Below are 230686 nucleotides of genomic sequence, written 5' to 3' on the forward strand. Positions count from 1 at the left end.
TGCTCGCCGCGCACCCAATGTCGGCCGCGTATTCAATCGGCGCTGCATGTCACGAATTTGACCGACGGCAATATTGCGTTTGACCTGGTACTCTTTGCCTTCGTCGCGCTTCTTCTGTTCTTTATCATCCTTTGGCAGATGGGTGAGTGTAAGTATGTCCGGATGATCGCCGGCAGGTTGATGTACGCCAGTCTCACTCACCAATTCGCGAGCCGCAGCCAATGCAAAATCACGTTTGCCAAGGCCGCTCTTGCCGGCGAGTATCCAACCGTGATGCATACGCGCGCCCGACACAGCCCGTCGCCACTCGCGCCATGCATCATTGTGGTTAGGCCAATCCACTAGCGTTTCTCGACACCCAAGGTTGCATTTATCGCCATCATAACCGCTTCATGAACTTCATCAGGCGAACCGCTTCCGTCGATAACTGTAAAGCCCTGAGGATTGGACTGCGCCAACATGCTGAACCGAGCGGCCACTTTTTGGTGATAGGCAGCGCTACGCCCGCCAATCGCGTCCGCCTCACCACCATCACGCTCAATAAGCCGCTGACCCAATTGATCAGCGCCTACATCGAGGAGAATTGTAAGGTCGGGCCTCAATCCATCGCTGCCGAATTGATGGAGGTCTAGGATTGCTTGATCACCCAGCCCTCCGGCACCGCCTTGATACGCTCTGCTTGAATCGATGAAACGATCACAGATCACCCACGTACCGGATTCTAGCGCAGGGATGATCCGATGTTCAACGTGATCCGCTCTCGCAGCCGCAAAAAGCAATGCCTCGGCCTTGAGGCTCCAGCCATTCGAAGAATCCTTGCCGGGCGGATCAAGCAACAGCGAGCGTATTGCCTCTGCACCGGGTGTGCCGCCGGGTTCCCTTGTCACATCAACCTTTATCGAACGAGCCCTCAGCGCCTCGGCAAGTTTCAGCGCCTGTGTGCTCTTGCCTGCACCTTCACCGCCTTCGAAAGCTATGAAACGGCCTCTTGGCAATGCCTCACTCATTCGAACCACCCGGCAATGCCATTATAGATCCTTCTAAATGGACCAGCTTGTGCCACGTCCTGCTCAGCCACGAGAGGAACAATCGCAGGCTCCATATCCGGAACTGTTATCTCGAGACTTGCGATGGCTTCGCCCTTCACTATCGGAGCTCGTACCGGACCATCATACACAATTTTGTATCGGACAGCGCCGCTTTGGTTGCGCGGCACATTAACAAACACAGCCCTATCGGTGCTCAACTCAACTTGCCTCGCATCGCCGCCTTGAATTCTAGCGGAGCCGACTACAACGGTCGCGTCCAAAAGTCGTTTTCTTTCGAAATGTTCAAACCCCCATCGCATAAAATTCCGCGATAGGCGTGCGCGTAATGCATTGCGCTCCACACCAGCTAGAATCATTACCAATCGTTGGCCGTCTCGCTCAGCAGTTCCTAAAAAACCAAAGCCCGCTTCGCTCGTAAACCCAGTCTTGATTCCGTCCGCACCGCGAACCCTCCCCAACAAGGGATCGCGATTGACCTGTGTAAGTCCATTGTACGAAAAATTGGGTCGCCCGATGAATTCTGCATAGAGCGCCGGATGGCGTTCAATCATTGCCCGAGCCAGCTTAACGAGATCGTTCGCTGTAGTGAAAGTCCGCCCTTCATCGGGCCACCCGTTCGGTGTCCCGAAATGACTGCTATACATGCCAATGCTGCTGGCTTTCATGTTCATTTCATCGAGCCAAGCCGGAATGGAACCAGCGAGCCCTTCCGCAAGAACGATTGAACCGTCATTGGCTGACACCGTCGTTATGCCTGCGATTAGCTCGCGAACCGGAACCTGCGCATCAGGCGGCAAGAGCATTGAAGACCCCGTACCAAACCATTCTTCCGAAACCTCGGGAGAGACCGTCAGCAATTGCTCTCGATCTAGAGTTCCATTGGCGATTCTTTCGAACGCGGTGAACGCGGTCATGGTCTTTGTAATCGACGCCGGCACAAAACGCCGATTAGCGTTCCGCTCGTACAGAATTTGACCAGATGTAATATCGACGAGGAGTGCGATCGGCGCTTCGTCTGCAGACGGAGTTGCCGCACGGCCTCCACCTTGTGCATGAACCCCGTTTCCAGGGACAATCGCACCTGCAAGTGCAACTAGAAATACTGAAAAATTGAAGAGTTTGCGGGCCACTCGCGTGACATAGCCCTCTGCAACGGCATTGGCGAGATCGCGTGTCGTTTAGTTCACTATTTCGTCCGCAAGCAAACCAACGCTCATGGCGTAATAGTTTGAGCAATTGTACTCGAGGATTACCCGGTAATTGCCTGTCAGCAGCCAAGCAGGAGCGCCCGGCCCATCCGGTTGGAATAGCGACACAAGCGTATCGTCTGGCAGTGGGCGCTGCGCACGCACGCCTAGATCGCGCCATTCACGAATCGTCTTCCACTCGCTGTGCCGCTCATGAACGCGCGAACATACCTGCGCCTTCAGCTTGTTTTTGTAGGCATCGACATTGAAACCTGTCGGGACATTGGCCCGCACGCCCCATGGCTGACCTGTCCGCCAGCCCGCATCCCGGAAGTAATTCGCGATAGAAGCGAACGTATCGGATCGATTGGAAAAGATGTTTGCCCGGCCGTCACCGTCACCATCCGCTGCGAGACGGAGGTACACCGATGGGAGAAACTGCGGATTGCCAAAAGCACCAGCATAGCTTCCAACCAGTTGATTCCGCGAATAACCCTTGTCAGCAACCTTCATCAAGGCGATGAATTCATTTGAAAAAAGCTCGCGCCGACGCCCTTCCCAAGCCAAGGTCGCTAAACTGCGTGAAAGGTCAAAATTGCCGCGTATCCGGCCATAACTCGTTTCGTGACCAAAGATGGCGACAATAACCTCCGCAGGAACGCCGTACTGCGATTCCACCGCGCGCAAGACTGACCGATTGTTCTGAAACACAGTTCGCCCGCCGCGAATCCGAACGGAATTCACATGTGTCGCAATATAGGGGGCAAGCGCCGGGTATCCCCGAGTAGTTGGCCGACCTGGTTGCCCGCGATCCAGCCTGATCACGCGATCGTTTGGGTTCAGACCAGCAGTCATCCGCCGAATCGTCGCTTCGCTCACACCCTCCCCTCGGGCTCGCGCCTTAAGCTGTTCAATATAAACATCAAAAGCGATTCCATCACGTGCTTGCGACTGCGCGGTCGTTGGTGAAATCGGGGCGGAAAGTGCCGCAAGAGCGAGCGCGGCAATGAAGAAACGTTGGATCATTTTTCCTGTGTCACACAAAATAGATGAATACCCAATATCCGAAGTGTGGTGACAAGGACGAAATGCACCGTTATTGGGCTCCACTGCGCGGACAGGTGGCAGAGCGGTTGAATGCACCGGTCTTGAAAACCGGCAAGGGTGCAAGCCCTTCGTGGGTTCGAATCCCACCCTGTCCGCCACTTTTCCTCTTCACCCTGCGACATATCGCGACATCTAACACGATCGCCCGATTCGAATCGGCGAGCTGATCGTCCTCAGGTGCTGTACCAATCGGTCAATTTCCTAATCAGGTAAGAATTCTCACTGACAGAGTGACGTCACCCAATTTACTCAAAATTAGGGTTTGTAAGTCGCCGTCAACTGCCATTGCATCGCCATCACATCACCTAGCGCGGCGGTAACGAAAAGTTCAAAATTCTTACTATCTTAACCTTCCCGGGAAACGAAACTCTACGACCTCATCGGCTAAATCCGTCTCGTGATCGGTGCATCTAACGCACCCAACAAACGGAATTTGAAGTCATGAAGTCATTGTCCATCAGCACCGCGACAGCAGCCGTCGCCATTTCGCTCGCCAGCTCGGCGAATGCGAAAGAGGCGCAGCCATATGTCACGCCCATTACTGAGGGGCTTCTCACTGCTGAGGTAACTGCGGTTCCGATCATGTCGGGTGCCGGCGAAACCGTATCAGTTGAAGACGTCGCGCTTCCAACGTCACACAATGAAGCTGAGGTTAGTTTCCCGGTTGAGGCAACTGTCTCAAGTGCATTGAATTCCGCACCCGCAAGTGACGAGCTGCTGACACTTCCTTCGTTGCGCGCGCCAACCGATTTCGAATTCAGCCCTGTGTCTTCAGACGCACTCGTTGTCACAACACGCGGTGTCGACCCTCACTATGGTGACATTGACGCCTTCTGGGGGGACATCGTTGCCTTCTACGGCGATATCGATGCGTTCTGGGGCGACATCAGCCCGTTCTACGGAGACATCGACGCATTCTGGGGAGACATTAGCCCGTTCTACGGAGACATTGATGCATTCTGGGGCGACATTGACGCTTTCTACGGTGACATTGATGCGTTCAACCAGGCTGATCTTGCAGCACATGGTGATTTTTGGAAATCTGCTGGCGCACAAATCAGTTCGACTGAGAAAGTCTGGTCAGACCTCCAATTCAGCACCAATGCGCTCGGTCTGGTCACCATCTCCTATGATGGCACGCCAAACAAAATCCGCAATGCGCTCGAAACGCTTATTGCACAAGCAGAGGTACAATTTGGTGCCGCGTATCAGCAGAAAACCGGAAAGAGCTTCCGCGAAGGTTTTGTTTCTGAGATTCTCGCTCGTCACGGTCTCGACCTGACAGACAGCAGCGCATCTAAAGAGACCCTTGCAAAATCGGCGGCTGAACGCTCTGCATTCTTCCTAGACTGGCACGATAGCCTCAACCAGTATTCTGGCATTGATCAGGTCGATCACTGGATGGCTCAGATCAACTGGACCCCTTCGATCACCCAGATCCAGGGCGAAGGTCGTCAGGCTGTCGTCGGGATCATCGACGGTAGCTTCTCGAATGACGCCGATCTTGGCAACAACATCGCATGGGCTGGCGGATACGACAATCCGGTCGGCGGACATGGCGCTGGTGTCGCCAGCCTTATCGCAGGTGCGCATGACGGCGAAGGCATCATGGGCATCGCTCCAGAAGTGCAAATCGCAACCTACAACCCATTCAATCCGAATGGCACAACTTCGTGGGCCGACGTTGAGCGCGGCATCAATGAGCTGCTGTTCGCTTATGTTGGCGGCAACGAAACGGGTTATGTCAGTGTTGTAAACCTCTCGCTCGGCGAAAGCGGTTGGGCGCTCGCACAGGGCATGGCAGATGTGCTGAACAGCCCGACCATTGCACGCTATAATCACGAGACGACTTACGTCATTGCCGCAGGCAACGAGGGTGTTTCGCAAACTGCAGATATTGACTGGCAGTACGGCCGTGACACCACCTTCATTCTGGTCGGCTCGGTTGACCCGTCCGGTCAGATCTCGAATTTCTCCAACCGTCCGGGCAGCGCATGTTTACTAAACAACGGCGTCTGTGATGCTGGCAACGAATTGTACCTGCGCACTGTCGTGGCTCCAGGCTCGCTTATCCTTGTTTCTGATGGTCAGGGCGGCGTAACCCGTCACTCGGGCACGTCATTCTCGGCTCCGCTGGTATCGGGCGCGATCACGCTGTTGCATGATCGCTGGCAGTGGCTTGCGCGCAATCCAGAAGAAACCGCGGAAATCATCTTCCGTTCGGCTCAGGATCTGGGCGCACCGGGACCAGACGAAGTTTATGGCTGGGGTCTGCTGGACGTGGCCGCTTCGCAGTCGCCGCTGAACTTTAACGATCTTACAATCAACCTTCACCAGAACGGCAACGCGAAAGCTGGCCGTAAAATCAGCGCGACTGAATTGCTGGCTTCAGGTGTTCCATCATGGTGGGATACAGAAGCTGTGTATTTCACAGCTTTCGAAGACATCGGAAATACCTATCGTGATTTCACGATCCCAATGTCGACCTTCACATACGGCACATCGACTGATGTGTTAGGCCATGGCTGGCAGCGCATGCAGGACTTTGTGTCTGACCGCTTTGCCAATTGGTTGCTTTCCGGCGGTACCGACACCGATGGTGACGGACAGCACGGCATCAATCAGGTCCGCTCGAACACGACACAGGCCAATGGCCAATGGTCAATGCGTGTCGATGCCATCGCTCCGCGCGTTATGGAAGACGGCGCGATGCGTCCGGTGCACAACGCCGCGACATTGAACAACCCAGCGGGCAATATGTCTTTCACTGTTGGCCATGGCCAAGGTGCTCTTGCCCTTGCCGGAAACAACTTCGGCATCATGAGCGATCACGATCAAGACACTGGCGGCGTAAACCCGGTATTGGGCTTTGCTTCGGGTGAAGTCTTTGCTGGCGCGACTTATGCTGCTGCAAAGGCGACAACGGTAAGTGTGGGCTACACGCAAAACCGCGAAGATTGGCGCGATCTGGATGGCGTTTCTGAAATTGAACGCAACCTACAACGTCAGCTTGGTGCCCGCGATGCAGAAGCGCTTACAATCGGTGTTGAGCAGAAAGTCACCAAGAACCTCTCGGTCAACGCGCAGTATACGTATCTGCGTGAAGACGATGCCGTTCTCGGCGCTCAGACCACGGTTGATGCCTTCCTCGGCGAAGGTTCACGCACCAACGCCGTTACAGTTTCAGCATCGATGAACCTGGGCAATGGCTTCTCGTTCGATCTGTCCGCAACGGGCGGCGCAACAAAAGCCGCTGAAGGTCAATTGCTTGCAACGTCGAACGACGTGATGAGCACGGCCGGTCAGTTCACCGTCAACAAACGCGGTGTGATGGGCGAGCGCGACATTCTTCGTGTATCGGTCGGCCAGCCTCTGACAGTTGAGCGCGGCGAATTGGAATTCACCAGCGAAGAGATTGTCGATCGCATTACTGGCGAACGCGGGCTGGTTACGCAGACAATCGGTATCGATACAAAGCGTCGGTACACTGGTGAAATCGTCTATGCGACACCTGTCACGAAGACATCTGAATTGGGCTTGATCGGTCGCTATATTAGCGAAGGCGAGCTTGGCCAGGATGAGAGCTTTATGCTCGGTGCTAACTTCGGACTGCGCTTCTAAACACTTTAAAAACGAGTTGCGGTTAAAGGCAGAGGATCGAACGACCTCGATTAACTAAGCTGGCTTACAGGGGAGCAATAAGATGAGAAGGTTTGTGAAAACACACGCACTCCTTGCGTCTGCTCTTCTGGTAGCGACGCCGGTCAGTCTTTTCGCGCAGAATACCGGAACAAGCTCAGCATACGAAGAGAGCATCACGGCTGCAAAGTCGCAGATGATGGGGAATTCGGCAGCTGCATTGGAAGCAGCACGCGAAGCTGAGCAACAAGCGGGCACTGATGGAACCGAGAGCGCCCTCGCGCGATTGACTGCAAAGTGGTTGCAGGGTGAAGCGTTGATGCGCCTCAACCGCGCCCCGGAAGCTCAAAAAATTATCTCGGCGGCTCTTGAAGAAGTTGCCGAAATAGCACCGGAAGATAAGCTGCACGCGGATCTATTGCGTTCGCAGGCTGGTTTTCAGGCCGCAAACAGCGAATATGGTGAAGCGTTATCAAGCTTCCAGATGGCGCATGACAGGTACAAAGCTCTAGGCGAAGCACGCAGTCAGGCGATTGTTCTTCAGAACATGGGCTCGCTCTATTCAGACGCGCGCGACTATGAACGCGTTCTGAGCTATTACCGCGAAGCGACGAGCGTCTTTCCGGAAGACACTGCTCTGTCGCTCTCCGCGCACAACAACCGCGGCAACGCTCTTAAGGAGCTCGGCCGATATGACGAAGCTGAAGAAGAATTCAAGCTGGCGCTTAGCCTCGCAGGAACGATGTCGAGCGCTATGCTTGAAGCGAGAATCCTCACAAACATCGCGTCGACTCAGTTCCTCAACGGCCAACTCGCAGCAGCCGAGCAAAGCATCAATCAGGGCATGCGTCTAGCAGAGCGTGACGCAGCTGATTGGCTGCCATTCTTGCACGGCGTTAAGTCGCAAATTGCATATGAAGACGGCCGGAATTCGCTCGCTCAAGTCCATATGGGCCGCGCGTTTACAGGGCAAGATTTAGAGAAAACATCTCCGTATTTTCGTGACTTTCATGAAACGGCCTATCGGATCTATTCCGAAAGCGGGAACTACCGGCTTGCCGCGCAGCATATCGCGGCGTTCAATCGGATCGATAGTCAAGCGCGTGATCTGTCCGCTCAGGCCAACAACGCCTTGCTTGGCGCCCGTTTCGACGCAGAGAATAGAGAACTGCGGATTTCCAAGCTGTCAGCCGAGAAAGAGCTCAACGAAGCTCAACTTACGACCGCGCAGAACCAGAATCTCCTGCTTTCGACAATTGTCGCTCTTGTTATTCTCGCGTTCTTGATTGCGCTGGCAGTCCTTCGGACCGTGAACCGCAACCGAGCGGCGATAACTGCGGCAAACGAAAAACTCACTTACGTGACGCAGCATGACAGTCTGACTGGCCTGTACGCGCGTGACTATTTCAGAAGCCTTCTCGACGAAGAAGCTGATGCTTGTGAGCGTGATGGCAATCAAGGCGTCCTGATGCTCATCGATCTCGATCGATTCAAACAAGTCAATGATGTGTTCGGTCATGCGGTTGGAGATGCACTGCTTACCGAAGTTGCGCAGCGTTTCCGCGAATCCGCAGGTGAACGAGCCGTTATTGGCCGCCTCGGTGGTGACGAGTTTGGCCTGTTTCTTCCGCACCCAAGCACTCTTGAAGAAGCGGCAGAAATCGCGAACGCGATCATTGCGCGTGTCAGTGAGACATTCGTGACAGAGGACAAAGAGATTTCCGTTGGCGCCTCAATCGGAATGGCCGAAATTGGCCGCGACGGGTCCTCAACCAGTGTCCTAATGACCAACGCCGACCTCGCTCTCTATGAAGCGAAAGACCGCGGCCGCGGTATGCATGTTAGCTATCGTCAGGCGATGCGCGGACAATTGGAAGAGCGCGCACTGCTCGAACGCGATTTGAAGAGCGCGCTTGAGCAAGGTGAAATTTCCGTGTCGTATCAACCGATTGTTGCAAACGATGGTAAGACAGTTGTTTGTCAGGAAGCCTTAATGCGCTGGAACCATCCAGAGCGCGGCGCGGTTTCACCTGAAGTGTTCATTCCTATCGCCGAAGATGCGCTGCTCATTGAACCACTTGGTGAATGGCTGCTCCGGCACGCCTGTCACGAAGCGGCGGGTTGGACGGACGATGTAAAATTGACCGTGAACGTTTCGGCGTTGCAGCTCACCCACCGCGGTTTCCTCAGCACTGTGGTCGAGGCGCTTGCCGCTAGCGGTCTTGCGCCGGAACGACTGGTGCTCGAGATTACCGAGAGCATCGTTCTTGAAATGGACGAAGAGCTTGAAGCGCGGATCCGGAGCCTCACCGATCTCGGAGTGTCATTCGCGCTGGATGATTTCGGACGTGGTTATTCGTCACTGAACTACATCGAGAAAATGCATTTCTCGATGATCAAGATCGACCGCGACTTTGTTCAAGCCGCAAGCTCGGGCTCACTCAAAAGCCAGGCTATTGTGACAGCGATTGTTTCACTCGCAGATTCGCTTGATATGGTCGTTACAGCCGAAGGCATCGAAGCAGATGAGCAAGCTGTCGCTATGCGCGCGCTCGGTTGCACCTGCTTCCAAGGATACTTCTACGGTTCACCAACCGTCAGCACGATCAACGAGAGCGATGCCGCCGAAGAGAGCAATGCGCGCAAAGTAGCCTAATGGACACACGGTGCGGGCGCGGCGGCCCACTCTGTCACATCTTCTACCCTCACCAATCTAGAAATGAAGCGCACGGCCATAGGCATCGAGCACGCTCTCATGCATCATTTCGGATAGGGTCGGATGAGGGAATACTGTTTGCATCAGCTCAGCTTCTGTTGTCTCAAGGGTTTTCCCAACCGTATAACCTTGGATCAGTTCGGTAACTTCTGCACCGATCATATGAGCGCCCAAAAGCTCACCCGTTTTCGCATCGAAAACCGTTTTGATGAAACCTTCCGCTTCTCCCAAAGCAATCGCTTTTCCGTTGCCAATGAAGGGGAAGTTGCCGACTTTAAGCTCGTATCCCGCTTCTTTCGCTTTTGCTTCTGTCAAACCGACGCTCGCGATTTGCGGGTGGCAATAGGTACAACCAGGGATCGCGTCTCGGTTCAACGGATGCGGGTGTACATCCTTGTTGCCCAACTCTTGAGCAATGGCTTCAGCGCAGGTCACACCTTCATGGCTCGCCTTGTGTGCGAGCCATGGGCCTGGTGTGCAATCACCGATGGCCCAGAGACCTTTTGATTTGGTCCGACCGAATGGATCGATTTGGATAAAGCCACGATCCATCTCCGCGAGTTTATCAAGGCCAATATTCTCAGTGTTAGGTTGAATGCCAATGGCCGTGATGACGTGGCTGAATTCACTAGTACTAACCTTGCCCGCTTTGTCCTTGATTTTTGCCGTGACGCCCTTGGCTCCGACCTTCAAATCTTCGACGCCGGCGCCGGTCATGATGGTCATGCCTTGTTTGGTCAGGCTCTTTTCCAAGAACGATGAAACGTCAGCATCTTCGACGGGTACGACGCGGTCCAGCATTTCCACGACCGTCACATCGACACCCATGTCGTTGTAGAAACTGGCAAATTCAATTCCGATTGCACCAGAACCGATCACCAGCAATTTGCTTGGCATTTCTGGTGGCACCATTGCGTGGCGATACGTCCAAACCCGCTTACCGTCCGCGGGTGCGAACGGCAAATCGCGTGCGCGGGCACCTGTCGCAACAATGACATGCTTTGCTTTGAGCTTTTCCTCGCCCTTGTCATTTTTGACCGTCAACGAGGTTGGACCCGTAAGCGTCCCTTCCCCCATGTGCACGGTGATCTTATTCTTTTTCATAAGGTGACCAATGCCCTGATTAAGCTGTTTGGCGACCCCGCGGCTACGCTTCACAATGGCATCCAGATCGGCCTCGATCGTACCAGCCACCTTCAACCCATAGGAAGCAGCCTGATCCATATAATGCTTGATTTCGGCCGAGCGGAGGAGTGCTTTGGTTGGGATACAGCCCCAATTGAGGCATATGCCGCCCAAATTCTCACGCTCAACAATCGCAGTCTTCAATCCAAGTTGCGCACAGCGGATTGCCGCGACATACCCGCCGGGACCGGACCCGAGAACTACGACATCATAACTGCCTGACATTATTCAAATATCCCTTTTGAACTTCTATCTTTAACTGACTTCACGCGGGCGATCATCGTCGTCCAGCATTACAAATTTGAAAGTGCCTTTCGACACTGTGATAGTCGCTTCGCCATCACGCTCGCGACCAACTCCCTCAGCTTCGATTGTAAGCGAAGTTTTGCCCTTGGCGATCACTTCACAATACACACTTAGCTCATCACCCAGTTGCATCGCTCCGGGAAATGTGAAGTCAGTGGCATGAACGACCACTGCCTTGCCCTTCCCTACCCGGCTCGCTAGCGAACCTGCACCGAGCGCCATTTGCGCCATAAGCCAGCCACCGAAGACACCGCCGTACGGGTTAAGGTCGGTTGGCATCGCAGTGACGCGAATTTGCGGATCGCGGACTGCCATGATTTAACCAGCCACCAATTCGATGAAGTTTTCACTCACCCACCCTGATTTGCAGGGCCCTTCGTAAATCCGCTTTGAGTTGACTGGAGAACCAACACCGCAGTCCACCGGCGTTTCGCTTTCAGGTGCGTAAACCACCCCGATCCAATTGCCGACCTGCTGACACATCGACACCCCTCGCCCAGGACCGAGCCGGTCGATTTCCTCTGCACTACCCGAAGGTGCTCCGCGCACAGATAGATAATTGTCTCCCCTGGGGTTCAGATTTGTAACGCGCCCAAATCCTGCACAGGCATCGAAGCGCGGACCGTCAAAGCCGATTTGAACTGGACGGGATGGTGCCCCGGATTCAGTTGTTCGAGCCGTTGGAGGAACGCCATCGCGATCATAATCGTCAGGTGCGCACCCGCCAATCAACATGACCGCCGGGATCACGCAGAAGAATGATCGACGAAGGCTGTTGCTCAAACCACAAGCCCCATTGGGTTTTCGATCAGGCTTCGGAATTGATCGAGCAGTTTTGCGCCGTCGACGCCATCAATAGCCCGATGGTCAAAGCTACCAGTAACGCTCATCACTGTTGCAACCTGCAATGCGCCGTCGACTACGTAAGGGCGTTGTTCCCCGGCACCTACTGCCAGAATCATACCCTGCGGTGGATTGATTACGGCATCGAACTGCTTGGTGCCGAACATACCAAGGTTGGACAGTGAGACCGTTCCCCCCTGATATTCGTGCGGCTGAAGCTTGCCCTCGCGCGCTTTGCCGGCAAGCTCTTTCATCTCCTGAGAGATTTCGGCGAGACCCTTCCTGCCTGCATCCCGAATAATCGGTGTGATCAAACCCGATGGTGCAGCCACAGCGACCGAGACATCTTCGCGCGAGTATTGATGCATTACGTCGCCTCGGAAGCTGACATTGCACTGCGGCTCGCGTTGAAGGGCGCGGGCCAATGCCTTGATGATCAGATCGTTTACCGAAAGCTTGACGCCGTCTGCTTCCAGCGACGCGTTAAGCTGTTTGCGCAGGGCCAGAAGTGGATCGAGACGCACGTCGACTGTCAGATAAATGTGCGGAATTTCCTGCTTCGCTTCCGTCAGGCGGCGCGCAATGACTTTTCTGACATTGTTGAGCTTCTGTTCTTCGAATGGCGCGTCAAATTCATTTGCAGCTTGGGCCGGAGACGCTGCTTTCGCTGGTGCTGCCGATTTGGGCGCCGCTGCCGATGCATCAACACCTTCGACGTCCGCTTTGACAATCCGTCCGTGCGGGCCGGTGCCGCTGACCGATGCAAGGTCGATCCCCTTTTGCGCCGCGATTCGCTTGGCCAAAGGTGATGCGATGACCCGATCGCCCGCACTGGCTTGAGCAGGAGCCGGTGCCGGCGCGGCTGCCGGGGCGCTTTTGGCTTCAGCAGTTGAAGTGTTTTCGGTGGCTGCCGGTGCAGCAGCAGGCGCGCCCGTTGGCAGGCTTACATCGCCAGCATCTTCGCCATCTTCTGCGAGCATCGCGATAACCGTGCCGACCTTCACATTCTCTGTGCCTTCATCCACGGCGATCGCCGCAAGGACACCTTCGTCTACAGCTTCGAATTCCATCGTTGCCTTATCGGTCTCAATCTCGGCCATAATATCGCCGGACTGAACAGTATCGCCCACTTTCACCAACCACTTGGCGAGCGTCCCCTCTTCCATAGTTGGAGACAAAGCAGGCATCTTGATTTCAATGGCCATGGAGTAATCAATCCCTCGTTTGGCAGTTCCGTAACGTCTCTGGCGAATCCACAGCCTCGGGACAAGGCCTTGCATACGAAACCATTTGATTGGATAGCCTTCTCAGGAGACTTTAATGCGCACATTCCTTGTCGTCACTGATGAAAGTGAAGAAGCGCGCGCCGCTTTGCGTTTTGCTGCGCGCCGTGCGGTGGCGGTCGATGGCGCGGTGCACATCCTGGCTTTAGTGCCACAACAAAATTTCAGCGCCTTCGGTGCAGTTCAGGCCACAATCGAGCAAGAGGCGCGGGATCGCGCAGAGATGCTGGCGCATGGTGTCGCGGGTAACCTTCTTGCCGAGAGCGGCATCATGCCAACAATTTCGGTGAAAATTGGCAATGGGCAAAGCATCCTAAGCGAGTTTCTTGAATCCCACAGTGAGGTTGCTGCACTTATTCTCGGCGCGGCAAAGGCAGGATCACCGGGTCCTCTGGTAACGCACTTTTCTGCGCATGCTGGCCAACTGCACTGTCCGCTTTACATCATCCCCTCAGACTATGACGAAAGCGAAGCCGATCATTGAGCGCAGGCTGATGGCTTATTTCCGTTTTCCCTGATGCCGAATATTGCCCGGACGACCGCGCTTACCTGATCGGAATTTGCCTTTTTTGGGTCCGCCACGACTTCCCGAACTTCGATCATAGCGTTTTGTCCGCTGCTCGATCGGATTTCCATCGCTATCGACGGGAACAAATTTCAGAGCACCAGTAAGCGCGTTCGCTTCATCCAGCTTGAGCTCGAGCCGATCGCCGGAAGCGTACGTCTTGCCAGTGTCGACACCTACAAGCGTTTGTGCGGCTTCATCGTGACGGAAATACTCCCCGCCTAGACTTGAGACCGGAACCAAGCCATCACCGCCCAAACCGACAATGGTTGCAAAGAAGCCAAAGCCCTGGACTCCAGTTATCCTAGTTTCAAATGTCTCTCCAACCCTGCCCGAAAGCCAGGCGGCGACATAGCGGTCGACTGTGTCCCGCTCTGCCTCCATTGCGCGCCTTTCAGTCTGGCTGATCTGGTCAGCGATTTCCTGAAGGCTCGCTCGGTCTTTATCAGATAGTCCGCTGGTATCGGGAAGCGATCCTGACGGTTTCGGCTGCTCCAGTTTGTACGCATCAACCAAGGCGCGATGGATCAAAAGGTCTGCATAACGGCGAATGGGAGATGTGAAATGCGCGTAGGAATCTAGCGCAAGGCCGAAATGCCCAGAATTTGCAGGGCCATAATACGCTTGCATTTGCGTGCGGAGAACAGCCTCCATGATTTGTGCTTTGTCAGCTTCTTCATCGATATCAGCAAGCATCGCGTTGAAAAGCGACGGCTTAATCACCTGGCCGAGCGCAAGTTTCTTATCCAAAGTCGCCATGTAATCGCGCAGCGCGATCAGTTTTTCACGGCTCGGCGTTTCGTGGACGCGATAGACAACGGGCGCCGTTTTCGCCTCAAGCGCTTTGGCCGCTGCAACGTTTGCTGCAATCATAAAATCTTCGACCACACGGTGCGCGTCCAAGCGCTCTCGAACGGCGATTTCTTCAATCTTACCAGCATCGTTCAAAACCACGCGGCGCTCGGGCAAATCGAGATCAAGCGGTTCACGCTTGGCCCGTGCATCAGACAGAGCATGCCAAGCATCCCAAAGGTTTTTCAAGTATTCCGGTGGGTTGCCCTTATCGATCGACGCCTGCGCATCTTCATAAGGAATGTTGTGATGGATACGCACAATCGCTCTGGTGAAGCGAAACTTCGTGATTTTCCCGCCTTTGCTTATGTGAAGATGGCAGGCCATTGCAGCGCGGTCTTCATCTTCACGCAGTGAGCAAACATCTGCCGACAAAATCTCTGGAAGCATCGGTACGACCCGGTCAGGAAAATAGACAGAGTTCCCGCGTTTGCGCGCTTCCTTATCCAACGCACTTCCAGGCCGGACATAGAACGAGACATCGGCAATCGCGACCAATGCGTTGAAACCGCCCTCCCCATCAGGCTCTGCCCATATCGCATCGTCATGATCGCGCGCGTCGGCCGGATCAATCGCGACAATCGGCAAATGCCGGAGATCTTCGCGCCTCTCACTCGATAATGGCAACTGCGCGGCACGTTCCGCTTCGGCATGCACGGCCTCAGGAAAAACATTCGGGATTCCATGCTTTGCGATCGCAATCAGACTGAAGCTTTTCGGAGCCAGCGGATCGCCAATCACTTCGATCACGCGAACACCTGCGCGTTCACTTCGGCCAATGGGCTCCGCGAGGACCAGTTGTCCAGCCTCCGCTTCTCCAGTGTCTTTGATCGGAGCAGATTGGCGAACTCTCTTGTCAACGGGGGCGAGCCAGGCCTTCCCGCCACCGTCGATCTCGACAACCCCCATCATACCCTCTGTACGAGCGGGTAGCTTCTTCATGGGATGGGCGTGCCATCCGTGTTCGGTTTCTTCTGTCCGGGCGAGAACCCGATCACCGCGCTTCAATGCAGGCGCGCGCTTTCCGCCCCGGCCCTTCAACTCTTTTACTGTAATTCGCGGTGGCTTCCCCGGCGCTTCGGATGACCAATTGTCTGGTTCTGCAATTGGCTCACCGTCTTCAATTGCGACAATGCGAAGAACAGTAACCTTCGGAATTCCGCCCATTCGGTGATAGGCCGTCTTCTTTCCATCGATCAGCCCTTCCTCAGCCATATCTTTCAACAGCTTCTTTAGGCTGATCTTCTCCTGCCCCTTCAGGCCAAAGGCCTTCGCGATTTCGCGCTTACCCGCAGGCTTGTCTGAGGACTGGATAAATTCTATCACCTGCTCGCGGGAAGGCATCCCGGCAGGACGGTTCATTTGTCGTTTGGCCATATAGCCTCGCCTATGGACGAGTGCTTACTCGCTGTCACCTTCGGGCTGCGTTACCGGCTTGAAAGCTCCACCAGGAACCGCAGTCGAAATTGGTGAGCAATATTGGCCATTGCATGCCGCGATACCAAAGAACCAGTCATCACCTCGAACTCCGGTGAGTTTCACCTTGAAGTTTCCATCAGCAATTCGCATCGCGACTTCTTCAAAGATCACTTCCCCATCGATTCTGTAGGTGTCGTCGCGCTCCCGATAACTGGCCGGAATATGATTTACCGAAAGCGCAGGGCCTTCAGGCCAATTACTTTCATCTGTCGGGCGCATGTAGATTTGATATGTTTTCGTGCCCTCGACAGGATCCCATGACAGCTCCGTATATGTCTTGACCACAGCATCTGCATTAAGCGCAGGCGGCATGGGAGCCATCGCCAGCTTGTGCAGCGCACGCACATTCAGTTGCGACGCGCGAGTAAGGTATTCGAAATCCAGCTCATCAACGGTATCACCGTATTTCACACCATCTTCGGTGCGCAAATCCTGATGCTGGTGATCATAATCTTCAACTGAAACGGTAATCCTTACTGCCGGATAACCCTTGTCGAGAAACGGAATTTGATCTCCACCACGGCCCATGCGGTCCGTCCGCCATATTTGTCGGACTTGCATACCATCCGGCTGTTCTTCCGCTAGCCGATCCAGCCAGCGCGAGAGGTTGCGTCCTGGCGAGTCATTCTCTCCGCCAAACCGGCGTTGGCGGGCCCTAAGACGCTCGGTCGAATCCGCTCGCAAACCTTCCGAGAAAACCCGAACGTGTTTTGCATCGCAGTTTCCGTCCGATCCGCATGAATTGCCGATCATATCATTGTTGAGCACCGCCTTCACGGTCATGCCCTGCTCTTCCACCCAATCGGCAAGAATACGCGCGCCATAAAGGCCCTGCTCTTCCCCGGTCAAAAGCGCGTAGATGATGGTCGATGGATACTTCTGTTGAGACAGAATGCGCGATGCTTCTAAAATCATTACGCTGCCCGAACCGTCATCATTCGCGCCGGGAGCATCATCAGTGCCATTGAGAGGATCGGTGACGCGGCTGTCGTAATGCCCCTGTACAATTATGACTTCGTCAGGGCGTTCCGTTCCTCGTTGGATCGCTACAGCATTCCGGACGAGCGTAGGCTGAGGAATACGGCGACCGTCCGCTTCAATGACGCGCTCGACAGATTTTACTTCAAAACAATCAGCGCAAGTCGCCCCGATCCGGCGGAATTCGTCCAGCGCCCAATCTACAGCAGCTCCGACACCGCGCTTCGGATCAGTTTGAGAAGACAGTGTATGCCGCGTTCCGAATGAGACGATTTTGTCCATGTCAGCACGCAGCCGCTCTTCTGATACCTCCTCAGCAAGGACGTCACCTGTCGATGGTTGACCCTGATCATCGGCGGAAAGTGGCACCGAAACAAGCGCGGCGAGAATTGCGAAACGTTTAACCATGGAAACGTTGTTGCGCGGTAGAACAAGAATAACAAGCCTACACACAGTTCGATTTCCACTCAGCCGACTATCCTAGTAAGCGCGCGCAATCAGAATATGTTCGACAGCTGGTTCACCTGTGAAAATGCACTCACCGTCAGCAGGTGCGCTGTCACGTGGCACGTTCCGGATCGTCAGTTTCTCTTCCTTGAGCTGTTCAACCACTTTCTCAAGCGCTGCGCCAGAAGGTTTGGACCACTGGACTTCTACCCAACCAGGATACTTGCCGTTGCTTGCGTAGAAATCGGTAACATCACTCCAGGCAGTAACACCGCGCGTAATGTTCGCATCACGCCGGTCCCGAGCTTCTGCGAATAGGTTACTCTGGATGTCTTCGAGAAGGTCACCGATCCCGGCGATGAATTCATCACGAGCTGGGAATGAATTGGCCAGTTTGCCGGTTTCAATATTCCAAAGCTTGTCACGGCGAATGGCTGCGACTTTACCATTTTCCATATCGCGCGGGCCAACCTCAATAACCACAGGAGCGCCCTTACGCACCCAGTCCCAACGTTTGGCCGATGCTTTGCCTGGTGTCTTGTCGAGGAAAACGCGCACTTTTTCGCCCATGGCAAATTGCGCGGCTATTCCGGCACGCACTTCTTCGCAATACGCAAGCGTCGCTGCGTCTTCAGGTTTGTCACGCAGCATAGGCAAAATGACGACCTGAAACGGCGCAATGCGCGGAGGCACGCGTAGTCCATCATCATCGCCGTGGGTCATAATGACTCCGCCAATCAAACGAGTCGATGTTCCCCAACTTGTTGTGTGACAATATTGCTGGGTACCTTCGCGATCTTGATACTGGATGCCAGCAGCCTTCGCGAAATTCGTCCCGAGATAATGCGAAGTACCCGCCTGAAGCGCTTTGCCATCTTGCATCATCGCTTCAATCGACCACGTTTCATCCGCACCCGGGAAACGCTCATTCTCTGGCTTTTCGCCAGCGACAACTGGCAGAGCTAGATCCTCCTCGGCACAGGCACGATACATTTCCAATGCACGGTGTGTTTCTTCGAGCGCCTCTGTCTTATCAGCATGGGCAGTGTGCCCCTCCTGCCAAAGAAATTCGCTTGTTCTCAAGAACATCCGCGTACGCATTTCCCAACGTACAACGTTTGCCCATTGATTGGTCATGAGTGGTAGATCACGCCATGACTGTGTCCAACGCGCCATGGCATCGCCAATGATTGTCTCCGACGTCGGACGAACAACCAATGGTTCTTCAAGCTTTGCTTCGGGATCGGGTATCAACCCGCCCTCTCCATCGGAAATCAAACGGTGATGAGTGACCACTGCCATTTCCTTCGCAAAGCCATCCACATGGCTGGCTTCGCGCTCGAAATTTGCGAGCGGAATGAAGAGCGGGAAATAGCAATTCTGGACACCGGCTTCTTTGATCCGGTCGTCCATCAATCTTTGCACCCGTTCCCAGATACCGTAGCCCCAAGGCTTGATGACCATGCAACCACGGACACCCGATTCTTCAGCCATATCAGCGGCGCTGATGACTTCTTGATACCACTTCGCGAAATCGTCTTCGCGTTTCACGTTCATGGCGTGACGAATGTTGGACACGTCTGGTCTATTCCTAATGTAAATTGATTGAGTGACTGTCCGGGCTATTTGCCAAGCTCGTCCAGCTTCTTTTGCATTGCGGCCATTTGATCTCGCAAAGCGGCGATCTCTTTGTCGGAAGTTTTGTCGGCCGGCGGTTGAGTGGGCTTCACCGCGGTGTCTTTTCTTGCGCCTGGGATCAACGTCTCGGCGGCAGCGCGCATCAACGCCATGTTGGTTTCATGTATCGCGGCGAGCGGATTTGCGGACATTCCTTTGTCAAATGCTTCGCGTATCTTTGATTGGTTCTCGCGGAAATTGGTCATGCTCGCCTCAAGATAAGACGGCATAAGACTTTGCATCGAGTTTCCGTACATCCCGATCAACTGACGTAAAAAGCTCACGGGCAACATTTGGCCGCCGTTCGATTCTTCATCCATGATTATCTGGGTAAGGATCGAATGAGTAATGTCGTCGCCAGACTTGGCATCAAGAACCTGAAAGTCGATATTCTCGCGCACCATTTTCGCCAGATCGTCGAGGGTTATGTAACTCGAAGAGCTTGTATTATAGAGCCGCCGATTGGCGTATTTCTTGATGATGATTGTATCACCAGTGCCTGTGTCAGAGGCGTTTGCTTTGCGTGCCATATCGATCCCAGATTTTGTTGCTGGGTTCGCTTAGCACCTGCACAATGTGCAGTGCAACAACGCGTTAGCGGCCGCGCAACCGCTGCCCAAGTACGGTTAGCAATTCATATTGGGAAACAGAGCTTTGCAGCGCAGCATCAGGCAAATAAAATGGTACTTTCAACCAGTCCCCCTCCGCCAAGTCAGGAGCTCCGGCTAGGTCTACAACGATCATATCCATCGATACTTTGCCTAACACTGGCAGTTCGCGGTCCTCGTGTTGCAAGGCGAAGCCTTTGCCTCTCGCTCTTAGAAAACCGTCCGCGTATCCGAGCGAGACAGTGCCCACTCGCATTGCGCGATCAGCAGTGAATTGCGCATTGTAACCAACACTATCGCCATCCGTAAGATTCCGCACCTGAATGATGGCCGCTTCGATATGGGCAACTTGCCGGATAGTACCTGAGAACTCTGCACGCGGAACACCCCCATAGAGGGCCAAGCCCGGCCGCGTCACATCGAATGCATAATCCCCGCCGAGTGCAATTCCCGCGCTGTTTGACAGGCTCAGCCGCCTATAGCCAATCTTTGTCGCTGCCTCCCTAAAGGCCGAAAGCTGACGGTCATTCATCGGGTTATTCTCGTCTGCACAAGCAAGATGCGACATCATGCAATCGATTTCGAGGGATTGTAGGACAGTTTCCGAAAAATCCGATGCCGATACACCGAGTCTATTGATCCCAGTGTCGACCATTAGATGACAGGCACCGCCACGATGTTCGCTCCAACGCCTCGCCTGCTCTAGCGAGTTGATTACGGGCCGCACTCCAGTTGAGAGCGCAAACTCCACATCCTGACTGTTCATCGGGCCGTGCAAGACAGCAATCTGGCCAGGATCAACATGGTCCAGCAAAGCTGTTACTTCGCTCCAGTGGGCAACGAAGAACGTGTCAGCTCCGGCATCGCGAAGGACCGGCACACATTTATCCACCCCTAGCCCGTAACAGTCTGCCTTTACAGCAGCGCCTGTTGCAGCTGCAGCCGACATTCCATCAAGTGCACGCCAATTTCCCGCCAACGCATCAATATCAACTATTAGGCGATGCGCTGGTGCGGGTGAAGTCGGTCCAGTCTCAGCCTTGGACATCGTCGGAGAAATCTGTTGGAGGTCCGTCGGGCAATCCCCACCATGCGATGACCACGCCGAATGCCACTACGGCCCAAGTGTACCAAAGGCCGGAATAGACGTTGCCAGTGCTCGCCACGATGATCCCCGAAATAAGCGGGAGAAACCCACCCAGATACCCAGCACCAATATGATAGGGTATCGACATCGAAGAATATCGGATGCGAGGCGGGAACATCTCTGACAAGAGCGCGGCAACCGAGCCATATGTGAGCGCAGAAAGCACGCCCAACGCCATCAACATCGCGATAATGCCTATGATGTTGGCGAGAGGGGGCACATGACGGGTAAAGTCAAAGCCCGATTGTGATAGAGCAGCCTGCAGGCCATCGCGCCGGGCATTCCCGCTTTCCAACCACTCAGGCGCAATCTCTACAACTTTCCCGCCGACCGTAATGCCAAGGGTGTCACCATCAACGACTGTATACGATACCCCGCTTGAAGTGAGACTGCCCAGCATTTTGCCGCAGTTGCTCTGCTCACGATCAAACAGGTCCGCGAAGGGATCTGTCACGCACTCAGGACCAGTAACGACAACAGGGTTCTTTTCCGCTGACTCAGCCAAGGCGGGATTGGCAAGACTGCCCATTGTCCAGAAGATTGGGAAGAGTAGCGCCAATGAGGCAAGCGCACCAATGATGATTGGCTTTTTCCGCCCGACCCGATCCGACCAGCGACCAACCACCAGATAGAAGCTCATAGATAGAAGACCAGCGATCAACAGGATGATCTCAACCGTCAATTCATCAAGCCTCATATCCCCCTTAAGGAACGATAGGCTTGAGAAAAACGCTGTGTACCAGATGGTTGTCAGAATTCCCGCCACACCAAACAGCGCGACAAAAATCCGCTTCTTGTTGCCAGGATACGTGAAGCTCTCAATAAATGGGTTGCCAGACGTTTCACCCGCTTCTTTCATAGCTTTGAAAACCGGGCTCTCGGACAGCTTGAACCGCATCCACAGCGAAATGATCAGCAGTAGAATCGACAACAGAAACGGAACGCGCCAGCCCCAGGAATTGAAGTCGTCTTCCGGAATTACAAACCGGCAGAGAAGAACAACGATAATCGATAAAACAAACCCGCCGACCACGCTGGCTTGAATGAAACTGGTATAAAAGCCGCGCTTCTCAGGTGGTGCGTGCTCAGCCACATAAATCGCTGCCCCGCCATATTCACCGCCGAGGGCGAGGCCTTGCAGCACACGCAAGAAAATGACGATGATTGGGGCTATCACTCCGATCTGATCGACGGTTGGGATCAGTCCCACACCCGCCGTCGCGATACCCATAAGGGTAACCGTCACAAGGAAGGTGTATTTCCTCCCCAACCTGTCGCCGAGAAAACCAAACAGAATCGCGCCGATTGGCCGGAACGCGAAGCCGACCGCGAAAGTCGACCATACAAGAAGCAATCCGAGCGTATCGTTATCAACGTCGTAAAACGCGTCTTTCAGGATGTATGCAAGCGTGCCGTAGATAAAAAAATCATACCATTCGAAAATCGTTCCGGCACTCGATGCACCGATTACGAGTTTGATTTCCTTGTCCGTCGGCTCTCGATCAGCAAGCGCTTGTGCTTCTGCCATAATCCCCGTCTACCCTGATTATGCCTGTCTCTCGCAGGCCGTTTGAAGTAGCTTCAGTAGCTGCTGGAGCCCGTAGAGGAAAGCGCCTCGATTGCCGCTCTCCACGGCAATAGAACTGCCTCGTGACGTCCGGAGTACGGCAAAGCTGGAATTAGAGCATCTATCATTGGCCAGTCAGGCAGGTCGCCTTCCTCCGACAACCACCGTTCGATTTGTCCTAACGCAATGGTGAGGTCACTAATCGGTGTATCCTGAATGCCTTGTGCGAAGATTGCCGCTGAGCTCTGGCCTACTGCGCAGGCAGATACTTGCATTCCGACGCGAGAAATCCGCCCTTCTGCCGAACTCAGACCGATCTTGACCCTGCTTCCACAAGTTCGCGAACGCGCTTCGGCATAGGTTTCAAAGCTATCGTTTAGGGGAAAGTCCGCCAGCGACGTTGCTAGGGCTAGCAATTTCGGAGAATACAGTTTCGCAGCTGAACCATCAGCCATTGATCTAATTTTCCGGATTGTTCGCTTCTGCCGCTTCAGCTTCGCCTTCAAGCTGGGCGCGACGTGAAGCAATCATCTGAACAAGTTGACGAGAAAACGTATCCGCCGCCGGATATGTGCGTGCCTGCGTCACCCAAGTTGGGCGGCCTTGGAAACCCCAAACAGTGTCAAAGCCGAGAACAAGGATCGAGAATGCAAAAACCACGATCAGCGCACCTTTGACAGCCCCAAAGCCAAAGCCCAGTAGTCGGTCAATCGGGCCTAAAATCGAATTGCGCGATGCTTCACCTGCGTTGGACGCAATAATCCGCATGGCGGCATATGGTATGAGCAATAGCAGCACGAACGCCAGAATCGGAGTGGCTGGTTCCGCATTGTAAACGCCGCGAAGCGCCTCTGTAAGCAAGCCATGGAGATAATAGACCGCAAAAGCGGCCAGAATCCATGCAGCCAATGAAAGGACCTCTTGCACAAGGCCCCGCATAAAACCGCCAATCGCCGCAAAACCGACGAAGAGCAGCACGATCACATCAAACAACGTCATAGAGCGGGATTATTCGCTCCCCATCACTTGGTCAACGAGATTGGCGAGTTGTCCCAAACCGCGATATTTGAGTTTGGCTGAGCCGACCTTGGCATCGGACGGACCGTAGCTAGAGGTGAACCCTAGTTTAGCTGCCTCGCGCAAACGCAGGTCAGAATGCGCCACGGGCCGGATTTCACCTGAAAGCGACACTTCACCAAACCAAGCAGCCTTATCAGGCAGCGGTTTGTCAGCCAGTGCCGACACGAGTGCAGCTGCCACCGCGAGGTCAGCTGCAGGATCGGTCAGTCGATAGCCACCTGCAATATTGAGGTAGACCTCTGCAGAACTAAAATTCAGGCCACACCGCGATTCCAAAACGGCCAAGAGCATCGCCATGCGTCCATTGTCCCATCCGACAACAGCACGCCGGGGCGTGGCTCCCGATTGCAATCGCACAATCAGCGCCTGTATCTCTACAAGGACTGGCCTTGTCCCCTCCAACGCAGGAAATACCGAGCTCCCGGCCAATGGTTGGTCACGTCCGGATAAGAAGAGCATTGATGGATTGGAAACTTCTTCCAGCCCTTCGCTTACCATCGAGAAGACACCAATTTCGTCAACCGCTCCAAATCGGTTCTTAAGCGCCCGAAGAATACGGTACTGATGGCTGCGTTCGCCCTCAAAGCTCATCACAACATCGACCATGTGTTCCAGGACACGTGGCCCAGCAATGTTGCCATCTTTCGTCACATGCCCGACCAGCACCAATACGGTACCTTTTTCCTTGGCAAAGCGGATCAATTCCAGCGCACAGCCACGCACTTGGCTTACCGTTCCTGGTGCGCCTTCAATCGTGTCCGAGTGCATTGTCTGGATTGAATCGATAACCAACATGGCAGGTGGTTCACCTTCACCAAGTGTGGTCAGAATATCTCTAACCGATGTTTCTGACGCAAGCCTGATAGGTGCATCGGCAACTCCCAACCGACTAGCTCGGAGGCGGACCTGCCCAGCAGCCTCTTCTCCGCTGACATAGACAACATCATTGCCACCGCGCGCGATTGTCGCTGCGGTCTGTAGTAACAAAGTCGATTTCCCGATGCCCGGGTCGCCGCCCATCAAAACAGCCGAACCAGGTACAAGCCCTCCGCCCAACGCGCGGTCGAATTCGGCGAGGCCAGTCGATTTGCGAACCGGCAGTGCAGTTTCGCGATTGAGAGGGATAAACTCGATGCCCCTCCCGCCCCGGGAAAGATCATGCTTCTGTGAAAACACCGTCGCTGGGGCATCCTCCACCAGCGTGTTCCACTCACTACAATCACCGCACTGGCCCTGCCATCGTGGTGAAACCGCGCCACACGACTGGCACACATACCTTTTTTTACTCTTAGCCATAGCAAGGGAATTAGCAGAACATTTGCAGAACGCAATTGCAAAGCTGATCAATCCACGTCAGAGAAAACTGATGCGCCAAAAGGAACTTAGACTAGCTCTCATCTGTTACGGCGGCGTATCACTCGCCGTGTATATGCATGGTGTCACCAAAGAGATTTGGCATCTCGCTCGAGCAAGCAGGTGCTTCCATTCACCCGAAGCAGGCAACCTGAACGGTGTCGCCCACGTCTACCGCGATTTCTTGAAAATGATTGAGGCCGATTGCGGTCTCAGGCTTCGGGTTCTGCCAGACATCCTAACCGGCGCGAGTGCTGGCGGCATCAATGCCGTATTTCTTGCCCAGGCCATTCAGTCTGGGCAATCGCTTGAGCCCCTAACTGACCTGTGGCTTGAAAATGCCGACGTCAGCGAACTCACCGACCCCAACGCCGAGCCAATGTGGCGCTATGCCAAATTCTGGGCTCAACCAATTGCAGACTGGTTCTTAAAGCGACCGGGAAACGCAGTAAGCGAGAGCGTTTCCCCTGAAACCCGCGATGAAGTTCGTCACAAAGTCTCACGGCTCGTACGAGGGCGTTGGTTCAGCCCTCCATTCTCCGGTGATCGGTTCTCAGCGATGCTTTTCGAAGCGCTTGATAGCATGGCCGCAAGCGACCTTGGCCCTTCGCTGCTGCCGGATGGTCACCCGATTGACCTTTTTGTCACGGCAACCGACTTCCGTGGCCATTCGGAAATGCTACGCCTTAACTCGCCGCCTATTGTTGAGGAAACCGAACATCGCATGCCGATAGGTTTTCGCACTATCGTACACAGTGGCGATGACGGAGCTTTGGCGGACCCGCTCGAACTCGTCACAGCTGCCCGCGCTACCGCAAGTTTCCCAGGTGCGTTCCCTCCCCTCGTTATTGACGAAATCGATCGTTTGGCGGCGGAAAAGGGGAAACATTGGCTTTCGCGAGGCAGTTTCTTGTCACGCATTATGCCTATGCATGTTCGGGATGGAACGATCGACAACGTTGCGCTTATTGATGGTTCTGTCTTGGTAAACGCTCCATTTGGCGCGGCCTTAGAGGCGCTAAACAATCGCAGTTCGCAGCGAGAGGTTGATCGCCGATTTATCTACATCGAGCCACGGCCGGATCGAAGCCGTGCAGTGGGAGCCAAGCCCGACCAGCCTGTCGGATTTTTCGGAGCCATTTTCGGCTCGCTTTCTACAATTCCAAGAGAGCAGCCTATTCGGGATGATCTTGAGCGGATTGAGAAACAGTCTCGTGATGCAGAGCGGCTTCAACGTATTGTAAAAGGCCTCCGCCCAGAGATTGATCGCGCAGTCGAGAAGCTGTTCGGTCTCACGTTCTTTCTTAACAGCCCCACTCCAAAGCGGCTTGGCAACTGGCGCGCGAAAGCTCAGCAGGCTGCTGCTGAAAATGCTGGTTACGCTTTTGGTGCCTACGCACAGACGAAATTCACGGCGATTGTCGATCGGCTCGCAGAGCTTACCCATGCGGCTGCCCCAGAACTGTCGTTGGCAGATAATAGCCTGATCGCTGAGGTTTTGCGACGCGCATTGATCGAAAGAGGATTGCAGGATCTCACCGAAGAAGGCGGTGGCGCCAGTGAGCGCGCAATCGCATTCTTCCGAGCTCATGATGTTGGTTTTCGAATTAGGAGACTCCAGCTCCTTGCGCGGCGGCTTGCTCGCGATTGGGAAACGGATCCTGAGATCCCAGATGATGCGCTGGATCTGGCGCGAGGCAAGATTTACGAGATACTGGGTCTTTATAACCGCGCAGATGATAGCGCACTTGCAAGCGATGAATTCCGCAAACTCGCGCGGGATGTCTTGGAGAATCCGGGCGCCGTGCTGGATTTTCTGGAGACCACCAGGCTTCTCCCGGAAAACGACCTGGAAGCGGAACGGATGCTGACAGAAGCGCTGGATGCGATGCCGAAAAATCTGAAACGGCGGATGTTGCTCACATATCTCGGATTCCCGTTCTATGATGTTGCAACGTTGCCGTTGGTGCAGAGCGACCGGCTTGCCGAATATAACCCGGTGAAGATCGACAGGATTAGTCCAGACGATGCGCGGTCGATCCGTGAAGGCGGCACCCAAGCGACTTTACGTGGGATTGAGTTCTACAATTTTGGAGCGTTTTTCAGCCGCGCATACCGCGAAAATGACTATGTTTGGGGCCGGCTACATGGGGCAGAACGCATGATCGATTTTGTCGCGTCGACGGTAGAGGCTGGGTTGCCGGACGCCACAATACGGCAATACAAACGCGCCGCGTTCCTTGCGATCATAGACGAAGAGGCCGAAATTGGTCGCTGCCGAGAAAGTCTGCTCAAAACAATTCGGACCGAAGTGGTCGATCGGTTTGCCTGATTAGGCTTCGATGCTGTTCCAGATAGCAGTGACGAAAGAATCTGCGCTGATAAATCCCTCGCCGCGTGCAAAATCAGCGAACGGCTTGCTTGCCTTTGCATCTTCAACACTCATGCCTTGGGCGTGAAGCGCCTCAACACGTTTAACGGCCTCACCCATCATCTCTCGATATGCAACCAATTCAGACTTGTTCGACATCGGGCCGTGACCGGGAATGACCTTCGTATTGTCGTCAATCATCGCAATCACGACATCGAGCGATTGCATCGCGGCGTATACATTGCCGCCTGAAGCCACATCGATGAAAGGATAACCTGGGATCTTGAAGTAAAGATCGCCCATGTGAATGACATTCTTGTCTTCCCAAACTACGACGCTGTCACCATCTGTGTGGCCGCCACCAAGGAACATCAGGTTGATCGTGTCACCGTTCAGGTGAAACCGCATACCTTGACCATATGTGACTACCGGAAGCGCCTCTTTGGGTGACGCAGGAGTTGTACGGGTCCCGCGCTGTTGTTCGGTCGACATGCGCACGCGGACATTGTCATGAGCAAAGATGGTTGCTCCGGTCTTGCCGAAATGTTCGTTGCCGCCGGTGTGATCGCCGTGCCAGTGCGTGTTCACAACGTACTTTGCCGGTGTCGCGCCGAGATCCGAAACAGCGGCCTCGATCTTGCTGGACAAAGGCGCAAACTGATCATCGATCAGGACCGTTGCATCCTCGCCGAAACTGACACCCATGTTCCCGCCAGCGCCAAACAACACGGCAACACCCGGGGCAATTTCCTCAGTCTTTATCTCGACATCATCGAAATTTCGCTGCGCGATCGTAGGACTTGCGACCGCAAGGGCTGCTGCAGCAAATGAAATGGCGGCGAGACGGTTCATTATGTGGCTCCTATTCAAAATGGGAAGTATACAGCGTCTGCAACTCTGTCGAGCGCAGTTAGCCCGCACGTGCAAAGAACAGTAGCATGACCAAGCGTGCATCTTCGCCGGCCTGACCAAAGCCGGGTGCTGCGTTGTGAAATTGCCATGGTGAGAACAAGAGCAGCCGGTTGAACCGCGCTGGCACACGCATTGTCCTCTCCCACTTCGCAGGCAAGGTAGTGTCCGTATTGACCACCCCGTCTATCAACGCATTGATGTCCGGGTAACCAGCGGCGCTAATGCCGGACGCGTCTTGAGGAACAGCTTCCAATCCAGTCCGCTTATGGCGGAAAAAATCGGTGCCGCCTGCGATTGGCTTGGCACAATCTTCTGGGCGGGAAAGATAGAGAATACCCGAATAGAACGCCGGATCGATATGGACGCCACTTTTGCCCTTGTCGCCCTTTCGCGTCAGCCGGCAATGCCCGTGCTGCGTTCCCTTAGCACCTGTAACTTTCACTCCCAAAAGACGGGAGACGCTCGCGTCCAATGCTTCCGTGTCGAGCGGCGAGCCCGAATTTAGCCCGGGAAAGCTCCCGTTCTGCGCAGAGGCATCGTAATCGAGCGCAAGCGCTTCACGCCGCGCGGCCCACGGGTCTTTCAAAAAGTTGTCGATGATGGTGATCGCAGGCAACACAATGCGCGCCGTTCTATTCACTCATCGCCAATTGGCAAGCTAGCTACCGAATGCGTCCTTAAGTTTGCTGAAGAAGCTGCGGCTCTCAGGGCACTCATCGCCTGTTTCGGTTTCGCGGAACTGCTCGAGGATTTCTTTTTGTTGGCGGCTGAGCTTGGTCGGCGTTTCAACTGCAATCTCGACAACCAGATCACCGCGGCCACGCCCTTGTAGAACTGGCATACCAGCTCCCCGAACCCGCAACTGTTTGCCAGATTGGATGCCTGTCGGAATATCGACTGTGTTGGTTGATCCATCAAGGTCAGGGATGTCGACGCTACCGCCAAGCGCAGCAGTGGTGAAACTGACCGGGATCCGCGTGGCCAAGGTTGTGCCTTCGCGCTCAAACACAGCATGCGGCTTCACATGGATGAAAATGTAGAGGTCACCTGGAGGTGCGCCGCGCTGACCAGCCTCACCTTTGCCGGAAAGTCGAATACGCGTTCCGGTATCTACACCCGGAGGTATCTCAACCGCGAGAGCTTGAGCACGGTCTACGCGCCCTTCGCCGCGGCAATCACCGCATGGGTCTTCGATTACTGATCCACGTCCGGCGCATGTAGGACAAGGGCGCTCTACAACGAACAAGCCCTGCTTTGCACGCACTGCGCCTTGACCATGGCAAAGATTACATGTCCGCTCTCCGGTCCCCGGCGTCGCCCCTGAACCTTCGCAAGTTTCGCAGCTTTGCGAGACTTCGATCTCAATTTCGGTTGATTTGCCGTCGAATGCCTCTTCGAGCGTGACCTGCATATCATAGCGAAGATCAGCACCGCGGCGTTGCTGCTGGCGCGCACGCCCAGCTCCGCCACCGCCAAATGCGCTGCCAAATATTGTCTCGAAGATATCGCCTATATCTCCGAAATCGGCCTGACCTGCGCCACCGCCAAAGCCGCCACCACCGCCGCCATTCATGCCCTGCGTGTAGGCATCATGGCCAAAGCGATCATAGGCAGCGCGCTTCTGTGGATCTTTGAGGCACTCATAGGCCTCGTTGCAGGCTTTGAACTTGGCTTCAGCCTCAGCATCATCCGGATTGCGGTCCGGGTGATATTTCATCGCCACTTTGCGATAGGCGCTTTTCAGCGTCGCGCCATCCGCATCGCGGGACACTTGGAGCAGTTCATAAAAGTCGGTCTGGGTAGCCATCAGGTCCTCGCCCGTCGCAAAAACCATCCGCCGCCAGCGCAGATTGCACCAGCGGCGGCATAGTTTTCCATCAGGACATTAGTCCTTTTTGTCTTCGTCGACCTCGGAGAATTCAGCATCGACGACGTCTTCGTCGGCTGGTTCATCAGCGGCTGCATCAGCACCAGCATCTCCACCTTCAGGTGCAGCAGCCTGCTCCTGTTCGTAAATTTGCTGGCCCATCTTCATCGCCGCTTCGGTCAGAGCCTGCGCTTTTGCGCTGATCTCTTCGCCGTCGTCGCCTTCAAGAGCTGTCTTGGTTGCTGCGAGTGCTTCCTCGACAGCCGACTTGGTGTCAGCGTCGATCTTGTCACCATGCTCTTCGAGCTGCTTCTCGGTCGCGTGGACAAGACTGTCTGCTTGGTTGCGAGCTTCTGCCGCTTCCTTGCGCTTCTTGTCTTCGTCCGCGAATTTCTCCGCGTCTTGGACCATCTGGTCGATATCGCTGTCGGAAAGACCGCCAGACGCCTGGATCTTGATCGTCTGTTCTTTGCCGGTGCCTTTGTCCTTAGCAGCAACCGAAACGATGCCGTTCGCGTCGATATCGAATGTCACTTCGACTTGCGGCACGCCGCGCGGTGCTGGCGGGATGCCGACAAGGTCAAAGTTGCCAAGCAACTTGTTATCGGCCGCCATTTCACGCTCGCCTTGGAAGACTTTGATCGTCACGGCCTGCTGATTGTCTTCAGCGGTCGAGTAAGTCTGTGTCTTCTTGGTCGGGATCGTGGTGTTGCGATCAATCATGCGTGTGAATACGCCGCCAAGCGTCTCAATGCCGAGCGAAAGCGGGGTCACGTCCAGTAGGAGAACATCTTTAACGTCACCCTGCAGAACGCCAGCCTGAATTGCCGCGCCCATGGCAACAACTTCATCGGGGTTCACACCAGTGTGCGGTTTCGCTTCGAAGAATTTCTCAACGACTTCACGAACTTTCGGCATTCGGGTCATACCGCCAACAAGGATAACCTCGTCGATCTCGTCCTTGGAAACGCCGGCATCTTTCAAAGCCTTTTTACAAGGATCAAGAGTGCGGTTGATTAGATCGCCAACCATCTTTTCAAGGTCGGAACGGCTGATCGTTTCCACGAGGTGCAATGGAGTGGATGAACCACCTTCCATGCGCGCGGTGATAAACGGCAAGTTCACTTCTGTCGTGGCTGAGCTCGAGAGTTCGATCTTTGCCTTTTCAGCAGCTTCTTTCAGGCGTTGAAGAGCGAGCTTATCGGTCTTCAGATCCATGTTTTCTTTCTTGTTGAACTGCTCGGCGAGCCACTCAACAATCGCATTGTCAAAGTCTTCACCACCAAGGAACGTGTCGCCGTTGGTCGATTTAACTTCGAATACGCCATCACCGATTTCGAGTACGGAAACGTCGAAAGTACCGCCGCCAAGGTCATAAACGGCAATGGTTTTGCCGTCTTCTTTGTCCATGCCGTAAGCAAGAGCAGCGGCAGTCGGCTCATTGATAATACGAAGAACTTCAAGACCAGCGATCTGGCCAGCATCCTTGGTCGCCTGACGTTGAGCATCGTTGAAGTATGCAGGAACGGTGATAACCGCTTGTTGCACATCTTCACCGAGATAGCTCTCAGCGGTTTCTTTCATCTTTTGCAGAATGAAAGCCGAAACCTGGCTTGGCGAATATTCCTCACCGCTTGCCTCGACCCATGCATCACCGTTTTTGCCTTTGACGATGTCGTATGGAACCAATTCCATATCTTTCTTCGTCAGCGGATCGTCGAACCGGCGACCGATCAAACGCTTGATCGCAAAAAGTGTGTTGTCGGGATTGGTCACTGCCTGACGCTTGGCCGGCTGACCGATCAACCGTTCGCCGTCTTTCGTGAAAGCGACGATAGAAGGTGTCGTGCGTGCACCTTCAGAATTTTCGATTACCTTCGGCTTACCGCCGTCCATCACAGAGACACAGCTGTTAGTCGTGCCGAGGTCAATACCGATTACTTTACCCATTATTTCCCCATCCATTGGACGTTGTTGGACACCGCCTTCGTGCGTTTCCCCGGTGGAATATCCTTTGGGCAAAACGCCTCGGCGGCTCGAATATGAGCGGGATATAGGTGCGGTTTTGCTTGGCACAAGAGATCAAGCGCACTAGTTTTCATGTCATCTGATGAGGGGACAACGATAATGATTACGCCAAACAAAAGCGGTCGCGCGCTCAAATCCGTCTTGGCTGCAGCAACTTTGGCAGGCACGGTTACTCTGTCGGCATGCGGCGGCGAGGCTGACACAGCAGTCGAAGAAGTAGCTGGCACAATTCCGGGCATGAGCATCGAGAATCCACGGATGGTTCTGAACGCCGTGGAGGGCAACCCAGCAGCTGTGTATTTTAAATTGAAATACGATGCCGATCGCGGGCTCTCGATAGCGACAGCGGAAGTCGCACAAGCTGGTAGTTCGACGCTCCACGATTATGGCGAATACGACTTCAAAGTGCAGATGATGGAAGCTCTTCCAATAACTCTTACAAAGGGCACGGAAGTCGAATTCAAGCCCGGCGGCTTACATGTGATGGCATTCGACCCATCGCCAGAGTTGAAACCCGGTTCAAAGGCCGAGGTTACACTGCGGGTCTCAGGCGGACAAACTCATACTTTTGAAGCAGAGGTGCTCGCCGCTGGTGATGAGCGTGCCGCAGCCACTGGTGACGAAGGCTGATCAAAGCAGCGCCTCAAGCGACAAGCCAATCGAAGCCTCCCGCTTGTGCGGTCGGAGGCGAGCGCCATTTAACGTCCGGTGAGGTTGCTCTCGCCCAGACGATATTTGGCGGCGCCATTGACTATGGTCAGGTCAAAATAAAGCGACGGAAGTTTTTTCCGTTTCAACCGAAGCGAATAACAATGGCTCCACGTGGCCATTTGCATTTCCATCCGAAGGGTCACGCATATTGCGATGATTTTTCGGTAGAGAGTTTGGAAAAGCAGGGGCATCTTGTCCACGAACTTACCCATGTATGGCAGACGCAAACACGCGGTGATTGGTATCTAATTCTGAATCGGCATCCGTTCTGCCGTTATGAGTATGCGCTAAAGCCTGGAAAACCTTTCCGAGAGTACGGGATTGAGCAGCAAGCGGAAATTGTGAAACACGCTTTCTGGTTAAGGCATGGGGCGAAAGTCGCAGGAGTATCGGACAAGACAGCGTACGATGTCCTGGTCAATTTCAGCGGTGCAACGCGATAGCTTGAACATTCTCAGTTGAAGTGACGCAGCGCGCCGTAACGGCATGAGAAATTCACGTTGAAACGAGCAAATTGCGAGGTAATCCTGCGCATTGAGTTATTCGGGAGCGAGAAATGATCACGACAGAAACAATTGACGGCGCGCACATCATCACGCTGGATGATGGGAAGGTGAACGCGCTCAACAAGGAAAAGCTCGATGCTCTCGTCGCCGCACTTTCAAAATGCGCGGGCGATCTGGCTCCCGTGGCAATACGCGGGCGCAAAGGAATATTCTCTGCCGGTTTTGACCTGAAAGGATTTGGAGCCGGCCCAGAAATAGCGACCGCTCAATTGCAAGCTGGCAAAGACGCCATCCTCGCGATTTTGCGCCACCCTGCGCCTGTTATCACCGTCTGCGAAGGCCACGCCTACCCGATGGGAGCATTCCTGATGTTGGCGGCCGACCACGCCATCGGTGCTGAGGGAGAATTTGTCACGGGCATGAACGAAAGTGCGATCGGAATGGCATTACCGATTTATCCGATGATCCTTGGAGCCGCTCGCCTAAATGCGCACGGACGGAAAGCCGTTGCGACATCGGAGATGTTCAATCCAACTGATGCAGCAAAGGTAGGCTATTTCCAGAACGTAGTCGCCCCAGACGCCGTGGACGCAACGCTTCAGGCGACCCTAAAGCACATGAAGGGCCTTAACGCTGGAGCGTTCAATGCGAATAAGACCGCAATGAACGCCCAACTGATTGCAGATATTGAAGCCAGCCCCCTACCTGATTTCGGGTAGGGCAGAACCGATCAGTCAGGCTTTTTGGCCACGCCAACCATTGCAGGTCGAAGCAGGCGGTTTTTGATCATCCAGCCCGACTGCATTTCCTGCACAATAGTGCCCGGTTCTTTCTCGTCCGTTGGCACTTCCATCATCGCCTGATGCTGGTTCGGATCAAGCGGCATGTCCATCGCCGCGATGCGCTCAATGCCGTTTTGCTTGAAGACTTTCTCAAGCTCTCGCTGTGTCGCTTCGATGCCGACGACAAGACCTTTCATCTTTTCGTCTTCACGCAGGCTTTCGGGGATCGCATCGACAGCGCGTGACAGATTGTCCCAAACGCTCAAGACATCGCGGGCAAAGCCGGTCGCGGCATAATTGCGGGCATCCTGAATGTCCTTTTCCGCGCGGCGGCGAACATTCTGCGTGTCGGCTTTGGCGTAAAGAACTTCCTGCTTTGCTTCGTCGAGATCACGGCGCAGCGATTCCAGCGCTTCGTTTGCGTCATCGGCGCAAGCCTCATCCGTCTCATCACTATCTGTGAGAAACTCTTCTGGCACGCCTTTCAGTTCCGCTTTTACGTCTTCATTCGCCGCGTCATCCTGCGGCTTGTCGTTGTCGATCATGTCTTTTGATGTTCCGTCTAAACGATGAGCTTGTCCAACGAACGGCCAAGCGATCTTGCTGTTAAATCAACCATGGGGACCACGCGCGCGTAATTCAACCTTGTGGGGCCAATCACGCCCAGAACTCCCACAACACGGCCTTCACGATCACGATAGGGCGAAGCGATGACCGACGAGCCGGAAAGACCGAAAAGCCTGTTCTCGCTGCCTATAAATATGCGCGTCGCATCGGCGTCCCGTGCGCTCTCCAAGAGGCTTGCAACAGATTGTTTGTCTTCCAAATCATCGAGCAGAGAGCGGACGCGGTCGATATCGTCCAGTGCGGCGTCGTCCAGCAAGTTTGCTGCACCGCGAACGATTAGGACGGGCCGCTCGTTTGCATCCTCGCTCCAAACGGCAAGTCCGCGTTCCACCAAGTCCCGGCTCGCATCATCAAGCTGCGTTTGCCCCGTTGAAATCTCTGCGCGCATCGCCTGCGACGCTTCGGCAAGCGTACGGCCTGCAAGCCGGGCCGTGATATAATTCGTCGCCCGGTCGAGCGAACTTTGGGTCAGCGCACCGCCCAATTCAACAACGCGGTTCTCGACACCGCCATCTTCCCCAACAAGGACCGCAAGCGCCCTACCCTGACCCAAATCGACAAGGTTGAATTGCGCGAGTTTCTGCTCGCGTGTCGGGACCATCACCATGCCCGCTGCGCCGGACAGATCAGACAGCAGCGCGCTCGCTTGTTTCAGAGCGTGTTCGACCGGGCCGCTTTCCGAAAGCCGCGCTTCAATCTGAGCGCGTTCGTCTTTCGTCGGCTCGGCCACCCGCATCATGCCGTCTACGAATATTCTCAAGCCCGCATCGGTAGGAAGGCGTCCGGCGCTCGTATGCGGCGCGGCGAGCAGACCGAGGCTTTCCAAGTCAGCCAATACGGAACGGATAGAGGCGGATGAAAGGTTGAGCGTACCATCGGACGCCAGTGTCTTTGACCCGACCGGCTGCCCGCTATCGATATAACCCTCTACCACCCGCCGGAAAATCTCCCGGGCGCGTTCGGTCAGTTCGGTGATAGGTGGTGAGGCCATTACCCCCATTTAGCGAAGGATCGGCGTTCGCCAAGCCTTGCGGTGTTGCATGATCCCCTTCACACCCCGCGACAACACGAATCAGAACAAGCAGGAGCTACCAAATGCGCCCTTCAGGACGCGCGCCAGACGAAATGCGCGCTATCACAATTGAAACCGGATACACCAAGCACGCTGAGGGTTCCTGTCTAATCAGTTTCGGGGATACGAAAGTTCTTTGCACCGCCTCGGTTGAAGAGCGCATTCCGCCTTGGCTTCGCGGTAAAGGCGAAGGCTGGGTCACAGGCGAATATTCGATGCTCCCCCGCGCCACGCACACGCGCGGTAGCAGAGAGGCCGCGCGCGGCAAGCAATCGGGTCGAACTCAGGAAATTCAGCGTCTTATTGGACGTTCTTTGCGTGCTGTGGTCGATCTCAAGAAGCTGGGCGAACGTCAGATCACCTTGGACTGCGATGTTATCCAGGCCGACGGTGGTACGCGCACAGCCTCGATTTCGGGCGCATGGGTCGCCCTGCGTCTCGCCGTGAACAGCCTGATCGCTTCGGGGGACCTCAAAGAAGATCCGATCACAGCGCAGGTCGCAGCCATCTCCTGCGGGATATATAAGGGCACGCCGGTCCTCGATCTCGACTATCCCGAGGATAGCGATGCCGATGCTGATGCAAACTTTGTGTTGATTTCGGGCGGACAGATTGCGGAAGTTCAAGCCACCGCTGAAGGCGCGACCTACGATGAAGAAGGCCTTCTACGCCTCCTGCGTCTCGCCAACATTGGCTGCGACGGCATCTTCAAGGCACAATTGGAAGCGGTAAAATGACACGAAAGCTGGGTGGCGGGTCGCTTGTGATCGCGACCCACAATTCGGGGAAACTCAAAGAGATTTCCGCGTTGCTTGACCCTTACGGAATGAAGTGCATTTCGGCGGGTTCTCTGGGCCTGCCGGAACCTGCCGAAACGGGTGCAACTTTCGCTGAGAACGCCCTTATCAAAGCGCGCGCGGCGGCGGAGGCTTCGGGCTTGGCCGCGCTTGCCGACGATAGCGGCCTCGGTGTTGATGCTCTCGGCGGGCGTCCCGGCGTATACACTGCGGATTGGGCCGAGCGGCAATGGTTCGAAGGGGAGCCAGGCCGCGACTGGTACATGGCGATGGGCAAGGTCGAAGGCTTCTTGCAACAGCAAGGCGTCGGAACTGATCGTTCGGCAGCGTTCCACTGTGTGCTGGCGCTCGCTTGGCCAGACGGTGAGCATGTTGTTTATGAAGGCAAGTGCTCAGGTTCGCTGACATGGCCACCACGCGGTGAGATGGGCTTCGGATATGATCCGGTCTTCATTCCTCGCGGTGCGGAGCAGACTTTCGCCGAAATCGAACCGTCAGAAAAACACGCGATCAGCCACCGCGCCGACGCATTTGCCAAACTTGTCGCGGATCAATTCGGCGTCTGACTAGTAGGCAAACCGACCGACGAAGTTGCCCGGTGGACTGTAGCGGCAGACGAGAACATCACGGCCATTACCGGTAGCGATCCCGCATCCCAGCTTGGTTGTCTCGCGCCAGATGACCTGAGTGTAGTGCCCGACATCCTGCCAGCGCCCCGTGTTGCTCACATATGGGAAAGCGGCGTGGATGTAATACTGTTTCTCATCGATCCAACCGGCGGCCATTCGCTCGTAAGAAAATGCTCCTTGCGTACCTGCCCACAGGTTTTCGCCTTGGCCGACACGGGTGCTGCCTGCGCTGTGTTCAAATCTACCACTTGACGCCAATTCCTCGGCATATGCTAGAGCCTGTGCGTTGAGATCATCATCAAGGACAAGCGCAGGAGTGCCCACCTCTTGGCGGGCTGCGTTATGGTCGCGCAACATTACCTCAAGCATTTGCTCCTGACGCGACGATGCGGTGCCAGTCGTTGGCGAAGGACTTGGGGTTGGAGAAGGACTTGGGCTCGGGCTCGGGGAAGGCGATGGGCTTGGCGAAGGCGCCACTGCACCGGAATTGCCGCTATGAGCTGGTCCATCGCCCCCGCCGCAACCGGACAGCGCACTCGCCATCGAAACAATCATTATACCGGTCGTGTAGAACATTTTTGGGCCCGTTTTCATGCATCTGCCTTTGACTGACCATGTGAAAGATCGATTGAACAATCATGCTTAATGTCCGTTAGTCAAAACCATTGGGCTCGCTTTTCTCACCGCTGGTGGTTTGTCGGGTCATTTACCGGGACAAACTGATCGATTGGCTTTTTCACCCGCGCATCGCATAGGGAGAATGTGGCGAAAGCACTCTATATCCACTGGCCCTTCTGCGCGAAGAAATGCCCCTATTGCGACTTCAATTCGCATGTCCGCGACACTGTTGACGTGGGTGTTTGGGAAGCATCTTTGCTCGCCGATATGCGGGCGGAGGCTAAGGTCGCTAGCGGTGAAACGCTTTCCTCGATCTTCTTTGGAGGGGGGACGCCGTCTCTGATGCCACCTGCATTGGTGGGCTCGCTGCTTGCCGAAGCAGAGGCATTGTGGGGTTTCGATGAGGGCATCGAGATCACCCTTGAGGCCAATCCATCCTCTGTAGAAGCAGCCAATTTCGCCGCGTTGGCAGGTGCGGGCATCAATCGCGTATCGCTCGGCGTGCAGTCTTTGGACGACGAAACTTTACGTTGGTTAGGGCGACTTCACGGGAGCCTAGAAGCACTGAACGCGCTTGAGACAGCGCAAGAACACTTCAAGCGCGTCAATTTCGACCTGATTTATGCCCTCCCCGATCAGACACCCGCGCAATGGCAATCGCAGCTGGAAACAGCTCTAAAATTCGGCACTTCTCATTTATCGCTTTACCAACTCACAATCGAACCGGGCACAAGGTTCGCAACAGATGTGCGGCGCGGCATTTTTGAACCGCTTGATGATGACGCCGCAGCAGAATTGTTTTCGCTTACGCAGGAATTGACTGAGGCGGCGGGGCTACCCGCCTACGAAACCAGCAACCATGCGCGTGTTGGCGAGGAAAGCCGGCACAATCTCACCTATTGGCGATATCAGGATTACGCGGGCATCGGTCCGGGCGCGCATGGCAGACGCGGTGGTTTTGCGACCACACGGCACAAGAAGCCCGAGAATTATCTGACTGCCGTGAAAGACCGCGGTCACGGTATTGCGGAACAGCGGATGCTTTCCGCCAGCGACCAAGCTGCCGAAGCCTTGCTAATGGGTCTGCGCCTTACCGAGGGGATTGACCTTACATACATGGCAGAGCGTTTCGGATTGCCCGCTGCAGCTTTGATCAAATCCGACAAGTTTGAGCAATATCGCGACCTCGGCCTGATGTGGGCTGATCAAGGACGGATCGGCGTTATGCCCGCTGGTCGTCCGCTTCTCGACGGACTTCTCGGAGAGATCGTCGCCGATACGTTGGTGGAGGCATGAGCCGCGAAGACATCCTCGGCGCGTGGCACTCATTTCTCACTGATAGCAAGCGGCGATCCCCGCATACCGTCCGCGCCTACACATCGGCGGCGCAGCGCATTATCGTGGCCAAGGATATTTCCAGTTTTGCGGAGGTCGCATCGCTCGAAGCGCATGATTTGCGCGCGCACCTCGCCTCGCGCCGGGCCGAGGGACTGGCCAATACCAGCGCCGCGAGAGAGTTGTCCGCGCTGAAAGCCTTCATCGCATTTGCCCGCAGCGAAAGCGGCGATCCCGATCCATCTGCGCCCCGCGTTCGCGGCCCCCGGCTCAAAAAAGGGCTGCCCCGCCCCATTACGCCCGACGAAGCCGTCAACATCGCCGATATGGTGGACGACACCGCGAGCGACGATTGGGTCGGCGCAAGAGATCGCGCAGTGCTGCTGCTGATGTACGGATCAGGCCTGCGAATTGCCGAGGCCCTGTCTCTCAATGGCGGCGATGTCCCTCTGGGAGAAACCCTTCAGGTGACGGGGAAAGGCGGCAAGCAGCGCGTCGTGCCGCTCCTGCCAATAGTACGGGAAGCCGTATCAGAATATGCCAGCGCCTGCCCCTACCCCCTCGCGCCGAAAGAACCCTTGTTCCGCGGCGCAAAAGGCGGAGCGTTGTCTCAGGGCATGGTGCAAAAGGCGATGGCAAAGGCGAGGCGGGCGCTTGGCTTGCCCGACACCGCGACACCGCACGCATTGCGGCATTCCTTCGCCACGCATTTGCTCAGCGCCGGAGCGGATTTGCGGAGTTTACAGGAGCTATTGGGCCACGCCTCGCTGGGATCAACGCAGATTTACACCAAGGTCGATGCGGCCGGCTTGCTGGAGAATTATCGAAGTGCGCATCCTAGGGCGGGGAAGGGTTAGGTTGAAGTAGAAAGCGGACGTTCCGCTAACGACCCACTTGCGGGCATTCACAACTGCACTAAAATCGAAACCCATGGCTCTGCACGCAGGATTATTGGACATCTTGAGGTTCTTCGCTTCGTCTGCGGACGAACAGATTGTCTATCTCACAAGTCGAGAATGGGACAACAAAGATGAACTTGACGAGCTGATTGATGATTTTTTTGAGGAGCTGGTCCCAATAATGGATGCTAAGGATCAGTGGCGATCACAGTATCCATACATCAGTAAACTCTACGACACGTTCCCCGATAAGTGGGAGGAGGACGAGACTGTAAGCTCCATCGCAGCTCTGAAGAGTGGCGCATTTTGGCAGAGTATAAGGGCAATCGCGAAGTCAGCTCTTGTGCAGCAGTAGACTTTATCGGATGCCTGCCCCCACCTCTGAGAACAGACATAGTCGTGTCCAACCATGCTAGGTAAAAGCCGACTTAACCGGCCAACCGCGCCTCAATCGCATCCCAGATCATGCCCGCCGTATCCGTCCCATTAAACTTATCAATCGCCACAATCCCCGTTGGCGATGTGACGTTGATCTCGGTCAGCCATTTGCCGCCGATTACGTCGATGCCTACGAATGTTAGGCCGAGTCTTTTCAATTCCGGTCCCATCGCGTCGCATATTTCCTGCTCGCGCTCGGTTAGCCCCGTCGCTTCTGCGCTGCCGCCCATTGCCAGGTTGCTGCGGAACTCTCCCTCGCCCGGAATACGGTTGATCGCGCCTGCGACTTCTCCGTCGATCAGGACGATACGCTTATCGCCTTCGGCCACTTCGGGGAGGAACGGTTGAACCATATGCGGCTCTGGCCATGTCTGGTTGAAGACTTCAAACAATGCGGTGAGGTTGTCGCCGCTATCCGGCACGCGGAAAATTGCCTTGCCGCCATTGCCGTGGATCGGCTTTACGACGACCGCGCCGTGCTCTGCCATAAAGCGCTTAACCTCATCGGGTGAACGCGTGATCAGTGTCGGCGGCATGAAACGGCGATAATCCAGCACCATCACCTTTTCAGGCGCATTGCGGACATTGGCGGGGTCATTGACCACCAAAGTCTCGTCCTTGATCCGCTCAAGCAGGTGGGTCGCGGTGATATAGCCCATGTGAAACGGGGGATCCTGACGCATCAGGATCACATCGATATCTTTGCCGAGATCGAGCCGCTGCATCTCGCCTTTCGCAACGTGATCTCCAACAACGCGCTGCAACTTCACAGGTGCGCATTCGGCAAAGAGGCGGTCATCCGCATCCAGTGTTAAGCTTTCGACGTGGTATTCAAAAACTTCGTATCCGCGCTCCTGCGCCGTAAGCATCAGGGCAAAGGAGCTGTCGCCAGCGATATTGATATCTTCGATTGGGTCCATCTGGACCGCGACGCGCAAGGTCATGCGGAAATCCTCTGGTCTTTACCTTTAGGGTTGAAACGCGTTGGTGATGTGGCGTGGCCGGGTGCCGGGTGCAAGGAGGATCACGTCGATCCGCAAATCATCATCCGGTTCGGCATGCTCGTGAGCGACAACTTCGGCCGCAGCAGCAACTCGCAAAAGACGGCGTTCATCAATCGCCGTATCGAGATCGGCGGCACGTTTGCGCCATTTTACCTCGATAAAGGCGGTGAGGCTGTCTTTTCGAGCGATCAGATCAATCTCGCCAACGGGTGTTTTGACCCGCTCGGCCAGAATTTGCCAACCTTGCTGCGCGAGCCATTGCGCCGCCTGCACCTCTCCTTCGCGCCCCTTACGCTCCGCAATTTCGCGCTTCGCAGTCACAGCGATTTCAGCTCGACTGCTCGGGAATACAGTGCCTGCCGGTCGAGACCGGTTGCTTTCGACACTTTGGCAGCGGCCTTGCTCGGGCTCATTTCCTCCAAAGCTTCGCGCAGCAACGCATCCGGATCGGACAACAGCGTCTTTTCACCCGGCGGCCCGATCAGCAAAACGATCTCGCCCTTCGGAGGACGGGCGGCATAATGTTCCGCAAGCTCGCCAGCGGTTCCAGTGCGGCATTCCTCGTGCAGTTTGGTCAATTCTCTTGCCACGGCGACCTCTCGATCAGGCCAAAATTCGGCAATCGTGCGCAGGCTACGCTCAAGGCGCGGGCCGGTCTCATAAAATATTAGGGTGGCACCAATCTCGCCAAGCTCCGACAAAATGTCTCCGCGCGCTTTCTCTTTCACCGGCAGAAAGCCTGCAAACAAGAACCGGTCATTCGGAAGTCCGGCGAGCGTCAGGCCAGTGATCGCTGCGCAAGCGCCGGGAAGGCTGGTGACGGCAATGCCAGCATCACGGGCGTCGCGGACCAATCGGTAACCCGGGTCCGAGATTAAAGGCGTCCCCGCATCGCTTACCAAGGCAACCGGCTGAGAGCGGGCCAAGTCGATCAAACTCTGCCTTTGTCGGTCCGAAGCGTGATCGTCATATCGCTGCATCCGTGTCGACACACCGCAATGTTTGAGCAATTTGCCTGTTACACGAGTGTCTTCGCAGGCGATTATCTCGCACCGGCGCAGCACGTCGACAGCACGAACCGTTACATCGCCAAGATTGCCAATCGGCGTCGCTACAATATAAAGCCCCGGTTTTAGAGGTTTACTAAGGGCTGATTCAGGATCGGGCGTGTTCATATGTCCCCATCTTTGGAGCAGCGATCAGGGGTCGGCAAGAATGAAGAGTTTGGGCACAACAATTTCGCGCGTATTTTCGAAGCGCGGGCTCGCCATTGCGGGCACAGCTCTGCTGCTCGGTGGGTGCTCGGTCATTCCGAAAACCGGTCCGTCGCAGACCACAGGCCCGGTCGCCACACCGACGCCAGAACCTAGCGCGACCGCACTGCCCAGCGATGCAACGCGGCACCGTGTTGCTTTGCTTGTCCCAATGGGCGGCAACACCTCTGCTGTGGGACAGTCGCTTGCCAATGCGACAACAATGGCATTGCTCGATACCAACGCAAACAATCTGCGCATCACGACCTATGATACATCCAAAGGCGCAGGCGCAGCAGCCCGCCGTGCCATTGCAGACGGTAACAAGCTGATCCTCGGCCCGCTTTTGGCTGAAAATGTGCCGGCGGTTCAGGCCGCGGCCCGCCCAGCCAAGGTTCCAGCCATTGCGTTCTCGAATGATACCCGCGTCGCAAGTGCGGATGTCTTTCTGATGGGGCATGTTCCAGAACAATCCATCCGCCGCTCGGTCGCCTATGCTCGGGCACGCGGATCAAACAACTTTGCGGCACTCGTTCCGGAAGGCACCTACGGGCAGCGATCTTTTGATGCGCTGACTAGTGCCCTTAGCGACTACGGCGGCAACTTGATCGGTTCGGCGCAATATGCGCGCGGCAACACATCAATTGTAAGCGCGGCTCAGCGCCTTCGGGCAGCTGGCGGATATGATACAGTGCTGATCGCCGATGGCGCGCGCCTTGCAGTTCAGGCTGCGGGCGAAGTGCGAAGCAGCGGAGCAGAAGGAACGCGGATTCTCGGAACCGAATTGTGGAGCGGCGAGTCCGTTCTCACTCGCTCTGGCGCAATCAACGGTGCTATCTTCTCGGCAGTGTCCGATGGCCGCTACAAACGTTTTGCCGACAGTTACGAAGCGCGCTTTGGCAATAAACCGTATCGTATTGCGACGCTGGGATATGACTCGGTGCTGCTGACCCTCCGCGTGGCCCGGGACTGGCGTGTAGGGCGAAACTTCCCGACTTCGATGATGTTCGACCGGGGCGGTTTCCTAGGCGTTGACGGACCGTTCCGATTTGGAAGAGATGGTATCGCGGAACGAGCGCTGGAAGTCCGTGAAGTGCGCAGCAACTCTGTTGTACCTGTTGAAGCGGCACCAACAAGCTTCGGCGGCTAAGCTGGTTCATTAAAACCGGAGCAAAACAGGCTGCGCTCGCTTGTGAGCGCGGCCTTGCGTGTCCATATCGGATATATGTCCGACGATCTGTTTGAAAATACGCCCACATCCAGCGGCGATTATGATTCATCTTCCATCGAGGTGCTGGAGGGTCTTGAACCCGTTCGCCGCCGCCCAGGGATGTATATTGGCGGCACGGATGACCGCGCCCTGCACCATCTCGCCGCCGAAGTTCTCGACAATTCGATGGACGAGGCTGTCGCAGGTCACGCCAACCGCATTGAGATGCGTTTGGAGGAAGGCAATCGTCTGACCATTTCGGACAATGGCCGCGGCATTCCGGTTGATGAACATCCCAAGTTTCCGGGCAAGTCCACGCTCGAAGTGATCCTTTCTACGCTTCACTCGGGCGGCAAATTTTCCGGCAAGGCATACGCAACTAGCGGTGGTTTGCACGGCGTCGGCGTGAGTGTCGTGAATGCGCTCTCATCTGATACTCGGGTCGAGGTTGCCCGAGACAAGAAACTGTTCGCGCAAGAATTTGCCAAGGGTCAAACCCTCGGGAAATTGCAAGAACTGGGCGCGGCCCCCAACCGCCGCGGCACGCAAGTCAGCTTCACACCGGACACAGAAATATTCGGCGATAGGCAGTTCAAGCCGCACCGCCTATTCAAGCTGGCTCGCTCAAAGGCATACCTGTTTGCAGGCGTTGAAATCCGCTGGAAATGCGCAGAAAGTCTAACCAGCGAAGACGTACCGGCAGAAGCAACTTTCAAATTTCCCGGCGGTCTTGCCGATCATTTGCGTGAACAGATCGGCGGACGCGAATGCGTTACGGCCGAACCGTTTGCCGGCAATCAGGAGTTTCCCGAGAACGCCGAGGGTCAGGCACAGGGCAAAGTCGAATGGGCCATTGCGTGGCCGCTATTTTCCGACGGTTCGACGAGCTGGTATTGTAACACCGTTCCAACGCCCGATGGCGGAACGCATGAACAAGGCTTGCGGGCTGCACTTACCAAAGGACTTCGCGGCTTTGGCGAACTCACTGGCACGAAAAAAGCCAAGGACATCACCGCCGATGATGTGATGACCGGCGCCGAGATTATGCTCAGTGTCTTTATCCGCGATCCGCAATTCCAGTCCCAAACGAAGGATCGCCTGACTTCACCGGAAGCAGCACGCCTTGTCGAGAATGCTGTCCGCGATCATTTCGATCACTTCCTCACCGACAATATGGAGCGCGGCAAAGCGCTGCTTGGCGAGGTGATGGAGCGAATGGACGAGCGCTTGCGCCGCAAGCAGGAACGCGAAGTCAAACGCAAGACCGCAACCAATGCTAAGAAACTTCGCCTACCCGGCAAACTCACGGATTGTTCCGGCGAAACCGATAAAGAAACCGAACTGTTCATCGTCGAAGGCGACTCCGCTGGCGGCAGCGCAAAGCAAGCGCGGGATCGCAAGACACAAGCGATCCTTCCGATCCGGGGTAAAATCCTAAACGTCGCGAGCGCCACTGCGGACAAGATCCGGGCGAATGCCGAAATCGCCGATCTTGGCCTCGCGCTCGGTTGCGGCACGCGAAAAGACTGCGACGCAGAGGCCCTGCGCTATGACCGCGTAATCATCATGACCGATGCCGATGTTGACGGCGCGCATATTGCGACACTGCTGATGACGTTCTTCTTTCAAGAAATGCCTGACCTCGTGCGCAAAGGGCATCTATTCCTTGCGCAGCCTCCGCTCTACCGTCTGACAGCGGGCAAGGAGAGCCGGTATGCGCGCGATGACGAGCACCGGGCCGAACTGGAAGCAACCGTGTTCAAAGGCAAGAAAGTCGAAGTCGGCCGGTTTAAAGGCCTCGGCGAAATGAACCCTCAGCAGCTTCGTGAAACAACGATGCACCCCGATACCAGATCGCTCATTCGGATCACGCTTCCGCCTGAGTTCGAAGATCGTGCTGCTGTAAAAGAGCTGGTTGACCAGCTTATGGGCCGTAACCCGGAACACCGGTTCAATTTTATCCAGAACCGCGCGGGTGAGATGGACCGCGATATGATTGATGCTTAACGGCGACGACCGAAAGTACCCTGACCCGCGCGAGGAAGACATTTACGCGGGTGACCGCCGGATTTCGCGTCCTGACGTCTCGCTTCCAGATTGGGAAGTTCCCGACACCGCTTACCGCCCTATACCAATCGTCTGGTTCACCGGCGCTTTTATGGTCCAGTTGATCGCGATCACAGTTTTTCTGTTCGCTCTGGCTTCACAAGAGCCGTGGTTGACCGTTGTCATGTCCGCTCTTGCCACCGGAGCGATTGGCAAATGGACATGGGATCGCGGCATGGGAACAGCCGGACTTGGATGGAGATCTGCAACGGTGATCATGCTCGTCTTCAACATGATGTTCGCGGTCTCGGCCTCTCATATCTTTTAAAAATCTGATGCCGCTTTGTAAGAAATTCGAAGCGGAACAGACTAAAGGGGTATGAGCAAGCAAGCAGAAGCCCTTTACCGCGAAGCCGGAGAGAAATTCGCCCCGGCCATTGCGCGTCTCGCGAGGGCTGTCGAGCGCGATGCGGAAAAGGCGCGCGACCTAGAACAGGATATCCACTGCGCGATCTGGAGCAGCCTTGTGCGCTTCAAAGGCGAAAGCACGTTGAAAACGTGGGTCTATCGGGTCGCGCACAATGTCGCCGCCGATCACATAGCAACTGAGGCGCGCGGGCCGAAAAAGGTGCCGCTTGAAGAAATTGAAACGCTTCCCGCCACCGGCAACCCGGAAAAGCAAGCGGCCGAGCGGCACGCGCTTGGGCAGATCACCACACTGATCCGCGAGCTCCCACCGCTGGACGCACAGGTCATCATCCTATGGCTGGAAGGCGAAAGCGGCGCGGATATCGCCGATATTACAGGCCTTTCAGCCAATGCGATCAGTGTTCGCATTCACCGCATCAAGACGCTGCTTGCAGCGCATTTTTCCAGTCCTGAAAGCAAAGGAGCCTCGTTATGAACACTCCCCCCCTTCCCGAATGGTGCGAAGCCGCACCCGAAGCAGCGTTTAGCCCGCCAACGGATTGCGCAGCACGTGCGGATAGGTTTGAGCGTAGGATCAAACGGCGGAACATTGTCGAATATGCTGCCGGCATCATCGTCGCTATCGTCTCCGGCGTCGGCGCTATCGCATTTCTACGTGAGGGCGAAGGCCTTCTCAGTATCGCCATGGCGCTGATGGCTTTGGGCGCGGTTACAGTCATGTGGGGCCTTTATCGGCGCGGCAGCAATCTCATCCGTCGTCCCGAGGATCAGTGCCTCACGCACCTTCGGCGGCAATACCAACGGCAGTATGATGCTCTGCGCTCTGTCCCTCGATGGTATCTCGCGCCATTGGTTCCCGGCTTGGCGATGCTTTATGCTGTAAGATTGTCGCAATCCGCACAGCAAATCGGATGGGCTGAGGCCGCATCCCAAGCCATCATCCCGGTCACCACGTCAATTGCAGTTTTCGCGGGCGTGGCGCTGCTCAATTGGTGGGCCGCTCAAGGGTTGAAGAGCAAACTCTCATCTCTCAACTCACTGGCATAAGTGGCCTTTCTGGATTAGCATTTTGGGAATTCGGAGGACAAAGATGAAGCCGCTTAAATCAGTCAGCACAGCGTTGGCATTGTTATTAACGTTCGCATTCGCTCCAACAACTCCGCTTGCTGCGCAAGATGGTGCAGCACCCGACCAAGCAGAATTGGCGCCAATCCAGATGCGCAGCGAACAAGTCATCGCCCTGCTCAACGGCGAATTGGATGTTCCGCTGGAAGAGATCTTCACCGATGGTTTCTTGCAAGCCGTACCGGAGGCGCAACTCAAGGGATTATCAACCCAGCTGACCACGCAATTTGGCCGCGCAGTGTCCGTTGAAAAGCTAGCTCCTCCCGCCGGCATCCGATCAGCATTGGCCATCCGCATGGAGCGCGCGATTGGCAGAGGCGGCATCGCGATCGATCCGAATGATGATAACCGCATCAGTGAATTGCTGTTTCGAAGCTTTGATCCAATCGATGACTCTGTCGAGAAGATCACTGCGGACCTCAACGCCCTTCCCGGCAAAGTCGGTGTGTATTTTGGCCCAATCGACGGGGAGAACCCGATCATAGGCGTGAACACAGACGACCAATTTGCAATCGGATCGACCTTTAAAGTCTATGTGCTCGCGGCGCTGAACCGTCGGATCAAAAGCGGGGAGGAATTCTGGGATACCACGACCGACCTTTCCATTGCCCGCCGCAGTTTCCCGAGCGGTATGATGCAAGATTGGCCAAATCCCGCGCCCGTTACTCTGCAAACACTGGCGACTATGATGATCTCGATCAGCGACAATACCGCGACCGACGCGCTTATGCGCCATGTTGGAGTCGACGCTGTCATCGATGAAATGATTGCGAGCGGCCATTCTCAACCGCAGAGAAACGTACCGTTTCTAACAACCCGGGAAATGTTCGCACTCAAAGCTGCTGGTGATGAAACCCTTACTCGTTTTCGAGCTGCTCCGGTTTCTGAAAAAGCCGAAATTCTTCGTCAATTGAACGATAGCGATCTGGACGTGAACCTTGTTCAATCCGCGTTTTCGGGTGGTCCGGTGGCTTTGGATGTCGAGTGGTTTGCGAGCCCGAATGACCTGCGCAAGCTCTACGTCCATATGCTAGATCAAGGCTCCGACGTCCCATTGAAGGTCATGAGTGTGAACCCGAGCATGGCAGACAATGGCTGGCAGAACTGGTCCAGAGCGCACTACAAGGGAGGCTCAGAACCCGGCGTGCTCAACCTCACTTGGCTTCTCTATAACCGCGCTGGTTTCCCTTATGTCTTGACACTCAGCTGGAACAATCCGGATGCGAATGTCGATGAAACCGCACTTGAACTGCTTGCTCAAAGGATCATGGCACTCCCACTTTGATGATTGTTGAGCAATGGCGCATATCGGCCCTCTTGCGCGCTTGGCCTGTGCGCCCTATCGCGCTTTGAAAATAAGTTTCGAATGCGGACTAATCAAAGGGACACCATGACCGACCAGCAGAGCTTTGACGGAACCAGCGACTACATCGCGACTGACGATCTTAAAGTTGCGGTGAACGCTGCCGTAACTCTGCGCCGCCCGCTTTTGGTCAAAGGCGAACCGGGAACGGGTAAAACTGTTCTGGCGCACGAAATCTCCAAAGCTCTCGGCGCGCCGATGATTGAGTGGAACGTCAAATCGACCACCAAAGCGCAGCAAGGTCTGTATGAATACGATGCGGTTGCCCGTCTGCGCGATGGTCAGCTCGGCGAAGAACGCGTCCACGACATCCGTAACTACATCAAGAAAGGTAAGCTTTGGGAGGCATTCACGTCGCCCCAGCTGCCTGTCCTATTGATCGATGAAATCGACAAGGCCGACATCGAATTCCCGAACGACCTGCTTCAGGAACTCGATCGCATGAGCTTTGACGTTTACGAAACGCAAGAGCGCATCGAAGCCAAAGAGCGCCCGATTGTGGTAATTACGTCGAACAACGAGAAAGAATTGCCGGACGCATTCCTGCGTCGCTGCTTCTTCCACTACATCAAGTTTCCCGATCGCGAGACAATGCAATCGATCATCGATGTGCACTATCCGGGAATCCAGAAGACGCTCGTTAAGAAAGCAATGGATATCTTCTACGAACTGCGTGAAGTTCCAGGACTGAAGAAAAAACCTTCGACTAGCGAACTACTCGACTGGCTCAAACTTCTAATGAATGAAGATATGCCACTCGAAACTCTACAAGATTCCAATCCAAACAATGCAATACCGCCACTTCACGGCGCACTGCTCAAGAACGAGCAAGACGTGATGATGTTTGAACGGCTTGCATTTATGGCGCGCCGCAACCCGACTTAAGCACAGCGCCAGCTTTTTCATTTTAACCGGACAGCGTTGCTTTTTCCGGTCAATTTGTATTGTATAGTCTACTTCGTGGGTAGGGAGTGGGGCTATGGAACTATTTGCACAATACAATTCAAAGCGCGGGCTGATCGTTACTTTGCTGGGCAGCGCCAGTTTGCTGGCGGCGTGTAGCGCGGAAACGGACGCAGACAGCGAGACGTCTGGTGATATTGCATTCTGCACCTCCCCCGCCCCGATGCCCGCCGGTTTTGGATATCCCGTATCCGAAACAGAGATCGCCGAATGGGTGGCTAACCGCGACGAACAAGCCGCTCGTGCGCATGGCTGGAAACTGTTCGCAGGCCTGCAAACCGAAGCGGGCGATGCTTGGGTCTGGCGCAGCTGGTGCACCGAAACCCAAGCCTTTGCCGTAACAGGCGATGATCCCGCAACCGATACCGGCACCGGTAAGCAGGCAATGCTTGCTGCTCAAAGCGAGGCACCGATGCGGGCTTTCAAGCTCGACAACGGACTGACCAGCGGCGAGGAACCGATCAATTTTGATGACGCACCGACATATGCTGTTCCGCAGCCGGTGCTGGACAAATATGCAGGCTCGGAATGCTTGGTTGCGGCCGCAGGGAAGCCGCCGAGCCTCGCCAATGGTCCGACTTTCCAGAACAATGGCGATATCCTGATCGCGGGCGTGACTTACAATGCATCTGCATTTGACTGGATCCGCGAAACCAAGATCTACGACGCATCGGTTTTGCAGGGGATGCGCCCTGCGTCCGATATGACGAAGCAGATTGATCCGTTCCCAAATGAGGCAATCGCGCTGAAACCAATGCTCTGGCCCATCAAAGGCTCCGGTTACACAGCGGTGCCCGTTTGGGATGATCTTTCAGAAGATTATGGTCGATATTCCGGGTTTGAAATTCAATCTCAATGGCCGCGCGCTGTTGCTGTGACCACATCGGTCAATTCCGATGAGCCTGTCACAGTTACTATGCTCGAACAGGCAGGTGTTACCCAGAAAGTGGGCGGTGAAACAAAACCCCTTGGTCCAAACGTTTATGACGTCGCGGCTCCTGTGAGCGTTGACGATTTCTACAATTTCACGCCAGACTTGGCCAAAATCGACCAATGCGACAATGCGCTGCTCGATTTCTCGGCCTATTATGCTTTTGGCAGAATGTTCGAACAGGGCGACATGCTCGCTCTGGTTGCGATGCACATCCAAACCAAAGAACAACCAAGCTGGACGTTTCAATCAATCTGGTGGAGCGACAGGCCTGATGATGGCCCATATGCAGTAGACCGCCCCGACATTCCTAACGCTAGCGGGCCATGGCAAAACTATTTGATGGCATCGACATACGGTTGGCCAGAAGTCGAAGGCGGTAACACTTGGCCTATCGCTTACAACCCATACATCGAATTGGCGGCCGCTCACCCGATCAAAACAAACTGCCAGAATTGTCATCAGCGCGCTTCGTTTCCCGGTCAGAAAGACAACTATCTGCAAACGGGTGGCCCGGGCGCGTTGGACGTGTTCACCTATGACGGAAATGACATTTTTGCCGGCCTGATCGGTACAGATGCCCTGTGGTCAATCTCTGACAGGGCGATCTGTCCCGATGGCAATAGGCCGCCCTGCAAAGTTGATTAGTCAGTCAAAGCTGTAGGCAATCTCAAAGTCGCCCCAACGGCGGCCTTTGATGAAGAGCGGAATGTAAACATTGCGTACGACGATATAGCGTTCTCCGTCGCCTTCCTGACGGTAAACCGCCATCATGTACGGCGCATTGCTCTTTTTAGCCGCGACATCGCAACCTTCGAGCAATATGCGGCCGTTGCGACAATATGCCGTGTCATGCGCAACATCACCCGTGGGCTTACGAGATTTGGCGCTAAGATGTGTCGGCAGGAAACCGTTCATGTCGGTGCACGCAGCGGCAATCACCTGGGGATCGCTTGCATGGGCCGCATCCAATAGCTCTTGCCAGTTCTCGTCCGCCCATTCCGACAGATTTGTCCGATACAATTGCGGGTTTGTTCCTGCTACTTCGACGTAATCCTGATCGAAGAACGCTGTTTCCGAAATCTTGCCTTCATCAATGGCATTTTCGGCGCGGTCGACAATTCCAGCCAACATTTGCTGTGCGCGATCAACCATTGCGCTGTCCTGCGGCGAGAGGCCGGCATGAACGATCCTGTCGAACATTTCGCTTGCCGTCAGTTCCAGCTCTTCCATCTTGCCATGCGCGCCCTCGAGCTGCTCCTCGTTGGTTCGCGCAGCTTTATCGAAGCTTATCAATACGTCCTGTACGGCATCAACATGGCTGCTGATGGTTCCGGTCGAGCGGGCGATGACATCATTCTGTTTGTCAACTTCTTCAACCAGTTCCCCGACGCTCGAAATCGTGCTCTCGATACGAGAGACTGACGCCTTTGCTTGACTGCTTGCCTCCGAACCGGCCTCGATACGGCCAATGACTTCGCCTGCTTCCGCACCCAGCGCTTCGACAGTCTGCGAAATCTCTTCGGTCGCCTTGCGCGTATCATTGGCAAGGCTCTTTACCTCGCTTGCGACAACCGCGAACGTCCGGCCTGCATCGCCAGCACGCATGGCCTCGATGGTTGCATTAAGGGCAAGAATGTTCGTTGTTTCAGCAATATCATCAATGTCTTGTGCGCTACGGCGAACCTGCTCCATCGCTGCGGAAAAGCTCGTCACATGTTGGCCCAGAGTATCGACCAATTCGAGCAGACCGTTGATCTGCCCCAATGACGACTGGATCAATGCGGTGCCTTCACCAAGACGCTCAATCGCACGCTCAGACAGCAGGCGGGCTTCGTCGCTTGCCTCGGACACCAGAGCCTGATCGGCCTCAAGAGCCGCGACCGTCCCGCGAAGAGCCTCGTGCTCTTCACGCAAGGTTTCGGATGACTTGATAACTTTTTCAACAACACCAGCAACGTCGGTGCAACCCACCGTAACGGCTCCGCAGCTTTCTGGAATTTTATCGAGTGCAGATGCGCTCGCAGTATCGATAGTAATCGGCTTCATTTTGCGCCCGCTTTGTTTGGGAATTGATTATGCTGATGGTGAGTAAGCGGTGATGGTTAGCGAAAGTTTAACTCAGCCTATCTGAATGCGGTTAAGGGCTGGAAACTGCCCATTTACGCAGCTACACGAAGTTATGTTTTTCAACTTTATGGATGAACTGCGCGAAGCAGGCATTGGCGCAAGTTTCAAAGAACACCTCACGCTTCTCGAAGCGCTTGAAAAAGACGTGATCGAGCAGACGCCCGAGGCTTTCTATTACCTGAGCCGCGCGACCTTTGTGAAAGACGAAGGGATGCTGGATCGGTTTGATCAGGTTTTTCACAAAGTTTTCAAAGGTATTATGTCCGATTATGCACAGAACCCGGTCGATATTCCTGAGGATTGGCTGAAGAACGTTGCCGAGAAATTCCTCACCGAAGAGGAAATGGCCGAGATCGAAAAGCTTGGCGATTGGGACGATATCATGGAGACGCTCAAGAAGCGTCTCGAAGAACAAGAAAAGCGGCATGAGGGCGGCAACAAATGGATTGGAACAGGCGGCACATCGCCGTTTGGTAACTCAGGTTACAATCCCGAAGGCGTGCGCATAGGCGGCGAGAGCAAGCACAAGCGGGCGATCAAAGTTTGGGAAAAACGGGAATTCAAGAACCTCGACAGCACTAAGGAGTTGGGCACCCGCAATATCAAAATGGCTTTGCGCCGATTGCGCCGATTTGCACGCGAAGGTGCGGCGGACGAGCTTGACTTAGACGCTACGATTGATGGCACAGCAAAGCAGGGTTGGCTCGATATTCACATGCGCCCTGAACGACACAATGCGGTGAAGCTGTTGCTGTTTCTGGATGTCGGCGGATCAATGGACCCCTTCATCAAGCTTTGCGAAGAGCTATTCAGCGCGGCAAACGCTGAGTTTAAAAACCTCGAATTTTTCTACTTTCACAACTGCCTTTATGAGGGTGTTTGGAAGGACAACAAGCGGCGATGGCAAGAGCGCACCAAGGTTTGGGATGTGCTCCACAAATACGGCCATGACTACAAAGTGATCTTTGTCGGCGATGCTGCGATGAGCCCCTATGAAATCACGCATCCCGGCGGCAGCGTTGAACATATGAACGAAGAAGCTGGTGCCGTGTGGATGCAGCGTGTCACGAACACATATCCGGCAACCGTTTGGCTTAATCCCGTGCCTGAAAAGCAATGGAGTTATTCGCAATCGACCAAGATGATGAAAGAGCTGGTCAATGATCGGATGTATCCACTGACGCTCGAAGGTCTGGAAGATGCCACGCGGGAGCTAAGCCGCAAGCAGGGGCACTGATACAGAATCGAGATTTTCTCCTGCTTGTGATAGTGAGCAATCTGACTGGGAGGTCGAAATGCACTTTTGGAAAATCCTTGGCATCGTACCGCTAATTTCAACTCAGTCTCTGGCTGCAGAGCCTGTTGTGCCATTGCCGCTCGACAACCCCGCTTTTATGCACCCTGCCAAGCCGTGGGTTTCAGTTGAAGATGCTGTGCAGGGGGATGCTGCCTACACTGTGCAAGAGGGCGTAACAAAAATTTCGCCACGAGATCAGCGTGTTTGTCAGGACTCTCTTTCAACTGCTCAGGATCAGGCGCAAGAATCTGTTGAACTCCCGTCGGTCAAGCCGGAGAAGATATCGCCGGATAAGCCTCATTTGATCTATGCAGTTGATCATAGGCAGAATGGTTGTTCCATGATGGTCATGAAGAGCATTCCAGGAGGTATAAGGCCGCTACCCGATAAGCCTGCTACTCCTCAGCTCCGCCATAAAGCCGAAACCGATTAATAAAGCAGGTGCTCCCGCACTGTCTGCACCCATGCCGCTTCGTCGTGTGAGGCAAGCGTTTCGAGATCATCGGGCGCCGAGTTCGGATCATCGACCCATTCGCGCAGCGACGGACCGCCGTTGATCACATCAATCGCAAGGACGTCGTTGGTGTATTCATACTTGAAGTCGGTCCCACGCCACAGCTCATAGGCGGGATAAAGCCGCCGGATCGCTTTGAAAGCCAGCGCTTGCAGTCGCCATGGTTTGAAAGCGTCGTGATCATAATGCGGACCTTCCGCGTGGATCATCAATGCATTACACAGCTTTCCTGAGTGCTTGTGAAAGGTCGGCTCAAACCAGCAATCGCGCAAGATGCACCCGTCCATCCAATGCGGGGCGATACTCTGCATCTCTTGAAGCACCGCCTTTGCATCGATGTCTGGCGCTCCAAAAAGCACTTCAAGCGGGCGCGTCGTCCCCCTGCCCTCGCTCACTGTAGCGCCCTCGATCATAACGGTCCCGGCATATGCGCGCGCCATGTTTACACTCGCGGCATTGGGTGAAGGATTGATCCACACTCGCGAAAGTGGCCAACCATGGCCTTCATCATCCGGTTTCCAGCCATCCATGGCCACAACACGATAGTTCACATCAAGATCAAAATGCGAAACGAACCAATGCCCCATCTCACCAAGGGTTAGCCCGTGCCGCATCGGCATCGGCGCCGCGCCCACGAAGCTTTCATTACCCGGCACGAGCAAAGTACCTTCGACGGGACGGCCCGCAGGATTGGGGCGATCCAGCACCCAGACATCTTTTCCGTGCTTTGCGGCCTCTTCAAGTAGGTAAAGCAGCGTCGTTACGAACGTGTAGATGCGGCAGCCGAGATCTTGCAGGTCGAATAGGAACACATCCGCGCTCGACATCATTTGCCCCGCAGGCCGGCGCACCTCCCCGTAAAGCGAGAAGATCGGAATGCCGTAATGCGGATCCATTTCATCCGCCGTTTCGACCATATTGTCCTGCTTATCTCCCTTCAGTCCGTGCTGAGGTCCAAACGCGCTGGAAATGTTAACGCCCGCTTCGATCAATGCGTCGAGGCTATGCGTCAGGCCTTCCGTTACACTCGCAGGATGGGCAACCAGAGCAACGCGCTTACCGTCGAGTTCGGAAAGCAGCTGAGGGTCGGCTAGGAGGCGATCAATTCCAAATTTCATGGTTGTTGGATTGGAACAGCGTAGTCACAAACGCAATGGTGTTTCAGCCAGTGCAAACACAAGAAAACCGGATCGTCGGAAATGTCGTGATCGAGCAAGTCCTATGGCGCTCGCCTGCGCAATGCACACGTCCTAGCGATCGACTATCATTGATCGGCACGCTTCGCTGTGAAATTCAGGCTTTCCAGGCGCAAATGCGAGCGCCCAGTATTGCAGCCCGCCATCCGCGTGTTCGACAACCGCGTTTAGGGCAACCTGCGCCGGAACAGCCAAATCGCACATGATCCCAGCTTTCAATACAAGCTCATGATCACTCTTCGAACAGGAGACTGACATGCCTGTAACGTCGCCATCGCGCATACCATCACGAAATCCGTCAAAGTCATAACAGGCCCACTGGCTGGAGGGTGACAGATTGAATTCCCGATAGCTTGATCCGCCAATCGGCTGCCAAAAAATTTCGAAGCAAGTCGACTTCCAAAGATTGTCCGTTCTTCCGGACGAGGAATAATCGGGCACTTTGATGCCTGCGATGGATCCGTCTAGCCGGAATTCCGCCTCGCAACCCATCATATTGGGCTGAAGGGACGCAGTAACGGAGCGGATCGGACCCAGATCACATGTCTGGTGGAGCATAAGCGGTTGCATCGGCGCACTATTGCCTTTCGAAAGTTGTCGGACAAGCCCTTCCCCCGTACAGCCCCCGCTGTTAAGCGCGAAACACTATGAACGAGAATTACGAATCCGATCTGCTGCGCCTTCTTGAAGAGCGCGGATACATCCATCAAGTCACCGACGCGGGCGCTTTGGACCAGCTTGCGCAGAAGAAGGTGATCCCAGGGTATATCGGTTTTGATGCGACCGCTCCGAGCCTACACATCGGGAGCCTAGTGCAAATCATGATGCTGCGCCGTCTTCAACAGGCGGGCCACAAGCCGATCGTCGTGATGGGCGGAGGAACCACCAAAGTTGGCGATCCCTCTGGCAAAGACGAAAGTCGTAAATTGCTGACCCCGGATGTGATCGACGAAAACATCGCATCCATACGAACGGTTTTTGAAAAACTGCTCACCTTTGGCGATGGGCCCACCGACGCCGTGATGGTCAACAATGACGAGTGGCTATCCCAATTGAGTTATGTCGAAATGCTCCGAGATGTAGGGCCGCATTTTACGATCAACCGTATGCTCACTTTCGATTCCGTCCGCCTGCGCCTTGACAGAGAGCAACCGCTGACCTTTCTCGAATTCAACTACATGATCCTGCAAGCTTACGACTTTCTTGAACTTGCCCGCCGTTATGACTGCCAATTGCAGATGGGCGGTTCGGATCAATGGGGCAACATCGTGAACGGCATGGAGCTGGGCCGCCGGATGGAACAGCGCGAGCTCTATGGTCTCACCACCCCGTTGCTCACCACTGCAGACGGCGCGAAGATGGGCAAGACAGCGGCTGGCGCTGTTTGGCTCAATGAAGACCAACTCCCGGCATATGACTTCTGGCAATACTGGCGCAATTGCGACGACCGGGATGTCGGACGTTTCTTACGTCTTTTCACAGACATGCCGCTTAATGAGATTGCGAAACTAGAGACGCTCGAGGGTGCGGACATTAACGATGCGAAAATCGTCCTAGCGAATGAAGTGACCAAGCTCGTTCGTGGTGAAGCAGCGGCTGTGGCTGCAGAATCTACTGCCAAGGAGACTTTCGCGGGCGGCGGCGCCGGTGAAGACCTTCCAACCTTGGCAGTCGGCGAGGATGGCATGCGGGTGGGCGCGGTGCTGACTGAGCTCGGCTTCACTGCATCAAACAAAGAAGCAAAGCGCAAACTTGCCGAAGGTGCAGTCAAGCTGGAGGATGAGGCGGTCAGCGATCCAGCATTTGTAGTCGCGCCAAAGGCAGGCCAAACCCTGAAATTAAGCCTTGGTAAGAAGAAGCACGCACTCGTCACTGTCTGACGTTCCCTACCCCGCGCATAACTTTCTCTTACGCAGCTTTACCAATTATCAGCCTTTCTCCCTCATTAGGGACGCTACGGAATGATTTTGGAGGGTCTTCGCCTGTGGCTGCCGGAGCAAATTTAAGCGTTACTGATCTGCGCCGTGCGGCGCGTCATCCGGTGGATTTTCCGGTTATTGTCGAGCATTTTCGGCATGGCGACCTGAACCTTCATATCAGCAATCTTTCCGCGCATGGCTTTATGGTCGATGATTCGGAGAACCTAGGTCGCGGCGATCGCGTTATGATTCGCCTACCTATCGTCGGACGTATTGAAGCCTATGTTATCTGGACCCGCGACAACCGCGCCGGCTTCCAATTCGAACGTATCATCCGGCTGGATGACTTCGTCGATATTATCGACACGTTGCAGCCGAATCCGCGCCTGCGCCGGAACCGCTAAGGCATAGCTGCCCTAATCGGTCGCACAGTTTAGCTGGGTTGGCAGCATCCCCGCAGCCTGTCATGGCGATGCTGTGACCGACACCGACGCCTCCTCACAAGTTCACCCGTTCCGGGTTCCTAATTTCCGCGCTTACTGGATAAGCCGCTTTTCAATGACGCTGGCGCAATACGCCATGCTCCTCATCATTGGTTGGCAGACATACAACATCGCGCGCGATGGCGGGATGAGTATCGCGGAGGCTTCAGGGCAATTGGCTCTCATCGGCCTACTACAATTCCTACCGCTTTTCGTTCTCACACCATTTTCGGGCTTAGCAGCAGACCGATTTGATCGGCGCGCTTTGGGGCGCCTTACAGTTTTGCTCCAATTGATCTGTGCTGCGGTGCTGGCCTGGACAACGTGGAACGGAGTGATTTCCATCCCGGTCTTGTTCGGCGTGGCGATCGTGCTCGGCATTGCGAGAGGCTTCGCTGGGCCTGCTCTGTCTGCACTCGCACCGAACCTGGTCCCGAAAGCCATATTGCCAACCGCAATCGCGCTCTCTTCGATCGCGTGGCAAGTGGGTATGATTGGCGGTCCTGCACTTGGCGGGTATCTCTACTCAATTGGTCCCGCCCTACCCTATGCGGTTGCAGCGGGTCTTTTTGCTGTCTCCATGGTCGCTCTCAGCCTCATTGGCAAAGTGCCCCAACCTGCCGTGAAGAAAGACCAGCGCCCGATTGGAGCAATCGTCGATGGCGCGCGTTATGTGGTTCAGAACAAGATGGTGCTTGGCGCGATCACGCTCGACCTATTCGCCGTGTTCCTGGCCGGAGCAACCGCGCTATTCCCGGTCTATGCCCGCGACATTCTGCAAGTTGGCGAAACCGGCCTCAGCCAATTGGCGATGGCACCGGCCATCGGGGCAGCGATTACAGCGCTCTTCTTCTCATTCCGTCCAATCGCAACAAATGTCGGTCCGAAAATGCTTTGGGCTGTGGCTCTCTTTGGAGTCGCGACAATTGTCTTTGGAATATCAAAGTCGATGCCACTCAGCCTCGCGATGCTCTTCATCGTAGGAGCGGCGGATATGTTTAGTGTTTATATCCGCCAATCATTGATTCAGCTTCACACACCGGATGATAAACGTGGGCGAGTGTCATCGGTTAGTTTGCTGACGATTAGCGCATCCAACGAAGGCGGCGACTTTTTCTCGGGCACACTCGCCTTTCTGATTGGACCAGTTGCGGCCGTTGTTGTCGGCGGAATCGGTGCAATTGTAACCGTTGGCCTATGGAGCCGCGTATTCCCTGTACTGCGGACGACAAAGACCTTCGATCCGCCTGACAATTTGCTAGAAGACGATCAGAACAAAATTGAAAAGAACCCTCAGGAGGCCTGACATGAAAGCCAACAGCATTCTCGAAACGATTGGTAACACCCCGCATATCCGCCTTTCGCGGATGTTTCCCGATCACGAAGTGTGGCTCAAGTCTGAGCGTTCGAATCCCGGCGGCTCCATCAAGGACCGTATCGCGCTTGCTATGGTCGAAGACGCAGAAGCGACAGGTAAGTTGAAACCGGGTGGCACGATTGTTGAACCCACCAGCGGCAACACAGGCATCGGCTTGGCAATGGTCGCGGCAGTTAAGGGTTATAAACTCGTATTGGTCATGCCGGAGAGCATGTCTGTCGAGCGTCGCCGGTTGATGCTTGCTTATGGTGCCACCTTCGACCTGACTCCGAAGGAAAAGGGTATGAAGGGCGCGATCGAGCGCGCTACTGAAATCGTTAGTGGGAACGATGGCGCTTGGATGCCAAGCCAGTTTGAAAATCCAGCGAACGTAAACGTGCACACGCGGACGACGGCGAAAGAGATTCTAGCTGATTTCGCTGATGCGCCTGTCGATGTGATGATTACCGGCGTAGGCACAGGCGGACATCTCACCGGATGCGCTGAAGAGCTGAAGAAACACTGGAGCGATTTCAAGGCCTATGCGGTTGAGCCAGAGGGGTCTCCTGTGATCAATGGCGGTTCACCCGGCCCTCACCCGATCCAAGGCATCGGTGCTGGTTTTATACCTGACAATCTTCATACCGATGCAATCGATGGTGCGATCACCGTTGATCCAGCAGATGCCAAGGAAATGGCTCGACGCGCTGCGCGGGAAGAAGGCATGCTGATCGGCATTTCTTCGGGCGCTACACTCGCCGCGATTGCTAAGAAGCTGCCAGATCTTCCTGCTGGCTCACGCGTTCTCGGCTTTAATTACGACACTGGCGAACGATACCTGTCGGTACCCGAATTCTTGCCAGTCGAGTAAGTTTGGCTAAGATAGGTTAACGATTGGGTCGCATCTCATCAGGCGGTGAAATTCCACTGGTGAAGCGATACAAATGCACCCGCATTACTGTTTCGCCATACCTGTTCACCGCTGTCTTGCCGCGCATCCAAAGGCGCGAGAGGGGCGGATATGGGCTGGACGAATGGTTTTGGATTGCTCTCAAAAGATCCTGGTCGGCCGCTGCATTATCGCTTTTTAAAGCGGCAGCGGCACCGGGTGAACGATCAAATTGCTAAGAGTTCGAAGGTTTCAAATGACCCTGTGATCAATCCGGCGATTTTCGATTGGGCTGCTGGTATAGCCGCCAATTGGAAAACCATCCGGGATGAGGCACTCGCAATCTATCAGCATATCGAAGCGATCCCTCCGCTGCGCGAAATCTCGCCAGATCACCGCGGTATTGTGAAAGACAATACATGGCGCAGCTTCTTTCTGATTGGGTACGGGCATCGACTAGAAGAGAACATTGCAAGAGCGCCACAAACCGCAAAGCTTGTCAGCCAGATTCCCGGCTTGAATTCCGCCTTCTTCTCAATCCTCGCCCCCGGTTCCCAAATCACGCCGCATCGCGGCGTTACGAAAGCGTTGATCACTGCTCATTTGGGACTTGTCGTACCCAAAGAGCGCAAGAAATGCTGGATGCGGGTCGATGATCAGCATCTGTGCTGGCAAAGCGGCAAATGGTTGGTGTTCGATGATACCTACGAACACGAGGTCCAAAACGAAACTGATGAAACTCGGATCGTGCTGCTTTGCCAGGTGGAAAGGCCGCTTACCCCTCCTGGCTCATGGCTTGCAGCCGCGCTTATGGGATACGTGCGGCGAAGTCACTTCGTACAGGAAGCAAAAGACAACCTTTCGGACTGGGAAACCGCATTCGCAAAATCTGAACGGGACGATCATTTCTAAATAATTGTGAGTAGAGCGCCATAACTTTGCCCTATTCGATTACCATCAATGTATTTTCGCAAATTCATTGGGGGTAATTGTGAAAGTATTTAAGAAAATTTCTATCGTTAGTGTCGGCATTGCCGTCGCCATGCAGTGTTCGCCTGCGTTTGCACAATCCTGCGACTATCAAAGCATCGAATCCAAACCAGGTCAGGAATGGAATGAGGCTTATGGTTGGCGGTACGACACCAGTCAGGCCGCATCCAAAGAAGAGCGTGACGAGGAGAACCTCGCCAATCGCAAAGCTGCTTATGAAAAGCTGGTCAAAGGACAGTCCCCATGGCCCGACTGGTTTGAAGAGAACGACACAATCTCTCTTTTGCCTGTTGGCACCCTGTTCCAGATGGCAATGGCCAAGGGACAGAAAGACGATCAGCTTGGGGGTTTTGGCACATTTGATGAAATACATTCCGTATCGGAAGTTCGCGAAGACCTGGCTGTGCTTCAAGCATGGAAGCAGGATGTCGACCGCGTGAACCGTTACCGGGTCGTCGAGGTTCTGCCCGTACGGATCGGCCCAATCGGCCCGCAAGTGGATCCCGACGGTTGCAAGATGCTTCCCGGTCGGTTTTCGCAATTCCAAATGCTGGTCGCTTCGAAAACGCGGACACACTACGTCGAATTTGTGAGTTCACATCCGCTCGAACAATGATGATTGCTTCGATACGAAAAAGGCCCGGGCGCAAACCCGGGCCTTTTTGCGTGACGATATCGAAATCAATTAAGCGGCGGTGGCGAAAGCGTCTTCTGTAAGCGCCATCATATTGTCGCTGCCCGCTTCAAGCTTGCGGCGCAGTGCGCCGGCATCCGGCAGGAACCGCTCGGCGTAATATGCAGCCGATGTCATTTTTGCTTCGTAGAAGGCCTTGTCTTCGGTTCCAGCTTCCAAAGTCGCAGCAGCAACCTTCGCCATTTTCAGCCAGAAGAAACCGAGCGTCACGATGCCCATGATGTGCATGTAATGGTGCGCGCCCGCTCCGAGATGGTTCGGATTGGCCATGGCGTTTTGCATGAACCACATGGTCGCCGCTTTCTGTTCACCTAGAGCCTTTTCAAGCTTCCCGGCGACTTCTTTCAGCGCCTCGTTTTCTTTTGCTGCGGCGATTTCATCGTCGAGCATTTTGAAGAACGCCTGAATTGCGCGCCCACCTTTGCTGGCAAGCTTACGCCCACAAAGATCCATCGCCTGAACGCCGTTGGTGCCTTCGTAGATCATGGCGATGCGGCTATCGCGGACGAACTGTTCCATGCCCCATTCTTTGACATAGCCATGGCCGCCATAGATCTGCTGCATGTTGTTGGCGATGTCATAGCCTTTATCGGTGCCATAGCCTTTGATCACTGGCGTCATAAGGCCGATAAGATCATCAGCAAGCTGCCGCTCTTCTTCGGTCTGCGCCTTGTGAGTAAGGTCGACTTGCAACGCCCCCCAAAGTATCAGTGCCCGCATGCTTTCGTTGAAGACTTTAGCGTCCATCAACATCCGGCGCACGTCAGGGTGGACGAAAATCGGATCTGCCTGAGCGTCTGTATCAGCGGGGCCCGTAAGCGCCCGGCCCTGACGGCGGTCAAGCGCGTATGTTACACCGTTTTGATAGGACACTTCAGCTTGCGCGAGGCCTTGCAAACCAACGCCCAAACGCGCCGCGTTCATCATGACGAACATCGCGGCGAGGCCTTTGTTCTCTTCGCCAACCATGTACCCGGTGGCTTCATCATAGTTGAGAACACAGGTCGCGTTGCCGTGAATGCCCATTTTCTTCTCGATAGAGCCACATGAAACGCCATTGCGCTCACCTGGCTCACCGTTTTCATCAAGGATGAATTTCGGCACGATGAAAAGCGAGATGCCTTTCGAGCTGTCAGGCGCACCGGGCGTCTTGGCAAGGACGAGGTGAATGATGTTGCTGGTAAGGTCGTGCTCACCGGCCGAGATGAAAATCTTGGTGCCAGTGATCTTGTAAGAACCATCGCCGTTCGGCTCAGCTTTGGTCCGGATCATGCCTAGATCGGTGCCGCAATGTGGCTCCGTCAGGTTCATGGTGCCAGACCACTCGCCCGAGATCATCTTCGGCAGATATGTCTCTTTCTGTTCCTGCGAACCAGCAGCTTCGATCGCGGCAGACGCACCGTTGGTCAGGCCGGGATACATGCCAAATGCTTGGTTGGCAGTCGCGGTGAATTCTTCGACGACGAAGCCCAGAACGTGCGGCAGACCTTGGCCACCGAACTCTTCCGCCTTGGCAAGAGTGCCCCAACCGCTTTCGACATAGGCTTGATACGCTTCTTTGAAGCCATCCGGCGTCGTGACGGAGCCGTCTTCGTGACGGGTGCAGCCCTGCTCGTCACCAATCTGGTTGATCGGCGCGAGAACTTCGGAGCAGAATTTGCCCGCTTCGTTCACAACCGTATCGATCATATCGGGCGTCGCGTTTTCAAAGCCCGGCAGATTGCCATAGCTTGCCAAGTCCAGCATTTCGTTGACTACGAAACGGGTATCACGAGTAGGGGCGGTATAGGTTGGCATCACTCAATCCCTTTTGTGTGCGGTAACTTTAACGATGAAAGGCTTGGCATTCAGCCGAGCGACAATTTCTCAATTTCGGCGACAAAGTCGGTCAGTTCCTTGATCGACGAATCAATGTCAGCGCGCTGTTCTTTCAGCTTCGAGATATGCGCCTTGCATCGCTCGACAGTAACGCGGCGCTGTTCAACGCGTCCGTCATCAAGATCGTAGAGGTCGATCATTTCACGAATTTCAGTGAGGCTGAAACCGACATTCTTGGCACGCATGATCCAAGCAAGCCGCGCGCGGTCACGCTTAGAATATACCCGTGTCAAACCAACACGAGCCGGGCTGATCAGCCCCTCGTCTTCGTAGAACCGAAGAGCGCGCGCAGTGCATTTGAACTCGGATGTAAGGTCAGAAATAGAAAACTGTTCACGGCTCAACTTATCAGGTCGTTCGAGATGCGCGCCATTGCGACGTTGCTCGGTGCCAGTGGATTTCTCGGCGGATTCTTTTGCAGGTGCGGTAGCCATGAGAAGTTTTATACCTTCCCTTTACGTGAACGTCAAGACCTGCCCTTAACGGGAGATGGACTGAAGGGCGACATCGTCCGGCGCCTGCGAATCAAGCCTCCGGTAAAAACATGAACGCGATCCTGTGTGACACGTCGGCCCTGCAGGGTTCGCGAGGATCACCAGTGCATCCTGATCGCAATCAACCCTGATTTCCTCAACCATAAGGAAGTTTCCTGAAGTCTCACCCTTCAGCCACAATTGCCCTCGCGATCTCGACCAGAAATGCACTTTCCCAGTCGATCGCGTTTGGGCAAGCGCTTCCGCATTCATGAATGCCACAACCAAGACTTCAGCACTGTCGGCGTCGACCACGACAGCCGTTAGAAGACCGCGGTCATCAAATTTCGGGGCAAAATGCGCACCAGATTCGCGTTGCTCAGATGAAAGGGTCGGCTGATCCACGGGTAATTCACTCCTCAGGTTGATGCCCGTTCTAAGCAGAAGCGGCGAACGGGTCATCACTTACGATCATTTGTTGCACGATAACCACATATCCGTCCCAAAATGGAATGTGGCATAGGTTTCATCTTTTCCAATTGCTCTTCGAGTGAGAGAAACGCTTCACGAGCGGTAAGACGCTCTCCACCGAACATCGGCATGTAAATGCCAAAGTTCAGGGGGTGCTGGATCAAGGCCCAACAGCGGGGTGTTGGATTGGTTCAGTTGAACGATAAGGATAGGATCCTGAAGCCGAAGTTAGGGGGTCGGCTTCTGAGCTCTTTTGAGCGGCTCCAAACCATTTCGTCACGTGGCGCCCGGGGTCGTAATGGCCTCGGGCGTTGTGTTTTCTGGCTCAAATTTTGGTGCCATCCATCACTCGCGCAAAACACGCGATGCGGACCGAACTCACGCCAGCATTCAACAGAGCATCGACGCAGGCATTGCTAGTCGCTCCGCTAGTCAGCACATCATCAACCAATATAGCGTCGCGGCCTGACAGCTGACTAACCTTTGACTTACGCGGCCTGATCGCGCCCTTGAGAGCGGCTTCGCGTTCTTTCTGCCCCAGCCCGCCCAGACTTGGCGTGCGTTTGGTCCGCTCAAGCGCATCGACAATCGCATCGCCCTTGCCAAGCTTGGCCAATTCCTGCGCGAGCAAGGCCGCTTGATTGAAGCCCCGGCTCCACAGCCGCCATCTGTGCAGCGGCACCGGAATCAGAAGCGGCACCGTTTCGCCATGAACCAGCACCCGCGCCGCGATCAAACGCGCCAAAAGCGGAGCCAATGCGATCTTACGCCCGTGCTTGTAGTTCAAAATAAGGCGGCGTGACGCGTCATTGTAAATGCTCGCAGCGTGCACACCCGAATGAAGCGGCGGATCATTTGTGCACACAAAGCACTGGCTAACCGCTTTCGCGGCGTCGGAACTGAGAGGCCGGTTGCAAGTCAAACAAGCAGGCTCGCCCGGCACTTCCAGTTCGCTCCAGCATTCGCCGCACAAACCGCCCTGATCCGCCACTGCATCGCCGCAAAGCGGACAGCGCGGTGGATAGACCAGATCGACAATCGGCCTCAGCCCTTCCGCAATTTGTGCGCCAATCTTCATCCCGGTAAACCTCGCATGGCTTGCACTGCGCTGGCAAGCGCGGCAGGGGGCTGGTCATGGAACGTGCGCCGCCCAAAATATTTAGTCGTCGAAAATCTGCCGCGAAGTGGGAACGCGCCCGCTCGCGTCAGAGCGATGCGAATTCTGCCAAATATCTGGTTGAGACGATGGCAGACGATATCGCCGAGCGATTGGATTTCATGAATTTTGTACCCGAAACGGCGTTGATCATAGGAGATACGAGCGGGCGGCTTTCGAATGAATTTGATTCAAAAGGCGGTGCCGGAAACATCGGTTTGCTCGGTAAATTTGATGAGGAACAACCCGGCCCATCTGCTGCACTCCAGTGTATCATTCACTTGCTCGGCCTCGGTACAGTCAACGATTTGCCCGGCGCTTTAATCCATGCCCGCAACGCGCTGAAAGAAGGCGGGCTCTTCATCGCCGCCTTTCCCGGCGCTGGTAGCGTGCCAGTCCTTCGCCAGCTTGCCCTGGCCGCTGATGGTGACCGGCCCGCTGCGCGCATTCATCCGCAGGTGGACATCCGCGCCGGGACCGCTCTGCTCGAAAGGGCCGGATTTTCGCGTCAGGTCGTTGACGCCTACCCAATTAAAGTCCGTTTCAGCTCGCTCGAAAACCTGATTTCCGACCTGCGTGATCACGGCCTTACAAGCTCTCTGACAAGTCCGGCCCCGCCCATCACTCGCACCGGCTGGCAGCGCGCCCGCGACCTGTTCAACAGTCTGCGCGACGAGGATGGTAAGGTCACGGAGACCTTTGAAATCCTAGTCCTGACTGGCTGGCGTTAAGCCTTCGCCAGCGCCGCCTGAGCCGCCGCAAGCCGTGCAATCGGCACGCGGTATGGCGATGCGCTGACATAGTCGAGACCGACTTCCTCGCAGAAGGAGATGCTTGCCGGATCGCCGCCGTGTTCGCCGCAGATGCCCAGCTTGATTTCGGGCCGCGTCGCCCTGCCCCGCTCTGCCGCCATTTCGACGAGCTGTCCGACGCCGTCCACATCGAGACTGACAAACGGATCGCGCGGGAAGATGCCTTTGTCGACATAAGGCGCGAGGAACCGGGCAGAATCGTCGCGCGACACACCCAAGGTTGTCTGGGTCAGATCATTCGTACCGAAGCTGAAAAACGCGCCTTCGTGCGCAATTTCGCCCGCCATCAAGGCGGCGCGAGGCAGTTCAATCATCGTGCCGACAAGATATTCAACCCGTGCGCCCTGCTCTTCAAAGACTTCCTCCGCAACTCGCTCGACAAGGGCGCGGAGAATTTCCAGTTCGCGGCGTGTGGCCACGAGTGGGATCATGATTTCAGGCAGCGGCGCTTCGCCGCTTTCTTTCTGCACCGCGCATACCGCTTCAAAAATCGCGCGGGCCTGCATTTCATAGATTTCGGGGAATGTGATCCCGAGACGGCAACCGCGATGTCCAAGCATCGGGTTAAATTCGTGGAGTTCGCCTGCGCGCCGTTTCAAATGATCGACACCAAGTCCGGTCGCATCGGCAAGATCCGCAAATTCCGCATCACCATGAGGCAGGAATTCGTGCAGCGGCGGGTCGAGCAGGCGGATCGTGCAAGGCAACCCCGCCATCACTTCGAAAATCGCTGTGAAATCTGCGCGCTGCTCAGGAAGCAACACTTCTAACGCCTTGCGCCTGCCTGCTTCATCTTCGGCAAGGATCATCTGGCGAACCGCGCTGATCCGGCCTGCGTCAAAGAACATATGCTCTGTGCGGCAAAGCCCGATGCCCTCCGCGCCAAACTGGCGCGCCATGCGGCAATCATCCGGCGTTTCCGCGTTCGTGCGCACCCGCATCCGGCGTAGCTTGTCGGCCCAGTTCATCAGAGTGCCAAAGTCACCAACCAGCTCTGGCTCAACGGTTGGAACAATGCCGAGCATAATCTCGCCTTTCGCCCCGTCGAGAGTGATTTCGTCGCCTTCTTTCAACTCCTTGTCGCCGATCCGCAACGTCCGCGCGTCGCGATCAATTGAAACCGCACTTGCGCCTGAAACACAGGGCCGGCCCATGCCGCGCGCAACAACGGCCGCGTGGGAAGTCATGCCGCCGCGTGCCGTCAGGATTCCTTGAGCTGCATGCATTCCGTGAATGTCCTCTGGCGAGGTTTCCACGCGGACAAGGATGACTTTGTCTCCGCGCTGCGACCACTGTTCTGCGGTGTCGGCATCCAGCACAATTTTACCCGCTGCCGCGCCAGGCGATGCGGGCAGACCGGTCGCCATAATGTTGCGCGGTGCATCGGGATCGAGCGTCGGGTGAAGCAATTGATCCAGAGCCATCGGATCAACGCGGCGCACGGCCTCTTGCTCGTCAATCAGCCCTTCGCCGACCATATCAACCGCCATTTTCAACGCCGCTTTCGCTGTCCGTTTGCCAGAGCGGGTTTGCAGCATCCAAAGCTTCCCGCGCTCCACGGTGAACTCGATGTCCTGCATGTCTTTGTAGTGCGCCTCGAGCAGGTCAAACACGCGTGCCAGCTCTCTATAAGCGTCCGGCATCGCCTCTTCCATAGACAGCGGCTTGGCTCCGGCAGTCTCGCGCGCTGCCTTGGTCAAATATTGCGGCGTGCGGATGCCCGCGACCACATCTTCGCCCTGCGCGTTGATCAAGTACTCGCCGTAATAAACGTGGTTGCCGGTGGCCGGATCGCGGGTGAAGGCCACGCCCGTTGCCGATGTGTCGCCCATATTGCCGAATACCATCGCCTGAACATTCACGGCGGTGCCCCAATCGGCGGGGATGTCGTTGAGACGGCGGTAAACTTTCGCGCGGTCGCTATCCCAGCTGTCGAACACGGCGGCGATTGCGCCCCACAATTGCTCGGTCACATTCTGCGGGAACGGCTTGCCCTGCTCTTGCTCGACGAGAGCTTTGAACTCGGCAACCAAAGCGCGCCAGTCATCGGCGGACAGTTCCGTATCGGCGTAGAAACCGTTGTCTTCTTTGACGATTTCCAGCGCTTCTTCGAACAGGCCGTGGTCGAGGCCGAGCACAACATCCGAATACATCTGGATAAAGCGGCGGTAGCTGTCCCACGCAAAACGCTCATCGCCGGATGTGTTCGCAAGCCCTTCAACCGTCGCATCGTTCAGACCGAGGTTGAGCACGGTGTCCATCATACCCGGCATGGAAACCCGCGCGCCGGAGCGAACGGAGACGAGCAGCGGGTCAGCCGCATCGCCGAAATTCTTACCCACGGCGGCTTCGATATGTTTCAGCGCATTCGCAACGTCGCTGCGCAGCGCATCGGAGAAATCCGCACCCTCGCGCAGATATCGCACGCTTTCCTCGGTGGTGATCGTGAAACCTGGGGGCACCGGCAGGCCAATGCTCGCCATTTCCGCGAGGTTCGCGCCTTTGCCGCCGGTGATGGTCTTGTCGCGCTGGCGGGGATCATCATGCGGAGCGGCTCCGCCGAAAGTGTAGACCGTTTGCTGCGACATTTAATTTCCTACTTTGCTTGACACATTTTCCAACATGTCACCCATTTCATACACACTTAAGCGGCTGAATTCACTTCCAAATCACCATGTGGGACACACATGACAACTGTCCAACATGGTCATCCCTCAATCCGGCTGAAATCCGCCACACGGTGCACCGCATCGCGGAACCGCGCCAACAAATCGAGCCGAGCCGCGCGGATATGCGGCTCATCGGCGTTGACAATCACATCTTCAAAGAACCGGTCGATTGGCGCGCGCAGAGTTGCGAGAGCGGACATGGCGGCGGCGAAATCCTCCGCCTCAATCGCCGTGGCCGCTTTCGGCTCGGCTGCGTCGAGCGCATCGATAAGAGCCTTTTCGGCTGGCTCGGGCGAGTAGGAAACATCTTTCGATTCCCACTCTTCCTTCTTCAGGATATTCGCCGCGCGTTTGTATCCAGCGAGGAGGTTTGTGCCGTCCTCGGTTTCGACAAAGTCCTGAAGGGCATGGACGCGAGCAAGCAGGCGGACAAGGTCGTCTTCGCCGCCAAGGGCGAACACGGCGTCGATCAGGTCGTGGCGAACACCAGCTTCGCGTTGTTGGACCTTGAGACGGTCTGCGAAGAAATCGAGAAGGCCATCCATGGCCGCTACAGCCTGATTGCCAAGAACTTTGCCTTCGTAGTCGATTTCTTCTTTTTTAGCTTCGAGAAGAGCAACCATCGCCTTGGCTGAGTCACCAGGTCCAAAGTCAGGAAGCAAATCGGCGAAACGCTTTAAGCCGACTTTGGTCAACGAAGGCTCGTATTTAAGAAGTATCTCACCAGCATTTATACCAATCATGTAGCTGAGTTCGAGCCGTAATTGGTTCTGATTGATCAGAGAGATGGCACCTAATGCTGCGCGCCGAAGCGCAAATGGATCTTTTGACCCAGTCGGCTTCTCATCAATCGCGAAGAACGAAATCAACGTATCCAACTTGTCCGCCAAACTCACTGCAACCGTCACCGGAGCGGTCGGCACTTCGTCGCCCTGCCCCACCGGCTTGTAGTGATCGCGGATTGCGTCTGACACTTCGACTGGCAGACCTTCCTTAGCCGCGTAATATCCGCCCATCAGACCCTGTAGTTCGGGAAATTCGCCAACCATTTCGGTAACCAGATCGGCCTTGCACAAACGCGCCGCCTGTTCGGCGAGGTCGGCCAATTCTTCAGCCGTTCGTGCTGAGCTTGTCGAAGTACGAACCTCGCCGCCATTTCGCCCTTCGACAGGCTCAGGACGAACGGTGCTATCCGTCACGATGCCCTCTTCGCACAGCCAGCGCGCCAGTTTCGCAACCCGATCAACCTTATCGGCCACCGTACCTAGCTTCTCGTGGAAGGTAATCCGCTCCAGACCCTTGGCGTGTTCGGCCAGCGTCTTTTTCTGGTCCAATTCCCAGAAGAACCGCGCATCGGAAAGGCGCGCGGCGAGAACTTTGCGGTTGCCGTCCACCACGACCGCCGGATCGGCGGCGTCGATATTGGCGGTGCAGATAAAGGCGTTGGCGAGATTGCCGTCCGCATCCTCGCACACGAAATATTTCTGGTTCACCCGCGCTGTCAGCTGGATCGTCTCCGGCGGCACATCTAGGAAATCATCCTCAAACCGGCCAAGCAGCGGCTCCGGCCATTCGGTGAGGCCAGCATTTTCAACGACCAAGCCTTCATCTTCGACCAGCTTTAGGCCCGCGGCTTCCGCCGCTTTGCGCGCGCCTTCGCGAATGATCGCGGCGCGTTCTTCGTGATCGACGATCACCGATGCTTCGCGCAGGTTTCCGGCATAGGTATCCGCGCCGGAAATCGCGATCTCGCCAGCGGAGTGGAAACGGTGGCCGCGCGTAACATTGCCGCTGACAATGCCGTAAGCGACGACAGGCACAACTTCGCCATCGAGCAGCGCGATAATGCCTGACAGAGGCCGCACCCATTTCAGACTTTCGCTACTGATCGAGGCATCGCCCCAGCGCATGCTCTTGGGCCAAGAGAAATCGCGGATAATCGCGGGGATCGCAGCGGCGAGCAGATCGGTGACCGCCTGACCCGGCTTTTCGATAACGGCGAAATATGTCTCGCGGCCCTTCACTTCGCGCACTTCTAGAGCGTCGCGGTCCACGCCGTTCTTGCGGCAGAACCCATCGACAGCCTGATCAGGCGCGCCAACGGGCGGACCTTTGGCTTCGTCACGCACGGCCTCTGTCTCGGTCGGGAGGTCGCGCGCAATCAAAGCAAGACGGCGCGGGGTCGACCACACTGTCAGATCGCCGCATGCAACACCGGCGGCGTCCATCTCGCGGCGGAACAGTTTTTCCAGTTCGCCGCGCGCGCCCTTTTGCATGCGCGCAGGGATTTCTTCGGATCGGAGTTCAAGCAGGAAATCGGCCATCAGATCAGGCTCCATTCCGGATATTTCTCGGCCCATTCGGGCGCCTTCAACTCGGCATACTTCTCGCAAGAGCCCCGCGCCAGATCGCGCACACGGCCCATATAGCTCGCGCGTTCCTGAACACTGATCACGCCGCGCGCTTGAAGTAGATTGAAGATGTGGCTCGCCTCAATCGCCTCTTCATAGGCAGCGATGGGCACATCATTGGCGATCTGGTTGCGGCACTCGGCCTCCGCCATTTCAAACTTCTTGAACAGCATATCGGTGTCAAAAACTTCAAAGTTGGCCTTCGACATCTGCTTCTCATTTTCGAGAAACACATCGCCGTAACTTACGCCGTGCTGGTTGAAGGCGAGGTCATAAACGCTGTCGACGCCCTGAATATACATGGCGAGGCGTTCGAGGCCGTAGGTCAGCTCGCCCGCGACGGGTTTGCAGTCAAATCCGCCCATCTGCTGGAAATAGGTGAACTGGGTGACTTCCATCCCGTCACACCACACTTCCCAGCCAAGGCCCCACGCGCCGAGTGTTGGCGATTCCCAGTCATCCTCAACAAAGCGGATATCGTGTTTCAGCGGATCGATGCCGATGGCCTTCAGGCTGTCGAGATACAGCTCCTGTATGTCGGACGGCGATGGCTTCAGGATGACCTGATACTGATAGTAATGCTGCAGCCGGTTCGGGTTCTCGCCATAGCGCCCGTCGGTCGGGCGGCGGCATGGCTGTACAAAGGCGGCATTCCACGGCTCCGGGCCGAGCGCGCGCAGCGTCGTCGCGGTGTGAAAGGTGCCCGCCCCCATGCGCATGTCATAGGGTTGCAGGATCACGCAGCCATTAGCGCTCCAGAAATCGTGCAGCGTCAGGATCATGTCCTGAAACGAACGCGTCGGATCGCGCTGCATCGCAGGCGATTCGGAAAGACCAGTTTTGACCTCAGAATTCATGATTCGGGCAATGGCGGATGCCCCCGACAGCGTCAATGCCGCAGCGCAGCATGATCAGTTTTGCCCACTCCAAACCCGCACAATTCTGCGGTTTTAGTCAGGTTAGCATGACGCAATGTCAGGTTGTGTTGACATGGTCAGCGAATCGCGACATAAAGTAAGGGCAACCTGACATAACGGAAGGTTGAGGTTACAAACTTCTCACTCCCCAGGAGAACTTCGATGCTTAAACTGACTGCTCTTATCGCCGCTCCAACTCTCGCTCTAATCGCTGCTCCGGCTGTTGCCGCGGGCCCAAGCACGACCGACTTTGATGCGCCCGTCGCTCACGATGATCTGGATCTGACCACGGAAAAAGGCGTCGCTGTTCTGGATGAGCGTGTGAAGACTATCATCCGCAAAAACTGCGCCAATGGCGGCCGCGACAGCGTCTCACTGCGCCTCGAACGCCAATGCCGTTCAACCGCATTCGCCCAAGCCGAAACCCAGATCCGCATTGCCGTGGCCTATGCCAATCTCAACAAAGTTCGTCTCGCCTCAAACAACACTCCAGTTGCACCAGAAGCGTGATGGATATGTTCCCGGTGGATGAGGTGGCCTCCCCGCTGTCCTTTTTCGCCGGGAACGCCCAACACCAACCAATCAACCAGATCGGAATTCCAGACATGGCACAGCCCCCCAACACCGACATTTCCACTGCAAAAGCCCTCCTTGGCATAGCGTGTTTGTTCGTGCTTGTGCTGTTCTTCTACTTCGCGGGTGAAGCCGTGGGTGCGGCGCTTTACCACCTCGTCAACTAAGGCGGGACAAGAGGATCAGAATGAACAAAGCCAATATCTTTATGGGGGCCGGATGGGTCGGGCTGGCCGCATTGGTCGCCGTTCTTGCCGCGTCCGCCGTGTCCTTGCCTCAGTGGTTTTCTGTCGCAAGCACATTGACCTGCGTCGGCGCGTGCTGGGTCATGCTCTTTACACGGAACGCCGATGAATACACCCGCGGACTGTGGACCGCTGCGGCGAGTATGGCTTTCGCAACGCTTTTGATCCTGTTCTTAGGCTTGCCATTTGCCGAAGGTGTCTACGATGGCTTCCGGTCAACACGCGCAGGCACTCCCGGCGAAGGCAATGAGCAGGACATTCCTGCGCTAACCAGCATCGCTTTCGCCATATTGGCTTTTTATGTCGGCCTGTTCTGGAAACGCCTGCGGGGAGGAATGTGATGTCCTACGATCCTAAAGCTATTTCGACCGATGACCGTAGCTTCGCGTTAAACGCCATGTGGGTCGGCCTGGCCGGATCCTTGCTAATGGTGGCCGGCGCATTGTTCGGCTTTCTCGAAAAAGTGAGCTTCGCTGCTGGTGGTTTTACCGCCGGGACTCTTATCAGCCTGGTCTTTGTCGGCCGTCATGACGAATACTTTCAGCGGCTCGTCGCATTTGCTGCCCGATGGGCATGCGCGGCGGTGGGAATATGGATGTTTTTGGCGATTGGCCCAATCACTGACGAATGGATTACCGACCCTTTGATTGGTCTGACTGCGATTGCGGCCATTTTTCATATCGCGCTCGCGGCGGCTCGGATGCGAGGATATTAGGATGAGCACAGCTAACCCCACAAAGACCAAACTGCGTTACCGGGCCTATTTCTGGCTCATGGACATCTGTCTTTTCTTCGCTGCGATTGGCCTAGTCGACCACATCATTGATCCTTATGATTTTGAAAACGCGCCGACTTGGTACCACATAATCGCATTTTTTGTTATATTTTTCAACGGCTTCGTCCCTCTATTCCTCATGGTCGCGAAATTCATGCGGGACGACTACGCTGAAGGCCTATGGAGACGATCGCTTGTGATCATGGCCTATGGTGTCGCCATAGCGCCGCCTATTATGATTATCGGCCCTTGGGTTCTGTATTGGATATTAAGCCCACTGGGTATTAGCCCGCCTGACGCATACTACGCTTTCGAAAATTTCTTCTACGATCAGGATTTTAAAGCGTACGCTGTAATAGCAACAGCATGGCTTACATTCATGCTGTCGTTCGTCGGCGTTTTCCAATTTTTGCGGTGGCGCGATAGCCGATGAAGAATCGCCTCAAAGTTCTCCGAGCCGAACGCGATTGGAGCCAGGCCGAACTGGCTATGCAGCTTGACGTTTCGCGTCAGGCTGTAAACGCGATTGAAACGGGAAAGCACGACCCATCGCTTCCACTGGCATTTCGCATTGCCCGGTTGTTCGACATGTCGATCGAACAGGTTTTCGACGACGAAGCGAATTAGCTGCCGTTCAACTTCCGGCCATTACCCCTTCCCTACATCCCCCTCAAAAGGATAACCCTCATGAAAATTCGCTCACTTCTCACCGCTTCCGCCGCTGCAGCCGCTTTGTTCGCTGGCGCGCCGGCAATCGCTCAGCAGGCCCCTCAGCCGGTCGAGGACGAAAAGGTACTCGCCTCGGAAAAGGAGATGGAGGAAGCCTCCGGTGTTCCGGCAATGTGGAAAGTCGCCGATGAAGATACGACGATCTATCTGTTCGGCACGATCCATACCCTGCCCGACAATGTGAACTGGAAAACGGACGCAGTGAAAGCCGCGATTGCCGAATCCAGCTCGCTCGTAACAGAAATCGATATGACGCCAGAGAGTATGCAGGCGGCTGGCCAGATGATGGCAGAGAAAGGCACATTGACAGACGGGCAAACATTGCGCGGTCTGATGACAGATGAGCAACGCGCCACATTTGAAGGCGGCCTCGCCAAAGTCGGTATTCCCGCAGCTGCTCTCGACCAACTGGAACCGTGGTTTGCGTCTCTCGCCCTACTACAAGTGGTCACTCAGGCATCGGGATTTGACGATTCTAAAGGCGTGGAAACCGTGTTGGAAGCGGCAATTGCAGAAGGAACGGAGCGCGTTGCGCTTGAAACAATCGACTTTCAGATCTCTGTCTTTGACGAACTGCCGGTTGATCAACAAATCCTGTTCCTGCTCGAAGGAGCAGAGGACCCGCTCGCTGGTATCGAATTGTTGAACAAACTCGTGACCGTTTGGGCTTCGGGTAAAACCGAAGAGCTTGGCGCTATGATGAACGAAGGTTTTATGGCGCATCCTAACCTCGCCGAGCGGCTGCTTTATGAGCGCAATGAAAAGTGGGCGGAATGGATCGACACCCGTCTCGATACGCCAGGCACGGCCTTTATCGCCGTTGGTGCAGGCCACCTCGCCGGTGAGCGCAGCGTTCAGGACCTGCTTGCCCAACGCGAGATTGAGACCACGCGAGTGCAATGATCACGCGCCTTTTGCGGGTTTGCGGACTAACACTCGGAGCGCTGGCAATTGCCGGTTGCTCCGAGGCTTCCGTTGATAACGAACCGCAACCCTCCCCCAATCCGCCGCTCTATGAAATCAGCAACGCCAACGGCGAAGTTGAAGGATGGATGCTGGGCACCATTCACGCCTTACCCGGAGGGGTGGAATGGCGGACCAATGCGATTGATGACGCAGTGGAAAATGCCGACTTCGTTATTGTAGAAGTCGCAAACCTCGATGACAGGCCAGCATTGGCGAAGACGTTTTCGATTTTGGCAAGCAGCACCGGCCATGCACCGCTCAATGATCGGATCAATCCTGATCTCCGGTATCAGCTCCGCGAATTGGTCGCGAAATCGGACTATTCCGATCATGATTTCTCTTCCACGGAGACATGGGGCGCGGCGCTGATGCTCGCGCGCACGCAATCGACCGGTGACCCAGCAAATGGCGTAGACCGTGCCATTATTCGTGACTTCTCCGGCAGAGAGGTGATCGAGCTTGAGGGCGCATTGGGCCAATTGCGCATTTTTGATCGTCTGGCAGAGGACGATCAACGTGTTCTGCTGGAAGGCGTGGTGATCGAGGCTTCCGATCCTGACGCAAATCCCGCGCAACTGCGCGAAGCATGGCTATCCGGTGATGATACAGTGCTGGAGCAAGCAACGCGCACTGGCATTATGGCCGATCCGGATTTGCATAAGGCGCTGATCCTTGATCGCAACTTGGCGTGGGCGGAACAACTCGAATTGGCTCTCGCCAAACCGGAGAAACCCTTGATCGCGGTTGGCGCCGGGCACTTGGTTGGCGATGACAGTCTAAACACAATGCTCAAAGCGCGCGGCTTCACCGTCACGCGGATCGAGCAAAATACCTTGCCATAGCGCCCCTCCCCCTGTAACGGCCCGCTCTTCGGTGTCTCGGTCATCCCTGGAGGCGGACATCGGTAAACGAATTTTCAAAAACGCATTCGAAAGGCACGTATCATGAGCGACGCTCTTACTCTGCCGGCTGAAGCGCGCGAACGGGCTGGCAAGGGAGCCTCCCGAGAACTTCGCCGCAATGGTCGGGTACCCGCTGTAATTTATGGCGGGAACGAAGAACCCATCACCATCCACCTTGAAGCAAAAGAATTGATGAGGCAGCTGAATCTCGGCCACTTCATGAACTCGATTGTTCAGGTCGAATTGGACGGTGCTCAGGTTCGTACCATCCCAAAAGACGTCGCCTTGCATCCGGTCACCGATCGCCCGCTCCACGTCGATTTCCTCCGCCTATCGAAGGATTCGAAAATCGAAGTGCAGGTTCCGGTTGTCTTCATCAACGAAGAAGAATCACCTGGCCTTAAGAAGGGCGGCGTTCTTAACGTGGTCCGTCACGAGCTTGACCTTGTTTGTAAATCGGATGCGATCCCTGATCAGATCGAAATCGACGTTACTGGCAAAGAAGTCGGCGATTCGATCCACATCAGCGAAGTCACTCTTCCAGACGGCAGCGAAAGCGCCATTACCGATCGTGACTTCACCATCGCAACCCTCGTCGCTCCTTCGGCTCTCAAGAAGAGCGAAGAAGAAGAGACTGAAGGCGAAGGCGAAGAAGTGGCAGCTGATGAAGTTGAAGCTACCGCTCAGAAGGCTGACGAAGAAGGCGGCGACAGCGAGTAGGCTAACGCACTGCTTTCAAGCACAAATCACCAAGATGCCGGGCCCTTCGCGGGGCTCGGCATTTTTGTTGGTAAGCACGCCATCCGGCGTGCGATTTCCTCGCTCTCGCGGCTATCGCCGCTTCGCTGCGGGCGCGCAGTCGCGCTTGCGGTGCTTTGCACCGTGCTCCTCAGATCAACATACAACTGTCTCTGGTTCGAAACCGATGGGTTTCGCAAGGCCAACTGGCCGCCCGCAGCGACGCGACGTTCAGGTCGCATGAGCGAGGAGGTTGCGAGCGCGGATGCGCTTGCTAAAGAACAGAAATGCAAATTTGGGCAGGCCTTGGAAATCCCGGACCGCGTTATGCGCTTCACCGGCACAATATCGGTTTTCTGGCGATGGACGTCATTGCCGATATGCATAGTTTTGGCCCGATCCAGAAAAAGTTCTCCGGATGGGTGCAAGAAGGGCGGATAGGTTCGGAGAAAATTCTCCTGCTGAAACCCGCCACTTTCATGAATGAAAGCGGTCGCAGTGTCGGCGAGGCCTTGCGGTTCTACAAACTCGATACGGAGGCGCTGACCGTATTCCACGACGAGCTCGACCTTGCGCCTTTCAAGGTGAAGGTGAAGCAAGGCGGCGGTCATGCGGGCCATAACGGCCTCCGTTCAATCGACCAGCACCTAGGCCCAGATTTTCGCCGTGTGCGTATCGGCATCGGGCACCCCGGTCATAAAGACCGCGTGCACGGCCACGTGCTCGGCAATTATGCCAAGTCTGAGCAGGACGATCTCACGCAGATGCTCGGTGGGATTGGCGCCGAGGCGGAATGGCTTGCCGAGGGCAATGATCCGCGTTTTATGAGCGAGATGGCGCTTAGGATGCAGAACGACTAACGTCGCTGCAAATTTTGGAGAGACACGAATGACCCAGATCAACCGCCGCACACTCCTTGCCGGAGCCGCCGCGACAGGCGCCCTCGCCGCAACTGCAACGCTTTCAGCAGAGGACGTGATCACAGCAGCACCGAACCTCGAAGGTAAAAGTGTTCTGATCACAGGTTGCTCAACCGGTTTTGGCCGTCTGGCGTCGGAGTATTTCGCCCGCCTTGGCGCGCGCGTCTTTGCCACTATGCGCAACGTTCCTCGCGCAGAGGCCGAAGAACTCACCCAGATCGCTCTTGACGAACAGCTTGATCTGCATGTGATCGAGATCGATGTCACCTCCGATGAGCAAGTCGAGGCGGGCATCGCCAAAGCCATCGAGATCAATGGCGGACCGCTGGATGTGCTGATCAACAATGCTGGTATTTCGTTCGGCGGACCGATCGAGATTCAGGATATGGAAGCGACAAAACTGACTTTCGACACCAATGTCTTTGGACCGCACCGGATGGCTCGCGCAGTTCTCCCTTCGATGCGCGGTGCAAAATCGGGTCTGATTATCAATGTTTCGTCCCAGCTGGGCCGTGTTATCGTGCCCGCTTACGGTCAGTATTCGCCCACCAAGTTCGCTCTGGAAGCCATGAGCGAAGGCCTCGCTTATGAGCTGGTGCCCCACGGTATCGAAGTCACGGTGATCCAGCCCGGTGGTTATCCAACCATGATTTGGAAAAACTCAAACGAAAACAGCCTCGCTTTGCTGGGCCGCGCCGAAGAGAAACACACGGCAGGCTACACCGCATTGATCGAGCAGCTGGGCAATCGCACCGGCGGCGGCTCAACCGATCCGATGGATGTTCCGCGCGCCATGGCTGAAGTGATCGCAATGCCCGCGGGCACCCGTCCACTGCGCCGCGCCGTGCATCCGGGCGCGAAACCGCAATTGCCGATCAACGATCTCACCGCGAAAGTTCAGGTCGGTTGGCTCGGCGAATCTGGGTATGGCCCATGGATCAAAGCCGTCCATAACACCTGATGCCGCAGCTCGACGGGTACGAATACGTCCCCTTCCCGTTCGACGCGCTTTCACCGCAGTCCGGCGAGCTAACATGGATCAAGGAATTCGAAGATAGCCCTGTAGAAGGGGCCGTAATCGAATTCCCGATTCCCTACGCCGCCCTGCCCGGTGACACAGAGCATTGGTCTTCGATTGATCCGGAACGCGGCACGACCCTGACGCTTGAGGCTCCACTCCCGCTTCTTCCCACCAGCAAACTTGCGGGTTCGGCATTCAATGCGGAGGACGGGAACCCCGAAGCATTCAGTGGAAGTGTTTATCTGGGCGATCGTCACCATCCCATTGATTTGTACAATCTGGCATTCGCGGACACACGAAGCGGCCTGACCTTAACCGTGCATTGCCTAGTGCTGTTCACCTTCGAAGGCATCAGCGCCGGAGATGATGTCGAATACGACGACACTGAGTGGAAATTCTCTGCGCCGATTACCGTCCGAAATGACGCTCACAATTATCGCGAGGGGCCGTCCCCTTCCGCCTTTCGGCGCATTCTTCGCCTATTCAAATAGGGCTATATTACAAAGCGAAGCGTCCCGATTTGAACCGGTCTGGCAACCTCCATTGCCGTTTAGCCCGAACAACTTATCCCGATGTCTCAACTGCTTATCGGGAATGTTTGATGACTGTTCGCCGCAACCTATACCTTGGAGCAGCCTCCGTGTTACTCATACAATCGCTGACCACCACCGCGATGGCGGCGGACGGTATTACCGCTGGCACATCCAGCACTGGCTCGCTCGTCACCAGCAGCACGTCCAGCACAACCGGAACATTTAATCCCGATCTGGATATTGGACCGACAGGCGGAACGTCGACGACTTCGGGGTTCTGCATTCCGGGCGGCCTTGGCTGCGGTCCCGATAGCGATCTCACGCCGATTGGAACAGAAGTGCCGGAACCATCGGCTTTGGCCCTGATGCTTATAGGATTGGGCATGATCGCTGGCCGGTCACTGCGCCGCCGCCGCAAAATTGCTTAGCAACTCGGGCTCCAGCGATTGCCTAACCCGGTTGCCGCGTCTACACGCGCGTTCATCCAAACCAATTCAAGATGACCGAGAGCGATCATGGGTTTCAAATGCGGGATCGTGGGCCTTCCCAATGTGGGCAAGTCTACCCTTTTTAATGCACTGACAGAGACGCAGGCCGCGCAGGCTGCGAACTATCCATTCTGCACGATTGAGCCGAATGTCGGTCAGGTCGCTGTGCCGGATGAGCGCCTCGACAAGATCGCCGCCATCGCCAGCAGTGCAAAGGTGATCGCGACCCAGCTCGGCTTTGTGGACATTGCGGGCCTCGTGAAAGGCGCAAGCGCGGGTGAAGGACTGGGCAACCAGTTCCTCGGCAATATCCGCGAAGTCGACGCTATTGTTCACGTGCTTCGCTGTTTTGAAGACGACGATATTCAGCACGTTTCCAACAAGGTTGATCCGCTGGCCGATGCCGAAGTGGTCGAAACCGAGTTGATGCTCGCCGATCTCGAAAGCCTCGAGAAACGCGTTCCCAATGCGGAAAAGCGCGGCAAGGCTGGCGACAAGGAAGCCAAAGCGCTTGCAAGCGTTCTGGGCCAGGCGCTAGAATTGCTGAAAGACGGCAGGCCAGCGCGCCTCACCGAACCGAAAGATGACGAGGAAGAGCGCCTGTTCGAACAAGCGCAGCTGCTCACAGCGAAACCTGTCCTCTACGTCTGCAACGTCGCCGAAGAGGAAGCATCTGAAGGCAATGACCTGTCGGCCAAAGTGTTCGCCAAGGCCGAAGCCGAAGGCGCACAAGCGGTTGTTGTCTCCGCGGCCATCGAAGCCGAACTGGTCGAAATGCCGATGGAAGACCGCGCCGAATACCTGACCGAGCTTGGCCTCGAAGAAAGCGGCCTCGCCCGCGTCATCCGCGCGGGATACACCCTACTTGGCCTCAAGACTTTCTTCACGGCCGGCCCGAAAGAATCCCGCGCATGGACTTTTCCTGACGGTGCAAAAGCTCCTCAGGCTGCGGGCGAAATCCATACTGATTTTGAACGAGGCTTTATCCGCGCCGAAACCATCGCCTACGATGACTACGTGTCTCTGGGCGGAGAAAGCGCCGCGCGCGATGCCGGAAAGCTGCGCCAAGAGGGCAAGGAATACGTTGTCCAAGATGGCGATGTGATGCTGTTCAAGTTCAACGTTTAGCGGTTTCTATCCGGGAAGCGCGGGCAACGCACATTCGGACGTTTCCAAACGTTTGAACCTGAGCTGCGCAAAGACATCGGGCGATGTTGCGCGGTCGATTGAGACGATCAGGATCGGCCCGTCACATTTCCCGCGCTTGCCCTGCAACGCCCTGCATTCGAAATGAAGCTCTCTCGGCGATGCACGTTCGCGCGCATAAGCATCACGTTTGCAGGCAGACGTAATCGCCAGCAAATCATCAACCGTAATCGCCTTTCGATCCAGCCCATATGCCCGAAACCGCATCGCTTTGAGACCTGCGGCGTCACTCGCCATGATTGCGCGCGAAGCATCTCGCACCAGATCACCGCTTTGTGCTGACACAGAGCTCATCGGCATTAAGCCAAGCGCGCATGACGCGATCAGTCCTCTACGCCACCCCGCGTTTCGGGTCACCGCGCTCACACGAAACTCACTGACCAAACGGATTGGTGTTGGTCGGTCTTTGCGGAAGCGGTTCGCGCGGCAATGTTTTCTCGTCATTGGCCGCTGCAAGAAGCATCCCGGCCATCACAACCGAAGCCTGACGCAAATCGTCGGGTCGCAAATGATCGAATGTGTCGGCATTGGTGTGGTGCAGGCGTGATCCGTAATCGAGCGGGTCCTGAATGAACTGAAATCCCGGCAGACCGACCGCCTGAAACATAATGTGATCGGTGCCGCCCGTTGCTCCTGCAACGACATGCTTCGCGCCGAGACCGTTGAATGGCTTCATCCATTTTTCGAGCATCGGGATAGCGCCAATATTCTCTTCGGCGTGGATCCCGCGAAACTTGCCCGATCCGTTGTCCATGTTGAAATAGGCTTTCATGTCGTAAAAGCCGGGCTTCGGAGTGATGGGATAAAGCGTGGTCCAGTTGGCGAGAATTTCGGCGTTGGTCATGCCTTCTTCGCCAGCCCGTGAAACGATGTGCCTACGGACATAGGCGGCAGAGCCGTAGAGCCCCTGCTCTTCTGCGCCCCAAAGAGCGATACGGATCGAGCGTTTGGGCCGTTTACCCAGCGACTTGATAATGCGTGCGGCCTCGAGTGCGGTGACCACACCCGCTGCGTTATCGACTGCACCATCCGCCCCGTGCCAGCTATCGATATGCGCGCCCGCCATCACATAGCCAGCCTTTGGATCGGTGCCGCGGATTTCGCCGATGATATTGTAGGATTGGGTGTCATCATCGATAAACCGCACCCGAGTATCGATCCGCATGCGCGGGGCCTCTCCGCCGATCGCTAGACGCGCCAAACGACGATAGTCTTCAGCGGCGATTTCAAGCCCCGGCAGTGTCTGTGTGTTGCCGACTTCGTGATTGTAGCCGGTCCCATGCAGCAATTTTGCGTCGCGATAAGAAATTTTACCCCAGGCAATCGCGCCTTCGCTCGCGAGGAATTCGTCGAGCTGTTTTGGGAAGGTCTTGATCGAATTCACGAAGCGCGCAAAGCCGCCGGGGCCATCCGGATTGTGCTCTGGAATAGCAATCAGGTCGCGCGAAGAGATATCTTCATCATCGAGGCGGCGGAATGGAACTTGCGATGGTTCATCACCAGTGCCGGGACGCGAAATCAGGACAATCTTGCCCTCGAGCATGCCCCTATACGCTTCGAATTGAGCGGGGCTAGAGATTGGTGCGACGATCACCTCACCCTCAACCGGCCCTTCGGTGCCCGGTGTCCATGCAACCGGAATGGCGGTGAGCTCAAGCGGGCGCGGACCCATCATTTCGACGTGGGATGAAACCACTTCCCAACCGCGGCCAAACTCGAACCCTTCCTTACGGACATTTTCGAGTCCCAGCTCCTCCATCTTGGCAACGGCCCATGCCTCTGCCTTGCGCATATTGGAGGAGTTGGTGAGGCGCGGGCCGATATCATCGACCAGCTCGTGCGCCATTTGCTGAATTTGCGAACGGTTCAGGCCTTCATCGATGATTTGAGCGTTCGGCCCCGCCTCATCGGCAGATACGGCGACAGGCACAGCAGCAATAGCAAGCGCGCTGCAAGCAAACGCAAAACGAAGAGATTTCATGGAAATTGGCCCCCAAAAACAGATTGGCGGCATGCTTAACCCGCTCAATGCCGACCGAAAAGCTTTTCTACGTCTTCCATGTCGAGTTTCACCCAAGTCGGGCGCCCATGGTTGCATTGGCCGGACCTCGGCGTGGCTTCCATTTCGCGAAGAAGCGCGTTCATTTCGGCAACCGAGAGAACCCGCCCTGCCCGCACCGATCCGTGGCAAGCCATTGTCGCGAGGACATATTCGAGCTTTTCGGAAAGCAGCAGTGCGCCGCTTTCTGCGTTCTTGCCATGCTTGGCGATGTCATCGGCCAGATCTTGCAGCAGTTTGCCCGATTCCGCCTTTGCAATGGCCGCGGGAACGGCGCGGACCAGCATAGCGGCGGGGCCGAAACGTTCGACACTCAAACCGAAACGCGCAAGACCTTCGGCCGCGTCTTCGAGACGGTCACAATCGGCCTCGTCCATTTCGACGACATCTGGCACCAGCAATGCCTGCGAACGGGCAATCGTATCGCCAGTGCCCGCAGCTCGTAACCGCTCCAGCACAAGCCGTTCGTGCGCGGCGTGTTGATCGACGAGGATCAGGCCGTCCTTGCTCTCGGCAACGATGTAGGTGTTTGCAACCTGCCCACGCGCAATGCCGAGCGGATAATCCTGAGCCTCTTCGGCAATTGGCGCGGCTTCTTCGGCGCGGCCTGTGGGCAACGCATCCGATGATTGCGGTGTCCATTCCGGACGAGGCTCTGACACATGTGACCGCGATGCTGTCCAATCACGACCGGAGAAAATGGAACCAAGTGCGGCTTGCGGTTCTTCGCGCACTGGCTCCTGCTGCCAGCGTTCCATTGCTTTCCGGTCCGGGCCTTGTGCGCTTCGCCTGTCTCCGGTTGCAAGTGCCTGTCTCAGGCCCGAAACGATAAAGCCCCGCACGCCGCTCGCATCGCGGAAACGCACCTCTGTTTTCGCAGGATGAACATTTACATCAACATCTTGCGGCGGAACATCAAGAAACAGCGCGAGTACCGCATGTCGATCACGGGCAAGCATATCAGAATAGGCCCCGCGCACCGCTCCGGTGAGCAAACGATCTTTGACCGGGCGGCCGTTCACAAACAGATATTGGTGATCGGCCACGCCGCGATTGTATGTCGGCAGGCCCGCAATCCCGGTCAGCCGCATGGAACCGTGCGGAGTTTTGCGCATCAGATCAATCTCCACCGCATTGTCTTTCAGTTCACGAGCGACAATTTGGGATACGCGGGTTGCGAGCGGCTCATCCGCCTGCGTCGTTAGAGCTTTACGCGTCTTACCCTCTGCGCCGTTTTCGAGGCTGAAGGCAATCTCCGGCCGCGCCATGGCAAGCCTGCGCACAATATCGAGGCAGGCAATGTATTCGCTGCGCGGCGTACGAAGAAATTTCCGGCGCGCCGGTATCTTGGCGAACAAATCTTCGACGCGAACACGAGTGCCCGGCGGAAGCGCTGCGGGCCCTTCTTCAATAACTTCGCCATGGTCCAAGACCATTCGCCAGCCATCATCAGATCCGCGCACGCGGCTTTCGATTGTCAGCCGAGCGACGCTGGCAATGGATGGCAACGCTTCACCGCGAAAGCCCAGTGTCGCAACCATCTCGATCGCATCATCAGGCAATTTTGACGTTGCGTGGCGTTCGAGCGCGAGCAGCATATCATCGCGGTCCATGCCGCAGCCATCATCTGTGACTTCAAAACGGGTCAATCCGCCATCGGTCAAAGTCACAGCGATTCGCGCCGATCCGGCATCAATCGCGTTCTCAACCAGTTCTTTGAGCGCAGATGCGGGCCGTTCGACCACTTCACCGGCGGCAATACGGTTCACTAAAGTCTCTGGAAGGCGGCGAATATGCGGCATTTGTCGCAAGCTAGACGTCATGCACCGCAAATTCGAGGGCAACCGTGCAAAATTTCGTTTCGCGTCAACAATTATTTTGGCGTTTTTGCCGCGCATTCGCTAGGCGCATTAGGGAATGTGATATTGGGGTCACGGTTGCCGGGTTGCGGCTGCGGAATCCCCGACCAAACTTAACGGAAAAAGCGACAAGATGAGTTTCCTCTCTAACTTCTTCAAATTCGGTTCGCAGAACATGGCGATTGACCTCGGAACGGCGAACACGCTGGTCTATGTTCAGGATCAGGGTATCGTTCTGAATGAGCCTAGCGTTGTTGCCATCGAAACGATCAATGGCATCAAGCGCGTCAAGGCAGTTGGCGACGATGCGAAGATGATGATGGGTAAAACTCCCGATTCCATCGAGGCCATCCGCCCACTGCGCGATGGGGTTATCGCGGACATCGAAATTGCCGAAGAAATGATCAAGCATTTCATTCGGAAAGTGCACGGCAAACGGAACCTGTTTCGTTACCCGGAAATCGTAATTTGTGTACCATCGGGCTCCACATCGGTTGAGAAGCGTGCGATCCGCGATGCGGCTTCGAATGCGGGTGCTTCGGAAGTGCATCTGATCCTTGAACCTATGGCGGCTGCTATCGGTGCAGATATGCCTGTGACCGAACCAGTGGGTTCGATGGTTGTCGATATTGGCGGCGGAACGACCGAAGTCGCGGTCCTCTCGCTGCGCGGTCTTGCCTACACCACATCGGTTCGCACCGGCGGTGACAAAATGGACGAGGCAATCGTCTCCTACGTCCGTCGTCACCACAACTTGCTGATCGGTGATGCGACTGCAGAGCGGATCAAGAAAGATTATGGCATCGCCATGATCCCCGAAGACGGGATCGGCGAAACGATCACGCTGAAAGGCCGCGATCTTGTGAACGGCGTGCCGAAAGAAATCACCATCAACCAGGCGCATATCGCCGAAGCGCTGTCGGAGCCAATTGGAGCAATTGTCGAAGGCGTTCGGATTGCGCTCGAAAACACTGCGCCAGAATTGGCCGCTGACATTGTGGATCAGGGCATCGTTTTGACCGGCGGCGGCGCGTTGATCCGGCGTTTGGACGAGCATCTTCGCGAAGAGACCGGACTGCCGGTTTCCATCGCTGAAGACCCCCTCACCTGCGTTGCCATCGGCACCGGACGGGCGATGGAAGATCCGATTTATCGCGGCGTATTGATGACCGCATAACTGTTGCCATCCGGCCATGGACCGGATGCTTGATTAAAGGGGATAGCGGGCATGGCGCCGCCGTCATCGCGCCGAACATCGGGTTTTTCCAAGAAGGCCCAATATTCGGTCTTCACCGGCTATTTGCTTGCCGGGCTCGGTGCATTGCTGGGGCTTGGCTTGCTCGCCCTGTCCCTATGGCAGCCGGCTGCGCTTGCACCTTTGCGCGGCGGGACCCAAGATGCCGTGACAACAGTCGGCGAAGGCCCTGCCGCTGTTCGCTCTTCCAGCAAAAGCACGTGGAACAACATCAAAGGATACTTCTACGCAGGTAGCCAAAACGCGGCGTTGCGCGAAGAAGTCGAACTCGCACGCATCAGGCTAGCCGAGGCGGAAGCTGTTGCGCAGGAAAACGAGCGCTTGAAATCTCTCGTCGCTCTGGCGGAGAGTGAAATCGAGCCAGTCGCCGTAACCAGGCTTGTCGGATCAAGCTCCACCAGCAGTCGCCGCTTTGCCTATATTGGAAAGGGCCGACTTCAGGGCGTCGAAGTGGGGATGCCCGTGCGCAGTCCGCGCGGCGTAGTGGGACGAGTGCTGGAAGTCGCGCGCAGTTCATCGCGCATTCTTCTGCTGACCGACAGCGAAAGCGTGTTGCCCGTCCGTCGCTCAAGCGATGACACCGTGGCTTTCGCCGAGGGGCGCGGCGACGGGATGGTGCGCATTCGTTTGATCAATCTCGGTCTGAACCCGCTCGAGGTTGGCGACATTTTCGTTACAAGCGGAGCCGGCGGATATTACCGTCCGGGTGTGGCTGTTGCGGTCCTCACTGAACTGACCCCTGACGGCGGAATTGCGCGTCTGGTTGCTGCGCCATCGGCGACCGATTTCGTCTCGGTTGAGCCGACTTATGTGCCCGAAGCTGTGGAAGCATTGGAAACCAGACCAGAGGACTCGATCAATCCGTCGGAGGACGAGAATTGAGAGATCGCCTTCGTTCCCCACCACAACATAGCGCAAACCGGTTTGGTGGCGGGATCAACCGCGTTCAATCTCCGTGGCGCGCTCAAACAATTCCGTACATCTCGATCACTTTTGCCTCGCTGCTCCCCGTGCTGCTGATGGCAGATGTGATGCCAGTGCTTCCGCCGCTCGGATTCATGATGTTGATTGGATGGCGGATCATGCGCCCCGGCTTTCTGCCGCTGTGGGTCGGTGTGCCGCTGGGCGCTTTTGACGATTTGTTCAGCGGGCAACCTTTCGGCAGTGCGATCCTGTTGTGGTCGATCGCGATGATTGTGCTTGAGATCATCGAAAGCCGTTTCCCGTGGCGAGGGTTTTGGCAGGACTGGTTCACCGCAGGTCTAGCGCTGGTGCTGTATATCTTTCTCGCAATGGTGGTTTCCGGCGCAACTTTGACACTTCCCATGATTTCGGCGGCTGTGCCGCAGATTGTGATGGCGATCTTGCTTTATCCGTTGCTCGCTCGCCTGATCGCACGGCTCGACCTGTTCCGGCTTGCACGCGCAAGAAGGGTCGGTTGATGGCGGGCCTGTCCAAACCAAAGCGTCAAAAGCGCCGCGGCCCATTGCTCAATGCGTCGAACCTCAAGCATGCATTTGACCGGCGCAGTGTAGTTATCGGATCAATCCAAGGCGGCATCGGCGTGTTGCTCGCGGCGCGCATGGGCTATCTCGCGATTGCCGAGAACGAGAAGTACCGGCTGGAATCCGAAAGCAACCGCGTCAATCTGACCCTGATCCCGCCGCGCCGGGGATGGATACTTGACCGCAACGGTGCGCCGCTTGCTTCAAACAGAGCCGATTTCCGTGTTGATGTTATACCTGAGCGGCTGACCGATCCTGATGCGACAATTGATCAAATCGGTTCGCTGCTGCAATTGGAAGCTGGCCGGATTGCCGATCTGAAACAAGAGATCAGCACAGCGCGCGGCTTCGCTCCAATCGAAGTCGCGAGCGGTCTTGATTATGAACAATTTGCCGCGCTCAGCGTGCGGCTTCCCGATTTGCAAGGCGTCGTCCCGCAACGCGGCTTCTCGCGGTTCTACCCGACTGCATCAACCGTAGGGCACCTGATCGGCTATGTCGGTCCCGCTTCTGCGGAAGAGTACGAAGAAGACCGCAACCCGATCCTGATCACGCCGGGATATAAGATCGGCAAAGACGGGCTTGAAAAACAGTTCGAACAGGAACTGCGCGGTACTCCCGGTGCGCGGCGAGTTGAAGTGACGGCAGCCGGCCGCATCGTTCGCGATCTGGAAACGCGCGACGATATTCAGGGCGACCCTGTTAAACTCACAATCGACGGACCTCTGCAGGATTACGCCGCGCGTAGGATTGGCCTCGAAAGCGGTTCAGTCGTCGTCATGGATTGCCTCACCGGTGATCTGCTTTGCATGGCCTCCATGCCCAGCTTTGACCCAAACAGTTTTTCCGCCGGCATCGGCAGCCTCGAATATTCGATGCTGCGCGAAGACCGCCGCGTTCCACTGCGTAACAAGGTTCTGCAAGGGCTCTATCCGCCAGGTTCAACGGTAAAACCAATGCACTGCATGGCGTTTTTGAAGGCAGGCATCAAACCGACAGAATCGATTGTGTGCGGGGGCGGGCGGCGCATTGGCAATCGCTTCTTCAATTGCTGGAGCAATCACGGCGTCGTCGACATGGGTAAGGCGATCTACCAAAGCTGTGACAGCTATTTCTATCACTTCGCCCAGCAGATCGGTTTCGACAAAGTTGCCGCGATGGCAAGCGATCTTGGGCTGGGAAAACAGTACCCGCTGCCTGTCCAATCTCAATTCTATGGCACCGTTCCAACGCCCGAGTGGAAGCAGAAGAAGTTCGACCGCGCATGGGCGTCATTCGACACGGTCAACGCCTCGATTGGTCAGGGCTATTATCTAACCAGCCCGCTGCAACTGGCTGTGATGAGCGCGCGGCTCGCAACCGGCAAACGGCTCAATCCGCGTCTTGTCTTAGATGGCTCGACCAATGATCCAGCCAGCTACAATTTCCGCGACGATGAAATTTCCTACATCCGCCAAGCTATGAGCGATGTGGTGAACGGGCCTGGTACAGCGGGACGCGGACGCCTGCCCTTCCCCGATATCAAGATGGCGGGCAAAACCGGTACGGCTCAGGTTGTATCACTAAGCGTTTCTGACGGTCGAAGCGGTCCATGGAAATACCGTGATCACGGCCTCTTCACGTTCTTCGCTCCGCTCGAAAATCCCCGTTATGCGGGAGCAGTTGTGATCGAACATGGCGGCGGTTCTGGTGCCGCCTACCCTATCGCCCGTGATGTGATGACGTTTATGTTCGATCCAGCCAAAGGGCTCGAAAAACTGCAAGCGCTCGAACGGCAGTGGGGCGGAACCGCGCAAGAACGGCTTGAAAAGAACTATGCCGCTTATGCAAGCGAGCGCGGCGCGAGCGTGACCCCTCCGCCGAAACGCGACGAAGATATTTTTGATCGCGTTGAAGCAGAGGCACGACTTGAAGCCGAGCGGACGCAGGAAATCGGCGAAGACTTTATTGCACCTCGCCCCAATCCGGTTGCATCGGCACCTCCACCATCGGATAGCGGTGCAGGTGAATGAACGGCATCGTCCCAGCATCCATTGCGCGGCAACCATGGGGGATGCTGATCCCGCTGTTTCTGCTGGTCGCCTTTGGCGCGGCGGTTTTGTATTCCGCCGCAGGCGGATCAATGCAGCCCTATGCATCGTCGCATTTGATCCGGTTCTTTGTTTTTCTGGTGATGGCATCCGTCATTGCGTCTCTTCCGCGTGAATTTGTCAAATTCATGACCTACCCGGCCTACGTGGTCGTGTTGATCCTGCTGATGGCTGTGGAGGTCATCGGGCAAGTGAACGGCGGCAGCCAGCGCTGGCTCGATCTGGGCTTTATGGTGCTGCAACCGTCCGAATTGATGAAGCCTGTGATCGTCATCACGCTCGCATTTTTCTATTCGTCGCTCCCGGTTGGGTTGATTGCCAGCTGGCGCGCTCTGCTCATTCCCGGGGCCATGATTGGCCTGCCTGTTTCGCTCGTTCTGCTCCAACCTGATCTTGGCACGTCCCTGGCCATCGCATTTGGCGGCGGAGTGGTGATGCTGCTGGCAGGATTGCCTTTGAAATGGTTCGTATCTGGCGGGGCAGCCGCAGCCGCCGCAGCGCCGCTCATCTTCTTTTTCGGTTTGCAGGATTATCAGCAACGCCGAGTGATGACGATGTTCGATCCTGAAGCCGATCCGTTGGGCGCAAGCTACCACATCATCCAATCCAAGATTGCGATCGGATCAGGCGGAATTTTTGGCAAAGGGTTCAACAACGGTTCGCAAAGCCACCTGCAATACTTACCCGAACCGCACACCGATTTTGTGTTCGCTACAATGGCAGAGGAATGGGGCCTAATCGGCGGGCTCTTTGTTCTCGCAGTCTTTAGCATCATCCTGCGTTGGGGTTGGAATGTCGCACGAGCGGCACAAGACCGCTTCTCGAGCCTTCTTGCCGCCGGTATGGTCGCGACGATATTCTTTTACATTGCGGTCAATCTGCTGATGGTGATGGGCTTCGCGCCAGTCGTTGGCATCCCTCTGCCATTTATGAGCCATGGCGGATCCTCTATGCTCACGAATATGATCTGCATCGGCGCGTTGATGATGGTGAATAGCTGGAATCGCAGCAACCCTCGTGGCGGACTGTCCGGTGCGATCTAAGCTGTCACCAATCCGAGCTTAAGTGCTTTTACAACTGCACCCACGCGGTCGACTGAACCCAGTTTGGCGTAAATCCGTTTGGCGTATGTTTTTACCGTGTCTGGCGACAGGTCGAGGATATCTCCAATGACAGAGAGCGACTTTCCTCGAACAAGCCATTCGAGCACTTCTTGCTCACGCTGAGACAGTTCAACTTTTTCGCGGGTGGATTCGAGCAAGACACACACACGTTGATGCGCCGCTTGCGAAACACTGCGTATAATCCCCAGTGTCTTTTCAGGAACACGGTCGATCGGATAGCCGAAATCAAAAGACGCGTAAGCGTTGCGGCTGCGCGGACCGAAAAGCGGCACGCCAAAGCCATGGATCAGACCGTACTTACGCATGGCATCGAAAAAAACTTCGTTTTCCGGCGTGTTGGGCGCGATCTTTTTCGCTTCTTCCCATGTCAGCATCGCCCCAAATGCCATTACCCGCGCCGGAATTGGGTCACTCTTTCGGAAATCCGATTCGCTGTAGAATTCCAACCATTCCCGGTCAAAGCCATGCGCATGGACAACCGTGCGTTCCGATGTCGGCGAGTCAAATAATGGTGTAAAATGATAGCTTTGGCGCACAACGCCGAGCTCTTCGCAGACACCCACTGCGTACCAGAGCACTTCCCCCACATCGATGAGTGCTTCGATTTTACCGAAATATCCCTGCATCGTTACGCGAGTTTACATCACGTCACCCGATTAGGCGACTTTCCGTAAACGTCAACGTCGGCCATATGCACTGAGGTTGTTCGAAAGAGCACCCGCGTTCGGGTCGCAGCCAATGGTCAACCGTTGGACTTAGTTGAACGTGAAAGACCTGGCGGCAGCATTCCCCCCTTATGGAACTGTCGCCAGGCAAGAGTTCAAAATGTGGAGACTTCAATGTTTCGCTCTCGCGCGAGATCAAATTCGCTGTGCCAAAGGATCGCCGATATGGCGTATGGCAACGCGCAAAACGTCGAAGACTCGCTGGTCGAGCCGGCTGCGGTCGTGCGCGCCATCTATCAACGCGAACGCGCTGGAGTCTCCACCAATCTCCGCCAGCTTCACACCCTAACTGAAATGCCGCAGACAAAGGCGTTGCGCGCTGTCTCTGGTCTCGAACGGTCTGGGTTCGCGAACATTGAGAGCAATATGCATGATGCGTTGGAATCAGTGGTGACACTGAACGATGAAATGCGCGCGGCTTTAGATCGCGCGATTGCCCGCGACGCGGCTTAATCCCTTTCATTTGGCGACAGCATGTCTATATGCAGCGCCGTCCGACTTTTGAAACGAGCTTAGATGCTCTGAATTCTCGGACATCCGATCTCTTTATCGGAATGGACCCTTAGCTCAGTTGGTAGAGCGTCTGACTCTTAATCAGAATGTCGTTGGTTCGATCCCAACAGGGTCCACCACTACTATTGAATGTGAAACGCCCTGTCTTCAATCCGGTTGATTGTGGGCAGGCAAACTTGCAATCACATTGAAATGTGATACTGCATTGCTATGAGCACATCAACAATCACACGCGTTCGCGATCTCGTCACATCCGGTGAATTCACCAAGGCAGGCCTCGCCCGCGCCGCTGGTCTCCATGCAAACACCCTGCGTGATGCGGCTGAACCGGACTGGAACCCCACCACGGAAACACTGACCAAGCTTCAGGACTTTCTCGACTCCAATGATGAGCGTCCCGTATTGGTCGGCGCGGAAGAGATCATCAACGAAGCCCGAAATGGCCGGATGTACATCCTTGTCGATGACGAGGACCGCGAGAACGAAGGCGATCTTATCATCCCGGGGCAAATGGCAACGCCCGACGCCATCAACTTCATGGCAACCCATGGACGCGGATTGATTTGCCTCGCGCTCGACAAAGCGCGTGTTGACCAACTCGGCCTCGAGCCGATGAGCCGCAACAACAAAGAAAGCATGCAAACCGCTTTCACAATCTCGATCGAGGCCAAAGAAGGTGTCACCACCGGGATTTCAGCCGCAGACCGCGCACGCACAGTGGCTGTTGCGATCGATGCGAACAAAGGTGCGGACGACATTGTCACTCCGGGTCATGTTTTCCCTCTGACGGCGCGCAATGGCGGTGTCCTCGTCCGTGCAGGCCATACCGAAGCCGCGGTCGACATCTCACGCCTCGCAGGACTGAACCCGAGCGGCGTTATTTGCGAAATAATGAACGAAGATGGCACGATGGCGCGCCTCGATGACCTCGTCACATTCGCCCGAAAGCATGACCTCAAAATCGGAACCATCCGCGATCTGATCGCCTATAGGATGCGCCATGATCATTTGGTCGAACGCCTCGACGAAAGCAGCTTTGAAAGCGATTATGGCGGCCAATGGCGCCTGATCACTTATCGCAACCGCGTCGCCAATGATCAGGCTTATGTCCTGCAAAAAGGTCACGTTGATCCAACCACGCCTACGCTCGCCCGCGTTCATCCGATCTCTGTCTTCGATGACATCCTAGGACAGCCCGGCGCGCGAAAGCGAACTCTTCAACGCGCAATGAGCGCGATTGGCGATCATGGTTCTGGCGTAATCGTCATTCTGACAAGCCGGATTGGTGGCAAGGAATGGTCTCAGGACGAAGAGATCCGCAACATTGGTATCGGCTCGCAAATCCTTGCTGACCTTGGCGTGCACGATATGATCCTGCTTTCCAATTCACGGCCTGACCTGGTGGCAATCGAAGGCTACGGCCTGACCATTTCCGATTTCAAATCTATTCCGGAGTAAACCTTTCATGGCCAAATTTCTGATTGTCGAAGCGCGATTTTATTCTGAGCTAAACGACATGCTGATCGAAGGTGCGAAAGGCGCACTTGAAGCAGCCGGACATGAAGCAGAAGTTCTTACGGTTCCCGGTGCGCTCGAAGTGCCCGGAGCAATCGCGCTTGCGGCAGAAAGCGGCATTTATGATGGCTTTGTCGCTATCGGCGTAGTGATCCGCGGAGAAACCTATCACTTTGAAATCGTTGCTGGCGAAAGCGCGCGAGCGATCATGGCTCTGACCATGGACGGCATCCCAATCGGCAACGGAATTCTTACCGTAGAGAATGAAGCGCAAGCTTTGGTGCGCGCCGATGCAAGTCAAAAAGACAAAGGCGGTGAGGCGGCGAAGGCGGCGATTGCACTCTTTGATCTGTCCGAGCGTTTCGGTCGGTAGGGGCAAATCACAACGCGTAAAATCCGCCAAACTAAGTAGTTGCCCGTATACAGCTATTCATAAGGGCCCGTTAGAGACTCACCATCCGGTAAGCAGAACGCTTTCCGGCAATAAGGGCGCATAAATATAACAATGACGGGATCTGACTATGGCGCATTCTTCGCTACCCAAGCCGCACGAACTGTTTTCGATTATCCAATCCCTTGAGGCCTTACTCAAACGCTTGGATATCCTTGGATCTGGTATCGCCGCTGTGCATGTAAACGCTGCGATCGAGCAACTGCAAAGCAACCTTGCAGTTGTGAATGACAACGATCTGGGAGCGTTTGATCCTGCTTTGTTGTGCCTCATTCCAGAAATGGATGTTGATATATCCAAGCCGATGATCGGCAAGACTAGGGACTAGCCCGTAATGCACATCGCCTAACACTCAGCTAGCACTCTTAGCGGGAGCCAGCCATTCAATCGGTATGAATTGAAGGCGGCTCCGCAGGAGGCGGCGCGTGATTCAGGGCGAAACGGGGAAACTCGCATGGGCTGGCTTGCGCCGGGGCTCTTATGGGTAATCCGACTTTCAATTCAGATGTCAGATCAACTGGCACACTTGAACTCGCTTCATCGGGCGAGGTCGATCTGCAATATCTCGCAGAACAATTGACGGCGATCGCAAACCGCCTTCGCGGCGAAGTTGTTGGATCGCCGCACGGTTTGCGGCAGACCACTCCTACACTGGTGGAACCTCAGACTGGCTCCAGTCGGTCTGACGAGCAAAGCGCGCGCGCTGAATACGTCGAAATGGCTCGAAATTTGTACACGACCCGCCGCAAACGGGAGAGCATTTTCGGGAATACAGAACTCTTCGGAGAACCCGCATGGGACATTCTGCTCGACCTCTACGTTGCACACGCAGAAAACAAAAAAGTGTCGGTATCCAGCGCCTGCATCGGCTCCGCGTCCCCATCAACAACGGGTTTGCGATGGCTTGGCATTCTTGCAGAGCAAGGCCTGATAACGCGAGAACACGACCCGGAGGATCAACGCCGTGTGCTGGTCCGCCTGTCAGACGCCGGGCTCGAAGCGATGGATAATTACTTCGCCAGCATAGATGCCGGAGCTTACAGCGCTCCGAAACATCCCCGTCCGGCATAAACAGCGCTATCACCCAGCTCTTCTTCGATCCGGATCAACTGATTGTACTTCGCGAGACGATCTGAACGCGCGAGCGAACCCGTTTTGATCTGACCGCAATTGGTCGCGACTGCGAGATCTGCGATCGTCGCATCTTCTGTCTCACCCGAGCGGTGGCTCATCACAGAGGTGTAGCGCGCGCGGTGTGCCATATCGACTGCGGCGAGGGTTTCGGTCAGCGTCCCGATCTGATTGACCTTCACCAGCAGCGAGTTCGCAAGGCCTTGCTCAATACCATCAGAAAGCCGTGCTGGATTGGTCACGAACAGATCGTCACCTACCAACTGCACCTTGTCGCCAATGGCGTCGGTCACAGCTTTCCAGCCTGCGAAATCATCTTCATCCATTCCGTCTTCGATGGATTTGATCGGATAGTCTGCGCACAGCTTTGCAAGATAGTCCGCCATGCCAGCGCCATCCAGGCTGAGACTTTCCCCGGAGATTTCGTATTTGCCATCCTTATAGAACTCGCTGGCAGCGCAATCGAGCGCGAGAACGATGTCTTCGCCCGGCTTGAAGCCAGCCTGTTCGACCGAAGCCATGATGAAATCGAGCGCAGCGCGGGTGCTGGCAAGATCAGGAGCGAAACCACCTTCATCGCCAACGCTGGTCGCCAAGCCCTTGTCAGACAGGCCCTTTTTCAACGTGTGGAACACTTCAGAGCCCCAGCGCACAGCCTCTGCAAGACTGTCTGCACCAACAGGCATGATCATAAATTCCTGAATATCGATCGGGTTATCGGCATGTTCGCCGCCGTTGATGATGTTCATCATCGGCACCGGCAGAACGTGTGCAGAAACCCCGCCAAGGTAGCTGTAAAGCGGCAGACCGCGTGCATTCGCAGCCGCCTTCGCCACGGCAAGGCTGGTCCCGAGGATGGCATTGGCACCCAAGCGAGCTTTGTTTGGCGTGTCGTCCAATGCGATCATCGACAGATCGATATCGCGTTGGTCTTCTGCATCGAAAGCACCGACCAAGAGGTCGCGGATTTCGCCGTTCACGGCTTCAACCGCTTTAAGAACGCCCTTCCCCATGTAGCGACTTTTATCACCGTCACGCAGCTCAACCGCTTCGTGAGCGCCAGTAGAGGCACCAGAGGGCACTGCCGCGCGGCCAAAACTGCCATCTTCGAGCAAGACATCCACTTCGACGGTGGGATTGCCACGGCTGTCGAGAATTTCGCGTCCATGCAGGTCGATAATCGCAGTCATACTTGGCTCCAGTGCAAAAGTGTTGTATAGGGATAACACACCCTGTTGCGATCCGTGCAGGGCACGTGCCGCCTAAAGTTCCACGAACCCCTATTCGCCGGAACAACAGGGCGCAAGGCACGTTGAATCAAAAACAACAACCCCGCATTTTCTTTCTGGAAAAGCAACATATTGGAGGGCAATAGGAACACTATGGCTGACACAAAAACAACCAAGACGACCAAGACCGCATCAAAAACCACCACACGCAAGACGCCCGCCAAGCGGGCGACTGCGAAGAAAGCGGCTCCGAAAAAGACGGCTGCAACCGCAAAACCTGCGGATGAAGCAAAGAGTCGCTTCAACGCAGCTCTGGAAGAGGCTAAGGCAGGTGCAGCCGCATTGCGCGCCGAAGCTGGCGAACGTGCGGATGGATACCGGGAGCAAGCAATGAGTAAGAGCGACGATCTGGTAAGTGAAGCCCGTGCCTATGGCGAAAAAGCAAAAGTGCGCGCGGGAGATATTGCGGTCGACGCAAAGTCTGCCACGAGCGACGGCATCGCCTCCATTGGTAAAGTGATCGCCGACACAGCGCCGCAGATTGATGAGCGCTTGGGTGAGCAATATGGCGACTACGCCCGTTCTGCATCGCGCACGTTGGCCGAAACTTCGGCAAAGCTGGACGCAAAGAGCGTTGATGAAATCGGCGAAGACGCCCGCGAATTTGTGCGTAAGAGCCCAGGCACCGCGCTTGGCATCGCAGCGGTCGCAGGCTTTATCATTGCGCGCCTATTCCGCGGATCGCGCGACTAATTCCGGATCGAGGGGCAGTGGATGCGTGATGATGAAAGGCAAACGGATGATGCGCGCGACGTGCATGATCCATCTGCCCCTGAAGACGCAGAAACTGCCCCAAGCAGCCCGGTTGACGAATCTCTGACTGAAGAGATTGCGGCGCTGATTGATGATGGGCGCACATATGCCGAGGCTGAGCTCGCCTTTCAAAAAACGCGCGCGGGCATCGCTGGTAAGAGTATTGGTTTCGCCATCGCCTATGTCGTGGTGGCGATCATCACCCTCCATATTGCGGTACTGGCGCTCGCCGTCGGACTCGTAATGGCGCTTGAGCCTCTCGTCACAATCTGGGGTGCAATCGTCATTGTTGTTGGCATGCTGTTGCTGATCACAGTCATGCTGGCGTTGTCGGCCAAAGGCCATGCTGGGCGCCTCGGCCTGATGTTCGGATCATCGGAAAAGGATGATCAGTCGTGAGCAAACTCGACCGGCAGTTTTACGAAGATCGCGCTTTGCGTGATGCAGCGCGCGAGGTCTTTATAGCTGATCTCGCCCACGCAAAAGTCTCGCTTTCCGGCAAAGGAATAGCAGCGCGCGTCGCTGGCAACATTGGTGACGGAGCCAAAGACGTCATTGAGGTCGCGAAGGTACACGGCGAAGACAATCGCGGCGTGATCGCCGCTCTGATCGGTGCTTTGATCCTTTGGTTTGCCAGAGCACCGATCTTGGAAATCCTTGGCATCGAAGAAGCTAACGACGATGCCGAAGCAACCGGCACCGGCGAAGACACAGATGCCGAGCCTGATTTCGATCCCGATTCAGAGACGCTTCATCAGAGCGCGCCTACCTACGAACCTCCCTCTTCCGGAGAATCCGATGACTGACACAAACCTTGTTCCCGCCGACAAGCGCGATGAATTGCGCGCAAAGATCGAAGCCAGCGAGCGCCGCATTGCCGAGCGCACAGTCGCGGATCAGGCGAAAGAAGCAGCAAGCGCTGCGACTGCCTACGTCAAGGAAAACCCGCTCACTGTGCTTGGCGGAGCGATTGCGATCGGACTCGTTATTGGTGCCATGACAAACCCCGGGCGACGCGCAGCGCGCAGCGCCGCGACCGGAGCGGCCAATGCCGTTAGCGGTGCAGCTTCCGGGGCAGCGAAAAGCGTTGGGTCAGCTGCCAAGAAACGCGGTACGGCTTTCGGTAGTCTGCTCGCTGATGCGATTGTCGCTTACGGTGTTAAACTGATCGACGATGCTCTTGGCACTGCCCGCGCGGGACAGGACAAAATCGAAGATATTAGCGACAGCGCAACCGCAAAGGCACGCGAAGTTCGTCGCGAGGCAGACTATTTTGCCGGAAACGCTGTCGACAAGGGCCGCGCAGTAACGCGCCGCACCCGCAGGCGCGCTGAACGAGCGGTGCGCGATATCAAGGACCGGGTAACGAACTGAACCTTTTTGGGAGAGGTTGAGCTGCGCCCTGCCCCCTTGCTGTTGCTGCGCTTTCCGTTAAAGGGCCGATGAACTCAAAACTCCTCCCCAAGGATGGAAATTATGGAAGAAGTAACCCCAGAACAGCGGCTTCACCTGGTTATGGGTGGCAGAGTGACTGACCCGCGCGGTATCGAATTTCAGGACCCGGAAAGCCTTCACGTTGTCGGCGTCTACAGTTCCTATGATGATGCAGTCGACGCATGGCGCGCTCAGGCCCAACGGACCGTTGATGATGCAGAAATGAAATATGTCGTCGTGCATATTCATAAACTGCTTACACCAGACGCCTAATTCACCTCTTTGATGGGCGCATATGGCATACGTAATTCGTCCATTTTCCAGCGGTGACGCATCCGAACTGGCCAGCCTGACGCTCGCGGCGATCCGCGGTGTCGGGGCGATTAGCTACACGCCTGAACAGGTGGCAGCATGGTCTGCCCGGCACCCTGGTCCCGACCGTTTCTTGGAACGGGTGAATTCTGGAGCCAGCATTTTTGTAGCGGCGGATTCATCGGATACGGCTATGGCCTACGCCCTCATTGAGCCCGATGGTCATCTGGACATGCTGTATTGCCATCCGGATCATACAAGGCGCGGTCTGGCAGACGAATTGCTCGCCGCGTCAGAGCAGCACGCTCGCGCAGAAGGCATCACTAGGCTTTATACCGAAGCCAGCGAGCTGGCTCGCCCCGCATTTGAACGCGCAGGGTACGCAGTGCAGCACCGCCGCGACTTCGAAATTCCTCATGAGGGCGAAGCCGTGGCGATCCACAATTTTGCGATGGAAAAACCTCTTAATTGAGAGGCTTACCCTGCTTCAATCAGATAAATTCGATCTTCTGGACAAGATAGAACTTGTCACCCGAAGGAACCGTCACTTCGATCTCTTCATCGACCTGCTTGCCAATCATGGCACGCGCCAGCGGCGAGCTGAATGATATCCGACCAGATGCCGCATCGGCCTCGGTCTCGCCCACGATCTGATACTTGATCGGCTTGTCATCTTCGTCGAGAAGGGTAACCGTCGAACCGAAGACAACCTTGTTGCCAGTAAGCGTGGTCGGATCGATGATCTGCGCGCGGCTGATCTTGCCTTCGATGTCGCCAATCATGGCTTCGACCTGACCCTGACGCTCTTTCGCGGCGTGGTATTCGGCGTTCTCAGAGAGATCGCCATGCGCGCGTGCTTCTTCGATCGCATCAACGATCCGCGGACGTTCGTCGCGCAGAGCCTTGAGATCAGTTGTCAGACGCTCGTACCCCTCGGCGAGCATCGGAACCTTATCCATGGTAGCCATTCTAGTTCTTTCTTTGGGACGTTGCCCTAGTTCCACCGCGCCAATTCAAGTTTGATCAGCCCATAAGAGGCGGACGTGACGTGGTAAAATGTCGGGAGAGACGTCTTGAATGCCTAGCTATAATAGTCTTGCAAACTGCGGACTTCAAGCTGCTCTGGCGTAATCGCTGCAATTGACTGCGCTGCGGCAAGCGATGCGGCGGCCGTTGTATAGTACGGAACCTTCTTTTCGAGAGCCGTCGCGCGGATCGATTTCGAGTCCAAAAGCGACTGCCAACCCTCTGTAGTGTTGAAGATAAGGGCAATTTCACCGTCGATAATTTTGTCAACGATATGCGGCTGTCCCTCGGCGACTTTATTCACCTTCTCAACGGCAAGCCCCTGCTCGCTCAGATAGCTGTAGGTTCCAGAAGTCGCGACGATGGAAAAGCCTGTCTCAATCAGAGTTTTGACCGCAGGGACAATCACCGGCTTGTCGGTATTCTTAACTGAGACAAACACCGTGCCTTTGCGCGGCAAAGCCATCCCGGCACCGATTTGCGATTTCAGGAAGGCTGCCGGGAATGTCATGTCGATCCCCATAACTTCGCCCGTAGATTTCATCTCCGGCGTAAGAATCGGATCCGCACCCGGGAAGCGGCTGAACGGGAAGACGGCCTCTTTGATCGCCATATATTCCAGATCGCGTTTGAACGGCTCGAAATCGGCGAGCTTTTCGCCAGCCATGATGCGGCTAGCAATCTTGGCGACGGGCTGACCGATGGCTTTCGCCACAAACGGCACCGTTCTGCTGGCGCGAGGGTTCACTTCGATCAGATAGACCTCGCCATCTTTCACCGCGAATTGCACATTCATCAAACCGCGCACTTTCAACGCACGGGCCAGCGCCTCTGCCTGACGCTCCATTTCCTCGACGATATTTTGTGGCAGCGAGTACGGCGGCAGAGTGCAGGCACTGTCGCCTGAATGTACGCCCGCCTCTTCGATGTGCTGCATCACGCCGGCGATACGCACCTCGTCTCCATCGCACAGCGCATCGACATCACATTCGATCGCATCGCGCAGATATTGATCGACCAGAACGGGGCTCTCGCCTGAGACATTCACAGCGGTCTTGATGTAATCATCCAACTGCGCTTCGGAATCGACAATCTCCATCGCCCGGCCGCCCAAAACAAAGGATGGCCGCAGCAATACCGGATAGCCGATGCGCGCAGCGACGGCAGCGGCTTCGTCTCGGGTATAGGCGATCCCGTTGTCAGGCTGCTTCAGATTGAGTTGGTCGACCAATCTCGCAAACCGCTCACGATCTTCCGCGTGGTCGATGGCGTCAGGCGATGTTCCAAGGATCGGAATGCCAGCATCTTCCAGCGCCTGAGCAAGTTTCAACGGAGTCTGCCCGCCGAATTGGACGATCACGCCAACAAGTTCGCCAGTCGACTGCTCAACACGGAGGATTTCCATCACATCTTCTGCAGTCAGCGGCTCGAAATAGAGACGATCAGACGTGTCATAGTCGGTAGAAACCGTTTCCGGGTTGCAGTTGACCATGATCGTTTCATAGCCCTGCTCCGCAAGTGCGAAACAGGCGTGGACGCAGCAATAATCAAACTCGATGCCCTGCCCGATACGGTTTGGCCCTCCGCCCAGAATGACGATCTTTTTGCGTTCCGATGGATCAGCTTCGCATTCGGCTTCTCCGAAGCTCGGCGCTTCGTAAGTCGAGTACATGTAGGGCGTGATCGCCTCGAATTCGGCGGCGCAACTGTCGATGCGCTTGAACACCGGAGAAACACCCAGTTTTCGGCGCAGTTCGCGGACTTCGCTCTCGCTCGTTGCGCCCGCCATCGCTTGCAATGCGTCGTGCAATAGGCCGGACCCGCGCGCCTGCGTTTCTGCCATGCCGCCTGCAACGCCAACGGAACGGACCGCGAGCGTCGCCAGCCGTTTGTCGGAAAAACCCATGGACTTTAGACGGCGCAGGCCAGCCGCATCCTGAGGCAACCCATCGGCCTGCACTTCACGCTCGGCGGCAATGATTGCTTCGATTTGGCGTAGGAACCACGGATCAAAGCCTGTGATGTTCTGGATTTCCTCGACAGTGAAGTTTTCGCGGAAAGCCTGTGCGATTTGCAAGATACGGACCGGTGTGCGGCGCGACAGTGCCGCCGTGATCACTTCGCGCGAGACACCTTCAAGTTCCGTCACGCGGTTAAAGCCGTCCAGATCGGTTTCAAGGCCGCGCAAGGCCTTTTGCATCGATTCTTGGAAGTTGCGGCCAATCGCCATCACTTCGCCAACCGACTTCATCGCGGTGGAAAGGTTGTTTTCGGCACCCTTGAATTTCTCGAAGGCAAAGCGCGGGATTTTGGTTACGACATAGTCGATTGTCGGCTCAAAACTGGCGGGAGTCGCGCCGGTAATCTCGTTCGTGATCTCGTCCAGCGTATAACCCACGGCAAGTTTCGCCGCGACACGGGCGATTGGGAAGCCGGTTGCTTTGGACGCGAGCGCGGACGAACGCGACACACGCGGGTTCATCTCGATCACGATCAGGCGACCGTCTTTCGGATTCACCGCGAACTGGACGTTCGATCCACCGGTTTCCACGCCGATCTCGCGCAGCACGTCGATGCTGGCGGTGCGCATAATCTGATATTCTTTATCGGTCAGCGTCAGCGCAGGAGCGACCGTGATGGAGTCCCCTGTGTGAACGCCCATCGGATCGACGTTTTCAATCGAGCAGATGATGATGGCATTGTCCGCTTTGTCGCGCACAACCTCCATCTCGTATTCTTTCCAGCCGAGCAGCGATTCTTCGATAAGCACTTCGGTGGTCGGAGACGCATCGAGGCCCTCGCCTACGATCTTGTCGAATTCAGCCTTGTTATAGGCGATGCCGCCGCCCGTCCCGCCGAGCGTAAAGCTGGGCCGGATGATCGCCGGAAGGCCGGTGTGGTCGATCAATGCACGCGCTTCTTCGAGCGTATTCGCAACACCGCTGCGCGCACTTTCGAGGCCGATGGAGTCCATTGCCTCGCGGAAACGCTGACGGTTTTCGGCTTTGTCGATGGCATCGGCTTTCGCGCCGATCATCTCGACGCCGTATTTTTCCAGCGTGCCATCCGCATCCAGGGCGAGCGCACAGTTCAGCGCAGTCTGTCCGCCCATGGTTGGCAGCAAAGCATCCGGCTTTTCCTTGGCGATGATCTTCGCAACGATATCCGGCGTGATCGGCTCAACATAGGTCGCATCTGCAAATTCCGGGTCGGTCATGATCGTCGCCGGATTGCTGTTTACCAGAATGACGCGGTAGCCATCCTCTTTCAGCGCCTTGATCGCCTGAGTGCCCGAATAATCGAACTCGCACGCCTGACCGATAATAATCGGGCCTGCGCCGATGACGAGGATGGAGGATATGTCAGAGCGTTTGGGCATTAGTTTCCGGTCTCATTGTCTGGGGCCGCATCGGCCCCGTCTGTTTGTTCTGTCTGGTTTGACGCGACCCATTCAAGGTCAACCAGCCGCATATCGGCTTGCTGGCGATCACAGGCCGCGCCGAGCAGTTGATCAAGAGCGATGGCTTCGCCGCGCACACGATACAGCGCGGGATCATGGCCAAGGAAGAACGCGCCCTTCTCATCCGCTGGCTCAGCTTTGAAACGTGCCACGGCGGTCGAGAGTTCATTGGTCTGCTGTGTCAGGCGAATACCAGCCGACTGATCGCTGCCTTCGACCATCAAAGCCGTCATCGCCTCTAGGTCCATCTTGGTCACATCATATGTGAATACTGGTACGACCATGTCCTGCGATTGGATCAGCAAATTGCGGTTCTGCCGATTGAGCGTGTCGATGTAACGTTCAATGCAAACGCTCTGCTCCTCAACACCCTCGCGTGGATCGCTGTTGTCGAACAGCGAGCAGGCCGGGAGGAGCAGGAGTGCTGGGAGGATTGCCAAGCGCATCACCTTGCCCCTCCTACAGTTGTTCCGCGCAGATCAACCGCCTCTTTCACTAGAAGCCAAGTCCTGATGCACTTGCATCCGTGCTGAATTCAGCGCCAGTGCGTTCCTGAAATTCAGAGAAGCACATAATCAACCCGACCATGTCATTCTGCGACATGCCACTGCCAAGGACGACCGTTTTCGCCTCTGCGCTTTCCGCTTCAATCGTACCTGTAACTGGTATGCCCTCTTCCGTTGTGAAGCTAACACTCCGATCGCCGGTCTTGAGTGTTGCGTTGGGCACGTCGCACTCTTCTTTTAGCTCAGCAAATTGCTCATCAGTGATTGGTCCTGGTTCGCTGGATGACAGGACGTTTGAGCATGCACCCAAAAGAGCGATGAGCGGCAATGCGACGGTCAACTTCATTTCAAATCCCCAACAAATTTCTCAAACAAATAGAAGCTGTCCTGCGGGCCCGGACTGGCTTCCGGGTGATATTGCACGCCAAATGCCCGCTTACCCTTAACCGCGATCCCGCAGTTTGATCCGTCGAACAGGCTCACATGCGTCTGCTCCAGCGTATCCGGCAAAGTCTCGCCATCGACAGCAAAGCCGTGGTTCATGCTGGTGATCTCAACAAGGCCGCTGGTTTCGCCCCAACCTTCTCCCACGCGCTGAACCGGATGGTTCGCGCCGCGGTGCCCTTGGTGCATTTTGACAGTCTTCGCGCCCGCTGCGAGAGCGAGCATTTGGTGGCCCAAGCAAATGCCGAAGAGCGGCATGTCTGCCTCGAGCAATGCTCTAATGACAGGAACCGCATACTCGCCTGTCGCCGCCGGATCGCCCGGACCGTTGGATAGGAACACGCCATCAGGCTTAAGCACCATGATCTCTTCCAGCGTAGCCTTGGCCGGAACCACCGTCACCTTCGCACCTGCCTTCACAAGGTTGCGGAAGATGTTGTCTTTCGCTCCGTAATCAATCGCGACCACATGCGGCGTCGCGTCGCGGGATGCGCGGCCATATCCATGGCCCAACCGCCAGTATCCGCCTTCCCAGCTTTCCATTTTCTCGCGGGTCACACGCTTGGCGAGGTCCATCCCTTCGAGACCGGCCCATTCTTGTGCCCGGGCGATAAGAGCATCGAGATCAAACTTGCCATCCGGACTGTGCGCGATCACCGCATTGGGCGCGCCGGACATGCGAATGCGGCGGGTCAAAGCCCGCGTATCAACGCCCGAAAGACCGATCTTGCCGTTACGCTCCATCCATTCGGTAAAGCGTTCGAGGCTGCGGAAATTGGATGGCTCGGTCACATCTTCGCGCACGATACAGCCAACCGCACCCTCGACCGCGCTTTCAACATCTTCGCTGTTTGCCCCAACATTGCCGATATGCGGGAATGTGAAGGTGACGATCTGCGCCGCGTAAGAGGGATCGGTCATCACCTCCTGATAACCGGTCATCGCTGTGTTAAAACACACTTCACCAACCTGAGTGCCAACCGCTCCAAAGGCTTTGCCCCAGATGACCGACCCATCGGCCAGAACGAGGACTCCCGTCGCACCTTTGGGTTGCGCAGGACGTGAGGCAGCAGAAGCCATTCGGGGCTCTCCGAGTCAGGTGTTTCCAGCAATGTCGCTAAGTCCCATCGGCTAAGCGGGTGTGGCCCCCGCGTCAACCTAGTCTCGGGGGTCGCAATGCGTTAGATCGCGCCCATATACCAATCCATCCACAACTAATGACGAAAAGAAGCGAAACACCATGATCCGTGATGACATCAAGGCCGCGACAATCACTGCGATGAAGGCAAAGGAAAAAGAGCGCACAGCGACGCTTCGCCAGATTTCCGCCAAGATCAAGGATCGCGATATCGCGGAGCGGACGAGCGGTAAGGAAATTCCTGATGACGAGCTGGTGACATCTGTTTTGCAGAAAATGGCCAAGCAGCGCCGCGAATCCATCGAGATGTATGAAACAGGCGGCCGCGCAGAACTCGCCGCGAAAGAGCAAGCCGAACTTGATGTGATTGGCGAATTTCTGCCCAAGATGATGAGCGCGGACGAAACCACAACTGCGATTGAAGCCATCAAGGCGGACACTGGTGCTTCTTCTATGAAAGATATGGGCACCGTTATGGGCGAGCTCAAAAAGCGCCACGGCGCACTGCTTGATGGCAAGCTGGCCAGCGGATTGGTGAAAGCCGCGCTTTCATAACCACAGAAATCTCCACAGCGTGCGCTTGAACCCGATGCGGTTCAGGCTCACAATTCCGGCATGACCATCACCCCGCAATGGAAGGACGAGCTACGCGCCCGCGTGACCTTATCGACGGTCATCATGCGCACGGAGAAGCTTGTCAAAAAAGGGCGGGAATGGACGGCCTGTTGCCCGTTCCATGATGAAAAGACACCGAGTTTCTACGTCAACGATCAAAAACAGTTCTATCATTGCTTTGGCTGCGGCGCGCATGGGGATGTGATCAGCTGGATGACCGAGCAGCGTGGGCTGTCTTTTATCGACGCGATCAAGGAGCTCGCGGCGGAAGCCGGAATGGAAGTCCCCGCGCCCGATCCCATAGCAGCGAAAAAGGCCGAGAAACGCGCCAGCCTGATTGATGTAACAACCGAAGCGCAGGAATGGTTCGTTCACAACCTCCACACGAACGAGGGAGCTGATGCGCTTAGCTATCTAAAGCGACGCGGCCTCAAACCTGATGTTCTGCGCGAATTTGGCTTTGGCTATGCGCCTGAGAACAAGCAGGCTCTCAAAAACGCCCTCACCCGCTTTGACGAAGAAATGCTGGTGGATACCGGCATGCGCATCCGCACGGATGACGGCAATACCTACGACCGGTTCAGAGAACGCGTCATGCTGCCCATTCAGGACGCACGCGGACGCGTGATCGCATTCGGCGGGCGCATTCTGGATAAACGCGATGGCGTTGCGAAGTATCTCAACTCACCCGACACGCCGCTTTTTGACAAAGGGCGCACGCTTTATAACCTACACCGCGCTGCACCTGCTTCACGCCAATCGGGCCGCGTCGTCGTGGTCGAAGGCTATATGGACGTGGTCGCGCTCGCTCAGGCCGGCTTCGAAGACGCGGTTGCGCCTCTCGGCACTGCGCTTACGGAAATGCAGCTCGAAATGCTGTGGCGCATGGTCGAAGTGCCAATCCTGTGCTTCGATGGCGATGCCGCTGGTCAAAAAGCAGCCATGCGAGCCATCAGACGTGCCCTTCCGCTATTGGCTCCAATGCGCTCGCTCGGGATTGTCCAACTGCCGACCGGCAAGGATCCGGATGATCTGATCAATGAGCAAGGCGCGGGTGCGATGGCAAAGCTTCTGGACGAGCCGAAATCATTGCTCGACATGCTCTGGGACTTCGAATTGACCTCGCAGCCGCTGAACAGCCCGGAAGCGAAGGCCGGACTTAAAGCGCGATTGATGGAGCACGTGGACACAATCCAGGATCGCGACATCCAATCGCTCTATCGCCGCGAATTGCTCGATCGGTTCTCGGCCTTTGCTTATCCACCTCGCGCTCCGAAAAAATCATTCGGTCAACAACCGCAGCGCGGCTCTTGGAATGGCAAACCAGCAGCACCACGCACCCTATCAAACGATGCGCGCGCGACGCTACAGAAAGCGATGGCCGGCGGGCAGCGATCCGATCTGTTCGGCGCAATCGTCGCCGGCTTGCTACGCCATCCGGCTGAGATTGCGCGCCATTCTGAAACGCTAATCAACCTCGCAAGGCATGACGCCAAAGCCGCACCAGCAATTGAATCGCTGATAGAACTGTCGGAAACGCTTGATTCGGACACCACAAACGCCATATCAGGCGGGCAAGGCTATCCTGCCCCACCGGTAGACAATCGTTACACCTTCCTCAGAGAAGGCACGCCCCCCGGTGAAGCGCGCGAGGAATTGGCTGAAGCTGTGTCGTTGCTGGCCCATAAACCAGCGCTCGAAGCCGCTATGGCGGCGACGATTGCGAGGTTTGAGGATGATCCGGAAGGGTCATTTGCAGAGCAGGCCCGGTTACGGCAGCAGCTCATTACAGTTGAAGAACGCTTGAAAGCATTCGGGCGTAAAAAGGCCGCAACACATGCGGTCAGGGATGAAAATTCGGTTCCTTCGGACGGCTAGAACAGCCCTCCCCGTAGGCAAACCGCGAAATGGATTGATAGCGATACATGGCCTCGACCGCTAAAAACAAGAATGCCGACAATGAAGATGCTCCACTGATCGACCTCAACGAGGCGGCCGTGAAGAAGCTCATGACCAAGGGCAAACGCAAAGGCTACATCACACTTGATGAGCTGAACGAAGCGTTGCCGACGGACATGAATTCGGACCAGATTGAGGACATCCAGACGGCTCTGTCGGAAATGGGCGTGCAGATCGTCGAGAATGACGAAGAGGCTGAAGCCGAAGCCGAGCAGGAAAACGAGGTCGAAGAGATCGCTGTTGGCGCCGAGAAAAAGGATGCCAAGAAAGATACCAAGGCTGCACCGGCCAAAAAGGCCACAGCTGATGGCCGTACCGACGATCCAGTGCGCATGTATCTTCGCGAAATGGGCGCCGTCGAACTGCTCAGCCGCGAAGGCGAAATCGCCATTGCGAAGCGGATCGAATCCGGCCGCGATATGATGATCATGGGCCTATGTCAGAGCCCGATTACATTCCATGCGATCATTCAGTGGTCAGAGGCGCTTAACGCCGAAGATATGCAACTGCGCGAAATCCTCGATCTTGACGCGATGCTTTCCAAAGAGCCGCCGCCTGACAAGATGGAAGAGGAAAATGAAGACGACGACGGCGAGATTTCGGAAGAGACCGCCGGTCCTACCATTCGTGATGACGACGAAGACGATTCCGACTCCGAAGACATCGACGCTGAAGAAGGCGAAGGTGGCGAGTCCAAAAAGGAAGAAGAGGAAGAAGAGGACAACACTCTCTCCCTCGCCCAGATGGAAGCTACGCTTAAGCCGGACGCTATCGAGCGTTTTGCGCGGATCACAAAACTCTTCAAAACCTTTGAGAAATTGCAGGCCGAGCGTGTGGAAACACTCGCGGCTGGCGGCGAATTTCCGAAGGCGAAAGAGAACAAGTACGAAAAGCTTGGCGAAGAACTCACCGCCGAAGTGGAAAGCATGCAGTTCCATGCGACCAAGATCGAATTCTTGGTCGACAACCTCTATGCATTCAATCGCCGTCTGACCGCCCTTGGCGGACAGATGCTGCGCCTTGCTGAGCGTCACAAGATCAAGCGCATCGACTTCTTGAAATCCTATGTTGGCAACGAGCTGGACGACAGCTGGATCATCGCCAATGCGAAGAAGGACAAGAAATGGGCTGCCTTCGCAGAGAAGGAAGAAGCCGCAATTGATCGCATCCGTGCGGAAATCACCGACATCGCCGCGCAAACCGGCATGGCGCTGGAAGAATTCCGCCGCATTGTGAACATGGTGCAAAAAGGCGAGCGCGAAGCGCGTATCGCCAAGAAAGAAATGGTTGAGGCGAACCTGCGTCTCGTGATTTCTATCGCCAAAAAATACACCAATCGCGGCCTGCAATTCCTTGATCTTATTCAGGAAGGCAATATCGGCCTGATGAAGGCGGTCGACAAATTCGAGTATCGCCGGGGTTACAAATTCTCGACCTACGCGACATGGTGGATCCGTCAGGCGATTACCCGCTCGATCGCTGACCAAGCCCGCACGATCCGTATTCCGGTCCATATGATCGAGACGATCAACAAACTGGTCCGTACATCACGCCAATTCCTGCACGAGGAAGGCCGCGAGCCTACTCCAGAGGAAATGGCAGCGCGTCTTTCTATGCCGCTTGAAAAAGTGCGCAAGGTTATGAAGATTGCGAAAGAGCCGATCTCTCTCGAAACGCCAATCGGCGACGAGGAAGATTCGCACCTCGGCGATTTCATCGAGGACAAGAACGCGATCATCCCTGTGGACGCCGCAATTCAGGCAAACCTCAAGGAAACGGTTACACGCGTCCTCGCCTCGCTCACTCCGCGTGAAGAGCGCGTTCTGCGTATGCGTTTCGGCATCGGCATGAACACCGATCACACGCTTGAGGAAGTCGGCCAGCAATTCTCGGTTACCCGCGAACGTATCCGTCAGATCGAAGCAAAGGCGCTACGCAAGCTGAAACACCCAAGCCGTTCGCGCAAAATGCGGTCGTTCTTGGATCAGTAATCGGTTGGAGCCGCCCAAATGACGAAGGCAAATCCATTGGTAGTCGCCATCGTCAGCCAAAAAGGCGGCTCCGGTAAGACAACCCTCGCCGTCCACCTCGCCACGCGCGCAGCGCAGGCGAAGTTTGAAAGCTGTGTGATCGATACTGATCCTCAGGCCACCGCCGCTGCTTGGGGTGACTGGCGTGGTGATTTTCTGCCCGTTGTGGTGACTGCGCCCCCTGCCCGTCTTGGCCGTACCATCGGAAGCGCAAAGAAGAACAAAGTCGACTTTATTGTGGTCGATACGCCTCCACACGCAGATGCGGCGGCCCGCGAAGCGATTAAGGCGGCGGACGTCGTGCTTATTCCGACCAAACCACGCGCTTTTGATCTCCACGCGCTTGAACCGATTGCCGATCTTGTCGCCTTCGCGAAAAAGCCTGCCTATGTTGTGCTCAATGCGGTGCCGTCGGGTGCCACTGTCTTGACTGCGGAAGCCCGCAAGGCCGCGAAAGACATGGGGCTGGACGTTTGTCCCGTAGAGCTAGGCGACCGCGCGGCGTTTCACCGCTCCTCTGCCAAAGGTGAGACCGCCGCTGAGATCAAACCATCAGGGAAAGCCGCGAAAGAAATCGAAGCGCTTTGGAAATGGCTTAAGAAAAAACTGGCCTGATCGGAAGCAATTGCTCGATCTGCAGTTGCATATGCAACTGCTAGGCGTCAGTCTCTTTCAATGCTTTTCTCCAAAACTGGCTCGCTCTGCATCATTGCATTGGCTGCACTGATCCCAACCGCCCCTGCTCTCGCGCAGGAGGCCTCCGAAACGGTGCAATTAGCGGAAGACGAAAGCGCATCTCCCGACGAGAACAATACCATTGCTTTGAACCTCGCAGAGCAAATTGTGAATCTGGGATATCCGGAAGACACACGCGAGCAGTTGTTTTTCGGGACGATGGACCAGACGATTGTCCAGCTCCGCCAGTCACTTAGCGGATTTTTGCCGCAGGACGATCCGGAAGCGGTCAAAATCTTCGACGATTGGATCGCGAAGTATTCAGCAGAATCAAAAGATATTCTGCGCAAACATATCCCGACAATCATGGGCGGAATGACAGAGGCATACGCTGACTTGTTCTCTGAGGAAGAACTGCGGGACATCCTTGCCTTTGTGCAAACACCCAGCGGCAAGCAATTCTTTGACCGCATGCCTGATGTTATCGGGTCAGCCAGCTTTGCCGACGCCAATCAGGCATATATGGATGAAAGCATGGCCTCGATGATTCCGGCTCAGCGCGAATTGCTGCAGCAATTGAAGACGCATCAGGAAAACAAGGCCGATCCTGCTGAGACGACCTGAAGGTTTTACGGGAATCAGACGGTAGAAAAGCCGCCTTCGCGGGGTGGAGTGTTACGCATTGTGCCACTATATGGCCCGCATGCGTATTGCCATTGCCTCAGATCACGCCGCGACCGACCTAAAGGCTGAACTTGCCGAATGGTTGATGGATGTTGGACACGAAGTCGCCGACCTTGGCCCCGAAGCGGGTGAAAGCGTCGATTATCCTGATTACGGATACAAGTTAGCAAGTGTTGTTGCCGACGGGACCGTTGAACGCGGTATCGCCCTTTGCGGCAGCGGTATCGGCATCTCGATCAGTGTGAACCGCCATCCCGGCGCCCGCTGTGCGCTCGTATCAGAGCCATTATCCGCTGCCTTGGCGCGCGAACACAACAATGCGAACTGCATTGCCTTGGGCGCAAGACTGACTGGCATCGAAATGGCGAAGAGCTGCGTGGCAACTTTCCTAGACACCGAATTTGCCGATGAAGGCGATCCATCAGGGCGACATCAGCGCCGCGTTGCAAAGCTTGGCAATCCACCAATTTCTCCCGATCACATCGAGACGCATCAATGAGCACACAGCCCTCCGAAGTACTGAACTCCATGGATTCATTTTGGAACGATGATCTTGCGAAGGCAGATCCGGAAATCGCCGCTGCGATCGGCAAGGAACTGGCGCGTCAGCAGGACAAAATCGAACTGATCGCAAGCGAGAACATTGCTTCCAAAGCTGTCCTTGAAGCGACAGGCAGCGTCTTCACCAACAAATATGCCGAGGGCTATCCGGGTAAGCGCTATTACGGTGGCTGCGACTATGCCGATGTCGTCGAAACGCTGGCAATCGAGCGTGCAAAAGAGCTGTTCGGCTGCAACTTCGCCAATGTTCAGCCGAACAGCGGCAGCCAGATGAATCAGGCCGTGTTCCTCGCGCTTTTGCAGCCAGGCGATACGTTTATGGGCCTCGATCTAAATTCGGGCGGCCACCTTACCCACGGCTCGCCGGTCAATATGAGCGGCAAATGGTTCAATCCTGTCAGCTACGGCGTCCGCGAGGGCGACGAGTTGATCGATATGGATGCGGTTGCCGCAACTGCACGCGAGCACAAGCCAAAGCTGATCATCTGTGGCGGCACTGCCTATTCGCGGACTTGGGATTTTGCGGCATTCCGCGCAATCGCCGACGAAGTTGGCGCAATCTTGCTGTGCGACATGAGCCACATTTCAGGCCTCGTCGCTGGCGGTGCGCATCCTTCACCTTTCCCGCATTGCGATATCGTCACCTCCACCACGCACAAAAGCCTTCGCGGCCCACGTTCGGGAATCATTCTTTGGAATGACGAGAAGTTCACAAAGCCGCTCAACATGGCTGTGTTCCCGGGCCTTCAGGGCGGACCGCTGATGCACGTTGTCGCGGCGAAAGCTGTGGCGTTCCGCGAAGCTCTTACGCCTGAGTTCAAAAGCTATTCTCACCGTGTGGTCGAGAATGCGCGCGCTCTTGCAGCGAGCCTGGAAGAGAACGGCCTCCGAATTGTTTCGGGTGGCACTGACAACCACTCGATGCTGGTCGATCTCACTGCGAAGGATGTGACGGGCAAAGACGCCGAGAAGGGCCTCGATCGCGCTTGGTTGACCTGTAACAAGAACGGCATCCCGTTCGATACACGCTCACCGTTCGTAACCAGCGGCATCCGCTTGGGCACACCGGCTGGTACAACGCGCGGATTTGGTCCTGCTGAATTCCGGACAATCGGCAAACTGATCGCTGAGGTTGTCGATGGTCTTGCCAAGAATGGCGCCGAAGGTGATGCGCAGGTGGAAGAAAGCGTACGCAGTCGGGTGGCCGAATTGTGCAGCGCATTCCCAGTCTATCCAAACGCGTAAGACTGACAGTTTATGCGTTGCCCATTCTGCGCTTTTGACGACACTCAGGTAAAGGATTCGCGCCCTACCGAAGATTCGACGTCCATCAGAAGGCGCCGGCAATGCTCATCGTGCGGCGCGCGGTTCACGACCTTTGAGCGTGTTCAATTGCGGGAAGTTACGATCGTCAAATCAGGCGATCGCCGCGAAAACTTTGATCGGTCAAAACTCGAACATTCTGTCTCGCTCGCTTGCCGCAAACGCAATGTGACGCAAGAGCGGATTGATCAGCTTATTTCCGGTATCCAAAGGCAGGTCGAAACCGCTGGTGAAGCAGAGATCGCATCCGCCAGAATCGGCGAGATGGTCATGAATGGACTGAAGCAGATCGACAGCGTCGCCTATATCCGTTTCGCCAGCGTCTACCGCGACTTTTCGGAAGCACGCGACTTTGAAGAGTTCGCCAGCACCGTTCAGGAAGCGGCGAAGGACTGACCGGAGTGCCCGCTCCAATCATCGTTCTCGTTCGCCCACAGTTGGGTGAGAATATCGGCAAAGCTGCGCGCGCAATGCTGAACTTCGGACTGACCGAAATGCGTATTGTGAACCCGCGCGATGGCTGGCCAAATCCCTCGGCTGGCCCCTCAGCGGCTGGTGCTGATGTCGTTCTTGATCAGGCTAAAGTCTACGATACGACTGCCGAAGCTGTCGCCGATTGCGAGCATGTGTACGCCACCACGGTGCGCAAACGCGGCGTGACCAAACCCGTTGTTGGTCCCGATGGCGCGGCAAAGTTGATGCATTCCGAACCCGGGCGGCATGCAATCCTGTTCGGCCGCGAAGCGTCAGGCCTGGCAACAGAAGACGTGGCGTTGGCGCGGCATATTCTGACGGTCCCGATCAATCCGGAGTTCGGATCGCTGAATCTCGCGCAGGCAGTCATCCTGACAGCCTACGAATGGTCGCGGATTGAGCGGGAATCTGGCGAAAAGGACAATCTGGTTCAACCAACCGCCGAGAAAGAATTGCTTCCGCCGGCTCCACAAGCCGAACTCGATGGCCTGATTGACCATCTCGAAGGGTTATTGGAACCACGCGGCTATTTCTTGCCTGAAGCACGCGCCGATGCCACGCACCGCACGCTACGCAGTGTCTTGACCAAACCTGGCTGGAACCACCTCGAAGTGCGGACACTGCGGGGCATACTGACCACTCTTGGGCGGGGCCGGCGTGATTAGCGCCGTGGATCAGCTATGAACCGCCTAGAGCCCGCCAGCAGCTTTCGGTCTGCGTGGCCTGAACATGACCCGAACCGCATGGCCCGCGACTTTCTTTTGTGGCGGCACTTACGTGTCGTCCGCGCGCGAACAATGCGCCACGTCCGGCGCACAATCGGCGGCGGAAAGTCCAGGCCTGTAAGAACCACTTACGGTGTAAAAATGTGGTCCAACTGGGGCGACAAGACTTACGCCTATTGCCATTACGGGACTTATGGAAGCTATCTCGCCGATCTTATCGGAGCGGTGGATCAGCCATTCTGCTTCGTCGATATCGGTGCCAACCAAGGTCTATTCTCCCTAATCGCGGGGCAGAATCCTGAGTGTGAGAAAATCATCTCGCTCGAACCTGTGGGCTCCACATATGAGCGTTTGGTCGCAAACCTAGCAGAGAACGGATTAGAAAACCGCGCTGCGGCATTGAACTTCGGTCTATCTGACCAAGCTGGTGAGTTTCCCATTACCCTGAGCAAAGGGCATAGCGGCCTTGCGACATTGGGTAAGCACGGCATGGAGTTAAGCGGCGAGCACACTCAGACGACCGTCAAACTGCAGACTATGGATGCGCTTGCAGCGCATGTGCCCGACGATTTGCCGATCTTCGTGAAGATTGATGTCGAGGGCCATGAGGAGACTGTGATCCGACAATTGCTCCAATCCCATCAGTCAAAGCGCATTATGGGCATTTTCTACGAACACGACGATCGTTGGACGAATAGAGCCGCCGTCAACGCTCTGTTGGACAATGCAGGTTTCGAGCATTCGCGAATATATGGGCGCGGAAAACACTATGATGTGCTCGCAACCCCGACACCATTCTAATGTTTCAAGTTTAGGTTTGAAATAATTGATAAATTGCTTTGACTGATACGCTCAATCTAGGCGTGGACAGATCCCATTTCACGCGATAGCTTTCGATTCCCTCCAAAGCCAATCCCCGTGAGATCATTAATGAAATTGACCCTGTCACGCGTTGCCGCGCCTCTCGTTTTGTTTGTCGCAATTCCTGCGATTGCCGCCCAGCCCGAGGTTGAGCCCAAAAGCAAAGAAGCACCAGCAGCTGCTGAACCAGAAGAGAAAGGCGAAGCAGTTCCTGCTGCTGAACCAACTGCGAAGGAAGAGAAGCGCATCTGCCGCCGCATCAAAACAGATATGAGCAGCCGCCGCGCAACCAAAGTCTGCAAAACCAAAGACGAATGGCGCGAGTTTAATCAGCGCCGCTGATCTTTGTGCAGGTTTCAGACGGAACCTGCCTCACACAAAACTTGACGGGTAGCCCATTCGTGCTAATGGGCGCGCTCGCAATTGGCTCCGCACCCCGGTGAAGCGGTGGCCGCGCAGGACACATTTGGTCTTGCGGTGCGATGCCGGGTTAAACGGTCGCCAATGGGGCGATCCTGCAAAATTGAAGGAAAGACTTATGTCGAAGCGCAAAAGCGCCAAGTACAAACTCGACCGCCGGATGGGTGAAAACATCTGGGGCCGTCCAAATTCTCCGGTGAACAAGCGTTCCTACGGTCCTGGCCAGCACGGTCAGCGTCGTAAGAGCAAGATGAGCGACTTCGGTCTTCAGCTGCGCGCCAAGCAGAAGCTGAAAGGCTATTACGGCGACGTAACCGAGAAGCAGTTCCGCTCTACTTATAAAGACGCCACCCGCATGAAGGGCGACACCGGTCAGAACCTGATTGGTCTGCTCGAGCGCCGTCTGGACATGATTGTATACCGCGCCAAATTCGCGCCAACGATCTTCGCAGCGCGTCAAATCGTCAACCACGGTCACATCTATGTGAACGGTGTTAAGTGTAACATCCCATCGCGTCGCTGCGATCTGGGTGATGTCATCAGCCTAGGCAGCAAAGCCAAGGAAATGGCTCTCGTGATCGAAGCACAAAGCCTGCCAGAGCGTGAAATCCCTGACTATGTTGTTCCAGAAGGCAACGACAAGGTCGCTTTCACCCGCGTACCGAAGCTAGATGAAGTGCCCTACCCGGTCACAATGGAACCGAACCTGGTTGTCGAGTTCTACTCGCGCTAATCAGGTAAACAGCGAATACGAAAAAGGGCGGTCCGTTTGGGCCGCCCTTTTCATTTGTTCCTCTGTGATGCAGTCAACTGCGGGATAAGACGGAGACCAGACAATGAACGTGCTGTTGATAGATGGGCATCCCGATGAGGGGCGCTATGTGACGCACCTACTCGACTGCTATGAAAACGCATTGCCGAGCAGTTGCACCGTTACCCGCGTTGCATTGCGCGACCTCAATTATTCGCCAAACCTCAAACACGGCTATCGCAAACGCACGGACTGGGAACCCGATATTTTGATGATGGCAGAGCGCCTTGATGCTTGTGATCATGTTGTCTTTGCATTCCCGATGTGGTGGGGTGCCGAACCTGCAATGTTAAAGGGCCTACTCGATCGCCTCGTTCTACCGGGTTTCATGTTCACTTATCACGAGAATGATACCTGGTGGGATAAGAACATGGTGGGACGGTCGGCAGATGCCATCATCACAATGGACACTCCGCCGTGGTTCCACCGGCTCGCCCACGGAAATGCGATTGTGCAGCGATGGAAGAAGCAAGTTTTGGGGTTTTGCGGTTTCAAGCCCGTACGCATTCTGCCGCTTGGGCAGGTTAAGTTTGGCGGCGCCGAGAAACACGCGGCCAAATGGTCGGGCAAGGTCGAGAAATTGGCGCTTACTATCAGGCAAGCCGAGCCGAACAAAAAAGAACCGCAGCTCGAACGATTTCTTAGCCGTTAGTCCCTGATCCGATCCCATTCGTTGAATTCATACGCGATTGAGCCTTCAACGAGGCGTTCCCAAATGTCGGCGATAACATCGCCCGGAATACCAGCGGCCTCCGCCTCTTTCACCGCAGCATTGATAACGCTGGCTTTGCGCTCTTCATCGCGCACTGCATCGCGCGTCGGCTTGATACGAGCGGCGGCGCGCATGTAGCCGAACCGGCGATCTAGTAACGCGACCAGTTCGCGGTCTGTCGCATCAACCCCGGCACGCACATCAAGCATGTTTGCGCAATCTTCAGGCAGTTTCGGCATACTTCACGAATTTCCAAGGTAATCGCGCCTGAAATCGGCGGCAAAGGCTGAGAATTGTTGCGCTGCAATGGCATCGCGCATCGCCCGCATCAAGGCCTGATAAAATGCGAGATTGTGCTCTGTCACCAGCATTGCGCCGAGTATCTCGCCCGACTTCTGCAGATGATGGAGATAGGCACGCGAGTAGTTGGCGCAGGTTGGACATGCACACCGTTCATCAAGCGGAGCGGTGTCTTCCTTAAACTTGGCATTGCGCAGGTTCACAGGGCCATTCCAGGTGAATGCCTGTCCGTTGCGGCCGGATCGGGTCGGAAGCACGCAATCGAACATATCGATACCGCGTTCAACTGCTCCGACTAGATCGTCAGGCTTGCCGACACCCATAAGATAACGCGGCCTGTCTTTTGGAAGCATCTCCGGCGCGTAATCCAGCACGCCGAACATCGCCTCTTGCCCCTCGCCAACAGCCAATCCGCCAACCGCGTATCCATCAAAGCCGATGTCAGTGAGCTTTTCTGCGCTGATCTGACGCAAGTCCTGATCAAGCGAACCCTGCTGAATGCCGAACAATGCGGAGCGTGCGGCGTGCTCTTCGCCGCTGTCGAAACCCTCTCGGCTGCGCCGCGCCCAACGCATGGACATCTCCATGCTCTCAGCGATCTCATCGCGGGGACGGTCAGCGCGCGGACATTCGTCAAATGCCATCACAATATCGCTGCCCAATAGGCGCTGAATTTCCATGGAGCGCTCGGGGGTAAGCATGTGCTTCGAACCATCAAGGTGGCTGCGAAATTCAACGCCCTCCTCGGTAAGCGTGTTGAGGTCGGACAGGCTCATGACCTGATAACCGCCGCTATCGGTCAGGATCGGACGATCCCAGTTCATGAACTTGTGCAACCCACCAAGTTTCGCAACCCGCTCTGCTCCGGGGCGGAGCATCAGGTGGTAGGTATTGCCAAGGATAATGTCGGCGCCCAGTGCGCGCACAGCTTCCGGCTTCATCGCCTTCACCGTCGCCGCAGTGCCGACGGGCATAAAGGCTGGCGTTTGGATCTCGCCGCGCAGCATGGTGATTGTGCCGGTACGCGCGCGGCCATCAGTGGCCTTCAGATCAAAGGAAAATCGGGTCGACATTGAGTTACTCGCGAAGCCGCCAACCGGTTTTGAAAATGTAAGCAATCACCGCGGTGCAGAGCGCAAGGAAGCCCAGCGTCAGGCCGAGAGAGATGCCAATCGATACGTCCGATGTACCGTAAAATGTCCATCTTAGGCCGCTAACCAAGAATGCAATCGGGTTGGCCAATGCTATCTTGTCCCAAGGCTCCGGCAGCATGTCGAGAGAATAAAATGTCCCTCCCAAAAACGTTAGTGGGGTCAGGATCAGAACCGGAATAATTCCAAGCTTTTCAAAACTATCCGCCCAGATTCCGAGAATAAACCCAAACAGTGAAAAACTTGCTGCGACCAACATAATATAGCCAATCGCGAGAAGCGGATATTTGATCTCGTACTCCACGAAGAGTGTTGCCGTGCTGAGGATGATCGCAGCGAGTATCAGGCTCTTCGTTGCTGCTGCTCCGACAAAGCCGATCAACGTTTCTGCCACCCCGACAGGAGCAGAAAGCAACTCATAAATTGTACCGGTGAAGCGCGGCATATAGATGCCGAAGCTTGAATTACTGGTCGTTTCACCAAGCAGTGTCAGCATCAGCAAACCCGGGATGATAAATGCCGCGTATTCGATCCCGCCAATCGGCTCCATCCGGCTGCCGATGGCCGAGCCAAAAACGATGAAATACAGCGACGTTGTGAGCACTGGCGCCAACAGTGATTGAAAGGCAGTCCTAAAAGCGCGCATCAGTTCGCGCTGATAAATCGACCAAGCGCCGCGGTAGTTAAAACCCATCACGCGGCCTCCTGCTCAGAGACAAGGCCGACAAAGATATCTTCGAGCGAACTGTCGTGAATGTCGATCCCGCGATAATCGATGCCTTCAGCGATCAGCGCCTTGGTCAGTTTGGCAACATCCTCACGTCCACCGCCCGCACCATCGCCGCCGCGATAGCACAGCTCCGTGCCTCCTTCGCGCAGTTCAACGGGAAACGCCGCGATAGAGGCTGGCAGGTCGGTAAGAGGTTCAGCGAGAGCGATAACCGCTTCTGTCCGTCCCATGCGCTGCATCATCGCATCCTTATCATCCACCATCAGGATATTGCCTTTGCGGATGATGCCCACCCGGTCAGCCATTTCCTCGGCCTCTTCAATGTAATGCGTGGTAAGAATAATAGTGGTGCCTCGCTCCCGCAGCGCTCCGATCTGAGCCCACATGTCTTTGCGGAGTTCCACATCAACACCGGCAGTCGGTTCATCAAGGAACAGCAATTCGGGCTCATGTGCCAAAGCTTTCGCGATCAGGACCCGGCGTTTCATCCCGCCGGACAGTTCGCGAATCTGGCTGTCTTTCTTTTCCCAAAGTGTGAGGCTGCGGAGGATTTCCTCAATGCGGCCTTTGTCTGGCGCATGCCCGAAAAGTCCTCGCGAATACGAAACCGCGCGATAGACCGTCTCGAACATATCGGTGCTAAGCTCTTGTGGAACCAAGCCAATCCGTGCCCTCGCCGAACGCCAGTCTTTCGCCAAATCATGTCCGAATGCCGTTATCGTCCCGGCACTGGGCCGAACCAGACCGCACACAGCACCGATCAATGTCGTCTTGCCCGCTCCATTCGGGCCGAGCAGCGCGAATATCTCGCCCTGGCGAATGTCGAGATTTACGTCGTCGAGCGCTTTCACGCCGCCCTTGTAAACCTTTGATAGGTTGGAAATGGAGAGGATCGGTTCTGACATGCAACCCGATTAGGGAAGCAAGAGCGATGAGTCACCATAGGAATAAAAGCGATATTCCTGCGCGATTGCATGCTGGTACGCAGACATCATTCGATCGCGCCCCATCAATGCGCTGACAAGCATCATCAATGTCGATTTAGGAAGGTGAAAATTGGTCATTAAACCGTCCACGCCATTGAAGGTATAACCGGGCGTGATGAAAATGTCGGTATCGCCTGCAAATGGCTGAATTGTGCGGTTTGGCAAGGCTGCGCTCTCCAACAAACGCAATGCCGTGGTGCCGACAGCAATAATGCGACCACCGGCAGCCCGCACCGCGTTCAACCGGTCGGCGGTTTCTGCATCGATACGCCCGAATTCGGAATGCATGGCGTGGTCATCGGTGTCATCAGCTTTCACGGGAAGGAACGTCCCCGCCCCGACATGCAACGTCAAGGTTTCGCGTCCGATGCCGCGCGCATCAATTGCGGCGATCAAATCCGGTGTGAAATGCAAAGAGGCGGTTGGCGCGGCAACGGCACCGTCCTCTTTTGCGAACATTGTCTGGTAATCAGAAAGGTCTTGCTCATCTACGCCGCGCTTTTGCGCGATGTAGGGTGGCAACGGCATCGTTCCCGCGCGATCCAACAAGACCTCGACTGGCTCGTCACCTTCGAACATCAGAGTGATGCTGCCATCTGTGTGGCGTTCTTCGGCGATGGCTGAAACGCCGCCGCCAAAGATCAATTGATCGCCGATCTTCACCCGTTTGGCGTTGCGGACGAACGCCTGCCAACGGCGCAGATCGATGCGTTTGTGCAAAGTCGCGCCAATCTTCGCCTCACCGTTCGCCCGCCGTCCTTCGAGCTGCGCTGGAATGACACGGGTATCGTTGAAAACCAGCACATCGCCGGGATTCAAGAGGTCAGGAAGATCACGGACGCCTCTGTCTGCAAACGGCTCATTACCGCGTACCAGCAGCATGCGCGCCGCATCGCGCGGTCGCACGGGGCGCAAAGCGATCCGTTCCTGAGGGAGTTCGAAATCGAAAAGATCTACACGCATCGGCGTGCGCCTAGCCGGGCTTATCCACGAGGGAAAGCCTTACTGTTGGATTGGCGCACTCAGCATATCCGCCGTGAATTCGGTGTCAGCCGTTGCCGGAGCGGATGGAAGAACCGGAGGGGCTTTATTGTCGCTCGCTAGCGAAGCTTGCAGGATACGAGTTGGATCGCGCGGCGGCTCGCCTTTGTTGATGTTATCGACCCCACCCATATTCTCGATCACACGGCCAAAGTTCGTATAGCGCTTATCAAGATTGAAACGCGGATAGAACACGATAAAAAACTGGCTGTTCGCACTGTCGTCCTCTGTCGCGCGCGCCATAGCAAGCGAACCTCGGACGTGAGGCATCGGATTGAATTCTGCCTTCAAATCAGGAAGCTCACTGCCGCCCTGACCGGTGCCTGTTGGATCACCGCCCTGCGCCATGAAGCCATCGATCACGCGGTGAAAAATCACGCCGTCGTAAAAACCCTGCGAAGTGAGAGTTTTGATCCGCTCAACATGGTTGGGTGCCCATTCAGGCATAAGACGAACTTTCACACGTTCGCCGTTAGACAGGTCCAACACCCAGACATTTTCTGGATTGACCGTCGCATCATAAATGATTGGAGAGAAAGTGCGTGGCGCTGCCACAACTTCTTCATCATCCTGCGCAAACGCAGCGGTGGGAGCAGCGAACAGCGAAAGTGCGGCCAGCGCGCCTAGAGTTTTCTTGATCATCATAATCTTCATGAAATTGTTCTGTTATCCGGGGCTGTAACGGTGCGCGCCTGACACTTCAATGAATGAGTGTCCGCTGCAGCTGAGTTCCCCACGCCCGATTTGAATTTCAGAAATCGCCTTTGCGCCCGATTTCCTCGACGCGCGCATTCACTTCCCCCCGCACAGGTTCGCTGACGAATGGTGCGATATCGCCCCCATAGAGCGCGATTTCCTTCACCAGTTTGCTAGCAATAGGCTGCAACGAGACATCCGCCATGAGGAAAACGGTCTCGATATTGTCATCGAGCTGCTGATTCATGCCAGCCATCTGATATTCGTATTCGAAATCGGCGACAGCGCGCAGGCCGCGAATGATGACACTAGCTCCCTGTTGCTGCGCAAATTTAACCAGCAAAGCGTTAAACCCAACGACCTCGACATTCGTCAGGCCAAGGCTTTTTACTTCTCTTTCAACCATCGCAAAGCGTTCTTCAGTGGTGAACATCGGGTTTTTCGATGGGTTGGTCGTCACGCCAATAATCAGCTTGTCGACCAACTTGGAACCGCGCCGAATGATGTCGGCATGGCCCAATGTGATTGGATCAAACGTCCCGGGGTAAATTCCGATGCGCTGTGTCATTCCTGTATCCTCTCCCACGCGAAGGCGCCTATTTGCAGAGCATCAGCATCGCCGATGATTAGGCGCTCACGGTAGCCATTCTCCGCTTCAAAGACCAATTGCCCATTTTCACGTTCTGTGAATCCCCGATTTTCCGCGCGCGATCGAAGATCTTCGATGCATTTCCCATTCGCCACGAAAGATGACCGGTGATCGAAAGTTCCATCCTCTTCACTTCGGCGAAACATCGATCCACCAATGCCCATATCTCCGCATTCAGTCACGCTGAATGCAGCCACTACGCATGCGATTTGCCCGTCCGCGTCTTGATCGCATGATAGCGGGTTAAAGGGGACTGAGGGCTGTTCACCGCAAGCTGTCAGAACAGCGGCAAGCGGCAAGCTTGCCAATGCGAGGCGCTTCACCGATCGCGCTCGGCGATGAAGCGGGCAAGCGCCCGCAACAGATCGGCTTCTTCACCATACGAACCGAGATGCGAAACGGCTTGATCGACCAAAGCCAACGCTTGATCGCGAGCCTGATCCACCCCCATCAGCGTGACGAAGGTTTGTTTGCCCTGCTCTTCATCCTTACGTAGCGCTTTGCCGGCTTTTGCCTCGTCTCCGCTCACATCAAGCAAGTCGTCCGCAATCTGAAATGCAAGGCCAATGTCGCGCGAATAGGCACGCAGATGCGCACGGCCTTCCGGCGGGACTTTTCCAAGGATAGCCCCCATTTCTACAGAAGCGGCCAGCAACGCGCCTGTCTTCAACTGCTGTAGCTTGGTGATCGAGTGCAAATCGTATTCAACACCATCCTGATCGGCGACCATATCCATTATCTGACCGCCAGCCATTCCGTTCATACCGCTCGCAGTGCCGAGAGTGGCGATCAATTCGCTGCGAACAAACGGATCAGTACTTGTTCCGGTATCCGCAAGAATCTCGAAAGCAAGGGCGTGAAGCGAATCCCCGGCCAAAACGGCGGTCGCCTCATCGAACGCTTTGTGAAGCGTGGCCTTGCCATGGCGCAGGTCGTCATCGTCCATACAGGGTAGATCATCATGGATCAGCGAATACACGTGGATAGCCTCGACAGCCGCGCCCGCTCTCAAAGCGGCCGTGCGATCAACTCCAAACAATTCTGCTGTACTAACAAGTAAGAGCGGCCTGACACGCTTTCCACCGCCTATAGCTGCGTAACGCATGGCTTCGACCAATCGTGCGCGAGTGTCATCAGGCACCGGAAGAAAGGCATCAAATACTGAATCAATTTCGTCTTGGACCCGTTTCAGACCGTCACCAAGAACATCAACACCAACTTCCGTTAGCGACATCTCAGCTTGCTCCATCAAGCGGTGTTGTTCCGCTTGGTTTGCCATCTGCGCCCGTCACGATCTTTTCGATCCTAGCTTGGGCTGCATCGAGCCGCTTTTGGCATGCACCGCGCAATTGCTCGCCGCGCTCGTAGAGCGAGATCGATTCGTCGAGCGGAACATCACCGCGCTCCAATTGCTGCACAATGCTTTCGAGCGCGGTCAATGCCTGCTCAAAGCTCATTTGTTCGATATTTGCCGCATGTTCTGCGGAACCATTTCCCTCATCCATGCTTCGGAGCATTGACCGCGACAAACGGCACGGTCAAGGCTCCCTAGAGACGTACAGTGGAATCCGCCTTGAAATCCGGCCCTGCCATCTGGGAATTGCAAATGTCGAAATATGTTATCGCCTATGTTTGCTCTGCTTTGGTTTTCGGCTCGCTCGATGCGATGTGGCTCAATTGGGCTGGCCCCAATCTCTATCGGCCATTGATCGGCGAAATCATGGCCGAAAGTTTCAACGTCGGTGCCGCCGCGGTGTTCTATTTCGCATATCTTGCCGGCATGCTCTGGTTCGCGATCCGCCCGGGCTTGCAAAGCGGCAAAGTATCGGTTGCGCTGCTCAACGGTGTTTTGCTCGGGGCGCTGTGTTACGCGACGTTTGATTTAACCAGCCAAGCTGTATTCAAAGTGTGGGCAACCAAAGTAACGGTTCTGGACATCATCTGGGGCGGGTTTGCTACGGGGGTGACAAGCGCAGTGGCGACATTCGTCACACTTCGGTTTACCAAGTAAGCGCAACGGGGCGCCACAGGGGAAAGATTACATGTTTATCGGGCACTTTGCTCCTGCGCTCGTCGCAGCCGCGCTTGGACCGCGCGCACCAAAGCTGGCGACGACGTTTCTTGCTGCCCAGCTGGTCGATTGGGGATTCTTTGGACTGGCCTTGGCGGGCGTCGAGAAAATGCAGGTCGACCCAAGCGCAACAACGATGGTGCCGCTCGATTTCTATCATATGCCCTACACCCACAGTTTGGCGGGCACGGGAATCTGGGCTGTCGCCTTTGCGCTGATCGTTATGCTCTGGAGCAGGAACGCGGTTGGAGGCTTATTGGCGGGATTGGTCGTCATGTCCCACTGGGTACTGGATTGGGTGACGCATCGCCCGGACCTTACGATGGCTGGCGGCGAGGCGACCTACGGACTTGGCCTATGGAACTATCCGGCAATTGCCATTCCACTTGAGCTGGCCATCACGCTTGCTGCGTTCATTTTTTATATGCGCCGCTCGCGCGGACCGATCGGCCCGCCTCTTATTCTGCTGACAGTTCTTCTAGTGTTTCAAGCGATCAACTGGTTCGGGCCTGCACCGAGCGAAGCCGGACCGTTCCTCTACATTCAATCGCTGTTTGCATTTGCAGTTCTCACCGGAATCGCTGCGTGGGTCGGGGAGAACCGCTATTTCGTGCGCAGAGGTGGCTTGGCTGCGCCGAGCGTGTGATCTAAGTGGCTCTGCATGAGTCAGATCACACCTGAAATCGTCGAGCAGCACGGCCTCTCACCCAAAGAATACGAACGCGTCCTCGCCGGACTGGGCCGAGAGCCCAATCTGGTAGAGCTCGGCATTTTTTCGGTGATGTGGTCAGAGCACTGCTCTTACAAATCATCCCGACTTCATTTGAAGAAGCTTCCAACGGAAGCACCCTGGGTGATTTGCGGTCCGGGTGAGAATGCGGGTATCATCGATATCGGTGATGGTCAGGCGGCAATCTTCAAGATGGAGAGCCACAACCACCCGTCTTACATTGAACCGTATCAAGGCGCAGCGACGGGCGTTGGCGGTATTCTGCGCGACGTATTCACCATGGGCGCGCGTCCGGTCGCAAACGCTAATGCGCTTCGGTTCGGCCGCCCTGACCATCAAAAGATGAAACACCTTGTCCAGGGCGTGGTTGCGGGCATTGGCGGATACGGCAACTGCGTTGGCGTACCGACAGTGTGCGGCGAGACAAACTTCCACCCGGCCTATGATGGCAACATCTTGGTCAATGCAATGACTGTTGGTGTGGCTGACGCGGACAAGATCTTCTATTCCGCTGCGACAGGCGTGGGCAATCCGATCGTCTATGTCGGCTCGAAAACTGGTCGTGACGGGATCCACGGCGCCACCATGGCCAGCGCAGACTTTGAAGAGGACGCGGAAGCCAAGCGTCCTACAGTGCAAGTGGGCGACCCGTTCACGGAAAAGCTGCTGATTGAGGCATGCCTTGAATTGATGGCAACCGACGCGATCGTCGCGATTCAGGATATGGGCGCTGCTGGCCTCACGTCCTCCAGCGTCGAAATGGCGACCAACGGTAAGGCTGGCATCCGGCTCGATATGGACAAGGTCCCGTGCCGCGAAGAAGGCATGACCCCTTACGAAATGATGTTGAGCGAGAGCCAAGAGCGGATGCTCATGGTGCTCAAGCCCGGCAAAGAAGAGATGGCCGCGGCGATCTTTGAAAAGTGGGAGCTCGATTTCGCCGTAATCGGCGAAGTTACCGATACTCGGCATATGGTTCTGGAATTTGGCGGTGAAGTTGTGTGCGACATTCCGCTCGGCCCACTCGCAGCCGATGCGCCGGAATATGACCGCCCCTACCTCTCCAAAGAGGAATACACCAAGTGGGCCGAAATCACGCCAATGCAGGATGTGCCGGACAGCGACGATCCGGGAGCCGACTTGCTTGCGCTGCTCGCGACGCCAAACCTCGCCTCGCGCCGCTGGATTTCGGAACAATATGACAGCCAGGTGATGGGTGACACGCTGCAAACCGGCGGAGATGCCGGTGTTGTCCGTGTCCATGGCACCAACAAAGCGCTCGCAATCAGCACCGATTGCACACCGCGTTATGTTCACGCCGATCCATATGAAGGCGGAAAGCAAGCCATTGCCGAAGCGTACCGCAACCTCTGCGCTGTAGGCGCGAAGCCGCTCGCAGTGACCAACTGCCTGAACTTCGCGAACCCTCAGCGACCCGAAATCATGGCACAATTCGTCCATGCACTCGAAGGCATGGGCGAAGCCTGCCGCACACTCGATTTCCCGATCGTATCGGGCAATGTGTCGCTCTACAATGAGAGTAAAGCTACAGGCGGCGGATCAGCCATTCTGCCAACCCCCGCAATTGGCGGCGTCGGCATTATCGAAGACGCAAGCCAGATGATGACGATGGCCTTCAAGCAGGCAGGCGATGCGATCTACATTGTTGGGCCGGAATTCTGGGCCACGCCCGATCCAACCCGTTCGCATCTTGGCAAATCGCTTTGGCTCAAAGAGATCAAGGGCCGCGATGAAGGGCGCACTCCGCCGACTGATCTTGTGGTCGAGCGCAATGCTGGCGCGATCATTCACGAACTTATCGCGGATGGTCTGGTCAACGCGGTCCACGACCTTTCAGATGGCGGTCTCGCTGTCGGTCTTGCCGAGATGGCAATGGCGGGCGGAATGGGCGCCGAAGTCGAGGCAAGCGCCGACTACACCGCCGCGCAATGGTGGTTCGGCGAAGATCAGGGACGTTACGTTGTGACGGTGCCAGACGTGGAGGCGCTCAACACAGCTCTCGCGAAAGGCACTCGCGATAGCGAAACCGCTCAAATCGGCTTCCAGCGTGTTGGCACGGTTGGCGGCGATAGTCTGCTTGGTCAATCGCTCGACGATTTGCGCAGCGCACATCGTAGCTTTTTTGAAGAGTGGATGGGCAGCTAAACGCACCGCGCGTGGATCTGCTCCAGCCTATTCTCCATTACGGCGGACACTGGCTCGCGCCGTTTCTGATCGCTGCTATCATTTGGCGTAACAACTGGTTGCTGAGCGGAGCTGTGGTTGCGTCTGCAAACCTGATCGATCTCGATCATCTGCTTGCCGATCCGATCTTCGATCCAGACCGCTGCTCCATCGGCTTCCATTTGCTTCATGGATGGGAAGCTGCCCTCGCCTATGCGTTAATGCTGTTAATCCCGCGCTGGTGGGCACGCGCTTTTGCAATTGGAGCGCTGTGGCATTTGGCAGTGGATTATGGCGATTGCCTGATGCAAACATGCTGATGTGAGCAGCAAAGCGACCTCGTCTGGCAAGAATGCGACCTTGGGTTTCGTCGCCTTCATCGTGTTCGTAGACATGGTGGGCATAGGGCTAATCATCCCGGTCATGCCAACGCTGCTCGAAAGCCTCACCGGTGAAAGCGTTGATCGCACGGCGGAAATCGGCGGGTGGCTGCTTTTTGCATACGCCGTGATGCAGTTCCTGTTCGCCCCGATCATGGGAGGCCTGTCTGATCGCTATGGCCGCCGGCCAATATTGCTGGTCACGCTGTTCCTTCTCGGCATCGATTATATCATCATGGCGCTGGCGCCAGACCTGTGGTGGCTGTTTGTTGGCCGAATCCTATCTGGTGTAATGGGCGCAAGCTGGGCAGCGGCTAACAGCTGTGTCGCCGATCTTGCCACGCCGGAAGAGCGCGGCAAATATTTCGGCATTCTAGGAGGTGCCGGTGCAAGCGGCTTTGTCATCGGGCCGGCGGTTGGAGGACTGCTGGGGAATTACGGAGACCGGTTGCCATTTGTCGCGTCAGCCGTCCTGTGCATCGTCGGCTCAATCCTAGGATACTTTATTCTCCGCGAGACGCTGCCAAAGGATAAGCGTCGCCGCTTTACAATGTCGCGCGCCAATCCGTTTGGTACGATCATCCAGATGGCAAAGACGCCGGTTGTGCTGTCATTCCTTGGCGTCATTTTTCTTATGCAGCTTGCATCACAGTCGACCTTTTCGGTTTGGGCCTATTACAACATTCTGAAATTTGAATGGGATTTGCTCGAGATCGGACTGAGCGTCGCCTTGTACGGATTGTTATTGGCCATTGTGCAAGGCGCTCTGACAGGCATGTCGATTACCAAATTTGGTCCAAAGATAACGTGCGTCTTGGGCTTCGTATTCGCCATACCAGCCTATGCGCTGTTCGCTTTCGCGCCCGGCAGCTGGGCCATGGTGTTGGGCATTGTGCTTGGCAGCTTCGCGGGGCTCACCTTCCCGGCCATGCAACAGCTGATGTCAGAACGCATTTCGGAAGATGCGCAAGGGGAGTTACAAGGTGCCATCGCATCCATGGTCAGCCTGACCAGCATTGTTGGCCCTGTCGTTATGACCAAACTGTTCGGGATCTATGCCGATGACACGGGGATATTTTTCCCAGGAGCGCCATTCCTGCTTTCAGTGATCATTCTGGTCTTGGCATTTGCGGCGCTGCGCTGGAATCTTGCAAGAACTTTGCCGATCAGTTCTCAAGCCGCTTGAGCGCCGCCATCGCAGCATGGCTGCGCTTCTGACTGAGACAAGTTGACATCATTGGCGCTGTGCCCCTCGCTGTCCAAAATACGTAGACACTCGCGATAAACCACAGGCTCTCCGATTTTCAGCCGGGCACGGACAGCTTCGATATCGTCGCGCATCACGGCATCCACGTCCATGTGAGCCAGTTTGTCAGCGGCTTTGCCCAGCGCGCGACCTTCCTTAATTGCTGCGTAGAGCGGTGCTGAAGTGCCTGTAACTTTCTTGATTTGGCGAGCCGCAGCATAGGCAATGAATTTCACACCAAGATTGTGGTTCTGCTCATAGGAAAAGCCGAGCAGAGCGGCCTCCCCCAAGGCATCCCGGCCATAGGTGGTGAGCACATGAAACAGATCATGTGTGTCGCGCAACCGGTTGAAATACCACTCAACTTGATCAGCCGGGCGCTCATCGCGCGGACGCCAGTCATAGCTTTCGTCGACAAGCCCGTTTGCGGTCAGCTGCTCGCGTTTCATGAAGCGGATGTAATGCTGTGCAACCGTATTCGGCCCACAATCGGCCCAGCGATCATGATCGTCGAGCATGTCGGCAATGGCAAGATTGTCTTCGTTTTGGATGAACCGACGAGCCGTTTTTGATTGCACGAATGCCTCGGCTTGTTTTTGGACAGCCTTCCCCTTCAACGCATCAATAATGAAGAACACCTCTTTGGTGTCTTCTTTATTAGCGATCAGATTGCGAAAATGATGAAGCGCTTTGAGCGGACGAAAGCCCGACCTGTCTCTGTCATTTGCAACGAGGGGGAGATCAAGTGTCGACATCGTGGCGTTTAAACCTCATGAGAAATATAAGTTCACCAAATGCAACTTACATTGATGTCAGCGGCTGTCAAGGTGGATTTCCGTAAGGTCACCCTTCCCTAATCAATCCACCTTGCGCATAGACATCCCATGCGTGAACACGATACAATTCCCTATTCGTTGAAGAGACTAACCGACAATGAAAGCGTAGCGCGTGCTCGCTCGCTTCGGGACCGATTGAAGGAGCGGCGTACGTGCCGATACTTCTCGGACGAGCCGGTCCCGCGCGAGGCAATCGAAGCCGCTATCGAAGCCGCTGGCACAGCCCCCAATGGTGCCAATCACCAACCGTGGCATTTCGCCGTGGTCTCTTCACCGGAAAAAAAGCGCTCAATTCGCGAAGCTGCCGAGGAAGAGGAGCGCAAGTTCTATGGCGCGGAAGGCGACAAGCCTAAAGCATCAGACGAATGGCTTGATGCGCTAAGCGATCTGGGAACCGACGAGGACAAACCGTTCCTCGAAACCGCGCCCTATCTGATTGTCGTTTTCGCCCAGCGAAAAGGCGGCATTGAAGAGGACGGCAAGACGCAGAATTACTACGTCAATGAAAGCGTCGGCATTGCATGCGGCATGTTGATTGCGACCTTGCACGAGGCGGGACTGGCAACTCTGACACATACGCCCTCGCCCATGGGTTTTCTGCGCGAGGCGTGCGAACGACCTGAGTGGGAAAAACCTTTGATGATTGTCGTTGTCGGCCGCCCGACGGACGATGCAACGGTTCCTGTGCACGCAGTAAAGAAAAAGCCACTGAGCCAGATTGCGAGCTGGCTCTAGCGGCTTTTCAATCCACCTAAAGCGGTGGCTCTATGCAGAAACGAGTTCGCTCGGCGTGTTAGAACTTGCGAGCAGATCCATCGGATCAATGCCCTCCTTGCGCCAAATGCGGTGGCATTCGCGGTACTGGGTTGGCTCCGGAATGTTCAGCATAGTCCGAACCTCATCCAGTGGCATCTTGAGCAATTCGCGGATCGGCTGTTCAAGCAGCTTGGGCGCGCCCTTGCCGGTTTTCTTAGCCTGACGGACCGCGCCCATGACAGGGGCCTTACTGCCGCGAACCATCATTTTGATATTGGCCGAACCGGCATAACCGATCAGCAAATGGCCTTGGCTCGGGCTCTGCCCATGTGTGAACAGCAGCACGCATTGTTCGCCCAAAGCGTCGCGACCATAGCCCGTGAGGACATGGAAGAGATCATGCGTGTCGCGCGAACGCGCCATGTACCACTGCATAAGGTCGGGGTATTGCGGACGGCCCAGCTTATCAAATTCAGCGACCAGCCCGGCGGCACTCAAACCTTCGCTTTCCATAAAATCGCAATAGGCGTGCGCGAGGCTGCCTTTGGGCGTTTTGCGAAGCTCAGTGTGGTCGTCGAGAATCTCCGGCAGATTCGGCTCTGTGCGGCGCAAGTCCTCACCACGCTCAGACAAAACCACATCCGCAACACGGTTTACGTAACCTCGCGGGGGGAGAGATTCGTAGATTTTAAAGACGAGGCTGGTGTCTTCCTTATCCTTCATCAGCAAGCGAAAATTCTTAATCGCGCGAGGCAGTGAATAGCGCGCCTCTGGGCGATCAGGATGGCGCAGAATTGTTCCGTCAACGGAGGACTGAAGGGGAATAGTTGTAGTGGTCATGTCGCGGTTGGCCTTTGGATGTATTGTCTGACCATGCGACTAGCAGGCCATTACTTACATCAATGTTAATAGCTGATAAGGGTTCTCAATCAAAACCCTTTTTACGCTACGCCTGTAAAATCCCGTTACCGCGTCAGTTATCAGCCCTCGATCCAATCCGTGGGCGCGATCCCCAGCAGCGCCAGAATTGCGCTCAAATCTCCCCGATCGACCCGTCCGTTAGCCGCTGCCCTCGCTTTCGGCTTGGCGCGATAGGCAAAACCGTAATCCGCAGCTTCAATCATCGGAATATCATTGGCACCATCACCGGTTGCTAAACTTCTGGCCGCTCGCCCGAGCATCCCGATTTCTTCCGCCAATACAGAGGCCTTGGTGGTCGCATCGGTTATGCCGCCGACCAAACGACCGGTCAGTTTGCCCCCCGACACATCAAGCCGATTGCCAACGACGCGTTGAAAGCCGAGTTCTTCCGCAACAGCATCAGCAAAGTGATGAAAACCACCAGTCACAAGAACGCAGCGTGTGCCTTGAGCAGCAAGCGTCGCTGTGAGTGTCTTCGCTCCGGGCGTTGCGCTGATCCTTTCAGCTAAGCAGGTCGCAATGGCCGCCTCATCGAGCCCCTCAAGCAGCGCAACCCGCTCACGCAGCGCATTCTCAAAGTCGAGCTCGCCCTGCATCGCGCGTTCAGTGATGTCAGAAATTTCCGCCTTAAGCCCGGCAAAATCTGCAAGCTCATCAATGCACTCTTGCCCAATCATGGTCGAATCCATGTCCGAAACAAACAGCTGCGGGAAAGTGATCTCGTCCTGAGCCACCAACGCATCGGTCGGTGCAAAAAATTTGTCGATGCCAGCTAGCACCTTGGCCGGATCACCTTCATTAAAGCTGAGCTGCAAAACATCGCCGCCTATTGCGGAGGAGGCAAAATCAAGCTTCGCCGCTGAGGTAAGAGGCATGTTCTCAGCAGCGAAGGCATCTGCTGCCGCATTCAAACGGTTTTCAAGATCACCCGTTTCCCCGCCGTCAGTGTCTGCTATCAGACGCGCAATGAGCACAAAAACATCTCCGAACAAATCGCCCAAGAACAGGCTCGCGCTCATCGCAGGGCCAACCGCTAGCGGCAAGAGCGCAATTGCGTTGGACCTCGCAAAGGCTCGCGCAAAGGCCAAGCTCGATACGTGGGTTATCAACGCCGATAGTATGCAAGTGTATGCCGATATCCCGATCGTCTCGGCAGCCCCTTCGCAAGACGAGCAGTCTGTATGCCCTCACCATCTCTACGGTGCATGGGACGGCCAAGTGAGTTGTTCGGCAGCCGAGTGGGCAAAGCAAGCAAGGCTTGTGATCGCCGAGGCGCATAAAGCAGGTGCCCTTCCCGTCCTCGTTGGTGGGACGGGCATGTATATGAAGGTGCTGCTTGAAGGGATCGCCCCCATCCCAGAGATTGACCCCGAAATCCGCGAAGTCGCCCGCGCGCTTGATACAGACGCTGCTTACGCCGCGCTGATGATCGAAGACCCGGAACGAGCAAGCATGCTCGCACCGGGTGACAGCCAACGCATCGCGCGCGCGCTGGAGGTGAAGCGGTCAACCGGGGTGACGCTCGGGGATTGGCAGCTCGCAAAAACTGGCGGTATCGGTGACGATGTGGACCTTACGGCCGCTGTCCTGCTGCCAGAACGCCAATGGCTATATGATCGCTGCGGGTTGCGTTTCGAGCAGATGTTGAAAGACGGTGCGATTGCCGAAGTCGAAGCTCTACTGAAGCGCGGCCTTTCGCCGGACCTGCCTGTGATGCGCGCAATCGGCGTGCCGGAGATTGCTGCATTTCTAAAAGACGAGATTGATCGAGAAACGATGATAGCGGGCGGAGCACAGGCCACGCGCAATTACGCGAAGCGGCAATTCACTTGGCTCCGCAACCAGTCGCCATCTGATTGGAACCGCATTGAATCTCAAAATGTCGATATGGATAGTATTTTTGCATCATTATTACGTAATTAGGCGTTGACGCATTAGATTATGCCTTATATCGGAGCTGCGTAAGGCGGTTCGTAACGCACAATCGCCTCTTGGTTTCGCATATGATTATCGTTACACCTCGTCAGGCAACAAAGGTGAAGGCATCCAGATCATGATTATCGTCCTAATCGTAGGTGAGAACGGGTTGATCTAGGATTCTTCGAATAGAATACGTCCAGATCGGCTCGATGCGAATAACCGCTTCGAGCCGTTTTTAATTTGGGAGAAGTATGTTGGCGCAGCGCTCCGGAGCCGCCTTATTGATGGAATGTCTGGTCGATCAGGATGTCGAGTTCGTATTCGGCTATCCTGGCGGTGCAGTGCTGCCCATTTATGACGAGCTGTTTGGTGAAGAACGCATCCGCCACATTCTCGTGCGCCATGAAGCAGGCGCGGCGCATGCGGCAGAAGGTTATGCCCGGGCGACCGGCAAGCCGGGCGTTGTTCTCGTCACATCCGGCCCCGGCGCTACAAACGCTGTGACGGGCATTGCCGATGCGTTCATGGATTCGATCCCGATGGTCGTCATCACAGGACAAGTTCCCACTGGCCTAATCGGAACAGACGCATTTCAGGAAGCCGATACTGTCGGCATCACGCGGCATTGTTCTAAGCACAATTATCTCGTGAAAGACCCAGCTGATTTGAAAGCGACGCTTGAGGAAGCCTTCCGCATTGCAACCACAGGACGCCCTGGCCCTGTTGTGGTCGACATTCCAAAAGACGTGCAGATCGCTGTTCCTTCTGAAAATCGCGCGTCAAAGCTGACCGCAGCCCACCGATACGCGCCGCAAATGGCAGCGTCGCCAGAGCATATCATCGAAGCCGTCGAGATGCTCGCAGGAGCAGAACGACCGATCTTCTACACAGGCGGCGGCGTGATCAATTCGGGGCCCGAAGCGACCGAATTGCTGCGCCAGTTGCAGGATATAACAGGCGCCCCTGTTACGTCGACGCTAATGGGCCTTGGCTGTTTCCCGAACACGCATCCTGATTGGCTCGGCATGCTGGGCATGCACGGCACTTACGAAGCCAATATGGCGATGAACCGCGCCGATGTGATGATCTGCATCGGGGCCCGCTTTGATGATCGTGTTACCGGGCGGCTGGACGCATTCTCGCCCGACAGTAAGAAAATCCACATCGACATTGATCGCAGCTCGATCAACAAGAATGTGCCTGTAGACCTTGGCATTGTTGGCGATTGCGCGACTGTTCTGGGTCAAATGATTGAAACATGGGGCGAGCGCAAGGCTCAGGACCTTGGCGAGTGGAAAGCCCGCATCGCCGGATGGCGCGCGCGCGAGTGCCTCGCTTACCCTGAGAAGTCGAAGAAGAACCCAGACGCTATCATGCCGCAAAAAGCGGTCGAGCGGCTTTATGCCCTCACCAAAGAACGCTCCCCCATCATCACCACCGAAGTCGGTCAGCATCAGATGTGGGCCGCACAGTATTTCGGTTTTGATAAACCGAACAAGTGGCTGACCAGCGGCGGTCTGGGCACAATGGGATACGGCATGCCGGCGGCCATTGGCGCGCAGCTTGGCCACCCTGACGCTTTAGTGATCGACATTGCCGGTGAAGCGTCAATCCAGATGAACATTCAGGAACTCGGCACCGCGAGCCAATACCGCCTGCCGGTCAAAATCTTCATTCTGAACAACGAATATATGGGCATGGTGCGGCAGTGGCAGGAACTGACCTACGAAAGCCGCTATTCAAACAGCTATTCCGACAGCCTGCCGGACTTCGTAGCGCTGGGTGAGGCTTACGGTTGGAAAGGTATCCGCATTCAGGACGAGAAAGACCTCGATGCTGGTATCCTGCAGATGATGGAGCATGATGGCCCGGTCATCGTCGATTGCTGTGTAGCAAGTGATGCAAACTGCTTGCCAATGATCCCGTCAGGCGCAGCGCACACGGAAATGCTGCTCTATGGCGATCAGCATGACGGCACGATGGACGATGAAGCAAAGGCACTGGTGTAATGAAGATAAAGAGCGCAGCTTCTGAGCGGCATGTCCTCAACGTTACCGTCGATAACGAGCCGGGTATCCTCGCAAAGATCACTGGCCTGTTCACCGCGCGCGGCTACAATATCGACAGCCTGACCGTGGCCGATATTTCAGACGACCATGCGATCAGTCGGATTACCGTCGTCACCAGCGGTCCGCCCGAGGTGATCGATCAGATTGAGGCGCAACTTGAAAGGCTTGTGCCAGTTCACGGCGTGACCGACCTCACCACGGCCGGCCCACACGTTGAACGCGAGCTTGCCCTGATCAAAGTCAGCGGAAAAGGCGATGCGCGTGTCGAAGCCTTGCGCGTTGCGGACATTTTCCGCGCCAGTGTGGTTGATACCACCACCGAAAGTTTCGTGTTCGAGCTCACTGGAGCGCCGGACAAGATTGACAGTTTCATCGCCCTTATGCGCGGTCTCGGCCTTGTCGAGGTTGGCCGTTCGGGCGTTGTGGGAATGATACGCGGCGCGACGGGCGCCTAAGGAGATACAAAGATGAAAGTCTATTACGACGCAGATGCCGATCTTGATCTGATCCAGAACAAGAAAGTCGCCATTGTTGGCTATGGCAGCCAAGGCCACGCCCACGCTCAAAACCTGCGCGATAGCGGTGTGAAAGAGGTCGCTGTAGCCCTGCGTGACGGCTCTTCGACCCGCAAGAAGGCGGAAGAAGCTGGCTTCAATGTCATGAACGCCACCGAAGCAGCTCAATGGGCCGATCTGGTCATGGTCCTGGCGCCGGATGAGCATCAGGCCGCAATCTGGGCCGATGAGATGTCTGGTCATATGAAGTCGGGCAGCGCCCTCGCCTTTGCACACGGTCTCAACATTCACTTTGGCCTGATTGAACCACCTGCCGATATCGATGTAATCATGATCGCACCGAAAGGCCCCGGTCATACCGTGCGCAGCGAATATCAGCGCGGCGGCGGCGTACCCTGCCTCATCGCCGTTCATCAGGAAGCTTCGCAGAACAGCGGCAATGGCTACGCAAAATCGCTCGCGCTGTCTTATGCAAGCGCAATGGGCGGTGGACGCAGCGGTGTTATCGAAACCAATTTCTGCGAAGAATGCGAAACCGATCTATTCGGTGAGCAAGCCGTTTTGTGCGGCGGCATCACACACTTGATCCAGGCGGGCTTCGAGACATTGACCGAAGCCGGTTATGCGCCGGAAATGGCCTATTTTGAATGCCTCCACGAGACCAAGCTGATCGTCGATCTTCTCTATGAAGGCGGCATCGCCAATATGCGGTATTCGATCAGCAACACTGCCGAATATGGCGACATCAAAACTGGTCCGCGGATCATCACTGATGAAACGAAAGCCGAAATGAAGCGTGTGCTGGATGACATTCAGTCAGGCCGTTTTGTGAAGGACTTTGTGCTCGATAACCGCGCTGGCCAGCCTGAATTGAAAGCATCACGCAAACGCGCCGAAGCGCACCCGATCGAAAAGACCGGTGCAGAGCTGCGCGCGATGATGCCGTGGATCAGCGCGAACAAGCTGGTCGACAAATCGAAAAACTAAGGGCACCGGAGCGGGTGATATGAACAACACCCGCTCCACCACCCTCATTATATTTGGCCTCTGCGGACTTGCATGGGTCGTAATTGTCGGGCGCGCCTACTTCAATGTGAAGGGCCCCGAGGACTTCGTCGTCACTACGACACAAAGCGAAGTGCAGGCATTCGCACGAGCACAGCTTGATGCGTTGCAGGAACGTTCGTTTGCCGAAGATATCGAGCTTTGCGGTATCATTTTTGAGCGCAGCAATGGCGAGCTCGGTGCATCTTCGCCAAGGCCCGGTGACGAAGCGAGCTGCGGCATCGCGTTCTTTGACGAACCAGGCATGAAGCCGCTCGCCAGCTTTCACACGCATGCCGCACAAAACGATCAATATGACAGCGAAGTACCGTCGGTTCTCGATATGCGAAGCGATTCTGCGCTTGGTATGGATGGGTATCTCGCGACGCCTGGCGGACGGTTCTGGTGGATCGATGGCAATCGCGAAATTGCCAAGATGGTCTGCGGCGAAGGTTGTCTTGCGCAGGATACCAATTACGAACTGTGCGATGCCTATGAGCCGGAAAGCGAATACGACATCCCGACTCTGATGGGCCGCTTTCGCGACAACTCAACTGATTGTTAAAAGCCAATAGATACGACCCGCGAAGCAATCGCTTCGCGGGTCGTCTATCCTCCTAAGCCTTGTCATGAAAAGAATGGGGTGCAGCTGACTTACCTAGGAGGAAGTATAAGCCTGCCACACCCCAAGATGCGCACCGTCAGGCTTTCGGTGCGCAAGCTCCTGCTTCGCAAGCGCTCGCAGCGCATGCATTCGCTTCACAGCCGCTTGCCGCACAGGCATCAGCTGCCGCGCCGCAATCGGCGGCTGCACAAGCTGATGCAGCACACGCATTTGCTGCACATGCAGCCGCAGCACAGGCTTGCGCTTTGGCGGCCTTTTTAGCCGCTTTGCGTTCGGCCTTACGGGCTTTGCGTTCGGCACGGGCTTCAGCAGCGCGATTGCCGCCGTAGAGGCCAGAAGATGAACTTGTTGCGCTGGTGCTTGGGCCGCATGGAACATCTGCGATTGCAGGTGTTCCAGCTGTTGCAACGGCCAGTCCGCCAGCAACCATCAACATTTTTGCGAGGCTCTTTGAATTTGACATTGGGGTATTCCTTTCAGACTTCTCTCTCGGGGGTAATAAACTCTCTAGGGGTATTGAGCGCTCTGGCGGATTGGGGGTCAGGGGTTAAACCAGAGCGCTCAATTCGGGGATTTGATTAGTCGCCGAAGCGCTTTCCATCGGGCACGCTTTTCCAAGCAACATTTGCCTTGGCGATGAAGCCGGGAATGTCTTTCAGCCACATCGATTGGACCTGCTTGTTCAAGTTCAGATACAGCTTGCCATCGACCAACTTGTAGACTTGCGGATCACCGGGGGCGAGCGAACCGCGGCTCATCGCCCATGCGCAGTGGCCACCATATTGCGGAGCATACGCTGCAGGGTTTTCCTTAAACGCATCCGCATTTGCCTGGCTCGAAAAACGCCATTCGGCATCCATGTATTGGACCGTGTATCGGGCATCGCCTTTCACTGGCACGCCGGAGCCTTGAAAATAGCTGACGGTGTCAAAGCCGCCAACGGCGATGTTGCCTTGATTGACGCCGACAAAAATGCCGCCGTCTGCTTGTGCTGGTGCGATTGCAGCGATCGGTGCGGCAAGCGCAGCGGCGGCAATCAAGATCGTACGGAACTTCATCGGGGGTCTCCTAAAAACTCGTTGGTGCAGCGACCATTCGGTTGGCTTTCAGGCGGGATCATCAGGGGTAAACCAGCAGGGGAACTGGCGGGGTAATCCTGAGAGCCGCCGAATGGCCGCGCACATTATGAGGTTCGCAGGGACCACGCATTTGGTGACAGTGATCGTGAAAAAATTTTGAATTTTTCTTCATCGCATGGATGCAATGGCCCATTGACTGTCATTGCGATGCAAAACTAGACGCGTCTTAAGCGTCGGATACACGCGCTTGTGTGGGGACAGATCATGACTATCAAACGCGCTTCATTAGCCGCCATTGGCTTGATGATGGTTGCTGCTTGCGGTGAGAAACCTGACAATGCTGCGACAACAAATGCGGCCGCTGAAGATTTCGCGGCCCGGATCAATGGGCCGGATGGAGCAGCCAAAGCTAACACAAGCGGGACAGCAGCCACACCAAGCACTGCCGTAAGCCCGACGGTTGCCCAGCCCTTGCCCAACGCCGCTGCGGGAGCGTTCGTTGCAGGGACCGCCACAGATCCGAATGCAGTAACATGTGATGCGAATAAGATGGGGCCCTTCATCGGCCGCGTGGCCGACGCCCCAACTCGCACTGACATTGAAATCGTAGCGAGCGCGGGCCGTGAAATTCGTTTCATTCGCCCCGGTGCCGAAACCATCGCTCCCGACGCGACCAATCCGCGCCTCAACCTTATGCTCGATAGTCAGGATATCATTCGCGACGCTCGTTGCGGGTGAGGCAATCACAAAATGCAAAGACCCCGCCAACGCAAACGCTGGCGGGGCCTTTTCGTTGAGATCACTAATGGTGTGTGATCAATCTTGGAAATGCTCGTCTGGCGAGTGGGTTGGATAGTTGGTGTCACCCGAAGCAATGAAGCCCGGGATATCAGCCTGCCAACGTCCCTGCACATCTTGATTGAAGTTCAGGTAGAGCTTGCCGTCAACGATCTCATAAACTTCGGGGTCTCCCGGCGCCAGAGCATCGTTCGCACCAATCGCCCATGCGCAATAGCCGCCATAAGCAGGTGCATATTTGGCCGCATCTTCAATGAACGTTTTTGCGTTACCTTCATTGGCAAAGCGATAGTCGTAACCGTTGTAGCGGACAGTGAAATCCTCTGTGCCTACGACAGGAACACCGTCGCCGGTGAAATAGCTGACCACGTCATAACCTGACACTGCGAGCGTATCGCCTTTTGAAGCGGTGTGGATCGGGCCTGTCGGTTCACCGCCGAGATCGGCGTAGTACGCAGCCTCAGCAACCGCTTCGGTTGTTTCGCCGGCATCTGCGGTGTCGGTTGCAGGGGCGCTGCACGCTGCAGCGGTAGCCAGCAGAGCGCTGATAAGAACGGATTTGAAAACTGAATTCTTCATAGGGGTATTCCTCCAATTAATCTCTGTCTCATTGCGAGCAGCCTGTTGCCCGCTGACATAGCTGAGTTCGGCGCATCCTGATCACTAGTTACACGGTTGGTGAATTTTTTACCAAAAAGCTTGAGCGCGCAGGGCAAATCGGCAAGAACACTGCCTATGACACGGATCAGCAGCCTAAACCTACGACTTATGCGCCCTTGGGGGTGACCGGCTGCGTGCGAGTGAATGCGGCCTAGCTTCCAAGGGATAGGCCACCAAATCTTCAAAACACCATTCGCAAAGCTTCTGTTTCCATGACCATGCTCAAGAATCCCGCCACGAAGTATCGCCCGTTTGGGCAGATCGATTTGCCTGACCGCCAATGGCCGACACGCATGATCGAAAAAGCGCCGCGTTGGCTTTCCACGGACCTTCGCGATGGCAACCAGTCGATCATCGACCCAATGGATGCCGTGAAAAAGCGGCGCTTCTTTGATCTATTGGTTGAAGTCGGCATCAAAGAAATCGAAGTCGGTTTCCCCAGCGCAGGCGCGACGGAATTCGACTTTATATCCGGCCTCGTGAAATCTGGCGCGATCCCGGATGACGTAACTGTGCAAGTCCTCACGCAATCGCGCGAAGACCTGATCCGCACTTCTTTCGAAAGCTTGGAAAGCGCGCGCGCAGCAATCGTACATCTATACAACGCAGTCAGTCCGGCATGGCGCGACATTGTATTCCGTATGTCGAAAGATGAAGTGCGCGAAATCGCAAAGACCGGCGCCATGGTTATGCGCGATGAAGCAGCCAAGCGCCCTGAAACCGATTGGCATTTCCAATATTCGCCAGAAACATTCTCGACAGCCGAACTCGATTTTTCGATCGAAGTATGTGCGGCTGTAATGGACGTTCTTCAGCCCTCCCCTGAAAAGCCAATCATACTGAATTTGCCCGCCACAGTCGAAGCGGCAACACCCAACATTTACGCCGACCAGATCGAGTATTTCTGCCGCAATCTGCCGAACCGCGAGAGCGCAATTATCTCGCTACATACGCATAATGATCGCGGAACCGGTGTCGCCGCAGCAGAGCTTGGCCTGATGGCCGGAGCCGACCGCGTCGAAGGTTGCCTGTTCGGCAATGGCGAGCGCACAGGCAATTGTTGCCTCGTGACAATGGCGCTTAACCTCTACACGCAAGGCCTCGATCCCCGTCTCGATTTCTCCGATATCGACCGCGTGATCGAGACAGTCGAATATTGCAACGATCTGCCTGTACATCAACGCCATCCCTATGGGGGCGAGCTTGTCTACACCGCATTTTCCGGTTCGCATCAGGATGCAATCAAGAAGGGATTTGAGGCCAACAATACTCAGAATGACGAACAATGGCGCGTGCCCTATCTGCCAATAGACCCCGCTGATCTGGGCCGCGATTACGAGGCTGTTATCCGGGTCAATTCGCAATCAGGCAAAGGCGGCTTTGCGTGGGTGCTCGAACAGGATCAGGGCCTCAAACTGCCGAAAAAGATGCAAGCTGATTTCTCCAAACATGTGCAGCGCATGGCGGACGAGCTCGGCCGTGAACTCAATGCGGCTGATATTTGGGAAGCGTTCAAATCAGCCTACCATGTACAAAGCCAAGATCGCCGTTTCAGCCTTGTCGATTACGAGGAGAATCGCGCCTCAGACGGGACACGTGTTTTCGCTGGCAAGATCGCGGTCGATGGCGGCGAGCAAAGCGTCTCGGGACGCGGCAACGGATTGATCTCAAGTGTCGTCAGCACGCTCGAAGGCGCATTCGATCTCGACATCAAAGTGCTCGATTACTCCGAACACGCAATGGGCACCGGTCGCGACGCGCGTGCCGCCGCGTACCTAATGTGCCAGTCAGGAGACGAGATCATTTGGGGCTGCGGTATCGATGAGGACATCGCAACCGCCAGCGTTCGCGCCGTACTCAGCGTGGCAAATTCTGCGGTGAAGTAACGGAGACGCGGTTTTGGGGGACCAATAGCGATGACAAAGAAGAGGATCGGTATTGGGATCATCCTTGCGATTGTTCTTGGCGCAGGCGCATTCATCATCGCCGGCATTCTTGAACCGTCACTTGATCCCGATTTTGAGCGAAACCTTACCGCTGCATCTCCGACTGAAACCCAGCAGTTAATCGCAGAAGAAGCAGAAAAGCTCGGTGTTACTGCACTCAGCGTGACTGTGATTGACGGTGATAGCGATCCGCAAAATCTCTATTTTGGGCGCGCGCATGAAGGCGGCGTGATGCAGGTCGCCAGCCTCTCAAAGGCTGTCGCCTCGACTGTCATTTTGATGGTTGCAGAAGCGCGGAGTGTTGGCATCGACGATGACATCAGGGACCAAATCAGGTCACTCGACATTGCATCGCTTGAGGGAGGCGACAGGCCGATCACGCTGCGCCAATTGCTTTCACACACAACCGGTGCATCGCAATCCGGATACCCGGGATACCCGCGCTACGGCGAGGTTCCTGATACCGTAGACGTCATCAATGCGCCGCCGCGCCTGATTGAATCGCAGCTCACATTTGACGGCGAACCGGGAAAGTTTCGCTATTCGGGCGGAGGATACACTATCGCTCAATTATGGGCGGAGGAAGTGACCGGGAAGCCATTCGAAGCAATTGCCGAGGAAGTACTGCTCGCCCCTCTCGGCATGAACCAAAGCACATTTACCCAGCCAGTCGAAAGAGACGGGATTGCCCCGCTCGAGATCGTTGGGGCGGACGCTGGCTTTGATCCATTCGGAGGGGTCTTCAGCTCGCTAGATGATGACTGGCACATCTATCCGGAAAAAGCGGCTGCCGGGCTTTGGACAACATCGCAAGACTACGCACGGTTCGTGGCTGCGGTGATGGATGCGGCGGCGGGCGCCGAAAATACCATTCCAACTCAAATCGCGTCGGAAATGATCAAGCCCTTCGCCAAGACAGGCTGGGGTCCGGACTCATACTACGGACTGGGCGTAATGGTTACGACCGCAGGCGACAGCGGGATACTCGAAGTATCGCACACAGGCGCGAATGCGGGCTACCGCTCATTGTTCGTGGTACAACCTGCGACAGACGACACAGAAAGACGCGTTGTCGTTGTGTCGGCAAACACCGCGTCTGCCCAATACCTCAACAAAGCGATTGGTGACGCTTTGATTGCGCGCTAGCCCTTAGTCTTTCGGCGGCTTTCCGCCTTTCTTGGGATAGCCGCCGCCCTTGCCTTTTGGCTTGCCGGTGAATTTGCCTTTGGGTTTGTGTTTCTTGCCTGGCTTGGCGTCCCTGCCCTCCCATGGCTTACCCTGACCTGCAGGTTTGCGATCCGGCTTTCCGCCCGACTTATCATACGATTTACCGCCGCCTTTGCGGAACGGCTTTGCCTTTACATGACTGCCGCCACGAGGGCCGTCATCTCCGCCCCCACCTTCACGGCGGTTGCGGCGCCCTGCATCGCGCGGCGCTTCGTCGGATTGCTCGATGTTTACCGGGCGATCGTCTTTGTCATTCTCGGCCGTGCGCTGCACTGCGTCTGCGACTTTGTCAGCATGCGCACGGGGGATTTGGAAGAACGTTTCGCCTTGCGAAATCCGGATTGCGCCGATTTCGTTGCGCGTTACATGGCCGCGGCGACAGATCAGCGGCAAAATCCAACGCACATCGGCCCCTTCGCGGCGTCCAATATCCATCTTGAACCAGACCGTGTCTTCAAAGCCGGGACGATGTTTGTCTTTTTGCGCCGCTTTGCGAGCTTCCGGTGTGTTCGCTGTCAATTCTTCCGGCTCAGGCATCTTGGCGCGGTGCGTTTGCACCAACATCGCCGCGATTTCTTCTGCGCTGCGTTCCGCGAGAATTTTCTGGGCGATTGCGCGATCAGCTTCGTCGATCTCCACCGGCTTAAGCAGCTCGGCAAGCATCCGTTCATGGTCTTTCGCTTTAATCGCATCGCGATCCGGCGCATCGGTCCAATCGGCGTTGATCTTCGCATTGCGCAGCATGCTTTCAACCCTGCGGCGACGCGAAAATGGCACGATCAGGACAGCGGTGCCTTTCTTACCGGCACGTCCGGTTCGGCCAGAGCGGTGTTGAAGTGTTTCGGCATCACGAGGAATTTCGACGTGGACGACCAAGCTGACGCTGGGGAGATCGATACCGCGCGCGGCCACATCGGTGGCCACACAAACGCGGGCGCGCTTGTCCCGCAATGCCTGCAGCGCCTGGTTCCGTTCCTGCTGTGAATGCTCTCCGGACAGCGCAACAACACCAAAGCCGCGCTCTTGAAGCGTCGCATGCAGGTGTCGCACCTTGTCGCGTGTTCCGCAGAACAAGATAGCGGTTTCCGCCTCGTGAAAACGTAACAAGTTGACGACGGCATTCTCGATTTCAGGCGGAGAAACGGTCACCGCTTGATAAGTGATATCGCCATGCCCGCGTTCCTTACCAATGGTGGCAATGCGCAGGGAGTTGAGTTGGTACCGGCGGGCGAGTGCCTCAATCGGGCGCGGCATCGTGGCCGAGAACAGCAATGTGCGGCGTCCATCCGGCGTCGCGTCAAGGATAGCTTCAAGCTCTTCGCGAAAGCCCATATCGAGCATTTCGTCGGCTTCATCGAGCACCGCAACGGCAAGTTCCGACAGGTCTAGCGCGCCGCGCTCAAGGTGATCGCGAAGACGGCCCGGCGTACCGACAACAATCGTCGCGCCGCTGCGAAGCGCCTTGCGCTCTTGCGACGGGTTCATGCCGCCAACGCAGGTTGTAACGCGCCCGCCAGCCTTGCTGTAGAGCCAAGCAAGTTCGCGGCTGACTTGCAGCGCAAGTTCGCGCGTAGGTGCGATCACCAAAGCTTTCGGAGCAATCGCGAAAGGCACTTTGCCATTTTCGTCCAGCAGCTCGTCCGACATTGCTAGACCGAAAGCGACTGTTTTGCCCGAACCCGTCTGGGCGGAAACGACCAGATCGCGCCCGCGTGCTTCTGGTTCAAGAACAGCAGCCTGCACGTCCGTTGCGGCGGAATATTCGCGCTCTGTAAGGGCATCGGCAAGACTGGCTGGAAGCGTTGGAAACGTCATAGATAAAACTCTGGCTGCGCAAGCGCGCATCATTTGCGCCAAGCGGGAAAAATTGACCGACAGAATGTGTTTAAGCTGGCGGGCGGGACGCATTGGTCACGCGAAGGTTGGTGCGCCTATAGGGAACAATTCGGCGTTTGGCTTGTGAAAAATGGTGCAGCGCAAAAAGCCGTCATACTTCCCACCTCACGCTGTGTGTGTCATTCAACCAAGAACACGCGATAGCGACAGGTTTGAAGCCTGCGCCTTGGGAGAGATTGAAACATGACCGAAGCCATCATCGAGCCTGATCTGCCGATCATCGATCCGCATCATCATCTTTGGGATCTGCGCCCAATGTTACCGATGTTTCCGGAACCACGGCACCGCTTTATCGAAGGCTTAGTGCCGGTTGCGCATTACGCTTTTGATCAGTTCAACGCAGAAGTCGCCTGCGGTCACAACATTCTCGCAACCATCTTCATGGAATGCGGTGCATTTTATAACGCTGGTTATGGAGAAGCCAAAAAGACTGTTGGCGAGGTCGAATTTGTAAATGGCGTGGCGGCGCAATCGGCAAGTGGGCTTTATGGAAATGCGCGCCTCTGCACCGGGATCGTGGGGCACGCAGACTTGCTACAAGGAAGCAGCGCTGGCGAGGTCCTCGATGCGTTGCTCGCGGCATCACCAAATCGATTTAAAGGCATTCGTCATCAGGGCGCTTGGGATGCAGACCCCGAAGTGCTTGGCCCTCCATTCCACGCACCTCCCGAATTGTATCGCGACGCGAAATTCCGTGAAGGTTTCGCCGAGTTAAGCAAACGCGGGATGAGCTTCGATGCGTGGATTCTTGAGCCGCAATTGCCCGACGTGATCGACCTAGCACGCGCCTTTCCCGACACGCCGATCTGCCTTGATCATTGCGGAACACCCCTTGGGATGGCGAGTTACGCCGGCAAATTGGAAGAACGGTTTGATGTCTGGCGCACAAACATCCTCGAACTTGGCAAATGCGAAAACGTGATGGTCAAACTCGGCGGCTTGGCGATGCACAATTGCGCCATGCCTGAACAAGGTCCCGCAGCTGGCATTGGGTCGGAAGAACTCGCTCGTCTGTGGAAGCCATATATCGAAACATGCATCGAAGCGTTTGGGACAAAACGCGCCATGTTCGAAAGCAATTATCCGGTTGATCGCTGGGGCGCGACCTATCCCGTTTTGTGGAACGCGTTCAAAAGAATTGCGAGCGGTGCAAGCGCTGAAGAGAAGGCCGCACTCTTTGCTGGGAACGCAGCACGCTTCTACCGCGTTGAACACGTTCTTGCCTGATTGCATTTTGCAACCTAACGCGCTGGCAAGACTGTTCTAGGAGAGATGCATGCCCCTTCCCGCCCCATTTGATCGCCTTCGCCTACCATTGATCGGATCACCACTTTTCATTGTTTCCGGTCCTGAATTGGTGATCGCCCAATGTAAGGCCGGAATCATTGGCAGCTTTCCAGCTTTGAACGCGCGCCCTCAAACGTTGCTGGATGAGTGGCTTCACCAGATCACCGAAGAGCTCGCCAAGCACAACCGCGAGAATCCGGATCGGCCCGCTGCTCCATTTGCGGTTAACCAGATCGTACACAAATCCAATGACCGGGTGATGGCCGACATGGCCACATGCGAGAAATGGCAAGTTCCATTGGTAATCACGTCACTAGGCGCACGGACCGAAATCTTCGACGCCGTGCGCAATTGGGGCGGAGTGACAATGCACGACGTGATCAACAATCGTTTTGCCAACAAAGCAATCGAGAAAGGGGCTGACGGCCTCATCCCCGTCGCAGCTGGCGCCGGCGGACATGCTGGCACCCAGTCGCCATTTGCCCTGATGCAGGAAATCCGCGAATGGTTTGATGGTTTGGTCGCGCTGTCCGGTTCGATCGCCAACGGCGCTTCGGTGCTCGCCGCTCAAGCGATGGGCGCAGATTTCGGCTATGCGGGGAGCGCATTCATCGCAACCGAAGAAGCCAACGCTGATCAAGCCTACAAACAGGGCATCGTTGATGGGTCTGCGGAAGGGATCGTCTATTCTAATCTCTTCACTGGCGTACACGGCAACTATCTGCGTTCTTCGATTGAAAATGCAGGCCTTGATCCTGATGATTTGCCAACAAGCGATCCGTCTAAGATGAACTTTGGTTCTGGCGGCAACACAAAGGCCAAAGCTTGGAAAGACATCTGGGGGTCCGGTCAGGGCATTGGCGCCGTCAAAACACTGGGCACCGTTGAAGACATGGTCTCCAGAATGGAGCGTGAGTATCACACAGCCAAAGCCAGGATGCTGGCGGATTCAGATTATGCGCCTTGGCGCGACTGAACTTGATTGCTTGCTGGTAGAGCGGTTCAATCCGCCTGCCACAAGCTTTCAGCCATTGCGTCCAACTCATTGAAATCAAAACCTGTCCCCAACGGGTCATTCCGATTGAGCAGGAACCTGCGTCGTTCCTGAAGCAATCTGCGCCGTATAGCGTTTTGCAACAATCGCAGGCGCATCAAAATATCGGAAAATGCGGTTTCAGAACTTTCTTGAACTGCCACCCTCCAATGCGCTTCGATCCGCCCCACCCGCTCAATGACCAGTTCATTATAGCGGCGGTGCGGACCGCGGTGCAGCGGCATTCCAGTTCGTAAAGTGGTGGCTTCGTTCGCGGGCAGCAAAAGCCCGTTATACCGGAAATCGTCAAAACCGACGCTTGTACGCCCAACTTGCGTGAACATTGGACCAAAGCATCGCTTGGACAGCAATTGCCGGGGTAACAGATGGTGCCGTTGAAAACCGGGATCATAACCGGCCGAATTTCTTCTATTCACGCTACGAAATGGGATAGCTCTCCGCGATTGTTCGCGCTTCAAATATCCTAAGCTATCGGCTGTTCCCCCTAGACGTAGCATTGGTTATTCGTGCGAAACTCGAACCAGCTTGCCGTTGCTCGAAGGCTGTAATATCAGACGGCTTCTATCGGGAGCTACAAACCGCTCAATTTTCTCAAGCTTTCCAGAAATGACGAGCTGATTCACAATCCGCGCACCCAATCGCGTTGCTTCAATCTTGTCGCTGGATAGTGAAGGCTCAATGCGCAATTCTTGACCCGTCCAGTAGTCAAGTCCGACGGTTTGCAATGCGCCATCATTTGTTACCTTGAAAGAGGTCAGACCCAAAGCGGGAAACGGCCCTCCTTCGAGCCATGCAGACGCGACGGATTCGAAATATCGTCTTCCTATTAAGCTGCTGGCTGGTTTCCATACGACTGCTGCCAGATCATCAAAATGACGGATCATTTCGCAGGCCAAAGCAATCAATTCTCGCATCACAGGTAGCGAGCGGGCTCCTCCTGCGAGATGTTGACCGGGAGCGAGGTGAACTGCTTCAAATCTTTTCGACGAAACGGGTTCATCAAAATCATAATCGAATTCCGCCTCGAGAACGCTCTCTCCGGCTCCGGGGGCCACCCCTCGCAGGTCGAATGTAAGCCCATGCAGGAGCAGCTCGAACCAGACGTCTTCCTTGTGACCAGCCCCACCAAAAGATGAGCGAGCAATAGCTTCTCCTTTGGTTGCGACGAGTTGTGGTGAATGATCTGCCGGTGGGCCGTGACTAATGGAGACAGACCTCAGAGCGCTTACAAAGTCTCTGATCGCGACAGGGTCAGGCCGTTTACCAGACGCAAACAGCAAGCTCAGCCCTTCGGGAGTAACGTCATGACTTTGCGAAATTTTCCAAGACCCCCCTTAGTCTTGCAAGCGCGGCTGGATTTCATCTGATGAGACACTGACGGGAAAATCCGTCATCGTCGAGTCTACATTCTTCATATCCCACACCGTTCGGTGCGGCCTATTCAAAACAACCCTAGAAGAAGACCTTCTTCAAAGCCTCTTCCGAGATTTCTACAATCGTCAAGAACATGGCTAGGTACAGTTTTTTCGGCCCAAATCGCCTCGGGTGTTTGCGCTGCAAAGTTCACGATCATGGGCTCTATCGTCCGTTTCAAGCGCCAACCGGTGACAATCCTGTCGAGCTGGCGCTGAGCTCCTTCGCCATCTGAACCTGCCGCGATGACTGTCGCATATGCTCTTCCTTCAATCTTGCCGAGAGCTGCGTAGTAGGTCTGGTCGAACATCTCCTTCATTTCGCCACTGAGACCGCCAAGGTTTTCGGGACAAACAAAAATGTAGCCGTTCGCCGCGAGCAACACATCTGATGTGACGTCGCGAGCGCGGATCAGCTGTGCACTTGCCACATCGGCCACGGCCCTTGCCATTGTTTCGCTGGCGCCTGTGCGGCTGTGCCAAACAACCAGAAAATTCTTTGCATTGGACATTGTCTGCAGGAACAGCATTGCGCTGTAGATTGTCAATGGCTTGCCCTGTCCGCCACCCGCGCAATACGATACTGGTATTGCATGGCCCCGCATTCCCTGTCCCACGTTCTTGGTGTTTCGCAGTCGCTTTCAGGCCGGGCTTGGCTTTGGCGCGGCGGCAATATGGATTTGAGCGATGCTCAAAGCCTTGAGCACGACATTCTCAGTCAATTGCTCATCACACGCGGTGTAAGCGAGGACGACGTTGGACGGCACGCAGCGCCAACCATGCGCGATTTCTTACCTGATCCGTCAGAATTCAGAGATATGGATCAAGCGGCAGAAAGGCTCGCAAAGGCCATTTTCGATAATGAGCAAGTCACTATCTACGGTGATTATGATGTGGATGGGGCAACGAGTGCCGCGTTGCTAGTTGAGCTCCTACGCGGGTTGGGCCTCGAAGCGGGGTATTACATCCCAGATAGGCTGCTCGAAGGCTATGGCCCGAGCGGCGAGGCGCTAGTGAAGCTGAGTGAGGCGGGTTCGAGCCTGATCGTCACCGTCGATTGCGGGGCGATGGCTCACGAGGCATTGGGGATGGCCCGGGATGCTGGCGTAGATGTCATCGTCGTTGACCATCACAAATGCTCGCCAGAGCTGCCGCCGACTGCGGCGCTGGTAAATCCTAACCGTCTTGACGAGAATGATCTGGCGGCGAGCCACGGTCACCTCGCCGCTGTGGGCGTTGCCTTCCTGCTCGCCATTGCATTGGTCCGAACCCTTCGCACCAAAGGCTTTTTTGAAGAGCGCAAAGAGCCAAATTTGATGGCTCTACTTGATTTGGTGGCCTTAGGAACAGTCGCAGATGTCGCCGCTCTGCACGGCCTTAATCGAGCATTCGTTGCCCAAGGCCTGAAAATCCTGACCCGACGAGAGCGCATCGGCATGGCAGCATTGATGGATGCCAGTCGGCTAAAGCGCGCGCCTCAGGCTAGCGACTTGGGTTTTGCATTGGGCCCGCGGATAAATGCCGGCGGCAGGATTGGAGAATCGACACTAGGAGTGCGGCTGCTCACGACCAATGATCCCGAAGAAGCGCGCGAAATAGCTGAACAACTTTCGAAGCTCAACGAAGAGCGGCGTGCTATTGAAGCCGAAGTTCAGGAAGCCGCCGAGGCGCAGCTTTTGAACCAGCACAATATGGCAGTCCACGTCATTTCCGGTGATGGATGGCATCCGGGTGTGATCGGTATCGTCGCCGGGCGGATTAAGGAAAAGACTGGCAAGCCCTCAATTGTGATTGCGAATGACTCAGACGGAACCGGGAAAGGGTCCGGTAGATCAATCAGCGGAGTGGATCTTGGTGCGGCAATCATCGCGGCACGCGAAGAAGGGCTCTTGGTGGCAGGCGGCGGTCACGCAATGGCCGCTGGCCTTACCATCCAAAACGAAAAATTGGCGGCTTTTGCCGAGTTTCTGGACACACGGTTGGCCAAAGATGTGGATCGTGCTCGAACAGAGCAATCGATGAAACTTGACCTATCACTCACACCGGGCGGCCTGACACCTGACTTGGTCAACACGCTCGAAACTGCTGGTCCCTATGGAGTGGGATGGCCCGCTCCACGCGTTGCCGTTGGCCCTGTCCGGATTGTGAAGGCTGACATCGTCGGAAAAGACCACCTCCGCATCATTGCATCGGGAGAAGACGGTCGCTCTTTCAAAGGAATTGCATTCCGCGCGGCCGAGACAGAAATGGCGCAGACTTTGCTCCATCGCAGTAAGGGACGTCGCTTCCATCTAGCAGGTCGGGTGAAGATTGATGATTGGGGTCCGCGCCCTGCGGCGGAGTTGCATTTGGAAGACGCGGCATTCGCCGATTAAGTGCCCATCCGCACAATTTTTCAAGAAACCCATGGATACGGGCTTGACCGATTCATCCTCCACCCCTAGATGCGCGCTCTCGCAACGAGCGTGGCCCCTTCGTCTAGCGGTTAGGACGCGGCCCTTTCACGGCTGAAACACGGGTTCGATTCCCGTAGGGGTCACCACCTCTTCTTTCCATCAAGCATGCGTGCTTCAGGGAAGTAGCTCCCCAAGAAACGCAGTATCTGTTCTTTCAAGCCGGAAGGCTTGGAGCTAAAGCGCTCGCGATGGACACGAGACATTCATTTCCGTGGGCAGGTCTATTCCTGGCCCTCGTGACGTTCGTCGCGATGATTGCGCTAGGCCTTGACCCCGTGATCTCGCTCGCAGTCCTTGTGGTGTGGAGCGGTTCGTTGCTGTTGATTTCCGGACGACCGCCAGAGCCCCCGAAAGTCATCGTCAAGAATTCCTTCAACCTCGAATCCATGCGCGGCCTGATCGAGAACTCTTCCACTCCGATTATGGTGACTGAGAAAAACAGTATCGCGATTGCCAATGCGGCTGCCCGTCGCATGCTCGGCCAACATATGATCGGCCAAGATGCCCGCATGGCATTTCGGCAGCCAGAGGCGATCTCATTGCTGGGCAACGATCGCAATGGGCGGGCGATTTTGCGCGGTCTTGCGAGGCGGCAGGACATTTGGGAAATCAATCGCCAGGGGTTAGGCGGCGATATCGCCGTGATTGAGCTGATCAATCAAACGGCTGAGGCTGACATAAGCCGAGCCCACACCGACTTTGTCGCCAATGCAAGCCACGAACTGCGTACGCCGCTTGCAGCGATTCTCGGCTATGTCGAAACATTGAGTGAAAGCGCCGACAGTTTGGACACCCCAACATCCAGAAAATTCCTCCGCACGATTGAACGCGAAGGTAAGCGCCTCCAGAACTTGATCAGCGATTTGATGAGCCTCTCACGGGTCGAGGCTGAGAAACACGATCTCCCAAGCGAAATTCTAGAATTGGCGCCGTTGGTTGAGCGTGCCGCATCCGATGCAGCCGGTCTAAACCGAATCAATCGTTTGGACTTTGCCCTAAACTGTGAGCCCTCGGTCCAGGGTGACGCGCAGCAGCTTGAACAGCTTGTCCGCAACCTGGTCGACAATTCGCTGAAGTATGGTGCGCCATCCTCTCCTGTGAAAGTCATGCTGGATCTTGCTCGCGACAATCATGCGCGAATTTCCGTTGTTGACGAAGGTGAAGGTATCGCGCCTGAGCAGATCCCCCACCTGACCCGCCGTTTTTACCGGACCGACCCCGGGCGTAGCCGTGCTTCGGGCGGAACCGGACTTGGGCTCGCCATTGTGAAGCATATTGTGGAACGCCACCGCGGACGTCTCGACATCCAGAGTGATCTTGGCAAAGGAACCCGCGTCGTTGTGAGAATACCTCTCGCAGAGACACAAACAATCGACGCAAAAAGTGAAGAGACAGAAGGTCCCGAGACCGGGATCGAAAAAATGTCATAGCATTGTCTTATTTCCTCAACATCCCGAGGGCAAAGGGCAGTCGGCGGCACGAATAAATAAGATTCGCGCGGCATTCAGGAGAATTAGGTTTTAATTGATGTCGCCGATTACGCTCATACTGATTGCCATCGGGCTGGGTCTTGCAGGGTGGCTTGCAGGGCGCGCGAAAGCATGGAGCTTTCAAAAGGCTGATCCGGAAGTCCGCCCAGTCGCGCGACCTACGTACCACGCATGGTATGTTGCGATCTGGATTGTTGTCCCTGTGCTCGCCTTTGTTGCGATCTGGTCATTCCTTGCACCGCAGCTGGTTATGCAGAGCGTGCTCGCCTCTCCAGCTGCTGCCGGATTGCCGGAATTTGGTTTTGAGCGCGAAGCGTGGCTCGGGGAAGCACGCGCCGTCGCGAGCGGAAATGCGAGCGCGGTATTCAACAGCGGTGCTGAGTCGCTTATTGAACCATTCCGCGAGGCAATGAGCCGTTACAGCCTGATCGGCGTGATAGTAACGATCTTCATCGGCTTCGCTGGCGGCGCCTTTGCGTTCCTGCGTATTCGCCCGGATTTCCGCGCACGGACACGTGTCGAAAGAACGATAATGGCCGTCCTGCTCCTTGCGTCACTCGTAGCGATCCTGACGACGTTCGGTATCTTTGCCAGCCTTGTTTTCGAAACGGTCCGTTTCTTTGGTATGGTATCGCCTATCGATTTCTTCACCGGCACGTTCTGGGGTCCCGACCCGATGAACGCCGGCGAGCCTGACGCCGCAAAGTATGGCGCTATCCCACTTTTCTGGGGCACGCTCTTTATTGGCGCAATTATCGCGATGATTGTCGCAATACCGCTGGGTTTGATGAGCGCAATCTACCTGACTCAATACGCCAACCCTCGGCTGCGCGCATGGGTCAAACCGGCACTCGAGATACTCGCTGGCGTACCAACGGTTGTTTATGGCTATTTCGCAGCCCTAACCGTGGCCCCAGCGATACGCGACGCGGCTGTGGCTCTCGGAATATCCGGGGCCTCTACCGAAAGCGCATTGGCCGCAGGTGTCGTTATGGGTGTGATGATCATCCCATTCGTTTCTTCCATGGCCGACGACTCGATTGCGGCCGTGCCCAGTGCGATGCGCGATGGCAGTTATGCGATGGGCGCGACCAAGTCTGAGACGATCAAGAGAGTGCTGTTCCCAGCAGCCCTTCCCGGCATCGTCGCAGGCGTTATGCTAGCGATCAGCCGTGCGATTGGCGAAACAATGATTGTTGTGATGGCAGCATCAACCGCTGCCAACCTAAGCGCCAACCCGCTCGACAGGATGACAACCGTAACAGTTCAGATCGTCAAACTGCTCACCGGCGAGCAAAGCACCGATCACCCTACATATCTTAGCGCCTTCGCACTCGGCTTTACTCTGTTCCTTGTGACGCTGGTTCTCAACATCATCGCTCTGCGCGTCGTGAAACGGTTCCGTGAAGCTTATGACTGATACAGTAATCTCTCCCGGCGCAGTCGAAGAGCTTGGCCCCACACGGACGCCTGAGTTCGAAAAGCGCCTCGCTAAGCGGTACCGTAAGGAACGCAATTTCAAGCGTATGGGTCAAGGCGCAATTGCGTTTTCGGTAGCCGTGTTGGTATTCCTCCTTGGCAACATGTTCATCAACGGCATAGGCGGCTTTCAACGCGCCGAACTTGCGGTGCCAATCGATTTTGCCGAAAGCGGCATTTCTGGCGATGAGGCTTCGCTCTCTTCCCCGAATGCGCTCCAAGCCCTGGAGATGCAGGGTATCGGGGACATCGTTGATTTCTATGCCGAACGCGAACTTGGCGCAGAAGGCGCGGAGCAGATAAGCCGTGAGGCATGGCGTGATGTAGCTTTGGCCCTCACAGAAGACCCATCGCTGATCCGCCAATCAAAGACTTTCTACCTCCCGGCGTCGTCCGACCTTGCGTCAGGACTGGCGGGAGAAGGTTCACCCGAAATGCAAACGCTTGCCAAAGAGCTGTCGGATGCAGGCAAGCTGGCTGAAAACTGGGATGCCGGTTTCCTAGCACGTTCGGATGCGACGAGCCCTCAATCAGCGGGCATTTGGGGCGCGCTGAAAGGCTCGATCCTGACGATGATCGTGACTTTCGTGCTAGCCTTCCCGATTGGCGTCCTGGCTGCGCTCTACCTTGAAGAATACGCACCAAAGAATCGTTGGACCGACTTGATCGAGGTTTCGATCAACAACCTCGCTGCGGTCCCTTCAATCATCTTTGGCCTGCTCGGCCTGGCGGTATTTCTGTGGCTGTTCCCGAACTTGCGCTCTGCCCCACTGATCGGCGGTATGACGCTGGCTTTGATGACAATGCCCGTGATCGTGATTTCAGGGCGTAACGCTATCAAAGCTGTTCCCCCATCGATCCGCGATGGCGCACTGGCCGTCGGCGCGTCACCGGTGCAGGTCGTATTCCATCACGTCCTGCCGCTGGCGATGCCGGGAATGCTAACCGGCACCATCATCGGCATGGCCCGCGCGCTTGGTGAAACCGCACCGCTCCTGTTGATCGGGATGCGGGCCTTTGTCGCAACACCGCCTGATGGCTTTACCTCGCCATCTACGGTATTGCCGATGCAAATCTTTCTATGGTCCGATGAAATTGACCGAGGGTTCGTAGAACGTACGAGCGCCGCAATCATCGTTCTGTTGCTATTCCTCCTACTGATGAATGGCGTCGCAATTTATCTCCGCAACAAGTTCGAGAAGAGCTGGTGACTGTAATTCACGAAAATTTGAACGACACCGAAGCCAAAATGAGGGCTCGCGATGTGTCAGTCTATTATGGCGACAAGAAAGCCATCGACGAGGTGTCGATCGATATCTCGCCTGACTATGTGACGGCTTTCATCGGACCATCCGGCTGCGGGAAGTCGACTTTCTTGCGCTGTTTCAACCGCATGAACGATACGATCCCGATCGCTAAGGTTGACGGTTTGATCGAGCTTGAGGGCGAAGACATCCATTCCAACGCCATGGACGTTGTCCAATTGCGCGCACGTGTTGGTATGGTTTTCCAGAAACCGAACCCGTTTCCAAAGTCGATTTACGACAACATTGCTTACGGCCCCAAAATTCACGGCCTTGCCGAGAAGAAGCCAGACCTTGACGCGGTCGTCGAAAAGTCGCTGACGCGCGCTGGGCTATGGGATGAGGTTAAGGACCGTCTCGAAGATTCCGGTACGGCGCTTTCCGGTGGTCAGCAGCAACGTCTTTGCATCGCACGCGCGATTGCCGTTGATCCCGAGGTTATCCTGATGGACGAGCCCGCTTCAGCGCTTGATCCCATAGCCACTGCGAAAATCGAAGAATTGATCGATGAGCTTTCGGGCCGCTATGCCATCGTCATTGTGACCCACTCGATGCAACAGGCAGCGCGTGTTTCGCAGCGCACGGCATTCTTCCACCTCGGCAAGATGGTGGAGTATGGCCGAACATCGGACATTTTTACAAATCCCATTGAGCAACGCACTCAGGACTACATCACAGGAAGATATGGCTGATGACTGAGCATACCGTCAAAGCTTTCGATGAGGACATCACCCGGCTCCGTGGTCTTATTGCGGAGATGGGTGGTCTCGCCGAAGTAGCAATTCAAGAAGCACTCGACGCGATGGTTCGCGGAGACGAAAAATTGGGTGAGCGCGTGGTCGCTCGTGACAAGAAGATCGATGCCCTCGAATCCGAAGTCGACAAGCTTGCCGTCCGCATTATCGCTCTGCGTGCTCCGATGGCGGACGATTTGCGCGAAGTCATCGCCGCCCTGAAAATTGCCGGCGTTGTTGAACGGATTGGCGACTATTCGAAGAATATCGCCAAACGGGTCAAGATGATCGAAGGCCGTGACCGGTTTGAACCGCTTACTCTGCTGGCCGCTATGGGTGATCTAGCAGGCGAGATGGTCCACGATGTACTAACCGCCTACGCCGCACGCGATGCCGAACTTGCGCGTGAAGTGATCGCGACCGACGACAAGGTCGATGCATTCTACAATAGCATTTTCCGCAACCTAGTAAGCCATATGGTTGAAAACCCAGCGACCATTTCCAGCGCGGCACAACTCCTATTCGTTGCGCGCAATCTGGAACGGATTGGCGATCACGCAACAAATGTAGCGGAAATGGTTCATTATGCTGCAACAGGTTCCTACCCGCCCGAAGAAGACGGCAGCTGATCTGATAGCGTTTGTGGAAAAGTTGCAAACGCACTTTTCATCAAAATGTAGCGAAACTGAAGCACAGAGTTCGTGGTGCTTGCGACAGCCTCGACAAGCAACGGTTAGGGAGACTGTCTCACATGTCCGCAGCCAAATTGCTACTTGTCGAAGACGATCCAGCTCTCTCTGAACTTTTGGAGTATCGCTTTCAGAACGAAGGCTACGACGTCCGCTGTACCGGCGATGGCGATGAAGCTTTGGTCTTGGCGAGCGAGGACGTACCTGATCTTATCATTCTTGATTGGATGATCGAAGGCACCAGCGGCATCGAAGTTTGCCGCCGATTGCGTCGTGATAAAGAAACAGCGCATGTCCCGATCATCATGCTGACTGCGCGCGAAGCCGAAGATGACCGTGTTCGCGGCTTGGAAACGGGCGCAGATGATTATCTGACCAAACCTTTCAGTCCACGCGAGCTATTGGCCCGTGTTGCCGCCGTAATGCGGCGTATCCGCCCTGCCCTTGCTGGCGAAACTATTGAAGTGGGCGACATTAAACTAGATCCGGTTGCGCACAAGGTTCAGCGTCGCGGACAATCGCTCCAGCTTGGCCCGACGGAATATCGCTTGCTGAAGTTCTTCATGGAAAGCCCTGGGCGAGTTTTCAGCCGCGGGCAATTGCTAGATGGCGTTTGGGGCACCGGCTCCGACATCGAATTGCGCACCGTCGATGTTCATATCCGTCGCCTTCGCAAGGCGATCGAAGTCGATGGAGTGAAAGATCCTATCCGCACCGTTCGCTCGGCCGGATATGCTCTTGAGACCAGCTAATCACACCTAGCGGCAGGTGCCACTCCAGCGGCTCTGTTGGTCAAAGTGGAAATGATCGGCATGTGCGGCGTTATAGTCCGGTGAAAGCACTGTGGCGAAGGCATCGCACGCTCCATCGCGGACTGCGCGCAGAAATTGGCGCTCGTCTTCATCCCCATCCCAATCGTTCAGCACACTGATCCGACGCCCGTCTGCCAAAACGAATGCTGCGATATCGATGGCGTTGGCGGTTGCGTGTTCGCTCCAAGGCCCATCTTCGCTGCCATACATGCGCCGACAAGAAAATGCGCCGAGATGCTCGACGCGTGCAAGCTCGCTCCCGAGTATTTCACGCACTGCCGTCTCAACACTTTTTGTCCGCCACACCTCCAAACCAGCGGCAACCGGACAGGTCACTGCAGGCGTATTCGGCGATAAAGGATAGCTGGCCAGTTGAGTGCGATCTGCAAGTCTGCACGCGCCGCGTTCCATTCCTGGCAAAACGTTGTGAGCAACTTCGCTGCGAACCAGCGTTGCCCGACACTCTTCGACGTCATCTTTCAGAGCCGCCAGCTTTCCTGCGGTCGCCATCCCAATCGGGTCGCGGAGATTAAGCGGCGCCCACGGATTGTGTTCCGGATGCCCTTCAAGCCAGCCCCAGCCTGCAATCGCTGCTGCAAATATGACTAGCAACCAGATCACTCTTCGATCGCCTTTAAACCGGCCAATCTTGCGACTGATTTTCCAAGGGTTTTTGCGAGCCATGGGATGCGCATAATGAAAATCAGGCAATTTGGGAATGATACGATGATTGCATTGTCAGCGCCGACATGCGCGCTCGGACTGCCGACAGATCGTGGGCGAACAACGCGCCTTGCTCCTTGCGCGCTTCGCCTTCGAGACGCAGCAGATAAGCAGGATGCGCGGTGACCCATAACTCGCTGCCATCCTCCAGCGGGATCGGCGCACCGCGCGCTTGTGATATGCTGACAGTCTTGCCAAGCAACCCGCGCGCAGCGCTCGCGCCTAGGGCGAGGATGATTCGAGGCTGCACAATCGCGCGCTCTGCCTCCAGCCACCAACGGCAGGTATCGGTCTCTTTGGCTGTGGGCGATTGGTGGATGCGGCGCTTCCCGCGCAGAACATATTTGAAGTGCTTTACTGCGTTGGTGACATATGCGGCGCTTCTGTCGATCTTTGCCGCTTCAAGACATTCATCCAACAATTGTCCTGCCGGTCCGACGAAAGGTTTACCGGACAAGTCTTCTTGATCGCCTGGCTGCTCGCCAATGATCATCAAAGGCGAACCAATCGCGCCTTCGCCCATCACCGCCCGCGGGCCGCACTCGGCAATCGGGCAGTCACGGCAGGCGGAGATTGCGTCGCTGACCTCTGCGAGATTTTGCGGGCGCAGGCGCTCTTCGCGCTCGCCTGCGGACACCATTCCAGCTTCGCGAGCTTGCGCGCTGGCGATGAGATCGGGAATCAGTTCCGCCTCGGGCATGTTCTTCCAGTACTTCTTCGGCATCTCCGACATCATTGCGCCAACTTTCAAACGGGCGGGATTAAAGGTGGATGCGTAATACGACTTCCACAAATCTTCAGTCGGGTCATCTGACGGTGCATCGGAGCGCTGCGCCGGACCGCTTTCGCGCATGACCTCGCCATCCCAGTGGATGCAACCGCGCGGAGTCAGGATCGACCATTTCATATTGGCGAAGCGGCGTTTGAAGAATCCAGCATTGGCCCGCACGATGTGGTGGTCCGGTTCAAACCAAGCGACGTAGTGCTTACCCTCATCACTCTCGACTTCGCGGAAGCGGACGAAGGCGTGCATTTTGTGGCTGTCGCGGCGGACGGACTTGTCCCATTCCTCGACTTTGCGGACATCGGGGTCGGCTTTGTCTTCCATCATTCGCGGGTTTGATTGGAGTTTCCATAAGAGCAGATAGAGCTGCGCGAAGCGGCTTGTATCGCTGTGTAGGATTGCGTTTTTTGCAAGCCGCATAAAGCGTTTACTCACCCGCACTGGCGGCGCGTCTTTGTCCGGCACCGGCAAGCGCTTTTCTCCGTGAGCATTCCCGCCATGCGCGAAGAGATCGCCTGTCCCGCCCGGCTCCACCCAGCTGACACGATCCGGCGGAACATCGCATTGGATGAGCGTACGGGCATGCTCCCGCCAGAATGCGAAATCATCCGGCTGCGGCATGTGCACGACATGGTGCACGCCCAAAGAAACGTTCTGCATCGCTACCATCATCAAAACAGCTCCAGCTGTTCCTGCTTTGGAGCCAGCAATGCGCGCAGATCGGCTCTGTCCGTAAGCGTGCTGGGCCGCCAATCGAGCGCCACCAGAAACGGCCGCACTTTGGCAATCGACTGGGTCAGCTTCGCTACATCATCCAATCGCAAAGTCCGATGCCGCCGCGCCGCCAATATCCGCCCCACAGCCGTCGTCCCCAGCCCCGGCACCCGCAGCAATTGCTCTTTCGCCGCGCGGTTCACATCGACCGGAAATTGCCCACGGAATTTCAGCGCCCAGGCCAGCTTGGGATCGATGTCGAGCGGCAGATTACCGTGCGTATCCGTCGCCTGCGCTACTTCTCCCGGTGCATAGCCATAAAACCGCATCAACCAGTCCGACTGATACAACCTGTGTTCCCGCATCAACGGAGGCCGCTTCAATGGCAGCACCGCGCTCGCATCGGGTATCGGCGAAAACGCACTGTAATAGACACGGCGCAGGCCGAAATTGCCGTAAAGATTGCTTGCCTTACCCACAATGTCGGCGTCTGAGGCATCGTCCGCCCCCACAATCATCTGCGTCGATTGCCCCGCAGGCGCAAAGCGCGGCGCGTGTTTGAACCGTTTGCGCTCATCCTTTGCCTCGATAATGCGCGACTTGGTCTTCGCCAGCGCGCCTTCAATTTGTACGGCATCCTTATCCGGGGCGAGCCGCGACAGGCCGCTGGTGGTGGGCAGTTCAACATTGATTGAAACACGGTCCGCATACAGGCCCGCCTGATGGATCAGGCCGGGGTCCGCCTCCGGGATGGTTTTAAGATGGATGTAGCCGCGAAAATCATATTCTTCGCGCAGTATTCTTGCCGCTTCGACGAGCAGCTCCATCGTGTGATTGGAGCTTTTGATAATGCCCGAGGACAGAAACAGCCCCTCAATATAATTACGCTTGTAAAAGTTGATCGTGAGGTCGGCGACCTCTTGAGGCGTGAAGCGCGCGCGGCGCACATTGCTGCTCTTGCGATTGATACAATAATGGCAATCGAAGATGCAGTGATTGGTCAGCAGCACCTTTAACAAAGAGATACAGCGGCCATCGGGCGCATAGGCATGGCAAATGCCCATCCCCTCGGTCGAGCCGATACCCTTGCCGCCCAGCGAATTTTTCTTAGACGTGCCCGACGACGCGCACGAGGCGTCATACTTCGCCGCATCGGCAAGGATCTCAAGTTTCTGTCGGAGCGTTTGTTGGCTCATGGAACACCTCTTCGTTCCTTATATGTTCTCAGTTTCAATCCAACAAATGCAAAATTCGCAATGAGCCGGGAACCAGCCCGGAAGTGATACGTAATACCGACACGGACCGGGCCCCTCTGGCGAGCAATCCTGCTCGTGATGTCGGACGTAACCTGCGGCAGACGCCGCCTGATTTATGTGAGGGGCAATCCGAGCTCCTCACAAGGGAGTATGAAATGAAAAAGTTCGTTTACGCATCTGTTCTTGGTGTCAGCACCCTCGCGCTTGCGGGCTGCGGCGCAGATGAAACTGCGACAGCGGAAAACGCTAACCCGATCACCGCTGAAGAAGTTGAAGCAGCTCAGATCGCATGGGGCGAAGGCATTGTAGCCATCGGCCAGACCTTCACCGAAGAAGGCGATTTTAGCGCGCGCGCTGCTGAGCACATCGCAAAGCATTATGCTTACGGCGACGGTGCAACCGTACTGTTCAAACCGACGCTGGCAGCTGAAGACCAGTTCCGCGAAGATGATGCGCAGGCGCTCAGCTACTTCGTAGGCACAGAGGGCACCGAAGATGGCGGCTTTGCCATCGCGCCATACACCGCTGTTCGTTGGGAAAATAACGGTACCGTTATCGATGAAGACGGCGACATGGCTGTTGCCATGGGCAATTACTACTTCACCGGCACCGACGGAAACGAGACCAAGGTCGAGTATTCGTTCGCCTATGAAAAAGACGATGCAGGCGATCTGAAGATCGTTCTTCACCACAGCTCGCTGCCATTTTCGGCGAACTGATTTTCTGATCAAAAAACAAAAGGGGCCGTTGCTTATCGCAGCGGCCCCTTTTTCGTTCGAATTTTGAATTTTCAGAGGCGGCGGCGGTCTTCGACCGTATCGTCTGCAAATTTCAGGTCTTGCTGGTGGATCAAATGGTCGATCACAGCGGCATGCATTTCGCCTTCGAAAGCGATGCCAGCAAATTTCCCGTCTACCCATGCGACACGGCCTAAAGGTGCATTCACACCGCCAACCTTCATAGTCATGCGATCACCCACACTGGCAAAGCCAGCAGAGCCTCTCAGCTTACAGCCACCCTCGGAAATATCGATCAGGTCACAATAGACCGGACGCGACTTTACACGGCCCTTAATCATCAGGCTGAGCGAGCGGCGCTCTGCAGCGCGCGAGATGCTGTGCATGTTCATGGTGAACGGCTTAGCAATGAATTGTAAAAATTTGCTAACCGGTTCGTAAGTGACTGTTTTTTGCGATTGAAGCTCAGAGATAGAGCCTTTGCAAATATCAACGATGTACCGCCTTGGAGGTCAGAGCGGCCCGGTCAAAAACCGTGACCGCCCTCGAAGCGTCCTCAGCCAAACAGGCCGAACAGCAAGATTACTGTCAGAACAATCGGGCAGACAAAGCGGACCAACGCGCGCCATGTCTGGTGCAGAACACCATCCAGACCATTCTCGTCATCAATCAAACGTGCATCTGCAACCCAGCCGACAAAGATACAGGTCAAGATAGCGCCAATTGGCATAAACAGCTTCGCCGTCAAACCATCCAGCGTGTCGAAGAAGTTTGTCTCCGCGAATAGCGGGATGAAGCTGAGCGGATAGAAATCCGCCAGATCATTGAAAGACAGCGATGACAGAATGCCCAGCACCGCCGCGCCTGCGCCAACGATCAGTGTCGCGACCGCGCGCTTCATCTTGAATTTTTCAAACATCCACGCGGTCGGCGCCTCAAGCAGCGAGACAGAGCTGGTCAGAGCAGCAAAGAAAACCATCGTGAAGAAAGCCAAACCGATCAGCGAGCCAAACGGCATCGCCTGGAATGCCAGTGGAAGCGATTCAAACATCAGGCCGGGACCAGAATTGGTCGCCAGACCAGCAGCAAACACGATCGGGAAAATACACAGACCGGCGAGCAGCGCGACTGCGGTGTCGGCGCTGGCAATAATGCCCGATGTCTCACCCAAATTGGTGTTGCGATTGGCATAGGCGCCGTAAGTCATCATCCCTGCCACACCCAGCGACAGCGAGAAAAACGCCTGACCGACAGCGGCCAGCATCACGTCACCCGTCAATTTCGAGAAATCGAAGGTAAAGAGATACGCCACAGCCTCTCCAAAATTACCGGAGAAAGCGCCGTATATCGTGATGCCGAGGAACAACACGAAGAACAAGGGCATGAGATAGACCGCAACCCATTCAATCCCGCTGGAAACCCCGCGCGAAACGAAGAACATCGTGATCGCAAGAAAGCCGAGGTTTAGCCCGATCATCAGCGTGCCATCACCAAACAATCCCGGCATCAGCGCCTTGATTTCTGCGGTATCGCGCCCTTCAAACGCCCCGCCAGCCACACCGGACTGGAACAGATCGCTGAGGAACACGCCGATATAATAGACGACCCAGCCGCCTACGACGCAGTAAAAACTGAGGATTAGAAACGCGGCAAACACGCCCATCGAGGCCAGAATGCTCCAGCCTTCGGGTGCGTTGGAATCGCGAGCAACACGGCGGACACTTTCAGGCGCGTTGGCCTGACCATGGCGACCGATCAGCACTTCGGACAGCAAGACCGGCAGACCGATCAGAAGCACGCAGAAAATATAGAACAGCACAAATGCGCCGCCGCCATTCTCACCCGCTTCCGCCGGGAAACGCCACATATTGCCAAGACCGACAGCCGAACCGACCGCAGCCAGAATGAATGCACTGCGCGACGACCAATTCTCGTGGCCTGAACCCGATGCTGCCATAATTCTCTCTGTTCCTTTGAGCGCATCCCCCGACGCGCTTTGTATAGATGCTCTCTCTGCAATGATTTTGCGCCCGCGCCAAGGGGCAAGGTTGGCGTTTATCCCACTTGGTGTTTTCCTGGCGGGGCGCTAAACGCGTCGCATGTCGACGACCTTTCAGCTCGATACGAGCACCAGCAGAGCCAATCCCACCCCCGCTCCGATGAAACGGCTGACCGTTCCGCGTATACGTGGGCGCAAAAAAGACGGTGTGACCGAGCAGCCCTTGGTCATGCTTACCGCATACACGGCGCGGCAAGCACAATTGCTCGATGCGCATTGCGATTTGCTCTTGGTCGGGGATTCGCTGGGCCAGGTTATCTACGGCCTACCGTCGACCATCCCGGTGACGCTTGAGATGATGGCGAACCACGGCGCAGCGGTAGTTCGCGGATCATATCATTCGGTTGTTGTGGTCGATATGCCGTTCGGGTCATATGAGAGCTCTCCAGAGCAAGCCTTTGAAAATGCGGCCTACCTGCTTAAGCAGACCAGTGCGGCTGCGGTAAAGCTGGAAGGCGGCGAGGCGATGGCGCCGACCGTGGAATTCCTCAACTCGCGCGGTATTCCTGTCATGGGGCATGTCGGCCTAACCCCGCAGGCGGTGAATGTGCTGGGCGGATATATGGCGCGCGGCCGCTCGGATGCGGAAGCGGACAAGATTGTGACCGACGCCGTCGCGCTCGATAAAGCGGGTGCATTCGCAATTGTGATCGAAGGCGTGGTTGAGCCCATCGCCATCGCCGCGACCGAAGCGGTCTCTTGCCCCACCATCGGCATCGGCGCATCCGCGCAGTGCGATGGTCAGGTGCTCGTCACCGAAGACATGCTGGGCATGTTCGAACGCGTCCCGCGCTTTGTGAAAAAGTACGATGACATCGCAGGCATGATCGAAAAAACCGTCGCGACATATGCCGAGGAAGTGCGCAACCGCAGTTTCCCCGGCGAAGAACAGACATATCAGCCCAAAAGCTGAACTCTCTTTCAGGGGCAAAACATTCCATGCAAACGCTGCTGCGTTACTACACTTTCTCGCTGATCTTCACCGCCGGCTGCTTCGCGCTGGGCGGATGGTATGGCTATACCAGCACAGGCAGCATCACCGGGATGCTGTCGATCCTGTGGATCATCTTTGTCCTGTCGATCCTCGAGGTTTCTTTGAGCTTTGACAATGCCGTAGTGAACGCCACAGTGCTGCGCGAGATGGATCCGGTGTGGCAGCAACGCTTCCTTACCATCGGGATACTAATCGCGGTGTTCGGAATGCGGATAGTGTTCCCTATCGCGATTGTCTCTATCGCCGCGCAAATTGGCCCGTGGGAGGCCGTGGAGCTATCGCTCGGAGATCCCGAGGAATACGAGCGCATCGTATCCGCCGCGCATATCGGCATCGCCGGATTTGGCGGCGCGTTTCTGGCGATGGTCGGCCTCACATTCTTCTTTGACGAAGACAAGGACATCCATTGGATCGGCTCTATTGAGCGCGCAGTAAACCGCTTTTCCAGTATTCCTGCGATGGAGATCGGGTTCGTCCTTGCGATCCTTTACGGTGTCTCGACCTTGCTGACAGCCGATGAAGCGCTCACCTTTCTGACCGCCGGCGTTCTGGGGCTGCTGACATTCATCGGCGTCAACGCGCTGGGCGAGATTATCGAACAGGGCGAGGGCAAAAAGAAGGCTGCTGGCGAGGTTGTGCGCAGCGGCCTTGGCGGGTTTCTCTATCTTGAAGTGCTCGATGCGAGCTTCAGTTTCGACGGCGTGATCGGGGCCTTCGCGCTTTCGAACAATATGATCGTCATCGCAATTGGCCTGTCTGTGGGCGCGATGTTTGTCCGGTCTATGACGATCCACCTGGTGCGCGCAGGCACGCTGTCTCAGTTCCGCTATCTGGAACACGGCGCGTTCTGGGCGATCATCGCGCTTGGCATCATCATGCTGGTTTCGGCGAAGTATCACATCCCGGAAACCTTCACCGGATTGATCGGGGCTGTGATGATCGGCCTCTCGCTGTGGTGGTCAATCCGCCACAACCGCAAAGAAGCGGATTCTAACCCTCAGACTGCTGAGCAAAGCGGGTAGCAAGCGGTGCGGCCACCGCTAGCTGCAACAGATGATACAACAGAAGCGGCGCGATCACGAAGCCTGCGACAGCCGGTTCGAACAGGATCGCGGCAAGCGGCGCGCCGATGGCGACGCTTTTTTGCGGGCCTGCAAAGACAAAGGCGATCCGGTCTCCCCGTGCATATCCGCTTAGGCCGGAAAGCTTCCACGCCAGGGAATAGGCAAGTACCAGAAACGCAATTGTGATGAGCGTGAGCCAACCTGCCGATGCGGGTGACATGCTGGACATCAGGCCTTGCGAAACCGCGCCCGACATAGCGACGTAAACCGCAATACCGATGACCACCCGATCAAGCCAGACAACCTGTGATTTGCGCTCGATCAACCAGCTGCGCGTGAAGCCCTGCAGGGTCTGCCCAATCACAAATGGTAGCAACAAGATCATGCCGATGCGCACGATTGTATCCGTGCCGAGATCCACCGCAGCACTGCCTGCCAATGCCGCGAACAAAGGCGCGCTAACAAAGACACCAAGGATATTGATAAGCGCCGCGCCGACGACCGACAGCGCAGCGTTGCCTCCGGCCAGCGTGGTGTAGCTGGTTGCGGATTGAATGGTCGAAGGCAGCACACCCAGAAAGATGAAACCTAGCGCAATCTCGGGAGCAGCATACAAAGCAGCGAGAAACGAAAACCCCGTTCCCATGGCCGCCATGCCAATGAAGACGAACAGGACAAGCGGGCCAAAAAACCGCCAATTGCCTATCGCGTTGAGTATCTCTCCCCGCGCGATCCGCATGCCGTTGATCAAGAACAACAGAAAGATCGAAACATTCGAAACAATCTGCGCAACCTCCCGCGTTTCGCCTGATGCGGGCAAAATCAACGCGAGCGAAGTCGCGATCAGCAAAACTGCGATCATCGGGTCGGCTAGATTGGCAATCCACCTCGGCATGGCGAAGCGCCCTGCCCCGCCGCCGCTTGATTGTCGAGCGTATTGGCCTTTTTTACTCTAGGAAAGCGGCCGGGCTAATCTGCGCAAGAGTGCCTGCGAACTTCTCTGCATCCGCCTCATTGCCAAGCGCCTGAGCCGCCGCAAGCCTCAACTCGATCAATTTGGGATCGTTGCCAGCGCCGCGCGCAATCGCGTTGTCGAGCAACACGGCAACCCGCAGCCAATCTTCATCAAGAGCGCTTTGTTCGGCATACATCATCAAAGCCTCTGTATTAAGCGGCTCTGATCGAACTTGCCTGATGAGCAGCGTATCGGCTGCATCGTCATCTCCGCTCAGACGATAGGTGGAGATAATCTTCTGCGTCAGCGGCCAAGCGCGGCGAATTTTTGATGCACGGCTGTAAAGAGCAAGCGCGCTTGCTCTATCTCCCCGTGCTAAGGCAGCATCGCCCGAAAGGGCGAGGATGTCGGACGATTCCGGAAAGCGCGATATCAATTCGTTCGCATAGCTGCGTGTGGCAGCGGCGTTGTTTGCTGAAACCATGTCACGCATAGTTCGCGTGGGTTCGGGAAGCGCCGAACGCAAGGCATCGGGCACATCGAGCACCGCCAGTGCTCCATCCCGGGCAGCATAAGCCCTTTCGATCAATCCGTTTGCCCGTGCTTGCTGCCCAAGCCGTTCAAAGGAACGACCAACCAGCATGGTTAGATATGGAGAAGCGTCGCTTGCCTCTGCACGCGCGGCGAACCTGTCGACAATTTCGCGGTCACGGCCATTGAGCCACATGGCCCGTGCGAGCAATTCCATAACCCGTATGTTGCCCGGCTGCCGTGAAAGCAGATCATCGAGCGACGTTGCCGCCGTATCAAAGTTGCCCTGCTGCATTTCACCCAGAGCATCCACAACCATCGCCGAAGGTACGCCTTCAGCGCGCATGCCGCTGCGATTGAGCAAGCTGCTAGCAAGAACAGGATCATTGCCCCGCACTGCCAACACGGCCTGAAGATAATGCACACGCGGATCGCGCGGATCGACTTCGGCAAGCGCGCGTACCGCTTCAAGCATGTCTTCGTTGCGGCCAAGATCGCCGAGCGTCCCGGCATATTCAGCCAGCAGATCGGTATTCTCTGGATGCAATGCCAGTCCGCTCTCAAACCAGCTCAATGACGCGTCAAGGCCATATGCATCACGAACCAGCTGCGCGCGCATGACGAGCGCAGGGGCAAATTGCGCGTCGAGCTCTAGGGCAAAATCAGCAGCTTCAAGAGCGCTAACATGCTCGCCACCGCGAAACCTCAGACGCGCAATATCCACCCACAAAGCCGCGTTTTCACGGTCAATCGCGAGCGCTTCGTCATATAGCTTGCCAGCGGCAGCAAGATTGCCTTGCCCCATTTCAAAACGCGCATCTTCGACCAGGCGCTGAATTTCCGGGGTCAGAACCTGTCCGTCACCAGTCCCTCCCCCGCCGCCGGAACAGGCGGACAAAGCGAGCGCGGACGCCGCGAGAAATGTAATAGGAAGGCGGCTGAACTTACGCATGAAGATCATACTGCTTTAGCAGATCATAGAGGGTCGGACGGCTGATACCGAGCAGCTTGGCCGTGCTCGAAATATTGCCCTCGCTGCGAGCGAGAGCATGACGGATGACTTTCCGGTCTGCCTGTTCACGCGCAGCCTTAAGGTTCAACACCTCTGCATCCTCGTCTTCATCCCCGGTGAAATCGAGATCTTCGGCGTTCACCAGTTTTCCGTCAGCCATAATGACGGCCCGTTTCACCCGGTTTTCGAGCTCGCGGACATTGCCGGGCCATTCATGGCTGTCGACAGCAGTCAGTGCATCGGGGGCAAAGCCTGTCACCGACGGGTTCATCTCTGCTGCAAACTTTTTGAGGAAAGCTTTGGCGAGCAGGATCGCATCTCCATGACGCTCAGCAAGGCCGGGAATGCGGACGACGATTTCTGCGAGACGATAGAAAAGGTCTTCGCGGAATGTGCCTTCGCCGATCATCGATTCAAGGTTCTGATGGGTGGCGCAGACGATGCGCGTGTCGACAGCGATGGTTTTGCGTCCACCGATCCGCTCAATCGTGCGCTCCTGCAAGAACCGGAGCAGTTTCACCTGCAAAGGCAGCGGAATATCGCCAACCTCATCGAGGAAGAGCGTGCCACCGTTGGCGCTTTCAATCTTACCTTCGGTGGTTTTGACCGCACCAGTGAAAGCGCCCTTCTCGTGCCCGAACAGCTCGCTCTCGAGCAGGTTTTCGGGGATCGCAGCGCAGTTGATGGCAACAAATGGTCCATCTGCCCTGTCGCTTGCATCATGCAGACCCTGAGCCAGCAATTCCTTGCCCGTACCGCTAGCGCCCAGCAGCATGACAGAGACGCTGGTGCTCGCCACGCGTTCTATTGTGCGCGCGACTTTGACCATTTCCGGTGCGCCTGTGATGAGTCGCCCCAGAACGGTTTTATCGCCGCTGGTGCTCGCGAGCAGTCGGCGGTTTTCTTGTTCGATCTCGTGCAGATTGAATGCACGGCGAACGATCAGGCCAAGCGCATCAATATCGACCGGCTTTTGATAGAAATCGTACGCTCCGCGCTCAATCGCCTGCAAGGCGCTTTCGCGGGCGCCGTGACCGCTGGCGACAATAACCTTGGTATCCGGCTTTAGCTCCATAATCGCGTCGAGCACGGCAAACCCTTCGGTCGTGCCGTCGGGATCAGGTGGCAGGCCGAGATCGAGAGTAACGACGGCGGGCATCTCGCTACGCAAAGCAGCGATGGCGCTTTCGCGGTCACCGGCGATGACAACATCAAAGTCTTCATACGCCCATTTGAGCTGCGCCTGCAGGCCCTCATCATCCTCGACAACGAGCAATGTCGGTTTCTTATCAGCCATTATGCGACCTCATTGGGCTGTTGAGCCGGTGTATCTGAAAGTGATGCAAGATTGCGGGTCTCGACGATGGGCAGCGTCACGGTGAAACGTGTGCCAACGCCTTCGCGCGATTCCACGGTGACGCGTCCGCCCATAGCTTTGATCATTTCGCGCGCTTCAAATGCGCCGATGCCAAAGCCGCCTTGCTTGGATGAGATGAACGGTTTGAACAGCCCGCTGCGAACGAATTCCGGGCTCATTCCGTGCCCTGCGTCGACAATTTCAATCTGACCGTTGAGGCCTTGCATCGTCGCGCTCAGGAACACCGGATTTTCATTGTCGCTCGCATCAATAGCGTTCTGGATCAGATGGATCAGAGCTTGTTCCAACGCTTCCCCGCTTGCGAGCACAGCCACCCTTTCCGATTGAGCAATCGAAACGGGGTGAACGCCGACAAACCGATCCGCGAGGCGGCGCACCACACCATCAAGTTGGACTTCCTGGATCTCCTCTACCGGCCCGGAACCATATCGGCCCAAGCGCGCGAGGAGCGCCTCCAATTTCTCCGAAGAATTGCGCAATGTGACTAACATATCAGCGCGAAATTCCGGGTTGTCCGCATGCTTTTGAGCATTGGCCGAAAGCAATGACATCTGGCTCGCCAGATTTTTGATGTCGTGCATCACAAACGCCATGCGGCGATTGAATTCATCAAAGCGGCTGGCATCCATCAAAGCCTGCTGCCCGGCCTGCTCCGCAAGGTAACTTGCAAGCTGCTGTCCAGCGACACGCAGAAGATCAAAGTCCTCCCAATCGAGGCTTCGCTCAATCCGCGGGCGTGCGAGCACAATCGCGCCAACCAAACGATCGAAATGGATCAGCGGGACAACAGCCCACACATCCTCAGCTTCACGAAGCCATTCGGGGACATGCGGCAATTCGCCGTGATGCTCCACACCGCTGCGCACTTCATCCAGATCGAGGATGTAGTTGTGCTTCTCAAGCAGCGCAGTCAGTTCATATTCGCCCGCAATCCCTGGCACTTCGAGCATTGACCAATTCCAGCGCGCGGTCAGTTCCAATTGCGCTTCTTCATTGGACACGAGCAGCACACCCGCGGGGCTGTCTGTCATGTCGGCGATGGCTTTGACCGCGCGCTCATGGAAGCTGGCATCGGCCTTCGATCCGCGCCCAACAGTGCGCGTAAACCGAAGCCATTCTTCGCGGTAATCGTAGCGATGCTGAAACAGGTGCTTTGTCGCTGTGACCCGCAGCCACCCGCGAACACGCTTTGATGGCAGCCATGCGGCCGCGACGAGAATGCCGAGCACAAGGAACACGACTTGCCCTGCCCGCGCCAGATCTCCGCCAATCAGAGTCAGCGATCGTGTCACCAGGACCATGATAATCAGATAGGACGCAATGACGAGCAGCGACAGTGTCTGGAATGTGACCGCGCGCGACGGGCGGAACTGCAATCCGCGCCCGGCTACGCTGCCTCCAAAAGCCAACATAGCCGCAGCGATACCCGCGATGATGCCGCGCAGCGTAACCAGCATGTCGGGATATTCGCCGACAAGGTACGCTATGGTGTACAGGTTCAAATCATAGCCGAAGCTGAAAGCGAGCGCGATGCCGCTCCAGCGCAAAACCTGCCGCGATGCGGCACCGGCACCGGCATAAAGGTTATGCAGCAGCACCAGTGCTCCGATCGCCACCAGCATATTGAGGACGGATGAAACCTCGAATGTCAGCGAGGCGATTTCCGGGACATAGCCCGCACGATATTGGATCAAGAGCAGCACAGGCTGGAACAGTTGCACCAGCGCCAGCGCAATGATCACCGGTCTGATCGGTTTGAGACTTTCATCCCGGCCATCCGCAGAGAACAGCCGGAAGATCACACCAATCAAAGCCAAATTGCGCGCTGTTTCAGCGAGAGTTGTGATCGGCTGAAACGGACCCAGCCCAGCTGCAAGAGCGCACCATGCCGCCGTCGCGAAACATGCGAGAAGCAAGAACGAACGGTCAGGCCTGCCACGATCGCCAAACCGTGCAATCCAGAATCCCGCCCCTGCGCTAAGCACCCCGCCTGCAAAATAGCAGGCGAGGCTCGCATAGAATTCAAGGCCATCAAACGGAGGCATTACCGCGCACCCTCAGGCCACAGAACCACGCGCACCGTTTGCAGCAGGATCACAAAGTCGAGAAACGGTGTGTAGTTCTTTGCGTAGTACAGATCGAATTCGAGCTTTTTGCGGCTGTCTTCCGTTGATGCACCATACGGGTAATTGATCTGCGCCCACCCCGTAATGCCCGGTTTCACCATGTGCCGTTCCGCAAAGAAAGGGATTTCCTCTTCAAGGCTTTCGACAAATTTGGGCACTTCAGGGCGCGGCCCGACAAAACTCATATGCCCCTTAAGCACACTCCACGTTTGCGGCAGCTCGTCGATCCGAACCTTGCGGATGAAACGGCCCATGCGGGTTATGCGAGGGTCATTTTCTTGTGCCCATTTCGACCCGTCCTTTTCAGCATCGGTGCGCATCGAGCGCAGCTTGTGCAGATAGAATGTCTGTCCATAGAGACCGACGCGCTCTTGCCGGAAGAAAGCAGGGCCTTTGCTGTCGAGCTTCACCAGAATCGCGAAAATCGCGATAATTGGGAAAGTCAGCAGCAGCAGGATCAGGCTGGCCGTGATGTCGAACACGCGCTTAACCGCGCTTGAGAACATCCGGCCGCTCGAAAAACCGTCAGAGAAAATGAGCCAGCTGGGATTAACCGTATCGAGATCGACCTTGCCCGTCTCACGCTCCATAAAACTGGAAAAGTCGTTGACGTGGCACCCCTTTGTCTTGATCCGCAAAAGGTCTTTGAGAGGAAGCGCGTTGCGGCGTTCTTGCAAGGCAAGCACCACTTCGCTGACCCCCAGATTTTCGACAAACCGGCCAAGGTCATGGATCGCCTCACGCGGGATCGCTTCGTCTACGACACGCTCCGGCTCGCTCATCGCGATAAAGGAAACGACAGCAAAACCGGCTTCCGGTTGGTTTCCGAGCTCGCGCAGACGCTCTGCGCGGTCGCCCGCGCCCAGCACCATAACACGGCGGCGGAAAGCCGATGAGCCAAGGAAACTGTTGAGTACAAGTCGGTCCACAACAAGGACCAGAATGGCAAAACCCATCGCGTAGAGCAGCGTTGAGCGCCAGAACGCGTTGCTTGCGATTAAAAAGTCGATGAAAGCGAGCGCGATAATGCCAAGGCTGATCGCGACCAACAGGCGCGCTCCGGCAAAACGCAGCGACCGCAGGGCATACGGCCCGTATACCCCGACTGAAATCATCGCCAGCCACACGACCGCAGCAGAGCCGGAAAGCGCCAACCAGCGATCTGCGAATGGACCGGGATCCATGCCGATCTGTCCCGCGCGCACCTGCCAAGCAAGTTCGCCAGCCAGAAACAGAAGGCCAAAATCCAACAGGCCGAGAAGGATCACGGCATGCGGGATATAATGTTTAAACAAACGGATCATCTCGGCGGGCCGATACTCACAAAACTATTATGAGCACCGGCCTTACGCGCGAGAAATTAAGTGTCGGTAAATTTTACAACACGATTGCAAACCCACACTTTTCCTAGCGTTTGCTAGGTAAAAGGCGCGGTAAGCATAATGCTTACCGCACTTGATCAAATCAGGGATTGGGCAGCGCAAGACGCGGCGGCGCTGGTGTCAAACAATCTGCTCGGCCGCAACGCGGACATCCTACCCCTAATGGCACAGCATCCTGAGGATCAAGCGAGACACCGCGAGCATGGGCCAATTCGCCAGCAAACCGCGCCTCAAGTCCGAGCACAACCGACTTTCGAGCAGAGCAGGCGGCGCCATCGAATTCGACTGTTCTAGCAACAGTGAACCAATGTTTGGGCACAGCTTCGCCTTCTCCGAATGTGACCGCCTGTGTGAGTAGAGAGCCCCGCGCCTCAAAAGCGGCATAGGGCACCCACGCAGGCCAACGCGCACCGTCGATTGGATGCACTGCTCCACTGGCTCCAGCGCTAAAGTGAACCATGCGGCCCGTCCGCCCAAAACGCGCGCTGAAAAACGGCAGGCCGCGTTCGCCAAGCCGCTGCAATGTCGTGAGCCGCTGCGCGACTTGATCAAAGCTCGACGCGAAGCGGCGTTGAAGAATGGTCACGTCATAGGCGGATTGCTCGCAAGCCCGCAAAAACCGCCGGTAAGGCATCAGCAGCGCCGCCGCAGCATAGTCCGTCACATGTTCATGGAAGAGCGCGCGCGCCTCATCGGCATCAAGCCGTGCTCCCGCTGTGATCGTCTCAATATGGTCGCGCAATTCCAAAGCCCCAACCTGACGCGCAATTTGAAATCTACGCGCTGCGCCGGGCAGCATCTCGGACAATTGTAACTGCCGGTTATGCAGGTCCAGACGGTGGACGATGCCCGGCATCACGTCAGCGGGCAGAATGCGTACGGACAATTGATGTTTCTCGCGCAAACGATCGGCAAGCGCCGCACCAGTGTCGGAACGCGACAGACGAAGTTCGTCCGCCATCGCTTCTGCTGCATCGTCCAAATCGGCGAAATGATTCTGCCAGCGTTCGACCGCTTCGCGCGCCTGTTTTGCGGGGTCTTCGCTTTGCTGTCCCCCCTCGCCTGCCGAATCATATAGCCGCGCGAAAGCGGCGGCGGCTTGCGGTGCGGCGGCGAGAAACTCCTGCAGCTCTTCGCGGTCTATGCCGAGATCGGCAAACCTTTTGTCAGACATGCGACGGACCAATCCGTCCAATCCACCAATCGCCTCATCTTCGCGCAACGTGCGCGGGTCAAAATCAAACCGCTCAATCACTTGCACAAGAACGCGCGCGGACAAGGGCCGCTGATTTCGCTCGATCAAATTGAGATAGCTTGGTGAAATGCCAAGGGACGCGGCCATTGCGGCCTGAGTGAGCCCTTCGCGTTTGCGCAAACGGCGCAGAGCGGGGCCAGCGAGGAGTGAGTTATCAGCCATACCCCTTCTGTAAATATATTTACAAGCTTACACAAGAATTACCTGATTTCGGCATATACAGACAAGAAAGTCTGTAAGTTTTCCTGTTATGCTGCGCTGCACCACTGCATAAAAAGGCCATCACCTCTCCCCACGAAGCAGGATACCTCTGATGACCTATCAAAACACCATCGCACAGATGCAAAACATCATCGAAGCCAACGGCCCAAGCTGGGGCGCAATCGACGCCGAAGCGACCGCTCGTATGGCGATCCAAAACCGTTTCCCGACCGGCCTCGACATTGCGAAATACACCGCAAAGATCATGCGCGCCGATATGGACGCCTATGATGCTGACCCGGCGGCCTACACTCAATCGCTCGGCTGCTGGCACGGATTTATCGCTCAGCAAAAGATGATTTCGATCAAGAAACACTTTGGCAGCACGAAACAGCGTTACCTCTACCTGTCGGGTTGGATGGTTGCCGCGCTTCGCAGCGAATTCGGCCCACTGCCGGATCAGTCGATGCATGAAAAGACCAGCGTTCCTGCGCTGATCGAAGAGCTCTACACCTTCCTGAAACAAGCCGATGCGCGCGAGCTTGGCGGTCTTTTCCGCGATCTCGACGCAGCGCGTGATGCTGGTGACGAGCTCAAGGCGAAAGACATCCAGAACCAGATCGACAATTATGAAACGCATGTCGTTCCGATCATTGCCGATATCGATGCCGGTTTCGGTAATGCCGAGGCAACATACCTGCTCGCCAAGAAGATGATTGAGGCGGGTGCCTGCGCTCTGCAGATCGAAAATCAGGTTTCGGACGAGAAACAATGCGGTCACCAAGACGGCAAAGTCACCGTCCCGCATGAAGATTTCGCACAGAAAATCCGCGCCTGTCGCCATGCATTCTTGGAAATGGGTGTCGAAGACGGCGTGATCGTTGCTCGCACAGACAGCCTTGGTGCTGGCCTTACCAAGCAGATTGCCTACACCAAAGAGCCGGGCGATCTGGGTGACCAGTACAACAGCTTCCTAGATTGCGATGAAGTCGATCCGGCCAACATTTCGAATGGCCAAGTCTTCATCAGCCGCGATGGCAAGCTCATGGCGCCAAAACGTCTTCCATCGAACCTGTTCCAGTTCCGCGCTGGCACCGGAGAAGACCGCTGCGTTCTGGATGGTATCACGTCGCTTCAGGCGGGCGCTGATTTGCTGTGGATCGAAACCGAGAAACCGCATGTCGAGCAGATCGCCGGCATGGTCGACCGGATCCGCGAAGTCGTCCCGAATGCAAAGCTGGTTTACAACAACTCGCCTTCGTTCAACTGGACACTCAATTTCCGCCAGCAAGTGTTTGATGCGATGGCAGAAGCGGGCAAAGATGTGTCAGCGTATGACCGCGACCGTTTGATGAGCGTCGATTACGATGCGACCGAGCTCGCGATTGAGGCCGATGAGAAAATCCGCACGTTCCAGGCTGATGCCGCGAAACGTGCCGGTATCTTCCACCACCTCATCACGCTGCCGACCTATCACACCGCTGCGCTCAGCACGGATAACCTTGCGAAGGAATATTTCGGCGACCAGGCGATGCTTGGCTACGTGAAGAACGTCCAACGCGAAGAAATCCGTCAGGGTATCGCCTGCGTGAAGCACCAGAACATGGCTGGCTCCGACATCGGGGACGATCACAAGGAATACTTCGCTGGCGAAGCAGCCCTGAAAGCGGGCGGCAAGGACAACACGATGAACCAGTTCGCCGCTGCTTAAACAGGCCTAGGCCAACCGTAGGGCCGGATATATGATCCGGCCTTGCGGGAACGTTCCTAGCCTTCCATTAGAATTGCCACCATCACCACATCCATGATTGGAAAAGGGAGAGACACAATGAGCGATATTGATACTCCAAAGACCGAACCATCGCGTGCTCGCGCGCTGCTTTCAACTGCGGACATGAAGCTTCTTCGCCGCGCGCTGGAAAGCCACGCTCGCGCCACCGAAGATCGCGATGAAATTGCCAAGATTAACGCCCTGCATCACCGCCTCGGCACATACGCGCCGTCGGCTGACTAACCAGCAGAGACGTTTCCCCGTTTCACAGTTCTCCTGGGGAGGAGAATACGGCCGTCGATCCGGAGCAATCCGGTTCGGCGGCCGTTCTTTATTTACTAATCCCTCAGCGAGTCTGATCGGAACCTTACTCGCTTGAGAACTGACACTAACTCAGACCTTTGGGCGATTGGAACGCTAATAACTGTAAACTGCGGCGATGCGTTGGCCTTCCCATCGGTCCACGCACTGCATGCATCTTCTTCGCATCCCGTCAGCCATAGGTTTCCGTCAATATTCGTTGCGCTTATCGACGAGGGAAGCGATGGATGATCACCTTCGTATATACCGATATGAACATCGCCGAACTTCGTACTATAAAAGTCGAAGTCGTTAGGTTTCGGAGACTGTGAGAGCCTACTGAACTGATCCCCATCCAGACAAATGTTGTGCGTACAAGACAATCGATCTTCAAAAGCGCACGATGAAACCAGAAGGCTAGCAAAACATATAGCTAATGCCACTCGCTGCACGACTTACCCACCCTTAGCGGGCATCAGATCGAGCGTTGCCGCAGTCAGCGCCTCTGTCGCGGTGGCTATCACCTTTTCCGCGTCTGGTGCCCAGAATGGTGAGTGCAGGGATGGCAGTTCCATTTCGCCAGCCTGCGCCTTTTCCCACTGATCCTGCGGCACGCCGCCCACCCAGAAGATGAGCGTTTTCACATTATCGGGATCCGCACGGCGGAACTGGCTGAAATCTTCTCCGCCCATCACAGGATCGGTTTCAAACACCCGGCCCGGAAAACGCGCGGTGAGCACTTCGGCAACATCCGCTGTCAGCTCCGGCGTGTTGTATGTCGCGGGAGTGTACGGGTCTTTGACCTCGACCACCGGCAGCAAATCGCCTGACAGGCCAGCAGCCATGGATTCCGCTTTGGCAATGCGTTCGATGCCTTCAAGCAGAGCCGTCCGTGTCTCGTCGCTATACGAACGGACTGTAAGTTGCAGCTTCGCTTCATCCGAGATGATGTTGTGCTTTGCGCCAGAGCGGAAACTGCCGACGGTCACCACTGCGGAATCAAGCGGGCTTATCTCCCGGCTGACCAGCGTTTGCAGGCGCATGACGATGCTGGATGCGATCACAATCGGATCTTTGGTCGTGTGCGGATAGGCGCCGTGCCCGCCCACGCCTTTTACCGTGATATCGACGCTATCGACATTGGCGAGAGCAAAGCCTGGTGTGTATCCAACAAAGCCAGCAGGGGCTGCCGCGGCATCGTGAAATGCAAGAACATAGTCCGGCTTTGGAAAACGTTCATACAAGCCATCTTCCAGCATCGCGACCGCGCCCAAACCCAATTCCTCGGCAGGCTGCAGGATCATCACCAGCGTGCCGGACCATTCGTCTTTGCGCTCCGCGAGGAGTTGCGCCGCGCCGACCCAAGCCGCCATGTGCGTATCGTGTCCGCAGGCATGCATGATGCCGCTTTCAACGCCGCTTTCAGGGACACCGCGCGCTTTGGAGGCGTATGGCAAACCGGTTTGCTCTTCGACCGGCAGACCGTCCATATCGGCGCGCAGCATCACAGTGGGACCATCGCCGTTTTTCATCACGGCAACGACACCGGTTTGGCCGACACCTTCGGTGACTTCAAAGCCTAGTTCCCGAGCGCGAGCGGCCAGTTTCTTGGCTGTGTTAAACTCCTGGAATGACAGTTCGGGATTGGTGTGCAGGTCTTTGTAGACCTCCATCAGCTCAGGCATATCCTCCATCAGCGCATCACGCAGTTCATCCGCCTGCGCAGGCGCCGCAAAGGCAAGCCCGCATACACCCGCAAGAGCCAGTCCGATCCTCATGTCATTTCCCCTATTCGTAATTCTAAAGCCCGTACCACAGCACCAGCAGGACCGAGAGCGTCATCACCATCAAGATAACTAGCGGAACACCCGTTCGGACGTAGTCCTTAAAGTCGTAATTGCCCTCAGCCATGATCAGCATGTTGGTCTGATAAGCAATCGGTGTCGCGTAACACAGGTTACAGCCGAACAGCACAGCGAGCACCAGCGGCTCTGGCGGCAGGCCGAGCTGAGCCGCGATACTGAACGCAATCGGCGTTCCCACCGTTGCCGCTGTGGCGTTGGATGCGAAGTTCGTGAGCACCGTCACGAATGCCATAATTGCCGCGAGAACGAGTGCGGGAGGCAAATATCCAAGGCCCAACGAAAGCGCTTGCCCGAGCCAATCCGCAGCCCCGCTCTCATCAATTACGCGGCCAATGGCAATACTTGCGGCCACCAATACGATAACCTGCCCCGATAGCGCCCTACCCACGCGATCAAATTTCACGCACCCTGTGACAAACATCAGGATCGCGCCAGCCAGGGCTGAAATAGCAATCGGTACGTAACCAGTCGATGCGACGAGAACCGCAACGCCCATAATCGCCGCAGAAAGCACGGCTTTGGAACGGCGGGGAAGTTCACGCGCCCCTTCGAGCATCAAAAGGCTGTCTGCGCTTGCGAAACTCTGAAGATCGCTTTCCAGGCCCATGACAAGCAGCACATCGCCCTCTGCCATGCGCAGATCGCCGCCATCGGAATATTGGTCTTTTTCGCCGATCAACCGGTTTGGGCGGTGGATGCCGAGCACCGCGACACCATAAAGATCTGCGATACCCGATGATGGCAGTGTTCGCGTGATGAGGCGCGAGTCTGCTGTGACCGTCATCTCGACGACCAGAATATCCTGGTCTTTTGCCGACGCATTCCGTTTGATCCGGTCAAGCACCCAGTTAGGCGCGAGTTCGCCTTTGAGTACTCGAACAGCGTCTTCCAACCCTTCATGCGTTCCAGAAATGTGCAAGCGATCTTGTGCCTGAAGTGCACCTGCGTGCTGACCGTGGAACTGGATGTTCTTGGGAAGCTTCGGAAGGATGTCAGAAACGCTGGTACCGACAAGATCACTGTCGCTGCCAATCCGAAGCCGTGTGTGGAAACGGCGGAAGTTCTCTTCTGCCTCAACGCGGTTATCGCCAAGCAATCTCGGCATAACGAGCCACATATAGGGCAGAGCAACCAGACCAGCCAAAAGCACAATCGGCGTAAAATCGAACACACCGATCTCACGCATGCCCAGATCCACGGCAATCGACACGACCAGAATGTTCGTCGACGTTCCGATCGTGGTGGCGAGCCCGCCAATCAAGGATGCCGAATTGAGCGGCATAAGCGTTTTTGACGTGGGCAATGCCCCCCGCGCAGCGAGTGCGGCGAAGATCGGGATCATCAACACCAATACAGGAGTGTTGTTGACGAACATTGAGAGAAACAGCGCGATAAGAAGCGAAATCAGCAGGCCGAGCTGCAAATTGATCTTGAACACTCGCTCAAGAATACGGGCCGCTGGTTCCAAAGCGCCGGTGACAACCAGCCCCCTGCCCATCACCATCAAAGCGCAAATCGTAACCAGCGCGTAGTGCCCGAACCCGCCAAATGCGAGTGCGAGCCCGTCAATCGGGCGGGTGTTTTCCAGAGGGAAGAAATAGAGCCCAACCGCAATCACGGCGATTGTCAGCAATGAGACGATTTCGATCGACATGCGTCCACGGACAAAACCGATGAACATCAGGACCGTAATGACCATTGCGGCCATGGCGTGATAGGATGGAAGTTCCAGCATGTGCCTGTGTCATCCCGTTTTTCAACTATCGCTGATAAGATCAAGCGATTTTAGTCGAATGGTGCACTTGTCCTCTCTCGCGCTTCCCGCAACAGTGATGCGAACAAGAGACGCGGGAAGGCGAATTGATGAAAGCTTTGGTGTTCAACGGACCACGTGACATTCGGTATGAAAGCTATGCTGATCCCGAACTGCGGAGCGCCAACAGCGCGATCCTAAAGGTGGAAAGCTGCTCAATCTGCGGCAGTGACCTCCACATGTATCATGGCGCACATATCGGGAAGACCGAATACAGCGCCGATGCACCCAAATTTTGCTGCGGTCATGAATTTGTCGGCGAAGTGGTTGAGGCTGGCAGTGATGTGCATGGGTTTAAAGTCGGCGACAAGGTTTTGGCTGCAGGAGGGACAGGATGTGGCACCTGCGCGCAGTGCCTCACCGGCGATGTGTGGCAGTGCCGTGCATCCACGGCCTTCGGGATAGGCCCCAGCCTACAGGGCGGGCAAGCAGAATTCGTCAATGTCCCTAACGCGGATAGGACACTCTATTCGATGGATGGCCTGACAACCGAACAAGCGCTCTTGCTCACTGATGGAATGGCAACCGCCTATTTCGGGCTGACACGCGCCGAACCCAAACCGGGCGGCACCGTTGCAGTGGTCGGGCTTGGCCCGATTGGCATCATCGCGGTTGAGCTGGCCTTTATCCTTGGCGCAACAGAAGTTTTTGCAATTGACCCGGTTGATTCGAGGCGCGCGATGGCCGCTAAGCTTGGTGCGACAACCCTCGCGCCTTCACCCGACATGATTGGACAGATCATGGAGAAAACAAACGGAGCCGGTATCCAATCCGTTTTTGAAGCCTCAGGAGCAAAAGGCGCGATCAATTCCGTACTCCCAATGGTCGCAAGACAAGGCAATGCGAGCTTTATCGGTATTCCGGAACCTGATGATGTCCTCCCACTGCCCTTAATCATGTTCAAGAACATCACAGTGCGCGGCGGGATTTGTGACGTACAAAATATGTGGCCGCACTTGATCCCGCTTGTCCGATCAGGCCGGATCAAAAGCGAAGGGCTGTTCAGCCATCAGTTTGATCTCAGCGAAGGCGCGGACGCATATCGCCTGTTCGACAGCCGCGAAGAAGGCGTCATTAAGCTGCGAATTGATGTGAAGTAGCGGCTCTTGGGCTAACGCTTCGCACCCGAGACAAAGTCTTTTGAGGTACAAGAGAAATGGTGCCCCTGGCCCGACTCGAACGGGCACTCCGTTAGGAACTCGATTTTGAGTCGAGCGCGTCTACCAATTCCACCACAGGGGCACGCCTGAGCAGAGACGGCGCTGTTAGCGCCGCTCTGTCATTACTTCAAGCGGACTTTCACCGCTATCGCTTCGCTATTTCAGCGAATTCGCCAGCAATTTGTGCAGCCGTGAATGCAAAGCGTCATTTGCCGCCAGAACTTGAGCCGAATGGACCGGGTTGGAGCGGCCGCGGAAATCGGAAACAAACCCGCCCGCTTCGCGGATCAGCAAGCAACCGGCTGCCGTGTCCCAATCGTTGAGCCCGCTTTCCCAGAAGCCGTCAAACCGGCCTTGGGCGACATAAGCCATATCGAGCGAGGCAGCACCAAAACGGCGAATGCCAGCGACTTCTGGCCCGATTGCGCCAAAGATGCGGCTCCACTCGGCAAAGTCCCCGTGTCCCTGAAACGGGATACCGGTTGCAATCAGTGCCTCGTCAAGCGAGCGGCGACCCGACACGCGAAGCCGCGCATCCTGTAGCCACGCACCGCGTGTCTTCTCGGCCCAATACGTCTCGTCATTGATCGGGTGGTAGATTACCGCCGCTGTGACATCGCCCCAGCCTTTGCCATCCAGACGCGGCTCTTGCGCCGCGATGCTGATCGCAAAGTGCGGGATGCCGTGCAGGAAGTTGCTTGTTCCGTCGAGCGGATCAACGATCCAGCGCGGTTTGTCTGGTGCGCCTTCGATGACGCCAGCCTCTTCCAATACAAAGCCCCAATCGGGCCGCGCATTGAGCAGTTCATCATAGAGAATGCGTTCCGCGCGCATATCGGCTTTGGAAACAAAGTCCGCTGGACCTTTGCGGCTCACCTGGAGGTGCTCAACCTCGCCAAAGTCGCGCCGCAAACGGTTACCCGCTTTACGCGCCGCGCGTTCCATGACGCGGATCAGGCCTGAAAACATCGACATCGTGACTTAGCTCGCTTTGCCGACATAAGATTGCTCGTACACATCTACGATGATGCGAGTGCCGCTGCCGATATGAGGCGGGACCATGATGCGCACGCCGTTGTCGAGGACAGCCGGCTTGTAGCTGGATGAGGCAGTCTGCCCCTTCACCACCGCATCGGCTTCAACGATTTCGGCCTCGATTTGCTGCGGCAGCTGAACCGAAATCGGTTTCTCTTCCCACAGTTCGAGCATGACCTGCATGCCATCCTGCAGGAATGGCCGCGCATCGCCGAGTAGATCGGATGGCAGATTGATCTGTTCGTAATTCACCTGATCCATGAACACGAGCATATCGCCGTCTTCATAGAGGAACTGATAATCCGCAGTATCGAGACGCACCTTTTCGACTGTGTCGGCGCTGCGGAAACGAACGTTGGTTTTGCGGCCGTCCTGCAGGTTCTTCATCTCGACCTGCATGTACGCGCCGCCTTTGCCTGGCTGCGTGTGCTGAATCTTGGCAACCTTCCAGATGCCTTTTTCATATTCGATGATGTTGCCGGGACGAATGTCGACGCCGCTGATTTTCATGGGGCTGGTGCCTTTTGTCGGAGATATGGCGCGCGGCGTGGGCCAGCGCACTCTGAAAAACTGTGATGCGCGCCAATAGCGGAGGGAAGAGTTCACGGCAAGCGCACCGGAGCCGATGGGTAACTTGTCGTAAAAAGTCAGGCGAAATTCAGCCAAACATCCTTAACGCCGTGGCTTACAGCGCCGCATAATGTTATCAAACTGCGCACAATGAGTACCCCGCAATGAAAACACGTTACGTCTTTTTCCTGACCGTATTCGCGGCTGCTGTGGCTGCTGCCGCTCCTATGATGGCGCAAAACCAGCTGGGAGGCGGCAAGCTGGCGACCATGCCAAAGGGCACATACCAATGCGCTTTGCCGGGCGATGCCGCTGGCAAGGCTATTGAAGTCGTGAAGGAAGAGGAATTCCGGCTCGGCGCTGCGTCCAGCTACACCGATGCCGAAGGTAAGGGCATATACTTGCTACGCGGCAAGAAATTTACCTTCACACGCGGCCCCAAAAAGGGCGAGCAATTCACGCGCGTCGGCACGAACCAACTGAAGCGCGGCAAACTGATTTGCACGCGCCTTGGCGGTCGTTCCTAACTACGCTTCTACAGTTTCCGGAGTTTCCGATGCCTCTGGCGTAGGCTCGGCGCTTGGCTGCGACGGAGGCGTTGCTGTCGGCGCAGGCGTAGGTTCTGGTGTGGGTTCCACAGCAATCGGAGGCGCGGAGGGAGGAGTGACCGTTTCCGCAGGCGTTGGAGCGACAGGCGCAGGCTCTTCTGTCGTCGGTTCGCCATCATCTTGCCGATCATTCGCCATTTCGAACGCTGTTCCGCCAAAAATAATCCACGCAGCAGACGTTAAAGTCGCGGTTATGATGATTGTCAGAAGCCTATCGATAAACTTCATGGCGCTGGCCTTTCTGTTTCGCTGATCACTTTTGCAAAAGCCTCGATGGCCTGCACCTCATTGTCGTTCCACACAGCGCCCGACACCGCGAGGAAATCCGCTCCCGCTTCGATCAACGGAGCGCAATTTTTCGGCGTAATGCCTCCGATCGCGACACAGGGAATTTCGAACAGAGTTGCCCACCATTTCAGTGTTTCGATTGTAGGCCGCTCGGCGTCGCCCTTATCCTTTGTGGTGCTTTCGAAGAATGCCCCGAAGGCGATATAATCCGCGCCAGCCTCACCGGCGTCCATCGCCAAGTGCTTTGACGCATGACAGGTTACGCCGATCTGGACATCACGGCCCAACTCCTCGCGCGCTTCCGTGGGGTCGCCATCGCCCTGCCCCAGATGCACTCCGTCAGCCTTAAGCCGTTTGGCCAGCGGAACGCTGTCATTGACGACAAAGGCGACATCATGCGCGGCGCAGATTGCCTGCAAAGGCTCGGCAAGATCTGCAAGCTTGTGCTGATCGTCGATCCCTTTCACCCGAAACTGAAAGGCGGTGACCACTCCTTTGCCCGCAGCAAGCGCGCGCTCAAGCTGGGCGGGAAAATCGCCGCCGACATCTTGAGGAGAGATAAGGTAAAGCTGGGTATCTGGCTGATTCACGCCGACCGCTTTAGACAGCGCAGCTGGCGCCCGCAATCTTATCGATGGCTTTGCCTAGGGTTCCGTCAAACTCGTCGTCTGACTGGCCTTTGCGCAGGTCCTGCAGCAGCCCGCGGCTGAAGCTGGCGATCATGCCCGGGTTCTGCGCGAGACGTTCGCACGCATCATCGGTTGAGAAACCACCGGACAGCGCAACCACGCGCAGCACATTCGGGTGATTGATAGCCGGGGTGTAGTGCCCCGCTTTCACAGGGATCGACAGTTTAAGCATGACCTTGCGGCCTTCCGGCAGAGCGTCGAGCCCCTTCATGATCTCAGCGAGCAAGATGTCTTCACCGGCTTCGCGATCATCCGAAGTGATGTCATATTCAGGTTCAAGCATCGGCATCAGACCCGCATCTGCAATCTGATTTCCAACCGCGAACTGCTGTTCAACCACAGCGGCGATCCCTGCTGCGTCTGCGGATTTGATCACCGACCGCATTTTCGTGCCAAACATGCCATTGGCGACGGATTTTTCGAGCAGCGCCGGAAGTTTATCCAGCGGCTTCATCATCTGCGCGCCGTTTTCCTCGCCGGCGAGGCCCTGATCAACTTTGATAAACGGTACAATACCGCGCGCTTTCAAAGCGTCGGCGGTGGATTTTCCTTCAACGCTGCCATCCATCGTTTTCTCAAACAGGATCGCGCCGATGACCTTGCCACTACCAAAGCATGGCGATGTGATAACCCGGCTGCGCATCGCATGGATTTGGCCGAACATCTCTTCGTCGCCAGACCATTCATCGTCTTCAACACCGTATCCGCGCAGCGCCTTTGGCGTGGAACCACCCGATTGATCGAGAGCCGCAATAAAGCCCTGTCCGTTTGCAATTTTGGCGGTCATCTCTTCGGTGTTCATCGATTGTCCCTTTGGAATGCATACCTATGCAGGAAAGATTGTTCGCCTTTAGCCAGAGCTACCGCGCGGGGCAACGGCATAAACCGTGTTTTACGCCTTCAATCCGGGCGTCAGATTGATCGCGATGCTGATCCGCGTTCCGTTGCCGTGAAACGGTCGCACGGCATGTTGGAGCCAGCTCGGGAACATGACGATCATCCCTGTTTTGGGCCGGACCGACATTTCGCTCACTTGCGGCGTTCCATTGCTTTCTTTGATGCGAAGATCGGGTGCGGTCATGCGAACCATCGGCATTCTCGGATCAAGCACTTGCAAATGCCCGCCCAAGCTCGGGTCGTCATCACCCTGATAGCCATCATCGATATAGGCAACAGCCGACCAAAAGCTGCCCGGATGCGTGTGATACTGGTTGGCGTTCCCCTTGCCAGAGACATTGGCCCACATTTCAGGAATCCAGCCAAAGCGGCTGTCATTCGGGCTTTTGTCATCCAAGGTATACGCATCGGCGAGCTCCATCGCCTTTAAGGCGAGCGCTTTCGCAGCTTCACCGCCCCATTCGATCATTTCCGTGTTTGAATGCCACCCGCCCAAGTTGGAGATCGATACTCCCTCCTGATCGCGGGCCTGTTCGGCCTCGATAACTTCCCGAAGGGCTGCGATCCCGGCTTCACTTTGTAGCTGGTCGACCACGAAGGGTGTTGAGAACAAAGAGTGGGTCTGGGCCATAATGCGTTCTCGAATTTAGTCTTTGCGAGGGCTGAATTTGCGGATGATACCCGTAAAACTCAATGCGGGTTTACCGTCGCCCGTGATGAGGCCGCGTACGAAGATCGTTTTGCCCCCGCCACGCGTTACCTCTCCGCGCGCCTCGACCAGAGCGCCTTCGGGCACTCCGCCAAGGAAGTCGCTCGACAGGTTCATCGTCACTGCGGCGGCACCGCCCAGCTCGTCTGTTGCAATTGCGAAAAGCGCGAAATCGGCAAATGTCATCAAACATCCGCCATGCATCGATCCGGCACCGTTCATATGCTGAGCTTCGGCGCGAAAGGCGCTAAGATAGGTGCCGTCATCCTCGCGTCGCATAAAGAACGGGCCGCTGCGCATCTCATACGGATCATGATTCCAGTGATACCAGCCTGCAAATTCACCCTCGGTGCATTCAACGGCATTGCCGTAACCGTATTCAGTCTTTGTTTCGCTCATTTCAAATCACGCCCACAATTGCAGGCTGCGGACGGTCTGGGTGAAACGTTCATCCTTGGCCGTTTGCGAGATTGCATGTTCGGCCAGTTTCCAACCCTGAAAGCGTGATTTGCGCCACAGACCCGTGAGCATGAATTCTCCGCTCCATTCGACCCTGCCCAATTCCAGTTCCAGCTTTGCGCCGGCCACATACCAGGCGCAGCGGCCGTGACGGCGGACGAATGCCTGACCCAGCCTGAAACCGGTGCAACGAAAGCTGTCTTGCGCGGCGGCAATGAAGCTGGGCCGGTCCAGCAATTCAGGCGGCGTGCTGCCCACCATCATCATGAAATCGCGCGCAGCAATATCGCGGATCGCGCCTGCGTCGCGGTGCATCCAACTTTGCATAAAGCGCAGCTCTTGCGCTTCGATCATGGCTTCGATTTCGGCCATGCCTATTTACTCAGCGCCGCGACGCCCGGAAGCTCTTTGCCTTCCATCCATTCCAGGAATGCGCCGCCTGCGGTGGAGATATATGTGACCTCATCGGTGACACCGGCCTGAGCGAGCGCAGCGACGGTATCACCGCCGCCAGCCACGCTGATCAGCGACCCTTCCTGCGTCAGCGCAGCGGCATGGCGCGCAAGCGCAACGGTTGCGGCATCAAACGGCTCGGTCTCGAATGCGCCAAGCGGTCCGTTCCACACGAGCGTGCGGCAGGTTTTGAGGACATCGGCCAGCGCCTCGGTTGCGAGCGGGCCGATATCGAGGATCATCTCATCCTCGGCGACTTCATGGACGTTGCAAGTGCGCAAACTGTCAGGATTCGCGGCGAATTCTTTTGCGACGACAACATCATAGGGCAGGTGCACGGTGCACCCTGCGTGATCGGCCTCGTCCATGATCTTTGAAGCGATGTCGGTGAGATCATGCTCGCACAGCGACTTGCCTACATTCACACCGCGCGCGGCGAGGAACGTGTTGGCCATGCCGCCGCCGATGATGAGGTGCTGCACCTTACCCACGAGATTTTCGAGCACAGCCAGCTTGGTCGAGACCTTCGCTCCGCCGACTACGGCAGCGACAGGCTGTTCGGGATTGCCGAGCGCCGCCTCAAGCGCCTTCAGCTCGCGCTCCATGGCGCGGCCTGCATATGACGGCAGGTGATGCGTGATGCCTTCCGTTGTCGCATGCGCACGGTGCGCCGCGCTGAACGCGTCATTGACGAAAAAGTCGCCATGCGCGGCGATGGCCTGCGCAAAGTTTGGATCGTTTTCCGTCTCACCCGCCCAGAAACGGGTGTTGTCGAGCAAGCCGATATCGCCATTGCGCAGGATGCCGATGGATTGCTCCACCACAGGTCCGGCGACTTCAGGAATGAACATCAGTTCCTTGCCCAGCACCGCCTCGACATCGCCGACAACCATACTGGTGGACAGCACGGATGAACGCTTTCCGCCTGGACGTCCGAAATGCGCCAGCATCAGGACTTTCGCACCCTTTCCAGCGAGTTCGAGGATGGTCTCTTTTACCGCTTCAACGCGGGTCACATCGGTCGCGGACCCGTCTTTCATCGGAAGGTTCAGATCAACCCGAACGAGCGCGACCTTGCCGGTCACGTCACCCAAATCATCAAGTGTTTTGAATGCGGCCATGTCGCGCCCTTTCGAAGAGATAGATTAGAGGAACTTCGCCATAACACCGGCAGTGTCGATCATGCGGTTGGAGAAGCCCCATTCGTTGTCATACCACGAAACGACGCGAGCAAGTTTGCCTTCCATCACGCTGGTTTCGAGGCTGTCGACGGTCGAGCTAGCCGGGTGGTGGTTGAAGTCAGACGAGACCAAAGGCTCATCGGTGTAATCGAGCACACCCTTCATTACGCCATCCGACGCTGCTTTAAGCGCCGCGTTGAGCTCTTCTGCTGTCGTATCGCGGCCCGGTTGGAACACGAGATCGACGAGGCTGACATTCGGTGTCGGCACACGAACCGACGATCCGTCCAGCTTGCCAGCGAGTTCCGGCAGAACCAAGCCGACCGCACGGGCAGCACCGGTGGTGGTCGGGATCATGTTCTGCGCACCGCCGCGGGCACGGCGCATATCACCGTGCATTTGATCCAGCATACGCTGATCGTTGGTGTAGGAATGGATCGTGGTCATAAAGCCGCGCTCAATGCCGACCGTATCGTTCAGGACCTTCGCGATTGGCGAGAGGCAATTGGTGGTGCAGCTTGCGTTGGAGACGATCACGTCTTCGCCGGTCAGCACATCGTGGTTCACGCCGTAAACGATTGTCGCGCTGACATTCTTGGCCGGAGCCGAGATCAACACGCGCTTTGCACCCGCTGCGAGGTGCGGACGGCAGGCTTCGTCGCTTTGGAAAAAGCCGGTGCATTCCAGAACGATGTCGACACCCTGTTCGCCATGCGGAAGGTTGCCCGGATCGCGCTCGCTCGTGACGGCAATCGACTTGCCACCAACAACAATCGCGCCGTCTTTCACGTCCACTTCGCCGGGGAAACGGCCATGGGTGGAATCGTATTTGAACAGCAGCGCGTTCGATTTGGTGTCCGCGAGATCGTTGATCGAAACCAGTTCGAGATCGTGATCGCTCCGCTCAAGAATAGCGCGGGCGACAAGACGGCCAATGCGGCCAAAACCATTAATTGCAACTTTGGTAGCCATGAGAGGAGCTCCTGCTTAGTCGTTCAATTTGTTGTGAATTTGCGGGACAATCGCCTCCGCAGTGAAACCGAAATGGGCGAACAGGTCTTTCGCCGGTGCCGACGCGCCGAAGCTGTCGATGCCGATATTCAGACCGTCCGTACCGGTGTAACGTTGCCAACCGAAAGTGCTGGCGGCCTCGATAGAGACGATGACCGCATCCGAAGGCAGCAGATCGGCGCGGTAAGCGTCATCCTGCTCGTCAAATAGCTCGGTGCAAACCATAGACACAACGTCGGTGCCGATGCCCGCTTCTTCAAGCGCTTTTGCACTTTCCATCGCCACACCGATTTCCGCGCCGGTGGCGAGGATCACAACCTTGCGTGTCGCCTCTGCAGCTTTCAGGCGGTAGGCGCCCTTTGCAGAAAGGTTTTCGCCAGCATCCGTCAGACGCACTTGAGGCAATCCTTGGCGCGAAAGCGCAAGGATTGTCGGGCGGTCCGCCTGTTGCAACGCAACCTGCCAACACTCTGCGGTTTCAACCGCATCGGCTGGACGCATCACGAGCAGGTTCGGCATCGCACGCAGCGAGGCCAGATGCTCCACCGGCTGGTGTGTTGGACCGTCTTCGCCAAGGCCGATGCTGTCATGCGTCATCACATAGATAGCGCGGGCCTTTTGCAGAGCCGAAAGTCGGATCGCGCCCCGTGCATAGTCGGTGAAGACCAAGAACGTGCCGCCATAAGGTATCACGCCGCCATGCAGCGCCATGCCGTTCATCGCGGCGGCCATGCCAAATTCGCGGATGCCGTAATAGACATAGCGCCCGCCGTAATTATCGGCGGTGAAGCCTTCGATACCGCCTGCTTTGGTATTGTTCGATCCGGTCAAATCGGCGCTGCCGCCAATCGTTTCGGGCATCGCAGGGTTAATGACCGCAAGTGCCATTTCGCTTGCTTTACGGCTTGCCACGCCCTGAGGATCGGCGATCAAATCAGCAATATGCTGCTCAAGGACATCGGTTTCAGGCAATTCGCCTGACATGCGCCGTTCAAATTCGCCTTTGTGAGGTGATCCCATCAATCGCGCTTCCCAGGCCCCATGAGCATCGCTGCCCTTCTCGCCTGTTGCACGCCAATCGTTCAGAATATCAGATGGCACTTCAAACGGTGCCGCGCTCCAGCCCAATGCTTCACGAGCGCCCGCGATTTCTGCATCGCCCAATGGCGCACCGTGAGTAGCGCTGGTGCCCTGCTTAGTCGGGGCGCCCTTGCCGATAACGGTCTTGCACGCGATCAGCGACGGCCGACTGTCGGCTTTGGCTTCGTTGATAGCACGTTCGATATCGTCAAAATCGTGTCCATCACAGCTGACAACATGCCAGCCGGTCGCTTCGTAGCGTGATCTAATATCTTCGCTGGTCGACAGGTCAGCTGGGCCATCAATGGTGATGTTATTGTCATCCCAAAGGACATTGAGACGTCCGAGATGGAGGTGGCCTGCAAGCCCGATGGCTTCGTGGTTCACACCTTCCATAAGGCAACCGTCACCCGCGATCACCCATGTGCGGTGATCAACCACATCATCGCCAAACGTCGCATTCAGATTGCGTTCCGCCATGGCCATGCCAACCGCCATCGCAATCCCCTGACCCAAGGGACCAGTTGTGCACTCGACACCTTCAAGCAGAAAATTCTCTGGGTGCCCGGCACAGGGGCTGCCGATCTGGCGGAAATTGCGAATATCATCCATCGTCGGACGCGCATAACCGCTGAGATGCAGCAGGCTGTAGATGAGCATTGAGCCGTGCCCTGCGGACAAGACAAAACGATCGCGGTCCGCCCAATCGGGGCGTGACGGATCAAACTTCAAATGGTTCTGGAACAGAATGGTGGCCACGTCCGCCATACCCATCGGCATTCCAGGGTGGCCCGAATTTGCTGCTTGCACAGCATCCATCGAAAGCGCTCGAATGGCGTTGGCCATATTTTGCAAGCGCGAGGTATCAATCGTCATGCGGGTCTGTTGCCTCCTGCTGGCGCGGCGGGATGATTGGTGTTTTCGCCGCGCGAACCTACCGAGCAACGGGCAGTGCAGCGCCGCGCTCGATTCGATCCGTTCGAATGCCATTGCCGAGCACCATGGTGAGGTCAAGCGGTGCGCGCACGCAGCGCAAGGTTGCCCCCAATCACATTAATCGCTGCGTTTGATTGCTGCCATTCCAGATCACTTATCAACAGGGCCCCTCAAAGCTTTGCCTACGCACAGCATTCTTGATATTTAAGGGACATGAGTGAGGCCAGAATTGTCTCTGCGATGGAACGCATCGAAGCCGCCATGGAGCGGATTGCGAAAGCGCGCGCAGCCAACCCGCAATCATCCGACACTTCATCAGGCGATAGTGGCGGCTCTGCCAAAGTTATGGCTTTGGTGAACGCTCATGAGAAATTGCGCGAGGAAGTCGCTGATACAATGCGCGAACTTGATACTCTGATCGAGGATCTTGAAGCATGAGCGAAATCTCCATCAAGATCGGTCCGAAGTCCTACCCGTTTGTCTGCGGCGACGGCGAAGAAGACCACATCCGCAAATTGGCGGCGATTATCGACGAGAAGTATGCGCAGCTCGGCTCTGCCCGCTCCCCGCAAGAAGCGCAGAATATGCTGTTCGCCGCATTGTTTCTCGCCGACGAACTGGCCGAGGCGCGAAAGGTCGCAAAGAAATCGTCCGAGTCGATCGAGCATGAAAAGGCCAAGCTGGGCGGCAAGAAAGCCGAGTTGAAGGCAGAGATCGAAACTCTAACAAAAGCCGAGGCGCGAGCCCGTGAGGAAGTATCCGAGTTGAAAGCTCAACTCACGGAAATGCGCGAAGCGGCCAGTCACCAGCATGATATGTTTGGTGCTCCGCCAGCCAGCGATGACATTGTCGAAAAGCTTGAAGCACTGGCGAAGCGCGCTGAAGAAACAGCCAGCGCGCTTGAAGGAACGGCTTAGTCGTCCTAAGTCCATCTGTGGCGGGGCTGCCCGGCACGAGCCGATTGAACATCCCTGAGGCTATAAGCAATCCATCGGGAGCTGTCCCTGCCTGAGTTTACGGGTTCGTCCTGGGGGCTTGGGCATACGGCGCCCACCTGACGTTTTCGCGTCAGAGGATTTCTCTGGCAACGACCCATGGTGGTCCCGCTACATGTTTGTTGGCCTCAAGCGCCGGCGTTCGCATCCGCTCACTTGGCTTTCCTCGCTTCGCTGCGGGCGGGCGGTCGCCCTTGCGGCCCTTCAGGCCGACGCCTACTTGTCTACGCAATGACGCTCTTCAAAACCGAACTCCGCAAATCGCTCCGTAAAGCTCGCCGCGAGCATGTCGCGGCGCAATCCGGTGCAATCCGCGCTTTGCTATTCCATCGCCCCCCTGCACCTCTTCTCGCCAAGATTGGTGCCGGTTCAGTGGTTGGCCTCTACTCAGCCAACGCACAGGAAGCACCTGCCGGAGGTTACGCAAAGTTCTTTCATGAGGCCGGTCACACCATCGCCCTGCCCCACTTCAGCGCTCCTGATGCGCAAATGATGTTCCGCGAGCACACTGATCCGTTTGGCGAAAGCGATCTGACCCCCGGTCCATTCGACATAGCTCAGCCGGATAGCAATGCGGCAGAGGTGGTTCCCGACGTGCTGTTCGTGCCACTGGTCGGTTTTACGGCAGATGGCGATAGGCTCGGCCAAGGCGGAGGGCATTATGACCGCTGGCTGTCGGAACATCCCGGACGGATGACGGTTGGGCTGGCATGGGACGCGCAGCTTTGCGACACGTTGCCCACCGAGCCACATGACATTGCTCTCGACGCGATTGTCACGCCCACCCGCATTTACGGAATTTAGTGATGAGAGAAACACCCACTTGGCGCATTCCGGTCGGCATCATCGGATTGTTTGTGTTCCTGATTGTCTACGGCATCCTCATTGCGCGCTATGCCCCCGATTTGATCGGCAGCTGGCCCGGCCTTGCTCAGGCAGTGATCTATTTGATTCTGGGCCTGATCTGGCTGCTACCGCTCAAACGCTTCCTGATCTGGATGGAGACCGGCAAATGGAGCGCTCCTAGCGAGGAACCCCAGACAGAAGAGTGATCGCTGATTAAAGCACTTGGCAGACGGTAGCCCGTGCCTATGCTGCTCGGCATGATAAAAAAGACTGCCCTCGCCGTTTTGCTTTCTGGAGCCGTTGCTCTTGGTGGTTTCGCGTCCACCACATCGATCGCCAGCGCGCCTCAATCAGAGCCATCGAACCACGACGCGACTGCGCCTGTTATTTTCGAATATATGGCGCAGCCAGCCATCTTGGTATTTTCGAAAACCCGCAGTTTCCGACACGATGAAGGTATAGCTGGCGCAGACCGCTTCTTTGCCGAAATGGCTCGCGATCGTTCGATGGGCCTCTTCACCACCGTGAACGGGGCGGTGTTCAACGAAAAACAATTGTCGCGGTTTTCTCTCGTCGTGTTCAACAATGTCACCGGCGATGTGCTCTCCGACGAACAGGAAAGCGCGCTCCAAGCATGGATAGAGGCTGGGGGCGGTTTTATTGCAGTGCACGGATCAGGTGACGCTTCTCACGAAGGGTGGCCTTGGTACGATAACAATCTCATCGGGCCGGAATTCATCGGCCATCCCGCCGACCCACAGTTCCAAACGGCACGGGTGGTGAACCTTGCGGAGGCGCATCCTGTTATGGCTGGCCTACCGTCTGAATGGGAGCAGGAGGAGGAATGGTACAGCTTTGACGACGTTACCAAGCTGGGTGATGCGCGTGTGCTGCTGGGCATTGATGAAGCAACCTACTCACCCCGCAACGATGTGTACGGAGACGTATCGGACTTGCGTATGGGCGGCGGTGTGGAAGGTCATCCGATTGCTTGGCTGCGCTGCGCTGGAAAAGGACGGTTCTTCTACTCAGCCATCGGCCATAGCTTCACCGCGTACGACGTGCCCGAGAATCGCAAGCTGCTGAGCAATGCTGTCGATTGGACATTGCGCAAGACGAGCTCGCCCGAAGACGATTGCTGAAAGCGCATTTGCCGATTTTCAGAAATCCCAAGTGGCGCGAGTGACGAGACTTGAACTCGCGACCTCCGGCGTGACAGGCCGGCGCTCTAACCAACTGAGCTACACCCGCTTAAACTTGACCGTTCAAACTGTGGTTTGCACCGCTTGGGAAGCAGGGCCTCTAAGCCCCGTATTGAAAGCTGTCAACGGCTGTTGAGCCATCAAATGCGCTTTTATTTCTCCAATCAATCCGCAAGCAGCAAAACAGGCGTTTCGATCAGCTTTTTCACGTCCTGAATAAAGCTCGCTGCGTCATATCCATCGACGACGCGGTGATCGCAGCTGATTGAGATATTCATCAGTTTGCGCTTCTCGATTCGCTCCACGCCGTCCGCGCCGGTGACAAACATTGGACGCTCAATGATCCGGTTCGGGCCGATAATCGCGACTTCGGGGCGATTGATAACCGGAGTGGTCGCAACGCCGCCCAATGGGCCAAGCGAAGTCACTGTGATCGTCGAGCCGGAAAGCTCATCCGACTTGGCCGAGCCATCGCGCGCGGCATTGGCAAGGCGGCCAATTTCGCGCGCCAACTGCCAGAGATTGCGGCTTTGCGCGTCTTTGATCACCGGCACCATCAGGCCGTTATCTGTCTGCGTCGCCATACCCATATGGACGGAGCCGTGGCGGGTAACGACATTCGCCTCATCGTCGAACCGCGCATTGATCATCGGATAGTCCGGGATCAGCTTGCAGAACGCCGAAATCAGCAGCGGCAGCATAGTGAGTTTAGGCTTGTCGCCGCGATCTGCATTGAGCTGCGTGCGCATCCGCTCCAGCTCGGTAACGTCGCATTCCTCGACATAGGTGAAGTGCGGAATGTTGCGTTTCGCCGCGCTCATATTCTGCGCGATTCGTTTGCGCAGGCCGATCACCTTGATCGCCTCGTCTTCGCGGGTCGCGCCAGCTGCGGAGAAACCGCCGCCGGAATTGTAGGACAGGAACTGGTCCAGATCGCCATGGCGCACACGGCCATCTTCGGCGGGCTTTACTTGAGCCAGATCAATACCAAGATCGCGGGCGCGTTTGCGCACAGCTGGGGTGGCAAGGACTTTGGCCGAGGTAATTGCTTCGGCTTCTGTGCCGCCTGAGATTGGCTCAGGTTCTGTCACTTTCACCGGCTCCGGTGCTGGAGCTGGTGCGGGCGCCGGGGCTACCTCAGGCTCCGGAGCAGGAGCTGGAGCCGCCGCTTTCTCTTCAACGGCGCCGGCGACATCGCCTTCGACTTCGACAACGAGCAACATCGAACCAACAGCGATCACATCGCCGACTTCGCCAGCAACCTCGATCACCGTGCCATCGACCGGGCTTTCGATGTCGATCGTCGCTTTATCCGTCATCACATCGACCAGATGTTGGTCTTCGGACACGGTATCACCGACCTTGACCATCCATTCGACGATCTCCGCTTCGGCAACGCCCTCGCCTACGTCGGGCATGTTGAAAGTGAACTTAGCCATGGGGTCAGTCCTTAAGAATTGAATCGATTGCTTCGCCAATGCGAACTGGGCCGGGGAAATAGGCCCATTCGAGGCTGTGCGGATATGGGGTATCAAAGCCTGTGACGCGCTCGACAGGCGCTTCCAGGTGATAGAAGCACCGCTCCGTCACCAACGCCGATAGCTCCGCACCAAAGCCGCTTGTGCGGGTGGCTTCGTGCACGATCAGGCAGCGGCCTGTTTTCTTCACCGATGCCTCAATGGCTTCGATGTCGAGTGGCACGAGCGTGCGAAGGTCCAAAATATCGGCCTCGACGCCTTTCTCCTTCGCGACAGCTTCGGCCACATGAACCATGGTTCCATAGGCTAGGATCGTCAGCTGCTCACCTTCGGTCACATGGCGTGCTTTGCCGAGCGGGATCTTGTAATATCCCTCCGGAACGGCGCTGTCCTTGTGCTTCTTCCACGGCTCGACAGGCTTGTCATAAAAGCCGGTGAACGGACCGTTATAGATACGCTTCGGCTCGAAGAAGATCACCGGATCGTTGTCTTCGATACAAGAGATCAACAGACCCTTTGCATCGTAAGGCGTCGCGGGGATTACTGTCTTCAACCCGGCCACATGGGTGAAAAGGCTTTCGGGCGATTGCGAGTGCGTTTGCCCGCCAAAAATGCCGCCACCAAAGGGCGATCGGACCGTGAGCGGGGCGATGTATTCGGTGGCCGAGCGATAACGCAGACGCGCCGCTTCGGAAATCAGCTGATCAAGGCCGGGATAGATGTAATCGGCAAACTGGATTTCGGGGACTGGGCGCAGGCCATATGCGCCCATGCCCACAGCCGCGCCGATAATGCCGCATTCGTTGATCGGCGTGTCGAACACACGGGTTTTGCCGTGCTTTTCCTGAAGCCCGGCGGTGCAGCGGAACACGCCGCCGAAATAGCCGACATCCTCGCCCATCACGACGACATTATCGTCACGCTCCAGCATGATATCGAGCGCTTCGTTGATCGCCTCGATCATATTAATGCGGCGGTCTTCAGCCTGTTCGACTGGAGCTTCGGTTTTGGTTTCGGTGCTCATTCGTATGGCCTTTCCGAACCGAATTTCGTGATCCGTTCGCGCGTCGCCTGCTCAGCCTGTTCTTTAAGATGCCAAGGCAGCTCTTCGAATACGTCTTCGAACATCGTGTGGAACGGGTGATGCATGCCGTGGCCAAGGATGCCGTTCTTCTCGGCCTCTTTTGTGGTCGCTTTCACTTCTTCCGCGCATTTGAGGTCCATCGCGGTCTGACGTTCCTCATCCCACTCACCGATTTCGATCAAGTGGTTTTTAAGGCGCATCACCGGATCGCCCAGCGGCCATTCCTCGCGCTCTTGCGCGCTGCGGTAACCCGATGGATCGTCCGAGGTGGAGTGCCCCTCTGCGCGGTAGGTGAAGTATTCGATCAGGGTTGGCCCCTGATTGGCACGGGCGCGGTTGGCGGCCCATTGCTGCGCGGCGAAACACGCCAGCGCATCGTTACCGTCCACGCGCAGACCGGCAATGCCGTATCCAAGCGCTCGCGCGGCAAAGGTCGTCCGTTCCCCGCCCGCAAAGCCGGAGAAGCTGGAGATCGCCCATTGGTTGTTGATCACATTGAGGATCACCGGTGCGTTATAGACGGTCGCGAATGTGCAGGCGGAGTGGAAGTCGCCTTCTGCAGTGGAGCCCTCGCCCACCCATGTCGCAGCGATCCGGCTGTCGCCTTTGATCGCGCTCGCCATCGCCCAGCCCACCGCTTGCGGGGTTTGCGTGGCAAGGTTGCCGGAGATGCTGAAAAAGCTGTGCTCGCGGCTGGAATACATGATCGGCAATTGACGGCCGAGCAGCTTGTCACCCTTGTTCGAATAGATCTGATTGATCATCTCGATCAGCGGATAGCCGCGCGCGATCAGGATGCCTTGCTGACGGTATGACGGGAACACCATGTCATCGCTTGCGAGTGCCATGGAGGCAGCGACGCTGGTCGCTTCCTCGCCGGTGCACTTCATATAGAACGAAGTTTTGCCCTGACGCTGACCGCGGAACATTCGTTCATCAAAGGCGCGAACCATGGCCATATGGCCCAGCATCGTGCGCAGAGTGTCGGGATCGAGTTTCGGATCCCACGGGCCGTGCGCCTTGCTATCATCGCCCAACACCCGGACGAGATCATAGGCGAGATCCTTCATCTCTTCTGGCTTGGTGCTTTCGTCCGGACGCGGCTGATCACCTGCCTTGCCGACAACAACATCGGCAAAGTTGACAGGATCACCGGGGCGCGAGCGCGGCTCTGGCACGTGCAGTGCGAGCGCGGGCCGGTTGTCTCCGGATTGCGGCGTAGTATCGGCCTGATCGGCCATGGCTGTTCTCTCCCACAAGTCGTTCGTGGGCACGGCAGGAAGGCAGGTTCCCCCGTGCATCTGAGAGGTCGGGTATGTCAGGCTTTTACCGCGGTCAAGCGGCGCGGATCACACCGCAACAGGTGCCTTGATTGGGGCCTGCGGCGCGTAATCATGCACCACGAAATCCTCAATTTTGTAATCGAAAATTGTTTCGGGCTTTCGGGTGATTTCAAGAGTCGGCGCGCCGGATGGCTCGCGAGTCAGTTGCTCGGTGATCAAATGCTCGTGGTTGAGATAGAGGTGAACGTCCCCGCCCATCCAAACCAATTCGCCCGGCTCCAGCCCGACTTGTTGCGCGACCATGCGTTGCAGCAAAGCAGCCGACCACAGGTTAAATGGCAGGCCCAGCGCCACATCGCAGCTGCGCTGATACAGCATACAATTCAGCCGGTCTCCCGCGACGTGGAACTGATAGGTCTTGTGACACGGTGGCAGCGCCATCCGGTCAAGCTCGGCCACGTTCCAGCCCTCGATGATATGACGGCGGCTACCCGGATTGTTCGTGAGGCTTTCGATCAGCTCAGCGACCTGATTGATGCCCTTGCCGCGCTCGTACAGCCCGTCTTTGCGATACCGATAGGTCGGCCAATCGACCCATTGCTTGCCATAGACCGGACCAAGATCGCCCCAACGGGTCGCAAAATCTTCGTCATCGGCGATGCGCTGCACGAATTCTTCAAGGGAGACGTCTTCGCCGCTTTCTTTGACGTATTGTGCGTGCGGCCATTCGTTCCAGATTTTGACGCCTTGCAGCACCAGCGGGCGGATATTGGTCTCGCCTGTCAGGAACCACAGCATCTCGCGCGTCGCGGTTTTCCAATACACCCGCTTGGTCGTAAGCAGCGGCATCGCGCCATCCGCCAGATCATATCGCAACATCGCGCCCGCAATCGAACGTGTCCCGATACCGGTCCGGTCGGCGCGCTGGCTGCCACTTTCCCAAATCTGACGCATCAGATCGAGATATTGCTGTTCGGGATGAATGCCGTGAGTCGCTGCGCTTGCCATAGGGTCAGCTATAGGAGGCAAACAGACGCTTGCCACCCCGCCCGCATGCGCCTTTCAACACATGCCGCGTTCAGACTATCGTCTCAGCCACAAAGCCAAGCGCAATGGTCAGCGCGCCCAACCCGACGGACAGGTGGATGCGCAGCCGCATGAAATCGGGCGCAGCAAAACCCAGCGCGCGATCCACCAATGGCGATGCGAGGATAAATGCGCCGAGATACATCAGCGCAGGTCCCGGCCATGACCACCCGAAACTCCACGGCAGAAACAGCGCGACCGCGATCAGGCTCGGCATGACAGCGATCAGATACGCTCCCGCTCCAGCTTTACCGCTTGCGATGGATTGCCCCCACCAGACACCGCCAAGAAAGCTGAAAATCGCGGCGGCGTAGGCGAACCCGCCTGCAAGCGCTGAGTAGGCATATTCATGGCCCGTCGCAGCCAGCGCCACGCAGATAATTTGCGGAAGCAATCCCGCATAGCCGAGCCAGCGCGCAGTGGGTGTAAGTGAGGTTGATCCGTCCATGCGAGCCAAATCGTCTGACACACCACTCGGTTCCCGCGCGCTTGCGAGACAGCGCGCTTTGCGTCACCAAGGGCCATGGAACTCTTCGATCTATCAGGCCGCGTCGCGGTCATCACAGGCGGCAATGGCGGGCTTGGCCTTGGTATGGCGCGAGGTCTTGTCAAAGCGGGCGCGAATGTCGCGATTTGGGCGCGCAATGAGGAGAAGAATGCAAAGGCGCTGCTGGAGCTGAAATCCATCGGAAATGGCGAGGTAAAGGCCATTTCCTGCGACGTGTCCGAAGACACGCAGATCGAAGATGCCATGTGCACGACCCTGGACGCCTTTGGCCGCGTAGATGCCTGTTTCGCCAATGCCGGAATTTCGGGTGCGGGCACGGCAATCCCTGACATCACAGAGGAAGGGTGGGACCACACCATGGCCGTGAACGCGCGCGGGCCCGCTCTCACCTATAAGCACGTAACCCGCCACATGATTGAGCGCGCCAAGAACGGCGATGCGGGCGGCAAACTGATCGTGACCTCCTCCGCTCAGGCAATCATGGGCGTGAACCGCTCGACCGACTACGCAGCGTCAAAAGCTGCCGTAACAGCATTGACGCGCGGCGCTGCGTTCGAATTGGCGCGACATCAGATTACCGCAAACGCCTTGCTGTTCGGATTCTACGAAACAGAGATCACTGCGAAGGCCGACCCGCGCTTTGCCGAATGGATCGAAAAACGCATTCCGCTGCGCCGTTTCGGCGATCATGCCGGATTAGAGGGGCTGGCCGTGTTTCTGGCCTCACCGCACAGTGATTACATCACTGGACAAAGCCTCCCGGTCGATGGCGGGCTTAGTATTAGCTGAGCCCGGAACGCCCTTCCCTCGCGCTCGTTGATAGGCAAACTTCAAAGAAAGCTTTTGCCCCGTGGCCGACAACTCCAATGATAAATCCCGCGAACGCTCCGTGCCTTCGGGCCGCGTCTCGCGCTTTGCCAGTTTCGGCAGGCTTGCCAGCGGCGTGGCCGGCGGCATGGTGGCGGAAGGCGCAAGGCGGCTAGCCAAAGGCGAAGGCATTTCGGCCCGCGATCTTGTTCTGACACCAAGCAATGTCCAGCGTATGACCGATCGCCTATCGCATCTGCGCGGCGCGGCCATGAAAATGGGCCAGATGATCAGCATGGATTCGGGCGATTTCCTGCCCAAGCAACTTGCAGACATTCTGGCTACTTTGCGCGATCAGGCCAACTTTATGCCCGCCCGGCAGCTCGACACCGTCCTCAAATCCGAATGGGGTCCAGACTGGCGCAAGCAGTTTAAATGGTTCAATCCCCGCCCCGTTGCCGCTGCGTCAATCGGGCAGGTTCACAAAGCGCTGACCCGTGATGGTCAGGAATTGGCGATCAAGGTGCAATATCCCGGCATTGCGGAAAGCATCGACAGCGATGTCGACAATGTGATGACATTGCTGAAGGTCGCCGGATTTGCCCCGCCAGAGCTGGAAGTCGACGCGCTGCTCGCCGAGGCGAAGAAGCAGCTGCACGAGGAAGCCGATTATCGCCGCGAAGGCGCTCAGATGGAAATGTACCGGGAAAAGCTGGAAGATGTCCCGGGCTTTGTCGTTCCGACGCTTCACGCTGAGCTGACGCGAGACCGCATTCTGGCGATGAGTTTCGAAGACGGCAGCAGTATCGAAGAGCTTGAAAACGAAACCAATGAGCGCCGCGATGAAACCGTTGCGCAGCTGATGCGATTGGTCGCGCGCGAACTCTTTGAATTCGGCGTAATGCAGACCGATCCGAACTTTGCGAACTTCCGGTACCGGCGCGAAACGGGCGAGATAATCCTGCTCGATTTCGGCGCTTGCCGCGATGTCGATCCCGATGTGTCGAACGGCTATCGCAAGATGCTGATCGCGGGGCTTAACGGAAACCGCGAAGAGGTGCTGAACGCCACCATCGAGGCCGGTTTCATGATGCCGATCGTGGCGGAGAAATACCCTGATCGGGTGAACCGCATGATCGACATTGTCATCAATGAAATGCGCGAAGACAAGCCGTTCGATTTCGGTGACCGCGCCTTTATCCCGCAGCTCCGCGATGAAGGCATGGCTATTGCTCAGGACAAGGAAACGTGGGCCTTCCCGCCTGTCGAAACCCTGTTCGTCCAACGCAAAGTCAGCGGTACGGCACTACTCGGCGCACGCTTGAAAGCGCAGGTCAATATCCGCCGCTTGACCGAGGAGGTGCTGGCATCGACCAAGCCCCTCCCCGCCAAGGCCGCTTAGTCAGAGACAGACTCAACGCCGCCATGCTTTTGATGATGGATCCACGTATTGACGTATTCTTCCAGCACTGAAAGCGGCACCGCACCGTTTTCCAGCACCGTGTCGTGGAAGGCGCGCAGATCGAAATCCGCGCCGAGTTCTTCCTCCGCACGGGCACGCAGTTCGCGGATTTTCAGCTCACCGATTTTGTAAGCGAGTGCCTGACCCGGCCAGGTCATATAGCGGTTAACCTCGGCATCGATATTCGCCGGTGAAAGCGCGGTGTTGTCGAGCATATAATCGACAGCCTGCTGCTTGCTCCAACCCTTCGAATGGAGACCAGTGTCGACCACAAGCCGCGTCGCGCGCCACATCTCATACGACAGACGACCCATCTGTTTCGCGGGCGTATCATACAGACCCATCTCGATCCCGAGGCGTTCCGAATACAGGCCCCAACCTTCGACAAAGGCGGTGAAGAACGTTCCATTGGCGCGCAGCGGGTGAATATCGAGCTCCTGCTGAAGCGCGATTTGATGGTGGTGCCCCGGCACCGCCTCATGCACGCCAAGCGCAGGCAATTCCCACAAAGGACGCTGGTCCAGCTCGGTCAGGTTCAGGCGGTAAATGCCTGCCTGCCCCGTCTCCAGAGAACCCGGCTCATAATAGGCGGTGGTGTTGCCAGCCGCGTTCGCTGCAGGGATCGGCAGCACGGTGTAAGGCTGACGCGGCAGGCGGCCAAACAGCTTGGGCATGAACCCGTCGATCTTCTTCGCAAGCGCCTGCGTGTATTCCAGATATTCCTGCTCATCCGTCATGTAATATTGCGGATCGGTGCGCAGATGCTCGATAAACGCCTCGCGCGTGTCGAAACCCGCTTCGGTCGCGACTTCGACCATTTCTGAGCGGATCCGGGCAACTTCTGACAGGCCCAGATTGTGGACCTCGTCTGGCGTCATATCGGTCGTAGTGAAACTGCGCACGCGGTAGGCGTAATATTCGTCGCCATTCGGCGTTTCGAGGACACCGGGTGTGCCACTCCGACAATTGGGCGCGTATTCATCGACGTAGAAAGACCGAAACTCGTCATAGGCCGGAAACACTTCCTCGGTCAGCGCAGCTGCGGCATCAGCCTTTAGAGCCTCCCAATCCGCATCGCTGATCGCCGTAGGTTTCTCACCTGCAAACGGACGCCAGAACGGCGATTCCGTGTGGTCCGAAACATCGGCCTGATCGAACCGGTCTTCAAAACCCTCCATCGGCTCGCATGGCTGTGTCAGGCCGCGGGCAACCGCTTCGCGGCTGCGCGCGATACCGTCGGCATTCAGCTCGGCAAATGCCTGCAGACGCCCGACATAGCTTTGATAATCGGCAAGCGTGAAGAATGGCGAGCGGTATGGCAGCGAGGCAAAACCGGAAAACCAGCTGCCGCGATTGGTGAACAGGATATAGCGGTTGTGGTCGAATTCGGCGCCCGCAAGTGCATCGTCAAAACTGCTTTTCAGGATGGCATAGTCGACTTGCAGATCGACGGGGAGCTGGATCGGATCAATCGCCTCTAACCGGGCAAGAAATGCGCGTGCTTCGGCAATGTTGCGGTCATACGCTTCGAGCGAAAGATCGCCGAGTTTGCCATCCCCGCGCCGGTCACCAATGCTGGTGGCCAGTTGCGGCGAGCTGTCCAGGGTCGCCTCCCACACCTCTTCGCGCAGTTCCTCGTAATCATCCACCGGGCCAGCCATCAGCGGGCTAGAGAGCAAAGTGGTGGCGGCCAGTGCTGCAACGAAATGACGCATGAAAATTCTCCTGTTGGCACGCTTCCTATTGCGCGCCGCGCGCGAGGTCTAGTAGCTTGCCTGAATGAGCCACACCGCATCAGTGCTATTCGTTTGCCTCGGCAATATCTGCCGTTCTCCACTCGCGGAGGCCGCGTTTCGCGCTGCGGCGGACGATGCGGGATTGGCCGTGCATGTCGATAGCGTCGGCACGGCAGGCTATCATGTGGGCGAGCCGCCTGATCCGCGCAGCATCCGCACTGCGGCGGCGCGCGGCATCGACATCACCAGCTATCGCGGACGGCAATTGAGCGAGAACGACTTTCACGAGTTCACGCATATCTTTGCAATGGACCAGGAAAACCTGCGCAATATCAAAGCGCGCGCTCCCGATGGCGCGATGGCTGAAATTTCGCTGCTGCTTGATCTCGTCGCGGGACAGGAAGGCGAAGAAGTGGGCGATCCGTATTACGGCGGCGATGACGGGTTTGATCGCACTTGGGCCGAGGTCAGCGAAGCAGCGGATGCCTTGGCCGCCAAGCTACGCGGATAGCCTTTCAAATTAGGCCGATTTACGTCCGAAAGTGCGGACCTGCGGCATTTCAGGCTGCGGCTCTTCCATCCGTTTTGCAGGGCGCGCGCCGGGGCGACTGGAAGCAGGCCCACCTTCCGCGAGCGTTACAATAAGCTTTTCTATCGGACGAAATTCGGACGACAGAAATTGCTCTGAAACCCGTTTGCCGAACAGGAAGTTGCTGCTGTCACCAAGGAACAGATGACGGGTGGAGGCCACGCCATTGGTTGTGGTGGTTTCGACAGAAGAACGCAAAACGTCTTCCCTGCTGAACCGGGTGGTACCGAACAGGCCGTGGAATTCGATCGCGTTTCCACGGACTTCCAAGATCGTGTTGTCGATAAAGATATAGCGAAGGGCGAAGGGAATACAGCAGACCATGATTACGGCCACCAACAACCCCATGAACGCGCCTTTTCCATAGAAGTTGGACCAGACCCAAAACCCGCCAACCGCCATCAGCGAAACGAGCACCAGATACACACTGAGCCGAACTCGCGAGTACTTCACCTTAAACATAATTCCCTCCGTCCGGACTGGAACTATGCATATTGTACTGATTTTTCGTTACTTTGCGGAGCCTTAGCCGCCGCGTAGCAGCTGAACGCCCCAATCGCGCTCAAACAGATACAGCAATTGCCGCGCCGCTTCCCCGCGCTCGCTGGTTAACCCGCCGTCGCGCTCAATCAAAAGCCGCGCATCGGCGTGGGCAATGGGAAGATATTTCTGCACCTGCTCAAGATTGGCGATCCGGAAAGCCGCCTCACCCGATTGCCGTGTGCCCAGCAATTCGCCGCCGCCGCGCAGTTCGAGATCTTCTTCGGCAATGCGGAAACCGTCCTGTGTTTCCCGCATCAGCGCCAGCCGTTTGCGACCGGTTTCGGATAGCTCGTTTCCGCGCAGCAGCACGCACACCGATTTTTCCGATCCGCGCCCTACCCGTCCACGCAATTGGTGAAGCTGCGCAAGGCCGAACCGTTCCGCCTGTTCGATCACCATCAGGGTAGAGGACGGCACATCCACGCCCACCTCAATCACCGTGGTCGCCACCAGCAATTTCGCACCGCCGCTCGCAAACCGTTCCATATTCGCGTCTTTGATATCGGGCGTAAGCTGTCCGTGGACCATCACCACATCATCGCCGAACCGCTCTTTCAGCGAGGCATAGCGCGCCTCGGCAGCGGCAATGTCATCCGTCTCGCTTTCGCGCACCATCGGGCACACCCAATAGGCCTGCTGACCACTTGCCAGATGCCGCTCCACTCCCGCGACCATATCGTCCAGCCGCTCTTGCGGAATGACCCGCGTATCAATCGCCTGCCTTCCGGGTGGCAATTCGTCGAGGCGGCTCACATCCATCTCGCCATATTGCGCAAGCGTCAGGGAACGAGGGATCGGGGTAGCCGTCATTGCCAGCGTGTGCGGCGCGCGTTTGCCCTTGGCAGCGAGCGCGAGGCGTTGCTGCACGCCAAAGCGATGCTGCTCATCAATCACCACCAGGCCGAGGTCTTTATACCCGACTGTGTCCTGAAAAATCGCATGCGTGCCGACTAGAATATCAATCGAACCGTCGAGCAGACCCATCAGAATACCCTCGCGCTCCTTGCCCTTCGCGCGCCCTGTAAGGATCGCGACCTCGACGCCCGTTGGCGCGGCCATCTTGCGCAAAGTCTCAAAGTGCTGGCGCGCAAGAATTTCGGTTGGAGCAAGCATCGCGGCCTGTTTGCCCGCCTCAACCGCAACCAGCATCGACGCGAGCGCCACCACCGTCTTACCCGCGCCCACATCGCCTTGCAGCAGGCGCAGCATCGGCGCCTCTTGCTGCAAATCGCCTTCGATCTCGTCAATTGATCGTTTCTGCGCTCCCGTCATTTCAAACGGCAGGTCGAGCTTCGCGCGCAGGCTGCCATCACCGGCCAGAGCCTGTCCCTTACGCCGCCGTCCCTCGGCTTTCACCAAAATGAGCGCGAGACTGTTGGCGAGCAGCTCGTCATAGGCCAGCCTGTCCCGCGCCCGCTCGTTCAAATCCTTATGCGCCAGATGCAGGGCATCGCGCCATGCGGGCCAGCCGGAGCTTTCAAACTGCCCCGGCTCGATCCATTCCGGCAGTTCGGGAAGGCGCTCGAGCGATTGCGCGGTGAGCGAGGCTACACGCGGCTGGGTCAGCCCCTCGGACAGGCGATAAACCGGCTCGTTAAGCCGTGCGAGATGCGCCGCGCTGTCCTTCTCGATATGATCGGGATGGACGATTTGCAGCATGTCGCCATACCGGTCGAGCCGACCCGCCACCCAGCGTTTCTCCCCCACCGGAAGCTGTTTCTTCGCCGTATAGGATGCGCGCCCGAAATAGGTCAGCGAACAGATATTGCCCGCATCGTCCGCTGCCACAACGTTGTATGGCCCGCGCCCCGGATTGCGGCTGGCGCGGTGCTCGGTCGGGGTCAGGCCGATAATAACCTGCTCGCCTTCGCTGCCTTCATCCAGATCATTGATCACGCGCCGCGTCACAAACCGTTCCGGTAGGTGATAGGCGAGGTCCTTCACCCGTGTCAGGCCGAGCTTCTCTAACGGCTTCATCATCTTCGGCCCGACCCCATCAAGGTCGCGGGCTTCGATAAACAGCGGATTGAGTGCCTCTGGACGCATGGCTTCACTCTATACCGTCTTGAACGCGAAAGCCGAGTGCCTTACTTGGCGCGGCATGACGGATATGCCCACATTCGAAGCCCGCCTGGCCAGAGCCAAGTTCCGCGCATGGCATCGCGGCACGCGCGAAGCCGATTATATGATCGGCGGTTTCTTCGATCGCTATTCGGCGGAATGGGATGTTCTCACGCTGGAATGGTTCGAAGACCTGCTGGCCGAAGATGACGTGGACGTGATGGCATGGGCCCTGAAAACCGCGCCCGTTCCGGAGAAGTTCCAGGGCGAGCAGATCGAAAAGATGCAGGCGCTCGACTACGTCGATATCCCGCGCTAAGCCGCGCTTCCTTTTGCATCTAATCACTGTGGCGGGGAACGCCTGCCCCTCCCGACCTTTGACTGAACAGATATGCCCGATCTGAACCGCATTCTGGCGGCGGAGACTCCGCTGACCCTATCGTCGCTGCCGCGCGGCGCGGTTCCGCTGATCTTGGGCGATCTCGCACGGGCGGCAAAGCAACGTGCAGTCTTTATTGCTCCCGATGATGCGTCGATGAAAGCAGTGGCTGAAGCCGCACGCTATTTCGCCCCCGAGGTAGAAGTGCTGGAACTGCCGGCATGGGATTGTCTGCCTTATGACCGCGCATCGCCTGCGCTTTCGGTCAGCGCGGCGCGGCTGTCTGCTCTGTTCAAATTGCAGCACCCGTCCGGTAGATCACAATTGCTTGTGACAACCGTGAACGCGGCGTTGCAGCGCGTGCTCACCCCGTTCCGCATTCGTGAGAGCGTGCGTCAGTTCAAACCCGGCACAACTATCGGACACAACACGCTTTCTGCGCTGCTCACCCGTCAGGGATATTCGCGGACAGACACCGTGATCGACCACGGCGAATTTGCCGTGCGCGGGTCGATTGTCGATATTTTCCCATCGTCGCTCGAATCCGGTCTGCGGCTCGATTTCTTCGGGGACGAACTGGAAAGCCTGCGCTTGTTCGATCCGAGCACTCAGCGCAGCATCGGACGGTTGGATTCGCACCTGCTGCTGCCTGCTTCGGAAGCTTTGATCGATGATGAGAGCATCAAGCGTTTCCGCTCGCGCTACCGCGAGATGTTCGGCGCGGCGGCAACGCAGGACCCGCTCTATGAAGCGGTCAGCGACGGGCGTCGGCTTGCGGGCATGGAGCACTGGCTCCCACTGTTCGAAGAGCGCCTTTCGACCATCTTTGATCACCTTGCCGACAATGATTTGGTCGTGATCGATCAGGCCGCGATTGGCGCAGGCGATGAACGCATCACCGACATTGTCGACTACCACAAACAGCGCGAGCGCATCGCGGGCGAAAAAGCAGGCAGTTACCGCCCGATTGATCCGACCGCGCTCTATCTGGGCAAGGAGGAGTTTGAGGCCGCGATTGCCTCTGCGCCCGCCCACCGCGCCAGCATCTTTGCCGCACCGGAAAGCGGCGCAAATATCGATTTCGGCTTCAAAGCAGCGCGTGATTTTACGCCGGAGCGCGGGCGCGGCGACAATGTCTACGACGCCGCTGCAAAGCACTTCAAAGATATCGCAAAATCGGGTCGCAAGCCTTTGCTCGCGGCATACTCGACCGGTAGCCGTGCTCGCATAGCCTCCATCCTGTCCGAAGCGGGCTGTGAGAGCGTAGAGGCGGATACATGGCAGGAAGCTCTTGGCCTCGCCGCCAAGGGCAAAACCGCCGCCATGGTGCTTCCGCTAGAAGCGGGCTTCGCCAATGAGACCCTAGAAATCCTGACCGAACAGGATGTGTTGGGTGACCGGCTCGTCCGCCGCAAGAAAAAGCGCAAGGATTCCGATGCGTTTCTGGCCGAGTTGCAGGCTCTCACCCGCGGCGATCTGGTCGTCCATGTCGAACACGGCATCGGCAAATATCTTGGCCTCGAACCAGTCCCCGTGGGCAAAAGCCAACACGATTGTGTGCAGCTGGAATATAAGGGCGGCGACAAGCTGTTTATTCCGGTCGAGAACATTGACGTCCTCAGCCGCTATGGCTCTTCCGAAGAGGCCGTTATGCTTGACCGCCTCGGCGGCGAAGCATGGCAGAAACGCCGCGCCAAGCTGAAAGAGCGCATCACCGCCATCGCCGGCGAATTGATGAAGGTCGCGGCAGAGCGCGCACTCAAAAAAGCCCCGATCTTCGAAGCCGAGGAAGCCGGATACAACCAGTTCGTCGACCGTTTCCCATGGGAAGAGACCGACGATCAGGACGCGGCAATTACCGACGTTTTGCGCGACCTGGAAAGCGGCAAGCCAATGGACCGGCTCGTTTGCGGCGATGTCGGCTTTGGCAAAACAGAGGTCGCCCTGCGCGCCGCATTTGTCGCCGCAATGAGCGGGCAGCAGGTCGCCATCGTCGCCCCGACCACTCTGCTAGCCCGCCAGCATTACCAGAGCTTTTCCGAACGCTTTGCCGGCTTCCCGCTCAAGGTCGGACGCCTATCGCGTCTCGTCTCCTCCAAGGAAATCACCGAAACCCGCGAAGGCTTGGCCAGCGGCGATATCGACATTGTTGTCGGCACCCATGCGATCCTTTCCAAGTCGACCGAGTTTGCAAATCTCGGCCTTGTGATCGTGGACGAAGAGCAGCGCTTTGGCGTGACGCACAAGGAGAAGTTGAAACAGCTGCGTTCTGACGTGCATATGCTGACGCTCACCGCGACGCCAATCCCGCGCACGCTGCAAATGGCGATGACGGGTCTGCGCGAGCTTTCCACGATCCAGACCCCTCCGGTCGACCGCCTTGCGGTGCGCACATACGTGATGGAGTGGGACGATATGGTGATGCGCGAGGCTTTGCTGCGCGAACACCATCGCGGCGGGCAGAGCTTTATCGTCGTCCCGCGCATCTCCGACATGGCCGATGTCGAGGAATGGCTGCGCGAGAATGTGCCCGAAGTAAAACCGATCTCCGCGCACGGCCAAATGGGTGCTGGCGAGATCGAAGAGCGCATGAGCGCGTTTTACGAGGGCAAATACGAAGTCCTGCTATCGACGACCATCGTGGAAAGCGGCCTCGATCTGCCGAGCGCGAACACCATCATCATCCACCGTGCAGACCGCTTTGGCCTTGCGCAACTGTATCAATTGCGCGGGCGTGTGGGCCGGTCAAAACTGCGCGCTTACGCGTATCTGTCTTATGAGAAAGACGTGCAGCTTTCCGAGATTGCAGAGAAACGCCTCAAAGTGCTCGGCGACCTCGACAGTCTGGGTGCAGGCTTCCAGCTGGCGAGCCACGATCTCGACATTCGCGGCGCTGGCAATCTGCTGGGTGACGAGCAATCGGGCCATATTCGCGAGGTCGGCTTCGAGCTGTACCAATCCATGCTCGAAGACGCGATCCTCGCCGCGAAGGCTGGCGAAATGGGACTGGAAGCCGCGAAGGATAAAGTCTCACCGCAGATCACCGTCGATGCGCCGATCATGATTCCAGAGGAATATGTGCCCGATCTCGCGGTGCGCATGGCGCTCTATCGCCGCCTCAACCAAGCGCAGGACAAAGCCGAGATCGAGAGCCTAGCCGCTGAAATGATCGACCGATTTGGCGATCTGCCATCGCCGACCAAGAATCTGATCCGTCTGATCGAGATCAAGCATCAGGCGATCACCGCCAACATTGCCAAGGTTGATGTCGGCGCGCGCGGCACATTGGTGACATTCCACAATGATGACTTCCCAGATGGTCCGGGCCTTATCGCCTATGTTGATCGGCTCGCCGGAACAGCGAAGCTGCGCCCGGACATGAAGCTCGTCATCAACCGCGCATGGAGCGATCCGGAAAGCCGCCTCAACGGTTTGTTCCAGCTGACCAAGGGCTTGAGCGGGATTGTGAAGAAGGCGGCGAAAAGGAAGTAAAACTCTCTTGCGCTCGCGCAGGCATGCCTACACTCTGGTTCAAATCATTGAGGCTGAAGAGTGAGACGGCGCAGCGATGTATTATATCGAATTCTTCGCCTTTCGCGATGAACCAAATGTCGCCACGCTAGAGGCAATCGACTGGCTTACTGGTTGGCGATTGTTCGAACAGGTCGACACAGAAGCATGGTATCTTGAAGGTCCGAGCAACGAAGATGGCATAACGTTCTTCGAGCAGCTTCAAACAAGCAGCAAGCCAAAAGCCAGAAAAATTGCGTCGCTATCCAGTAGAATTCTGGACCGGATCATTGAAGAGGGCGGCGACAAAAACCTTTTTGATGAACTGACCTTCCTTCAATGCGGGGTTTTAAGCGCGAAATTGGAGCAACCGATTATCCATGTCGGCGGCAATGACGAAGGCTACGACAGCTTTATCGAATTCGACAGCGGCAAATTGGTTGGTGCGAAATGCGAAATTGATTGGGATCGCGCGCTCGTCATCGATCAAGACGGCGCCATGCATGTCGAACGCTTTTACCCGGAAGGAACCGACCCAGATACGGCCAAACCAAGATATGCGCACGACATAGCCACGCGAGGAACCGCCGCGTTCTTCGGCGCAGAAACGTGGCTCATCTCATCTGACCCGTATGATTTCAAACAATCCAATTTCCGGCTCATCGCCGAAAAAGGCAAAGCACCGCCCAAGATCGAGCACCTTTCCGATGTGCTCTATAAGCGGCTTGGTCCATCGCCGAAGATCGGCGTAATTTTAGCGGAAATAGAAGGTTATGTGGATGCCGCTCTCTCCGTTGAGCTCATCAGCGCCGAGAACGAGGCACGGTTTAAGGCCGATGAGGTCACAGGTGGCATGAGCATCTACGCGAGCAATGCTCATAGAGAGACCAAAGGTTTTCAATTGATGAGGCACAATCAGCTCAAGGCATTCTTGATCGACCTGTCTTCATACACGCAGGCTTTGCGACCAAAGCCCGAGTTTCGACGAAAAGACTCCAACCTTCCGGGTGTTCGCAGCAGCCTCTCAATGCGCTGGCGGACAATCAAATTGGCAGCGAAGTTTCTCGGATAGCCACAGCCGGTATCAGCTATCCTATCTTTTACCCATGCCCGCGCCCGCGCGCTGTTTTTGCCAGTTCCAGCACCTGATCGCTCTTCATCGGCTGCGCCCGCAGGAAGCCCTGCCAGTATTCGCACCCTTCGGAGATAATCGCGGCGCGTTGGATCTCGCTTTCGATCCCCTCGGCATAGATATCGAGTTCAAGCGCGCGGGCAAGCGCGATAATCGCGCGTAGCACCGCCAGTGCTTTCGGGTCACCGGGCACGCCGTCGACCATAATCTTGTCGAGCTTTATCGCGTCCAGCGGCAATTCGCGCAAATACCGGAAATTGCAAAAACCAGCACCAAAATCATCAAGAGCCGTGCGGAAACCAAGCTTTCGCAAAGCGCCCAAGGCTTCGCTAGCCTGTTTCAGATTGCGCAGCAGCAAATCTTCGGTGATCTCAAGCATCAAACGGGTCGGTTCGATTTCGCTTTGCCCGATCAATTCCGCAAAATCGGCGGCAAAGCGCGGATCGCCCATTTCTTCGGGTGTGATATTGAGCGACAGGCTCAATTCATCGGGCCACGCCGCCGCGTCCTGCAACGCGCGGGCGACCACATGCCGTGACAAAGGCGCAACCAGAGCAGCCCGCTCTGCAATGGCGAACAGGTCGCGCGCGCCAATCTCACCAAGCGTGGGATGCTGCCAGCGCGCCAACGCCTCTGCGCCCACAACCGCGCCGGTGCTGCCGGAAAACTGTGGCTGAAACAGAACCTCAATCTCTTCCCGATCCAGCGCACGCAACAAATCGCTGTCGAGTGCAGATTCCTTCACGCCCGGGAAAGAGCCTCTGGTCGGCTCCCGAAGCGAGTGGGTCAAAGAAGTAGGGTTCGATTTCATTCCGCGCCTTTAACGAGACTTATGTCCGAAAGCTTACACCAATTGCAATCCGACCGAAATTGGAACATCAGGATAACTGACTACGTCGTTTGGGTTCGCAGCGGCGCGTCAACTTGTGAATGCCGGATTGGCATTGCGGCTGAGAGGGTCTGAATACGGCTATGACTACTGCGACCAATGGCGCGACCAATGGACTCACCAACCCGTTTGCCAGAATGGCTCTCCTCGCGTCGGAAACACCGCGAGCGCAGGAAGCGTATCATGCTCTATTGGGCCAGACCGATTGGGTCCCGATTGAAGAGGCCGATGTGGTCGTCGTGCTGGGCGGTGACGGCTTCATGCTGCAAACGCTGCACGGCATGCTCGACGCCGGGCGGATTGTGCCAGCATACGGGATGAACCTTGGCACAGTTGGGTTTCTGATGAACCGCTATGACAAGCGCGCGGTAATCGCCAATCGCCTTGCCAAAGCGCACCGGAAAAGCATCGCACCTCTGCGGATGGAAGCCGTGTTGCAGGATGGCGAGACGCAAGTGCTGTGCGCGATCAACGAGGTGTCCCTGCTGCGTGAGACGCGCCAAACAGCGAAGATTGAGATCACCGTCGGCAGCCGTGTCCGCATCAAGGAATTGGTGGGAGATGGCGTATTGGTCGCCACGCCCGCTGGCTCTACCGCGTATAATTTCTCTGCCAATGGCCCGATCCTGCCACTCGACAGCGAGCTGCTCGCGCTAACCCCGATCAGCCCGTTCCGCCCACGCCGGTGGCGCGGTGCCATTCTGCCTGACGGGATGCGGATCAAACTGCGCGTGTTGGACCCGGATAAGCGCCCCGTCGCGGCGGTGGCGGACCAAAAGGAACTTCGCGACATCCACGAAGTCACTCTGGAAATTGCCCGCGATACAGAACTGGAATTGCTATTCGACCCCGGCCAGTCGCTGGAAGAACGGATCGTTTCAGAGCAATTTGTGACTGATTAGGCTTTTTCGCGCCAAACCCTCTTGCAAAGAAATCCGCACCCCCATATAGGCGCTGCTCGCACCGGAGAGACATCCCGGTGACATGTTCCCCGATAGCTCAGCGGTAGAGTAGGTGACTGTTAATCACTTGGTCGTTGGTTCGAATCCAACTCGGGGAGCCATTTTCTTACATTGATGGATGTTCGGATGGCTTCATTGCCACACCAACAACCTCGCCCCCACAACCAGCACCAGCGCCGCGGTTAGCCATCTGATCCAGCGTTTGGGCAGCACTTTCACCGCCATCAGGCTGCCGATCTGGCCGCCGATTGCGACTGCGATTAGCAGCGGCAGCGCTGCGCCGATTGCGCCGCCGAACGCGCCGGGGCCTTGCTTGATAAGCTGGCCGATCAAACCGAACATCGAATTGACGAGGATAAACAGGCTGGCCGTCGCCGCGATAGCGCGGGCGTCTTTCCAGCGGGTGAGGTGGAGCAAGGGCGCAAGGAATATCCCGCCGCCGATGCCAACCACTCCGGCGAGAAAGCCCAGCGGAGCGGCGATAATCGGCATGTACCGTGCAAGCGGACTTGGTACGTCAATGTTACCTTCGCTGATCGGGGTAAGCATCGTCACCGCTGTCAGCACGAGGCTCGCGCCAAGCAGCAGCATAAAGCTCGCCTGATCAATCGGGATCAAACCGCCAATCAAAGCTGCCGGAGCTGCAAGCGCAGTCATCAAAATCGCACCGCGCCACGGGATCAAACCCGCGCGTGCGAACCGCAGCGTAGCGCCTGCGACCACCACGATATTGCAAGCCAGCGCCACCATCGGCAGCAGCCGGTAATCGAGACCCGAAATGGCCAGCAGCGCGGCATAGGTTGACCCGCCGCCGAACCCGACGCTCGCATAGAGCAGCGCGGTGATCAGAAAGGCGAGCGCCAATAGCGCCGGAACCGCTCCGATCATGGCCGCACCGCCCCTCTACCGCCCTATTCTGCGTTCAGCTTTGCACCTTCTGTCTTCGCTGCCCCATGGCAATGCTTGTACTTGTTGCCGCTGCCGCATGGGCACGGCGCATTGCGGCTCACATTGAGGTTTGCGTAGGGGTTATCCGTGTTCGAACCGCCCGGACCAGACGCCGCGCGAGGTGAGCCCGCGAGTGAACCGAACAATTCAGGGCGCTCGGCCGAACCATCGCCGTCATTGGAATTGTCGAGGCCCGTCAGCGGATCGATATGACCGGTCAGGAAGTCCGGCAAATCAGGCAGAGCCTCGGTTTGCGGCTGAGCGATTTGTAGTTCCGATTTGAACAGGATCTTCGTCACTTCTTCACGCAGCGTGTCGAGCATCGATTCGAACAGACCGAAGGCCTCTTGCTTGTATTCGTTGATCGGCTGCTTCTGCGCGATGCTGCGCATCCAGATGACCTGACGCAGCGCATCGAGCGTCGCGAGGTGTTCTTTCCAGTGGAAGTCCAACTGGCGCAACAGCACGTCTTTTTCGACCAGACGCCAGATTGCCGGATCATTCTTGGCAACCTTTTCTTCCATCAGTTGATCGGTCTGGGTGCGCAGACGCTCTTCGAAGATTTCAGGTTCGACCTGATCCTCACCAACCCACTCGTCGAAGGGCAGTTTCAGGCCAAACACTTCTTCGACTTTCTCGGTCAGACCTTCGATATCCCACTGCTCCGGATAGGAGCCCGGAGGACAGGATGCCGCGATGATCGAATTGATCGAATCGTGGCGCATATCGACCACAACATCATCAACCGTTTCGGATTCCATGATCTCGCCGCGCTGCTCGTAGATCACCTTACGCTGATCGTTCATCACGTCATCGTATTGAACAACCTGCTTACGCGTATCATAATTGCGCGCCTCGACCTTTTTCTGAGCGGTCTCGATGGCTTTGGATAGCCATTTAGACCCAATTGCCTCGCCGTCTTCGAGGTTGGAATTCATCATCTTGGAGAACAGCGTGTCCGGGCCAAAGATGCGCAGCAGATCGTCTTCAAGACATAGGTAAAAGCGCGACAGGCCGGGATCACCCTGACGGCCAGAACGACCGCGCAGCTGGTTATCGATCCGGCGGCTTTCATGGCGTTCCGTGCCGAGGACGAACAAGCCGCCCGCGTCGAGCACCTTCTGGCGCTCTTCGGCTACTTCTTCTTTCAGTTTGGCGATGGCCGCGTCTTTCTCTGGGCCGTCTTCCATCGCGCCGCATTCGTCTTCGATGCGGAAATCGAGGTTACCGCCAAGCTGAATATCGGTGCCGCGTCCCGCCATGTTGGTGGCGATGGTCACTGCACCCAAACGGCCCGCCTGCGCGACAATATGCGCTTCGCGCTCGTGCTGGCGCGCGTTCAGAATTTCGTGCTTCACGCCTTCTTTGTCGAGGAACTGGCTGAGAAGTTCGGATTTCTCGATTGAAACCGTACCGACCAGGATCGGCTGACCGATCTCGTTCTTCTCTTTGATACCCTTCGCGATGGCCGCGAATTTATCCATCGTGTTTTTGTAGAATTCGTCTTCTTCGTCGATGCGCTGCACCGGCTTGTTAGTCGGAATTTCGACGCAGTTGACGCTATAGATGTCCCAGAATTCCGCTGCTTCGGTCGCGGCTGTACCGGTCATGCCGGACAGTTTCGGGTACATCCGGAAATAGTTCTGGAATGTGATCGAAGCCATCGTCTGGTTTTCTGGCTCGATCTTGACGCCTTCTTTCGCTTCAACCGCCTGATGCAGACCGTTTGACCAACGCCGACCGTCCATCATGCGGCCGGTAAACTCGTCGATGATCACTACCTTGTCGTCCTTCACGATGTAATTGTCATCGCGCTTGAACATGTGAACGGCTTTGAGAGCCTGATCGAGGTGGTGCACAACCTGTGTGTTCTCGACGTCGTAAAGGTTATCGGTTTCGAGCAGACCTTTTTCGATCAGCAGCTTTTCTGTGTTCTCCAGACCGTCTTCGGTCAGCTGAATGTTCTTGGCTTTCTCGTCCTTCTCGTACCAGTCTTCTGGAATCTCTTTCGCGACCTCATCCAGTTTCACATAGAGATCGGACTTGTCCTCGGTCGGGCCGGAGATAATCAGCGGCGTCCGCGCCTCGTCGATCAGGATCGAATCAACCTCATCGACAATCGCGAAATTGAACGGGCGCTGCACCATCTGGCTGCGCTCATGCTTCATATTGTCGCGGAGATAATCGAAACCGTATTCGTTGTTTGTGCCGTATGTGATGTCGGCATTGTAGGCGTCACGTTTAGACATCTCGTCCATGTTGGGCACGACCACGCCAACCGTCAGGCCCATCCATTCATACAGCTGGCCCATCCATTCTGCGTCGCGCGAAGCGAGGTAATCGTTGACGGTCACGACGTGCACGCCCTTGCCCTCGATAGCGTTGAGATAAACCGCCAGCGTCGCCATCAGGGTTTTACCCTCACCGGTGCGCATTTCGGCAATTTCACCGCGATGGAGCACGATGCCGCCGATCAGCTGAACGTCGAAGTGGCGCATTCCAAACACGCGGGTCGACGCCTCGCGAATAGTCGCGAAGGCTTCCGGCATGATCTCATCAAGCGTGCTGCCCGCGTCGAGAAGCCCGCGGAACTTGTCGGTTTGCCCTCGCAATTCGTCATCGGAAAGCGCCTGAAGCTGCGGCTCAAGCGCGTTGATTTCGTTGACGATTTTGCCGACGGATTTGATGTAGCGGTCGTTGGATGAACCAAAGACCGATTTCATGAGCGTTTCAAACATGAGAGGTATGCCTTAAAATGGATGCAGCCCGCGCTATGAGGCCAATGCAATTTGGAAAAATGTGTGCGGAGTGTTGCGCAGCCAGCCGTGGCGCGCGGAAAATCAGTGAGATCGCGTCGCCCTATTCGTAGGCGCGATCAATTCCCATAAGAACCGGCACGCGCATCGAACGCGGCATCGGCATTGGCTTCTTCTTGACGCAGTCTTTCTTACGATCCGCAGTCTTACCGGGCTCACGCTTGTGCTGAGCCTGACGATCGACAGCGGCGCTTTCGGCAGTCGCAGAAACGCTTGCATTGCAAGGAGAAGTCGGGTGGGCATAGGACGCGCTGGCTGCACCGCCGAGAGCGGCGAGGCCAGAAAGCATGGCCAGAAAGGCAAATAGCTTACGCGTCATAGGCACCCTAGATAGGCTCATTGAGGTTAAACGTCCACAGTGTTGGTATTTGCTTCGGTGAACATTTTGCCTGCTCTATTCCTCAATCGTTTCAGCTTTCACAATAACCTGCAATTCGACGCGTTTTGAAATTGGGTTACCATTTTCGTCGCGGTACACCGCGCGAGCAGGGCGATTGATGCCCGGGCATGGCTCTCGATCGAATGTTCGGCGCATGCGTTCAGATACTTCGCCGCTGATCTCTATCACCTCACAATCCCTGGAAACTCCATCTTTTCCGACGACGAAAGCGACATGGATTGTCGCTGTTCCGGGGAATTCCGGTTCTCGCTTATTCCAAATCTGTCGGTCACGATATGTTGCTTCAACTGGCACCCCGGTCTCGTCTGTTCCGGGTTCAAACTTTCCGCGCGCAACGGCGGTTTCGCATGTCTTTGCATCAAGCGCTGCATAGCCAGAGCTTTCAAGTACTCTGCATGAGGTCGCATCGCCTGATGTGTTGACCGTTACCTCAAATTCGACCGTTCCTTCTTCATCGGCGACCCACGACGCCGGAGGGTAATCAGCTGGCTTGGCATCTAGCAGGGAATAATCGATCAACCGTGGCCGAGTGATCCGCTCTTTGTCTTTTCCATCATAGGGAGCAGCAATCGGAGCGACGGAAATCGGGGGCGGAGCAGGAGGACGCCGCAATTCCATCGCGTCCTTAGCAGCATCTTCGACAGCCTCCGCTGCGGCCTCAACCGCTGCCTCGGCTGTTTGCGCATAAAGTTGCGTGGACGTCATAAGACCAAAGGCGAACACAGGTAGCAAAAGTTGTTTCATAACAAAGTTGTTACACCCCGCGGCTGTGCTTGCAAAGGCCGACGCCGCGCATGCTGCACGGCGAATGTGTGTCCATAAGCCGGATTGCGATATGGTGTGATCCTGATTAGTGCGGCCCGCATGGATCTGACCACTTCCCCGCTCGCTCTGCCCTTCCCCGAAATGCCGCCCATTGCAGGCGTTACCCTGCGCGTTGCGCGTGCGCGGTATAAGGAATGGGACCGCTGCGATCTGACCTTTGTCGAACTTTCCGAAGGGACGTCTGTCGCAGGAGTTTTCACGCAAAGCGCCTGCGCTTCAACCGAAGTTGAATTGGGCCGCAAGCAATTGGACGGCGGCACTGCACGCGCTTTGATCGTGAACGCGGGCAACTCGAACGCATTCACCGGCTATCGCGGCGCAGAAGCGGTCGAGCAAATCATGGCGCAAGTCAGCGACGGAATCAGCTGCGGGCCGGAGCAGGTCTTCGTGTCTTCGACCGGTGTGATCGGTGTCCCCCTGCCGAAAGACCGCGCCCGCGAAGGCGTCGCCTCGGTGCTTTCTGCCGAGCCATGCGGATGGGAGGATGCAGCCAATGCCATCGCCACGACGGACACATTCGCAAAAGGCGCTCACGCTTCTGCCATGATCGGCGAAACCCGCGTCGAATTATGCGGGATCATCAAAGGCAGCGGCATGATCGCGCCTGACATGGCGACCATGCTCGGCTACATCTTCACCGACGCCAATGTCGCGCCTGCATTTCTCCAAGAAATCCTGAACGATGCGAACGCCAAGACATACAGCTGCATCACGGTCGATGGGGACACGTCGACAAGCGACACTGTGCTTGCTTTTGCGACCGGCAAAGCGGGACACGCGCGGATCGAAAGCTGGGGCAGCCCCGGCGCGGACGCTTTCGCAGCGGCTTTGACGGACGTCTGCCGTCAGCTGGCGCAATTGGTGGTGCGAGACGGTGAAGGCGCGAGCAAGTTCATTGCCGTGCGTGTCTCTGGTGCAGTCAGCGATGAAAGCGCCCGCCGTGTTGGTTTGGCAGTCGCCAACTCCCCGCTCGTCAAAACCGCCATTGCCGGAGAGGATGCCAATTGGGGCCGCGTGGTTATGGCTGTCGGCAAGGCGGGCGAGCCAGCGGACCGTGACAGGCTTTCCATCGCATTCGGAGGCGTATGGGCCGCGCGAAACGGCGTGCCCGTAGATGATTACGACGAGGCACCCGTTGCAGAACACCTCAAAGGAGAGGACATCGATCTCGCCATCGAGCTCGGCATGGGCAATGGCCGTGCCACGGTTTGGACCTGCGATCTCACCCACGGCTATATCTCGATCAACGCGGATTACCGGAGCTGAAATGAGCGAACTTTCCGCTTTGGACGCCGAACTGCGCGATCTGTTCCGTTTCGCGGCGGAGCGGAGCATGCTGCCGCGCTTCCGTGCGCTTGCGGATGACGAAATCGAGATGAAGGGCGAAGATGACCCCGTCACGGTCGTGGATCGCGAAGTGGAAAGCTTCCTGACCGACGCGCTGACAAAGCTGGCGCCCGGAGTTGCGGTTGTAGGGGAAGAAGCGGTGCACGCCGACAAAACTGTGCTCGATCAACTGTCGGAGCAATGCTGGATCATCGACCCACTGGATGGCACCGCCAACTTTACCGAGGGCAAAGAACCGTTCGGGATCATTGTCGCGCTGGCCGATGCAGGCAAAGCCATTGCTGGATGGCTCTATGACCCGATCACTGACCGCCTATGTCACGCGAAAGCTGGCGAAGGCGCGTTCATTAATGGCGAGCAAATTTGCGCGCAAACCACTGGCTCTGATCCGCAAATTGCGGCCATTGCGCGCGGCTTTCTGAATGAGGAGCAAAACGCCGAAGTCGATGCGAAGATCGCCCCGCATTATTCGCTGGTCGACATACCGCGCTGCGCCGCCGAGCAATATCCACGCCTCGCGCTTGGCCAGAACGACATCTCAACCTTTGAGCGCACCCTTGCATGGGATCACGCCGCAGGCATATTGTGGCTGAATGAAGCAGGGGGAAAAGCCGCACGCCCGGATGGCAGCGAATACCGCGTCGACGAGCACGAAAAAACCGGACTGGTTGGTGCGTGCAGCCCGGCTATTTGGGATGAATTTGTCGGACGGATGTAGCACCCGCCCAATCAAATTATGGCTCAAATTTCGCTTTCAAGCCACTCTTTAAGCTGGCTTTTTGGAGCAGCGCCGACTTTACGAGCCACCGCTTCACCATTTTTGAACAACACCATCAGCGGGATCGACTGAACGCCCATTTCCGCCGGAGTGCCGGTGTTTTCCATGATGTCCATCTTCGCGATGGTGACTTGCTCGCCCAGCTCGTCGCTGATTTCCTCAAGCGCCGGCGCGATCATTTTGCATGGCCCGCACCAATCCGCCCAGAAATCGACCAGCACGGGCTTATCGCTTTCGAGCACGTCGGTTTTGAAATTCTCGTCGGTCACATTGATGGTGGCCATGGTGTATCTCCTGTAATTTGGCTGCGTTCTATCTAGGCGGTTTTGGCGCTTACTCAATATCGAGCGGGGCAAAGCTTTGCTGCGTGTCCCCCAAATGATCCTTGTGCGCGGCGAGTGTAACCGCGGGAATTTCAATCAGCTGCGGCGTCTGGGTGTAGAGCACCGCGGCGCGAACCGCTTTGCCGGGGAAGATAGTTTCGAGCACAGCGGTGTATGCCGCCATCTGTTTGACCGTTGCGCGCGGGATTGCATCTGCATTGGCTGGTGGACGGCGAGTGGTCTTGAAATCGACAACAGTGACGCTGTCGTCGCTGACCAGCAGACGGTCCGCCGTACCGGTGATCACAGTCCCACCGACCGTCGCCGTTAGCGGTACTTCGGCAAGTGCATCGGGCGAGAATATGTTGGTGTAAGCATCTGTCTCGAGCACCTTTAGCGCGCTTTGGAGCATCTCATCACGCGTCTCTTGAGGCAGGTCATCACCCTGCCGCGCAAGCCATGCTGCACCAGCATCCGCGCGGTTATCGCTCGCAATATCGGGCAATCGCTCCAGCAGGCGGTGGATCAGAACGCCGCGCCGCGCAGCGACCTTTGCAGCATCGGGAGGCAATGGCGGATCGGCGGCAAGCTCTTCACCTGCTGAACTAGGGGCCAACGGACGCGGCGGCTTTGGTTCGGGCCCGATGTGTTTGGTTGCCCATTCTGGCAGCGTTGGTCGTTCGGTCACAGCAGTCACCACATCTGACGTAACCAGTGGTTCCGCCCGCTCTCCCCATTCGCGTCGCATGCCCCACAAGCCATCGGCGATCTCGTCGCCAGCAAACGCATTCTCCAGCCGCGCATACCAGCTGTCTTCATGCAGTCCGTTTTTCTCATCACGCGGCCCCAGCGAACCGCCTATGAATAGCGCCTCCTCTGCCCGGGTCATCGCCACATAGAGCAAACGCCAGTGTTCCTGCATGCTCGCCGCATCGGTAGCGGCTTCGGCTTCCTCGACCCGTCCACGCTTTTGCTCTTTGGCAAGCGAAGGAAGCGGAACTTTGCGCGCAGTTTCTGTGCCCAACTCCAGATCGGCCAGTTCCAGCTCACCGCCCTGCCCCGGCGCGCCCGTTGCATCGGCGAGGATCACGATGGGTGCCTGCAAACCTTTCGATCCGTGCACGGTCATCACCCGCACCTGGCCGCCAGCGCCATCGGCGTCGCGCTTCAAATCCTCGTTTGACGCATCAAACCATTCGATAAAGCCGACAAGGCTGGGCGTATGCGCGCTTTCAAAGGCGAACGCTGCGTTGACCAGTTCATCAATCGGATCATTCGCCTCCCGCCCGAGCCGCGCGATCAGCTTTTCACGGCCGCGCCATGGTCCGGTGAGCAACCACGCGAGCAAGGATTGCGGCGTTTGATAATCTGCGCGCGCCAGCAAGGATTTGAGCGTCTCGCAGCTCGCAGCGACCATTGGATCATCACTGCCCCGCAGATGTTTCCACAGTGACACGTTCTTTTCGCGCGGCACATGCGCAAGCAGATCATCCTGCGACCATCCGATGAGCGGCGAGGAGAGCAGGTTTGCAAGCGACAGATCGTCGAGCGGTTGCGTCGCAAAACGCAGCGCCGCCATTAGGTCTTTAACCGCGAGAGGCGCGCCAAGCCGCAACCGGTCGACACCAGCGACCGCCACGCCCTTTGCATGAAGCTTTGCGACAATCTGCGCGGCCAGAGCGCCGCGTTTGCGCACCAACACCATAATATCGCCAGCGCTCGCGTGTTTGCGGGGCTCGGATTTCGCCAGCACAAATGGCTCATCACCCTTCACCCAGCGGCGCACTTGCTCGGCGATCTTTTCCGCCAATAACGTATCGTGCGCAGGCAGCCAGTCGCGCTCTTCCGCGCCATCTTCCTCTAGAGCGCTGACCGAGGTGACGGGTTTCCATTGTGTGACAAGGCCTGGACGGGCCGCGCCGATATGGTCTAGCGGTGCTTCACCAAGTCCGAATTCTTCGTGACCGATCAGCGCGATCGCGCGATTGACGAAATCGAGGACCGGTTTGGATGTTCGGAAAGACCGGCCAAGATCGAGGTCTTGCCAACCGGGTGTGCGCCGCCCGTCGCGCAGTTCCGCTGCGCTTTCACGCGCATCTTGGATGGCTTTTGCGACCTTGCCCTTCGCTCGGGCGAAATTCTCCGGACTGGTGCCCTGAAACCCGAAGATCGCTTGCTTGTAATCGCCCACGGTAAAGATGGTGCGCAGTCTGTCTCCGCTCGCCCCGTCTCCGCTGAAGAAATCGTCGATTAGCGCATAAACGATGTCCCATTGTGCTTCGTTGGTGTCTTGTGCCTCGTCGATGAGGATGTGATCAAATTGCCTGTCCAACTTGTAGCGAATCCAGTCAGCGGTCACGCTGTCTTTCAGCAATACAGCTGCGCGGCGGATCAGATCGTCAAAGTCGAGCAAGCTCTCGCGCCGCTTCGCCTCCTGCCACCGAACAGCGAAGGCACGCCCAACTTCGAGCGCGGCGGTGAGAAATTCTGCCAGATCAAGCAACGCCTTACGCTCCTCGACCATCAGCACCGCTTGCGAGATCATCTCCTGACTATCGGCAAAACCGGGATCATTCTCACGCGGTTTTTTGATCTGAAGGCTGGGCGTCCCGTCCGCTTTCAGCAATGTGCCCTTGAAACGGCTAACCGCGTCGATCCGCGCCGCATGATTCAGCGTCAACCATTCGCGCAAAAAGGCGAGACATTTGTCTGCTGTCTTAGTCCCCCAGTCCTCCAGCGCCGGGATCATCGCGAGAAGGTGATCATCGGGGAATGTGTCTGGGCCGAGCCCTTCATACGCCCAACCCGCATCCGCATCAGATGGAATCTCCAACAGAGTCCGCACCCGAGCATCCATCGGCGACTGCCAAGCGGTCGGCCCTTCCCACATTTCCTCTGCCTTGGCGCAGCGCATCAGCCAATAATGCAGCGCGCCGGGGTCTTTGGCTGTTGTGAATAGCGTGACCGCATCGAGCACCCGCGTGTCGTTCGTCCGGCGTGCTTCGCTGAGCATTTCGGTCAACACATCGCGCGACAGCAATTCGCGGGTCCGATCCTCCATCGGCTGCGCGCCGGGTGGCAAGTTCGCCTCTTCGGGGAAGTTCGCAAGCAGCCACTGCGAAAACGCGTGGATTGTGTCGATGCGTAGCCCGCCACCGGGGCAATCGAGAACCTGCGCAAACAGAGTGCGGGCGCGCTCCTGCGTCTTCGGGCCAATATCCGCGCCAAGATCGCTTAGCTCTCCGGCAAGCTTGGTCGGATCAAGCCTGACCCAGCGCGCCAGCACCGCATTGATCCGCGTGGCCATCTCCGCCGCGCCGGCTTTGGTGAAGGTGAGGCACAGGATTTCTGAGGGATCGACGTCGGGCCGCAAAAGCAGGCGCAGCACGCGCGCCGACAGAACCTGCGTCTTACCCGTGCCCGCAGATGCGGACAGCCAGACATTGTCCTCTGGATTGGCCGCCGAAAGCTGCTCTCCGGCGAGCGGATAGACTTTGCCTTCTCCGCTCATGCGTCATCCTCCCCGTTGTCGGAGACAAGACCGATCTGCCATTCCTCCAGCCGCATCAGCTGATCATAGTCAGTGTAGCCGGGATAATCGGGGTTCTCTTTCGCAGTGAACGGCGCAGCACCCTTGATGTATTTGCTGATCGCTTCGCGCAGATAGCGTTCATGCTCATGCAGGAAGTCTTCAGGCAGCAAGCCGCTGCGTTTCCGACCCACTTTCATCGGCACATCAACAAAGCCGAACTCGCCCGCTTTCTTCGCCAAAGACCAATATTCAAATCCGGTCGCGTCTCCTGACAGCGGACCATTGTTGGTCTTAAACGCACCATGATCCGCAATCATGCCGAGCAGGCCGAGCTGCAACGCATATCCGGCCTCTACCTGAGAGGCGCTGGGCGGGCTGCCGGTCTTATAGTCGACAATGGCCAGCGTTCCGTCGGGCAAACGGTCGATCCTGTCGGGCTTGCCCATTACGCGGACGCCTTCGAACATCATCTCGCCCCAAACCTCGGTCGCGATAATCTCTCGCCCTTCCTTGGCGGCTTCATCAACCCACTCTTCAAACCGCTCCAAAGCGGCGCAAATGCGCGGACGCCAAAGTCCCCAGAACAGCGGGTGAACCTGCTTTTCGGTAAGTTGCTGCTCAGCAAACGGAACCAGCGCGAGATCTGGGTCTGTCACCCGAGCCTTGTGCCACGCTTCAAGAATGTCGTGCACCAACGTGCCGCGCAAAGCCGGATCGCCAAACGGATCGGCGGCGAGCGGATCGAGGCTCTTCAGTCCAAGGATTTCGCGCGCGTAAAATTGGTACGGATCACCCAGCAGTCGATCGAGCGCGGTCGCGCTGATCTTGACCTGCCTCTGCTGCTCGCTCGGCTTGGGCTTTGGCCGCGGATAGGACTCAACCTCCATAACCGGATCACGATCAAGCAGCGGCATCAGAGCAGGTATCGTCTCTTCGCGATGCTGCTCCGCCAGAGTCTCGCCTAGCAATGCCTCAGCCCTGAGCCAGAACCGTGACGCCAGTGTCGGTCCGTCTGTGTCACGCTGTGCTCTGCTGAGCACCACTTCCGGCGCGCCCAAAGCTCCAGCCAGATCGTGCGCGGATAGACCGATGCGAAACTCTGCGCCCGGCACACCAAGTGTGCGCAGAACGCCGGGCGCAAGCAACGGGTCGGCACCGGGTGGTTGCGGCCAACTGCCTTCGTTTAGGCCGCCGCAAATGATCAAATCAGCCCGCGCCATGCGGCTTTCGAGCAAACCATAGATATTGACGCGGGGATGTCCGCCATAAGGGGGCCGAACAGACACCGCATCCATGCAATCTCGCAGCACACCGGCGATGTCCGCAGGCGCGATGGCTGTTCCTTGGACGCGCGCATGGAGGCGCACATCTTCAACCATCGCAGACAAAGCGCGTCCGTCTTCGCGCGCCCACACTGCCTCGCCAGCGAGAGCCTCCGCCGCCGTTGTCAGAATATCAAGCGCGTCGGCCAGCCCAATTTCTTCGGCGGAAACCAGCAATGGCGTCAGGATAGCCTCGACGCCGTCCCACCACTCGCGAACATCGGCCTTGTCAGCGATAGTTCGCAGCGGCTCGAAACTAGGTGCTGGGGACGGACCGCGCAGCTTATATTCGAACTTCCGCAACGCATTTAGCCATGCGCGCCGCGCGTCTTCATCCTCACGCTGAACCAACGGATGCCCAAGTGCCGCGATCAAGGCGGCGGGTTCCAGACCGTCCGAGGCCAGAGCGGCAAGCAGTCCGAACAACCGCCCCGCCGGGGTCAATGACAGCGGCTTACCAGCCGTATCATCAGCAATGATATTCCACCGCTCAAGATGCTGAGTCACACGCCGGGCCAAAGAGCGATCAGCCGTCACAACCGCAATCCGCTTTTCGGGCTCATCCAGCTTCTGCCGGACCAGCATGGCAATCGCCTGTGCCTCTTCCTCACTCGTCGCCGTTGTCATCAATCGCACACCGGAGAGACGACGCTTGTCGGCCTCCATGCTGATCCACGATTGGCTGGCCTGTGGCGGCAGAAACAGCGAACTGATTGCATGGCTGCGCGCGGGCGGCGCTGCGCTATCGCCTTTGCGATGCCATTGCCGCACTTCGGCGCGGTTGATGCCCATACGCTGAAGCAGCAATTTGAGATGATATTGCGGGTGGGTGAGCGCGTCTTTCTTACCAAACACCTCGCCGCCCGGTTCGCTGGATGCTCCGGCACGGCCAAGCTCGTCCCAAGCTTCGCCGCTCATCGAAAGATCAAGATCAGGCAGAATAACTGCACCATTTGGAAGGTTAGCGATTGCGCGCAGCATCCGCGCCAGCGCTGGCGATGCGCTGGTCACGCCTGCGGCAACGATGGGATGCGCTGGCGAGTTGTCGCGCCATTTCTTGGCCGCCCGTTCGAACAGCATGTTGCGGCGCGTGGCAGCATCTACCCTGCCAAGTTCCTCCAGCCGCTGGCGCCAACGCCGCTCGACACGGGCGAACAGCCGTAAGGATTTGCGCCAATGCTCCGACAAATTATCAAGCATCTGCAACACTGGTTCGCCGAGCAATTCCTGCGGCGCGACGTCCTCAACCAGCAACCGATCCATCGCCTGAGCAATATCGCGAGCAAGGCGCAATCGCGCGGCTCCAGGCAATGCAACCAGACCTTCTGCCGCATTCTCTTCTTCAATCAAATTGGCAAGTTCCAGCCATCGCTGCGTCGGCTCAACGGCTGGCGGAATGTCACTCGCGCCAAGTGGGTCGAGCAAATTGCCCAGCGCTTCGTCAAGATCAAGATCGCCAACAGTGACCATGCGCGGCATCAACAAACCTGCTGCGCCCGAGTGGCGGATAAATGCCTCGGACAATGTCCGCGCCGCTCGTGAGCTTGGCACCAGCAGCGTCAGCCGAGCTAAGCCAAAACCGTCTTCGGAATATCGCGGCACCAGACCCGCCACCAGCGCATCGGCAAAGCCGCGGTGTGCCGCAATCGAGTAAACTTCGGGAGCCTGCGTCTCACCCACGCTTTAGCGCGTTTTCTGTCGGGCCGATTGCCTGCGGAGTGCCGACTTCAAACCATTGTCCGGTAAAGGCCGCACCAAACAGGCGGCCCTCCTCAATCGCACGGTTCCAGAGGATGTTGGTCGAGAATTTGCCTTCTGGTGCATCGCGCAAAAGGCGATGCGCGATCAGTTGAATGCCGGTGTAAATGAACGGCGCAATCCGGCCCGGCAGGCGGCGTGA

At 56.4% G+C, this 230686-nt stretch carries 223 protein-coding genes and 6 tRNA genes (2 of these 229 running past the window's edge); 119 read left to right on the forward strand and 110 right to left on the reverse strand.

Features of this window, described 5'->3' with window-relative positions:
* From MWU39_RS06730 to MWU39_RS06745, 4 genes are all read right to left on the reverse strand, one after another.
* Nucleotides 1-342, reverse strand: the start of a protein-coding gene (locus tag MWU39_RS06730) for a DNA polymerase III subunit delta' (RefSeq protein WP_247159244.1). Its footprint begins 624 nt before the window's first position; 342 of the gene's 966 nt are visible here — the first part of the coding sequence; it begins with the start codon at nt 340-342; its stop codon lies beyond the left edge, outside the window.
* A complete protein-coding gene (gene tmk / locus MWU39_RS06735; RefSeq protein ID WP_247159245.1) occupies nt 342-1007 on the reverse strand; it encodes a dTMP kinase in 666 nt (221 codons plus the stop codon). The genes MWU39_RS06730 and tmk overlap by 1 nt, the downstream gene beginning before the upstream one ends.
* Entirely contained in the window at nt 1004-2125 is a 1122-nt protein-coding gene (locus tag MWU39_RS14590; RefSeq protein WP_247160327.1) for a D-alanyl-D-alanine carboxypeptidase family protein, read from the reverse strand. Before MWU39_RS14590 ends, tmk begins: the two co-directional genes overlap by 4 nt.
* A 102-nt stretch (nt 2126-2227) precedes the next feature.
* Entirely contained in the window at nt 2228-3262 is a 1035-nt protein-coding gene (locus MWU39_RS06745; RefSeq protein ID WP_247159246.1) for a lytic murein transglycosylase, read from the reverse strand.
* Between the two features lie 89 nt (nt 3263-3351).
* Here MWU39_RS06745 and MWU39_RS06750 point away from each other — a divergent pair.
* The 3 genes from MWU39_RS06750 (at nt 3352) to MWU39_RS06760 (ending at nt 9638) form a co-directional block, all read left to right on the forward strand.
* Nucleotides 3352-3441 (forward strand) — tRNA-Ser (locus tag MWU39_RS06750).
* Between the two features lie 343 nt (nt 3442-3784).
* Nucleotides 3785-6964 carry a S8 family serine peptidase gene (locus tag MWU39_RS06755; protein WP_247159247.1) on the forward strand — a complete coding sequence of 1060 codons (3180 nt, stop codon included), beginning with the start codon at nt 3785-3787 and terminating at the stop codon, nt 6962-6964.
* A 94-nt stretch (nt 6965-7058) separates the two neighbouring features.
* A complete protein-coding gene (locus tag MWU39_RS06760) occupies nt 7059-9638 on the forward strand; it encodes an EAL domain-containing protein (protein WP_247159248.1) in 2580 nt (859 codons plus the stop codon).
* 57 nt (nt 9639-9695) lie between these two features.
* Here the strand turns inward: MWU39_RS06760 and lpdA are convergent, their stop codons facing one another.
* The 4 genes from lpdA to MWU39_RS06780 are packed head-to-tail and all read right to left on the reverse strand — an operon-like array spanning nt 9696 to nt 13237.
* Complete coding sequence (lpdA, locus tag MWU39_RS06765) at nt 9696-11108, reverse strand: dihydrolipoyl dehydrogenase (protein WP_247159249.1); 1413 nt, start codon at nt 11106-11108, stop codon at nt 9696-9698.
* Between the two features lie 30 nt (nt 11109-11138).
* A complete protein-coding gene (locus MWU39_RS06770) occupies nt 11139-11504 on the reverse strand; it encodes a hotdog domain-containing protein (RefSeq protein WP_247159250.1) in 366 nt (121 codons plus the stop codon).
* A 3-nt stretch (nt 11505-11507) separates the two neighbouring features.
* Nucleotides 11508-11972: a hypothetical protein gene (locus MWU39_RS06775; RefSeq protein WP_247159251.1), complete on the reverse strand. Its 465-nt coding sequence runs from the start codon at nt 11970-11972 to the stop codon at nt 11508-11510.
* On the reverse strand, nt 11969-13237 hold the full coding sequence (locus tag MWU39_RS06780) for a pyruvate dehydrogenase complex dihydrolipoamide acetyltransferase (protein ID WP_247159252.1): 1269 nt from the start codon (nt 13235-13237) through the stop codon (nt 11969-11971). The genes MWU39_RS06775 and MWU39_RS06780 overlap by 4 nt, the downstream gene beginning before the upstream one ends.
* A gap of 115 nt (nt 13238-13352) precedes the next feature.
* On the opposite strand from MWU39_RS06780, the gene MWU39_RS06785 reads away from it, so the two are divergent.
* Nucleotides 13353-13799, forward strand: coding sequence for a universal stress protein (locus MWU39_RS06785; protein ID WP_247159253.1), 447 nt, complete (start codon nt 13353-13355; stop codon nt 13797-13799).
* Nucleotides 13800-13814: 15 nt separating this feature from the next.
* Here MWU39_RS06785 and rnr read toward each other — a convergent pair whose 3' ends face one another.
* From rnr to radA, 9 genes are all read right to left on the reverse strand, one after another.
* The gene (gene rnr, locus MWU39_RS06790) at nt 13815-16109 is read right to left on the reverse strand and encodes a ribonuclease R (RefSeq protein ID WP_247159254.1); all 2295 of its coding nucleotides are present in this window, start codon (nt 16107-16109) and stop codon (nt 13815-13817) included.
* Nucleotides 16110-16133: 24 nt separating this feature from the next.
* On the reverse strand, nt 16134-17597 hold the full coding sequence (locus MWU39_RS06795; protein ID WP_247159255.1) for a M28 family peptidase: 1464 nt from the start codon (nt 17595-17597) through the stop codon (nt 16134-16136).
* Between the two features lie 72 nt (nt 17598-17669).
* Nucleotides 17670-19214, reverse strand: coding sequence for a proline--tRNA ligase (gene proS, locus MWU39_RS06800; protein ID WP_247159256.1), 1545 nt, complete (start codon nt 19212-19214; stop codon nt 17670-17672).
* A gap of 44 nt (nt 19215-19258) precedes the next feature.
* Nucleotides 19259-19843, reverse strand: coding sequence for a polyhydroxyalkanoate synthesis repressor PhaR (phaR, locus tag MWU39_RS06805; RefSeq protein WP_247159257.1), 585 nt, complete (start codon nt 19841-19843; stop codon nt 19259-19261).
* Nucleotides 19844-19907: 64 nt separating this feature from the next.
* A complete protein-coding gene (alr, locus tag MWU39_RS06810; RefSeq protein ID WP_281501084.1) occupies nt 19908-20969 on the reverse strand; it encodes an alanine racemase in 1062 nt (353 codons plus the stop codon).
* Nucleotides 20956-22596 carry an MFS transporter gene (locus tag MWU39_RS06815; protein ID WP_247159259.1) on the reverse strand — a complete coding sequence of 547 codons (1641 nt, stop codon included), beginning with the start codon at nt 22594-22596 and terminating at the stop codon, nt 20956-20958. Before MWU39_RS06815 ends, alr begins: the two co-directional genes overlap by 14 nt.
* A 53-nt stretch (nt 22597-22649) precedes the next feature.
* Complete coding sequence (locus tag MWU39_RS06820; protein WP_247159260.1) at nt 22650-23090, reverse strand: iron-sulfur cluster assembly scaffold protein; 441 nt, start codon at nt 23088-23090, stop codon at nt 22650-22652.
* 4 nt (nt 23091-23094) lie between these two features.
* Nucleotides 23095-23634, reverse strand: a complete 540-nt coding sequence (locus MWU39_RS06825; RefSeq protein ID WP_247159261.1) for a CvpA family protein — start codon at nt 23632-23634, stop codon at nt 23095-23097.
* A gap of 9 nt (nt 23635-23643) precedes the next feature.
* Nucleotides 23644-25011 (reverse strand): DNA repair protein RadA, encoded by a 1368-nt coding sequence (gene radA / locus MWU39_RS06830; protein ID WP_247159262.1) that lies wholly within the window; start codon nt 25009-25011, stop codon nt 23644-23646.
* 70 nt (nt 25012-25081) lie between these two features.
* On the opposite strand from radA, the gene MWU39_RS06835 reads away from it, so the two are divergent.
* Nucleotides 25082-27400 carry a patatin-like protein gene (locus tag MWU39_RS06835; RefSeq protein WP_247159263.1) on the forward strand — a complete coding sequence of 773 codons (2319 nt, stop codon included), beginning with the start codon at nt 25082-25084 and terminating at the stop codon, nt 27398-27400.
* Here the strand turns inward: MWU39_RS06835 and MWU39_RS06840 are convergent, their stop codons facing one another.
* From MWU39_RS06840 to dnaK, 4 genes are all read right to left on the reverse strand, one after another.
* A complete protein-coding gene (locus MWU39_RS06840; RefSeq protein ID WP_247159264.1) occupies nt 27401-28291 on the reverse strand; it encodes an MBL fold metallo-hydrolase in 891 nt (296 codons plus the stop codon).
* Between the two features lie 58 nt (nt 28292-28349).
* Nucleotides 28350-28991, reverse strand: coding sequence for a DUF6445 family protein (locus MWU39_RS06845; RefSeq protein WP_247159265.1), 642 nt, complete (start codon nt 28989-28991; stop codon nt 28350-28352).
* Nucleotides 28992-29009: 18 nt separating this feature from the next.
* Nucleotides 29010-30158 carry a molecular chaperone DnaJ gene (dnaJ, locus tag MWU39_RS06850; RefSeq protein ID WP_247159266.1) on the reverse strand — a complete coding sequence of 383 codons (1149 nt, stop codon included), beginning with the start codon at nt 30156-30158 and terminating at the stop codon, nt 29010-29012.
* A 78-nt stretch (nt 30159-30236) separates the two neighbouring features.
* The gene (gene dnaK / locus MWU39_RS06855; protein WP_247159267.1) at nt 30237-32168 is read right to left on the reverse strand and encodes a molecular chaperone DnaK; all 1932 of its coding nucleotides are present in this window, start codon (nt 32166-32168) and stop codon (nt 30237-30239) included.
* 177 nt (nt 32169-32345) lie between these two features.
* On the opposite strand from dnaK, the gene MWU39_RS06860 reads away from it, so the two are divergent.
* Nucleotides 32346-32876, forward strand: coding sequence for a copper chaperone PCu(A)C (locus MWU39_RS06860; RefSeq protein ID WP_247159268.1), 531 nt, complete (start codon nt 32346-32348; stop codon nt 32874-32876).
* A gap of 637 nt (nt 32877-33513) precedes the next feature.
* Nucleotides 33514-34182, forward strand: coding sequence for a crotonase/enoyl-CoA hydratase family protein (locus MWU39_RS06870; RefSeq protein ID WP_247159269.1), 669 nt, complete (start codon nt 33514-33516; stop codon nt 34180-34182).
* A gap of 11 nt (nt 34183-34193) precedes the next feature.
* On the opposite strand, the gene grpE is transcribed toward MWU39_RS06870, so the two are convergent.
* Together grpE and hrcA are read right to left on the reverse strand one after the other, a co-directional pair.
* Nucleotides 34194-34790, reverse strand: coding sequence for a nucleotide exchange factor GrpE (grpE, locus tag MWU39_RS06875; protein ID WP_247159270.1), 597 nt, complete (start codon nt 34788-34790; stop codon nt 34194-34196).
* A gap of 17 nt (nt 34791-34807) precedes the next feature.
* A complete protein-coding gene (hrcA, locus tag MWU39_RS06880; RefSeq protein ID WP_247159271.1) occupies nt 34808-35863 on the reverse strand; it encodes a heat-inducible transcriptional repressor HrcA in 1056 nt (351 codons plus the stop codon).
* A gap of 104 nt (nt 35864-35967) precedes the next feature.
* Here hrcA and rph point away from each other — a divergent pair, with 104 nt between their 5' ends.
* A complete protein-coding gene (gene rph / locus MWU39_RS06885) occupies nt 35968-36681 on the forward strand; it encodes a ribonuclease PH (protein WP_247159272.1) in 714 nt (237 codons plus the stop codon).
* On the forward strand, nt 36678-37307 hold the full coding sequence (gene rdgB, locus MWU39_RS06890) for an RdgB/HAM1 family non-canonical purine NTP pyrophosphatase (RefSeq protein WP_247159273.1): 630 nt from the start codon (nt 36678-36680) through the stop codon (nt 37305-37307). Before rph ends, rdgB begins: the two co-directional genes overlap by 4 nt.
* Here rdgB and MWU39_RS06895 read toward each other — a convergent pair whose 3' ends face one another.
* A complete protein-coding gene (locus MWU39_RS06895) occupies nt 37308-37964 on the reverse strand; it encodes a CAP domain-containing protein (protein WP_247159274.1) in 657 nt (218 codons plus the stop codon). It lies immediately after the preceding gene.
* Nucleotides 37965-38132: 168 nt separating this feature from the next.
* Between MWU39_RS06895 and hemW the strand changes: the two genes are divergently transcribed.
* From hemW to MWU39_RS06910, 3 genes are all read left to right on the forward strand, one after another.
* Complete coding sequence (gene hemW / locus MWU39_RS06900; RefSeq protein WP_247159275.1) at nt 38133-39284, forward strand: radical SAM family heme chaperone HemW; 1152 nt, start codon at nt 38133-38135, stop codon at nt 39282-39284.
* A complete protein-coding gene (locus MWU39_RS06905) occupies nt 39281-40180 on the forward strand; it encodes a tyrosine recombinase XerC (protein ID WP_247159276.1) in 900 nt (299 codons plus the stop codon). The genes hemW and MWU39_RS06905 overlap by 4 nt, the downstream gene beginning before the upstream one ends.
* Before the next feature lie 73 nt (nt 40181-40253).
* Nucleotides 40254-40577 (forward strand): hypothetical protein, encoded by a 324-nt coding sequence (locus MWU39_RS06910; protein ID WP_247159277.1) that lies wholly within the window; start codon nt 40254-40256, stop codon nt 40575-40577.
* 73 nt (nt 40578-40650) lie between these two features.
* Here MWU39_RS06910 and gshB read toward each other — a convergent pair whose 3' ends face one another.
* From gshB to rsmI, 3 genes are read right to left on the reverse strand one after another with little or no spacing between them, the layout of a single operon-like run.
* Nucleotides 40651-41604 (reverse strand): glutathione synthase, encoded by a 954-nt coding sequence (gene gshB, locus MWU39_RS06915; protein WP_247159278.1) that lies wholly within the window; start codon nt 41602-41604, stop codon nt 40651-40653.
* A gap of 24 nt (nt 41605-41628) precedes the next feature.
* Entirely contained in the window at nt 41629-41985 is a 357-nt protein-coding gene (locus tag MWU39_RS06920) for a YraN family protein (protein WP_247159279.1), read from the reverse strand.
* On the reverse strand, nt 41982-42839 hold the full coding sequence (gene rsmI, locus MWU39_RS06925; protein ID WP_247159280.1) for a 16S rRNA (cytidine(1402)-2'-O)-methyltransferase: 858 nt from the start codon (nt 42837-42839) through the stop codon (nt 41982-41984). The genes MWU39_RS06920 and rsmI overlap by 4 nt, the downstream gene beginning before the upstream one ends.
* A gap of 40 nt (nt 42840-42879) precedes the next feature.
* Between rsmI and MWU39_RS06930 the strand changes: the two genes are divergently transcribed.
* The 8 genes from MWU39_RS06930 to MWU39_RS06965 all read left to right on the forward strand — a co-directional run bounded on the left by MWU39_RS06930 (nt 42880) and on the right by MWU39_RS06965 (nt 51632).
* Nucleotides 42880-44067 (forward strand): penicillin-binding protein activator, encoded by a 1188-nt coding sequence (locus MWU39_RS06930; protein WP_247159281.1) that lies wholly within the window; start codon nt 42880-42882, stop codon nt 44065-44067.
* A gap of 75 nt (nt 44068-44142) precedes the next feature.
* Nucleotides 44143-46134 (forward strand): DNA topoisomerase IV subunit B, encoded by a 1992-nt coding sequence (gene parE / locus MWU39_RS06935; RefSeq protein WP_247159282.1) that lies wholly within the window; start codon nt 44143-44145, stop codon nt 46132-46134.
* Nucleotides 46127-46501, forward strand: a complete 375-nt coding sequence (locus MWU39_RS06940; RefSeq protein WP_247159283.1) for a hypothetical protein — start codon at nt 46127-46129, stop codon at nt 46499-46501. Before parE ends, MWU39_RS06940 begins: the two co-directional genes overlap by 8 nt.
* Before the next feature lie 51 nt (nt 46502-46552).
* Nucleotides 46553-47077 carry a sigma-70 family RNA polymerase sigma factor gene (locus tag MWU39_RS06945; RefSeq protein ID WP_247159284.1) on the forward strand — a complete coding sequence of 175 codons (525 nt, stop codon included), beginning with the start codon at nt 46553-46555 and terminating at the stop codon, nt 47075-47077.
* Complete coding sequence (locus MWU39_RS06950) at nt 47074-47649, forward strand: hypothetical protein (protein ID WP_247159285.1); 576 nt, start codon at nt 47074-47076, stop codon at nt 47647-47649. Before MWU39_RS06945 ends, MWU39_RS06950 begins: the two co-directional genes overlap by 4 nt.
* Before the next feature lie 43 nt (nt 47650-47692).
* Complete coding sequence (locus tag MWU39_RS06955) at nt 47693-49012, forward strand: serine hydrolase (RefSeq protein WP_247159286.1); 1320 nt, start codon at nt 47693-47695, stop codon at nt 49010-49012.
* A gap of 105 nt (nt 49013-49117) precedes the next feature.
* A complete protein-coding gene (locus tag MWU39_RS06960; protein ID WP_247159287.1) occupies nt 49118-49975 on the forward strand; it encodes a MoxR family ATPase in 858 nt (285 codons plus the stop codon).
* Nucleotides 49976-50069: 94 nt separating this feature from the next.
* Nucleotides 50070-51632 carry a hypothetical protein gene (locus MWU39_RS06965; protein WP_247159288.1) on the forward strand — a complete coding sequence of 521 codons (1563 nt, stop codon included), beginning with the start codon at nt 50070-50072 and terminating at the stop codon, nt 51630-51632.
* Here the strand turns inward: MWU39_RS06965 and MWU39_RS06970 are convergent, their stop codons facing one another.
* Entirely contained in the window at nt 51633-53033 is a 1401-nt protein-coding gene (locus MWU39_RS06970; protein ID WP_247159289.1) for a methyl-accepting chemotaxis protein, read from the reverse strand.
* Between the two features lie 133 nt (nt 53034-53166).
* Between MWU39_RS06970 and MWU39_RS06975 the strand changes: the two genes are divergently transcribed.
* Nucleotides 53167-54351 (forward strand): VWA domain-containing protein, encoded by a 1185-nt coding sequence (locus tag MWU39_RS06975; RefSeq protein ID WP_247159290.1) that lies wholly within the window; start codon nt 53167-53169, stop codon nt 54349-54351.
* Between the two features lie 58 nt (nt 54352-54409).
* Nucleotides 54410-54844: a hypothetical protein gene (locus MWU39_RS06980; protein ID WP_247159291.1), complete on the forward strand. Its 435-nt coding sequence runs from the start codon at nt 54410-54412 to the stop codon at nt 54842-54844.
* On the opposite strand, the gene MWU39_RS06985 is transcribed toward MWU39_RS06980, so the two are convergent.
* Both MWU39_RS06985 and MWU39_RS06990 read right to left on the reverse strand, forming a co-directional pair.
* Nucleotides 54841-56043 (reverse strand): DUF1343 domain-containing protein, encoded by a 1203-nt coding sequence (locus tag MWU39_RS06985; protein WP_247159292.1) that lies wholly within the window; start codon nt 56041-56043, stop codon nt 54841-54843. The genes MWU39_RS06980 and MWU39_RS06985 overlap by 4 nt on opposite strands.
* A 132-nt stretch (nt 56044-56175) precedes the next feature.
* On the reverse strand, nt 56176-56679 hold the full coding sequence (locus MWU39_RS06990) for a hypothetical protein (protein WP_247159293.1): 504 nt from the start codon (nt 56677-56679) through the stop codon (nt 56176-56178).
* 89 nt (nt 56680-56768) lie between these two features.
* Here MWU39_RS06990 and tyrS point away from each other — a divergent pair, with 89 nt between their 5' ends.
* From tyrS to MWU39_RS07020, 6 genes are all read left to right on the forward strand, one after another.
* Nucleotides 56769-58001: a tyrosine--tRNA ligase gene (gene tyrS / locus MWU39_RS06995; RefSeq protein WP_247159294.1), complete on the forward strand. Its 1233-nt coding sequence runs from the start codon at nt 56769-56771 to the stop codon at nt 57999-58001.
* Between the two features lie 104 nt (nt 58002-58105).
* The gene (locus tag MWU39_RS07000; protein ID WP_247159295.1) at nt 58106-58444 is read left to right on the forward strand and encodes a PilZ domain-containing protein; all 339 of its coding nucleotides are present in this window, start codon (nt 58106-58108) and stop codon (nt 58442-58444) included.
* A 73-nt stretch (nt 58445-58517) separates the two neighbouring features.
* A complete protein-coding gene (locus MWU39_RS07005; RefSeq protein WP_348646377.1) occupies nt 58518-59828 on the forward strand; it encodes an MFS transporter in 1311 nt (436 codons plus the stop codon).
* A gap of 1 nt (nt 59829) precedes the next feature.
* The gene (gene cysK, locus MWU39_RS07010; protein ID WP_247159296.1) at nt 59830-60750 is read left to right on the forward strand and encodes a cysteine synthase A; all 921 of its coding nucleotides are present in this window, start codon (nt 59830-59832) and stop codon (nt 60748-60750) included.
* Between the two features lie 237 nt (nt 60751-60987).
* Nucleotides 60988-61680 (forward strand): aspartyl/asparaginyl beta-hydroxylase domain-containing protein, encoded by a 693-nt coding sequence (locus MWU39_RS07015; RefSeq protein ID WP_247159297.1) that lies wholly within the window; start codon nt 60988-60990, stop codon nt 61678-61680.
* A 79-nt stretch (nt 61681-61759) separates the two neighbouring features.
* Nucleotides 61760-62374 (forward strand): hypothetical protein, encoded by a 615-nt coding sequence (locus MWU39_RS07020; RefSeq protein ID WP_247159298.1) that lies wholly within the window; start codon nt 61760-61762, stop codon nt 62372-62374.
* A 69-nt stretch (nt 62375-62443) separates the two neighbouring features.
* Here the strand turns inward: MWU39_RS07020 and MWU39_RS07025 are convergent, their stop codons facing one another.
* The 4 genes from MWU39_RS07025 to MWU39_RS07040 form a co-directional block, all read right to left on the reverse strand.
* Nucleotides 62444-64249: an acyl-CoA dehydrogenase C-terminal domain-containing protein gene (locus MWU39_RS07025; protein WP_247159299.1), complete on the reverse strand. Its 1806-nt coding sequence runs from the start codon at nt 64247-64249 to the stop codon at nt 62444-62446.
* Between the two features lie 50 nt (nt 64250-64299).
* Nucleotides 64300-64764, reverse strand: a complete 465-nt coding sequence (locus tag MWU39_RS07030; protein WP_247159300.1) for a MerR family DNA-binding transcriptional regulator — start codon at nt 64762-64764, stop codon at nt 64300-64302.
* Between the two features lie 45 nt (nt 64765-64809).
* Nucleotides 64810-65208 carry a phosphoribosyl-AMP cyclohydrolase gene (hisI, locus tag MWU39_RS07035; RefSeq protein WP_247159301.1) on the reverse strand — a complete coding sequence of 133 codons (399 nt, stop codon included), beginning with the start codon at nt 65206-65208 and terminating at the stop codon, nt 64810-64812.
* Between the two features lie 391 nt (nt 65209-65599).
* Nucleotides 65600-66352, reverse strand: a complete 753-nt coding sequence (locus MWU39_RS07040) for a ComF family protein (protein WP_247159302.1) — start codon at nt 66350-66352, stop codon at nt 65600-65602.
* 56 nt (nt 66353-66408) lie between these two features.
* Here MWU39_RS07040 and MWU39_RS07045 point away from each other — a divergent pair, with 56 nt between their 5' ends.
* The gene (locus tag MWU39_RS07045; protein WP_247159303.1) at nt 66409-67161 is read left to right on the forward strand and encodes a methyltransferase; all 753 of its coding nucleotides are present in this window, start codon (nt 66409-66411) and stop codon (nt 67159-67161) included.
* Here the strand turns inward: MWU39_RS07045 and ppdK are convergent.
* The 3 genes from ppdK to MWU39_RS07060 form a co-directional block, all read right to left on the reverse strand.
* On the reverse strand, nt 67158-69830 hold the full coding sequence (gene ppdK, locus MWU39_RS07050) for a pyruvate, phosphate dikinase (RefSeq protein WP_247159304.1): 2673 nt from the start codon (nt 69828-69830) through the stop codon (nt 67158-67160). The two genes, MWU39_RS07045 and ppdK, sit on opposite strands and share 4 nt — an antisense overlap.
* 119 nt (nt 69831-69949) lie before the next feature.
* Complete coding sequence (gene glyS, locus MWU39_RS07055) at nt 69950-72235, reverse strand: glycine--tRNA ligase subunit beta (protein ID WP_247160330.1); 2286 nt, start codon at nt 72233-72235, stop codon at nt 69950-69952.
* A complete protein-coding gene (locus tag MWU39_RS07060) occupies nt 72235-73137 on the reverse strand; it encodes a glycine--tRNA ligase subunit alpha (protein WP_247160331.1) in 903 nt (300 codons plus the stop codon). Before MWU39_RS07060 ends, glyS begins: the two co-directional genes overlap by 1 nt.
* Nucleotides 73138-73401: 264 nt before the next feature.
* Here MWU39_RS07060 and MWU39_RS07065 point away from each other — a divergent pair, with 264 nt between their 5' ends.
* The 14 genes from MWU39_RS07065 to ychF all read left to right on the forward strand — a co-directional run bounded on the left by MWU39_RS07065 (nt 73402) and on the right by ychF (nt 82257).
* Entirely contained in the window at nt 73402-73749 is a 348-nt protein-coding gene (locus MWU39_RS07065) for a UrcA family protein (protein WP_247159305.1), read from the forward strand.
* Nucleotides 73750-73844: 95 nt separating this feature from the next.
* Nucleotides 73845-73979, forward strand: a complete 135-nt coding sequence (locus tag MWU39_RS14540; RefSeq protein ID WP_281501086.1) for a hypothetical protein — start codon at nt 73845-73847, stop codon at nt 73977-73979.
* A gap of 20 nt (nt 73980-73999) precedes the next feature.
* A complete protein-coding gene (locus MWU39_RS07070) occupies nt 74000-74398 on the forward strand; it encodes a hypothetical protein (protein WP_247159306.1) in 399 nt (132 codons plus the stop codon).
* Entirely contained in the window at nt 74398-74772 is a 375-nt protein-coding gene (locus MWU39_RS07075) for a hypothetical protein (RefSeq protein WP_247159307.1), read from the forward strand. The genes MWU39_RS07070 and MWU39_RS07075 overlap by 1 nt, the downstream gene beginning before the upstream one ends.
* 1 nt (nt 74773) lies before the next feature.
* Nucleotides 74774-75265, forward strand: a complete 492-nt coding sequence (locus MWU39_RS07080) for a hypothetical protein (RefSeq protein ID WP_247159308.1) — start codon at nt 74774-74776, stop codon at nt 75263-75265.
* A complete protein-coding gene (locus MWU39_RS07085) occupies nt 75262-75459 on the forward strand; it encodes a helix-turn-helix transcriptional regulator (RefSeq protein WP_247159309.1) in 198 nt (65 codons plus the stop codon). Before MWU39_RS07080 ends, MWU39_RS07085 begins: the two co-directional genes overlap by 4 nt.
* Before the next feature lie 60 nt (nt 75460-75519).
* Entirely contained in the window at nt 75520-76464 is a 945-nt protein-coding gene (locus MWU39_RS07090; protein WP_247159310.1) for a TraB/GumN family protein, read from the forward strand.
* The gene (locus tag MWU39_RS07095; RefSeq protein WP_247159311.1) at nt 76461-77369 is read left to right on the forward strand and encodes a TraB/GumN family protein; all 909 of its coding nucleotides are present in this window, start codon (nt 76461-76463) and stop codon (nt 77367-77369) included. The genes MWU39_RS07090 and MWU39_RS07095 overlap by 4 nt, the downstream gene beginning before the upstream one ends.
* A 102-nt stretch (nt 77370-77471) precedes the next feature.
* On the forward strand, nt 77472-78149 hold the full coding sequence (locus tag MWU39_RS07100) for a 50S ribosomal protein L25/general stress protein Ctc (protein ID WP_247159312.1): 678 nt from the start codon (nt 77472-77474) through the stop codon (nt 78147-78149).
* A gap of 305 nt (nt 78150-78454) precedes the next feature.
* Nucleotides 78455-79027, forward strand: coding sequence for an aminoacyl-tRNA hydrolase (gene pth / locus MWU39_RS07105; protein WP_247159313.1), 573 nt, complete (start codon nt 78455-78457; stop codon nt 79025-79027).
* A 28-nt stretch (nt 79028-79055) separates the two neighbouring features.
* Complete coding sequence (locus tag MWU39_RS07110) at nt 79056-80048, forward strand: SDR family oxidoreductase (RefSeq protein WP_247159314.1); 993 nt, start codon at nt 79056-79058, stop codon at nt 80046-80048.
* Nucleotides 80048-80599: a hypothetical protein gene (locus MWU39_RS07115; RefSeq protein WP_247159315.1), complete on the forward strand. Its 552-nt coding sequence runs from the start codon at nt 80048-80050 to the stop codon at nt 80597-80599. The genes MWU39_RS07110 and MWU39_RS07115 overlap by 1 nt, the downstream gene beginning before the upstream one ends.
* Before the next feature lie 149 nt (nt 80600-80748).
* The gene (locus tag MWU39_RS07120) at nt 80749-81069 is read left to right on the forward strand and encodes a PEP-CTERM sorting domain-containing protein (protein ID WP_247159316.1); all 321 of its coding nucleotides are present in this window, start codon (nt 80749-80751) and stop codon (nt 81067-81069) included.
* A gap of 87 nt (nt 81070-81156) precedes the next feature.
* Nucleotides 81157-82257 (forward strand): redox-regulated ATPase YchF, encoded by a 1101-nt coding sequence (ychF, locus tag MWU39_RS07125; protein ID WP_247159317.1) that lies wholly within the window; start codon nt 81157-81159, stop codon nt 82255-82257.
* A gap of 6 nt (nt 82258-82263) precedes the next feature.
* On the opposite strand, the gene MWU39_RS07130 is transcribed toward ychF, so the two are convergent.
* The 3 genes from MWU39_RS07130 to mutL all read right to left on the reverse strand — a co-directional run bounded on the left by MWU39_RS07130 (nt 82264) and on the right by mutL (nt 86196).
* Entirely contained in the window at nt 82264-82629 is a 366-nt protein-coding gene (locus tag MWU39_RS07130; RefSeq protein WP_247159318.1) for a hypothetical protein, read from the reverse strand.
* 79 nt (nt 82630-82708) lie between these two features.
* Nucleotides 82709-84316 (reverse strand): M20/M25/M40 family metallo-hydrolase, encoded by a 1608-nt coding sequence (locus tag MWU39_RS07135; protein WP_247159319.1) that lies wholly within the window; start codon nt 84314-84316, stop codon nt 82709-82711.
* Nucleotides 84317-84360: 44 nt separating this feature from the next.
* Complete coding sequence (gene mutL / locus MWU39_RS07140; protein ID WP_247159320.1) at nt 84361-86196, reverse strand: DNA mismatch repair endonuclease MutL; 1836 nt, start codon at nt 86194-86196, stop codon at nt 84361-84363.
* 190 nt (nt 86197-86386) lie between these two features.
* Between mutL and MWU39_RS07145 the strand changes: the two genes are divergently transcribed.
* Genes MWU39_RS07145 through rodA form a run of 5 tightly spaced genes read left to right on the forward strand, consistent with a single transcriptional unit; the run spans nt 86387 to nt 92146 of the window.
* Nucleotides 86387-87430 carry a rod shape-determining protein gene (locus MWU39_RS07145; protein WP_247159321.1) on the forward strand — a complete coding sequence of 348 codons (1044 nt, stop codon included), beginning with the start codon at nt 86387-86389 and terminating at the stop codon, nt 87428-87430.
* Nucleotides 87431-87481: 51 nt separating this feature from the next.
* Nucleotides 87482-88390: a rod shape-determining protein MreC gene (gene mreC / locus MWU39_RS07150; RefSeq protein ID WP_247159322.1), complete on the forward strand. Its 909-nt coding sequence runs from the start codon at nt 87482-87484 to the stop codon at nt 88388-88390.
* A complete protein-coding gene (locus tag MWU39_RS07155) occupies nt 88387-88950 on the forward strand; it encodes a rod shape-determining protein MreD (RefSeq protein ID WP_247159323.1) in 564 nt (187 codons plus the stop codon). The genes mreC and MWU39_RS07155 overlap by 4 nt, the downstream gene beginning before the upstream one ends.
* Nucleotides 88950-91025, forward strand: coding sequence for a penicillin-binding protein 2 (gene mrdA, locus MWU39_RS07160; protein ID WP_247159324.1), 2076 nt, complete (start codon nt 88950-88952; stop codon nt 91023-91025). Before MWU39_RS07155 ends, mrdA begins: the two co-directional genes overlap by 1 nt.
* Nucleotides 91022-92146, forward strand: coding sequence for a rod shape-determining protein RodA (rodA, locus tag MWU39_RS07165; RefSeq protein WP_247159325.1), 1125 nt, complete (start codon nt 91022-91024; stop codon nt 92144-92146). The genes mrdA and rodA overlap by 4 nt, the downstream gene beginning before the upstream one ends.
* Here rodA and MWU39_RS07170 read toward each other — a convergent pair.
* The gene (locus MWU39_RS07170; protein ID WP_247159326.1) at nt 92143-92853 is read right to left on the reverse strand and encodes a LuxR family transcriptional regulator; all 711 of its coding nucleotides are present in this window, start codon (nt 92851-92853) and stop codon (nt 92143-92145) included. The genes rodA and MWU39_RS07170 overlap by 4 nt on opposite strands.
* A 264-nt stretch (nt 92854-93117) precedes the next feature.
* Between MWU39_RS07170 and MWU39_RS07175 the strand changes: the two genes are divergently transcribed.
* The 6 genes from MWU39_RS07175 (at nt 93118) to MWU39_RS07200 (ending at nt 96502) form a co-directional block, all read left to right on the forward strand.
* Nucleotides 93118-93405: a hypothetical protein gene (locus tag MWU39_RS07175; RefSeq protein WP_247159327.1), complete on the forward strand. Its 288-nt coding sequence runs from the start codon at nt 93118-93120 to the stop codon at nt 93403-93405.
* A 103-nt stretch (nt 93406-93508) separates the two neighbouring features.
* Nucleotides 93509-93584 (forward strand) — tRNA-Lys (locus MWU39_RS07180).
* A 91-nt stretch (nt 93585-93675) separates the two neighbouring features.
* Entirely contained in the window at nt 93676-94923 is a 1248-nt protein-coding gene (gene ribB, locus MWU39_RS07185) for a 3,4-dihydroxy-2-butanone-4-phosphate synthase (RefSeq protein WP_247159328.1), read from the forward strand.
* Nucleotides 94924-94930: 7 nt separating this feature from the next.
* Nucleotides 94931-95353, forward strand: a complete 423-nt coding sequence (ribH, locus tag MWU39_RS07190; RefSeq protein ID WP_247159329.1) for a 6,7-dimethyl-8-ribityllumazine synthase — start codon at nt 94931-94933, stop codon at nt 95351-95353.
* 223 nt (nt 95354-95576) lie between these two features.
* Complete coding sequence (locus tag MWU39_RS07195; protein WP_247159330.1) at nt 95577-95759, forward strand: hypothetical protein; 183 nt, start codon at nt 95577-95579, stop codon at nt 95757-95759.
* 152 nt (nt 95760-95911) lie between these two features.
* Entirely contained in the window at nt 95912-96502 is a 591-nt protein-coding gene (locus tag MWU39_RS07200) for a winged helix DNA-binding protein (RefSeq protein ID WP_247159331.1), read from the forward strand.
* On the opposite strand, the gene eno is transcribed toward MWU39_RS07200, so the two are convergent.
* Entirely contained in the window at nt 96469-97752 is a 1284-nt protein-coding gene (gene eno, locus MWU39_RS07205) for a phosphopyruvate hydratase (protein ID WP_247159332.1), read from the reverse strand. The genes MWU39_RS07200 and eno overlap by 34 nt on opposite strands.
* A 192-nt stretch (nt 97753-97944) precedes the next feature.
* Here eno and MWU39_RS07210 point away from each other — a divergent pair, with 192 nt between their 5' ends.
* From MWU39_RS07210 to MWU39_RS07235, 6 genes are all read left to right on the forward strand, one after another.
* On the forward strand, nt 97945-98544 hold the full coding sequence (locus MWU39_RS07210) for a hypothetical protein (protein ID WP_247159333.1): 600 nt from the start codon (nt 97945-97947) through the stop codon (nt 98542-98544).
* Between the two features lie 21 nt (nt 98545-98565).
* Nucleotides 98566-99003: a phage holin family protein gene (locus MWU39_RS07215; RefSeq protein ID WP_247159334.1), complete on the forward strand. Its 438-nt coding sequence runs from the start codon at nt 98566-98568 to the stop codon at nt 99001-99003.
* Entirely contained in the window at nt 99000-99410 is a 411-nt protein-coding gene (locus tag MWU39_RS07220) for a hypothetical protein (RefSeq protein WP_247159335.1), read from the forward strand. The genes MWU39_RS07215 and MWU39_RS07220 overlap by 4 nt, the downstream gene beginning before the upstream one ends.
* On the forward strand, nt 99403-99978 hold the full coding sequence (locus MWU39_RS07225) for a hypothetical protein (RefSeq protein ID WP_247159336.1): 576 nt from the start codon (nt 99403-99405) through the stop codon (nt 99976-99978). Before MWU39_RS07220 ends, MWU39_RS07225 begins: the two co-directional genes overlap by 8 nt.
* Before the next feature lie 102 nt (nt 99979-100080).
* Entirely contained in the window at nt 100081-100311 is a 231-nt protein-coding gene (locus MWU39_RS07230; protein WP_247159337.1) for a DUF4170 domain-containing protein, read from the forward strand.
* A 22-nt stretch (nt 100312-100333) separates the two neighbouring features.
* Nucleotides 100334-100822, forward strand: a complete 489-nt coding sequence (locus tag MWU39_RS07235) for a GNAT family N-acetyltransferase (RefSeq protein WP_247159338.1) — start codon at nt 100334-100336, stop codon at nt 100820-100822.
* A gap of 19 nt (nt 100823-100841) precedes the next feature.
* Here the strand turns inward: MWU39_RS07235 and greA are convergent, their stop codons facing one another.
* The 5 genes from greA to carA form a co-directional block, all read right to left on the reverse strand.
* Nucleotides 100842-101318 carry a transcription elongation factor GreA gene (gene greA / locus MWU39_RS07240; protein ID WP_247159339.1) on the reverse strand — a complete coding sequence of 159 codons (477 nt, stop codon included), beginning with the start codon at nt 101316-101318 and terminating at the stop codon, nt 100842-100844.
* Between the two features lie 113 nt (nt 101319-101431).
* On the reverse strand, nt 101432-104755 hold the full coding sequence (carB, locus tag MWU39_RS07245) for a carbamoyl-phosphate synthase large subunit (RefSeq protein WP_247159340.1): 3324 nt from the start codon (nt 104753-104755) through the stop codon (nt 101432-101434).
* Nucleotides 104755-105285, reverse strand: coding sequence for a hypothetical protein (locus MWU39_RS07250; RefSeq protein WP_247159341.1), 531 nt, complete (start codon nt 105283-105285; stop codon nt 104755-104757). Before MWU39_RS07250 ends, carB begins: the two co-directional genes overlap by 1 nt.
* Before the next feature lie 46 nt (nt 105286-105331).
* Nucleotides 105332-105688, reverse strand: coding sequence for a hypothetical protein (locus tag MWU39_RS07255; protein ID WP_247159342.1), 357 nt, complete (start codon nt 105686-105688; stop codon nt 105332-105334).
* Nucleotides 105685-106866 (reverse strand): glutamine-hydrolyzing carbamoyl-phosphate synthase small subunit, encoded by a 1182-nt coding sequence (carA, locus tag MWU39_RS07260; protein WP_247159343.1) that lies wholly within the window; start codon nt 106864-106866, stop codon nt 105685-105687. Before carA ends, MWU39_RS07255 begins: the two co-directional genes overlap by 4 nt.
* A 160-nt stretch (nt 106867-107026) precedes the next feature.
* On the opposite strand from carA, the gene MWU39_RS07265 reads away from it, so the two are divergent.
* The 13 genes from MWU39_RS07265 to MWU39_RS07325 all read left to right on the forward strand — a co-directional run bounded on the left by MWU39_RS07265 (nt 107027) and on the right by MWU39_RS07325 (nt 118714).
* Nucleotides 107027-107479 (forward strand): GatB/YqeY domain-containing protein, encoded by a 453-nt coding sequence (locus tag MWU39_RS07265; RefSeq protein WP_247159344.1) that lies wholly within the window; start codon nt 107027-107029, stop codon nt 107477-107479.
* Between the two features lie 60 nt (nt 107480-107539).
* On the forward strand, nt 107540-109417 hold the full coding sequence (gene dnaG / locus MWU39_RS07270; RefSeq protein WP_247159345.1) for a DNA primase: 1878 nt from the start codon (nt 107540-107542) through the stop codon (nt 109415-109417).
* Between the two features lie 47 nt (nt 109418-109464).
* Nucleotides 109465-111489 carry an RNA polymerase sigma factor RpoD gene (rpoD, locus tag MWU39_RS07275; RefSeq protein ID WP_247159346.1) on the forward strand — a complete coding sequence of 675 codons (2025 nt, stop codon included), beginning with the start codon at nt 109465-109467 and terminating at the stop codon, nt 111487-111489.
* Between the two features lie 18 nt (nt 111490-111507).
* Complete coding sequence (gene parA, locus MWU39_RS07280) at nt 111508-112143, forward strand: ParA family partition ATPase (RefSeq protein ID WP_247159347.1); 636 nt, start codon at nt 111508-111510, stop codon at nt 112141-112143.
* A gap of 60 nt (nt 112144-112203) precedes the next feature.
* The gene (locus tag MWU39_RS07285) at nt 112204-112827 is read left to right on the forward strand and encodes a DUF2059 domain-containing protein (RefSeq protein WP_247159348.1); all 624 of its coding nucleotides are present in this window, start codon (nt 112204-112206) and stop codon (nt 112825-112827) included.
* Between the two features lie 79 nt (nt 112828-112906).
* Nucleotides 112907-113386, forward strand: coding sequence for a ribose 5-phosphate isomerase B (gene rpiB / locus MWU39_RS07290; RefSeq protein ID WP_247160332.1), 480 nt, complete (start codon nt 112907-112909; stop codon nt 113384-113386).
* Nucleotides 113383-114693, forward strand: coding sequence for a serine hydroxymethyltransferase (gene glyA, locus MWU39_RS07295; RefSeq protein WP_281501088.1), 1311 nt, complete (start codon nt 113383-113385; stop codon nt 114691-114693). The genes rpiB and glyA overlap by 4 nt, the downstream gene beginning before the upstream one ends.
* Nucleotides 114694-114705: 12 nt before the next feature.
* The gene (nrdR, locus tag MWU39_RS07300) at nt 114706-115167 is read left to right on the forward strand and encodes a transcriptional regulator NrdR (protein WP_247159349.1); all 462 of its coding nucleotides are present in this window, start codon (nt 114706-114708) and stop codon (nt 115165-115167) included.
* Entirely contained in the window at nt 115164-115910 is a 747-nt protein-coding gene (locus MWU39_RS07305; protein WP_247160334.1) for an RNA methyltransferase, read from the forward strand. The genes nrdR and MWU39_RS07305 overlap by 4 nt, the downstream gene beginning before the upstream one ends.
* Nucleotides 115911-115988: 78 nt before the next feature.
* On the forward strand, nt 115989-116771 hold the full coding sequence (locus tag MWU39_RS07310; protein ID WP_247159350.1) for an FkbM family methyltransferase: 783 nt from the start codon (nt 115989-115991) through the stop codon (nt 116769-116771).
* A gap of 129 nt (nt 116772-116900) precedes the next feature.
* Nucleotides 116901-117173 (forward strand): hypothetical protein, encoded by a 273-nt coding sequence (locus MWU39_RS07315; protein ID WP_247159351.1) that lies wholly within the window; start codon nt 116901-116903, stop codon nt 117171-117173.
* Nucleotides 117174-117369: 196 nt separating this feature from the next.
* Nucleotides 117370-117984 (forward strand): 30S ribosomal protein S4, encoded by a 615-nt coding sequence (gene rpsD / locus MWU39_RS07320; protein ID WP_218317797.1) that lies wholly within the window; start codon nt 117370-117372, stop codon nt 117982-117984.
* Nucleotides 117985-118087: 103 nt separating this feature from the next.
* Nucleotides 118088-118714 carry an NAD(P)H-dependent oxidoreductase gene (locus tag MWU39_RS07325; protein WP_247159352.1) on the forward strand — a complete coding sequence of 209 codons (627 nt, stop codon included), beginning with the start codon at nt 118088-118090 and terminating at the stop codon, nt 118712-118714.
* Here the strand turns inward: MWU39_RS07325 and MWU39_RS07330 are convergent.
* The 10 genes from MWU39_RS07330 to MWU39_RS07375 all read right to left on the reverse strand — a co-directional run bounded on the left by MWU39_RS07330 (nt 118711) and on the right by MWU39_RS07375 (nt 125832).
* Nucleotides 118711-119013 (reverse strand): chorismate mutase, encoded by a 303-nt coding sequence (locus tag MWU39_RS07330; protein ID WP_247159353.1) that lies wholly within the window; start codon nt 119011-119013, stop codon nt 118711-118713. The genes MWU39_RS07325 and MWU39_RS07330 overlap by 4 nt on opposite strands.
* A gap of 3 nt (nt 119014-119016) precedes the next feature.
* Entirely contained in the window at nt 119017-120147 is a 1131-nt protein-coding gene (gene tgt, locus MWU39_RS07335) for a tRNA guanosine(34) transglycosylase Tgt (protein ID WP_247159354.1), read from the reverse strand.
* A 4-nt stretch (nt 120148-120151) separates the two neighbouring features.
* Entirely contained in the window at nt 120152-120919 is a 768-nt protein-coding gene (locus tag MWU39_RS07340) for an ABC transporter permease (RefSeq protein WP_247160335.1), read from the reverse strand.
* Nucleotides 120919-121860, reverse strand: a complete 942-nt coding sequence (locus tag MWU39_RS07345; RefSeq protein ID WP_247159355.1) for an ABC transporter ATP-binding protein — start codon at nt 121858-121860, stop codon at nt 120919-120921. The genes MWU39_RS07340 and MWU39_RS07345 overlap by 1 nt, the downstream gene beginning before the upstream one ends.
* A gap of 9 nt (nt 121861-121869) precedes the next feature.
* Nucleotides 121870-122904, reverse strand: a complete 1035-nt coding sequence (gene queA / locus MWU39_RS07350; RefSeq protein ID WP_247159356.1) for a tRNA preQ1(34) S-adenosylmethionine ribosyltransferase-isomerase QueA — start codon at nt 122902-122904, stop codon at nt 121870-121872.
* 39 nt (nt 122905-122943) lie between these two features.
* Nucleotides 122944-123624 carry a peptidylprolyl isomerase gene (locus tag MWU39_RS07355; protein ID WP_247160336.1) on the reverse strand — a complete coding sequence of 227 codons (681 nt, stop codon included), beginning with the start codon at nt 123622-123624 and terminating at the stop codon, nt 122944-122946.
* Nucleotides 123625-123733: 109 nt separating this feature from the next.
* Nucleotides 123734-124246: a pantetheine-phosphate adenylyltransferase gene (gene coaD, locus MWU39_RS07360; protein ID WP_247159357.1), complete on the reverse strand. Its 513-nt coding sequence runs from the start codon at nt 124244-124246 to the stop codon at nt 123734-123736.
* Complete coding sequence (locus MWU39_RS07365; protein ID WP_247159358.1) at nt 124243-124650, reverse strand: hypothetical protein; 408 nt, start codon at nt 124648-124650, stop codon at nt 124243-124245. Before MWU39_RS07365 ends, coaD begins: the two co-directional genes overlap by 4 nt.
* Nucleotides 124647-125561, reverse strand: a complete 915-nt coding sequence (locus MWU39_RS07370; RefSeq protein ID WP_247159359.1) for a polyprenyl synthetase family protein — start codon at nt 125559-125561, stop codon at nt 124647-124649. The genes MWU39_RS07365 and MWU39_RS07370 overlap by 4 nt, the downstream gene beginning before the upstream one ends.
* A 1-nt stretch (nt 125562) precedes the next feature.
* Nucleotides 125563-125832, reverse strand: a complete 270-nt coding sequence (locus MWU39_RS07375) for an exodeoxyribonuclease VII small subunit (protein ID WP_247159360.1) — start codon at nt 125830-125832, stop codon at nt 125563-125565.
* 101 nt (nt 125833-125933) lie between these two features.
* Here MWU39_RS07375 and MWU39_RS07380 point away from each other — a divergent pair, with 101 nt between their 5' ends.
* Genes MWU39_RS07380 through MWU39_RS07400 form a run of 5 tightly spaced genes read left to right on the forward strand, consistent with a single transcriptional unit; the run spans nt 125934 to nt 130878 of the window.
* Nucleotides 125934-126338 (forward strand): DUF2177 family protein, encoded by a 405-nt coding sequence (locus MWU39_RS07380; RefSeq protein ID WP_247159361.1) that lies wholly within the window; start codon nt 125934-125936, stop codon nt 126336-126338.
* Between the two features lie 31 nt (nt 126339-126369).
* Nucleotides 126370-127044 carry a hypothetical protein gene (locus tag MWU39_RS07385; RefSeq protein WP_247159362.1) on the forward strand — a complete coding sequence of 225 codons (675 nt, stop codon included), beginning with the start codon at nt 126370-126372 and terminating at the stop codon, nt 127042-127044.
* Nucleotides 127045-127059: 15 nt separating this feature from the next.
* Nucleotides 127060-129294 carry a phosphoribosylformylglycinamidine synthase subunit PurL gene (gene purL, locus MWU39_RS07390; protein WP_247159363.1) on the forward strand — a complete coding sequence of 745 codons (2235 nt, stop codon included), beginning with the start codon at nt 127060-127062 and terminating at the stop codon, nt 129292-129294.
* Between the two features lie 11 nt (nt 129295-129305).
* Nucleotides 129306-129632: a DUF6122 family protein gene (locus MWU39_RS07395; RefSeq protein WP_247159364.1), complete on the forward strand. Its 327-nt coding sequence runs from the start codon at nt 129306-129308 to the stop codon at nt 129630-129632.
* A gap of 1 nt (nt 129633) precedes the next feature.
* Nucleotides 129634-130878, forward strand: a complete 1245-nt coding sequence (locus tag MWU39_RS07400) for a TCR/Tet family MFS transporter (protein ID WP_247159365.1) — start codon at nt 129634-129636, stop codon at nt 130876-130878.
* Here the strand turns inward: MWU39_RS07400 and MWU39_RS07405 are convergent.
* Complete coding sequence (locus tag MWU39_RS07405) at nt 130866-131693, reverse strand: Coq4 family protein (RefSeq protein WP_247159366.1); 828 nt, start codon at nt 131691-131693, stop codon at nt 130866-130868. The genes MWU39_RS07400 and MWU39_RS07405 overlap by 13 nt on opposite strands.
* Nucleotides 131694-131822: 129 nt before the next feature.
* On the opposite strand from MWU39_RS07405, the gene MWU39_RS07410 reads away from it, so the two are divergent.
* Nucleotides 131823-132509, forward strand: coding sequence for a nitroreductase family protein (locus MWU39_RS07410; protein WP_247159367.1), 687 nt, complete (start codon nt 131823-131825; stop codon nt 132507-132509).
* A gap of 30 nt (nt 132510-132539) precedes the next feature.
* On the opposite strand, the gene MWU39_RS07415 is transcribed toward MWU39_RS07410, so the two are convergent.
* Both MWU39_RS07415 and serB read right to left on the reverse strand, forming a co-directional pair.
* A complete protein-coding gene (locus tag MWU39_RS07415; protein ID WP_247159368.1) occupies nt 132540-133370 on the reverse strand; it encodes a Coq4 family protein in 831 nt (276 codons plus the stop codon).
* 140 nt (nt 133371-133510) lie between these two features.
* Nucleotides 133511-134425, reverse strand: coding sequence for a phosphoserine phosphatase SerB (serB, locus tag MWU39_RS07420; RefSeq protein WP_247159369.1), 915 nt, complete (start codon nt 134423-134425; stop codon nt 133511-133513).
* Here serB and miaA point away from each other — a divergent pair.
* From miaA to MWU39_RS07445, 5 genes are all read left to right on the forward strand, one after another.
* On the forward strand, nt 134418-135374 hold the full coding sequence (gene miaA / locus MWU39_RS07425) for a tRNA (adenosine(37)-N6)-dimethylallyltransferase MiaA (RefSeq protein ID WP_247159370.1): 957 nt from the start codon (nt 134418-134420) through the stop codon (nt 135372-135374). The two genes, serB and miaA, sit on opposite strands and share 8 nt — an antisense overlap.
* A 248-nt stretch (nt 135375-135622) precedes the next feature.
* On the forward strand, nt 135623-137380 hold the full coding sequence (gene ilvB / locus MWU39_RS07430) for a biosynthetic-type acetolactate synthase large subunit (protein WP_247159371.1): 1758 nt from the start codon (nt 135623-135625) through the stop codon (nt 137378-137380).
* Complete coding sequence (gene ilvN, locus MWU39_RS07435; RefSeq protein WP_247159372.1) at nt 137380-137895, forward strand: acetolactate synthase small subunit; 516 nt, start codon at nt 137380-137382, stop codon at nt 137893-137895. Before ilvB ends, ilvN begins: the two co-directional genes overlap by 1 nt.
* A 12-nt stretch (nt 137896-137907) precedes the next feature.
* Nucleotides 137908-138942: a ketol-acid reductoisomerase gene (gene ilvC / locus MWU39_RS07440; RefSeq protein ID WP_247159373.1), complete on the forward strand. Its 1035-nt coding sequence runs from the start codon at nt 137908-137910 to the stop codon at nt 138940-138942.
* Nucleotides 138943-138961: 19 nt separating this feature from the next.
* Nucleotides 138962-139564, forward strand: coding sequence for a DUF4329 domain-containing protein (locus tag MWU39_RS07445; protein ID WP_247159374.1), 603 nt, complete (start codon nt 138962-138964; stop codon nt 139562-139564).
* A gap of 136 nt (nt 139565-139700) precedes the next feature.
* Here the strand turns inward: MWU39_RS07445 and MWU39_RS07450 are convergent, their stop codons facing one another.
* Both MWU39_RS07450 and MWU39_RS07455 read right to left on the reverse strand, forming a co-directional pair.
* Nucleotides 139701-140087: a hypothetical protein gene (locus MWU39_RS07450; protein WP_247159375.1), complete on the reverse strand. Its 387-nt coding sequence runs from the start codon at nt 140085-140087 to the stop codon at nt 139701-139703.
* Between the two features lie 115 nt (nt 140088-140202).
* Nucleotides 140203-140682, reverse strand: coding sequence for a YHS domain-containing (seleno)protein (locus tag MWU39_RS07455; RefSeq protein ID WP_247159376.1), 480 nt, complete (start codon nt 140680-140682; stop codon nt 140203-140205).
* A gap of 285 nt (nt 140683-140967) precedes the next feature.
* Here MWU39_RS07455 and MWU39_RS07460 point away from each other — a divergent pair, with 285 nt between their 5' ends.
* The gene (locus tag MWU39_RS07460; protein WP_247159377.1) at nt 140968-141441 is read left to right on the forward strand and encodes a hypothetical protein; all 474 of its coding nucleotides are present in this window, start codon (nt 140968-140970) and stop codon (nt 141439-141441) included.
* 78 nt (nt 141442-141519) lie between these two features.
* Here the strand turns inward: MWU39_RS07460 and MWU39_RS07465 are convergent, their stop codons facing one another.
* Nucleotides 141520-142080 (reverse strand): YHS domain-containing (seleno)protein, encoded by a 561-nt coding sequence (locus tag MWU39_RS07465; protein WP_247159378.1) that lies wholly within the window; start codon nt 142078-142080, stop codon nt 141520-141522.
* A gap of 293 nt (nt 142081-142373) precedes the next feature.
* On the opposite strand from MWU39_RS07465, the gene leuA reads away from it, so the two are divergent.
* Both leuA and MWU39_RS07475 read left to right on the forward strand, forming a co-directional pair.
* Nucleotides 142374-144047: a 2-isopropylmalate synthase gene (leuA, locus tag MWU39_RS07470; RefSeq protein ID WP_247159379.1), complete on the forward strand. Its 1674-nt coding sequence runs from the start codon at nt 142374-142376 to the stop codon at nt 144045-144047.
* A gap of 30 nt (nt 144048-144077) precedes the next feature.
* Nucleotides 144078-145253, forward strand: a complete 1176-nt coding sequence (locus MWU39_RS07475) for a serine hydrolase domain-containing protein (RefSeq protein ID WP_247159380.1) — start codon at nt 144078-144080, stop codon at nt 145251-145253.
* A 3-nt stretch (nt 145254-145256) separates the two neighbouring features.
* On the opposite strand, the gene MWU39_RS07480 is transcribed toward MWU39_RS07475, so the two are convergent.
* A complete protein-coding gene (locus MWU39_RS07480; protein ID WP_247159381.1) occupies nt 145257-147149 on the reverse strand; it encodes a DEAD/DEAH box helicase in 1893 nt (630 codons plus the stop codon).
* A 264-nt stretch (nt 147150-147413) separates the two neighbouring features.
* Here MWU39_RS07480 and MWU39_RS07485 point away from each other — a divergent pair, with 264 nt between their 5' ends.
* Entirely contained in the window at nt 147414-148457 is a 1044-nt protein-coding gene (locus tag MWU39_RS07485) for an amidohydrolase family protein (RefSeq protein ID WP_247159382.1), read from the forward strand.
* A 49-nt stretch (nt 148458-148506) separates the two neighbouring features.
* A complete protein-coding gene (locus MWU39_RS07490) occupies nt 148507-149493 on the forward strand; it encodes a nitronate monooxygenase family protein (RefSeq protein WP_247159383.1) in 987 nt (328 codons plus the stop codon).
* A 26-nt stretch (nt 149494-149519) separates the two neighbouring features.
* On the opposite strand, the gene MWU39_RS07495 is transcribed toward MWU39_RS07490, so the two are convergent.
* From MWU39_RS07495 to MWU39_RS07505, 3 genes are all read right to left on the reverse strand, one after another.
* Entirely contained in the window at nt 149520-150068 is a 549-nt protein-coding gene (locus tag MWU39_RS07495; protein WP_281501090.1) for an AHH domain-containing protein, read from the reverse strand.
* A gap of 3 nt (nt 150069-150071) precedes the next feature.
* Nucleotides 150072-150455 (reverse strand): DUF3383 domain-containing protein, encoded by a 384-nt coding sequence (locus MWU39_RS07500; RefSeq protein ID WP_247159385.1) that lies wholly within the window; start codon nt 150453-150455, stop codon nt 150072-150074.
* A 557-nt stretch (nt 150456-151012) separates the two neighbouring features.
* On the reverse strand, nt 151013-151495 hold the full coding sequence (locus tag MWU39_RS07505) for an NAD(P)H-dependent oxidoreductase (protein ID WP_247159386.1): 483 nt from the start codon (nt 151493-151495) through the stop codon (nt 151013-151015).
* Between the two features lie 81 nt (nt 151496-151576).
* Between MWU39_RS07505 and recJ the strand changes: the two genes are divergently transcribed.
* From recJ to phoB, 8 genes are all read left to right on the forward strand, one after another.
* Nucleotides 151577-153358 (forward strand): single-stranded-DNA-specific exonuclease RecJ, encoded by a 1782-nt coding sequence (gene recJ / locus MWU39_RS07510; protein WP_247159387.1) that lies wholly within the window; start codon nt 151577-151579, stop codon nt 153356-153358.
* A gap of 92 nt (nt 153359-153450) precedes the next feature.
* Nucleotides 153451-153525, forward strand: a tRNA-Glu gene (locus MWU39_RS07515).
* A 102-nt stretch (nt 153526-153627) separates the two neighbouring features.
* Nucleotides 153628-154869: an ATP-binding protein gene (locus MWU39_RS07520; protein ID WP_247159388.1), complete on the forward strand. Its 1242-nt coding sequence runs from the start codon at nt 153628-153630 to the stop codon at nt 154867-154869.
* Between the two features lie 97 nt (nt 154870-154966).
* Nucleotides 154967-156349 carry a phosphate ABC transporter permease subunit PstC gene (gene pstC / locus MWU39_RS07525; RefSeq protein ID WP_247159389.1) on the forward strand — a complete coding sequence of 461 codons (1383 nt, stop codon included), beginning with the start codon at nt 154967-154969 and terminating at the stop codon, nt 156347-156349.
* Nucleotides 156342-157619 (forward strand): phosphate ABC transporter permease PstA, encoded by a 1278-nt coding sequence (gene pstA, locus MWU39_RS07530; protein WP_247159390.1) that lies wholly within the window; start codon nt 156342-156344, stop codon nt 157617-157619. The genes pstC and pstA overlap by 8 nt, the downstream gene beginning before the upstream one ends.
* A 38-nt stretch (nt 157620-157657) precedes the next feature.
* Nucleotides 157658-158404: a phosphate ABC transporter ATP-binding protein PstB gene (gene pstB, locus MWU39_RS07535; protein WP_247160337.1), complete on the forward strand. Its 747-nt coding sequence runs from the start codon at nt 157658-157660 to the stop codon at nt 158402-158404.
* Nucleotides 158404-159075, forward strand: a complete 672-nt coding sequence (gene phoU, locus MWU39_RS07540; RefSeq protein ID WP_247159391.1) for a phosphate signaling complex protein PhoU — start codon at nt 158404-158406, stop codon at nt 159073-159075. The genes pstB and phoU overlap by 1 nt, the downstream gene beginning before the upstream one ends.
* 122 nt (nt 159076-159197) lie before the next feature.
* Nucleotides 159198-159887: a phosphate regulon transcriptional regulator PhoB gene (gene phoB / locus MWU39_RS07545; RefSeq protein ID WP_247159392.1), complete on the forward strand. Its 690-nt coding sequence runs from the start codon at nt 159198-159200 to the stop codon at nt 159885-159887.
* Nucleotides 159888-159893: 6 nt separating this feature from the next.
* Here the strand turns inward: phoB and MWU39_RS07550 are convergent, their stop codons facing one another.
* Genes MWU39_RS07550 through MWU39_RS07560 form a run of 3 tightly spaced genes read right to left on the reverse strand, consistent with a single transcriptional unit; the run spans nt 159894 to nt 163364 of the window.
* Nucleotides 159894-160631: an extensin family protein gene (locus MWU39_RS07550; RefSeq protein WP_247159393.1), complete on the reverse strand. Its 738-nt coding sequence runs from the start codon at nt 160629-160631 to the stop codon at nt 159894-159896.
* 19 nt (nt 160632-160650) lie between these two features.
* A complete protein-coding gene (locus tag MWU39_RS07555) occupies nt 160651-162123 on the reverse strand; it encodes a UdgX family uracil-DNA binding protein (RefSeq protein ID WP_247160338.1) in 1473 nt (490 codons plus the stop codon).
* Nucleotides 162124-162125: 2 nt separating this feature from the next.
* Nucleotides 162126-163364, reverse strand: a complete 1239-nt coding sequence (locus tag MWU39_RS07560; protein WP_247159394.1) for a putative DNA modification/repair radical SAM protein — start codon at nt 163362-163364, stop codon at nt 162126-162128.
* A gap of 215 nt (nt 163365-163579) precedes the next feature.
* On the opposite strand from MWU39_RS07560, the gene MWU39_RS07565 reads away from it, so the two are divergent.
* Nucleotides 163580-164143, forward strand: coding sequence for a phosphoribosyl-AMP cyclohydrolase (locus MWU39_RS07565; protein WP_247159395.1), 564 nt, complete (start codon nt 163580-163582; stop codon nt 164141-164143).
* A gap of 71 nt (nt 164144-164214) precedes the next feature.
* Here the strand turns inward: MWU39_RS07565 and MWU39_RS07570 are convergent, their stop codons facing one another.
* Complete coding sequence (locus tag MWU39_RS07570; RefSeq protein WP_247159396.1) at nt 164215-164553, reverse strand: PilZ domain-containing protein; 339 nt, start codon at nt 164551-164553, stop codon at nt 164215-164217.
* A 164-nt stretch (nt 164554-164717) separates the two neighbouring features.
* Nucleotides 164718-166118 (reverse strand): sodium-dependent transporter, encoded by a 1401-nt coding sequence (locus tag MWU39_RS07575; RefSeq protein ID WP_247159397.1) that lies wholly within the window; start codon nt 166116-166118, stop codon nt 164718-164720.
* A gap of 142 nt (nt 166119-166260) precedes the next feature.
* Between MWU39_RS07575 and panB the strand changes: the two genes are divergently transcribed.
* Together panB and MWU39_RS07585 are read left to right on the forward strand one after the other, a co-directional pair.
* Nucleotides 166261-167133 (forward strand): 3-methyl-2-oxobutanoate hydroxymethyltransferase, encoded by an 873-nt coding sequence (panB, locus tag MWU39_RS07580; protein WP_247159398.1) that lies wholly within the window; start codon nt 166261-166263, stop codon nt 167131-167133.
* A gap of 26 nt (nt 167134-167159) precedes the next feature.
* Nucleotides 167160-168236, forward strand: a complete 1077-nt coding sequence (locus MWU39_RS07585) for a DUF475 domain-containing protein (RefSeq protein ID WP_247159399.1) — start codon at nt 167160-167162, stop codon at nt 168234-168236.
* Here MWU39_RS07585 and MWU39_RS07590 read toward each other — a convergent pair.
* The 6 genes from MWU39_RS07590 to MWU39_RS07615 form a co-directional block, all read right to left on the reverse strand.
* Complete coding sequence (locus MWU39_RS07590) at nt 168205-169173, reverse strand: bile acid:sodium symporter (RefSeq protein WP_247159400.1); 969 nt, start codon at nt 169171-169173, stop codon at nt 168205-168207. The two genes, MWU39_RS07585 and MWU39_RS07590, sit on opposite strands and share 32 nt — an antisense overlap.
* Before the next feature lie 52 nt (nt 169174-169225).
* Nucleotides 169226-170716, reverse strand: a complete 1491-nt coding sequence (locus MWU39_RS07595) for a tetratricopeptide repeat protein (protein ID WP_247159401.1) — start codon at nt 170714-170716, stop codon at nt 169226-169228.
* Nucleotides 170709-172073: a PEP-CTERM-box response regulator transcription factor gene (prsR, locus tag MWU39_RS07600; RefSeq protein ID WP_247159402.1), complete on the reverse strand. Its 1365-nt coding sequence runs from the start codon at nt 172071-172073 to the stop codon at nt 170709-170711. Before prsR ends, MWU39_RS07595 begins: the two co-directional genes overlap by 8 nt.
* Nucleotides 172073-174199 (reverse strand): XrtA/PEP-CTERM system histidine kinase PrsK, encoded by a 2127-nt coding sequence (prsK, locus tag MWU39_RS07605; protein ID WP_247159403.1) that lies wholly within the window; start codon nt 174197-174199, stop codon nt 172073-172075. The genes prsR and prsK overlap by 1 nt, the downstream gene beginning before the upstream one ends.
* Nucleotides 174199-175584 (reverse strand): TIGR03013 family XrtA/PEP-CTERM system glycosyltransferase, encoded by a 1386-nt coding sequence (locus MWU39_RS07610; RefSeq protein WP_247159404.1) that lies wholly within the window; start codon nt 175582-175584, stop codon nt 174199-174201. The genes prsK and MWU39_RS07610 overlap by 1 nt, the downstream gene beginning before the upstream one ends.
* 160 nt (nt 175585-175744) lie before the next feature.
* Nucleotides 175745-177079: a short-chain fatty acyl-CoA regulator family protein gene (locus tag MWU39_RS07615; RefSeq protein ID WP_247159405.1), complete on the reverse strand. Its 1335-nt coding sequence runs from the start codon at nt 177077-177079 to the stop codon at nt 175745-175747.
* Nucleotides 177080-177230: 151 nt separating this feature from the next.
* Between MWU39_RS07615 and MWU39_RS07620 the strand changes: the two genes are divergently transcribed.
* Both MWU39_RS07620 and MWU39_RS07625 read left to right on the forward strand, forming a co-directional pair.
* The gene (locus MWU39_RS07620; RefSeq protein ID WP_247159406.1) at nt 177231-178829 is read left to right on the forward strand and encodes an isocitrate lyase; all 1599 of its coding nucleotides are present in this window, start codon (nt 177231-177233) and stop codon (nt 178827-178829) included.
* Nucleotides 178830-178946: 117 nt separating this feature from the next.
* Complete coding sequence (locus tag MWU39_RS07625) at nt 178947-179132, forward strand: hypothetical protein (protein ID WP_247159407.1); 186 nt, start codon at nt 178947-178949, stop codon at nt 179130-179132.
* Nucleotides 179133-179644: 512 nt separating this feature from the next.
* On the opposite strand, the gene MWU39_RS07630 is transcribed toward MWU39_RS07625, so the two are convergent.
* Nucleotides 179645-180967, reverse strand: a complete 1323-nt coding sequence (locus tag MWU39_RS07630) for an amidohydrolase (RefSeq protein WP_247159408.1) — start codon at nt 180965-180967, stop codon at nt 179645-179647.
* Nucleotides 180968-180989: 22 nt separating this feature from the next.
* Nucleotides 180990-182789, reverse strand: coding sequence for an SLC13 family permease (locus MWU39_RS07635; protein ID WP_247159409.1), 1800 nt, complete (start codon nt 182787-182789; stop codon nt 180990-180992).
* 128 nt (nt 182790-182917) lie between these two features.
* On the opposite strand from MWU39_RS07635, the gene MWU39_RS07640 reads away from it, so the two are divergent.
* Nucleotides 182918-183967, forward strand: coding sequence for an alcohol dehydrogenase catalytic domain-containing protein (locus MWU39_RS07640; RefSeq protein WP_247159410.1), 1050 nt, complete (start codon nt 182918-182920; stop codon nt 183965-183967).
* Between the two features lie 57 nt (nt 183968-184024).
* On the opposite strand, the gene MWU39_RS07645 is transcribed toward MWU39_RS07640, so the two are convergent.
* The 3 genes from MWU39_RS07645 to efp form a co-directional block, all read right to left on the reverse strand.
* Nucleotides 184025-184109, reverse strand: a tRNA-Leu gene (locus tag MWU39_RS07645).
* Nucleotides 184110-184183: 74 nt separating this feature from the next.
* On the reverse strand, nt 184184-185002 hold the full coding sequence (locus tag MWU39_RS07650; RefSeq protein ID WP_247159411.1) for an inositol monophosphatase family protein: 819 nt from the start codon (nt 185000-185002) through the stop codon (nt 184184-184186).
* Between the two features lie 6 nt (nt 185003-185008).
* Entirely contained in the window at nt 185009-185572 is a 564-nt protein-coding gene (gene efp, locus MWU39_RS07655) for an elongation factor P (RefSeq protein ID WP_247159412.1), read from the reverse strand.
* 224 nt (nt 185573-185796) lie between these two features.
* Between efp and MWU39_RS07660 the strand changes: the two genes are divergently transcribed.
* Entirely contained in the window at nt 185797-186159 is a 363-nt protein-coding gene (locus MWU39_RS07660; protein WP_247159413.1) for an elongation factor P, read from the forward strand.
* On the opposite strand, the gene MWU39_RS07665 is transcribed toward MWU39_RS07660, so the two are convergent.
* The 9 genes from MWU39_RS07665 to tkt form a co-directional block, all read right to left on the reverse strand.
* Nucleotides 186160-186468, reverse strand: coding sequence for a hypothetical protein (locus MWU39_RS07665; RefSeq protein WP_247159414.1), 309 nt, complete (start codon nt 186466-186468; stop codon nt 186160-186162).
* The gene (thiE, locus tag MWU39_RS07670) at nt 186465-187118 is read right to left on the reverse strand and encodes a thiamine phosphate synthase (RefSeq protein ID WP_247159415.1); all 654 of its coding nucleotides are present in this window, start codon (nt 187116-187118) and stop codon (nt 186465-186467) included. The genes MWU39_RS07665 and thiE overlap by 4 nt, the downstream gene beginning before the upstream one ends.
* 10 nt (nt 187119-187128) lie before the next feature.
* Entirely contained in the window at nt 187129-188019 is an 891-nt protein-coding gene (locus MWU39_RS07675) for a fructose bisphosphate aldolase (protein WP_247159416.1), read from the reverse strand.
* 90 nt (nt 188020-188109) lie between these two features.
* Entirely contained in the window at nt 188110-188745 is a 636-nt protein-coding gene (locus MWU39_RS07680; RefSeq protein WP_281501092.1) for a 2OG-Fe(II) oxygenase family protein, read from the reverse strand.
* Nucleotides 188746-188760: 15 nt separating this feature from the next.
* Nucleotides 188761-189222 (reverse strand): PaaI family thioesterase, encoded by a 462-nt coding sequence (locus MWU39_RS07685; RefSeq protein ID WP_247159418.1) that lies wholly within the window; start codon nt 189220-189222, stop codon nt 188761-188763.
* A gap of 6 nt (nt 189223-189228) precedes the next feature.
* Complete coding sequence (locus MWU39_RS07690) at nt 189229-189654, reverse strand: nuclear transport factor 2 family protein (protein ID WP_247159419.1); 426 nt, start codon at nt 189652-189654, stop codon at nt 189229-189231.
* Nucleotides 189655-189656: 2 nt separating this feature from the next.
* Nucleotides 189657-190856, reverse strand: coding sequence for a phosphoglycerate kinase (locus MWU39_RS07695; RefSeq protein WP_247159420.1), 1200 nt, complete (start codon nt 190854-190856; stop codon nt 189657-189659).
* A 24-nt stretch (nt 190857-190880) separates the two neighbouring features.
* Complete coding sequence (gene gap / locus MWU39_RS07700) at nt 190881-191888, reverse strand: type I glyceraldehyde-3-phosphate dehydrogenase (protein WP_247159421.1); 1008 nt, start codon at nt 191886-191888, stop codon at nt 190881-190883.
* A 15-nt stretch (nt 191889-191903) separates the two neighbouring features.
* A complete protein-coding gene (tkt, locus tag MWU39_RS07705; protein WP_247159422.1) occupies nt 191904-193883 on the reverse strand; it encodes a transketolase in 1980 nt (659 codons plus the stop codon).
* A gap of 273 nt (nt 193884-194156) precedes the next feature.
* Here tkt and MWU39_RS07710 point away from each other — a divergent pair, with 273 nt between their 5' ends.
* The 5 genes from MWU39_RS07710 to MWU39_RS07730 all read left to right on the forward strand — a co-directional run bounded on the left by MWU39_RS07710 (nt 194157) and on the right by MWU39_RS07730 (nt 196926).
* A complete protein-coding gene (locus MWU39_RS07710) occupies nt 194157-194381 on the forward strand; it encodes a hypothetical protein (RefSeq protein ID WP_247159423.1) in 225 nt (74 codons plus the stop codon).
* Nucleotides 194378-194860 carry a cell division protein ZapA gene (locus tag MWU39_RS07715; protein WP_247159424.1) on the forward strand — a complete coding sequence of 161 codons (483 nt, stop codon included), beginning with the start codon at nt 194378-194380 and terminating at the stop codon, nt 194858-194860. Before MWU39_RS07710 ends, MWU39_RS07715 begins: the two co-directional genes overlap by 4 nt.
* Nucleotides 194861-195169: 309 nt before the next feature.
* Nucleotides 195170-195742, forward strand: a complete 573-nt coding sequence (locus tag MWU39_RS07720; protein WP_247159425.1) for a 5-formyltetrahydrofolate cyclo-ligase — start codon at nt 195170-195172, stop codon at nt 195740-195742.
* Nucleotides 195743-195744: 2 nt separating this feature from the next.
* Nucleotides 195745-195990, forward strand: a complete 246-nt coding sequence (locus MWU39_RS07725; RefSeq protein WP_247159426.1) for a DUF2842 domain-containing protein — start codon at nt 195745-195747, stop codon at nt 195988-195990.
* A 51-nt stretch (nt 195991-196041) separates the two neighbouring features.
* Nucleotides 196042-196926, forward strand: a complete 885-nt coding sequence (locus MWU39_RS07730) for a ThuA domain-containing protein (protein WP_247159427.1) — start codon at nt 196042-196044, stop codon at nt 196924-196926.
* 32 nt (nt 196927-196958) lie between these two features.
* Here MWU39_RS07730 and MWU39_RS07735 read toward each other — a convergent pair.
* From MWU39_RS07735 to MWU39_RS07760, 6 genes are all read right to left on the reverse strand, one after another.
* Nucleotides 196959-197035: transfer RNA gene (locus tag MWU39_RS07735), tRNA-Asp, on the reverse strand.
* A gap of 115 nt (nt 197036-197150) precedes the next feature.
* The gene (locus MWU39_RS07740) at nt 197151-198425 is read right to left on the reverse strand and encodes a dihydrolipoamide acetyltransferase family protein (RefSeq protein WP_247159428.1); all 1275 of its coding nucleotides are present in this window, start codon (nt 198423-198425) and stop codon (nt 197151-197153) included.
* Between the two features lie 4 nt (nt 198426-198429).
* Complete coding sequence (locus tag MWU39_RS07745) at nt 198430-199488, reverse strand: alpha-ketoacid dehydrogenase subunit beta (RefSeq protein WP_247159429.1); 1059 nt, start codon at nt 199486-199488, stop codon at nt 198430-198432.
* Nucleotides 199485-200789, reverse strand: a complete 1305-nt coding sequence (locus tag MWU39_RS07750) for a thiamine pyrophosphate-dependent enzyme (protein WP_247159430.1) — start codon at nt 200787-200789, stop codon at nt 199485-199487. The genes MWU39_RS07745 and MWU39_RS07750 overlap by 4 nt, the downstream gene beginning before the upstream one ends.
* Before the next feature lie 108 nt (nt 200790-200897).
* Nucleotides 200898-201839: a thymidylate synthase gene (gene thyA, locus MWU39_RS07755; RefSeq protein WP_247159431.1), complete on the reverse strand. Its 942-nt coding sequence runs from the start codon at nt 201837-201839 to the stop codon at nt 200898-200900.
* Nucleotides 201840-201909: 70 nt separating this feature from the next.
* Entirely contained in the window at nt 201910-202365 is a 456-nt protein-coding gene (locus MWU39_RS07760; protein ID WP_247159432.1) for a DUF3429 domain-containing protein, read from the reverse strand.
* Nucleotides 202366-202440: 75 nt separating this feature from the next.
* Here MWU39_RS07760 and MWU39_RS07765 point away from each other — a divergent pair, with 75 nt between their 5' ends.
* Nucleotides 202441-203214, forward strand: a complete 774-nt coding sequence (locus MWU39_RS07765; RefSeq protein WP_247159433.1) for an SDR family oxidoreductase — start codon at nt 202441-202443, stop codon at nt 203212-203214.
* A 61-nt stretch (nt 203215-203275) separates the two neighbouring features.
* Nucleotides 203276-204634, forward strand: coding sequence for an AarF/ABC1/UbiB kinase family protein (locus tag MWU39_RS07770; RefSeq protein WP_247159434.1), 1359 nt, complete (start codon nt 203276-203278; stop codon nt 204632-204634).
* Here the strand turns inward: MWU39_RS07770 and MWU39_RS07775 are convergent.
* Nucleotides 204631-206409 (reverse strand): DUF885 domain-containing protein, encoded by a 1779-nt coding sequence (locus MWU39_RS07775; protein WP_247159435.1) that lies wholly within the window; start codon nt 206407-206409, stop codon nt 204631-204633. The genes MWU39_RS07770 and MWU39_RS07775 overlap by 4 nt on opposite strands.
* Before the next feature lie 64 nt (nt 206410-206473).
* On the opposite strand from MWU39_RS07775, the gene MWU39_RS07780 reads away from it, so the two are divergent.
* Nucleotides 206474-206941, forward strand: a complete 468-nt coding sequence (locus MWU39_RS07780; RefSeq protein WP_247159436.1) for a low molecular weight protein-tyrosine-phosphatase — start codon at nt 206474-206476, stop codon at nt 206939-206941.
* Nucleotides 206942-206950: 9 nt separating this feature from the next.
* Here MWU39_RS07780 and MWU39_RS07785 read toward each other — a convergent pair whose 3' ends face one another.
* Together MWU39_RS07785 and recG are read right to left on the reverse strand one after the other, a co-directional pair.
* On the reverse strand, nt 206951-207481 hold the full coding sequence (locus MWU39_RS07785) for a hypothetical protein (RefSeq protein ID WP_247159437.1): 531 nt from the start codon (nt 207479-207481) through the stop codon (nt 206951-206953).
* A gap of 63 nt (nt 207482-207544) precedes the next feature.
* On the reverse strand, nt 207545-209608 hold the full coding sequence (recG, locus tag MWU39_RS07790; RefSeq protein ID WP_247159438.1) for an ATP-dependent DNA helicase RecG: 2064 nt from the start codon (nt 209606-209608) through the stop codon (nt 207545-207547).
* A 55-nt stretch (nt 209609-209663) separates the two neighbouring features.
* Here recG and MWU39_RS07795 point away from each other — a divergent pair, with 55 nt between their 5' ends.
* The 3 genes from MWU39_RS07795 to MWU39_RS07805 all read left to right on the forward strand — a co-directional run bounded on the left by MWU39_RS07795 (nt 209664) and on the right by MWU39_RS07805 (nt 214584).
* Nucleotides 209664-209942, forward strand: a complete 279-nt coding sequence (locus MWU39_RS07795) for a succinate dehydrogenase assembly factor 2 (RefSeq protein WP_247159439.1) — start codon at nt 209664-209666, stop codon at nt 209940-209942.
* Nucleotides 209943-210014: 72 nt separating this feature from the next.
* Nucleotides 210015-213494, forward strand: coding sequence for a transcription-repair coupling factor (mfd, locus tag MWU39_RS07800; RefSeq protein WP_247159440.1), 3480 nt, complete (start codon nt 210015-210017; stop codon nt 213492-213494).
* Between the two features lie 76 nt (nt 213495-213570).
* Nucleotides 213571-214584, forward strand: coding sequence for a hypothetical protein (locus MWU39_RS07805; protein WP_247159441.1), 1014 nt, complete (start codon nt 213571-213573; stop codon nt 214582-214584).
* Between the two features lie 28 nt (nt 214585-214612).
* On the opposite strand, the gene MWU39_RS07810 is transcribed toward MWU39_RS07805, so the two are convergent.
* Nucleotides 214613-215455 carry an EAL domain-containing protein gene (locus tag MWU39_RS07810; protein ID WP_247159442.1) on the reverse strand — a complete coding sequence of 281 codons (843 nt, stop codon included), beginning with the start codon at nt 215453-215455 and terminating at the stop codon, nt 214613-214615.
* A 161-nt stretch (nt 215456-215616) separates the two neighbouring features.
* Between MWU39_RS07810 and MWU39_RS07815 the strand changes: the two genes are divergently transcribed.
* Complete coding sequence (locus MWU39_RS07815) at nt 215617-216435, forward strand: NAD kinase (protein ID WP_247159443.1); 819 nt, start codon at nt 215617-215619, stop codon at nt 216433-216435.
* 86 nt (nt 216436-216521) lie between these two features.
* Nucleotides 216522-216596, forward strand: a tRNA-Asn gene (locus MWU39_RS07820).
* 31 nt (nt 216597-216627) lie between these two features.
* On the opposite strand, the gene MWU39_RS07825 is transcribed toward MWU39_RS07820, so the two are convergent.
* The 4 genes from MWU39_RS07825 to MWU39_RS07840 form a co-directional block, all read right to left on the reverse strand.
* The gene (locus MWU39_RS07825) at nt 216628-217383 is read right to left on the reverse strand and encodes a sulfite exporter TauE/SafE family protein (RefSeq protein WP_247159444.1); all 756 of its coding nucleotides are present in this window, start codon (nt 217381-217383) and stop codon (nt 216628-216630) included.
* A 23-nt stretch (nt 217384-217406) separates the two neighbouring features.
* A complete protein-coding gene (gene secA, locus MWU39_RS07830) occupies nt 217407-220181 on the reverse strand; it encodes a preprotein translocase subunit SecA (protein WP_247159445.1) in 2775 nt (924 codons plus the stop codon).
* Between the two features lie 121 nt (nt 220182-220302).
* Nucleotides 220303-220578 (reverse strand): hypothetical protein, encoded by a 276-nt coding sequence (locus MWU39_RS07835; protein WP_247159446.1) that lies wholly within the window; start codon nt 220576-220578, stop codon nt 220303-220305.
* Between the two features lie 75 nt (nt 220579-220653).
* Entirely contained in the window at nt 220654-221403 is a 750-nt protein-coding gene (locus MWU39_RS07840) for an energy transducer TonB (RefSeq protein ID WP_247159447.1), read from the reverse strand.
* 120 nt (nt 221404-221523) lie between these two features.
* Between MWU39_RS07840 and argJ the strand changes: the two genes are divergently transcribed.
* Both argJ and MWU39_RS07850 read left to right on the forward strand, forming a co-directional pair.
* The gene (gene argJ, locus MWU39_RS07845; RefSeq protein ID WP_247159448.1) at nt 221524-222750 is read left to right on the forward strand and encodes a bifunctional glutamate N-acetyltransferase/amino-acid acetyltransferase ArgJ; all 1227 of its coding nucleotides are present in this window, start codon (nt 221524-221526) and stop codon (nt 222748-222750) included.
* 1 nt (nt 222751) lies between these two features.
* Nucleotides 222752-223549: an inositol monophosphatase family protein gene (locus tag MWU39_RS07850; protein WP_247159449.1), complete on the forward strand. Its 798-nt coding sequence runs from the start codon at nt 222752-222754 to the stop codon at nt 223547-223549.
* Nucleotides 223550-223572: 23 nt separating this feature from the next.
* Here MWU39_RS07850 and trxA read toward each other — a convergent pair whose 3' ends face one another.
* The 4 genes in view from trxA to MWU39_RS07870 are tightly spaced (at most 49 nt apart) and all read right to left on the reverse strand, a layout consistent with a single transcriptional unit that may run on beyond the window.
* Nucleotides 223573-223893, reverse strand: coding sequence for a thioredoxin (gene trxA, locus MWU39_RS07855; RefSeq protein WP_247159450.1), 321 nt, complete (start codon nt 223891-223893; stop codon nt 223573-223575).
* Between the two features lie 49 nt (nt 223894-223942).
* Nucleotides 223943-227443 carry a double-strand break repair helicase AddA gene (gene addA, locus MWU39_RS07860; protein WP_247159451.1) on the reverse strand — a complete coding sequence of 1167 codons (3501 nt, stop codon included), beginning with the start codon at nt 227441-227443 and terminating at the stop codon, nt 223943-223945.
* Nucleotides 227440-230466, reverse strand: coding sequence for a double-strand break repair protein AddB (gene addB, locus MWU39_RS07865; RefSeq protein ID WP_247159452.1), 3027 nt, complete (start codon nt 230464-230466; stop codon nt 227440-227442). The genes addA and addB overlap by 4 nt, the downstream gene beginning before the upstream one ends.
* Nucleotides 230459-230686, reverse strand: partial view of a nucleotidyltransferase family protein gene (locus MWU39_RS07870; RefSeq protein WP_247160339.1) — the 3' end only. Its footprint extends 462 nt past the window's final position; only the last 228 of its 690 coding nucleotides appear in the window; its start codon lies off the right edge, out of view — the gene reads right to left on this strand; it ends in the stop codon at nt 230459-230461. Before MWU39_RS07870 ends, addB begins: the two co-directional genes overlap by 8 nt.

Origin of the sequence: Erythrobacter sp. F6033 (assembly GCF_023016005.1) — a bacterium.
Taxonomy (GTDB): Bacteria; Pseudomonadota; Alphaproteobacteria; order Sphingomonadales; family Sphingomonadaceae; genus Erythrobacter.

Bases quoted from the DNA above. Each gene is read 5' to 3' on its own strand.
- tmk (WP_247159245.1), bottom strand. From the start codon at position 1,007: ATGAGTGAGGCATTGCCAAGAGGCCGTTTCATAGCTTTCGAAGGCGGT.
- MWU39_RS06745 (WP_247159246.1), bottom strand. From the start codon at position 3,262: ATGATCCAACGTTTCTTCATTGCCGCGCTCGCTCTTGCGGCACTTTCC.
- MWU39_RS06755 (WP_247159247.1), top strand. From the start codon at position 3,785: ATGAAGTCATTGTCCATCAGCACCGCGACAGCAGCCGTCGCCATTTCG.
- lpdA (WP_247159249.1), bottom strand. From the start codon at position 11,108: ATGTCAGGCAGTTATGATGTCGTAGTTCTCGGGTCCGGTCCCGGCGGG.
- MWU39_RS06770 (WP_247159250.1), bottom strand. From the start codon at position 11,504: ATGGCAGTCCGCGATCCGCAAATTCGCGTCACTGCGATGCCAACCGAC.
- MWU39_RS06780 (WP_247159252.1), bottom strand. From the start codon at position 13,237: ATGGCCATTGAAATCAAGATGCCTGCTTTGTCTCCAACTATGGAAGAG.
- MWU39_RS06785 (WP_247159253.1), top strand. From the start codon at position 13,353: ATGCGCACATTCCTTGTCGTCACTGATGAAAGTGAAGAAGCGCGCGCC.
- rnr (WP_247159254.1), bottom strand. From the start codon at position 16,109: ATGGCCAAACGACAAATGAACCGTCCTGCCGGGATGCCTTCCCGCGAG.
- MWU39_RS06795 (WP_247159255.1), bottom strand. From the start codon at position 17,597: ATGGTTAAACGTTTCGCAATTCTCGCCGCGCTTGTTTCGGTGCCACTT.
- phaR (WP_247159257.1), bottom strand. From the start codon at position 19,843: ATGGCACGCAAAGCAAACGCCTCTGACACAGGCACTGGTGATACAATC.
- alr (WP_281501084.1), bottom strand. From the start codon at position 20,969: ATGTCCAAGGCTGAGACTGGACCGACTTCACCCGCACCAGCGCATCGC.
- MWU39_RS06815 (WP_247159259.1), bottom strand. From the start codon at position 22,596: ATGGCAGAAGCACAAGCGCTTGCTGATCGAGAGCCGACGGACAAGGAA.
- MWU39_RS06820 (WP_247159260.1), bottom strand. From the start codon at position 23,090: ATGGCTGATGGTTCAGCTGCGAAACTGTATTCTCCGAAATTGCTAGCC.
- MWU39_RS06825 (WP_247159261.1), bottom strand. From the start codon at position 23,634: ATGACGTTGTTTGATGTGATCGTGCTGCTCTTCGTCGGTTTTGCGGCG.
- radA (WP_247159262.1), bottom strand. From the start codon at position 25,011: ATGGCTAAGAGTAAAAAAAGGTATGTGTGCCAGTCGTGTGGCGCGGTT.
- MWU39_RS06835 (WP_247159263.1), top strand. From the start codon at position 25,082: ATGCGCCAAAAGGAACTTAGACTAGCTCTCATCTGTTACGGCGGCGTA.
- MWU39_RS06840 (WP_247159264.1), bottom strand. From the start codon at position 28,291: ATGAACCGTCTCGCCGCCATTTCATTTGCTGCAGCAGCCCTTGCGGTC.
- dnaJ (WP_247159266.1), bottom strand. From the start codon at position 30,158: ATGGCTACCCAGACCGACTTTTATGAACTGCTCCAAGTGTCCCGCGAT.
- dnaK (WP_247159267.1), bottom strand. From the start codon at position 32,168: ATGGGTAAAGTAATCGGTATTGACCTCGGCACGACTAACAGCTGTGTC.
- MWU39_RS06860 (WP_247159268.1), top strand. From the start codon at position 32,346: ATGATTACGCCAAACAAAAGCGGTCGCGCGCTCAAATCCGTCTTGGCT.
- MWU39_RS06870 (WP_247159269.1), top strand. From the start codon at position 33,514: ATGATCACGACAGAAACAATTGACGGCGCGCACATCATCACGCTGGAT.
- grpE (WP_247159270.1), bottom strand. From the start codon at position 34,790: ATGATCGACAACGACAAGCCGCAGGATGACGCGGCGAATGAAGACGTA.
- hrcA (WP_247159271.1), bottom strand. From the start codon at position 35,863: ATGGCCTCACCACCTATCACCGAACTGACCGAACGCGCCCGGGAGATT.
- rph (WP_247159272.1), top strand. From the start codon at position 35,968: ATGCGCCCTTCAGGACGCGCGCCAGACGAAATGCGCGCTATCACAATT.
- rdgB (WP_247159273.1), top strand. From the start codon at position 36,678: ATGACACGAAAGCTGGGTGGCGGGTCGCTTGTGATCGCGACCCACAAT.
- MWU39_RS06895 (WP_247159274.1), bottom strand. From the start codon at position 37,964: ATGAAAACGGGCCCAAAAATGTTCTACACGACCGGTATAATGATTGTT.
- MWU39_RS06905 (WP_247159276.1), top strand. From the start codon at position 39,281: ATGAGCCGCGAAGACATCCTCGGCGCGTGGCACTCATTTCTCACTGAT.
- MWU39_RS06910 (WP_247159277.1), top strand. From the start codon at position 40,254: ATGGCTCTGCACGCAGGATTATTGGACATCTTGAGGTTCTTCGCTTCG.
- gshB (WP_247159278.1), bottom strand. From the start codon at position 41,604: ATGACCTTGCGCGTCGCGGTCCAGATGGACCCAATCGAAGATATCAAT.
- rsmI (WP_247159280.1), bottom strand. From the start codon at position 42,839: ATGAACACGCCCGATCCTGAATCAGCCCTTAGTAAACCTCTAAAACCG.
- MWU39_RS06930 (WP_247159281.1), top strand. From the start codon at position 42,880: ATGAAGAGTTTGGGCACAACAATTTCGCGCGTATTTTCGAAGCGCGGG.
- parE (WP_247159282.1), top strand. From the start codon at position 44,143: ATGTCCGACGATCTGTTTGAAAATACGCCCACATCCAGCGGCGATTAT.
- MWU39_RS06940 (WP_247159283.1), top strand. From the start codon at position 46,127: ATGCTTAACGGCGACGACCGAAAGTACCCTGACCCGCGCGAGGAAGAC.
- MWU39_RS06945 (WP_247159284.1), top strand. From the start codon at position 46,553: ATGAGCAAGCAAGCAGAAGCCCTTTACCGCGAAGCCGGAGAGAAATTC.
- MWU39_RS06950 (WP_247159285.1), top strand. From the start codon at position 47,074: ATGAACACTCCCCCCCTTCCCGAATGGTGCGAAGCCGCACCCGAAGCA.
- MWU39_RS06955 (WP_247159286.1), top strand. From the start codon at position 47,693: ATGAAGCCGCTTAAATCAGTCAGCACAGCGTTGGCATTGTTATTAACG.
- MWU39_RS06960 (WP_247159287.1), top strand. From the start codon at position 49,118: ATGACCGACCAGCAGAGCTTTGACGGAACCAGCGACTACATCGCGACT.
- MWU39_RS06965 (WP_247159288.1), top strand. From the start codon at position 50,070: ATGGAACTATTTGCACAATACAATTCAAAGCGCGGGCTGATCGTTACT.
- MWU39_RS06970 (WP_247159289.1), bottom strand. From the start codon at position 53,033: ATGAAGCCGATTACTATCGATACTGCGAGCGCATCTGCACTCGATAAA.
- MWU39_RS06975 (WP_247159290.1), top strand. From the start codon at position 53,167: ATGTTTTTCAACTTTATGGATGAACTGCGCGAAGCAGGCATTGGCGCA.
- MWU39_RS06980 (WP_247159291.1), top strand. From the start codon at position 54,410: ATGCACTTTTGGAAAATCCTTGGCATCGTACCGCTAATTTCAACTCAG.
- MWU39_RS06985 (WP_247159292.1), bottom strand. From the start codon at position 56,043: ATGAAATTTGGAATTGATCGCCTCCTAGCCGACCCTCAGCTGCTTTCC.
- MWU39_RS06990 (WP_247159293.1), bottom strand. From the start codon at position 56,679: ATGCTCCACCAGACATGTGATCTGGGTCCGATCCGCTCCGTTACTGCG.
- tyrS (WP_247159294.1), top strand. From the start codon at position 56,769: ATGAACGAGAATTACGAATCCGATCTGCTGCGCCTTCTTGAAGAGCGC.
- cysK (WP_247159296.1), top strand. From the start codon at position 59,830: ATGAAAGCCAACAGCATTCTCGAAACGATTGGTAACACCCCGCATATC.
- MWU39_RS07025 (WP_247159299.1), bottom strand. From the start codon at position 64,249: ATGCCAACCTATACCGCCCCTACTCGTGATACCCGTTTCGTAGTCAAC.
- MWU39_RS07030 (WP_247159300.1), bottom strand. From the start codon at position 64,764: ATGGCTACCGCACCTGCAAAAGAATCCGCCGAGAAATCCACTGGCACC.
- MWU39_RS07040 (WP_247159302.1), bottom strand. From the start codon at position 66,352: ATGAAGATTGGCGCACAAATTGCGGAAGGGCTGAGGCCGATTGTCGAT.
- MWU39_RS07045 (WP_247159303.1), top strand. From the start codon at position 66,409: ATGGAACGTGCGCCGCCCAAAATATTTAGTCGTCGAAAATCTGCCGCG.
- ppdK (WP_247159304.1), bottom strand. From the start codon at position 69,830: ATGTCGCAGCAAACGGTCTACACTTTCGGCGGAGCCGCTCCGCATGAT.
- glyS (WP_247160330.1), bottom strand. From the start codon at position 72,235: ATGGCCGATTTCCTGCTTGAACTCCGATCCGAAGAAATCCCTGCGCGC.
- MWU39_RS07060 (WP_247160331.1), bottom strand. From the start codon at position 73,137: ATGCAGCGCGATCCGACGCGTTCGTTTCAGGACATGATCCTGACGCTG.
- MWU39_RS07065 (WP_247159305.1), top strand. From the start codon at position 73,402: ATGCTTAAACTGACTGCTCTTATCGCCGCTCCAACTCTCGCTCTAATC.
- MWU39_RS14540 (WP_281501086.1), top strand. From the start codon at position 73,845: ATGGCACAGCCCCCCAACACCGACATTTCCACTGCAAAAGCCCTCCTT.
- MWU39_RS07070 (WP_247159306.1), top strand. From the start codon at position 74,000: ATGAACAAAGCCAATATCTTTATGGGGGCCGGATGGGTCGGGCTGGCC.
- MWU39_RS07075 (WP_247159307.1), top strand. From the start codon at position 74,398: ATGTCCTACGATCCTAAAGCTATTTCGACCGATGACCGTAGCTTCGCG.
- MWU39_RS07080 (WP_247159308.1), top strand. From the start codon at position 74,774: ATGAGCACAGCTAACCCCACAAAGACCAAACTGCGTTACCGGGCCTAT.
- MWU39_RS07085 (WP_247159309.1), top strand. From the start codon at position 75,262: ATGAAGAATCGCCTCAAAGTTCTCCGAGCCGAACGCGATTGGAGCCAG.
- MWU39_RS07090 (WP_247159310.1), top strand. From the start codon at position 75,520: ATGAAAATTCGCTCACTTCTCACCGCTTCCGCCGCTGCAGCCGCTTTG.
- MWU39_RS07095 (WP_247159311.1), top strand. From the start codon at position 76,461: ATGATCACGCGCCTTTTGCGGGTTTGCGGACTAACACTCGGAGCGCTG.
- MWU39_RS07100 (WP_247159312.1), top strand. From the start codon at position 77,472: ATGAGCGACGCTCTTACTCTGCCGGCTGAAGCGCGCGAACGGGCTGGC.
- pth (WP_247159313.1), top strand. From the start codon at position 78,455: ATGCAAATTTGGGCAGGCCTTGGAAATCCCGGACCGCGTTATGCGCTT.
- MWU39_RS07110 (WP_247159314.1), top strand. From the start codon at position 79,056: ATGACCCAGATCAACCGCCGCACACTCCTTGCCGGAGCCGCCGCGACA.
- MWU39_RS07115 (WP_247159315.1), top strand. From the start codon at position 80,048: ATGCCGCAGCTCGACGGGTACGAATACGTCCCCTTCCCGTTCGACGCG.
- ychF (WP_247159317.1), top strand. From the start codon at position 81,157: ATGGGTTTCAAATGCGGGATCGTGGGCCTTCCCAATGTGGGCAAGTCT.
- MWU39_RS07130 (WP_247159318.1), bottom strand. From the start codon at position 82,629: ATGAGCTCTGTGTCAGCACAAAGCGGTGATCTGGTGCGAGATGCTTCG.
- MWU39_RS07135 (WP_247159319.1), bottom strand. From the start codon at position 84,316: ATGAAATCTCTTCGTTTTGCGTTTGCTTGCAGCGCGCTTGCTATTGCT.
- mutL (WP_247159320.1), bottom strand. From the start codon at position 86,196: ATGCCGCATATTCGCCGCCTTCCAGAGACTTTAGTGAACCGTATTGCC.
- MWU39_RS07145 (WP_247159321.1), top strand. From the start codon at position 86,387: ATGAGTTTCCTCTCTAACTTCTTCAAATTCGGTTCGCAGAACATGGCG.
- mreC (WP_247159322.1), top strand. From the start codon at position 87,482: ATGGCGCCGCCGTCATCGCGCCGAACATCGGGTTTTTCCAAGAAGGCC.
- mrdA (WP_247159324.1), top strand. From the start codon at position 88,950: ATGGCGGGCCTGTCCAAACCAAAGCGTCAAAAGCGCCGCGGCCCATTG.
- rodA (WP_247159325.1), top strand. From the start codon at position 91,022: ATGAACGGCATCGTCCCAGCATCCATTGCGCGGCAACCATGGGGGATG.
- MWU39_RS07170 (WP_247159326.1), bottom strand. From the start codon at position 92,853: ATGCAGGGATATTTCGGTAAAATCGAAGCACTCATCGATGTGGGGGAA.
- MWU39_RS07175 (WP_247159327.1), top strand. From the start codon at position 93,118: ATGGCGTATGGCAACGCGCAAAACGTCGAAGACTCGCTGGTCGAGCCG.
- ribB (WP_247159328.1), top strand. From the start codon at position 93,676: ATGAGCACATCAACAATCACACGCGTTCGCGATCTCGTCACATCCGGT.
- ribH (WP_247159329.1), top strand. From the start codon at position 94,931: ATGGCCAAATTTCTGATTGTCGAAGCGCGATTTTATTCTGAGCTAAAC.
- MWU39_RS07200 (WP_247159331.1), top strand. From the start codon at position 95,912: ATGGGTAATCCGACTTTCAATTCAGATGTCAGATCAACTGGCACACTT.
- eno (WP_247159332.1), bottom strand. From the start codon at position 97,752: ATGACTGCGATTATCGACCTGCATGGACGCGAAATTCTCGACAGCCGT.
- MWU39_RS07210 (WP_247159333.1), top strand. From the start codon at position 97,945: ATGGCTGACACAAAAACAACCAAGACGACCAAGACCGCATCAAAAACC.
- MWU39_RS07215 (WP_247159334.1), top strand. From the start codon at position 98,566: ATGCGTGATGATGAAAGGCAAACGGATGATGCGCGCGACGTGCATGAT.
- MWU39_RS07225 (WP_247159336.1), top strand. From the start codon at position 99,403: ATGACTGACACAAACCTTGTTCCCGCCGACAAGCGCGATGAATTGCGC.
- MWU39_RS07230 (WP_247159337.1), top strand. From the start codon at position 100,081: ATGGAAGAAGTAACCCCAGAACAGCGGCTTCACCTGGTTATGGGTGGC.
- MWU39_RS07235 (WP_247159338.1), top strand. From the start codon at position 100,334: ATGGCATACGTAATTCGTCCATTTTCCAGCGGTGACGCATCCGAACTG.
- greA (WP_247159339.1), bottom strand. From the start codon at position 101,318: ATGGCTACCATGGATAAGGTTCCGATGCTCGCCGAGGGGTACGAGCGT.
- carB (WP_247159340.1), bottom strand. From the start codon at position 104,755: ATGCCCAAACGCTCTGACATATCCTCCATCCTCGTCATCGGCGCAGGC.
- MWU39_RS07255 (WP_247159342.1), bottom strand. From the start codon at position 105,688: ATGAAGTTGACCGTCGCATTGCCGCTCATCGCTCTTTTGGGTGCATGC.
- carA (WP_247159343.1), bottom strand. From the start codon at position 106,866: ATGGCTTCTGCTGCCTCACGTCCTGCGCAACCCAAAGGTGCGACGGGA.
- MWU39_RS07265 (WP_247159344.1), top strand. From the start codon at position 107,027: ATGATCCGTGATGACATCAAGGCCGCGACAATCACTGCGATGAAGGCA.
- dnaG (WP_247159345.1), top strand. From the start codon at position 107,540: ATGACCATCACCCCGCAATGGAAGGACGAGCTACGCGCCCGCGTGACC.
- rpoD (WP_247159346.1), top strand. From the start codon at position 109,465: ATGGCCTCGACCGCTAAAAACAAGAATGCCGACAATGAAGATGCTCCA.
- parA (WP_247159347.1), top strand. From the start codon at position 111,508: ATGACGAAGGCAAATCCATTGGTAGTCGCCATCGTCAGCCAAAAAGGC.
- MWU39_RS07285 (WP_247159348.1), top strand. From the start codon at position 112,204: ATGCTTTTCTCCAAAACTGGCTCGCTCTGCATCATTGCATTGGCTGCA.
- rpiB (WP_247160332.1), top strand. From the start codon at position 112,907: ATGCGTATTGCCATTGCCTCAGATCACGCCGCGACCGACCTAAAGGCT.
- glyA (WP_281501088.1), top strand. From the start codon at position 113,383: ATGAGCACACAGCCCTCCGAAGTACTGAACTCCATGGATTCATTTTGG.
- nrdR (WP_247159349.1), top strand. From the start codon at position 114,706: ATGCGTTGCCCATTCTGCGCTTTTGACGACACTCAGGTAAAGGATTCG.
- MWU39_RS07310 (WP_247159350.1), top strand. From the start codon at position 115,989: ATGGCCCGCGACTTTCTTTTGTGGCGGCACTTACGTGTCGTCCGCGCG.
- MWU39_RS07315 (WP_247159351.1), top strand. From the start codon at position 116,901: ATGAAATTGACCCTGTCACGCGTTGCCGCGCCTCTCGTTTTGTTTGTC.
- rpsD (WP_218317797.1), top strand. From the start codon at position 117,370: ATGTCGAAGCGCAAAAGCGCCAAGTACAAACTCGACCGCCGGATGGGT.
- MWU39_RS07325 (WP_247159352.1), top strand. From the start codon at position 118,088: ATGAACGTGCTGTTGATAGATGGGCATCCCGATGAGGGGCGCTATGTG.
- MWU39_RS07330 (WP_247159353.1), bottom strand. From the start codon at position 119,013: ATGCCGAAACTGCCTGAAGATTGCGCAAACATGCTTGATGTGCGTGCC.
- tgt (WP_247159354.1), bottom strand. From the start codon at position 120,147: ATGTCGACCCGATTTTCCTTTGATCTGAAGGCCACTGATGGCCGCGCG.
- MWU39_RS07340 (WP_247160335.1), bottom strand. From the start codon at position 120,919: ATGGGTTTTAACTACCGCGGCGCTTGGTCGATTTATCAGCGCGAACTG.
- MWU39_RS07345 (WP_247159355.1), bottom strand. From the start codon at position 121,860: ATGTCAGAACCGATCCTCTCCATTTCCAACCTATCAAAGGTTTACAAG.
- queA (WP_247159356.1), bottom strand. From the start codon at position 122,904: ATGCGTGTAGATCTTTTCGATTTCGAACTCCCTCAGGAACGGATCGCT.
- MWU39_RS07355 (WP_247160336.1), bottom strand. From the start codon at position 123,624: ATGATCAAGAAAACTCTAGGCGCGCTGGCCGCACTTTCGCTGTTCGCT.
- coaD (WP_247159357.1), bottom strand. From the start codon at position 124,246: ATGACACAGCGCATCGGAATTTACCCCGGGACGTTTGATCCAATCACA.
- MWU39_RS07370 (WP_247159359.1), bottom strand. From the start codon at position 125,561: ATGTCGCTAACGGAAGTTGGTGTTGATGTTCTTGGTGACGGTCTGAAA.
- MWU39_RS07375 (WP_247159360.1), bottom strand. From the start codon at position 125,832: ATGGATGAGGGAAATGGTTCCGCAGAACATGCGGCAAATATCGAACAA.
- MWU39_RS07380 (WP_247159361.1), top strand. From the start codon at position 125,934: ATGTCGAAATATGTTATCGCCTATGTTTGCTCTGCTTTGGTTTTCGGC.
- MWU39_RS07385 (WP_247159362.1), top strand. From the start codon at position 126,370: ATGTTTATCGGGCACTTTGCTCCTGCGCTCGTCGCAGCCGCGCTTGGA.
- purL (WP_247159363.1), top strand. From the start codon at position 127,060: ATGAGTCAGATCACACCTGAAATCGTCGAGCAGCACGGCCTCTCACCC.
- MWU39_RS07405 (WP_247159366.1), bottom strand. From the start codon at position 131,693: ATGTCGACACTTGATCTCCCCCTCGTTGCAAATGACAGAGACAGGTCG.
- MWU39_RS07410 (WP_247159367.1), top strand. From the start codon at position 131,823: ATGCGTGAACACGATACAATTCCCTATTCGTTGAAGAGACTAACCGAC.
- MWU39_RS07415 (WP_247159368.1), bottom strand. From the start codon at position 133,370: ATGACCACTACAACTATTCCCCTTCAGTCCTCCGTTGACGGAACAATT.
- miaA (WP_247159370.1), top strand. From the start codon at position 134,418: ATGAGCACAAAAACATCTCCGAACAAATCGCCCAAGAACAGGCTCGCG.
- ilvB (WP_247159371.1), top strand. From the start codon at position 135,623: ATGTTGGCGCAGCGCTCCGGAGCCGCCTTATTGATGGAATGTCTGGTC.
- ilvN (WP_247159372.1), top strand. From the start codon at position 137,380: ATGAAGATAAAGAGCGCAGCTTCTGAGCGGCATGTCCTCAACGTTACC.
- ilvC (WP_247159373.1), top strand. From the start codon at position 137,908: ATGAAAGTCTATTACGACGCAGATGCCGATCTTGATCTGATCCAGAAC.
- MWU39_RS07445 (WP_247159374.1), top strand. From the start codon at position 138,962: ATGAACAACACCCGCTCCACCACCCTCATTATATTTGGCCTCTGCGGA.
- MWU39_RS07450 (WP_247159375.1), bottom strand. From the start codon at position 140,087: ATGTCAAATTCAAAGAGCCTCGCAAAAATGTTGATGGTTGCTGGCGGA.
- MWU39_RS07455 (WP_247159376.1), bottom strand. From the start codon at position 140,682: ATGAAGTTCCGTACGATCTTGATTGCCGCCGCTGCGCTTGCCGCACCG.
- MWU39_RS07460 (WP_247159377.1), top strand. From the start codon at position 140,968: ATGACTATCAAACGCGCTTCATTAGCCGCCATTGGCTTGATGATGGTT.
- MWU39_RS07465 (WP_247159378.1), bottom strand. From the start codon at position 142,080: ATGAAGAATTCAGTTTTCAAATCCGTTCTTATCAGCGCTCTGCTGGCT.
- leuA (WP_247159379.1), top strand. From the start codon at position 142,374: ATGACCATGCTCAAGAATCCCGCCACGAAGTATCGCCCGTTTGGGCAG.
- MWU39_RS07475 (WP_247159380.1), top strand. From the start codon at position 144,078: ATGACAAAGAAGAGGATCGGTATTGGGATCATCCTTGCGATTGTTCTT.
- MWU39_RS07480 (WP_247159381.1), bottom strand. From the start codon at position 147,149: ATGACGTTTCCAACGCTTCCAGCCAGTCTTGCCGATGCCCTTACAGAG.
- MWU39_RS07485 (WP_247159382.1), top strand. From the start codon at position 147,414: ATGACCGAAGCCATCATCGAGCCTGATCTGCCGATCATCGATCCGCAT.
- MWU39_RS07490 (WP_247159383.1), top strand. From the start codon at position 148,507: ATGCCCCTTCCCGCCCCATTTGATCGCCTTCGCCTACCATTGATCGGA.
- MWU39_RS07495 (WP_281501090.1), bottom strand. From the start codon at position 150,068: ATGCTACGTCTAGGGGGAACAGCCGATAGCTTAGGATATTTGAAGCGC.
- MWU39_RS07500 (WP_247159385.1), bottom strand. From the start codon at position 150,455: ATGATCCGTCATTTTGATGATCTGGCAGCAGTCGTATGGAAACCAGCC.
- MWU39_RS07505 (WP_247159386.1), bottom strand. From the start codon at position 151,495: ATGTCCAATGCAAAGAATTTTCTGGTTGTTTGGCACAGCCGCACAGGC.
- recJ (WP_247159387.1), top strand. From the start codon at position 151,577: ATGGCCCCGCATTCCCTGTCCCACGTTCTTGGTGTTTCGCAGTCGCTT.
- MWU39_RS07520 (WP_247159388.1), top strand. From the start codon at position 153,628: ATGGACACGAGACATTCATTTCCGTGGGCAGGTCTATTCCTGGCCCTC.
- pstC (WP_247159389.1), top strand. From the start codon at position 154,967: ATGTCGCCGATTACGCTCATACTGATTGCCATCGGGCTGGGTCTTGCA.
- pstA (WP_247159390.1), top strand. From the start codon at position 156,342: ATGACTGATACAGTAATCTCTCCCGGCGCAGTCGAAGAGCTTGGCCCC.
- pstB (WP_247160337.1), top strand. From the start codon at position 157,658: ATGAGGGCTCGCGATGTGTCAGTCTATTATGGCGACAAGAAAGCCATC.
- phoU (WP_247159391.1), top strand. From the start codon at position 158,404: ATGACTGAGCATACCGTCAAAGCTTTCGATGAGGACATCACCCGGCTC.
- phoB (WP_247159392.1), top strand. From the start codon at position 159,198: ATGTCCGCAGCCAAATTGCTACTTGTCGAAGACGATCCAGCTCTCTCT.
- MWU39_RS07550 (WP_247159393.1), bottom strand. From the start codon at position 160,631: ATGGCTCGCAAAAACCCTTGGAAAATCAGTCGCAAGATTGGCCGGTTT.
- MWU39_RS07555 (WP_247160338.1), bottom strand. From the start codon at position 162,123: ATGGTAGCGATGCAGAACGTTTCTTTGGGCGTGCACCATGTCGTGCAC.
- MWU39_RS07560 (WP_247159394.1), bottom strand. From the start codon at position 163,364: ATGAGCCAACAAACGCTCCGACAGAAACTTGAGATCCTTGCCGATGCG.
- MWU39_RS07565 (WP_247159395.1), top strand. From the start codon at position 163,580: ATGAAAAAGTTCGTTTACGCATCTGTTCTTGGTGTCAGCACCCTCGCG.
- MWU39_RS07570 (WP_247159396.1), bottom strand. From the start codon at position 164,553: ATGAACATGCACAGCATCTCGCGCGCTGCAGAGCGCCGCTCGCTCAGC.
- MWU39_RS07575 (WP_247159397.1), bottom strand. From the start codon at position 166,118: ATGGCAGCATCGGGTTCAGGCCACGAGAATTGGTCGTCGCGCAGTGCA.
- panB (WP_247159398.1), top strand. From the start codon at position 166,261: ATGTCGACGACCTTTCAGCTCGATACGAGCACCAGCAGAGCCAATCCC.
- MWU39_RS07585 (WP_247159399.1), top strand. From the start codon at position 167,160: ATGCAAACGCTGCTGCGTTACTACACTTTCTCGCTGATCTTCACCGCC.
- MWU39_RS07590 (WP_247159400.1), bottom strand. From the start codon at position 169,173: ATGCCGAGGTGGATTGCCAATCTAGCCGACCCGATGATCGCAGTTTTG.
- MWU39_RS07595 (WP_247159401.1), bottom strand. From the start codon at position 170,716: ATGCGTAAGTTCAGCCGCCTTCCTATTACATTTCTCGCGGCGTCCGCG.
- prsR (WP_247159402.1), bottom strand. From the start codon at position 172,073: ATGGCTGATAAGAAACCGACATTGCTCGTTGTCGAGGATGATGAGGGC.
- prsK (WP_247159403.1), bottom strand. From the start codon at position 174,199: ATGCCTCCGTTTGATGGCCTTGAATTCTATGCGAGCCTCGCCTGCTAT.
- MWU39_RS07610 (WP_247159404.1), bottom strand. From the start codon at position 175,584: ATGATCCGTTTGTTTAAACATTATATCCCGCATGCCGTGATCCTTCTC.
- MWU39_RS07615 (WP_247159405.1), bottom strand. From the start codon at position 177,079: ATGGCTGATAACTCACTCCTCGCTGGCCCCGCTCTGCGCCGTTTGCGC.
- MWU39_RS07620 (WP_247159406.1), top strand. From the start codon at position 177,231: ATGACCTATCAAAACACCATCGCACAGATGCAAAACATCATCGAAGCC.
- MWU39_RS07625 (WP_247159407.1), top strand. From the start codon at position 178,947: ATGAGCGATATTGATACTCCAAAGACCGAACCATCGCGTGCTCGCGCG.
- MWU39_RS07630 (WP_247159408.1), bottom strand. From the start codon at position 180,967: ATGAGGATCGGACTGGCTCTTGCGGGTGTATGCGGGCTTGCCTTTGCG.
- MWU39_RS07635 (WP_247159409.1), bottom strand. From the start codon at position 182,789: ATGCTGGAACTTCCATCCTATCACGCCATGGCCGCAATGGTCATTACG.
- MWU39_RS07640 (WP_247159410.1), top strand. From the start codon at position 182,918: ATGAAAGCTTTGGTGTTCAACGGACCACGTGACATTCGGTATGAAAGC.
- MWU39_RS07650 (WP_247159411.1), bottom strand. From the start codon at position 185,002: ATGTCGATGTTTTCAGGCCTGATCCGCGTCATGGAACGCGCGGCGCGT.
- efp (WP_247159412.1), bottom strand. From the start codon at position 185,572: ATGAAAATCAGCGGCGTCGACATTCGTCCCGGCAACATCATCGAATAT.
- MWU39_RS07660 (WP_247159413.1), top strand. From the start codon at position 185,797: ATGAAAACACGTTACGTCTTTTTCCTGACCGTATTCGCGGCTGCTGTG.
- MWU39_RS07665 (WP_247159414.1), bottom strand. From the start codon at position 186,468: ATGAAGTTTATCGATAGGCTTCTGACAATCATCATAACCGCGACTTTA.
- MWU39_RS07675 (WP_247159416.1), bottom strand. From the start codon at position 188,019: ATGAACACCGAAGAGATGACCGCCAAAATTGCAAACGGACAGGGCTTT.
- MWU39_RS07680 (WP_281501092.1), bottom strand. From the start codon at position 188,745: ATGGCCCAGACCCACTCTTTGTTCTCAACACCCTTCGTGGTCGACCAG.
- MWU39_RS07685 (WP_247159418.1), bottom strand. From the start codon at position 189,222: ATGAGCGAAACAAAGACTGAATACGGTTACGGCAATGCCGTTGAATGC.
- MWU39_RS07690 (WP_247159419.1), bottom strand. From the start codon at position 189,654: ATGGCCGAAATCGAAGCCATGATCGAAGCGCAAGAGCTGCGCTTTATG.
- MWU39_RS07695 (WP_247159420.1), bottom strand. From the start codon at position 190,856: ATGGCCGCATTCAAAACACTTGATGATTTGGGTGACGTGACCGGCAAG.
- gap (WP_247159421.1), bottom strand. From the start codon at position 191,888: ATGGCTACCAAAGTTGCAATTAATGGTTTTGGCCGCATTGGCCGTCTT.
- tkt (WP_247159422.1), bottom strand. From the start codon at position 193,883: ATGACGATTGATACCTCGCGCTTGCAAAATATGGCCAACGCCATTCGA.
- MWU39_RS07710 (WP_247159423.1), top strand. From the start codon at position 194,157: ATGAGTGAGGCCAGAATTGTCTCTGCGATGGAACGCATCGAAGCCGCC.
- MWU39_RS07715 (WP_247159424.1), top strand. From the start codon at position 194,378: ATGAGCGAAATCTCCATCAAGATCGGTCCGAAGTCCTACCCGTTTGTC.
- MWU39_RS07720 (WP_247159425.1), top strand. From the start codon at position 195,170: ATGACGCTCTTCAAAACCGAACTCCGCAAATCGCTCCGTAAAGCTCGC.
- MWU39_RS07725 (WP_247159426.1), top strand. From the start codon at position 195,745: ATGAGAGAAACACCCACTTGGCGCATTCCGGTCGGCATCATCGGATTG.
- MWU39_RS07730 (WP_247159427.1), top strand. From the start codon at position 196,042: ATGATAAAAAAGACTGCCCTCGCCGTTTTGCTTTCTGGAGCCGTTGCT.
- MWU39_RS07740 (WP_247159428.1), bottom strand. From the start codon at position 198,425: ATGGCTAAGTTCACTTTCAACATGCCCGACGTAGGCGAGGGCGTTGCC.
- MWU39_RS07745 (WP_247159429.1), bottom strand. From the start codon at position 199,488: ATGAGCACCGAAACCAAAACCGAAGCTCCAGTCGAACAGGCTGAAGAC.
- MWU39_RS07750 (WP_247159430.1), bottom strand. From the start codon at position 200,789: ATGGCCGATCAGGCCGATACTACGCCGCAATCCGGAGACAACCGGCCC.
- thyA (WP_247159431.1), bottom strand. From the start codon at position 201,839: ATGGCAAGCGCAGCGACTCACGGCATTCATCCCGAACAGCAATATCTC.
- MWU39_RS07760 (WP_247159432.1), bottom strand. From the start codon at position 202,365: ATGGACGGATCAACCTCACTTACACCCACTGCGCGCTGGCTCGGCTAT.
- MWU39_RS07765 (WP_247159433.1), top strand. From the start codon at position 202,441: ATGGAACTCTTCGATCTATCAGGCCGCGTCGCGGTCATCACAGGCGGC.
- MWU39_RS07775 (WP_247159435.1), bottom strand. From the start codon at position 206,409: ATGCGTCATTTCGTTGCAGCACTGGCCGCCACCACTTTGCTCTCTAGC.
- MWU39_RS07780 (WP_247159436.1), top strand. From the start codon at position 206,474: ATGAGCCACACCGCATCAGTGCTATTCGTTTGCCTCGGCAATATCTGC.
- MWU39_RS07785 (WP_247159437.1), bottom strand. From the start codon at position 207,481: ATGTTTAAGGTGAAGTACTCGCGAGTTCGGCTCAGTGTGTATCTGGTG.
- recG (WP_247159438.1), bottom strand. From the start codon at position 209,608: ATGCGTCCAGAGGCACTCAATCCGCTGTTTATCGAAGCCCGCGACCTT.
- MWU39_RS07795 (WP_247159439.1), top strand. From the start codon at position 209,664: ATGACGGATATGCCCACATTCGAAGCCCGCCTGGCCAGAGCCAAGTTC.
- mfd (WP_247159440.1), top strand. From the start codon at position 210,015: ATGCCCGATCTGAACCGCATTCTGGCGGCGGAGACTCCGCTGACCCTA.
- MWU39_RS07805 (WP_247159441.1), top strand. From the start codon at position 213,571: ATGTATTATATCGAATTCTTCGCCTTTCGCGATGAACCAAATGTCGCC.
- MWU39_RS07810 (WP_247159442.1), bottom strand. From the start codon at position 215,455: ATGAAATCGAACCCTACTTCTTTGACCCACTCGCTTCGGGAGCCGACC.
- MWU39_RS07815 (WP_247159443.1), top strand. From the start codon at position 215,617: ATGACTACTGCGACCAATGGCGCGACCAATGGACTCACCAACCCGTTT.
- MWU39_RS07825 (WP_247159444.1), bottom strand. From the start codon at position 217,383: ATGATCGGAGCGGTTCCGGCGCTATTGGCGCTCGCCTTTCTGATCACC.
- secA (WP_247159445.1), bottom strand. From the start codon at position 220,181: ATGTTTGAAACGCTCATGAAATCGGTCTTTGGTTCATCCAACGACCGC.
- MWU39_RS07835 (WP_247159446.1), bottom strand. From the start codon at position 220,578: ATGACGCGTAAGCTATTTGCCTTTCTGGCCATGCTTTCTGGCCTCGCC.
- MWU39_RS07840 (WP_247159447.1), bottom strand. From the start codon at position 221,403: ATGAAACAACTTTTGCTACCTGTGTTCGCCTTTGGTCTTATGACGTCC.
- argJ (WP_247159448.1), top strand. From the start codon at position 221,524: ATGGATCTGACCACTTCCCCGCTCGCTCTGCCCTTCCCCGAAATGCCG.
- MWU39_RS07850 (WP_247159449.1), top strand. From the start codon at position 222,752: ATGAGCGAACTTTCCGCTTTGGACGCCGAACTGCGCGATCTGTTCCGT.
- trxA (WP_247159450.1), bottom strand. From the start codon at position 223,893: ATGGCCACCATCAATGTGACCGACGAGAATTTCAAAACCGACGTGCTC.
- addA (WP_247159451.1), bottom strand. From the start codon at position 227,443: ATGAGCGGAGAAGGCAAAGTCTATCCGCTCGCCGGAGAGCAGCTTTCG.